Source organism: Marinobacter nauticus ATCC 49840 (genome assembly GCF_000284615.1).
Lineage (GTDB): Bacteria > Pseudomonadota > Gammaproteobacteria > Pseudomonadales > Oleiphilaceae > Marinobacter > Marinobacter nauticus.
On record NC_017067.1, the window covers coordinates 230,686 to 461,371 of the forward strand.

Here is a 230,686-nt window from a genome sequence, read left to right on the forward strand (position 1 = left end):
GTAGTCGCTCTCGTCCTGCTCCATCACAGCCTTGAGGCGTTCTACGTGGTGGCGGACAGCACGTTTGTCGGCATCGCTCACTTGCTTCGCCGCACTGGATGCGCTTTTGACGGTCACCATCATCTGTTCCATCATTTCGCGCATCTGGGCTTTGGCGGCTTCGGGCATGTCGGGATTGTTTTCCATCTCGGCAATGGCGCGCTCCATCTCCGCGATATCCGGTGCCATGTCGGGCTGGGCTTCCATTTCAATGGCAAACCAGGCGCTGACGATGCGGTCGCCTTTGCGGGCCCAGGCTTCCGGGCTGGAGAAGCCGAAGTCATCGACCAGGTCGTCCAGGTCGTCATACATTTCGTGGCCTTTCACTTCGTCCACCATCGAGGACATCATCCGGGCGAAATCCACTTCCCGCTCATCGTCGGCTGTATCTTCGATGGACTCGATGAAGTCCTGATGCTTGTCGATCAGGGGCTGCATGGCTTCCATGCTGGCGATGAAGGAAGTGACATCGTCTTCGGTGAGGTTTTCGCTGTGGGCTAACGGTGCCAGGGCCAGGCTGAGTAGCAGCAGGCCGGCTTGCAGCACGTTGAGGCGCGGTTGGGTGTTACGGTGGTTCATGGTGCACTCCTTGCTGATGATTTCCTGTGGATGTCAGCAAAGAGTAATCCCAGGCTGGCCAGGTTTCCAGCGGTATCAGGAGCTCAGACCTTTCCGCCCAGCAATATGCGCACGGCAGTGCAGGCATCCTCAAGCTCTTCATCGCGGGGTTCGCGGCCGCCAATGATGTCGCTGTACAGGCAGGATTCGGCGATTCGTACCATGAAGTAGGACAAGCTCTGGATGTTCATGGGTGGGCTCAGATGGCCTGCGCGCACTTCGTCTTTGAGCAGGCGGGTGTTCACTTCCACGGTGCGGGCGTGCAGCGTGGAGTGGGAGGAAGTGAGCATTTTCAGGGCGTATTCCGGGTCCTGATGCAGGAACTTTCGCAGCGGCGCGAAGTGCAGGATGGTCATGTTGATGTGGCGGAACACGCCCACCACGTAGTCGACGCCATGGCCGGGGGTAACGGCGCGGGCTTCTTTGTACAGGGGCTCGTACAGGGACCACAGGATTTCACCAATCAGCAGGTCGCGGTTACCAACCCAGCGGAACAGGGTGGCGCGGCCGATGTGGAGGTCGTCGGCGAGGGCGGCCAGGCTGATTTTTTCCCCTTTTAGCCACATTCTTCTGGCGCGGCGGAAGGCGTCCAGGGGGGTGGTTTTGGCGGTTGGTGTGGTCACTTCGGTCCCTTTGGCTGGTTTGGGGACATTCTATCGGTTGCTGGGGCTTGGGGCTATGGCTGGCAGTCCACGAGTCTGGTTTATAGCCCGCATGGTGAGGTGCATGAGCAGCCGGGGTGTCCCCTCCAAAAATTTCGGAGGCCATGGATGGCCGGAGAGAAGCGCACATGGATGTGCTCGTAGCGGTTTTTGGAGGGGACACCCCGGCTGCTCATACCAAACCTGGAGTTGTTATCAGAGCGCTTGTTGAATCACACCCACAGATCGCCAATGGGCGTATCGGGGCTGAAGTGGTGAAGTATCTGGGCCTGCAGTAGCTCTGCAGTGGCAATGGCGTCGATCAGGGCGTTATGGGAGGCATAGTGGGGCAGGCCGTAGCGGAGCCGGCTGTCGGCCAGGCGGATGGAGATCGGCTTTTTGCCCATCAGTTGCTGCCAGCGGCTGGGGTTGCGGTTTGGGTGCAGGTGCGCTTCGATGGCCATGGTGTCGATGACCGGGAAGCGGAGTTGTTCGTTCAGGCGCCATTGCAGGGCGGTGTTCAGGAACGGGCGTTCGATGTTGCGGTAGTGCACCACGGGGATTCGGCCGTTGAGGTGTTCGAACAGCGGGTCGAGTACGTCTTCCAGGTCCGGGGCGTTTTCGATTTCGCTGTGGGTAATGCCGTGGATGGTCACAGAGGTTTTGTGCAGGGGCAGTCTGGGGCGAACCACCTGGTGCCAGCATTGGCCGAGCTGGATGCCTGTCAGGGTAAAGGGCACCAGGCCGATGCTGACGATGGAATGCTGGTCGGCTTCCAGGCCAGTGGTTTCGAAGTCCAGGGCCACTAAGGGGACATCCCGGACAGGCGTGTCCGGACTGGGGCAGCCGGCTTCGTAGAAGGCGCGGATTCTGGCGTCTTTCGCCTGTTCGGCGCCTTTGCGGTAGTTCTCTGGCCAATTCTGCTTGCTGTTGCCGCTTTTGATCACGCTAGACATTCCGGGTGGCTCCCCCGGCGTTGTAGCGGAAGCGCAGGAATTTCTGGGCGTTACTGACGATCTGGAAGGCGTCTTTCAGGTGGCTGCGTTCAAACGGCGACAGGTCCTCCGGGCGCACGTTGTTGTCCGGGTCGCGGCCCTCTTCGATGGCCAGGGCCTGATGGCGGATGCGGACGATGGAGATGAATTCCAGGGCATCCCGCAGGTTGCCGGCGTCGTCGTCCAGCATGAGTTTGGTTTTGGCGATGTCGCGCAGGCGTTCGAAGGAGTTCTGGGAGCGGGAACCGCAGGCCAGGGCGTGCACCCGGATGAGGTCAGAAACCGGTGCGGTGCCGCGGCGTTTGAGGTTGAAGGTTTTCTGGTGCTTGCCGTCTTCTTCCAGGACGAAGGTGCGGAAGAAGCCCAGGGGCGGCGTGCGGTTCAGGGCATTGCGGGCCAGGAAGGTAAGGAAGCGCTGGCTGTTGCTGGCCTTGTTCACGATCAGGGTTTTCAGCTGTTCAGCATAGTCGGTTTCGCCGTAGATGCCGTCCAGGTCGAAGAAGATGTTGCTGTTGAGCAGGGCTTCGGCTTTGGGGTTGTCGATCCAGTCGGTGAAGTAATCCTTCCACACGCTTAGCGGTTGTCGCCATTTCGGATTGGTGGCCATGATGTCACCGGTGCAGTAGGTGTAGCCGCATTCAGCCAGGCCGTCGGAGACAAATTTGGCCAGGGCCAGGAAGTATTCGTCGTGCTCTTCCGGAATGAAGCTGTCGTCCAGCACCATGGCGTTGTCCTGGTCGGTAACCACCAGCTGTTCATCCCGGGCCATGGAGCCGAGAGCCATAAAGCAATACGGGATGGGTGGCGGGCCGAGTTTTTCCTCGCCCAGCTCCAGCAGGCGCTGACTGAAGCTTCGGCCGATGCCAGCCATGGCGCTGCCGATCATGTGGGAATTGGCGTCTTCATTCACCATGCGCACGAAGCTGTCGCGCACTTCGCGGCTGATTTTCTTCAGGCCTTTGACGTCGTTCTGGTGGTAGATGTTGCTCACCAGGTACAAGCTGCTCTGGCTCTCGTATTTGACGATGTCGGACAGCGCGATTACGCCACGCACTTCATGGTCTTCCATCACTGGCAGATGGTGCACGTTATTGTGCAGCATGGTAAGCATGGCTTCGAAGATGTAGCTGCGGGCGCTGATGGTAATCAGCCCTTCGGACATGATCTCGCTGATGGGGGTTTCTGATGGCAGTGCGTTGGTGACCGCCCGGGTGCGCAGATCCCGGTCGGTGATGATGCCCTTGAGCCGGGGCGAATCCCCACTTTCGTCCATCAGCAGCAGTGCCGACACGCCGTTGTCGGTCATGATCCGGGCGGCTTCCTGAAGGCGCACGGTGGTCGGGGCGGAGACTGGCTCGCGGGCAATTAGCCGGGTGACCTTGGCGGACATCAGTTCGTTGGATTTGTGCCGGCGCGAGACCGCCGAACGCAGACGGCTGTGGTCTTCAATCTCGACAAAATCCGCGAAGTTCTCGTCGTTTTCCCACAGATGCTGGAAGGTCTCGTAGGGGATTTTGTAGATCAGGCAGTCTTCGATGGCTTTGGCCGGAAAGCGCACTTTCTGATTGCGCAGCAGGCCAAACTGGCCAAAGATTTCGCCCTCACCGATGCGGTTGTAAAGCTCGCCCGAACGCCGGAAGATTTCCACCGCACCGCTGCGGATGTAGTGCAACCAGTAGTTCTGCTGGCCCAGCTCAAGGATCTGGGTGCCGGCCCGGTAATAGGCCACTTCGATGCCAGTGACGATGCGGTCGAGCAGTTCTTCGGGCATTTCGTCGAAGGGAGCGTGTTGGGCGATGTGGTTGCGGATGTCGAGCAGCTCGGCCTGCATGGGCTCTCCAGGGTTAATCGGTCTTGTTCTGAAGCCGGCGATTGCGGTGCCGCCGTTTCCGGAGTCTGGCCAAACTATAGCAGTTGTCTGTCCGGTTGGTGTACCTTGGCACCGGAATGGGGCGGGCTGGAGAAAGGTTTATGGTCAACAAGTTACTGGTAACCGGCGGGATTCGCTCCGGTAAGACCGGGCTGGCTGAGCAGAGGGCCAAAGCGACCGGTGACGACGTGGTTTATGTGGCGACCGCGACGGCAGGCGATGATGAAATGGCACTGCGTATCCAGCGTCACCAGGAACTGCGGCCGGACCACTGGCAGCTTGCTGAAGAGCCGCTGCGCCTGGGTCAGGTATTATCAGAGTATGCCAGCGGCCCGGGAGAACCGCCGTTGCTGTTGGTGGACTGTATGAGCCTGTGGCTGAGCAATCTGCTGTTTGCCGACGGCGCCTTGTTCCAGCCCGAACGGGCGGCCTTTCTTGAGGCGGTTGAGGTCTATCCTGGCTCCCTGGTCATTGTGACCAACGAAGTGGGGCTCGGGACCATCGGCATGGATCCGCTGACCCGTCGCTTTGCGGATGAGCTGGGCTGGCTCAATCAGGCCCTGGCCCAGCGTTGTGATGAGGTGGTGATGGCCGTGGCGGGTTTGCCACTTACCCTCAAGGCTGGTGGCTGATCAGGCTGCGAAACACACCGAATTCGGAATGGTCCACCTGTATCCGGCTGCGGCAGGCGTAAGGCACGGCAAAGCCGGTGAATGATCTCTCCAGCGGAATGCCCAATACATTGGCCAGCACCATGCGGATCACGCCTCCGTGGCAGACCACCAAGACCCGTTTGCCGGCAAGTGTTTGCTGCCATCGATCAAAACCGTCAATAGTGCGCTGGTAGAAATCCGTCACAGCCTCACCGCCGGGGGGGAGGAAGTTGATGGGGTCCTGCCAGAAGTGGTTAAGATGATCCCCATAGCGCTCCTGGATCTGCTCAGCGGTCAACCCTTCCCACTCACCAAAGCCGATCTCCCGGAGATCTTCTTCGATATGCAGTGGAATTCTGTGTTCATCGGCCAGTTGCTGGGCAAAACGCTGGCATCGTTGCATGGGTGAACTGACGATGGCGTCCCACCGATCACCCTCGGCGATGGCAGCTATCATCTGTTGCCACCCGGTGTCGCTCAAGGGGTCGTCTTTACTGCCCCGGAACATCTGGCCGCCTTCCGGTTCGCCGTGGCGTATCAGGTCGATTACTGTGGTGGTCATAGGGCTATTCTTCCGCTTTGCCACTGACGCCAGCGTCGGTAAAACTGGCCATCCGGTTATGCAGCGCGCAGGCGGCGCGTAACAGGGGAACGGCAACGGCGGCGCCACTGCCTTCGCCCAGGCGCATGCCAAGATCCAGAAGCGGCGAGGCATCAAGTGCCTCCAGCACGGCACTGTGGCCGGGTTCGGCTGACCGATGTGCAAACAGAAGCCACTCGCGCGCAGCCGGTTGTTGATGCACGGCCACCAGTGCAGCGACTGAGACAATAAAACCGTCCACCAGAACCGGGATCCGGCGCGCGGCGCAGCCCAGGATGGCGCCGGTCAGTGCGGCTATTTCGAAGCCTCCCAGAGAGGCCAGTACCATCAGCGGATCACGGTCGGGACCATGCCGTTGCAACGCGTTTTCAACCACCCTCGCCTTGCGGGCAACGCCCTCGGAGTTCAGCCCTGTGCCCGGGCCAACGAGGGTGGTGGGCTGCTGCCCCAGCAGGGCACAGGCCAGTGCTGCAGCACTGGTTGTGTTGCTTATGCCCATGTCGCCACCAATAAACAGGCGGCAGCCAACGTTTGCGGCACGCCTGGCGGCTTCGTCGCCACTGGATAGCGCGGATTCAACCTGGCGCGAGGACATGGCCGGTGATTCTGCCATGTTGGCCGTGGAAGGCGCGATAATCTGATCTATGACGCCGGGTAACTCCGGTACTTCACCAACGGTACCCAGGTTGACCACTTCCAGACTGGCACCGAGTTCCTTGGCCATCACGCTGATGGCGGCGCCGCCGCTTGCAAAATTGGCGATCATCTGGGCGGTGACAGCCTGAGGAAATGCGGAAACGCCTTCAGCGCAAACGCCGTGATCGCCGGCAAACACCACCATTCGCACCGGATCAACGCTGGGTCTGTCGGTGCCGTGCAGGCCCGCCAGACTGATGGCGAGCTGTTCCAGCTGCCCGAGAGAGCCGGGTGGCTTTGTGAGCACCTGCTGACGCTCGGCGGCAAGCGCTGTGTGCTGAACCGAGGGCCGTGGGGGAGACGTGAGCCAGCTGTCGGGCAGTGCCATGGCGATGGGTCCTTGTGGGCGGAAAACCGAGGATGGTCTAACCGGGAGGCAAGGCTGTCAAGTTTCGTGACCGGTCGGTTAGACTTGCCGGCAATTGAATCAGGGAGACCGGCTTTGGATACGTTTGTGGTTGCAGTGCTGGTGTGCGGTGCGGCGGTTTTGTTGGACTGGTTGATGGGTGAGCCCCGTCGGTGGCACCCGCTGGTGGGCTTCGGTCGGTGGGCATCCCTGTTGGAGCAACGCCTGAATGATCAGCAGACTTTCCCGGCGCACAGCCTCTTGCTGGGGGTGCTGGCGACCCTGGTAGCGGTCATGCCAGCCGTCGTACTGGCAATTTTTCTGCAATTCCTGCTGGAGGGCTGGCTGTGGCTGCTCACTCAGGTGGCCGGTGTCTGGCTTGCCATTTCATTAAGGGGGCTGGCGGAACATGGCCGGGCGGTGTCGACTGCGTTGGCGTGCGGGGATGGTGCCAGGGCCCGGCTGGCGGTTGGCCGAATTGTCAGTCGGGATGCTGCAGCGTTGAGTGACGAAGGCGTTGCCGCCGCGGCCTCGGAATCCATGCTGGAAAACGGTGCGGATGCGGTGTTTTCAAGCGTGTTCTGGTATCTGGTCGCTGGCTTGCCCGGACTGGTTTTGCACCGGCTGGTAAACACGCTGGATGCCATGTGGGGCTACCGGACGCCACGATATCTGTATTTCGGACGCTGCGCCGCCAGGCTCGATGATGCTATGAACTGGGTGCCTGCCCGGCTAACTGCCTTGACCTATGCGTTGCTGGGCAATACCCGGCAGGCCGTGAAATGCTGGCGTGAACAGTCCGGGACCTGGGACAGTCCGAACGCCGGCCCGGTGATGGCAGCAGGAGCGGGCGCGCTCGGTGTCACTCTGGGCGGCCCGGCGCCGTATTCCGATGGCGTGAAGCAGCGACCGCTGCTGGGCCGTGGGCAAGGCGCCACGGCGCAAACCGTGGAGGGCGCGATTTCCCTGGTTCAGCGCGGCGTGATGTTGTGGCTGTTGGTGTTGTTGGCTTTGGCCGCAAGTCTGAATGCGTTCTGGCCGGGAGGTATCGGGTGACAGCGTTCGATGGTGCTGATTTGCCGGAGCATGGCGGCCGCCTGAGGGCCGCGGCTCAGCGCTGGGGCATTCCTCCGGAACAATGGCTGGATCTCTCCACCGGTATTAATCCTGTGCCCTGGCCGGTTCCGGCAATTCCGGCGGAGGTATGGCAACGGCTGCCGGAGCCGGAGGATGGGCTGGAAGAGATTATCCGTATCTGGGCCGGGGCACCGGAGTGTGCCTGCTGCCTGCCTGTGGCAGGCTCCCAGGCGGCGATCATGGCCCTGCCAGCGATTCGTGCCCGTAAGCATGGTTTCGGTCGGGTGGCCGTGCCCATGCCCGGTTATCGTGAGCATGGTCATGCCTGGCGGCGAGCGGGTTTCGACGTGGTGGCGATTCCTGAACAGGCGACTATGCAAGCGGAGCTGGCGTGGCTGGATTCTGTGGATGTGGTGGTCTGGATACAGCCGAATAATCCGACCGGGAAGCTGATGGATCCTGTCCGTTTACGGTTTTGGCACGAGCGGCTGCACGAGCGTGATGGCTGGCTGGTGCTGGATCAGGCGTTTATTGAGGGCGAGCCGGGCTTCGGCCTGGACCCGTGGGCGGGCGCTCCGGGGCTGATCGTGTTGCGCTCACTGGGCAAGTTTTTCGGGCTGGCCGGTCTCCGTGCCGGCGCGGTCCTGGCCGACCCTGGTCTGGCGCGCGAGATGTCGAACGAACTTGGTCCCTGGACGGTCAGCGGTCCGGCCCGGTACCTGATGGCCAGGGCGCTGCAGGATAGAGCCTGGCAGGTGGAGGCTCGTGCCAGCCTGCAAACGGCCAGGCTGCGCATGGACGGCCTGCTCAGACAATATGGGTTGTCGTCCCCCACCGGCACTCTGCTCTTCAGAACGGTTCAACATCCCCGCGCAGCGGACATTGCTGATCAGATGGCTTGCCGCGGCATTCTGGTCAGGCGTTTTGACGCACCCGTAGCCCTGCGCTTCGGTTTGCCGCCGGATGAAACCGGTTGGCAACGGCTGGAGGGTGCGTTGTCTGAATTAACATATCTCATTGACCACCCCCACCCTGGTTGATAGTCTTGCCCGCGATTTCAGGTGCTGTATGCATTTTGTCCAGGCTGGCGATAGTCCGGAGGAGTGCCTGCAGTGAAACGGGAAGCCGGTGACATTCCGGCGCTGCCCCCGCAACGGTAATCAGGTGAAAGGCAACCCAGTACGCCACTGTGCCAATGGCATGGGAAGGTGGTTGCCCCGGAGCACAGGCTCCGCCTGTAAGCCCGGAGACCGGCCTGAAAGGCGGAACCTTGGGTTCCGGACACCAGACGTTGCGGAGGGCGACGGCGGTGGGTGAACCTGGCTCGCATTTACTGACATGCCCTCCACCCCCGTCTGAGCAGTCTGTCTTCCTCCGCAGTTAATTGATCGACCGTACGGGTGCGTGCGGTGAAACGTGAGTGAAGCTATGAGTACTGCCAAAGCCCTTCCCGTCCTGATGTTGTTGCCACTGGCGTTGCCTGCTGTTGCCGCCGATGAAGCGTCGGATGAACGCAAGCTGGAACCGATTGTCGTTACCGCCACCCTTGGGCCTCTGACTGCGGGTGAAAGCCTGTCATCGGTCACGGTTATAGACGAAGAAACCATCCGCGAGCAAAGCCCCTCAGAATTCAGCCAGCTGCTGCGAGGACAACCCGGCATCAACGTGACCGGCAACGGTTCCTTCGGAAAAACCACCAGTGTCTACACCCGCGGCACGGCCAACGACTCCACGCTGCTGCTGGTTGATGGTGTGCGCCTGCGTTCGGCCACATCCGGTGGTCCCTCCTGGCAGTACTTTCCCGTTGAACTGATTGAGCGGGTGGAAATTGTCCGTGGCGCCCGGAGCTCACTTTACGGTTCCGATGCTGTCGGTGGCGTTGTGCAGGCTTTTACGCTGGACCCGGAAGACACGCCGGCAGGTTGGGTAGAAGCCGGTGCAGGCAGTTTCAACACTCAGAAAGGCAGTGCCGGTGTTGCTGCCCGCGCTGGAAATACCCGTTTCAGCCTGAGTGGTTTGCATAAAGAAACCGACGGTACAGCAGTGATCACCGATGGTGACGACCGGGGCTTCCGCAACACCGCCGGTATCGGACGTGTCGTCCATGAGCTGGACTCCGGCGGAGAAGCCAGCCTTGTGATGGTGCAAAGCGAGGGCAACACCGAATACGAAGGCGGCGAAATTGATTTCATGATTCGCACCATCGGCTTCGGGCTGGAAACCCCGGTGAGTGACTACTGGCGTCATTCACTTCAGTTCTCTGAATCCCGGGACGAAACCGACAACGTTACGCCCACATTCAATAGCACCTTCAATACCCGCTCACGGGCAGCGCGTTGGGACAATACCTTTACCTGGAATGTCCATGAGCTGGTGGTAGGGGCAGAGTTAATGACTGACGAAGTCAGCGGTACCACCAATTACGCTGAGACCAGCCGCACCAACACCGCCCTGTACAGCCAGTTGCGCCTGAACTTCGGCCCAACCGACCTTCAACTGAGTGTTCGCGGTGACGACAACGAAGCCTACGGCAAAAATGAAACCGGTGGCATTGCCCTTGGCCATGCTCTGGATCGATCCCACCGAGTACGGATCAGTTATGGTACGTCTTTCCGGGCGCCCACCTTCAACGATCTGTATTTTCCCGGAGCTAACCCGAACCTTGAGGCAGAAGAGTCCGGAACGGTGGAGTTGGGTGCCAGTGGCCACTATCAAACCTGGTTCTGGGATGCAGCGCTGTTCCAGCTTGATGTGGACAACCTGATTGCCTGGAGCCCGACCCCCAGTGGCTTGTGGACGCCAATGAACGTCAATGAAGCCCGAATCCGTGGTGCCGAGTTCAGCGCTGGTTTTGAGCGGGATGGTTGGCGCGGTGATGCGGCTCTGACGCTGCTGGACCCGGAAGACCGGGAAACCGGAAACCGACTCCAGCGCCGGAGTGGCAAAACCCTGCGTCTTGACCTGAGTAAGCGCGTTGGTACCTGGGACTTCGGTGGCACAGTGGTGGCCGAAGGTTATCGTTACGATGACCGTGCCAACGACGACAGACTGCCCGGTTTTGCTACTCTGGACTTGCGGGCGGGCTGGCGCTTTGCCCCTGACTGGTCAACCCGGCTGACGCTGGCTAACGTGCTGGACAAGGAATATAGCACCGCTCGTTATGATCGGCAGAATGACCTGGACTATATTGCAGCCGGCCGCACTGCCATGCTGACCGTGCGTTACGATATCCGATAAAAACCGTTAAACCGGGGGAGGCCTCTGTGGCAGATCTGAAGGCAATGGCTGTGATTCTGGGCGGGATGCTGCTGGCATTCCCCGCCCTGGCATCGCCGGTCTGTGCCACGGATGATCTGGGTAAAGAGATTTGCCTTGAGCAACCGGCACAACGGATTGCCGCGCTTTCCCCCGGGGCTACCGAGCTGGCCTGGGCTGCAGGCGCCGGCGATCAGGTGGTTGCGGTGGTCGCCTACAGTGACTACCCCCCGGCCGCCAAAGAAGTCACTTCGGTTGGCAGCCACACCCGCATGGACATGGAGCGCCTGTTGGAACTGCAGCCGGATCTGGTGATTGGCTGGGTAACCGGTAACCCGACCGAGCAGTTGGCGACACTCAGAGAAATGGGTGTGCCTGTGTTCTCCATCGAGCCCCGCAGTTTTGAGGCTGTGTCTCACACCATTGAACGTCTCTCTATCTTGGCCGGTACCGACGCCGCGGGTTTTGCCGAGGCGGACCGATTTCGCAAAGGCATTACAGATCTGCGAGCCAGGTTTACCGATGCCGACCCGGTACCGGTGTTCTATCAGGTGTGGGATGAGCCTTTGATGACGGTTAACGGTGACCATCTGATTGGTGAAATGATTGAGCTGTGTGGGGGTGACAACGTGTTTGGCCACCTGGAACGGTTGGTGCCCAGAATCAGTGCCGAGGCCGTTATTGCGGCCAATCCCGAAGCTATCCTGGCGGGCGGGATGGGGGAGGAAAACCGCCACTGGCTGACTCGATGGCAGTCATTCCCGAGCCTGACCGCCACAGAGCGGGACAACCTGTTTTTTATCCCGCCATCTCTGGTACAGCGACCAACACCGAGAATGCTCGAAGGTACGCGCCTGTTTTGTGAAAAACTGGAGGTGGCCCGTGACCGGCGACCTTAATGGAGCCCTGGCGTGATCCGGCCGATCACTTTGCCACTGTTGGTGCTGGCTCTGGCCGGCGTGCTGGCCATGGTGATCTCGGTCGGTGTTGGAAGCGTGGCGATATCCCCTGCGGATGTGCTGTCGGTGTTTCTGGGTGAAGGCTCGAACCTCCAGCGCACGCTGATCCTTGAACTCCGGCTACCCAGAACCTTGTCGGCCTTTGCCACCGGAGGTTTGCTGGCCGTGGCCGGAGCCCTGATGCAGGTATTGCTTCGTAACCCGCTTGCCGATCCCTATGTTCTGGGCCTGTCCGGCGGCGCCGCTGTTGGTGCGTTGTTGGCGATGCTGGCGGGGCTTGGCGGCGCGGTTATTTCCGGTTCTGCCTTTGCCGGTGCCCTGCTCGCGACCTTGATGGTGTTTGGGCTGGCCCATGGCACTGGCAGCTGGACGCCCTCCCGCCTGTTGCTGACCGGGGTGGTGGTGGCCGCTGGCTGGGGTGCGGTGATTACCCTGATGTTGGCGATCAGCCCGGCCCGGGAGTTGCCGGGCATGCTGTACTGGCTGATGGGCGATGTTTCTTACGCCCGGATACCATGGCCCGGACTGGGATTGTTGACTGTTGTTTGTGTTCTGGTGGTGCCACTGGGTCGGAGCCTGAATGTGTTGGCTCGGGGACCGATGCAGGCGGCGGCATTGGGTATTTCGGTGCGCCCGCTGGAATGGCTGATTTACATTCTCGCCAGCTTGCTCACCGCCACGGCGGTCACCATGGCGGGCAGCATAGGCTTTGTCGGCCTTGTGGTTCCACATATGCTCCGGTTGGTGTTGGGTAATGATCAGCGACTGATTCTGCCAGCCTGTGCCTTGGCCGGCGGTACCCTTCTGGTGCTGGCGGATACCCTGGCGCGGGTGGTGATCGCGCCGGAACAGCTACCGGTGGGTGTGATCACCGCGTTGCTGGGTGTTCCCACCTTCCTGTACCTGTTGTACCGGAGTCGCTGATGAACGCCATGCAGAGCCGCCACATGCAGACCCTGAGTACCCGGAACCTGGTGATTGATATTCCCGGCCGCGTCGATGGCTACCCGCTGGATTTAACGATCGGCTCCGGTCAGATCTGGGGCGTACTCGGCCCCAACGGTGCCGGCAAGACCACTCTGCTGCATACCCTTGCAGGCCTTCGTTCGCCCCGTGCCGGTGAGCTGTATCTCGAGGATGTGCCGGTATCCGGATTAAAGCGCCGTGCGTTCTCACAACAACTGGGCCTGGTGTTCCAGGACCGGCAGGACGGCTTTCCGGCAACGGTAATGGAAACGGCGCTGATCGGTCGCCATCCCTGGCTGTCTCCGTGGCAGATGGAAGGGGCAGACGATCTCGCTATGGCGGAAAGGGCACTTGAAGCACTGGATGTCCTGCATCTGAAAGACCGCCTGGTCAGCACCCTGTCTGGCGGCGAACGCCAGCGTGTGGCGATTGCCATCCTGATGACCCAGTCGCCTCATACCTGGTTGCTGGACGAACCGACGAATCACCTGGATCTGCATCACCAGGTGGCCGTCATGAAACTGCTCACCGACCGGGCGGCAGCAGGGAACGCGATTTTCATGTGCCTGCACGATCTGAATCTGGCTGCCCGCTGGTGTGATCATATTCTGCTGATGTACCCCAATGGCGAAGCTTGCTGGGGCCCGGCAGAAAGGATGCTGGTGCCGAACGCTCTGGAACGTTTGTACAACCAGCAACTGGCAACGGTGGAAGTGGATGGCGCGCCTTTTTTTGTGCCGAGACGAACCTGACCTCGAGCCTTGTGCAGCAACCGGTGGCGGGGTGTGCCTCCCGGGACACGCTGTAAATACGTCCCTGTACGCTCGACAAAAACATCCCTGTTTTTGACGGTCCCGGGAGGCACACCCCGCCACCGGTCGCCAAACTTATGGAGTTGGTTTGAATGATGGAAAATAAGGTCCCAGCGGCCATGATCACCGCCCCCGGCTCCGGCCAGGGCAAGTCCATGGTCACCGCCGCCCTGGCCCGACTGCACCGGAACGCCGGCCGTAACGTCCGGGTGTTCAAACACGGGCCGGACTACCTTGATCCCATGGTGCTGGAGGTAGCCTCCGGTAACCCGGTTTACCAGTTGCACCCCTGGATGACCGGCGAGGACGAGTGTCGGTGGCGGCTGGCCGAGGCCGCCCAGAGCGCGGACCTGATTCTGGTGGAGGGTTCCATGGGCTTGTTTGATGGCAGCCCCAGCAGCGGCGACCTGGCCAAACTGGCGGGTATTCCGGCCCTGCCCGTGATTGATGCCAAAGGTATGGCTCAGACCTTCGGCGCGGTTGCCCTCGGCTTGGCGAGCTTTGATTCCGAACTCCCTGTTCATCAGGTAATTGCCAACAAGATTGGCAGCCCCTACCACGGCGACCTGCTACGGGAGAGCCTGCCGGAAGGCATCAGCCTGCTGGGAGCGATACCCCGAAACGATGCCATGAACATTCCGGACCGGCACCTTGGTCTGGTCCAGGCGGCTGAAATGGACGACCTCAGTGATCGGCTGGATAAGGCTGCCGAAGTCATGATGTCAGCGGGCATGGATGTGCTGCCCAAGCCCGTGTCTTTTCATTTTGAGGCACCTTGCCGGCCAGAACTGCTGCTGGCGGGGCTCAGGATCGCGGTTGCCAGGGATGCGGCCTTCAGTTTTATCTATCGCGCCAACCTGGATCTGCTCACCGCCATGGGCGCTGAGCTGGTGTATTTTTCGCCCCTGACAGATTCGGAAGTACCGATGGCCGATGCACTCTGGCTACCGGGCGGCTACCCGGAACTGCATGCCGGCATCTTGGCGGAGAACCTCGCCATGCTGTCGTCGATTCGCACCTTCCACCAGGCCGGCAAGCCCATTCTGGCAGAGTGCGGTGGTCTGATGGCCTGTGCCGAAGAGCTGGCAGATAAAGACGGCAAAGTACATAGTCTGCTGGGCCTGGTGCCCGGGCGGGCGACCATGGCTAACCGACTGACCGCATTGGGTCTGCAAAGTCTGGAAACCCAGCTCGGCGGGTTGCGGGGCCACACCTATCACCATTCCAGTCTTGAGACCCCATGGCAACCTGCCGCCAGGGCTAAGAAACAGGCTGGCTCTGAAGGTGAGGCCGTGTATCGCGACCAGAAACTGGTGGCCAGCTATTTTCACGGATACTTCCCGTCAGCGCCTGCTTTGATTAGCGCGATCTTTCGCGGTGAGGAAGTCCGGTTTTCCTGAGCAACTCGAACGCCTTAACCCAAGGAGAGTCATCATGCGTGAACGCGCCAAAGACCCCGAACGCCACGCCAGGCGCATGGCAGCAAAACAGAAGATCATGCAGGAACGTATTGCCAGGGCCCAGAAAGAACAGGGCGTGTTGCTGGTGCTCACCGGCCCCGGCAAGGGCAAAAGCAGTTCCGGCTTTGGCATGGTGGCCCGGGCTCTGGGCCACGGTATGAAAGTGGGCATCGTCCAGTTTATCAAAGGCGCATTCAGCACCGGTGAGGAAGCGTTCTTCCGGCAGCTGCCGAACGTCACCTACCACGTCATGGGACAGGGCTACACCTGGGATACCCAGAACCGGGAACAGGATGTGAAGAGCGCAACCGATGCCTGGGAAGTTGCTGCAAGCATGCTGAGCGATGACAGCTATGACCTGGTACTGCTGGATGAACTGAATATCGCCCTGAAGTACGACTACATCGATCTGGATCGGGTGCTGGACGACCTGCAGGCCCGTCCGGAAATGCAGCATGTGGTGGTCACCGGTCGCGGGGCTCCGCAGGAACTGATTGACCTCGCTGATACGGTCACCGAGATGGGTGTGGTCAAACATGCCTTCAAGGATCAGGGCATCAAGGCCCAGAAGGGTGTGGAGCTGTAAATGCCCACCCTGATGGTGCAGGGCACCACCTCGGATGCTGGCAAAACCACGGTGGTGGCGGCGCTGTGTCGCTGGCTGGCCCGGCAGGGGGTCTCAGTCGCGCCATTCAAGCCCCAGAACATGGCCCTGAACAGTGCAGTCACCGTGGATGGCGGCGAGATTGGCCGTTCCACGGCGTTACAGGCGCTGGCCTGTGGCCTGGAACCCCACAGCGACATGAACCCGGTGTTGTTGAAACCCCAGAGCGATTGCGGCGCCCAGGTGATCTTGCGGGGCAAGGTCCATGGCAATATGGATGCCCTGGATTACCACGCCTACAAAGCTGAGGCGATCAACTCGGTGATGGCGAGTTGGCAGGCACTGAGTGCCCGCTACGACGTGATCATCGCTGAGGGCGCCGGCAGCCCGGCGGAAATCAACCTGCGGGCCAACGACATTGCCAACATGGGTTTTGCCGAAGCCGCCGATTGTCCGGTGTTGCTGGTAGGGGATATCGACAAGGGCGGTGTCTTCGCCCAGCTGGTGGGCACACTGGCGTTGCTTTCCGATAGTGAGCGGGACAGGACGGCGGGTTTTGTCATCAACCGGTTCCGGGGTGATATTGCGCTGTTGGAGCCCGGGCTGGACTGGCTGACGGAACACACGGGCAAGCCGGTGTTCGGCGTTTTGCCATACCTGCACGGGTTGGTGATCGACTCCGAAGACAGCGTCAGTGCCGCCGGCACCAGCGAGGCCGGCGCCCTGAAAGTGGTGGTGCCGGTATTGCCCCGGATCAGCAACCACAACGATTTTGATCCGTTGCGACTCCACCCGGGCGTTGACCTGGTGTTCGTGGGGCCGGATGAACCCATTCCGCCAGCCGATCTTGTTATCTTGCCCGGCAGCAAAAGCACTCGTCACGACCTGCAGTGGCTGAAACAGCAGGGCTGGCCGGAGGCCATCCAGAAACACCTGCGGTATGGCGGCAAGCTAATGGGTATCTGTGGGGGCTTCCAGATGCTGGGGCTTAAAGTGGAAGACCCGGAAGGGCTGGAAGGTGAAGTCGGCACTACGAAGGGCCTGGCCCTGTTCGAGATGGTTACCCGTATGGTGCCGGGCAAGCAGCTTCGAATGGTAAATGGCGGGCTGACCTCCCATATTGCCAGCACGGCGGTGACAGGCGCCCTGAAAGGCTATGAAATGCACAACGGTGTCACGGAAGGCGCGGCGCTGGTGCGCCCATTTGCAGAGCTGGAAGGCCGCCCGGATGGCGCCGTCAGTGCGGATGGCCAGGTGGCGGGTACCTATATCCACGGCGTCTTCGACGAGCCAGCCGCCTGCAAGGCCATTCTGGCCTGGGCAGGCCTTAAAACACAGGGCGAGCAGTCGGTGGACTACCAGCGTCACCGTCTGCAGCAGCTTGATCGCCTGGCCGATCAGGTGGATCAATGCCTGGACACAGACCGGTTAAGGAGACTTTTGCAGTTGTGAGTAACCCGAATGATCCCTTCAGCGATGCCCAGCGCGAAGGCTTGTACCGGGCCATCTTCGAGCGCCGGGATGTGCGCTCCCAGTTCCTGCCGGATGCCATTCCGGAGGAGGTTCTGGCGCGCATCCTGAGAGCTGCCCACCACGCCCCGTCGGTCGGCTTCATGCAGCCCTGGGATTTCATCGTGATCGACAGCCTGGCGGTGCGCGAGCAGGTGCTGGACAGTTTTAACGAGGAAAACGCAAAGGCCTCGGAAAACTACACCGGCGAGCGCCAGCAAACCTATCGGAGCCTGAAACTGCAGGGCATTCTGGAAAGCCCCATCAACCTCTGCATCACCTGTGATCGATCCCGCGGCGGCCCCAATGTCCTGGGGCGTAATTCCATTATGGAAATGGATCTGTTCAGCACCTGCCTGGCGGTGCAGAATCTCTGGCTGGCGGCACGGGCCGAGGGCATTGGCGTGGGCTGGGTGAGCATCCTGGATCAGGATGTACTGTCGAATATCCTGCAGTTGCCGGATCATGTATACCCACTGGCCTATCTCTGCCTGGGCTATGTCAGTGAATTCCTGGAGCAACCGGAATTACAGTCCAAAGGCTGGCGTTCCCGGCTGCCGCTGGAAGATCTGGTACATGGTAATACCTGGGGTGGCGCCCTTGATCAGGAGTCCCTGCTGGCCCGGTTAAAGCAGGTCTGACATCGCGGTAGACGTCAGTTTCCTATTGGCGGCAGATCCCTCACCAGTGATTGCAGCTCGCGAGTGATCGCAATCAGCTCCTTCAGCAATTGGGGGTTCACGTCCATGTAACCCTCGTATTCGGCCAGATTGCGGGCCGAATGACACTTGTCCAACACGCGCCATTTGGCATTGGGTAAGCCAATGGTGTGTTGCAGGCACTGGAAGACAATATAACGGCTTTCGGAACGATACCCGTGCCATCTCAGGGCGGCGAGCGATAATGCGTGGGCGGCGCCATAAGCCAGAGAGAACTGGCTGTCCTCAGACAATCCCTCAATGCAGGCGTCCCGGAGCTTGGTGTCGGCAGCCTTGAGCATGCCTTCGAACTCCCGGGCATCAGGTGGTTCTGCCTTGAGTCGTCGGATCCTGACCAGATTATCGAGTGCTTCCATGCAATGTGTCCTGTCTCAGTGGCTGAAGCGGAGGTCGAGGCGGGGTTGGTCCAGCACCCGGGTGACAAAACTCTGATTGTCTTTGATACGCTGCTCGAACTCGGCGGGAGAGTATAACGTGGGATTGATGGTTCGTTGTAATTGTTGTTCGGCGGGGGCCAGCAGTTCCATAACCTCGCTGTAACTGAGATCGTGGCCGATCAGCATGACATCGACATCGCTGCCCGCATGGGCATCCCCTTTTGCCACGGAACCGTAGATAAAGGCTTGTTCGAGAGTATCCGCCAGTGGCGTCAGGGCATTCCGGAGCACATCGGAAATACCAAAGGTTTTCTGGACGATGTGTTTCAGCTCATCGAAGATTGGGTTGTCCGGGTTGGCCTGGTAGTGGTTCTGGTTGCCTTGGCGGGTCATGACGACCAGACCGGAATCGGTCAGTTTGGCCAGCTCCCGGACAACGGTGCCGCGCCCTATATTTGCTAGCCGTACCAGTTCATTCAGGTACAGGCTCTGGTCTGGATGGCCGTAGATAAGCGATAGCAGGCGCTGTTGGGTTTTGGTAAACAGTGCGTCACCGATACTGGTTCCGGGCATGGTCAGGTCGCATCTCATGAGTCTCAATATGGGTACTTTAGTACCTGATTTGGGTATTTTCAATCCCATATTGGGCGCTTTAAGTCCCAATTTGGGGATCTCTGTGGAGGGTCTATGAAGTTTTCTGTGTTTTATCAGCAGGCCTTGGCCCGGAAGGGTGGCGAGCAGGCCCTGAAATCCCTGTTGCCTCCGGTTACCGAAAAACATCGTCTGGCGGAGATCGGCGACGACCGTTACCTGTCCGAGATCACCCGATGCATTTTCAAGGCTGGTTTTGTCTGGCGGGTAATCGAGAACAAGTGGCCGGATTTTGAGGCGGCCTTCGAAGGGTTTGTGCCCGCCTACTGGCAGCAGGTGCCGCCAGAAGTGCTCGAGCAGCTGGCTACAGACGAGCGTATCGTTCGCAACATGCAGAAGATCCGGACCGTGCCGGAAAATGCCCGGATGATCATGGATGTGGCGAAAGACCATGGCAGCTTTGGTCAGTTTCTGGCCCAGTGGCCGTCGACCGATCAGGTGGGGCTGCTGCTCTACCTGAAGCGTAACGGTGAGCGTCTGGGGGGGAACTCAGCCCAGTACTTCCTGCGCCGGGTGGGTTGGGATGGTTTTATCCTGTCCCACGATGTGGTTACCGCCCTGACCCGGGCCGGAATACTGGATGCCTCACCGGCCAGCAAGAAAGGCATGAGCCAGGCCCAGGAGGCGTTCAACCGTTGGCACGAAGAGACGGAAATGCCCATCAGCCACCTGTCCCGGATAGTGTCCTTCACGGTGGATAACTGACGATGCCCCCACGTTAGAGAAACAGCAACAGCGCCAGTTCACTGAACACGACAGCTGCGCCCAGGGTGTCGCCGGTGTAGCCGCCAAGCTGGCTACGAAGATAGCTGCCCCAGAACACAGCAACCAGCAGGACGGCCGTTATGGCTGCGGGAATCAGTAACGGCTGCCAGAGTGATAATCCGGCTGCCAGCAACAACACAAACCCCGCGGCCGCCAGCAAACGGCTGCGGGAGAAACCGTCTGCCACCGGCTTGGATTTACTCTTGTCGGGGTCAGTGACGTACGGCAGGCAGGCCATCAATATCAGTGGTGTCAGCCGGGAAACCGCAGGTGCCACCAGCAACGCAAGCCAGATCAATTCAGCCTCAGCCAGCAGAGCTACTTTCAGCAGCAAGGCCATCACCAGTGCCACCGTGCCATAGGTTCCGATCCGGCTGTCTTTCATGATCTCCAGACGTTTTTCCACGGTATAGCCGCCGCCGAGAGCATCCACACTGTCGGCCAGGCCATCTTCGTGGAAGGCCCCGGTGATAAACAGGTGCAGAATAACCACCAGGATAATGGCCGCCAGCGGGCTGGCCACCAGTGAGAACAGAAAATAGGCGGCGCAATAGCCAAGGCCGAGCAGAAGGCCCACCAGGGGAAAATAGACGCTGCTCTGGTTCATCAGGCGCTGGGAGTAATCAATCCGGACGAGCATGGGGATACGAGTCAGGAATCCCAGTGCCAGCCAGAAAGCCTGCCATTCTTGTGCAATCCGCGAGCGAGGGAGCAAGGGCGCCTCCTTGAGAATTCAAAAGCGCCCATTGTACGTGAGACCAGCAAAGTTTGCGGCGTTCTCAGAGTAGCATCAGTCCAGCCACTCCCCGGGGTTGTCGGTGGTAAAGCGTGTCACCTTGTCCGGGGGTTCACAGCTGTCCGTCATGTCCTGGTCGCTCAGCAGCACGTAGGTATCCCGGTGAGCAGTGCCCAGCGGTCGGGCACCCTGCTTATTGAAACAGCCAAGCTCTCCGTCTTCAGCCACCATTAAATAGCTATCCGGTGTCTCCCGCATCCAGAGCCATGCGTTGCGGCTTTCCTGTTCTGTGTCACTGAAGTAACTGAAATGGGTAAAGTCCCGCTTTGAAAACAGAATGAACTGTTCCCGGAAATTGATCATGCCAATCTGCCCGCCGGCAGGCACGAACTGCTCGGCTGCGGCGAGCACATTTCTGGGTGTGCGCAATGGCTCGAGAATCCGATAACCCCAGGTTGTGAACACCAGCCAACTCACCATCAGGGCAATGAACCAGCGCCCGAGTGCCCGACAGCGCCAGAACGCCATGAGACTTGCGACCCAGATAAACCCAAGGGTGAACAACAGGGTGCCGGCTTCGTGCAGTCGAGCCGGATCCTGGGTGTAGTCAGCGACCTTTTCCACCAGACGAGGGTGGTCATTCCAGGCTAGGACGCCCAGGATGATCAAGGCTGCACCAAGCAGCAGATGCAGAACACTGGTGACCGCCCCGAACCAGCGTGCCGGGTTTTGTCCACTCAATGCCGGGGCCAGGCTCAGGGCCAGTGCCGGCAAAGCCGGGAGCACATACACCCCGCGTTTGCCCGGGCTCAGGCTGAAAAACGCCACCACCAACACGACCCACGCCAGCAGAACCACCACGTCCAGCCTGTGTTTGAGAATCTCACGAATGGGCCGCAGCAGTGCCAGGAATAGCAGCGGCAGCGGAAACCACAGCGAGGGAATCACGCTGGCGAGGTAGTAATACCAGGGCTGAATGTGCCCCCAGGAATCGGCATAGCGCTCGCCGGTCTGTTTGAACAGAATGTTGTCGCGATAGGCCAGGGCCTCGTCGGTGCCCAGGTGACTGACGGCCAGCACCATCGGCACCAGCCAGGCTGCCACAACGGCCAGCATGACCAGGGGGCCGAGGGCGCAGCGCCAGCGGAGTGTGCCCTGAAACCGAGAAGTGTCCTGCAGTTTCAGGGCCAGTATCGGAATGAACAGCAAGGCGGGCAGAAAGCCAACCCCTTTGGTAATAATGCCAAGCCCCATAAAGGCCCAGGCCACGAAATACCAACGCCAGGACGGCTGCACGAAAAAATGCCGGATCAGACCGTAACAGGCCACCATGATCCAGCAGGCCACCATGGCATCAATCTGGGCTCGCTGGGCCTGAATCAGGAACTGGGGTGCCACCATCAGCAGCAGTGCGGCAATGGCGCCGGTGCGTTGGTTCCACAAGCGTGTGCCCAGATCGAACACCAGGCCCAGGGTTAGCAGGCTGCACAGGGCGTTCGGTAGCAGAAACGCGATTTTCAGGTTGCCGGTCAGCCAGTAGAAAAAGGCGATGGCCCACATGAACACCGGTGGTTTGTCCGGGTAGAGTTCGCCGCCCCGCATCGGCAGCAGCCATTGCCCGGAGGTCACCATTTCCCGGGCCACTTCGGCGAATCGCGGTTCGTCGGCGGGCCACGGAGAGCGTAACCCGATGCCGGTCAGAATCATGAGTGCCGCGAGGGCCAGTACCACCAGTAACAATCGGTTGTACGGCAGATTGAATAAGGTGTCGGGTAAACGCCGAAGACGGAAGTCGAGTGTCATAATCGCAACTCAGGAGGGGTCAGATACGGAATCAGCAAGGGTCTGATTGCGCTGGTTGTGATACAGGTAAGCGCCAATGGCACTTGCCAGCACGAACAGAACCGCGCTTACCACAAGCTGATCGAGACGGGCCTGACCAATCCCTGCGCCGGCCATTGCAAAGATCACCATCTGGGGCAGGTAGCCAAGAACGCTGCCCAACAAAAATGGGACGAATCGTATCCCGGAACACCCGGCGAGGAGATTGGTGACAAGATTGCTGCCTACCGGCAACAGCCTGATCATGAGTATTTTGAGCAGAGTGCCTTCCGTGAACAGCAGGTCAAAACGTTGCATGCGATCTGAAAAACGGTTCAGGAGTGATGTTCGCAAAAGCCAGCGTGCGACAAAAAAGCAGCCTGTCGCGCCAATGGCTGTAGCGATAGTCGATAGGATCGCACCCTGAATGCTGCCTGCGGCAAATCCCAGAACGAAAGCGAGGACCTGTCTGGGGGCTCCGAATCCAGTGAAAAGTGCACCGAGCAGCGTAATGGCTGAAAGTCCTGCCAGCCCATTACTGTTCAGGAAATCTGCCACGCGCTCCTGATCGGTCAGAAAACCGAACCAGTCCCCGCTCATGGTCAGATAGCCTGTTAATACCAGGATGGCGAAAGATAGCCAGCGCAGTCCCGAAGCCATATCAAGCCCGTTCCGTTGCCGGTCGACTGTTGTTCGGATCCTCTAGGTTTGCAATTTGAGGAACTCGTGTGCGGTGAAGTAACCACATAACGCCGATCATATCGACGATTCCGGCCCATGCACGGTTCCAGGCATTGTATTTGGAAATCCCGGCCATTCTTGGGCGATGATTGACCTCGACAATGGCGATTTCGCCTCCCGCGCCTTTCACCAGCGCGGGAATGAACCGATGGGCGTGATCGAACCACGGCAGTTTGAGAAAGGTCGATCGGGGAAACAGCTTCAGTCCACAGCCTGTATCGGGAACTCCATCATGTAGAAAGGCGTTGCGAATACGATTAGCCAGGCGTGATTGGAAACGTTTCCATGCTGTATCCTTCCGATTTCTGCGATAGCCGGCAATACAAAAGTCGGGATTGTGGAGTCTGTTCGCTTGTTGCAACAGTGCTGGAATATCGGCGGGGTCGTTTTGACCATCTCCGTCCATTGTCACAATCAGTTGGCCTGTGGCGCGAAGGATACCGGTCGCCAGTGCCCCGCTCTGTCCGATGCTCTGTTCATGTCGAACCGCCAATAGCCTGCCCCCCAAAGCCTCGGCAGTGCGACGAGCTGTTGCCAGTGTCTGGTCGGAACTGCCATCGTCCACGAGCACGACTTCAAAGCCCGGGTAATCCCTCATAACGTTGAAGGCCTCGGTCAGCAGCTTCGCGATGTTTTCCTGCTCGTTTTTTGCAGGAATGACCAGTGACAGAGTGCTGTGCTGAGACATTGAGATATTCTCCAAGATGTTAACCAAACCACGTTGCCGTGCGGTTTATGCCTTGGAGAATTATCAGCCTTGAAGCTTAACCGAATCTTAAGAGCGTTTCGTGAGCGCCGGGCATCGTGCTGGCAGCCATACTTGCACACAAAGCCCGGGTTGACCGTCTGCCCTGTCTGCCAGGATAAGATGGCCGCCATGGAGCTCGGCAATACGCCGAGCAATCGCCAGCCCCAGCCCTGCGCCTCCTCCTTTACGTTGATCCAGTCGCACAAACCGGCTGAGTGCGCGTTCACGCTCCTCCGCGGGAATTCCAGGACCCTGGTCACAAACCGAAATGGCGTAGCCGTCACCTGCGGGAACGAGATTGGTGGTGATTATGGTATGAGGCGGACTGTATTGGATGGCGTTGGCCAGCAAGGAGCGCATGAGGGTGTTAATCAGGGCACTATGGCAGCTAATCAGGGACTGACCTGTTTCGTCCTGGAGCACCGGCTCTATGTTTTTCTTTAGCGCCAGCGGTGCAACATCTGCGATGCTTTGTTCCAGAATGGCGGAAAGATTGTGATGCTCCGGCGGAAACTGAGCGCCGGAGTCCACCCGACTCAGTAACAGCATTTGTTCGACCAGATGAACCATTCGGTCTACGGCCTGGATAAGGTCTCCATATTGTTCGGGGTTGTCACCGTAAACTTTCTCCAGGTTCAGGCGCAGCGCGGCCAATGGGGTTCGCAGCTCATGTGCAGCATCAGCGGAGAAGCGGCGTTCACGTTCCAGAGCCTGATTCAGCCGTCTCAACAGGCCGTTGACTGCGTGCACCAATCCAGCTACTTCTTTCGGAGCCTGACGATCATCGAGGGGATGGATGTTCTCCGGCGCCATGTTCCGAACCGGTTTTTCGAGCTTTCTCAAAGGCTTGAAGCTCACCTGAATTGATGTTAGGACGGCTATGGCCAGTAGAGGCAACGCCAACAGAAAAGGCAGAACGTTGCCCAGCGCAATTTCCTGGCTCAGTTCATCCCGAACGTCCTCTCGCTGGGCGGTACGTATCCAGAACCCGGTCGATGGATCTCGCATGGTAAACGTTCGCCATTGATAGCCGGCGGCCTCCTGCCAGGCAAATCCTGGCTCAAGGCCCTGGGCATCGTTAGCCCGGAGCGTGTCCAGCACAGGTTGTTGATCAGGAGACCAGACTTCGAAAGCGATTTTGCGTTCGTATTTATGCCCGGCACCGTCGGGCAGAATTTCGTCCTCTTCTTCATCGCCCTGAAATAATGCGTCCGGCAATTCGAGAGTTTTCGACAGCGTAAAGGCTAACTGCTCGATAGACTGAGTGCTCGAGAGATGTTCCACCAGCCCCTGCACAATCCGGGTACTTTGTGCCAGCTCCGCATCGAACAGTTCGTCCAACTGGTGATTGCTGACATAGAACCCCCAGCCTGCCGCGATTAGAGTGATCATAAAAACAGTGCTGGTAATTAGCAGAATCAGCTTCCGTGTCAGGCTCATATTTCTTGGCCTTCCGAGGCTGCTTTGCTGTCCAGCATGTAGCCAACGCCGCGCACAGTGCGAATGGCCTGCTTACCCAGCCGCCGGCGCAGATGGTGAACGTGAACTTCCAGGGCGTTGCTCTCGGCACCCTGATCCCAGCCGTAAAGTTGTTCCTCCAAACGTCGTCTGGTTGCCACCTGATCAGGGTGCCGCATCAGATAGTGAAGGATCTGCAGTTCGCTACGGGGTAGCACGAACGTCTCTGTGCCTACCTGCAATTGCGCAGAGTCCGGATCAAGCACGAGTCGCCCCACCTTGAGTCCTGAGACTCGTGTGCCTGAGCGGCGGCGAGTAACAGCCCTTATCCGGGCTTTCAGTTCTGACATGGCAAAGGGCTTGGTCAGGTAATCGTCTGCCCCTGCATCCAGTCCCTGTAGTTTTTCGGTCAGTTCGCTCCGCGCAGTCAGGATGATGATGGGCAACTCTACGCCCTGCTCCCTCACCTGGCGGACAATGTCCAGGCCATCGACACGGGGTAACGTCAAGTCAAGAATGGCCAGGTCAAAGCTCTCGTTCAGTAAGGCGTTCAGAGCCTGTTGGCCATCATCGACCCAATCTACGGTATTCTGGTCGTCCCGGAGCATGCTCAACATGGTGTTGGCCAGGGGGTGGTCATCTTCGGTCAGAAGTATGCGCATTCTGTTACAGCCATCCGTTTGGTGTTCAACTCAAAGGTTGTTTGTGCTCTTCAGTGTAATTGAAAGCTGGCGGAGTGCGGCCGGAATCATTGCTCAACGCTGCACTCTTGGTTACCGGTTCCAGCAGAAACAGAATGTAACGCCGGTTTTGATCGACCGGATCGGCTATCTGCTCCAGTTGGTCGAGCAAGTCCCGCTGATCTTTATCCACCGCTACAGCGATGGGCAACGTTCGATTTCCATCAGCGAGTTCGCGCCTGAGGGCTTCCACCTCGATGCCATCAACTCTACCCGCGCTGTAAAACCGGGCAGAAAACGGAGGTTCGCCGGTATAAACAAGCCTCGCAGAGGGCTTGTCAGACAGATGACTGGCGGTCATCACCAGCTCCCGTTCCGTTCTCAGCAGCTCCGGATGAAGGCTCACCCAGCCGCTGGCAAGTGAGCCAAGCACGGGGATGAAAAGGGTGGCGGCCACTGAGGAACGCTTCAAGCGTCGGCCGATGTCTGGCATCAGTAGCCCGGAGCTGAGCGCGGCAACAAATGGCAGACCAGGCAGCACATAGGTCCAGAGTATGTTACCGGCCAGGGTAAAGAACACGGCCGGTGTCACCGCGGCCAGGACTACCAGCGCGCTGACATGTTGTTCGCCAGTATGCCATTGCTGCAGCTGGAAGGCGCCGCACCAGTGGTTGCGAAGCACGCCAGCCACCGCGACAAGCCCCCAGGGCATGCTGGCAAGCACAAGATAGAGCCAGATCGTGCCCCGGGGGAAATCATGGGCACTGCCGTAAAGGTCACCCTGCCAGCCGCTGACGACAAAGCGCTTGATGTGCTCACCGACAATGAAGTAATCCAGGAAACCCGGTGTCTTCAGCTCTGCCAGGACATACCAGGGCGCTGACATCAACAGGGTCAGGGCCAGCCCGCGCACCCAGGGCAAACTGTGCCAGAGGGTCTGCCAACGGTTGAAGGTGAGCGCCCAGAGGAACACCGGCAGGCCAGCAAGCACCAGAACCAGTGGTCCCTTGGCCAGCAGGCCAGTAGCCAGGCCGATGAAGAACAGCCAGCCCCAGAGCGGCGGCCCCCCCTGCAGGCGAATGATCAGGCTCACCAGTGTCAGGCTGGTGCCAAGGGCCAGGAATGAATCCGTCATTACCGTGCCGGCAGACAGAAAGCCCAATGCCGTAGTGGCGTAGATTAACGCAGCCCAGAGCCCTTGAGTTTTGGCTCCGTGGCCGAGCGGGTCGGGGTGCAGGTAGCGACGCAGGTTGTAGACCAGCCAGACGATGCCGACATTGGCCAGCCAGGAGGGCAGTCGGCCGGCGAATTCGCTGACGCCGAACAGCTTGAACGACAGTGCCTGAGTCCAGAACGACAGGGGCGGCTTGCCCCAGAAAGGCACACCAATATCGAACCAGGGGGTTATCCAGTCGCCGGTTTCCGCCATGATCCGCGCCATCTCCGCGTAGCGGGGCTCGGTGGTGTCCGCGAACGGCAACAAGGCAGACAGGCCGAGCCTGGCAGCAAGCACCGAGACCAGCAGCCACAGCAAGGTGTTACTGATTCTGGTCATGGCCGGCCACTCGCAGCATGGGTTGTATGTAAGTCATGGTCTCCTGACTATCTTCCGCCACGATAAAGACCGGGCGTTGCTTGGTTTCCATATAGATGCGCCCGATGTATTCCCCCAACAAGCCGACACACAGAAGCTGGACGCCGGACAGGAAGGTGATCATGGCAATCAGGGAGGCATAGCCCGGTGTTGAAATGCCGAAGGCCAGCGCCCGGATTACCTCCCAGAGGCCAACGGTGCCGCCTGCCCCCGCGGCCAGTAAGCCCAGCACAAGGGCCAGTCGCAGTGGTCGGGTCGAGAATGAGGTGATGCCCTCCATGGCCAGGTGTACGAGTTTCAGGTAGTTCCACTTGGTGCTGCCTGCGATTCGGGGGTCGCGATCGAATTCCAGGGTTACGGTGGGCATACCGACCCAGGCAAACATGCCCTTGAGGTAACGGTTGCGTTCCGGAAGCCGGTTCAGGGCCTCGACCGTGCGCCGGCTCATCAGCCGGAAGTCGCCGGTATCGACCGGAATCGGAGAATCGCTGATCCGATTGATCAGACGATAGAAAAGGCTGGCCGTGATGCGTTTAAGCCAGCTTTCGCCGGCCCGGGATCGGCGTTTCATCAGCACGACATCGGCCCCTTTGCGCCATTCGGCAAGCATGTCGGGAATCAGTTCGGGGGGATCCTGAAGGTCTGCATCCATAAGCACCACGGCCTCGCCGCGGGCGTGCTCCAGGCCGGCCGAGACTGCCGCCTCCTTGCCGAAGTTTCGGGACAACTGCAAGACACGGATTTCTGGCTGCCGTTGCCTGGCGGCCATCAGAATGGCGACCGAATCATCCCGACTGCCGTCGTCGACAAACAGCAGCTCAAAGCTGCCGTCGAGCTTTTGCCCGGTTGTCCAGAGTCGAGCCAGCAGGGCCGGGAGCACTTCAGCCTCGTTGTGGACCGGAATAACTATGCTCAGCATAGGTTCAGGGGAGCTTGAGCGTTGTTTTTTCATGGAAAACAAACCTCTTGGCAAAGAAGTAATTGGCAACCGTGACGAGTGCCGTGGCCAGGAACTGTGCTGACAGGACTTTGAGGCCAGCCAGGCTGAGAACGGAGAAGCTGAAAAGGTTCAGGGTCCAGCCCAGACTGGCTGCCGCCAGGTATCGCGGCATCGCGACTCGGTGCGGCAGGTTCGAGGCAAACGCGTACTGATGCTGGGCCACGTAGTTGAAAACCAGTCCGGCCGTGGCTCCGGTTGCTGTTGCTAGCCTGGGGTCAAGCCCGGCCTGAACCAGCAGGCCCATCATCAGCCAATGCAACAGCGTGGCCAGTCCGCCGGCTGCAAGAAAACGGGCAAGTCGGCGTTGAAAAAAATGGCGAGCTTTGGGCATAGGTGTTTGCGTCTGTGTCGATTGTTTTCGGGATAGCCCCGAGGTTGGCCGCAATCTACCCCTCCTTTCTTAAGTGAGCCTTAACCGTGCAGGCACAGAAACCTTAAGGCGCTCTTAAGGTTTCTGTGGTGCCGTCTTAAGACTGGTTTAAGCCAGCCTTTCTAATCTGTCAGCCATGACCCTGCGTCCGTCTGGGCCAGGAAAAGCAAGCAGAGAGAAGGCAGCCATGACTGATCCGTTAACAATGTCGACCTGTTGTCCTCCGGATTCCGGGGAGTTGGTTCCGGCCGTCCGTTGTGCTGGCCGGTGGTTTTGCGAAATCCAGTCCAATACGCCATTGGCCCACACGGTGTCGGATTTCATTCGGCGCCGCTTCCTCCACGCGTACGGGGCCGAGCCTTCCCTGCGTATTCCACGGCTTCTGGCCCTGACAACCGCTCAGGGAACGCTGCTGGCCGCCGTTGGCGTGCGCAATGCGGAACAGGAACGGCTTTTTCTGGAGGATTACCTGTCGGTGCCGGTGCAAACACTGATGCCGGAACCGGGAACCAGACGCAGCGGTATTGCCGAAATTGCCCACCTGGCCGGGGTGGAAGCCGGGGTCAGCCGCTATCTGTTCGCCTCGCTCTCAGTGTGGTTGGATGCTGCCGGCTATGACTGGGTGGTGTGTACCGGTACCGACCAGTTGCGCAACAGTTTCCATCGGCTCGGCATCGCCACGCAGGTGCTGGCGGATGCCGACCCTTCAAAATTGCCGGATGGCGGCGCTGGTTGGGGTCGCTATTACGACCATCATCCGGTGGTGATGACCATCAAGGTCGCTGATGGTATGGCGGCCTTGCGCGCCGCCGGCTTGCTGAAGCTGGTGCAGCCGGTTGTTGCGGCCGAGGATAAACTGCAGGCGGACCTGGGAGGTGCCTATGGCCGCCTTGCCTGATCTCCTGTCTCAGCGGGTCCGGCAACATCCGGAGCGCATTGCACTGCAGGGGCCAGACGCCAGTTTCAGTTATCAGCAGCTATGGCGGGCGGCGCAGTTGGTGGCCGAGCAGTTGCGGAGCCTGGGCGTGAAACGCATCGGCCTGTGTGGCGACAACACCCCGGCCTGGGTGGTTGCGGACCTGGCTTGTCTGATGGCGGACGTGGTGTGTGTACCGGTGCCGGTGTTTTTCTCCAAAAGCCAGACCGAGCACCTGATACAGCGGGCCGGGTTGGATGCCCTGTTATTCAGTGCCGAAGCCGAACAGGCGGAGATGATCGGTCATGGTGTCTGGCTGAGACATTTGCCGGTGTCCCCTGCTGCCTGCTGGGTGCCGGAACACACCGCCAAGATTACCTTCACCTCCGGCAGTACTGGTACCCCCAAGGGCGTGTGCCTGTCGGCGCAGCAGCTGGCGGCGACCGCCGGTGCGCTGCAGCAGCGGCTGGAAGGTGTGGAGCTGGAGCAACACCTGTGCATCCTGCCGCTGGCAACCCTCCTGGAGAACATTGCCGGGGTCTATCTACCGCTGCTGATGGGCGCCACGGTGACGGTTGCCCCGCTGCAAACCCTGGGTATGACCGGCAGCAGTGGCCTCGATCTCGGCCAGCTGGTGGCCGGCCTGAACCGGCATCAACCTCATTCCTTGATTCTGGTGCCGGAGCTGGCGATGGCGCTGGTCAATGCTGCCGAGCAGGGATTGCTGACAACGGATTCATTTCGCCTTTTGGCGGTGGGCGGCGGCCGGGTATCGCCGGACCTGTTGGCCAGGGGCCGGTCGATTGGGTTGCCTCTGTACGAGGGCTACGGCTTGTCCGAATGTGGCTCGGTGGTGGCGCTGAATGTCCCCGGAGCGGAACGTGAAGGCTCGGTTGGCCTTCCCCTGGGGCATGTGCAGGTAAAGGTGGATAACGAGCACCGGATTCTGGTTCGGGGCAATACCCATCTGGGGTATCTCGGTGATGAGCCGCAAGCGGATGACTGGCTCGATACCGGCGATCTGGGCGACCAGGACACAGAGGGCTTTCTGGCCGTCAGTGGCCGGGCCAAGAACCTGTTGATCACCAGCTTTGGTCGGAACATCAGCCCAGAATGGCTGGAAAGTGAACTGGTCCAGGCATTGGGGGCCGATCAGGCCGTGGTATTTGGCGATGGTGAGCCGCAACCCGGTGCTTTGGTGGTGATCACCGATAACCGAAGCCCAGACGATGTGCGTGCGGCCCTGACGTTGCTGAATGCCGGTTTGCCTGATTATGCCCGCCTGCAGGCCGTGTACCTGCGCTGGCAACGGCTGACGCAGGCCGAGGGCCACATCACGGCCAACGGTCGCCCGGTGCGGCACCAGATTCAGGCGGACCTGCCCAGGCTCATGGCCGAATCCTTTCCCTTATTCATGAACCTCTCAGTGCCTGCGGGCACTTCTACTCGACAGACAACGCCAGGAGACTCCAACATGGCATTTTTTGACCGACTGCAATCCGAAACTGAACAGGCCCGGGCCCATGTCACCGGCGCCCCGGTGATTCAGGCTATCCGCGAGGGTCGCTTTGATCTTGAGGGTTACACCTGGTTCCTGACCCAGGCCTATCACCACGTGAAGCACACGGTGCCACTGATGATGGCCTGTGGCGGCCGGCTGCCGGAGCGGCTGGAATTCGTGCGCAAGGCACTGGTGGAGTACATCGAGGAAGAATACGGCCACCACGAGTGGATTCTCAACGACCTTGAAGCCTGCGGTGAAGACAAGGCAGCCATTCGTCATGGTCAGCCCGATACCTCCATCGAGTTGATGGTGGCCTACCTGTACGATCGCATCCAGAGGGGTAACCCGGCGGCGTTCTTCGGTATGGTTCAGGTCCTGGAAGGCACCTCCATCGAGCTGGCCACGCCGCTGGGTGAAGCCATCCAGAAACAGCTGGGCCTGCCTGACCAGGCGTTCAGTTATCTGTACTCCCACGGCGCCCTGGACCAGGACCACTTTGAGTTCTTCCGCAAGCTGATGAACGACATCACCGATCCGGAGGACCAGCAGGCCATCATCGAGGCCGCGCGCATGGTGTATCGCCTGTACGGCGATATGCTGCACAGTATTCCGCTGCGGGCCCATGGCAAGGAGCAACGTCATGAGGCTGCATGACCGTACCTTCCTGCTGCTGGGTGGTACCGGTGGCATTGGCCAGGCCCTGATCGGGCCGCTGGTGGAATGCGGTGCCCGGGTGATCGTTGCGACCCGGCATCCGGAGCGGCTGGAAAAGCGCGCCGGCGTTTCTCCGGTGCACCTGGAACTGGCCAGCCCGGAGCTGGATCAACAGCTTCAACAGTTGAGTGAGGTGTATCCCGATATTGATGGCGTGATTCATTGCGCCGGCCAGAACCGGTTTGCGGCGCTGGATACCATGGCGATCAGTGACCTGGATGCCCAGCTTATGGTCAACCTGCGTTCCGCCATGCTGGTGGCCCGGCATTTTGCGCCTCGTTTTCGCAAAGCCGGCGTGGGCGCGCTGGTGTTGGTTGGGTCCACCTTCGGCAGCATCGGGTTTCCCGGCTACACCGCCTATTGCGCCAGCAAGTTCGGCCTGCGCGGCTTCAGCGAAGCCCTGCGCAGGGAGCTGGCGGATACCCCGGTACAGGTGGTGTACGTGGCGCCTCGGGCCACTGCCACAGCCATGAACCCGGCGCCGGTGAACGAGCTGAACCGTGCCCTGGGTAATGCCATGGACGCACCGGAAGCCGTCGCGGCGCAGATCCTTCAGGCCATGGAAAAAGATGAACGCCGGCGTTTTCTGGGTTGGCCGGAAAAACTGTTTGTGGTGATCAACGGCATCCTGCCGAAGCTTGTGGATAAAGCCATGTTAAAACAGCTGCCGGTGATCCGGCGCTTTCTGGATTCAGGAGTGGTGTCATGAAGTGGATGGTAATGGTGTTGGCGGGTGTTATGTCCCTGCCCCTGTGGGCCCAGGACATGCAGGCTGAACTGGCCCAAATCCAGCAACGCTGGGCGCAGATCCAGTATCAGTTGCCCGAAGATGATAAGGAAGAGGCATTTGAGGCACTGGCCAAAGAGGCCGAGACCTTTGTCGCTGATTATCCGGGCCGTGCCGAACCGCTGATCTGGCAGGGTATTGTGCTCAGCACCTACGCCGGTGCCAAAGGCGGCCTGGGTGCGCTGGGACTGGTGAAAGAGGCCCGCGCCTCCCTGGAAGCGGCCCTGAAGATCGCTCCGGAGGCGCTGGATGGCTCAGCCTATACCTCGCTGGGTAGCCTGTATTATCAGGTGCCGGGCTGGCCGCTGGGGTTCGGGGATGATGAGATGGCCCGGAAGTACCTTCAGAAATCGCTGGCAATCAACCCGGACGGTATCGATGCCAATTATTTCTTCGGTGATTTTCTGGCACAACAGAACGAGTCGCAACGGGCCCGGGTCTATCTTGAAAAAGTGTTGGCAGCCCCGTCGAGACCTGGTCGTGAAGTGGCGGATGCCGGCCGTAAGGCAGAAGCAAAGGCCCGCCTGGATAGTCTTTGAAGAGCATTCGCCGCGACTGTCGGGCTGGACTACACTAAAAGAACCTAGTGTAGACAATAGCAGGGAGACCGGCCATTTATGGCGAGCCAGCCCGACGATGAGCAGCCAGAGGGCCTGTCGGCCCGGTTTTTTCAGAAGCTGGCATCCGGCGTGCCGGGCGTGCTGTTTACCTATTGGCTCAGTGCCGATCATCAGTCACACCGCTATCCCTACGTCAGCGACCAGGTAAAAGAACTGTTCGGCGTCGAGCCGCAAAAGCTCCGGGAAAATGCCGATGCGGTTTTCCGGGTCATTCATCCTGACGATGCGGCCGGTGTAGGTGAGAGCATCCTGCACTCGGTGCGAACGCTGCAACCCTGGTGTTACCGCGCCCGGCTGAGGATGAAGAATGGCGAGTACCAATGGTACGAAGCCCATTCCGTGCCGGAGCGGCAATCGGACGGCAGCACCCTCTGGTATGGCCAGTTCCACAACATTCAGCACTACAAGGAGCTGGAGCAGCATCTTCGGGATAGTGAAGCGGAATTCTCGTTCCAGGCGGGTTTCCAGAAGCTGATTGCCCGGCTTTCCAGTGAGTTCATTCATCTCGGATTTGGCTCCATCGATGATTGCATTGATGAGTTGCTCAGATCCATCGGAGACTTCTTCAGCGTTGATCGCGCCTACGTCTATGCCTTTTCGCCGGACCTTGCCACCATGACCAATACCCACGAATGGTGTGCTCCGGGTGTGCCATCGTTGATGGCGGATCAGCAGGCGGTGCCGATTGACGATTTCCGCTGGTGGCAGCAACAGATTCGCCTGATGGAGAGCCAGAGCCAGGTGGTGTTCATTGAGGACACTGCGGATTTGCCGCCTGAGGCCGCAAACGAGCGGGCATTGCTGGAGCAGCAGGGTGTCAGTTCCATGTTCTGCGTCCCTGTCCGGATCCGTGGCCAGGTGATGGGCTTCTTTGGTGTGGATTCGTTATCCCGGCGGAGTTGGCGGCGGGATATGGCGGATCTGTTGATTATTGTCTCTGGCCTGTTGTCCGGTGCGCTGGAACGCAACCGGCTGGAAGAGGACCTGCTTAACCAGTCGATTCGTGATCCGCTGACTGGACTGCATAACCGTCGTTACCTGATGCCCCGGCTGGACGAGATCCTCGCTGGCAGCAATCGCCATGGTGACCGTTTCTGCCTCGCCATGTTCGATATTGATCACTTCAAACGGATAAACGACAACCTGGGCCACCTGGCAGGCGATCAGGTATTGATGCGATTTACCGACCTCCTGCTCGCCCATACCAGAACCACCGATGTGGTGTCCCGCTTCGGGGGTGAGGAATTTCTGGTGGTTTTTACCGGGGTAACCGAGAGGGATGTGCAAACCCTGGTGATGCGAATCATGGAAGCAGTAAGGGAGGAGGAATGGTTGGTCGACGGCAAGGCATTAACCGTTACGGTCAGTGCCGGGGCGGTGTGCGTGTCGGAGCTGACAGACGAGCCGGCCACCCCGGAGGCACTGATTGCCAGGGCAGATGATAGGCTGTACCAGGCCAAGGATGGGGGCCGGGATTGCCTGGTTGATGCATCGGGATTATCGCGCATATAAGAAAACAGCATTTCACCTTATATATCGTTTCAGTATATCCTTAGATCAAATTAAAGAACTGGCGACTTCAGAGGTGAATACCATGACCCAGCCCATCGTTCAGCATTTTTTCGACGAACCCACTAACACCTTCAGTTATGTCGTGCGCGATCCCGACAGCCAGGTCTGTGCGATTCTGGATTCGGTGCTGGATTTCGATTACGCCGCTGGCCGCACCGATGTGCGCTCGGCCGACGAGATCATTCAGTACATTCAGGCGAACGATCTGACCGTGGAATGGATTCTGGAAACCCACGTACATGCGGATCACCTGTCAGCAGCTCCCTACCTGCATGAAAAGCTCGGAGGCAAAACCGGTATCGGGGCAAAAATCATTCAGGTACAGGAAATTTTCGGCAAGGCCTTTAACGCCGGTACCGAGTTTGTCCGCGATGGCAGTCAGTTTGACCGGCTGTTTGAGGAAGGCGACACCTTTGCGATCGGCAACCTCGAAGGCCGTGTGCTGCATACGCCCGGCCATACACCGGCATGCCTCACCTATGTGATTGGCGACGCCGCATTTGTGGGCGATACCCTGTTTATGCCGGATTACGGCACGGCCCGCTGTGATTTCCCGGGCGGTGATGCCCGGGTTCTCTACCAGTCCATCCAGAAAGTTCTGGCGTTGCCGCCGGAGACTCGCATCTTCCTGTGCCATGATTACAAGGCTCCCGACCGTGATGAATACCAGCACATGACCACCGTGGCCGAGCAGCGCCAGGCTAATGTGCACGTGCACGATGGTGTGTCGGAAGAGCAGTTCGTGAAGATGCGCACCGAGCGGGATGCAACGCTGGATATGCCGAGGCTTATCCTGCCGTCGGTGCAGGTGAATATGCGGGCGGGCCATATGCCGTCTGCAGAAGACAACGGCCAGGTGTACCTGAAGGTACCGGTCAACCTGTTCTGAGCCGCGCATGAATCTGAAACGCTATCTGCCCATTCTGCAATGGGCGCCATCCTACGGTCGTGACCAGGCCACCAGTGATCTGGTGGCTGCCGTCATTGTCACCGTTATGCTGATTCCGCAGTCCCTGGCCTACGCTCTGCTGGCAGGCCTCCCGGCGCAGGTCGGGTTGTACGCCAGTATCCTGCCACTGGTGGTCTATGCGGTATTCGGAACCAGTCGCACCCTCTCTGTTGGCCCGGTGGCGGTGGCCTCGCTGATGACGGCGGCTGCTCTGGCGCCACTGGCCGAGGCGGGCACTGCTGAATATCTGGCCGGAGCTATTTTGCTGGCGGTGATGTCTGGCCTGATGCTGACCCTGATGGGGGTGCTGAGGCTGGGATTCCTGGCCAATTTCCTGAGCCATCCGGTGATATCCGGGTTTATTACCGCCTCGGGCATTGTCATTGCCGCTAGCCAGCTCAAGCACCTGTTCGGTATCCAGGCCAATGGCCACAACTTGCTGGATATTGGTCACTCGTTACTGGTTTCCCTGGGCAATACCAACGTGCCCACGCTGTTGATCGGGGTCGGGGCCCTGCTGTTTCTGTTGTGGTCTCGCCGGTACCTTAAACCGGTACTGCATCGATTTGGCCTGGCGCCCCGGGCGGCCGATATCCTGACCAAGACCGCGCCCATTCTGGCGGTGCTGATCACGACTCTGGTTGCCTGGGTATTGCGGCTTGATGAGCAGGGCGTGCGACTGGTCGGTGAGGTACCGTCAGGATTGCCTGCCTTCACCATGCCCAGTCTGGATCTTGGCCTGTGGTCCCAACTGGCGGTCAGCGCCTTGCTGATCAGTGTGGTGGGTTTCGTGGAATCGGTTTCCGTGGGTCAGACCCTGGCGGCCAAACGGCGCCAGCGCATTGACCCGGACCAGGAGCTGATTGGTCTGGGGACCGCCAACCTGGGGTCCGGCCTGTCGGGCGGTATGCCGGTTACCGGTGGCTTTTCCCGTTCGGTGGTGAACTTCGATGCCGGCGCAGAAACACCGGCCGCCGGTGCCTACACGGCGGTGGGCATTGCCCTGGCGACTCTGTTCCTCACGCCGGCGATAGCCTGGCTGCCCCAGGCGACGCTGGCGGCGACCATTATTGTGGCGGTGATCACCCTGATTGATCTGCCTGCCCTGGGCCGCACCTTCCGCTATTCCCGTACCGATTTCGGGGCCATGCTGGCGACCATCCTGCTCACGCTCGCTCACAGTGTCGAGGCCGGTATCATTGCCGGGGTGGCGTTATCGATCGGTCTGTTCCTGTACCGCACCAGTCGCCCCCACAGTGCGGTGGTGGGCCGGGTGCCGGGCACCGAGCATTTCCGCAACGTGTTGCGCCATGAGGTGGAACTTTGCCCCAAGGTTACCTTCCTGCGGGTGGATGAAAGCCTGTATTTCGCCAATGCCCGTTTCCTTGAAGAAACCGTGATGGATCTGGTTACCCGGGAGCCGGAGCTGACCGATCTGGTGCTGGTGTGCCCGGCGGTGAACCTGATTGATGCCTCAGCCCTGGAAAGCCTGGAAGCGATTAACGAACGGCTGCGCGACGCCGGGGTGCGTCTGCATTTCTCGGAAATCAAGGGCCCGGTCATGGACCGGCTCAAAGGCACGGAGTTGCTGGAACACCTGGGCGGACGCATTTTCCTGAGCACTTATGAAGCCTGGCAAGCGCTCACGGACCGGGCGGCGTTGGCGGCTTGACCTGAACGGTGTGATCCCATTGACGGTGTATGGGGTATGTGTAGACACTGCCCCCTATTTCCAATCGCACCCGCACCGGTAAAACGCCATGGGAATGACCGACAACCTGCTCTCCACCAGTCAATGGCTGATCACCGCCGTGTTGTTTGCGGTGATCCTGTTGAAAGCGGTGCGTTCTGTCGACTGGTCCGCCTTGCGCAAGGATAACGCCCTGCAGCATTCGTTTTTTGGTGCTGCGGTGATTCTGGGTTTTGTCTGGCAGTTACGGGCAGGTATTTCACCAGGATTGGCGATTCACATCTTTGGCATCACGGTGATTACCCTGATGCTGGGTTGGGCTCTGGCCGTGCTGGCGGGCCTGCTGGCCCTGGTGATCACCGTCATCACCGGGCGCGAGCCGCTACTGATGTTTGCCGCTAACGGCCTGATTACGGTGATGGTGCCAGCCCTGGTCAGCCATGGCATCATGTTGTGGGAACGGCGGCGCAATTTCCGTAACTTCTTCGCTTACATCTTCTTCTGTGGTTTTTTTGGAGCCGGTCTGTCGGTTGCCGCGGCGGGCATGGTGATGTGCCTGATGCTATGGAGCAGCGGTACCTACAGTTTTGATGAACTGGTGCATGAGTATCTGAGGTATCTGCCGCTGTTCATGATTCCGGAGGGTTTCATCAACGGCACCTTTGTCACTGGCCTGATGGTATTCCATCCGGACCGGCTCAGTACGCTGGATCAGAGCCGCTACCGGTAAGCGTGCTGTTCAGATGCCCTCGCCCTGTTCGGAAGCCGCCTGCAGTTGCTGGATTTCCTTTCTGGATTCGACCTGACGGCGCCAGTTTTGCAGCCACTCCAGTACCTCTCCGGATGGCATCGGGCGGGCGATGCCGTAGCCCTGAACCAGATTGCAGCCCATGTCCCGCAATGCGGCGGCATGATCCATGGTCTCCACGCCTTCCGCCAGCACAGGATGGTCAAAGCGCTGAGCCAGGAAGATCACGCTTTCAACGATAGCGCGGTCATTGGCGTCGGTGAGCATGTTGCGGACAAAGCTCTGATCAATCTTGATGACATCCACCGGCAGGGTGCGCAGGTAGGTTAGCGATGAAAACCCGGTGCCAAAGTCATCCAGTGCCACCTGCAGGCCCAGAGACTGGCAGCGCGCCAGCACATTGCTGGCGCGCTTGGTGTCCTCCAGCGCCGTGGATTCCAGCACTTCCAGAGTGATTTGCCCGGGGCTCACTTCCGGATGGCTTTGCAGATAGCCTTCCAGGTAGTCCGCAAACTTCCGGTCCATCAGGTGGGGCGCGCTGATATTGATGCTGACTCCCAGAGCTTCGCCGGCTTCCCGCCATCGGTTCATCTGGTGAATCGCCTCTTTCAGCACCCATTGGCCCAGGGGGATCTCCAGGTGACTGTTGGCCACCGCCGGCAGAAAGGCATCGGGGGTAATCAGTCCTTTTTCGGGGTGGTTCCAGCGAATCAGGGCCTCAAAGGCAATCACCTGACAGTCGGCCATGCGCAGTTGTGGCTGGAAGTAGAGTTCGAATTCCTCGTTCTCTAGGGCTCGGGAAATCTCCATCAGCAGGTTCCGACGTTCCTTGCGGAAGGCATATTGGCCTGGATCAAAAATATAAAACTGGTTGCGGCCTTTCTCTTTGGCAGCATACATGGCCTGGTCGGCATGGCGGATCAGGCCTTCGGCGTCGGTATCATCCTCCGGGTACAGGGTGACGCCGAGGCTGGCGGTCAGATTTACCGCTTTACCCGCCATGTCGAAAGGCTCACTGACCGAGCTCAGGATACGCTGATACAGCGGCTCGGAATGATCGCTCTGAATCAGCAGAACAAATTCATCGCCGCCGATTCGGGCGACGGTATCTCCGCTGCGGAGACTTCGGGTGAGCCGTTCCGCCACCATGCGGAGGGCCTCGTCGCCGAAATCGTGGCCGAGTTCATCGTTGATACCCTTGAATCCGTCCAGGTCAAGATAGCAGATGGCGAGTGAGCGTTTCTGCCGGTCCGCGTGCGCCCTGGCGGATCGCAACCGCTCTTCCAGAAGCTGGCGGTTGGGCAGGCCGGTGAGGTCGTCGTAATTCGCGGCCCGGTCGAGCTCTTTGGCGTGATTCTTCAGGGCAGTGATATCGGAGAACGCCGCCACATAATAATGTTTGCCGGGTTCTTCCAGGTGCACCCGGCTGATGGATAGCAGTTCCACATATTCCTCACCGTTTTTTCGGCGATTCCACACCTCTCCGCGCCAGTGATCGGTTTTTTCGATGGACTGCCACATGGAACGGTAGTATTCCCGGGAATGGCGGCCAGAGCTCAGAATGGAAGGGTTGAGGCCGAGTACTTCCTGACGGCTGTAGCCGGTAATCCGGGAAAACGCTGGGTTTACATCGATAATGTGGTTGAGGTGATCGGTGATGACAATCGCCTCGTGGCTGCGATCAAAGACGCTGGCAGCGATGCGCAGGCCGCGTTCGCTGTTTTTCCGGTCGGAGATGTTGGTCTGGATTACCACAAAGCCGGGTTCAATGCCGTCCTCTCCATCGACGGGTGTGCAGTAGGTGTGTACCCAGTAAGGTTCGCCGTTGGCGGTGTAGTGCAGGATGTCTTCTTCAAACGCCTCGCCCCGGAACAGGTGGCGGTGTATCCGGCTGACGGTCTCCAGATCCGTATCCGGGCCAGCCAGAACCTGATTCGGCAGTTTCCCGCGCACCGAATTCAGCGAGTAGCCAGTGTGCTTCTCAAACGCCTGATTGACCCACTCGATGCAGCCACCGGCGTCCAGAATCAGTGCCATGTTGCGGGTGGCGGTGGCCACCAGCGCCAGTCGTTTCGGGTCGATATCCGTGGCAGGCTGGGGAGTGTCCGGGGTGTTGGGCATAGATCAGGTGTTCCGGTTAACGGTGGCTTTCGGCTTCCTCCTCTCCATGTGAGAACTGTTCGCGGGTATGGCAATGATGGCGACCCGCAACCTCCGCATTTTTCGTGTACCTGTTATCCGTATATTGCAATGAGAGGTGCGAGGGATGCTACCTCATCCGGGGCTGGAAGGCATTCGACCTTGGTTTCAGAGAATTGATCATCGTCAATTCGTAACAACTTTTTACGGTTCGATGACAATCGAGGCACTATTGCCGCCAGCGGGAATGCTTCTGCAGTTTGCGCTGGAGTGTACGCCGGTGCATGTTCAGGGCCCGGGCGGTTGCTGATATGTTGCCTTCATGCTCATTTAACACCCGCTGGATATGCTCCCACTCCATTTCCTCCACCGACGGCGGTTCCTGGCGCAGTTCAGGGGCGCCTTCAATGGGCTCAAAACCGTGAATCAGCTGGCCTACGGTGACCGGTTTGCACAGGTAGTTCATGGCGCCACGGCGCATAGCCTCAACCGCCGTGGCGATACTGCCGTAACCGGTCAACACCAGGACCTCCAGATTGTCATCAACCTGTAGCAGTTCTGGCAGTAATTGCAGGCCGCTCTCACCCGCCAGATTCAGATCCAGCACGCAGCGTTTAAAACGCTTCTCGCCAAGGGCCTGGAGCGCATCCGCCCGGTTACTGGCCGTCGCGCTTTCCACGCCCTGTCGTGCAAGAGAGCGGCTTAGTACCTGCAGAAAGCTCTCATCGTCATCAATCAGCAACCAGCATTCGCCGTCTGTCATGTTCAGATAACTCCCGTAGAAGGTGCGCCAGACATCGGAAGGTCGATCACCATGGTGGTGCCCTGATCGCTCACCCGGGCACGAAGGTGGCCGCCCAGTCGCTGTATGGTGGCGTTGGACAGAAACAGCCCCACACCCAGGCCGTTGCGGGAATCCACCACGTCTTCGCCCGGCGCACCGGCAAAGGCACTTTCCAGACCATCGCCGTGGTCTTCGACGATGATCTCGACCCGTGCATTGTCGGCCCTCTGGCAACTGACGGCGACCCATTCGGGGCTGGCGGTCAGGGCGTTGGCGAGCAGGTTCAGCACCGCCTGATCGAGGGTGGCATCTACCGCGACCGTTGCCTCAGGACACTCGTCTGCCCAGCGTATCGGCCCGGCGGGCCAGAGCAAGGTTGCAGACTCCCGAAGCCGTTTCAGCCAGGTGGATACCGCCAGGTTTTCCAGTTTTGCGTTGCGGGCTTCGATGGCGGCCTGGGTCAGCTGTTGCAGATGCCCGCTGCACAGTGCCAGCTGTTGCTGCATCATGCCCAGGTCCTCTTCCAGATGTTCGTCGCCCTGCCCCGCGGTGGCAGAACGAATTTCATCCAGCAACAGCGTCATGGTGTTCAGAGGTGTTCCAAGCCGATGGGCGACGGCAGCGGCCGACAGGCCCAGGGAAATTATCTGCTCGTCCCGAAGCCGGTTTTCCCGGAACTGCCCAAGCTGGGACTGCTGTGCTCTCAGCTGGCGGGCCAGGGTGCCCACCACCAGCAGCAGAATGGCGGCGGTCAGGGCAAAGGTTACCCACATGCCCACCAGGTGCAGCTGGGCCAGGTCGCTGCCGTGGTGCTGGTGTTCAATAGCGGGCGTATGCCAGAGCACCAGGGCGGTGTACACCAGAATACCGGATACCGTCAGGACGATACCCTGGCGCCCGGGCACCAGGATGATGGCGACCGCAATCGGCAGCAGCAGGAGTGAGACCAGAGGGTTGGTGTAACCCCCGGTGAGGTAAAGCCAGAACCCGATAAGCACAAGATCGGCCGCGAGCGTAAGGCTGACAAAAAACGCAGAGGCGGGCGGGCGCCGGCTGAACCACAACCACCCGAGCGTGGCCAGAACACCGTACAGCAGGCACAGCAGCAGGGCCTCGGCCCGATGGGCAAGGGTGATGGTGGTTTCGGCAACCGCAACGGCCACCAGCAAGGTGACAATGATGGCCAGCCGCATGCCCAGAAGGTAACGGGCGGCCTGCCGAAAACCGGTCTGTGAGTGTGTCAGCCATTCCATGGGGGCATTCTACCAGCGTGTAGTCGATATCGGCGCGAAAAACCTCTGGCTATTGCTTCGGGTCAACCGGCCGGTAGCACACCAGTTCCTGGCGAACCACATCGCCGGCCAGCTGAATAGGTGACTGATTCATGACATACATCCTGATGGCGCGTTCAATGTCACTGGCGTTATCGGGCTGGGAGATTTCTCCGGGCAGATGGTCAGGCTGGTAATGGCACTGCCCGGATTCCGGAAACAGCGCCACATAGGCAATACCGGTTTCCACCAGATCCTGAAAGAAATGAGAGCCATAGGACAGATCCGGCACCATGTCGCCGGCGTTTTCGGATACCTCCACCAAAGCACTGACCCCGGCGATATCGGCAAACCTGACCGGTACGCCCAGTTCCGGGCTGCTGGTGCCCCAGCGGCCGGGGCCGATCAGCAGGGTGCTTTTGCTGGATTCCCGCACGATCTCGCCGACACGGCGGGCGACTTCGTAACGCTGGTTGGTATTCAGACTGGCGTAAACAGCTGCATCTACACGGATGACCCGCTCGATCGCCAGATTGATGTTGCCGCCCATGAAATGGCCCTGGGTGCGGAAAATCTCCCGCTCTGCTGGCAGGTGTTCCGGCAGTGTGACTGGGCCGGTTTCGCCAATGGTGGCCAGTGGCCGGCACTGCACCAGGTTGAAGGCCGGTTCGCCGTGCTCATCCAGGTGCAGGGTGAACTCGACATCCACGGGATGCTGATAGCCGGCCTCCAGGGTCGATAACAAGGACGACAGCCGCTGAATAAACGAGCTGGCCTGAACCAGCGGCCGGAAGGTGAGCCGCCACACTGGCCCTGGCAGGCCAATCTGTTCCGCCCGAGCACTGGCGGCCCGGTCGATCTCGCCCATGTGCGCCATGGGCAGGTCGCTAACGGTTTCCAGTAACTGGCTCAGGGGCCGGGTTTCCAGATGGCCTTCCTGCAGGTCGAGCAGATCCACCAGATGCTGGGAGAACCGGTAGTGTTCGTCCGGATTGCGGAATGGTTGCCGGCCAGGATGGTCCAGCGCCATCACGCAGGCGTGGTCGCCTTCAATTCGATCCACGGCCCGGGTGCCCAACCCCATAACCAGGCGCACCATGCCCGCTTTCGGGTCCATGTTGCTGTCCCAGGCAAAGGTGTTTCTGGATACCCCAACGCCGGCCGCATCCGGCAGGTAGTAGCGGCCATGGAAACGGCCATTCACCCGCTGGATCAGCAGAGCCATAGGCTCCTCGCGCTGGTCCAGCCCCCGTTGTTTACGGTACACCAGAGCGTCTTCGCTCATGGACGAGGCGTAGACCTGTCGGATGGCATCTTCCAGTTCCGCCAGTCGCTGTTCCGGTGCCCCCTGGTTGATCAGGAAGACGCTGTCGTATTTGCCGGCAAAGGCGTTGCCGAAACCATCCTCCTGCAGGCTGGATGAGCGCACCAGGATGGGGTATTGGCCGTAGTGGTCGAGCAGGCGCTCCAGTTCCGAGCGGACTTCCGCCGGGAACTGCCCGGTCAGAATGGCCTGGCGCAGGGAGGGTGCTTCACTCAGATAACCCTCTGGCGAGCGTTGTCGCATGATGGCCGGCCACAGGCCATTGTGGACCAGAAACGCATAGTAGGCATCGGTGCCCAGGTAGCTGGAATCATGGGGTTCCAGATTCGGCTGCCAGAGTTCCGGGGCGTCTTGCAGCAGGATGTTTCTGGCGATCAGCATGCCCGTGGCCTTGCCGCCAATGTAACCGCTGCCAACCAGACGGCTGCGGATGGTGAGCAGATCTTCCAGGGTCAGGTAGCGGCGGGCCAGTTCCAGAATCTGGGGGTCCCGGCTGATCATAACCTGCAGAACCTGCTCCTGCAGATCGGACATGCAGGCCTGGTCCTGTTCATAGATGGCCCGGCTGACTTCCTGAAACAGTCTGTCCCAGTAATCCAGCAGGGGTTGGCGATGCAGGTGCTCGGATTCCAGCGAGGCCTGTAAGCGGGTGGCATCGCTGCTGTCGGTAATTGGCCGAAACTGGCCAGCCTGTTCCCGATGAGGCAGGAACATGGTCGGCGACTGGCGGCGCCAGGCCTTGATGGGATGAATCTGCACATCCTCGCCGTGGCGGTGCACATCGATCATCACCTGGGTGGTCTGGCGAATCCGGTCCAGGGTCATCCGGGAGTGTCGGTCCGGGTGCAGGGCGAACCAGGCGACAGTATCCAGCTCGAACAGGAAGGGACACACCACCCGGAAAAAATTTCCCACCATGGCATCGGTGGCCCAGGCGTTCAGTAGCTCACTCAGGCTGTCGCACACGTAGAAGGCGCCGCGGCCATGCTGTTCTATCAGGTGCCAGACTCGGCTGGTAAAACTTTCGAAGCCGCCGAGGGCATCAATGGTGATGGTGCGCACCGCTGGGTGCCGGTTAATGATCGGGGGATGCTCGCCGAAGCGGAGGTAGATAATCTGTCGGCCGGCGTCGGCGGCGGCGTCCAGAAAGGGAAGAACGAATCGGCGGTAGTCGTCCAGATCGGAGACCCGCCAGACAACGTTGTCGCCGATTCGCAGGCCATCCAGCACCTCATCCAGACCGGGCAGCCCGGTGGAAACCCGGTCTGCGGTCTGGTGAGGCTGCTGGCTGGTCATGGCGCGATCAGATCACGCCCATGGCGGTCATGGCCTTGGCCACACGGATGAAACCGTTGATGTTGGCACCCAGCACGTAGTTACCCTGTGCGCCGAATTCGGCGGCAGTTTCGTAACAGTTCTTGTGGATATCGATCATGATTTCCTCAAGGCGCTTCTGGGTGTAATCGAAAGTCCAGGAGTCGCGGCTGGCGTTCTGCTGCATTTCCAGGGCGGAAGTGGCAACACCGCCAGCGTTAGCGGCCTTGCCCGGGCCGTACGCAATCTTGGCGTCCTGGAAGATGATGATGCCTTCCGGCGTGGTGGGCATGTTGGCGCCTTCAGCAACCGCGATACAGCCGTTTTCCACCAGCATCTTGGCATCGCTGCCATTGAGCTCGTTCTGGGTGGCGCAAGGCAGGGCCACATCACACGGAATGCTCCAGATGTTGCCGTCTTCCACGTACTTGGCATCCTTGTGGTACTCAGTGTAGGCGCTGATACGGCGGCGCTCCACTTCCTTGATGCGCTTGACGGTCTGCAGGTCAATGCCTTTCTCATGCACGATCATGCCCTGGGAGTCAGAGCAGGCAATCACTTTAGCGCCCAGTTCGTGACACTTTTCGATAGCGTAGATGGCCACGTTGCCAGAGCCCGACACCACTACAGTCTTGCCTTCCAGCGAGTCACCGCGCGCTTTCAGCATTTCGTGGGTGAAGAACACGGTGCCGTAACCGGTGGCTTCGGTACGGGCGCGGCTTCCGCCCCAGTCCAGGCCCTTGCCGGTGAAGACGCCGGACTCGTAACGGTTGGTGATGCGCTTGTACTGGCCGAACAGGTAGCCGATCTCGCGGCCGCCTACGCCGATGTCACCGGCGGGAACGTCGGTGTATTCGCCCAAGTGACGGTACAGTTCGGTCATCAGGCTCTGGCAGAAACGCATGATTTCGTCGTCGGACTTGCCTTTCGGGTCGAAGTCGCTACCGCCTTTACCGCCGCCGATGGGCAGGCCGGTCAGGGCGTTTTTGAAGATCTGTTCGAAGCCCAGGAACTTGATGATGCCCAGGTACACCGATGGGTGGAAACGCATGCCACCTTTATAGGGGCCAAGGGCACTGTTGAACTCGACGCGGAAGGCGCGGTTGATGTGAATTTCACCACTGTCGTCCTGCCAGGGCACACGGAAGATGATCTGGCGCTCGGGTTCGCAGATGCGCTGGATAATCTTCTTGTCCGCGAACTCCGGGTATTTCACCAATACGGGCCCCAGGGTTTCCAGCACTTCGTGAACCGCCTGGTGGAATTCTTTTTCACCCGGGTTGCGATGAAGAACGTCCTGGAAGATCGGTTCGAGCTTTTCGTCGAGTTTTGCAGTCATGGTGTCATGCCCTCGGAATACGCGTATTGAAAGTCGCAGGAAAATGCGACCGCCCAAAAAAAGGGCACTGATTGCACCACAGGGGTGCGGTATTTGGCAAGTAAATCTGCTGCGAAGCCCCGCGCTCTAACCGACGGAGATACCCCCAAGGGGGTGCGGCATTGTGTCTCAAGCCAATGAAAATGAAGCGGCATACAATTCCGGCTAATTAGCAAAATACCTGATCAAAACGCCCCAAGGACCGCCAACCCATGATGAGAAAGACCCACCTGGCTCGCTGTATCAGCCTTGTGATGGCCGGCTATGCTGTCGCACCTCTTGCCAACGCCCAGTCTGAAACCGATGCCCCGATGTTGATCCGGGTGACTGAAGGTCAGTCTGCCGAAGCCGCCCGGCTCTCTGCCGCGGCCATTCAGACCGAACCCGTACAGCGACTGTCCTCGGATGCGGGGGTTTCCCTGTCACGCATGGGCGGCCGTGGTCTTGATCCGGTGATCCGTGGCCAGAACGAAGAGCGGGTTGAGGTGCTGCTCGACGGCATGCGGGTTGAAGGGGCTTGTCCGAGCCGGATGGATCCGCCCACCAGCCGTTTGAGCACAGCGCTGGCGCCGGTGCTGGAAGTGCGCACCAGCAACCGCACCCTGCGCTGGGGCCCGATTGCCGGCGGCCAGGTTGTGGCCACTACCGCCGCCCCGGAATTTGCTGATGATAACCGCACCACTGGCCACCTGACGGTCGGCGGTGCCGACAATGGCGAAGGCAAGCTGGTTAACGGCAGTGTGGCGGCCGGCAGCAAGGATACCTTCATTCGCCTTGCCGGCGGCTACGACGAAGCCGACGACTATGAAGACGGCGACGGTAACGAAGTCCGCAGCGCCTATAAAAACTCTGAAGGCCGGGTGGATGCCGCCTGGACGGCTGATAATGGCTTTTACATCAAGGGCCTGGTCAGCCGCCAGGAAGAGCGGGATGTAAAGTTTCCCGGCCGGGGTATGGATGCACCGACAACGGATACCGACCTGTACCGGCTGGAGCTGGGCGCGCCGGTTGCCAGCGGCGGCTGGAACCTGATGGCATGGCAGGCAGAGGTGGATCACGTGATGGATAACTTCAGCCTGCGTGAGCCGCCGGTAAATATGGGTATGCCCATGAAAATGCAGACCAACTCGGAAACCCGTACCCGGGGCGCCCGACTGGTGCTGGATCAGACCATCAACTACACCAAAGATATTGCCTTTGGTGTCGATGTGGAAAGCAATGAGTGGGACGCCACCATGTACAACGGCATGAATCTCGACCACGAGGCCTCTCTGATGTGGCCGGGCGTTGAGCGAGACCGGGTAGGTGTGTTTGTGGAAGCCTTCCACCAGATCCGCGCCAACGCCCGCCTCGGTGCCGGCATCCGTTATGACCGTGTGGAAATGGATGCCACTCGAGCAGACCAGACGTTTACTCCGATGGCCGGCGGTATGATGACGTTCTCCCCTTCCGGGCTTTACGCCTCGGCCTATGGTGCAAGCGATACCGAAGCCAACGATGACAACGTAAGCGGTTTCCTGACCGGAGAATGGCGTTTTTCTCCGGTCCAGGCCCTTGAGGTTACGGCCAGCCACAGCGTGCGCTCCCCCAGCGTGAATGAGCGCTATGTTGCTCGAAAGACCATGAAAAGCAGTTGGATCGGGAATCCGGATCTGGATACCGAAAAACACCACAAGCTGGAAGTCAGCCTGCCCGGCAACCAGGGAGAGTGGAGCTGGCGCCCGGCTGTCTGGGTGGACCAGGTGGATGACTATGTTTACCGCTTTGACATCCGCAATCCCAACAACACCACGGATACCCGCTACGAAAATATCAGCGCCCGCCTGCTCGGCGTAGAGGGCATGCTGGGATGGAGCAACGGTACCTGGAGCAGCACCAGCAAGCTGGCCTCGGTGCGCGGCGAAAACCGCGATGCCGACAAGGCGCTGCCGCGGATTCCGCCCATCCAGTTTATCCAGACGCTGGGCTGGCACTACCAGGGCCACACCCTGGAAGCCGAATGGCAACTGGCCCGTCGCCAGGATCGGGTAGACCTGGAATCCGGACTGGACCCCAGTACTTCACCGGGATACGGCGTATTCAACCTGTCCGGCACCCATCCGCTCATGGCCAATCTGAGCCTGACTTGGGCAGTGGATAACCTGTTCGACAATACCTGGGCGAACCATGTCAGCAAGGACAACCTGGCCGACAGCGGGGTGTTCCGGGTCAATGAGCCGGGGCGCACCTTGCGCGCAGCGCTTACGGCCCGGTGGTAAAACGATTATGGCGGTTGCCCGCTTCTCATAGCCGGCGGGCGACATTGATGCCCCGGGTGGAGGTCACTCCATCCGGGGTTTTTTTGTTGTTGATCAAGCCCGGTTCGCAAGGACAACAACTAGACTGAAGGGGGCCAGGGGTAATGCTACAATTGGTTATCAGGTAATTCTCTTAAGGAATAACGGCGATGGGCAAGTGCGTTCAGGCAATCCGGGTGCTGGTTCTGATGCTGATCAGTTCGGCTTTAGCGGCTGAGGACTTGGAAACGCAGGCGGTAACGCGGGCGGCTCTGCAGGAAACCGCCCATCTTGATGGTGTTATTGAAGCGGTTCAGCAGAGTACCGTATCCGCCCAGACCAGCGGTACGGTGGTGGAGCTGCCCTTTGATGTGGATGATTCCGTTGCCGCCGGTGATCTGATCGTGCGCCTGGAAGACAGCGAACAGCAGGCCCGGCTCAACCAGGCCGAAGCTGGATTGCAGGAAGCCCGTTCCGGATTGCAGGATGCCCGTCAGCAGTATCAAAGAATCGAAGCCATACATGAACGGGGCCTGGTGTCCCGGCAGGAATTTGACCAGGCCCGCAATAACCTCAACGCCGCCCAGGCTCGGGTAGAAAGGGCGGAAGCGACCGTGGCTGAAGCCCGAAAGCAGCTGGACTACACCCGTATTATCGCCCCCTATGGTGGCATTCTCACCGAACGGCATGTCGAGCTTGGTGAATCTGTGAGCCCCGGCCAGCCTCTGCTCAGTGGTCTGTCCCTCGAACAGCTGCGGGTGGTGGTGGACCTGCCCCAGAAATACGCCGATGTGGCCCGCAGCCAGCGCCAGGCCACCGTGACCCTGCCCGATGGCCGGGTGCTGGAGACCGGCGATATGACGTTCTATCCCTATGCCAACCCGCAAACCCATACCTTCCGGCTGCGCCTTCAGCTCAACGAACCCAATGGTGCCTTGTTCCCGGGCATGCTGGTGAAAGTGAGTGTGCCGGTGGCGAGCCGGGAGGCGTTGTGGATTCCGGCGTCTGCCCTGGTTCAGCGCAGTGAACTGCGGGCCGTGTTCGTGACCAACCCTGAGGGCGAGCCACGGCTGCGCCAGATTCGGCCCGGCGTTCGCGATGGTCAGCGGCTGGAGGTGTTGTCGGGGCTCAGTGCCGGTGAACAGGTAGTGAGCAATCCGGGGGTTCTGGTGGGCAGCGAAACACTGGCCATGCCCGGTTCCTCAGCGGCAAGCGGGGAGTAAGCGGCCATGAGTCAGGAATTGCCCCCGGTTGGCCCGTCCGGTGTCATTGCCCGGGCCTTTCAGAACAATCATCTGACCCCGCTGCTGGCCATTCTGGCGATCATCCTCGGTGTCCTGTCGGTGATCGTCACACCAAAAGAAGAGGAACCCCAGATTGATGTCACCATGGCCGACATCATGGTGGCGCTGCCGGGAGCCAGTGCCCGAGAAGTGGAAAGTGTGATTGCCACGCCGGCCGAACAGGTGATGAGTGAGATCAAGGGCGTAGAGCATGTTTACTCCGTGTCACGACAGGGCCAGGCGGTGGTGACCGTTGAATTCGAGGTCGGTATCACCCGACAGGAAGCACTGGTGCGGCTCTACAACCAGGTGTATTCCAACCAGGACTGGCTGCCGCCGGATCTCGGAGCCTCCCAGCCCCTGATCAAGCCCCGTGGCATCGATGATGTGCCGGTGATGAGCCTGACCCTGTTTGATCCCACCAACACCCATTCCGGGGAGGAACTCACCCGGCTGGCACACATGCTCGAAGTGGCCCTCAAGCGCGTGCCCGGTACCCGGGACATCTATACCCTCGGCAGCGTACCGGACCGGGTGGACATCCTGTTTGATCCGGCGCTGTTGGCGGGCTATGGCCTCACCACCGAGGACATCGCGAGTGCGCTCAATGCCGGCAACGCGGCCAGCCAGGAAGCCCGGGTAACCCGCGACAACGTCTCCATTCCGGTACAGGCCGGAACGCTGCTGGAATCCGTAGACGATGTCCGTTCCCTGGTGGTGGGCATGCACAATGGGGCGGCCGTCTACATGGATGATGTGGCGCAAGTGCGCCGTGGCGGGACGGTGCCGGACCAGAGCGTGATGGTCGGTTTCGGCCCGGCCCACCCGGAGCATAAGGCAGGCGTGGCCGGCCAGGTGTATCCGGCGGTGACGCTGGCGATTGCCAAGAAGCCCGGCGAAAACGCCATTGATATCACCACCGCCATCGAGCGGCGGCTGGATGAACTTCGTAACCGGGCCCTGCCACCGGATATTGAAGTGCTGGTGACCCGAGATTACGGGGTGACCGCCTCCGACAAGGCACAGAAACTGATCTCCGATCTGGTGTCCGCCACCGTGGCGGTGATGCTGCTGGTGCTGGCGGCCATGGGCTGGCGCCAGGCCCTGATTGTCGGTATTTCGGTACTGATTACACTGCTGCTAACGTTGGTGTTTTCCTGGGCCTGGGGCTTTACCCTGAACCGGGTGTCGCTGTTCGCGCTGATCTTTTCCATCGGGATTCTGGTGGATGACGCCATCGTGATCACCGAGAACATCAACCGGCGCATCCAGAACACTCGCCGTTCGATCAGGGACATCATCCCGGTGGCGGTGGATGAGGTGGGTACCCCCACCATTATGGCGAGCCTGACCATCATGGCCGCGCTGCTGCCCATGGCGTTTGTGACTGGCCTGATGGGCCCCTACATGAGCCCGATTCCCATCAATGCCTCGGCCGGCATGGTGGTTTCGCAGATCGTCGCCTTTGTGGTCGCCCCCTGGCTGGCCTTCCGTTTGCTGAAACACAAAAAGGGCCAGGAGCTGGACGACGGCGGTGAGGCCGCCAGTTCCGCCGAGGGTGCCAGCCCGCTGGCGATGAAGATCTTCAACGGTGTGTTGGGACCGTTTCTGGGCGAGCATGCCTGGCGCCGCCGTTTTCTGGGTCTTGGCGTGGTGCTGCTGACGCTGGCGGCAGCGTCCTTGCCGGTCTTTCTGGCGGTCATTCTCAAGATGCTGCCGTTCGACAATAAATCCGAGCTGCAGGTGATTCTGGATATGCCTGAGCGCACGCCGGTGGAACAGACCCAGCGGGTGCTCACTGATATGGGCCATTATCTGGAAACGGTGCCGGAAGTCACCGACTGGCAGACCTATGCCGGTACCGCATCGCCCATCAATTTCAACGGGCTGGTGCGGCAGTATTATCTGCGCAGCGAACCCTATCAGGGCGATATTCAGGTAAACCTGGCCGGCTCCGGGCACAGAGAGCGGCCATCACACCAGATTGCCCAGAGCCTGCGTGGCCCGCTGACAGCCATTGCCGATCGCTACGGTGCCAAGGTGAAAATTGTTGAGGTGCCACCGGGGCCGCCGGTGCTGTCGCCGGTGGTGGCCGAAATCTATGCCGCGGATGCCTTCCGCCGGGCGGAACTGGCAACCCTGATTGCTGACGATATGAACGGTATCGAGGGGCTGGTGGATATTGATACCACCCTGGAGGCCCCTACCCGGCAATGGGAAGTGGTGGTAGATAGGGCTCGGGCAGCCCGGCTCGGGGTCTCCCAGGCGCTGGTGGTCAGTACCTTGCAGACCGCGCTGGGCGGGGCTGGTGTCAGTTATCTGCATGATGACCAGGCCAAATACCCAGTGCCGATTCGGGTGATTCTGGCCGAGGGTGACAAGGCACAGCCCTCGGCCCTGCTTTCGGTACAGGTGCGCAGTCGCAGTGGTGAACTGGTGCCGTTGGCCAGCATCGCAGACGTGCGGGAGGCGGACTGGATGGGGGCCATCTATCATAAGGATCTGCTGCCAGTGACCTACGTCACGGCCGATATGGCCGGAGACATCGACTCGCCCCTCTATGGCATGTTCCGCATGGTGGACTTGCTGGAAAACCAGGCGGAGGCTCCGGAGCAGTTCTTTATCCAGCAACCGCCGTTGCCGGAAAAAGGTACTCTGAAGTGGGACGGTGAGTGGCAGATTACCTATGAAACCTTCCGGGACATGGGCGCCGCGTACAGCGTGGGTGTCTTCATGATCTTTGTGCTGCTGGTGGCCCAGTTCCGCTCCTATTTGCTGCCGCTGATCATCATGGCTCCGATTCCGTTGACCCTGATCGGCATCATGCCGGGCCATGCTCTGCTGGATAAGGAGTTCACCGCCACCAGCATGATTGGCATGATCGCCCTGGCCGGCATCATTGTGCGTAATTCCATCCTGCTGGTCGTATTTATCCAGCAATTAATGGAAGAAGGCATGGCGCTTGATAAGGCGGTGGTCATGGCGGGTGCGGTGCGCATCAAGCCTATCCTGCTGACGGCTATATCGGCCATGGTGGGCGCTTACTTTATCCTGAGCGACCCCATTTTCAACGGGCTGGCAATTTCGCTGGTGTTCGGCCTGGCAATGTCGACCCTGTTCACCGTGATCGTGGTGCCCTTGCTTTATTACACCCTGGCCCGTTGCAAATGGATCTGAGGCGTGGTGGCTATCGGGTTGGCCAGTAGCGCTGCATTTCCAGGAACAGGAACGAGGCACTCCAGGTGATCAACATCAGGCCAGTGAGGGCCTCGATGCCGGTGAGGTGCCGGAGTTGGCCGACGGCCTCGATATCGCCATAGCCCAGCGTGGTGAAGGTGGTGAAGGAAAAGTAGGCACAGTCCAGCATGGTGCCACTGAAGTTACCTGTTAGCTGGCCCCAGCCCTCGGCGTGGTGCATGAAATAAAAGGCCGTGGCGAAGATCCAGACTTGCAGGGCATGGGCGGTCAGGCAGCCGAGCACCGCCACAATCAAACGGAAATGGTGGCTTTGACGCATGCGTGCGAGAAGGCCGCTCAAACGGATCAGGACTTCGTTATGTATCACTACAACGGCACACACCAGAAGGATGTTCAGCAGGGTGACGTTGATCAGAGTATCGTGAGTGGCGTCCAACGGAGTCGGTCCTGAAGCCGGGAAACCTGCCGGAGTAATCCGGAACCTGTTGAAAATTGTATAGTAAATTCGTTGCCTTCGCGCATCTTCATTTAATCAGAGTATTGACTGTCCATGTCCAGAAAACTGCTTCCCCTGTTGATGATCGCCCTGGGTATTGCCGGCTTCCTGCTTTTGAAGGCAACCCGGCCGGAACCGGCGGAAGTATCCGCCACCGAGCGCAGCTGGCTGGTGCAGGTGCAGGAGGTCAATCCCACTCAAGCGACCCCGGTGTTGCCTCTGTATGGTGAGGTGGTGGCGCCGGATCTGCAGACCATCACCGCGACCCTGGCCGGGCGTATCGACCGGTTACCGGTGCGGGAAGGGCAGCAGGTGAGCGAAGGCGACTTGCTGGTCGCGCTGGATGCCGCCGATATCGAGCCGGTACTTGCCCAGGCCCGGGCCCAGGTCGCCGACCTGGAGGCGCAGGTGCGGTCCGAACAGGTGCGATACCGCAACGATCAGCGATCCCTGGAGAGTGAAAAGGCCATTCTGGACAACGCCCGTCGCCAGTTTGAGCGTATTCAGTCGCTGGTTGAGCGCAACCTGGCCTCCCGCGAGAACCTTGAGGCTGCCACCGATGCGCTGGCCAGGGCGGAGTTGACCGTTCGTACCCGGGAGCGGGCCATAGCCGAGCATCCGGCCCGGCTGCAAAGCCTGGAAGCCCGGTTGTCGCAGGCCCGGGCCAGTCTGAGCACGGCAGAACTGGACGGTGAGCGGGCGGTATCAACAGCGCCTTTTGACGGTATGGTCACCAACCTGCAAGTGGCGGCTGGCGATCAGGTATCCCGCAATCAGGCGTTGTTGAGCATCTATCCGATACAGGGGCTGGAAGTCCGGGCGCGGGTGCCGCAGATGTATCTCGGCGAGTTGGTGGATGCCCTGGCCGGGGGGGCAACACTAACGGCTACCGCCGAGGATTCCGGCCTGCGCTTTGAGCTGGTCCGGTTTGCTGGCCTGTCTGATCCGGCCGGCACCGAGGCGGTGCTGGAGCTGAACGGGGAATCGGGAGCCTTGCGGCCCGGGGCTTTGCAGCCACTGCTGCTGCAGCGGCCAGCAAGGGACAACCTGATTGCCATACCCTTCAGCGCACTGTACGGGGCCGACAGTGTTTACATCATGACTGATGATAACCGCATGCAGCGGGTGACGGTGCAACGGGTCGGCGAGGCACTCAGCGAGAACGGTGAGCGCCGGTTGTTGATCGCCAGTGAACACCTGAAACCGGGCATGCACCTGATCACCACCCATCTGCCCAATGCGATCACCGGCCTGAAAGTAAAGCTGGCGGATAGCGAGGGAGCACCGGCCTCATGAGTCGCAAAAAGGGTGTGATCGGCTTTTTTGTCCATCACCGGTTAGCCGGCAATCTGGTGATGCTGGTGATGTTGCTCGGTGGCGTAATGGCCCTGAGCCGCATGAATATCCAGTTCTTCCCTACTTTCGCCCTGGATGTGGTCAGCGTGCGGGTGGTGTGGAGTGGTGCGTCGGCCGAGGATGTGGAGCGCGGTATTACCGACCCGCTGGAGCAGCGTCTGCGCAGCGTCGACGGCCTCAAGAAGATGACCTCCACGTCGGCGCAGGGGGTGTCGTCCATTACCCTGGAATTCCATGAAGGCACCGACCCGATACAGGCAGTGGACGACGTGCGCCAGCAGGTCGACGAATTCAACAACTTGCCGGCGGATGCCGAAGAACCGCAGGTGGCCAGGGTAGAACGGTACGAACCGGTGGCCCGGCTGCTGGTTTACGGTGATGTCGACCGGGCCGAGTTGCGCCAGCTGGTGTACCGGTTTGAGGATGAATTGCTGGACCGGGGCATCGACCGGGTCACGCTCCGGGGCCTGCCGGAGCAGCAGATCAGCATTGATGTGCCGGTGGAGCGGCTGGAATCCCTGGGCCTGTCGCTGGAACAGATTGCCGACCGGGTGGCGTCGCTGTCCCGTGACCTGCCGGCGGGGATGATGGCTCAGCAGGATGCCACCCGAGAGCTGCGGGCGGTGGAACAGCGACGCAGCCCCCAGGCCTTCGAGACCATTCCGGTGCTCAGCGGTGATCGCATCCGCATGCAACTGGGTGACATAGCCATCATCCGCCAGGAAGCCCGGGACAACCAGACGGTCATGGAAAACAACGGCATGCCCGCCGTAGAGCTGCAGCTTCAGCGGGCGGAAAATGGCAACTCCCTGACCGCAGCGCGGGTGTTTGAGTCCTGGCTGACGGATACCCGCCCGACCTTGCCGGCCACCGTAAAAATCAAGGTGTATGACGAAACCTGGCAGCTGATTGAAGACCGGATTTCCTTGCTGGTGAATAACGGCCTGGGTGGTCTGGTGCTGGTGGTGGGGCTGCTCTACCTGTTTCTTCCCGGGCGGGTCGCCGCCTGGGTGGCGGTGGGTATTCCCACCGCCTTTCTCGCCGCCCTGGGGGTGCTATGGCTGATCGGCGGCTCCATCAACATGATTTCCCTGTTTGCCCTGATCATGGCCCTGGGGGTGATCGTTGACGATGCCATCGTGGTGGGGGAGGACGCGGACGCCCATGCCCGTATGGGAGAGCAGTCCATCTATGCCGCCGAAGGCGCTGCCAAGCGTATGGTCTGGCCAGTACTGGCTTCGTCCCTGACCACGGTGGCGGCGTTCATGCCACTGCTGGTGGTGGGAGGTGTAATAGGCAATATCCTGGGCGATATTCCGGTGGTGATGATCTGCGTGTTGATTGCCTCTCTGCTGGAGTGTTTTGTGGTCTTGCCAGCCCATCTTCGCCATGCTTTTGTTCGCAAGGTTTCCGAGAATCAGCCAGAGCGACGCCCTCACGCCGTGGCCCGTTTGCGCCGGGGATTTGAGCAACGGTTCGATACCTTCCGCGACGGCCCTTTCCGCCGGTTCTCCCGCTACAGCCTGAAGCACCGGGGCATGACCGTAGCCTCGGCACTGGCGTTGGCTATTGTCACCGTCGGCCTGCTGGCCGGTGGACGGCTTGGGTTCAATTTCTTCCCGACGCCGGAACCATCGGTGTTCTACGCCAATGCCAGCTTTGTGGCGGGCACGGACAAGGACACGGTGGCGCGCTTCATCCGGGAAATGCAGCGCTCACTCACTGAAACGGAGGGGGCCCTGGGTGGCGATCTCGTACTCCATGCCGTGACCACCTACGGCGCTACTCAAGGAGCTGAGGGCAGTTCCCGGAACGATGATGAGCTCGGCTCCATGCTGGTGGAGCTGGTGCCTTCGGACAGCCGTTCCGTGCGCAATGCCGAGTTCATTCGGGAATGGCGCAGCCGAATGACGCTGCCAGCCGGACTCGATGCCCTGAACATCAACGAGCGCCAGGCCGGCCCGCCCGGGCGAGATGTCAATGTGCGACTGACCGGTGATGACGCAGAGGCCCTGAAGCGGGCAGCGGATGAAGTGGCCCAGGCTCTGGATACCCTGCCGGGCGTGCTGGATGTGGAAGACGATATGCCCTGGGGCCGGGAACAGTTGCTCTATCAGGTCAGCCCTTATGGTGAGGCTCTGGGGCTGACCACTGTGGATCTGGGCCGACAGTTGCGGGCGGCATTTGATGGCCGGATCGCCCAGATCTACCAGGATGGTCGCGATGAGGTGGAAGTCCGGGTGCAGTTGCCGAGGGCGCAACGGGAGCAATATTCCACCCTGGAGCGCATGACCATCCGCATCCCCGATGGCCGTTTTGTACCGCTGACCCAGGTGATGAACCTGGATCACCGTCAGGGATTCCAGGCCCTGCGTCACGCCGATGGCAAACTGGCGGTGGAGGTCACTTCGGCGCTGAATACCCGGGTTGCCACCACCGACCAGATTCTTGAAAGCCTGCAGTCCGGGCCTTTGCCGGAGATCGCCAGTCGTTACGGTGTGCGCTACAGCTTTGAGGGCCGCTCGGCCGATCAACGCGAAACCATGGCGGACATGCAAACGGGGCTGCTTATCGGTCTGGCCCTGATGTATGTGGTGCTGGCCTGGGTGTTTGCATCCTGGAGTCTGCCCCTGATCGTCATGGCGATTATTCCCTTTGCCTTGGTCGGTGCCCTGCTGGGCCACTGGATCATGGGGCTGCAGCTCACCATACTGTCCCTGTTCGGGTTGTTCGGCCTGTCCGGTATCGTGGTGAATAACGCCATTATTCTGGTGGCTTTCTACAACCAGCAACGGCAGAAGGGGCTGGACATCACGGATGCCCTGAATGAGGCCGCCGTGCAGCGGGTTCGCGCGGTTCTGCTGACGTCCCTGACCACTATTGGGGGGCTGACACCGCTGCTGTTCGAAACGTCGTTGCAGGCCCAGTTCCTGATTCCTATGGCAACGTCGATTGCCTTTGGCTTGGGACTGTCCACCTTCCTGGTGCTGCTGGTGATTCCAGCGCTGTTGTCCTGGGTCGAGCAATTCCGGGAATGGCGTGCCCAACGCAGGAACGGTGCGGCAGAACCTCTGGGGGCTGCCGACTGAATACCGGGAGAAAGCATGGCCGATAACCTGATCAGTGCCACCGGCCTGAGCAAACAGTTCGAGAGCGGCGACCAGCATGTGACCGTGTTGCAGGAACTGAGTGTGCATCTGGGGCGAGGCGAGTCGCTGGCGCTGACCGGCCCGTCCGGGTCCGGGAAAAGCACGCTGCTGAATATTCTCTGTGGCCTGGAGTCTCCCGGTTCCGGTCGGCTGGCGATGTTGGGACAGCCTTTTGCCGGGGATGGCGCGCCAATGGGCAAGGCTCTGGAGCGGGCCTGGTGCGAATTGAGGCAGAGCCGACTCGGCGTGGTCTTTCAGGATGCCAACCTGATGCCGACCCTGTCCCTGCTGGATAATATCCGGTTGCGAGCGCGCCTGGCTGGCCAGGACGACACCAGCGCTGGCGACTGGCTCCAGAGGTTGGGCATTGGTGATCTGGGCCAGCGTTATCCGGATCAGGTTTCCGGTGGCCAACGCCAGCGGGCTGCGCTGGCCATGGTATTTGTTACCCGGCCGGCACTGATTCTGGCGGATGAGCCGACCGGTAGCCTGGACCGGAGGGCGGCAGAGACTGTCGCCGATGAGTTGTTCGAACTCCAGGCCCGCCATGGTTGTGGGCTAGTGCTGGCTACCCACGATGCGGACCTAGCAGCCCGTTGCCTTCATCAGTTGGACCTCGGGCACCAGGGCGGGCCCTGAAGACCTATGTCTCCCCGCATCGCATTGTTCAGTCATTATCGTCGTCACCCCCTGCAGCTGGCCGCGCTGGCCGCCATGATCCTGCTTGCCACCGCGCTCTGGACTGGAATACATCACCTCACCAGCCAGGCCAGGGCCAGCCTTGAACAGAGCGAGAGCGCTGTCGCCGAGCGCCAGCAAGTGGTGCGTGAGGACGGCCAGCCGGTCTCGGTGCAGGATTTTGTCACCCTTCGACGCCAGGGCCTGTGCGTGATGCCATGGCAGGAAGTGCTGGTACCGGGGCGCGGCCGGCTGGTGGGCATTGATCCGCTGGCGGCCCATTGCTTTGCCGAGCCGGAACACACGCCAGCACCCTGGCAGGGCGAACTCGATGGCAAGCCCTTCGTCGATATCAGCGAAGCCGCCGCCCAGGCCTCAGCCGAAGCATCGGCCCTGGTTCTGCTGGTGTCGCAAGCCGACGGTCAGACGCCACCACCGGCGGGCTACCGCTATCAGGCATTCGCCGTTGCGCCGGACACGGCAGAGCTGGGTGACAGTTTTCTGCTCAACCTGGATGCGCTCGGAGTGCTGGTCCTGCTGATTACCTCGTTGTTGTTGCGCAGTGTGTTCCTTCTGGGTCTGGCTCAACGCCGGGAAAGCCTGGCTTTGCTGTATCGCTATGGCGTGAACAGGAGCCAGCTCAGCCGACTGTTGCTGGTGGAAAACCTGCTGCTGGCGTTGGTGTGCATACTGCCCGGGGTTTGGTTGGGGCGGGCGCTGTCACTGGTTTTGGCAGATGGCTTTGGGCAGGCCCTGGAAGGCCTGTTCGACCGTCCGCTCTATGCCGGTGGAGGGGAGGACTGGTGGCTGCCAACCCTGACCATGGTGGCGGTGATCGTGGCCGCTTGCCTGGCGGGCGTTCGGGACTCGTCGGGGTCGCTCCTGACTCGGGTGCAACCGGCATTTTTTGCGGTGTTACTGGCCCTGGGGCTGGCAGTATCTCTGTGGGCACCAACTCTGATCTGGCTGTTCCTGGCGGTGGCACTGGTTTTTCTCGCTGCCGGTTGGCTGGCCCCGCTGGCGATTGCCGGGGTTGTCCGCTGGCTGGCCCGTAACACCGGGGATCCGCTGATTCGCTGGCGTCTACAGGAAGTCGCAGTCCTGGTGCGTCGGCTGGCGTTACCGCTGGTGGCCCTGCAGTTTGCCTTGGCACTGGTGCTGGCGGTTCATGCCCTGGTAACCACGTTCGAGGACACCTTTGACCAGTGGCTGGGGCAACGGCTGGAAGCGGATTACTACATTGAAGTACCGCAAGGGGCGGATATCACCGCTGCCGTAAGCTGGCTGGCGGCAAAGCCGGAGCTGGTGAGCCCGGAATTGTGGCATCAGGTGATTCGTGGGCGGGCCAGCGTGCAGGCAGCATCAGGCAGGGAGCCGGTGCCTGTCGATGTGTTTGCGCTCGGGCCGGTCAGTCACCTGGTGCAAAACTGGCGCCTGCTGGCGCAAACAGAAACGCCCTGGCAGACGTTGGCGCGGGGTGAGGGGCTAATGGTCAATGAGCAGTTGGCCAGAAGGCAACAGCTTGCATTAGGCGACCGTCTCATTGTCAGGCTTGGCGCCCGTCGGTTACAGGCTCCGGTGCTGGCCGTTTATCCGGATTACGGGCGGCCCTCCGGTGAGGTGCTGGTGCCGGCGAGTCTCTTGCCCGAGGACTTTGAAGCCCGCTTTCGAAGCCTGTCGATAAGCGCGGGCATCGAAGAGATCAAAGTGGTTGAGGCGCAACTGGCCCGGCTTTGGCATACCCCTCAGCTGACCGTGAGGGATAACCAGGCCATCCGGACCCTGGCCACTGATGTTTTTGATCAGACCTTCTTGCTGACCCGGGCCATGACTACCCTCACGCTGATTCTGGCCGCAGCCGCGTTGTTGCTGATGGTGTGGGTCTTTCTCTCTACTCGCGCCTGGTATTTTCGCCTGCTGATCGTCTGGGGTATGCCCCAATGCCAGGCCGCGACTCAGCTCACCCGGGTCTCCCTGGCTCTGATTTTTGCGGTATTGGTTTGTGCACTGCCACTTGGCGTGTGGCTCACCTGGATTCTGGTCCAGCGCATCAATCCGCTGGCTTTTGGCTGGTCACTGCCGATGGCGGTGTACCCGGGGTTCTGGATCGAGCTGGCCGTGTTGGCTCTGATCATCGGCCTCAGCATTGCCTTGCTGATGCGCCTGCAGCTGCGTCGCCCGGCCTCGGCGCCGGAGTCCGCACACGGGCTGCAGGGAGGGGAACGATGAATCGTTTCGTTATCGTACTTCTGGCGCTGCTACTCACCGCCTGTGATCGAGCAGAACAGCCGAGCGGATTCGCAGGCCTTGCCGGTGTGGCGGAATCTGAGCATGAGATTCAGTTCCTGCAGCCCGGGCCCGGAGACCGGCTGTCCTTCCCCGCCGATTTCGGCCCTCATCCCCAGCACCGCATTGAATGGTGGTATCTCACCGCGAATCTGGAAACCGAAAACGGCGGGCCGCTGGGTCTGCAATGGACGCAGTTCCGGCAGGCCTTGACCCCGAGGTCCGTTGAATCCGAACCGCCGAAGCCGGCACTCTGGCCTCTGGAGGCTGCCTGGATGGCTCACGCAGCGGTGAGCTACAGCGGTCAGCACCGCTTTGCCGAAAAGCTGGCCAGGGGTGACGTCGGGCATGCCGGGGCCACCGCCCAACCATTTTCAGTCTGGCTGGATCACTGGCACCTGAGGCCAGCGAGCGGACACGTTGGCTGGCGGCTGTCGGTCGCTACAGAACACTGGTCCTACGATCTGTTGTTGCAGCCGCAAGGTGATCCTGTGGCTCATGGTGACGACGGTTTCAGCGCCAAATCCGCCAGTGGCGAAGGCTCCATGTACTTCAGCCTGGTAGATCTGAAAATTGAGGGAACGGTTACCCTTGAGGGTGACACGTTGACGGTGGCGGGCACTGGGTGGTTCGACCGGGAGTGGAGCAGCCAGTTTCTCAAAGCCGGACAGCAGGGCTGGGACTGGTTTGCCCTGCATCTGGATTCGGGGGACAAGCTGATGCTGTTCCAGTTGCGGGAAACACAACAGGCGTTCCGCTCGGGTACCTGGATTCCAGCCACGGGCGAGCCGGTGGCGCTGGGGCCGGAACAGATCGGGCTGACCTCTGTGGGCCAGCCAGCCGGTTATCCGCGCCGTTGGCAGATAACCCTTCCGGCTTTCGACGTGAACCTTGAGGTCTCCGCGCCGGCAGGGGATTACCGGAATTCCGGGCTCTATCCGTATTGGGAGAGCCCGGTTTCCGTCACCGGCAGCCATTCCGGCGTGGGTTACATGGAGCTTACCGGTTACCAGGCACAATAAGGCCTGGAAACTCACTCAACGGCATTGGCACCGATACGGTGAATGCTGAGGTCGGCACCGTTGAACTCTTCTTCCTCTGTCAGTCTCAGGCCGCTAATGGTTTTGATGGCACCGTAAACGATGAGCCCGCCGGCAAAGGCCACGATCACACCGGCCACCGAGCCAATAATCTGCGACATCAGGCTGACGCCACCCAGGCCCCCGAGCGCTTCCTGGCCGAAGATACCGCAGGCAATGGCGCCCCAGACACCGCATACGCCATGCAAGGGCCAGACACCCAGAACATCATCCAGCCGCTCGATTTTCGCCTGTGCCCACTCGAACAGGTAGACAAAGATGGCGCCGGCCACGCCCCCGGTAATCAGGGCGCCGACGGGGTGCATCAGGTCTGAGCCGGCGCACACCGCCACCAGTCCGGCCAGCGGACCGTTGTGAATGAAGCCAGGGTCTTTGCGGCCGAGCAGCATGGAAACCAGAATACCCCCCACCATGGCCATCAGGCTGTTGACCGCAACCAGGCCACTGATGCCGTCCAGAGTCTGGGCCGACATGACGTTAAAGCCGAACCAGCCCACGGTCAGAATCCAGGCGCCGAGGGCGAGAAACGGAATGTTGGAAGGGGCAAAGGCCACGACCCGACCGTTGCGATAGCGACCGGTGCGGGCGCCGAGCAGCAGCACCGCAGCGAGAGCAATCCAGCCACCGACAGCATGCACCACAACGGAGCCGGCGAAATCATGGAAGGACGCACCAAACTGGTTCTCCAGCCAGGCCTGGAAACCAAAGTTCCCGTTCCAGATCAGGCCCTCAAAGAAAGGATAGACGAAGGCCACGATCAGGCCCGAGGCAATCAGCATGGGGTAGAAGCGGGCACGCTCTGCGATACCGCCGGAAACGATCGCCGGAATGGCCGCGGCGAAGGTCATCAGGAAGAAAAATTTGACCAGTTCATAGCCGTTGGCGGAGGTGAGTTCGGCGGCGCCATTGAGAAAGTGCCCGCCATAGGCGATGTAGTAGCCGATGAAAAAATAGGCGACTGCGGATATGCCGAAGTCGGTCATGATTTTAACCAGGGCATTGACCTGATTTTTATGGCGAACAGTGCCCACTTCCAGGAACGCAAAGCCGGCGTGCATGGCCAGCACCATAATGGCGCCAATCAGAATGAAGAGCGTGTTGGCGCTCTCGGTCAGGGTGTGTACGGCACTCGTGATATCCACGGGTTTTTCTCCTGAGTGTTTTGATTACGCGGCTTCTGATGAGCCGTTGTGCATTGTTGGGGTGCGACTTAAGCAAGTGCTGTTCCAAAACAATGCATATCAAGTACTGCAGGGGGGTTGGAGAACCTGAGGGCGCCGAGGGAGGTATTTATCTGCGTCAAAGTGCACCAGAGGCGTGCGCATCAAGGGCTTGTGCACCAATCTGGATAGGGCGCGAGGCAAGGTTTTACTACCAGGTAATCTCGCTGGGCGTATCCCGACCGGGCTCAATGCCAATAATGGCTTCCTGCGACTCGCTTTCGGAACGAATCAGCTCGCGAAGGCGCAGTTCCTGCTCTTCCATGGGCTCTGACAGATCGATAACGATTTCAACCCGCCGGTTCTTGGCTCGGTTTTCCGGCGAGGTGTTGGGTACCCGTGGTTCGGTGTCGGCCAGACCGGTCACGCGGATGCGATCCGGGGTCACCTGCTCCCGGGCCAACAGAACATTAGCCACCGCGGCGGCACGGGCTGCGGACAGGTCCCAGTTACTGTAGAAACGTTCGGTGCGGATGGGCACGTTATCGGTATGGCCTTCAATGGCGAGGTCGCCGGGCATGTCGGCCAGAACCTCCGCCATACCCAGAAGCAGGCCTTCGAATTCCCAGGTCAGTTGGGCTGAACCTGAGGCAAACGAGCCCTTCTCCTCAATGCGAATGATGATGCGGCGCTGATCTTCCGAGACGTTGATCCGGCCATCCATAATCGCCGGTTCCAGCACTTCAAGAATCCGGGCCATGTTGGCGTCCATCTGTTCCTGGATGGATTCCTCAATGGCTTTCTCTTCGGGGCTTTTCAGAGTCTGGATTTCGGGCTGTACGTCGGTGGTGGTCTGTTTGACTTCATTGACCACCGTGGGCTCTGGCGGCGCCGGCGAAAACTTGTCGAAGATCGGGCTGGTGCCCTGAGGGATCTCAAGCGCAGGCACTTCCCGCTGCACCCCGAAGGCCTTGGAGAGTTCACCGGCGATCTGTTTGAACTTCTGGGCGTCGATTTCCGAAAACGACAGGAGCAATACGAAAAAGCACATCAGCAGCGACATCAGGTCGGCAAATGTGACAACCCACGCAGGAATCCCGGGCTTTTCCTCTTCTGGCAAATCATCCATGTTTAACCGCCTGCCGTTTCCGCATCGCCGTTTCTGGCCCGCTCTTTGGGCGAAAGATAGCTGGACAGCATCTGCTCGATAATGCGCGGGTTGGTGCCTTCCTGGATGGCGACGAGGGCATCAATATAGAGCGATTGCATGCGGGCCTCCTCCGTCATGCGAAGGGACAGCTTGTCGGCAATGGGGGTAGCGATCATGGTGGCGATCATGGCGCCGTAGAGCGTGGTCAGCAGGGCTACGGCCATGGCCGGCCCGATGGACTTGGGATCTTCCATGTTGGACAGCATCTGCACCAGGCCAATCAGCGTGCCAATCATACCCATGGCCGGAGCCACATCTGCCATGGCGGTGAACACTTTCGCGCCCGACCGGTTGTGTTCCAGTGTCATCAGGCGTTCCTTGTTGAGGAGCTGCTTGATGGTGTTGCCGTCCTGTCCGTCCACCAGCATCTGAATACCCTGGCCCAGGAATGGACTACTGACCTCCCTCCCTTCGATACCAAGAACGCCCTCTTTTCGAGCGATGCTGGCAATCTCCACCAGTTCTTCGATGCTGGCCTGAGTTTCGGGCAGTTTGAATTTGAACGCTCGGGCTGCCACCTTGAAGGCGTCAAAAAACTGGGCAAGACTGAACTTGGCCAGTACTACCAGCAAGGTACCGCCAATCACAATCAGCAGGGATGGCGGATTGATGAACATGCCTGGCGATGCGCCCAGGATAATGGCCGAAGAAATCAGAAGAATGGCGCCGACGAGGCCGATAAGGGTGGCGAAATCCACAGTAACTCCAGAACTGTGCAGGTGACGATTAAGGGGGCGGGAGAATACTCCCTGGTTGATTATTAATCAATGCCCGATTGGTCCCTCATCCTATGATGAGTGAAGATCCTTCCATGCAGCGTAGCGGTGCAGATCGGATTCGACCAGTTTAAGGCACAAGGCAACCACACCGGCATCATCAACCAGGCCGAAGCCGAAGATCAGATCCGGAATCAGGTCCAGCGGATTCAGCACGTACAGCAACGCTCCCGCTACTGCAGCGACGGACTTCCAGGGTATGGCCCGGTAGTGGCCGTACCAGTAATCGCGAATCAGCGAGAACATCAGCTTGATATCGGTAGAGAAACGATTCAGCCTGCCGCTGTTTTTGACTTTCTCTTCAACGGCTTTTTGTCGTTCAAGCAGAGCCTCAAGGTCGCCTCTGTGAACCTTGGCACTTTGCTCTCTCAACTCGTTTGCCGCTGTTTTATCTGAGATCCATGCCATACATTGTCACCACTTTGCTCAGCGATTGCCTCAACATAACGAAATCGTGCAGGTTCGTCACCTTCCCAGGCCATTTCAATAATTCGTGAGACTTCCTGGGAGTTCAGGATCGGGCGCTTCATGGTCTTTGGTTTTGTGGTGGTCCGGAACGAAGGCCAGCCGTTTTCGAATCAGTACGTCCTGAGCTCTGAGTAATGGCTCGGTATCTGTGGCCGGTTCGGTCAATGTAAAAAGGTAGGCGACGGCTTCTGCGGTTGAGAGTTGCCCGGCCTTTGGTGCCTTTCGGATACGGTAACGCGAAGCCGGTGGATCAGCGAAATGAAAGCAGGGCAACTGCCGGAACTGCGGGTTCAGGTGCAGGATTTTAGCGGCTTTACGCCAGGTGCCGTCCAGGACCAGCCACTGGTCGATCTGGGCTGCCGCGTTGCTCTCCACGGGCTGACTGTCAGCACATGGAAACAGCAGTCCGGAACGGGTTTCGGTTAACAGACGCTCCAAGCCTTGACCGGAAAACGACTCAGGGCTCTCGCCGACCAGTACCTCCAGCCGGGTCAGGCACTGCTGAAGTACTCGCACAGTACCCTTGCTGTGACCGACTTCTGACGGGTGCTGCAAAATGATGACGCGATGGCGGTTGTCGACCTGCTCGCAAACCTCGCATACGCAGGTGTTCGGGTGCAGGCCGCAGCGGGTACACAGTGCTCTGGCCACGCTTAACCCACGAAAATGCGCTTGGCCAACCCCGCGCCTTTCAGGCCGCGAACGGCCAGGGTTGTAACCAGCCCGCCGATCATTGCCCCGACCACGCCACAGGTAAGAATATCCTGCCCGGTCAGGTACAGTCCGGGGATGTCGGTTTTCGGCCTCAGCCAGCGTTGCTCGAAACGTTCTGGCGTGTGGTCCAGCCCGTACAGCTCACCCTGCTCATAGCGGCAGAACCAGGCGGTCGACAGTGGTGTGGAGGTTTCCACATAGTCGACTTTACCTCGAAGCTGGGGCAGTTTTTCGTACATGACTTCCAGAAGCTGCTCGGTGATCCGAGCCTTCAGAGCCTCATAATCCTCGCCCCGTTTGCCCCAGGTGGAGCCCTGCCACGGCTCGAACATTTCCCAGGTGGTTGGCGCCACAATCTCGATGGTGGAGGTTCCGGGCCAGCGGTTCTGGTAGTCCGGGTCTTTGGCTGCCGGGAACGAGATGTAGACTACCGGGAAAGAGGTGTTCCGGGGATCTTTCAGGAATTGCTCCACGTTGCCATCGTGGTCGGCGCTCGGATAAATCCAGAAGTTGGTGCGCGGCAAGCCGAGCTGGTCGGGCGTGCCTTTCAGGCCTATATACAGGCCGATATGGGGCATTGAGGGTTTGATGTGTTCCCGGCTGCCAGGATAGCCAATGCTGTCTGCGACAGACTCGGGTAAAAGCCGTTCGAAAGTATTGATCACACCGGCGTTGCTGATCACCAGCGGTGACCGGATATCATGGCCATCGGCCATGCGCACACCCACGGCTTTGCCCTTTTCGACCAGGACCTCTCTCACGTCGGCGTAGGTGAGCACGTCACCACCGCCGGACTGAATCACCGGGATGATGGTTTTGGCAATTTCCGAGGCACCGCCCACCGGGTAGAAACCACCGTACAGGTAATGTTTGGCAATGAGCGCGTGCACCATGAAGCTCGACTGTTTCGGGGTCACCCCGCAATCGCCCCACTGACCGGTAATGGCGCCAATCAGCTCTTCGTTGGCGGTGAGTTCCCGCAATACGTCATAGGTGGTGCGGTTGAAACAGTCCGGCAGTACCGTTTTCAACCCTCTGGAAACCAATGGCGCAGCCAGCGCGGGCGAGAGTTTGGACAGGGTATACCATTGCATGCCATCGGCCACTTTTCCGAGCAGAGCCAGGTAACGGTCGATGGCCTCTTCTTCGTCCGGGAAGGACGCCAGTAGCGAGTGCCTCAGGCCTTCCTTGCCGGCCCTGAGGTTGACCACTTTGTCGCCCAGAAAGAACCGGTCGTAGTTCTCATCCATCGGAGCCCATTCGAGCTTGCCATCGGTGATGTAATCGAACAGCCGGCGGCCGAGGGTGTGGCGCGCGCCCATGTCGCCTATGTAGTGCACGCCCACATCCCACTCGTAGCCATTACGGGCGTAGCTGTGGGTGTAGCCACCGGCGGTGTAATGCTGTTCCAACACCAGTACTTTGTAGCCGGCTTTGGACAGGCAGGCGGCAGTGGTCAGACCGCCGATACCGGAGCCGATCACTACCGCATCATAGGGACCATCGAGCCGGCTCGCGCGGTAACGGGTACCGATTCGGATTGTACTGGGCTTCAAGGATTTCGAATTTGCATCTACCACCACGCTTTTCCCCACATTTCCGGATTGGCCCAGTTATCGGGATTGTTCCAGGCCCGTTTATGATTGTAAGTATCCAGATTGTAGGTATAGAGCGTGAGTGCGCCGTTCTCGCTTTCGATATCGGCATGACGCTGAAAGCCCAGGGCGATGAAGTCGGTAAAGCCCCAGTCTGTGGTTTGGGGCACCAATACCGCAATCTGATGGGTGCCATAGTTGCGTAACTGTCCCAGTAAAAGCGCCCCTTCTTCGTAGGGGAGATGTTCCAGGGTGTCGGTGATAATGGCCAGGTCGGGCACGGAATCCAGTGGCAGCCGGGCGTTCGGGTCCGCGGTGTCCAGCGTCAGCAAGCGAACGGCTTCCCGTTGCCCGTGCCACACCTCGCTGACCCGGCTGGCGGTGTCGCCACAATACAGAAGGATGTCTGGCTGGCTGGTATCCAGAATCCGGGCCAGTACTCTCTCTGGTTGGCTAACAGGTGTTGTCATGATATCGGCCAGTCTGCTGCGTCTACGGTATGCAGGCCCACTGGTTGCTGAGCCTCCCCCTGCCAACGATGCACGAAGGCTCCGTCAGGATCGTACTGTTGCGCCTGCTTGTCCAGATTGAACTGCCGAAGCCCGCGGGGATCGGCGCCGACGCCGGCCAGATACTGCCAGTTTCCGTAGTTACTGGCCACGTCGTAATCCACCAGTTGCTGTTCGAACCAGGCAGCACCGTAACGCCAGTCCAGTTCCAGTTCATTGATCAGGCAGCTGGCCACCAGTTGGCGTGCGCGATTGCTGATGTAGCCGGTTTCCCGTAACTGATTCATGGCCGCGTTGACTATCGGATACTGGGTATTGCCCTCGCACCAGGCCTTGAATCGATGGCCATAGAAGGTCACCGGGCGGCGTTTACGTTGCACGCCATCGCGGCTAAACAACCGCCCCCCGTGTTTAAGGGCATACCAGTAGAAATACTCGCGCCAGAGCAGCTCAAACCAGAGCCAGTAGGTCGAATCGTTACGGGTGTGCTGACGTTCGTATTGTTCGATGGCGGCGACCACCTCCCGCACTGACAGGCAGCCGTTCGCCAGCCAGGGGGAGAACTTGGAGGATGAGTCCCAGTCGTCCAGCGCATTGCGGGTTTCCTTGTAGTCGGCAATGCGATGTTGTCCGAATACGAAGGCTTGCAGCTGTGCCAGGCCGGCTTCCTCACCGCCGGTGAATGGTGACCGATGTATCGGTTCCGGTATCGGCGGGCACTGGCCCCGGTTATCTTCGGGGAATCCCGGGGGTGGTGGCAGGGCGCTGACGGTGCGGATCCTGAGGGTATAGTCCGGTTGCTCAGCTTTCTCCACCTGCTTGCGGAATTGCGAGAAGGTATCGGGCAGCTCTGCCAGTTCCATGGGAAGCTGGCCTTCCGTGAACATGCCCAGGGTTTCGAACTGCTGAAACGTCACCTCCGGCAGGCGGGCTTTGAGGGCCTGCCACTGTGCGGCTTCTTCGGTGCCGGGTAGGCGTGAGCGAATCAAACGCTGCACGCCGTGCTCACGGGCCAGCTCTGGCAGAACGATTTCCGGTTCGCCCCAGGCGATGTGCATTCGTTGCCCCAGAGGCCGCAGGCTACGTTCCAGTGCCATCAAGCTTTGCCACAGGAAGCGCCAACGATGATCACCCAGTGCACGGCACTGAAACCGGTCACCGGTAAACCAGCGCGGGTCTACGACAAAGACACACAACAGCATGTCTGAACGGGCCGCGGCCAGCAAGGCCGGGTTGTCGTGCAAACGAAGGTCGCGGGTAAACCAGTAAAGTGTATGCAACGTAAATGCCCCTCTGAATACGACTGACTGTACGGATTTTTACGTCTGCGTGCGGATTTGGTTTCCCTGAATAATGCACGCATTCATATGCGTGTCGGTGCGAGAACGATTCTCCGGAACGTGCCGCCCAAAACGAGCTTTTAACCCACAGAACAGGATGTCCGTGGCTTTTTGACCTGTGCAAGAGTAAACGACGATGTTCCTGACCCGAAAGAAAAAGCAAGACATGGCCGATTGCCAGGCGCTTGCCAGCCAATGCCAGGCTGTATACAGCGCTATCCGCCACGCGGTGGCGACCATTGAATTTACCACGGACGGGTTGATCGTGGATGTAAATGACCGTTTCCTTGAGGTGGTGGGCTACCGCCGGGATGAGGTGGTGGGAAAACACCACAGCCTGTTCTGTGATCGTGAAGTGGCAAACTCGGCGGAGTACCGGAAGTTCTGGGATTCGCTCCGGGCCGGCCAGGCGCAGACGGATACCTTCCTGCGCCGGCGCAAGGATGGCCGTCAACTCTGGCTGGAGGCAACCTATTTTCCGGTGCACGGGGATGATGGCCGGGTTCAGCGGGTAATGAAAATTGCCTCGGATGTCACTGAGAAACAGGAGCACTTGCGGGACCAGCAGGCGGTCTTTGAGTCCGTCGACCGCTCAATGGCGATCATCGAGTTCGAGCCGGACGGTACCATCATCACCGCCAATGCCAATTTCCTTGCCGCGACCGGTTACCGTCTGAGCCAGGTTGAGGGCAAGCACCACCGGATGTTCTGTGATCCCGGTTTTTACCGGGACAATCCCGATTTCTGGAAGCAGCTAGCGAGTGGCCAGTTCCGCAGTGGTCGTTTTCACCGTCTGCGCTCAGACGACAGTGATCTGTGGCTGGAAGCCAGCTACAACCCGATAATGGACGAGAGTGGTCGTGTCATTAAAGTGATCAAGTTTGCCAGTGACATCACCGAACGGGTGGAAAAGGCACTGCAGACCCAGGATGCGGCAGCGGTGGCGTCATCCACTGCCACCCAGACCGCCAACATCATCGGCAAGGCGGATGAGGCGCTTCGACAGTCGAAAACCACCGCCGAACGCATTGAAGCGGGCGTGGATAAAGCCCGGGCCCTGATTGCCGACCTGAATGAGCGGTCGCAAAGCATCGAGAAAATGGTCGATACCATTGCCGGCGTCGCGGATCAGACCAACCTGTTGGCCTTGAATGCGGCCATTGAGGCCGCCCGGGCCGGAGAGCATGGCCGCGGCTTTGCCGTGGTGGCCGACGAAGTGCGAAAGCTGGCGGCCAGAACAGGCACCGCCACCGATGAAATTGCCGATGTGATTCACACCATTCTGGAGCTGTCTGGTGGCGTGGAAACCCAGATTGCCGAGGTTCTGGATGTGGCGGTGGAAGGTCGCCGGCAATCCGAGGATGCCGAGGCGGTGATCGCCGAAATCCGCGATGGCGCCAGAGCGGTACTGGCCGCTATTGATGACATAGGACGCTAAAGCCCGGACGGCTCTGAGCCGTGCTAGAGTTGTGAACAGTATCAATGTCGGCGCTGGCCGACCGAACCGGACGACAGGAGAGTGAACGTGATCAAGTCCCGCGCAGCTGTGGCGTTTGAGGCCAACAAACCGCTGGAAATTGTGGAAGTGGATGTGGCGCCGCCCAAAGAAGGCGAAGTACTGGTGAAGATCGTGGCCACAGGCGTGTGCCATACCGATGCCTACACTCTGTCCGGCGCCGACCCCGAAGGCCTGTTTCCGACCATTCTCGGCCACGAGGGCGGCGGCATTGTTGAAGCCGTAGGGCCGGGTGTGACCGGCCTGGAAGTGGGTGACCACGTGATCCCGCTGTACACCGCCGAATGCGGTAAATGCAAGTTCTGCACCTCCGGCAAGACCAACCTGTGTGGCGCGGTGCGCGAAACCCAGGGCAAGGGTGTGATGCCAGACGGCACCTCCCGGTTCTCCTACAAGGGCCAGCCGCTGTATCACTACATGGGCTGTTCCACGTTTTCAGAGTACACCGTACTGCCGGAAATCTCCCTGGCCAAAATCCCCAAGGAAGCCCCGCTCGACAAGGTGTGCCTGCTGGGCTGTGGGGTAACCACCGGGATTGGCGCGGTGCTTAACACTGCCAAGGTTGAAGAAGGCGCCACGGTCGCCATCTTTGGCCTGGGCGGCATCGGCCTGGCGGCGATCATCGGCGCGACCATGGCCAAGGCCGGGCGCATCATTGCGATCGATATCAACCCCGGCAAGTTCGACATTGCCAAGCAGTTGGGTGCTACCGATGTGGTTAACCCCAACGACTACGACAAACCGCTCCAGGAAGTCATCATCGAGATGACCGACGGCGGTGCCGACTATACCTTCGAGTGTGTGGGCAACGTGAAGCTGATGCGTGCGGCGCTGGAAGCCTGTCACAAGGGATGGGGTGAAAGCACCATCATCGGAGTGGCCGGTGCCGGTGAAGAAATCAGTACCCGCCCGTTCCAGTTGGTAACCGGCCGGGTCTGGCGCGGTTCCGCCTTTGGTGGCGTGAAAGGCCGTACCGAGCTGCCATCCTATGTGGAAAAAGCCGAGAAAGGTGAGATCCCGCTGGATGTGTTTATCACCCACGAAATGAAACTGGAAGACATCAACAAGGCGTTTGACCTGATGCACGAGGGCAAGAGCATCCGGTCGGTGATTCACTTCTGACCTGGCACGGGACAGAAGTGAACCAGAGTTCCCGGGGAACGGGCGTTCGCCCGCCCCCGGTTAATCCAGGCTTTGCAGGAGTTGCGAGGCGAGAATCAGAGGGCATTCAACGGAAGGCACGTGCCCGATACCGTCCAGAATAACCGGCTCTGGCGCGCCGCTGAACTGTGCCAGTGCTTTCAGGGACTCCGGCGGTGTTGCCAGATCCTCTGAACCACCAATCAGCAGTAACGGCACCTTGTGGCCCCGTAGCCTCTCCCGGAAGTCGGCTTTACCCAGCATCTCGCACAACAGGGCATAGCTGTTGGCGTCACCGCGCCCCATGATCACTTTCCAGCCGTCCAGCAGCGCCGGCTGTTCCTCACAGGCGTTCGGGCCAAACCAGCGCGGTACAATCTCGCCGGCCATCGTCGCCAGCCCTTTCTCCCGCACATTGGCCGCACGCTGTCCCCAGGCTTCCGGTGTGCCAATGATGGCGCCGGTGTTGGTCAGGGTTGCGGTCATCAGATGGTCGCTGTGCCCGGCAATCAGTTGCTGGCCAATAACGCCGCCGATGGAGGTGCCGGCAAAGTGAAAGCTGGAACTACCGGCTTGCTTTGCCAGAAGCAGGGTCTCCTGGGCCAAGTCTTCCGGGGTGATGTCGCCGGCAGATTCCGGCCAGGCGCTGCTGGCACCGTGACCGGGCAGGTCCCAGGTCAAAACGCGAAAACGCTCCAGCAGTGCCGGCAGCATGTCGTCCCACACCCCCTGGGTCATGCCCAGAGGGTGCGCCAGCACCAACAATGGCTTTTCGCAATGACCGAGCAGGCGATAGCAAATGGTGCGGTTGTTGTAATTCAGAAATGCCATGATATCTCCTCAAACCGGGCCCGGTCAGACCCGTCCGATCAGTGTAGCAATACCCTGACCCACACCCACGCACATGGTGCACAGGGCATAGCGACCACCGGTGCGCTGCAGCTGGTGCGCCGCAGTCTGTAGCAGGCGCGCGCCAGACATGCCCAGCGGGTGGCCAAGGGCGATGGCGCCGCCGTTCGGGTTTACCCGGGGGTCGTCATCGGCAATGCCCAGTTCACGCAGCACGGCCAGGCCCTGGGCGGCAAAAGCTTCGTTGAGCTCGATCACGTCGATGTCATTCAGGCTGATGCCCTGCTTCTTCAGCAGCTTCTGAACCGCCGGTACCGGGCCAATGCCCATGATGCGTGGTTCCACACCGGCCGTGGCCATGCCCAGGATTTTGGCCATGGGCTTGAGGCCATGCTGCTTAACCGCGGCTTCGCTGGCGACCAGCATGGCGGCGGCGCCGTCGTTGACGCCAGAAGCGTTGCCGGCGGTCACACTGCCGTTCTCCCGGAACGGCGCGGGCAAGGCGGCGAGTTTTTCAAGGGTGCTGGCGCGGGGGTGCTCGTCGGTGTCAAATACCAGCGGGTCTTGCTTGCGGCGTGGAATAGATACCGGCACGATCTCTTCGGCAAAGACGCCTTCCTGCTGTGCCCGGGCGGTCTTCTGTTGGGAGCGGAACGCGAACAGATCCTGATCTTCGCGGGAGATGTTGTACTGTTCGGCCACGTTCTCCGCCGTCTCGGGCATGGAGTCCACACCGTACTGTTTTTTCATCAGCGGGTTCACGAAGCGCCAGCCGATGGTGGTGTCTTCGATTTTCTGGCCGCGGGAAAAGGCGCTGTCAGCCTTCCCCATCACGTACGGAGCACGGGACATGGACTCCACGCCACCGGCCAATACCAGCTCCATTTCACCGGCGCGGATGGCGCGGAAGGCGGTGCCCACGGCGTCCATGCCGGAACCGCACAGCCGGTTCAGGGTGGTGCCGGGTACGGAGGTGGGCAGGCCTGCGAGCAACGCCGACATGCGGGCGACGTTGCGGTTATCTTCACCGGCCTGGTTGGCACTGCCCATCATCACTTCGTCGATGGCGACGGGGTCCAGTTCCGGAGCCTGCTCAAGCACGGCCTTGAAGATATGCGCCGCCAGGTCGTCCGGGCGCACGCTGGCCAGGGTGCCGCCAAAGCGGCCGATGGCGGAACGGCGGGGGTGGCAAAGAAATACGTCAGTCATGGTGCACCTTACTGTTGGCCAGATTGAGTTGAAGCGTGATGAGCATTGGTGCGAGCTTTCAGGTCTCGCAGTACTTCCAGTTCTTCGGCAGTTGGCGCCGGGGTGGTTTCCAGCTGGTCCGCGAAGCGGATTTCCCAGCCGGTGGCTTCGATCACGTCTTCCCGGGTCACATTCGGGTGCAGGGAGGTGACCACCAGCTCCTTGGTCTCCGGATCCGGCTTGAGGATGCACAAGTCGGTGATCACCACGGTGGGGCCGCGGCCGATGTTCGGGACGTTGTCCCGGGCCTTGCCGTCACGGCCGAAGCCAACGGTGGTCACGAAGTCCACGTCCTTCACGAAGGTGCGCCTGGAGTGCTTTACGGTAATGAACACTTCCTTGGCGTTAGTGGCAATCTCCGGGGCGCCACCGCCACCGGGCAGGCGAATCCTGGGCTCACGGTAATCGCCGATCAGAGTGGTGTTCAGGTTGGCGTAGCGGTCGATCTGCGCGGTGCCCAGGAAGCCGACGCTGATATGACCGCCCTGCAGCCAGTAGCGGAACATTTCAGGTACGGAGACGGTGGTCAGGGCTGATTCGCACAGCTCGCCGTCGCCGATGGATAAAGGCAGCACGTCCGGCTTGGTCTGCAAGGTGCCGGATTCGTAGATCAATGTGACATCCGGGGCGTGGGTCAGGCGCGCCAGGTTGGCGGCCTCGCTGGGCAGGCCGATACCCACAAAGCAGGTCATGTCGTTGGTCAGCGCCCGGGCAGCGGTGACGCTCATCATTTCGGAAGCGGTAAATTCAAGGCTCATCACGCAGCTCCTTTCTCGAAAACGTTCTCTTTCAGCCAGGCCTGGAAGGTCTCGCGGTCGCGGGCGATGCCGTCCCAGTCCTTGTAGAAAGCGTTGTCACGGTCGTAGTAGCCCAGGGCATAGGACGGCTTGGCGCCTTGGGGGGCCTCGGCAATGGCGGTGATCGCCCAGGACGGGAGCACGCAGGCATTTACCGACGCGCCCAGGTCGTCCACGATTTCCTCAACGGTGACGATGCTGCGCCTGGCGGCCAGGACGACCTCTTTCTGAATGCCAACAATGCCTTCAATCAGCACGTTGCCCTTGCGATCAGCCCGCTGGGCGTGGATTACCGCTACATCCGGGCGAATGGAGGGTATCGCTGCCAGGCGCTCTCCGGTGAACGGGCATTCGATGAACTTGATCTGGTCATTCACTTTGGGCAGGTCGCTCCCCACATAGCCGCGCAAGACGGCCAGCGGCAGGCCGGCCGCTCCGGCTTCATAGGCGTTGGCCATGGCGGCGTGGCTGTGCTCCAGGATCTCCAGCTTGTTAGGCCAGCCTTTTTCCACCGCGTCACGCAGTCGATGCAGGGAACCCACGCCGGGGTTGCCGCCCCAGGAAAAAATCAGCTTTTTCGCGCAGCCGGCGCCGATCATCTGGTCGTAAACCAGGTCCGGGGTCATGCGGATCAGAGTCAGATCGCGCTTTTCCTGACGGATGATTTCGTGGCCCGCAGCAAACGGGATCAGGTGAGTGAAGCCTTCCATCGCCACGGTGTCACCGTTGTTGATGTATTTGCTCACCGCTTCCTCGAGGGGAAGAAACTCGGCCATCGCAGTGCCTCCTGTGTCACTTCTGTGATTAGTTCGTAACACGAACATAAGTTTAATATGCGAACATAATGGCGCGATTGGTTTTGGGTCGTCAAGTACAAATTTTCACCAGTTGGCAAAAATGCACGGATGTTCGGAGTGCGAACCAGCTGTTACCATGCTCGGATATCGAGCTTTGCAGGGCGAAGGAGCCGGAATGGACGAATCGATACTGAAACCGGGGGACCGGGATTATGTTGGAGCGCTGGCCTCGGGGTTGGAGGTGCTGCAGGCATTTGACGCCGACCACCCCAGAATGACCCTGAGCGAAGTGGCGGCGCGTACGGATATGGATCGCGCCAAGGCCAGACGGTTTTTGCTGACCCTCCACGCTCTGGGATTTGTGAAGCGTAGCGGCCGGCAGTTCGAGTTGACGCCCCGGGTACTGCAGCTGGGTTATGCCTATCAGGCCTCCAATCAGTACCGGGCGGTGATCCAGCAGTACCTGGAAGACATCACGGCGGAGCTGGGAGAGTCGTCTTCGCTGGCGGTGCTGGATGGCGATGAGGTGGTGTATGTCGTGCGTTCGGCCGCGCGCCACCGGCTGATGGCGATTACACTGTCGGTGGGTACCCGACTGCCAGCGGCTTATACCTCGATGGGGCGGGTATTGCTGGCGCAGTTACCGGAACCGGAGCTTGAAGCCTGTCTTGAACGGATCAGGCTTGAACGCTACACCTCGTCGTCGCTGACGGACAGGAACGCTTTGCGTGAAGAAATCAGCAAGGTGCGCGAGCAGGGCTATGCCATTGTGGATCAGGAACTGGATCTGGGTCTGAGATCGGTGGCGGTGCCTGTGTTTACCGCCAGCGGAGAACTGTTGGGTGCGTTGAATATCAGTACCAATGCGGCCCGTGTCGATATGGATACCCTGCTCAATACCTATTTGCCCAGGCTGCAGTTGGTGGCCGACAAGGTTCGGCAGACGGCTCGCTGATTACGGGTAACGGCCGGTCAGCCGGTTCTCAACCAGTTCTGCCAGTATGGTGTTGGTCAGGCGCATGACCGCATTCGGGTTCTCGCCGCGCCGACGGGAAGCGATCACCGGCGTGGTGATATTGTCGTCTTCCAGCGGCATGTAATCCACACCTTCCCGTTGCAGACGGCGCACCTGCTCTGGCACCAGGGTGAAGCCCATGTCAGAGGCCACCAGCGACAGCGCCGTCTGAACATCATTGACCTGTTGTATCACATTCACCCTGAGGCCGCGGCGGTGAAACAGGCCCTGGGTAATGTCTGAAAAGTTCGGCCCGGCACCCGCTGGAAAGGTGATCATAGGCACCTCTGAGAGCTCTTTCATTGAAGGTGGGTGCCGAGTAAGCGGATGGTTGGCTGGCACCGCTGCAATCATCGGTTCGTCGAAGAGAAGTTCCTGCTCGACGTCCGGGTCCTGAATGTTCAGACGGCCAAAGCCGATATCGATCTTGCCCGTTTTCAAGGCTTCAACCTGTTCCCGGGTTTTCAGCTCGTGCAGCACGATTTCCAGATTCTTGTTCTGCCGCAGCCGTCGCACCATTAGCGGCAGCTGGCCGTAAAAGACTGAGGGCACAAAGCCAATCGAAAACAGAGTTTTCCGGTGCCGCGCAATCCGGCGGGTGTCATCGACGGTGGCGTTAACCTTGTCCAGCACTTGCTTGGCCTGTTCCAGAAAGTATTCACCCCCTGTGGTCAGCTCCAGGCCGCGGGGCTTGCGAATAAATAATTCCACGCCCACTTCTTCTTCCAGCTGCTTGATGGCCCTGGTCAGGGGTGGCTGGGCAATAAACAGTTTTTCGGCAGCGCGGGTCAGGTTGCCGGCTTCGGCCACTGCGACGAAGTAGCGCAAGTGTCTCAGCTCCATCCATACCTCCAGGGTATCGGTTATTACTTAATCAATATTGGTTCACGCTGGTGAAACTTCGTAGTGTTCGAATCACAGGATTTTTACCTAGCGATTCGGAGCAGCCATGTCAGCCACCATTCAGTCCATCGAAGCGATCTTGGTCGATATCCCGACCATCCGCCCGCACAAGCTATCCATGACAACCATGGGGGTTCAGACCATGGTGATTGTGCGGGTGAAGGATTCTGATGGCCTGGAAGGTCTCGGTGAGGCGACCACCATCGGTGGTCTGGCCTACGGCCCGGAAAGCCCCGAAAGCGTAAAGCTTACGATTGAAACCTATTTCAAACCGCAACTGATTAACCAGCCTGCCGGCAACATCAATACTCTGAGGGTAATGTTAGACCGCTCGACCCGCGGTAACAACCTGGCCAAGTCAGCCATCGAGACCGCGCTGCTGGACCTGCAGGGCAAGCGATTGAACCGGCCGGTGTCAGACCTGCTCGGCGGGGCCCTGCATCAGCATGTTCCGGTGCTCTGGACCCTGGCCAGCGGTGATACCCGAAAAGACGTCGAAGAAGCCCTGGGGCTGATCGAAACCCGCCGTCACTGTGACTTCAAGCTCAAGATCGGTGCCCGTCCGGTGATGGACGATGTGCGTCATGTGGCGGCTATTAAAGAAGCCGTGGGTGACAGCGCCAGTGTCCGCGTGGATGTCAACCAGGCCTGGGACGAAGCGACTGCGGCTAAAGGCATGGCCGAATTGCAGTCGGCTGGCATCGACCTGGTAGAGCAGCCAACGCCGATGAAGGATCACGCCGCGCTGGTGCGTCTGTCTGAGAAATTCCATCTGCCCATTCTGGCCGACGAGGCCGTGGCCGATGCCAAAGATCTTTACAACCTGGCTGCTGCCGGTTTCTCCGGTGCCGTGGCCATGAAAATCGCCAAGGCCGGTGGACCGGTACAGGCACTGAAGCAGGCCGCGGTGGCCCAGGCTGCCGGAATTGGTCTGTACGGCGGCACCCTGCTGGAAGGCACCATCGGCACCGCCGCTTCTCTGCATGCCTGGTCGACCCTGGAAACCCTGCACTGGGGCACCGAGATGTTCGGCCCGCTGTTGATGAAAGACGACATCGTGGCCAAGCCGCTGCATTTCCATAACAACGGCGTTGACCTGCCGAAGGGCCCGGGCCTCGGCATCGAAATCGATGAAGACAAGCTGGCCCGGTATCGCCGCAAGGCCTGAGCCGAAAAAATTCAGTAAACGGAGGAATGCACATGCTGTTCAAAGTCGAGATGAAGGTGAATATCCCTCACGACATGCCCGCCGACGTGGCGGCAGACATCAAGGCCCGGGAGAAAGCCTACGCCCAGGACCTGCAGCAGCAGGGCAAGTGGCGTCACCTGTGGCGGGTGGCTGGCAGCTACGCCAACGTCAGCATTTTTGATGTGGCCGACAACGCCGAGCTGCAGGACCTGATCAGCAACCTGCCTTTGTTCCCCTATATGGACATCACCGTCGCGCCCCTGTGCCGGCACCCGTCGTCGATCCACGAGGATGATCGCTGAACGCAAACATATCGTTGCCATCTGATGACCTGATTTGAGCAACAAGAATAATACTGAGGAGAACCACCATGACCGTGAAAACCATGCAAACAGCCGATGTGAAGGACCTGCTGGAGAAAGTCGCCGGCTTCAACCAGGACGGTGGAAACGAGCGGGTGAAAAAGATTGTTCACCGTTTCATGCACGATGTTTTCCAGCTGATTGAAGACTTCGATGTGACTCCGGAAGAGTTCTGGCAGGCCGTGTATTACGTTGGCGACCTGGGTAAGAACGGCGAGGCGGCCCTGCTGGCCCCGGGCCTGGGCATGGACAAATACCTGGACATCCGCATGGACGCCGAAGACGAGCAGGCTGGCCTGGCGGGCGGCACGCCGCGCACCATCGAAGGCCCGCTGTACGTGGCCGGTGCGCCCATGAGCGAAGGTTTTGCCCGCATGGACGACGGCTCGGATGAAAACGCCGAGACCATGATCCTGACCGGCCAGGTGACGGACGAGAATGGTAATCCGCTGGTCAACGCGGTGGTGGATGTCTGGCACGCGAATACCATGGGCAACTACTCCTACTTTGATCAGTCCCAGAGCGAGTACAACCTGCGCCGCCGTATTCGCACCGATGAAAACGGCCGTTACACCGCGCAGTCCATCATCCCGGCTGGCTACGGCTGCCCGCCCGAAGGTTCCACCCAGGCGCTGCTGAACCTGCTTGGTCGCCATGGCAACCGCCCGGCCCATATCCACTTCTTTATCTCCAAGTCCGGCTTCAAGCACCTGACCACCCAGATCAACCTGGCGGGTGACGAGTACACCTACGACGACTTTGCCTTCGCAACCCGCGAAGAGCTGGTAGTCGAAGCCAACCGCATTGACGACCCGGCGCAGGCCGAGGGGTATGGCCTGAACAAACCGTTCACCAAAGTGGAATTCAACATCCAGCTGGTCTCCACCGACAAGCCAGAGCTGCAGAGCCGCCACGAGCGCAAGCGTGCGCTGGAAGGCGAAGCCGCTTAAGCCATCAACCTTTAATTGACACGTTTTGTGATCCGACCGGCCCGTACATGCGGGCCGGCACCGGGGCCCCTCGCGCCCGAAAAAACGGTAGTCACAACAACAAGAGGGAGTGACGAACATGACTCGCCAACTCGACAGACTTGAAAAGCAGATCCGTGGGGCGGTAGAAGCCGACCCGACCACCGGCCACTACCGCTGTGATCGCAGCATCTTCACCGACGAGGAGCTGTTTGAGCTGGAGATGAAACACATCTTCGAAGGCAACTGGATTTTCCTGGCTCATGAAAGCCAGATTGAGAATCCGGGCGACTACTACACCACCACGGTGGGTCGTCAGCCGGTGATCATCACCCGGACCAAGGATGGCGAGCTCAAGGCGATTCTGAACACCTGTACCCACCGCGGTGCCACCCTGTGCCGCAAAAAGCGCGGCAACAAGACCTCCTTCACCTGCCCGTTCCACGGCTGGACCTTCAAGAACGACGGCAAGCTGCTGAAGGCCAAGGATCAGAAGAAAGGTGGTTACCCGGACAGCTTCAACGTGGACGGCTCCCACGACCTGAAACAGCTGCCGAAGTTTGAAAACTATCGCGGCTTCCTGTTTGGCAGCCTGAATGCCGACGTGCTGCCGCTGGAAGAGTATCTGGGCGAAACCACCAAGGTGCTGGATGCCATCGTCGACCAGGCGCCGGAAGGCCTGGAGATTCTGCGCGGCGCGTCTACCTACACCTACGAGGGTAACTGGAAGCTGACTGCCGAAAACGGCGCCGACGGTTACCACGTCAGCACTGTGCACTGGAATTACCTGTCTACCATGGGCCAGCGCAACTATGAGAAGGGTGGCACCGAGGCGGTGGACGCCAAGAGCTGGTCTAACGAAGGCGGCTTCTACTCCTTCGACAACGGCCACATGATGCTGTGGACCCGCCTGACCAATCCGGAAGTGCGCCCGGTCTACAACCAGCTGGAGCGCCTCGAACAGGAAGTGGGTGAGGCGAAGGCTGACTTTATCGTGCGTACCACCAAAAACCTGTGCCTGTACCCGAACGTGTACGTGATGGACCAGTTCTCCACCCAGATCCGGGTACTGCGCCCGATCGACGTCAACAAGACCGAGATCACCATCTACTGCTGGGCGCCCAAGGGTGAATCTGCCGAGAACCGTGCCAAGCGCATTCGCCAGTACGAAGACTTCTTCAACGTCTCCGGCATGGGCACCCCGGACGACCTGGAAGAATTCCGGGGCTGTCAGGAGGGTTACTACGCCAAGGGGGTGAAGTGGAATGACATGAGCCGTGGTGCACAGCACTGGATAGAAGGTGCCGACGACTGGGCCAAGCGCATCGATATGAAGCCGATTCTCAGTGGCGCCAAACCGGAAGACGAAGGTCTTTACGTCACCCATCACCAGCACTGGGTGGAGGAGATGACCAAGGCCATTGAAACCGAGCGCGCACGCTTTATTTCGCTGTCAGAGGAGGCTTCCGCATGAGCATGTCATACGAGCAGATCCAGGCCTTTATCTACCGGGAAGCCCGTTTGCTGGATGACCGCCAGTGGGATGAGTGGCTGAAGTGCTACCACGAAGATGCCACCTACTGGATGCCGGCCTGGGACGACAACGACGAGTTGACCGAGGACCCGCAGGCTGAGATCTCGCTGATCTACTACCCGAACCGTAACGGCCTGGAAGATCGCGTCTACCGACTGAAAACCGAGCGTTCCGGCGCCAGTTCCATTCCGGAACCGCGCACCGTGCACCTGACCAGCAACCTCGAAATCCTGGAGCGGGACGGCGACACCGTGAAAATCCGGTTCAACTGGCAGACCAACAGCCACCGCTACCACAAAACCCAGAGCTTCTTCGGCGTGTCTTTCTACACCCTCGACTGCAGTGGCGAACAGCCGCTGATCATCGGGAAGAAAGTGGTTCTGAAAAACGACTACATCAATCAGGTGATTGATATCTATCACCTGTAATTGATGGGGAGAGCATCATCATGAGTTACAACATCGCGCTTAATTTTGAAGACGGCGTTACCCGTGTGATCACCTGCAACGAAGGTGAAACCGTACTCGACGCCGCCTACCGGGCCCAGATCAACCTGCCCATGGACTGTTCCGACGGTGTCTGCGGAACCTGCAAGGGTTCCTGCCACCAGGGCGAGTTCGATATGGGTGACGAGTACATCGACGAGGCGCTGTCTGACGAGGAAGCCGAGCAGGGCATGGTGCTGACCTGTCAGATGGTGCCCTCCAGCGACTGCGTGGTGGAAATTCCGGCCGCTGCATCGCTGTGCAGCAAGGCCGGTAACGAGTCCGTGACCGGTACTGTGGGCGAGGTCAACCTGATTTCCCCGACCGCCATCGAGCTGAAGATCACCGCAGATGCGGATATCGGCTTCCTGCCGGGCCAGTATGTGAACATTCAGGTGCCGGGTACCGAGGAAACCCGCGCCTACTCGTTCAGCTCCCGCCCCAGCAGCCGCGAACTGAGCTTCCTGATCCGCAACGTGCCTGGGGGCCTGATGAGCTCCTGGCTGGTAGGCAAGGCCAAGACTGGTGACAAGGTCACCCTGACCGGCCCCATGGGCGTGTTTTACCTGCGCCCGGTGCAGCGCCCGGTGCTGATGCTGGCCGGTGGTACCGGCCTGGCGCCGTTCCTGGCCATGCTCGAAAGCCTGAAGGAAAAGGGCTGCGAGCAGCCCACTCACATGATCTACGGCGTCACCAACGACGATGACCTGGTGGGACTGGCAGCTTTGGAAGCATTTGCCGAAGCCATAGACAACTTCACCTTCAAGACCGTGGTGGCCAGCGACGAAAGCATGCACCCACGCAAGGGTTATGTGACCAACCACATGGAAGACGCCCCCATCAACGATGGTGATGTGGACGTTTACCTGTGTGGGCCACCTCCGATGGTCGATGCGGTGCTGGGTTATTTCCGGGAACAGGGAATTGAGCCCAACTCGTTCCACTACGAGAAGTTCACCCCCAGCGTATCGGCCGTTGAGGAGAAAGTGGCATGACCCCGCGCTTCACCGACAAGGTGATGGTAGTGACGGGGGCCGCCCAGGGCATTGGCCGGCGGGTGGCCGAACTGGCCGCCGACGAAGGTGCCCGTCTTGTACTGGTGGACATCGCGGACTACGTGCAGGGCGTTGCTGGCGAGCTGCGCGACCAGGGCGTTGAAGCCCTGGCCGTGCAGGCCAACCTGGAAACCTGGGAAGGCGCAGAAAGGGTGATGGCCCAAGCCCACGAGCAGTATGGCCGCATCGACATCCTGATCAACAACGTCGGTGGCACCATTTGGGCTCAGCCCTTCGAGCATTACCAGCCGGAGCAGATTCAGAAGGAAATCCAGCGTTCGTTGTTCCCGACCCTTTGGTGCTGCCGCGCCGTTCTGCCCTACATGGTGGAGCAGAAAGGGGGTGCCATCGTGAACGTGTCATCGGTGGCCACCCGTGGTCTGATGCGGGTGCCCTACGGCGCCGCCAAGGGTGGGGTGAACGCCATGACCGTGAACCTGGCGTTTGAGTATGCCGAGCACGGCATCCGGGTGAACGCCACCGCGCCGGGTGGCACCGAAGCACCTCCCCGGCTGACGCCACGGAACACCGAGGCGCAGGGCGAACAGGAAAAAGTCTGGTATCAGACCCTGATTGACCAGACCAATGCCAGCAGCTTCATGCACCGCTACGGCACCCTGGATGAGCAGGCGCAGCCGATCCTGTTCCTGGCATCCGATGCTGCCAACTATATCACCGGAACCATCCTGCCCGTGGCCGGGGGCGACTGCGGCTGACGGGCATTCAACCCAACCTCCGACAAAAACAAGATATGGAGTGACAGACCCATGAGAAATATAGACGTCAACGACGTTATCGATAACGCCACCTTTACCAGATTCCACTGGAAGGTGTTGTTCTGGTGCACCCTGATCATCATTTTTGATGGCTATGACCTGGTGATCTACGGCGTGGTACTGCCACTACTGATGGAGCAGTGGAACCTGAACCCCTATGTGGCCGGGCTGCTGGGCAGCAGTGCCCTGTTTGGCATGATGTTCGGAGCCATGGGCTTTGGCATGCTCTCTGATCGGCTCGGGCGCAAGAAAACCATCCTGATGTGTGTGGTGCTGTTCAGTCTCACCACCGTCATTAACGGCTTCGCCACCACGCCCTGGCAGTTCGGTATTCTACGCTTTATCGCCGGTTTGGGTATTGGCGGGGTGATGCCCAATGTGGTCTCGCTGATGAGCGAGTACTCGCCTAAAAAGAGCCGTAGTACCCTGGTGGCACTGATGTTTTCCGGTTATGCCGTCGGTGGCATGATGTCAGCGGGTCTGGGCATCTGGATCGTGCCGAATTTTGGCTGGGAAATCATGTTCTATCTCGCTGCGGTGCCCCTGCTGCTGTTGCCGCTGATGATGAAGTTCCTGCCGGAATCCGTGGCTTTTCTGATGGCACAGAAGCGTGAAGGGGAGGCTCGCAGCATCCTGCAGAAAGTGGCACCGGTACACGACATCAGCGAAATGGATACCCTGACCGTGCCGGCTACGACCGAGAGCAAGGCGCCGGTTCTGGAATTGTTCCGGGGCGGTCGTGCCTTCAGCACCGTAATGTTCTGGATTGCCTTCTTCTGCTGCCTGCTGATGGTCTATGCTCTGGGCTCCTGGTTGCCAAAGCTGATGTCTCTGGCCGGCTATGAGCTGAGCTCCAGCCTGATGTTCCTGATGGTGTTGAACATCGGTGCGATCTTCGGCGCTGTGGGCGGCGGCTGGCTGGCAGATCGATTGTCCCTGCGCACGGTGCTGGTCAGCTTCTTTATTCTGGCCTCGGTGTCGCTGGTCATGCTCGGCTATGAAAGTCCGATGTGGTTTCTGTATACCCTGATGGGCGTGGCCGGTGCCACCACCATTGGCTCGCAGATCCTGCTCTACGCCTATGTGGCCCAGTACTACCCCACCAGTATCCGCTCCACCGGTCTGGGCTGGGCATCGGGCATTGGCCGTAATGGCGCCATTGTCGGGCCCATGATTGGCGGTACGCTGCTGGCTCTGGCCTTGCCGCACCATATGAATTTCCTGGCCCTGGCGATTCCCGGCGCCATTGCCACCGTCGCTATTGCCCTGGTGGGCCGGCAATTTGGCCCGGCGCGGGAGCGTGAGAACGCAGAGGTGAGCCTGGCAACCAGTAACTGATGAATCAGCGTTGAGGTGACCTTGAGGGACAGTCAGTCATTCGGACCCCTCTTTGCCCCGGCACGATCGTGACCGGGGCTTTTTTGCTGTTACACAGCTCAAACAGAACTCAATAACAAGGAGCTGAACATGCCCCAGTTGTTTCGGGACTTGTCTGTGTCTGCGGTTGCCGCAGGATTTCTGGCGGTGCTGGTGTCCTATGCCGGGCCTTTGGCGATTTTCTTCCAGGCCGGAGCGGCAGCGAATGTGTCGCCGGAGATGATGACATCCTGGGTCTGGGCCATCTCCATGGGAGCGGCGGTTTCGGGAATTTTCCTGTCGATATGGCTCAAAGCACCTATAGTCACGGCCTGGTCGGCGCCGGGTACGGCGCTGCTGGTGGTGCTGTTTCCGGAGCTTTCGCTTAACGAAGCCGTGGGGGCGTACATCACCGCCGCGCTGATTATCTTTGTCATTGGTGTTTCCGGCACCTTCGATGCGTTTGTGCGCGTCATTCCCAAAGGGGTGGCGGCGGGTATGATGGCGGGCATCCTGTTTCAGTTTGGTCTGGGCGCCTTTGCTGCCATTGAAACCACGCCGGCCCTGGCCATCGGCATGCTGGTTGCCTATGTGGTGTTTCGTCGCTTTACACCGAAATACACTTTGGTGCTTTTGCTGATGGCCGGGATCATCCTGGCGGTAGTGCTGGAGGATGCCTCCCTGGCCGGTGTACGCCTGAACCTGGCGGTGCCCAGACTCATCACACCGGAATGGAGCTTTGGCGCGACCCTCAGCCTGGCCATTCCCCTGGTGCTGGTGAGCCTGACGGGCCAGTTCCTTCCCGGCATGGCCATTCTCCGGGGCGCCGGCTATCGGGTGAAAGCCAAGCCGGTGATTGCGGTGGCCAGCCTTGTGTCCCTGCCCATGGCGCTGTTCGGCGGCATTACCACGGTGGTGGCGGCCATTACCGCCGCGATCTGCACGGGCGAGGATGCTCATGAAAACCCGGACAAGCGTTATGTGGCCGGGGTATTTAATGGCGTGTTTTATCTGGTGGGAGCACTGTTTGCCGGCACCATTGTCGCCTTGTTTACTTCATTGCCTTCGGCCTTTGTGGCGGTGCTGGCGGGCCTGGCATTGCTGGGGGCTATTGCCAATAACCTGTTTGCCGCACTGGAGGAGGTCAGTCACCGGGAGGCGTCGCTGATCACCTTTCTGGTGACCGCGTCCGGATTATCGCTGTTCGGATTGTCGTCGGCGTTCTGGGGGGTGGTGATCGGGTACGGTTGTTACCGGGTGCTCAACGGCGGGAAATAGAATTGGGCTGGCAGGCGCCAGCCCAATCGGGACGTCAGTCTTGCTGCAGGGCCTGCAGCACAGCCTTGGCAGCGCCTTCGGAAGACGCCGGGTTCTGGCCGGTAATCAGCTTGCCGTCCACCACAATGTGCGGTGCCCAGTCATCGCCCCGGCTGTAACGGGCGTTGTTCTGCTTGAGCATGTCTTCCAGCAGGAAGGGCACAATATTGGTGAGCTGCACAGCGTCTTCTTCGGTGTTGCTGAAGCCGGTGACTTCGCGGCCGCCCACGATGTTCTGGTCCGGTTTTATGAACACATTCTTGAACACGGCTGGGGCGTGGCATACAGCTCCGATGACCTTGTCCTGCTCGTAAGCCGTTTTAATCAAGGCTACCGACTTGTCGTCCTCGGCCAGATCCCACAGCGGGCCATGGCCACCGGGGTAGAAGATGGCGTCGTACTGATTCATGTCCACGTCGGCCAGTTTTCTGGTGCTGGCGAGCATTTCCCGGGCGTGGGTGTCTTCGCTGAACCGCCGGGTGGACTCGGTCAGTGCGTCTTCAGCCTCGCTGTTCGGGTCAACCGGTGGTTGGCCGCCTTTAGGGGATGCCAAGGTGATGTCGGCGCCTGCGTCTTTGAATACGTAGAACGGCGCAGTGAATTCTTCCAGCCAGAAACCGGTTTTATGACCGGTGTCGCCCATCTGGTCGTGGGAGGTTAGTACCATAAGAATCTTCATACCAGTCGACCCTCCTGTCGGGAGTCCGGGTGTATTTCGTTCGTCTCACTACATCAAATTGTGATGATCGCTCGGTTTTCAACCGTCAGTACGTTAGCACTGGCATATTGGATGCTCATTAACGGCTATACTGCGAGGGTAGTTATCGCACATGTAACGTCATGGACCAGGACGGATTTATATGAGGTGGATTGCCTTGAAAGGCGTGCTTGCCGGCATTCTGATGCTGCTTTGGGCGCCTGGTGTTCTTTCACAACAGGGCACTGAAACAGTAGAGCCACTGACGGTGACCGTTGGCGTTGACCACTCGCCGCCCTACCGTATTCTCGAGCCGTCGCAAAAATCCGGTCTTTATCTTGAGCTATTCGAAGAAATTGCCGACCGGCTAGGCTGGCGTGTGCAGTACCGGGAGGCGCCATTCCGGCGCATCCTGCTGCTGATGCGCAGGGGTGAGGTGGATGTCATGCTGGGGCCGCTGCGTACCGAAGAACGGGAAGAATTCATGACCTTCGTGGCTCCGGCTTTTCCGCCGGAGCGGCGTCTGTTTTTCTACGTGAGCGAGAGTAACCGTATTGAGCGATACAGCGATCTGCCGGGAAAAGTCATCGGTATTCTGGAGGGCGCCCGTTACTTTACCCGGTTTGACAATGATCCGGCTCTGAATAAAGAGCCTGCGTCCCACTACGAAAATTTGATGTTGATGCTTCAAAGAGGGCGGGTTGATGTCGTGGTGGCCCCCGAGCTGGTTGGATTGTATACGCTGAGAGCCCAGGGGATAGAAGCGAACATTTCACCGTTCTTTGTACCGGGTGACCGTTCCTGGATTGCGGTTTCGAACCAGTCTCCTGCCCGCCGTTATGTAGAAGATATAAGGGCGGCCCTGAAGTTGATCGAGCGCGAGGGGATTCGGGAAGATCTGGTGCTGAAGTACCAGGAACAAACAGCCTATTGATCGATTTCTGTATTTGATATCGATGCGCCCCTGATTTGAGGAACTTAGGGTGCTTACCTTTGTCTGTGATCGTTTGACAGGTTTTGGCAAAGGAACTGGTATGAAGACGATTCGATTGTGGGATCTCCCCACCCGGCTGTTCCACTGGTTGCTGGTAATTGCTGTGGTTGGGGCAGTGGTGACGGTCAAACTGGGCGCTGGCTGGATGGCCTGGCATGAGCGTTTTGGACTGGCGGTTGTTGGCTTGCTGGCGTTCCGGGTGGTCTGGGGGCTGGTGGGCTCCACTTACGCGCGCTTCAGTCAGTTTATATCGGGGCCAGGGGCGATGATCCGTTATCTTAGGGGCCAGTGGCAGGGCGCAGGCCACAATCCCCTTGGTGCCTGGTCGGTGCTGTTGTTACTGGGACTGTTCGGTTTTCAGGCTGTTACCGGTTTATTTGCCAATGATGAAATTGCCTTTAACGGCCCACTCTACCGGCTGGTGTCGTCGGGCTGGAGCGATACCCTGAGCAGCTGGCACCGTCTCATGGAATGGGGGCTGTACGCCGTGGTTGCCCTTCATGTCCTGGCGGTGCTGTTTTACACCCACGTGCGTAAGGATAATCTGGTAAAGCCGATGGTGACTGGCCGAAAGCAGGTTCAGAGCTCAGAGCTGAAAGACGCCAGCGGCGGTGGCTGGCTGGCAATGATCATTGCACTGGCGGTTGCCGTTGCTGTGGTCTGGGCGGCGAGTGGCGGGCTGGTCCCGCCACCGCCGCCACCGCCCCAGAATCTGGGTTGGTAAGCCCCTTGGCCTACTTGGCGCGGAAGTTGTCGTGGCAAGCCTTGCAGGTTTCACCGACTTTGGCGAACTGGCGTGCAATCGCGGCCTGGTCGCCGGCTGAAGCCAGTTCCTGCAGTGCGTTGGCTTCACGGACGAAGCTGACCGCAATTTCCTGAACCTTCATCGGCTCTTCAAAGAAGCTGGGCTTGAGGCGGGTGTTTTCGGCCCGGTCATTGGCGCTGTCACGGCTGTAAAGCACGCTCATGCCGGAGTTGGCTACGGCTGCAATGGCTTTGGCGGCTGCGGCAACCTGGTTCTGGTCAAACGCTACGGAGCCATCCACGGTCTGGGCCTTGATTTTGCCCATGTTCCAGGACGCAAACTGGTAGGCGGCCTGGCGGGTTTCGATCTGGTCTTCCACGCTCATCTGGGCCACGGTCGGGGTTGAGATCGCGGCCGCAAGCACCGCAACGGAAACAAAACGTTTATTCATTCCAGGTCCCTCTCTTGGTGTGATTGGTGATAATGCAAAAATGCTCTATAAAGGCGTGGTTATAAGCATGCTACCTGTATAGACTCATTCCTGACAGCTATAAGAAACGAAAGTTCAATCTGAGGAGTTGCACGATGTCGATCTGGACGGTTACCCCTAATCTTGAGCAAATGACAGAGGCCAGCAAAAACACCGCGGTCAGTCATATGGGCATTGAATACCTCGAAATCGGTGACGATTATGTGAAAGGCCGGATGCCGGTGGATGAGCGCACCGTCCAGCCATTCGGGATCCTGCATGGTGGTTCCTCCGTCGTGTTGGCGGAAACGCTGGGCAGCATGGCTGCCAACTGTTGCCTGAAAGATAAAAATACGGTCGCTGTGGGGCTGGATATTAATGCCAATCATATTCGGCCTGTTACCGGGGGATGGGTCTATGGCACGGCGAAGGCCATACACATCGGCAGTGCAACGCAAGTATGGGAAATCCGCCTGGAAAACGATCAAGGCAAGGTGACCTGCATTTCCAGGTTGACCATGGCGGTAACCCGCCGCTCGTAAGAAAACAGGGAGCGATGGCTCCCTGATTCCGACCTTGCGCGTCGATTTGCGAAATAAGCTCGCCATCCTTGATTAATATCAAAAGAAAATCGTTTGCCGGGACTGTCGCCCTGCTATACTTAAAATAGTTGAGGATGTTAACTAAATGCCATGAGGTTATTCCTCACGGGAAGGTTTCACTGTGCTGAAAATTCGTTGTAACAGGGTGTCTTCGAAAGCGCACAAGTCGTGGTATGCGTTGCTCTTTTTGCTATGCGCATCCTTTGGTCTGCGAGCTGCCCCTTTGTCTGAGTGTTCAACGCTGAGAGTGAGTGGTAATCCGGAGTATCCGCCTCTCCTATGGCCGAGCGTGGCGTCGCCGGATCTTTTAAATGGCGCGGTTCCTCAGTTCCTGCGGGAGTTGGTGGAGCCCCTGGGTATCAAGGTCAATGTCCGCAACATTGGGTCCTGGGCGCGGGTACAGCGGTTGGCAGAGTTGGGGGAGATCGATCTGGTGGCCGGGGCCTTTATCACGGCAGAAAGATTGGGCTACCTGGATTATATTCTGCCGCCCATGATGCACCTCGATACCAATGTCTGGGTGCCGCGGCGAAGGATGTTTGAGTATCGGCACTGGCCGGACCTGGAGGGGAAACAAGGCAGCACCCTGATCGACAACAGTTTCGGTGAGCGGTTCGACAGCTTTGCCGCCGATCACCTGGATATCCTCGGCGTCCGCTCCATTCACCAGTCCTACCTGATGGCCGATATCGGTCGTATCGATTATGTACTGTACGAGTTGTTGCAGGGGCGGGCGAAGCTGGCCCGGTATGGCATGTCGAATGACTTTGTGGCGCTGGAGCCCCCTGTGAGCAGAGAAGGCCTGTTCTTCGCGTTTCCGAAACTTTCCCGCTGCAATAGCAAAGCCTTGCGAGAGGCTTTTGCAGCCAGGTTGCTGGAGTTGACGGAGCAGGGCAGGCTGGAAGAGTTGATTGAAGAGTATCTCATCCGGTATACCGAGGAGGGCCGTTAGCGAGGCCTTCCTGGGTTCAGGTGGCCAGTGTCACTCTGCTTCTTCCTTTGGCCTTGGACTGGTACATGGCCTCGTCTGCGCGACACATCAGATCTTCCAGTCTGCGGTCGCCGTTTCCCAGGCTACTGATTCCGATACTTGCCGACGGCGAGATTCTGCTTTGCTCGTAAGACACCACCAGATTACAAAGCAAGGCCAGCAAGCGGCTCGCCAACACGTGTGCCATCGTCATGTCGGTGTCCGGTAGCAGAATGGCGAATTCCTCTCCGCCCATTCTGGCCACAATATCGCAATCCCGAACCCGGGCTTTCAGTAGCCCGCTGACCTGCTTCAACACCTCATCGCCCGCCTGGTGACCGTAGGTATCGTTGATGATCTTGAAGTGATCCAGATCCATCATGACCAGAGTCAGTGGTGTCTGATGCCTGGCAGACTGGTTCAGCAGTTGCTCTCCGAACTCGAAGAACGCGCGTCGGTTATGCAGCCCGGTAAGTTCATCCTCCAGCGCTGCTGCCCTGGCTTTTTCGTGGGCTGCCCGCAGCTCCAGCTCCATCTGTTTACGTTCGGTAATATCAGTGGCAATCTCCAACCTCACCAGGCGGCCATCGGTCCAGCGGATCGCCTGGTCACGGCACTGGTACCATCGTTGGTCCAGTTGATTCTGGAACTCCCAGACATGGGGTTTGTTGGGCTCGCCCTGATCATTGACCAGCAGGTGATTGGTGCAGAAGCTGCACGGGCCGTCACCGTCCTGAAGCACTTGCCAGCATTTTCGGTTGCCAATGTCACCCCAGATCTGCCGGCCGTAAGCGTTCATGTACAGCAGATCGTGTGTTGTAAAATCGGAGACGTACACCAGGGCATCCAGATTATCGAGCACGGCCTGAAGACCGTCCGGGGGTGTCTCCTCGGTGGCTGGCGGTGTCTGATCCCGGTAAACGGGCAGATTCAGTGACGGAATGCCGGATTTCATGGGGTGTGCGCTGTCTGCTTTTTATTCAGTTTAATTTCCAGTATGGCTTTTGTCATACGACGCTGTCTGCAAAAGCGTGTAAGGTTTGCGGACATTACCTACGTTGGCCGGACAGCCGGGCCAACGAAATTCTGGCTTCATGAGGGTTTGGAAAGGGATGAAGGTGTCCGGGGAAAACTGCCCCTGCGGTAGCGGGAAAGTCTACCTGCTGTGTTGTCAGCCCTGCCATGCAGGCGCGTCTGCCACCACACCGGAGGCGTTGATGCGTTCCCGGTTCAGTGCCTTTGTGGTGAAGGATGCCGATTATCTGCTCGAGACCTGGCATCCGGAGACCCGGCCTGCGGAACTGGATCTTTCCGGCTCACCGGAATGGGTTTCGCTGCAGATACTCTCCTCCAGTGCCGGTGTCGACACGGGCCGGGTTCACTTCCGGGCGGTCTATCGTGCCGGTGGTGGTTGGGGTTATCTGGAAGAGCGATCAGACTTCAGCAAAGAGAATGGCCGCTGGTTCTACCGTGAGGGCGAAACCCGCGAGGGAGTGCTGAAGCCCGGTCGAAACGACCCCTGCCCCTGTGGCAGTGGCCGCAAGTTCAAGGCCTGTTGCCTCTAAACGTTCTATTCGAACTTCGGCAGATCCGGCTGAGCGACCTCTTTACCCGCTTCCAGCCAGGCGTCAAAGCCGCCTTCAATGGATTGCACGTTCATATAGCCCATCTCTTTCAGCGCTTTGGCGCTGAGTGCTGCACGGCCTGATGTTTTGCAGTAGAGCACAATTTTCATCTGCCGGTTCTCCAGCGCGGGGTCGTTGGTGAACTTGAATTCGAGCATGCCCCGGGAAATATTCACGGCGCCCGGAATATGGCTGGAGCGGTATTCATCGGCGTCCCGCACATCCAGCAGCAAATCGGCATTTTTAATGGCCGCCTCGGCGTTGGCCAGCGGCACCTCCTGAATCTCTTTTTTGGCTTCGGCAACAAGGTCGTGAGCAGTCTTCATGGCAGTTCCCTTTGAGCGTGGGTGTGTCTTTTCAGGTTAAGGCATTTACCACGGGCGAGTCACCTATAGGTTGTCTGTGACTAAGGCATGAGCCTTTGGCTAGCGGGTTTGTGCTAGATTGACGGGCCTGACAATGAGGAAGCTATGAAACCGCTGAATGACACCACCAAAGGCGTGGTCTACGGGTTAGGTGCCTACACCCTGTGGGGAAGCTTTCCCCTGTATTTTGCCCTGTTCAAGGGGATCCCTTCCTGGGAGGTGCTGATTCATCGGGTGATCTGGTCCTGCCTGTTTCTGGCCGTGGTCATCTCGATACTCAAGCGCTGGCCGCCGGTGGTGGCGGCACTGCGACAGCCGCGCCGGCTGGGGTATGTGCTGGGTTGTGCCGTGTTTATTGCCTTGAACTGGGGTATCTATATTTATGCCGTGGAAACCCGCCATGTGTTACAGGCCAGTCTGGGCTATTTCCTGACGCCGTTGGTAAATGTGGCCATGGGGCTGCTGATCCTGGGTGAGCGTATTTCCCGGCTGCAGGCTGCGGCGGTGGGTTTGGCGGCGGTTGCGATTCTGTATCAGCTGTTGCTGCTGGGCGAGCTGCCGTGGATTACTCTGGTGCTGGCGTTCAGCTTCGGCACCTATGGCCTGATGCGCAAGAAAGTGGAACTTGATGGTCTTTCCGGTCTGTTTGTTGAAACGCTGTTATTGCTGCCGTTGGGCCTGCTGACCCTGGCCTGGCTGTCGTCGCAGGGGCTGTCACACTTTTCGGACAGCACCTACAGTGCATTGCTACTGGCCTCCAGTGGCGCCGTGACCGCCATCCCGCTGCTGGCCTTTGCCGGGGCTGCGCGCCGTTTGAAGCTGTCAACCGTGGGCTTTCTTATGTACATCAACCCCACAATCCAGTTCCTGATCGCGCTGTATATCTTCCATGAGCCGCTCAGCACGGCCAAACTGGTGAGCTTTGTGATGATCTGGGTGGCGTTGTCAATATACTCGTGGTCGGCCTGGGTGGGCCGATCGAACAGAGAGGCTTCGGCATGAAACACCCCATCAGCGGCTATCACAAAGACGATGAAAACCACTGGGTAGCGCAGCTGGCGTGCGGTCATAACCAGCACGTGCGCCATGATCCGCCCTGGGTAAACCGGCCCTGGGTTGTCACGGTGGAAGGCCGGCAATCCATGTTGGGAGTTGAGCTGGATTGCCGGAAATGCGATGACCATGCGCCAGCGGATGTCCGTCCGGATAGTCCGGAAGGACCTCAGTCTCCCAATCAGGCCAGGGTTTCCAGATAGGCTTCCAGTTCGTTGGCGAGCCAGCCCACCACGGCGCCCCCTTGCGCCTGCTCCGACTCCAGCGCACTGAACACTTTCCACCAGCGGGCGCTGCGGTGGTGGATGGTTTTCAGCTGTTCCTTGCGCAATGCCTCAGCAATCAGGGGTAAGGGTAAATCCGCCCAGCCGGCGCCATCAATCACCGCATCACGCATCAGTTCGTATTGGGTAAAGGCGAGGTAGTTGGCGGTTTCCGGGGATTCGGCCACCAGTTGGGCATCGAGCATGTAGGCCAGGGTGATTTCCGTGTGGCTGACCAGGTCGTCCTGAGTGACCCGTTTCAGTTGGCTCAGGGGGTGGTCCGGAGCTGCCACGGTGAGCATGCGCACATCAGCCAGTTCCCGAAACCATTGATAACCTTCGTTCAGCAATTCCGGCATCAGGCCATAGGCCACATCCACGGACTGGCTGCGAACCAGCGGCGCCAGTTCCCGAGGCGAGGCAAGGTAAACCGACAGGCTGGTCTGGGGGAAGCGTTGTTTCAGCCGGCGCAGAATGTCGCGCCAGATATCTTCCGGAATGGCATCGTCCCGGGCAATGCGCAGGACCGATTCGGCACCACTCAGGTGGTGCTGGCAGCGAGCCCTGATCTGGCTGGCAACCTGGTCGAATCGCCGGCAGTCGGTCAGGATGGACTGGCCGATGGCCGTCAGGTGCAGTTGATTGCCGCTGCGTTCAAACAGCTCCACCCCCAGTTCATCCTCCAGGGACGCCAGCACGGTACTGACGGTGGTGCGGCTGCGGTTCAGTTCCCGGGCCGCCGCGGCCACGCTGCCGTTGCGCACAACCGAGAGGAAGGTCTTGATCTGTGACGTTTTCATGGTTTGCTCTTTGCGACGGATTTTCCGTCGCTCAGCGACTCACACCTGTTGAATGATGCCGCTAATATGGCAGCAATTCTCAGGAGGTCAAAATGTTTACTTCTCTGGCGCGGGAAAACCTGGCGCTGACATTATCAGCGGTGGGCGCGGGCCTGTTTGCGCTCGCCGGTATTACCTGGGGTCTTTGGGTCGATTCCCTGGTTATTCTCTTCGATGGTGCCTATTCCCTGATCAGCCTCGGGTTGTCGCTCCTGTCACTCTATGCCGCCCGCCTGGTTCGCCGGCCGGCCAATGACGATTACCCATTCGGGATGGGGGCCGTGGAGCCGCTAGTGATCGCTGTGAAAGGTCTGGTGATTGCAGTGGTGTGTATCTTGTCGCTGGTATCGGCGGTGGTGTCGCTGCTTCAGGGCGGCCGTGCCGTGGCGGCGGACATGGCAATGATCTTTGGTGCGGTGAACGTGGTGGGGTGTCTGGCGGTCTGGGCGTATCTACGGTGGTCAAGTCTGCGCAATGGTTCGGGGCTGGTGCAGGCGGAACAGCGCCAGTGGCTGATGGACAGTGCCCTAAGCGCTGCCGTAATGATTGGTTTTGGCGCGGCCTGGCTGCTGGAACGCAGTCATTGGGCGGAGCTGGCCGTGTATGCCGACCCGGTAATGATGCTGGTGATTTCGGTCTACTTTATGACGGTGCCGGTGAAGATGGTTCTGGAGTCAGTTCGGGAGCTGTTGCTGGCGGCACCGAAAGACGATGCGCTGGACGACATCCATGAGACCCTGGAAGACCTGGGCCTGAATCCGGAACAGGTCCGGGTGGCCAAGCTCGGCCCGAACCTTCTTCTTGAGGCCCGCATGATCCGGATCTGACCGGGCCTCAGAGGTTTAGCCCTCCCATAGCCAGTACCTGCCTGCGGGTATCGGCTTTCTCCCGCTCAAGTTTGCCAAGCAGTGACACCCCGTCGCACTCCGGATGGTCGGCGAGGAATCGCCGGGTCAGCTCGATCTGGACATGCAGATCCTGGAAACGGCCGTACAGATCCTGTCGCTGGCGTAGCTCTTTCCGGAATGGCTTGCTGTACCGGGCATCCAGTTCCAGAAGATAGCGGATACGCTTGAGGTTCTTGCGCAGTTGGTGCAGGGCTTCATCCGGAGCGGTGTGCAGCAGTTCTGCGGTTTTTCGGTTGAACTGCTTCAGGCGCCGGTTTGTCGCGGCCTGGATGTCTTTTTTCCGCAGGTTTGCAGCCAGCTTATGAAAAGATTTGGACTCAATGTAGTCTTGCCAGCGCGACAGGCTTTGCTGGTAGCGTTTCTGGCCAAGGCGTTTGGCCAGTTTGCGCTGTGCTTTAGATGCCCTGAGCCGCGCCCAGTCGGTCAGCGTGGTGCAGAGTTGTGGGTTGTCGTGGCACAGCTCGGGGATATCCTGAAGAAATACGTGCAGATCCCGCAGGGCGCTGGTGGCCCGGGCATGTCGCTTCAGTTCTCGGATATGCTCCTGTAGTTGGCGATCGCCGGTAATCTCGGCCAGGGGTTCGGCAATGGCCCGGCTGCGGCGAAGGGCAATGCGGTACTGGTGCAGAAATTCGTCATCCAGCCCCAGAATGACCCCCGGGGTCAGCAGTTCCAACTGATTGGTCAGCTGCTGCAAAACCTCCGGGAGTGTGTTCTGGTCCAGTTCAGTGGCGCCGGGACTGGCTTTTCGGTTCTTGCGCAGGAATTCGTTGTAACTGAAATCACGAGGCGTCAGGAAGGTTTCCAGTGCACCCTTGTTTTTGTCCACTTTCTTCCAGTGCCTTACCGGCAGCCGGATCTCAAGGATACTGGCGGTTGGCAATTCGAACGGAGCCTGAGGCGCCAGAAAGGCGGCCAGTTCGAGTAATGCCGGGTTGTGGCCAATAAGGGTAATGCGGTTCTGGTTGTTATCCAGATTCTGCAGCCAGCGTAATAGACGCCGGAAGTCGAAGGTGTAAAGCTCGTTTTCGGTGACGACTTGGGCCGGCTGGGCGTCGACGCTGAGTGCGCCTGCCAGCGTTTGCTGGGCTCGCACAGCGGGACTTGCATAAATGGCGCCAGACAGCGCGCCCAGGCATCTCAGTGCCCGCGCGAGCGGCGCAAGCTGGCTTTGGCCTCTGTCATTCAGCGGGCGTTCCTGATCGCAGAGGTTGTCGTCGTTCCAGCTCGATTTGGCGTGGCGGATAAGAAAAAGCCGTTTCATGCATGCTTGCTCATGAGCTGAATATTCAGACCTTAGTCTGACACAGCCTCAAGTCGTTTACATGACGGCCGATACGTATTTAGACGTATGACCCTGATATGACGGGCTTGTTTACACAAAAACCTGTTCCGGACCTGCGTTTGGTATACAGCATTTAACAAACTGCAACGGAGTGCGGGCTGCGTTTGTGCATAATCAAAGGATTACAAGAAATGACCCCGGAGCGAAGACCATGACCTTCATGAGCAACCTGACCATCAGAACACGGCTTCTGATTGGAGTGTTGGTGCCTGTACTGATTACGGCTGGAACAATTGCATGGATTACGGCGAACCAGATCCGGGCCAATGGAGAGGCAGAGTTGGAACGCCTCGAGCAGGAACTGTTGGAAGCGCGCAAGGAAGGTTTGAAAAACCTGGTTGAAACCGCGAAATCCGTGGTGCTTGAGGCCAAGTCCACTCCAGGTTTTACGGAGCAGGAGGCGCAGGAAGAGGCGCGAGAGCGGTTGCGGTCAATCAAGTTCGGTCAGAACAACTATGTCTTCGCCTATGATCGCAGCCTGTTCAATCTCGCCTATGCACCGGATCCCTCCAAGGAAGGGCCGACTACCAATCCGAACACCCAAAAGCTGGTTCGCGGGTTGTTCGATGCGACAGGTGATGATGGCTTCATGCCTTATGAGTGGGCGAACCCTGCTACCGGCCAGGTGGAACCGAAAGTCTCCTACTCCACCATCATTCCGGGCTGGGACTGGATGATAGGTTCCGGCGTGTATGTAACCGATGTTCAGAGAGCGGTGGCCGCTGCCCGGCAAGAAATCGATGCAACCATGACGTCTGCTATGGGCTTCATTTTACTGCTGACCATTGTGGTGGTGGTGATTTCGTTGGTAATCGGGTTGGTCATTGGCCGCACCGTGACTGCGCCGCTGAACAAGGTCAGCGACATGATGCGGGAGATTGCCGACGGTGAGGGCGACCTGCGCCAGCGCCTGCCGGAAGATGGTAAAGATGAGCTGGCCGTTCTGGGCCGCCGCTTCAACCATTTTGTCATCAAGATTCAGGACACCATCCGTGAGGTCGGCTCAACCACCGACCAGGTGGCTTCGGCTGCTGAAGAACTCAGCCGGGTGGCGAATGAAACCCGCCAGTCGGTTCAGGAGCAGGGTTCGGAAACCGACCAGATTGCTTCAGCCATCAACGAAATGGCGGCAACGATTCAGCAGATTTCCGGCAATGCTAATGAGGTGGAAGGCGCAGCTTCCGATGCGGACCGCACGGCCAAAGAGGGTGGTGAGACCATCAACAGTGCCCAGGGCGCGGTCAATCAGCTGTCCCAGGAAATGGAAGACACCGCACGCAGCATCAATGCCCTGGCCGATAAGTCGAACGATATCCAGCAGGTGCTGGATGTGATTCACGCGGTTACCGAACAGACCAACCTGCTGGCCCTGAACGCTGCCATTGAGGCAGCCCGGGCCGGCGAGCATGGTCGCGGCTTCTCGGTGGTTGCCGACGAAGTGCGTCAGTTGGCGAAGAGGTCTGCCGAATCGGCTGACCAGATCCGGGAAATGATTGATGGCTTTGTGGCGGAGTCCAAGGCTTCGGTGGAGCGTATGAACAACTCCCGCAAGAGCTCGGAGGCGACGGTTGAACGGATCAATCATGCCACCAGTGCACTGAACACCATCGTGACGTCAGTGACCCAGATTCACGATCAGGTGACTCAGATTGCGACGGCCGCTGAACAGCAGAGCCAGGTGGCAGAAGAGATCAATCAGAACGTGGTGCGGATTGTCGACGCGGCCCAGCGCAGTGACACCGGCGTGACCCAGACTAATGAGGCCAGCCACGAACTGGCCCGGCTGGGGGAGAATCTGCGCGAGCTGGTTGGCCAGTTCAAGGTCTGATTACCCTCATAAGAAAGCCGGCCCGCCACATTGGCGCGGTCGGCTTTCGTCGTTATGATGGTTCATTCCGGCATGTTTGAATCAAAAATCGATAACAATGGAAGCCAACACTATGTCCCTGCGTAAAACCCTGCTGGCGGCGGTCAGCACTCTTGGCCTGCTGGCCAGTCCTTTCGCGGTCTCTGAAGAAACCTATACCCTGCGTCTCGCGGAAACCTGGGGTCCCAATTCTGGCCTGCTGGGGGATGCGCCCCGCAACATGGCGGCCATGGCCGAGGAAATGTCCGGCGGCCGCCTGAAGATCCGGATTGATTCCTCCAACAAGCACAAGGCCCCTTTCGGTATTTTCGATCTGGTCCGTAACGGCCAGTACGACATGGGCCACACCGCCTCTTATTACTACAAGGGCACCATTCCCAACGCCATGTATTTCACCACCATACCCTTCGGCATGATTGCGCCGGAGATGTATGCCTGGTTCTACCACGACGACGGCATGGAGCTGATGCAGAAGGTATATGAACCCTTCGGGCTGCTGTCCTTCCCGGGTGGCAACACGGCCAATCAGATGGGTGGCTGGTTCCGGAAAGAGATCAAGTCTCTGGAGGACCTGAAAGGCCTGAAAATGCGCACCCCCGGCTTTGCCGGCGAGGTTATGTCGGAAGTGGGCGTGGCGGTCACCAACCTGCCGCCGGGCGAGCTGTATACCGCGCTTGAGCGCAACACCATCGATGCCGTTGAATGGGTTGGCCCGGCGCTGGATCTGCAGATGGGCTTTCATCAGATTGCCAAGTATTACTACTCCGGCTGGCAGGAGCCCAATGCCGAAGTGCAGTTCCTGATCAACAAGAAAACCTGGGACAAGCTGCCGGCTGATCTGCAGGCCATCCTGCGGGTCTCCATGCGTACCGCAGCGTATGACATGTATATCCAGAGCACCCACGAAAGCGGTGTGGCCTGGGAGAAGATGAAGCAGGAATACCCGGATGTGACCCACAAGGTGTTTCCACCGGAAGTTATTACTGCCCTGCGAGAAACCACTAATCGCCTGTTGGATGAATTTGCCGAGAAAGACGAACTGGCGAACGAAATCATCACCTCACAGCGTGAATACCTTAAGCAGGTGCGCCCCTGGACCAATATTTCGGACAAGGCGTATCTGAACAGTGTCGCGGAGCAGTAAAGCCGCTGCGTGACAATCGGGCCTGATAAGGCTGGAAAACAGGAGGGGCGTGGTCAGGGAATATCCGCACGCCCCTTTTTGTTTGCGTCTGTTTCTGGAAAAATACGCCGCTCAAACTTTGGGCAGGGCCGATGAAACAGACACTGCTATCTCTGAGCAATCTCACCAAACAGTTCGACGGCAAAAAAGTGCTGGATTCACTGGATCTGGACATTTTTGACGGCGAGTTCATTACCCTCCTGGGCCCCTCCGGTTGCGGCAAGACCACCTTGTTGCGGATGATGGCGGGTTTCGAGCATCCGGATGACGGCACCATCGCGCTGGGCGATCAGGACCTGACTCACACCCCGCCGGAACACCGTCCGCTGAACACGGTATTCCAGAACTACGCCCTGTTTCCTCATATGTCGGTCTTCGACAACGTGGCCTATGGCCTGAAAATGGAGAAGCGGCCGAAGCAGGAAATCCGGGAGCGGGTCGAGGATGCCCTGGCCATGGTCCAGCTTGAGGATTTCGCCCGGCGCAAGCCGCATCAGTTGTCCGGCGGTCAGCAGCAACGGGTGGCCATTGCCCGTGCGGTGGTCAAGCGCCCGAAGGTACTGTTGCTGGATGAGCCGTTGTCGGCGTTGGATTATAAATTGCGCCGCACCATGCAGGTTGAGCTCAAGCGCCTGCAACGGGAGCTGGGCATCACCTTTGTGTTTGTCACTCACGATCAGGAAGAAGCCCTGTCCATGTCTGACCGGGTGGTGGTGCTGAAAGATGGCCTGATCCAGCAACTGGGGACGCCGCGGGAAGTCTACGAGCGACCGGCTAATCTGTTTACTGCCCGCTTTGTCGGTGAAACCAACTTCTTTCCGGGCCGGGTGGACAAAGCCAACGGCGACGACACGATCACCGTGGATGTGTTCGGCCTGAAACGTACCTTCCGCAAGCCGGATTTCCCGGTCTCCGGTGGCCAGTCTCTGCATGTGCTGTTGCGCCCCGAGGATATCCGGGTACTGGCGCCGGACGATGAGGATGGTGTGGCTGGCAAGATTGTAGAGCGTAACTACAAGGGCAGTACCCTGGATTCGGTGATTCATCTTGAGGATGGCACCGAGGTGCTGGCGTCGGAATTCTTCGACGAAGACGACCCTACCTTCGACTATCGCCTTGGCGAGCCGGTCAAAGTGAGCTGGGTTGATGGCTGGGAATGGCTGTTACCCACAGAGCCGGAAGCTCTGCCAGAGGAAGAAGGCACCGATGCGTAGCCTGACACAGCAGCCGTTCCGTACGGCGGTGCTGGTGCTGGTCTGGGGCTGGTTGCTGTTTCTGGTGCTGACCCCCAACCTGCTGGTGGTCGGTGCCAGTGTAATGACCCGGGACCCGGGCTCCTTCATTTCGCTGCCGCTGACCCTGGATGCCTATCGGCAACTGCTCGATCCGCTGTACCTGGAAGTGTTCCTGCACTCCCTGTATATGGCGGCCATGACGACGCTGGTGTGTCTGCTGATCGGCTACCCGTTTGCGTGGGCGTTGTCCAAGGTCGGCAAACGCAATCAGGTGCTGCTGATCTTCCTGCTTATCGTGCCGTTCTGGACCAATTCCCTGGTGCGAACCTACGCCCTGAAGTTGATCCTGGCCACCAATGGCCTGCTCAACAACGCGCTGATGTCGCTCGGGGTGATCGAGGAGCCCATGCAGCTGCTGTATACCGAAGGAGCCGTGATTATCGGGCTGGTGTATCTGTTGTTGCCGTTCATGATCCTGCCGCTCTACTCGGTGTTTGAAGACCTGCGGGAGGACTACCTGAGGGCGTCGCACGATCTGGGCGCGGGGCGCCTGTCCACGTTTATCCATGTGATCGTGCCGCTGACCCTGCCGGGGGTGCTGGCGGGCATCATGCTGGTGCTGTTGCCGGCCATGGGGTTGTTCTTTGTGCCTGATATTCTGGGCGGTTCCCGCAACCTGCTGGTGGGTAACGTCATCAAGAACCAGTTTCTGGATGCCCGCAACTGGCCCTTTGGTGCCGCTGCCAGCATCCTGCTGACCCTGGCCATGGCGTTCCTGATGTTCGCCCACCGCCTGAGTAAACGGCGGATCGGGGAGGACGGTGTATGAATCGCTGGCTGCCCCGCACCTACCTGACGCTGGTGTATCTGCTGCTTTACGTGCCTATCGTGGTACTGGTGGTATTCTCCTTCAACGATTCCCGCACCGGTTACGAATGGGGTGGCCTGAGCCTGCGCTGGTACGAAGCCCTGTTGAACAACCGGGCCATGGTGCAGGCCATGTGGAATTCCCTTTGGCTGGCGCTCTCCGCGGCCACTGTGTCCACGTTGATCGGCGCGCTCACCGCACTGGCACTGCACCGATACCGGTTCCGGGGCAAGAAAGTGCTCAATGGCATGCTGTTTGTGGTGATGATGTCGCCGGAAATTGTCCTGGCGATTTCGCTGCTGGCGCTGTTTCTGCTGGTGGGGCTGCAGCTGGGGTATGTATCCCTGTTGCTGGCTCACGTTACCTTCTGCCTGCCGTTTGTTGTCATCACCGTGATGGCTCGGCTCAGCGGGTTTGACGAACGCCTGCCGGAGGCGGCCCGGGATCTGGGCGCCAACGATTTCACCATGACCCGCACGGTCCTGATTCCGGTGATCATGCCGGCCCTGCTGGCGGGCTGGCTGCTGGGGTTTACACTGTCACTGGACGACGTGGTGGTCAGTACGTTTGTCAGTGGCCCGAGTTATGAAATTCTGCCGTTGCGCATCTATTCCATGGTGCGGGTGGGCCTGAAGCCCGAAGTGAATGCCCTTGGCACCCTGCTACTGGTATTCTCACTGGTCATGTTGATCTTGTCTCAATGGATACTGTTAAGGAGCAAACGATGAAGAAACTGGCACTGGCCGGCCTGCTGGCGGTGGGCCTGACTGGCTGCAGTGGTTCTGAGGAGCCCAAGGTTCTGAACCTGTACAACTGGTCTGAGTACATGCCCCAGGAAGTTCTGGATCGCTTTACTGAGGAAACCGGTATCCAGGTGGTCTACACCACCTACGACAGCAACGAAGCCATGTATGCCCGGCTGAAACTGCTGGATGAGAGCGCCGCCTACGACCTGGCCGTGCCCTCCACCTACTACGTGAGCAAGATGCGGCAGGAAGACCTGCTAATGCCCATCGATCGCAGCAAGATTGAAGGTTTCGACAACCTGGATCCGGAACTGGTGAACCTGGATATCGATCCGGAAAACCAGTACAGCGTGCCCTACCTGTGGGGCACCACCGGCCTGGCCGTGGATACCGCGGATGTGGAAGGCGAGGTTACCGCCTGGGCCGATCTGTGGGATGAGCGTTTCGAAGGCCGGGTCATGCTGACCAACGACATGCGTGAAGTCTTCCATGTGGGCCTGCGGGTACTGGGTTATTCCGGTAACAGTACTGACCCTCAGGAAATCGAGGAAGCCTACGAGAAGCTGACCGAGCTGATGCCGTCGGTGCGTACCTTTAACTCGGATGCCCCTCGCATGCCGTACCTGGAAGGTGAAACCGACGTGGGTATGATCTGGAACGGCGAAGCCGTCATGGGCCGCGATACTCTGGATTCCCTGGAATACGTGTATCCGGAAGAAGGCATCATCGCCTGGCTGGACAGCTTCGTGATTCCCAAGAACGCCAAGAACCCGGAAGCCGCTCACCAGTTCATCAGCTTTGTGCTGCAGCCGGAAATCTCGGCCCTGATCAGCGAAGAGATCGGCTACGCCACGCCCAACCTGGCGGCCCGGGATCTGCTGGATGACGCCGTTGCGAACGACCGGGCCAGCTACCCCAACGCCACCGACATGATCAATGCCGAGTTCCAGACCGACATTGGCGACGAGGCGCTGCAGGTGTATGCCAAATACTGGGAAATGTTGAAGTCCGGTCAGTAACCGGAAGAGCATCATGAACCTGAAAAACGGAGGCTTCGGCCTCCGTTTTTTATTGTCCAGGTTTCACAAAACTGAAATACATGGTCTATAACTTCCTGATAACAAAACCTTAGCGAGTTCGCATAACACCGTTTCAGGGGAATGAACGACCATGGCACTGCGCAAGACACGGATATCAGCACTGGCCACCCTGCTGGCCGCAACCACAGCTTCCGGCAACTTGTTGGCGGAAGAACTTCGCCTGATTACCTGGGGTGGCTACGCCCCGGATGAGGTGGTCGCCCAGTTCGAGGAAGAAACCGGAATTGATGTAAAGATCACCTTGTCCAACAACGAGGACATGATCTCCAAGCTTCGGGCCACCGGTGGCGCCGGTTTTGATCTGGCCCAGCCGAGCCAGGATCGCATCGTGGGTGTACAGCGCCAGTTCAACATCTACAAGCCCATTGATTACAGCCGCATCAATACCGGCCAGTTGCAGGCGTCGATGGTGAAGGCGACTCAGGAGTCGACGGCTCTGGATGGTCAATCTTACGGTGTGCCCTCGGTCTGGGGTACCAGTGGCCTGATTGTGCACAGTTCCGTCGCGGACACCGTTACCGATTACACCGACCTGTGTGACCCGGCAGTGGCTGGCAAAGTGAGTTACCGCCTGAAGCGGCCGACGCTGATCGGCTTTGCCTTCGCCATGGGCATGGATCCATTTGCGGCCTATGAAGACCGGGACGAGTACCAGTCCATCCTGGCGAAAGTGGAAGACAAACTGATCGACTGCAAAGACAACGTGAAAACCTACTGGACCGGTGGCGACCAACTGCTGTCGCTGCTTCGTACCGGAGAAGTGACCGCTGCCATGGCCTGGGATGCCGGCGGCTGGAAGCTGAATGCGGAGAACCCGGACATCCGCTTTGTGGCGCCGGAATCCGGAGCCCTGGGCTGGATTGATACCTTTGCTATCCCGCGCCGCAGCGAAAACGAAGAAGCCGCTTACAAGTGGATCAACTTCGTGATGCAGCCGGAAATTGCGGCCAAAATCACCAATGCCTCCGGCAACTTCACGGCCTCCAAAGGCGCCGATGAGTTTGTGAACGCTGAGCTGCGGGACGCCTATCGCCTGAGCTTCGATGAAGAAGCCATCAACAACATCAAATGGTATCCGCCGGTACCACCGGGGCTGGAAGCCATGGAAGGGCAGGTGCTGGATCGCGTCCAGGCGGCGAACTGATCCTTATGGCAACAGAGTCTGACCTGTCCTGCAGCGGACTGGTCCGCCGCTTTGGAAACAACACGGCGGTGGACCATGTGTCGCTGGATGTTCCTGCGGGTACCTTCTTCTCCATTCTGGGGCCGTCGGGGTGTGGCAAGACCACCCTGCTGCGGCTGCTGGCAGGCTTCGACAAGCCGGATGAAGGGGATATCTTCATTCGCGGCCAGCGCATGAATGAGGTGCCCCCCAACAAGCGCCCGGTGAACATGGTGTTTCAGCACCTGGCGCTGTTCCCCGCCATGTCCGTCGGTGACAACATTGGCTATGGCCTGAAGCGCAAGAAGGTGCCGGCGGCCGAGCGCCGCAAGCGGATTGCACGGGTGCTGGAACAGGTGGGGCTGCCGGAACTGGAAAATCGCAATCCCCAGGAATTGTCGGGTGGCCAGCGCCAGCGCGTGGCCCTGGCCCGCTGCCTGGTGCTCGAACCCACCTTGTTGTTGCTGGATGAGCCTCTCGGGGCCCTGGATCTGAAACTGCGGGAGCAGATGAAGATCGAGCTCAAGCACCTGCAAAAGCAATTTGGCACCACCTTTGTGTACATCACCCATGACCAGTCCGAAGCCATGGTGATGTCAGATCAGGTGGCGGTGATGAAAAATGGCCGCTTCGAGCAGGTGGCGCCGCCGGAGGAGCTTTACCGGCATCCGGCAACCCCGTTTGTCGCGGGGTTTGTCGGCGACAACAATCGCCTGGCGGGGACGGTGGTGTCCGTGGCCGATGATGTGGCGGCTGTTCGTCTGAGCGATGGTGCGGTGGTACGCGGTCGGGTTGCGTCGGCGGGCCTGGCACCCGGTGCCCAGGCAGAACTGTATATTCGGCCGGAATCATTGTCGTTTTCGCAAACGGCTGCGGTCGCGGGTTCCTCCTCACTGCAGACCCGAGTCCGGACCACGCTGTTTGATGGCGCCAACAGCCGGGTTGAAGTCGAAAGCAATGGCCAGGCACTATTTGCACGACTCCCCCAGGACGGCTCGGCGCCGGCGCTGACGCAGGACGGCCACCTTGAGCTGTCGTGGGATCCGGACCTGGCCCGGGTATTTGGAGCTGCGCACCAGTGAATAGCTCGGTTAGCCGTTTCTCGCTGTGGCTGTTACTGGCGCCTTTCCTGCTCTGGATAGTGCTATTGGTGCTGGTGCCCCATCTGCAGATGTTGCGGGTGTCGTTCCAGGTACGGGAAAGCTGGGATACCCTGGCCTGGGGGCTGGAGCAGTACCAGAATTTCTTCAGTGAGTCCTACTACTGGCGTACCTTCGTGCGTACCGGGCTCATGTCCCTGTTCACCACCTTCCTCACCCTGCTGATTGCCTTTCCCATTGCCTGGTACATTGCCCGCCTGGCTCGGGGGAGGAGCAAGGGTATTCTGTTCCTGGCTTGCCTGATCCCGTTCTGGGCCAGCGAGTTGGTGCGTACCTACGGCTGGATGATCCTGTTGCGGGAGAGCGGCCTGTTCAGTTCCTGGCTGCAGGCGCTGGGCTGGGTGGATGGCCCGGTGGAGATGCTCTACAACGATGTCGCGGTGATCATCGGCCTGGTCTACAACGGCCTGCTGTTTATGGTGGTGCCGCTGGTGACCACGCTCGACGGCATGGACGAGAACCTGGTCGAGGCCGGCTACGATCTCGGCGGCGGCCACGGTACCGTGCTGCGGGAGGTGGTGATTCCCTGGGCCATGCCGGGCATTGTCTCCGGCTGTATTGTGGTGTTCATGCTCACCCTGGGCAGTTACCTCACGCCGATTCTGATGGGGGGCAAAGACAGTGCCTGGTTTACCCAGCAGATTTTCACCCAGTTCATCACCCGGTTTAACTGGGAGCAGGGGGCGGCTTTGGGGGTCTTGCTACTGGTATTGTCGTCGCTGCTGGTCTGGCTGGGCCTGAAGCTGACCGGGCAATCCCTGCGCAAGGTTATGGGGTGATGTCATGATCCGTTCTGTACCTCGGTCCCGGTTGTTTGATGCCCTTTACCTGAGCTATCTGTTGGCCTTTTTCCTGTATCTTGCGTTGCCTTTGCTGGTGACGGCCGTGTTCGCATTCAACGACTCTCCGTTCCCGTCATTACCCTGGCAGGGCTTTACCCTGGACTGGTATCTGGCCGACGGCACCGACGGGCGTACCGGGCTTTTTCATGACGACGGCTTGCTCAGTGCGCTCTGGGTCAGTACCAAAATCGCGTTCTGGGTGACGTTGGTCAGTGTGGGGCTTGGCTGCGTGAATGCGGTATTGTTCGAGCGGGTGGAGTTTCGCGGCAAGGAGCTGCTGTATCTGTTGATGCTGCTGCCGCTGGTGATTCCGGGCGTGATTCTCGGGGTGTCCATTCTGGTGTTCTACAGTGGCATGGCCAACGATGTCTCCCGCTTGTGGGGTATCGAGCTGGACTTGTTCCGGCCGGGGCTGACATTGGTGGTGATGGGGCAGGTCACCTTCATTACCACCCTGGCTACTCTGGTGATTGCGGCCAGGCTGCGCAAATTCGACCGACAGCTGGAAGAGGCTGCCCTCAATCTGGGTGCCACGCCGGTTGTGGCGTGGTTCACGGTTACCCTGCCGTGGCTGCTTCCCTCCATCCTCGGGGCCGCGGCAATGGCGTTTTTGATGTCCTTCGAAAACTTCAATACCACGGTCATGCTCACAGGGAGTGATACACCCTTGACGGTCGCGCTGTTCAATCGTCTGCGCGAAGGCTCCACGCCGGTACTTAACGCGGTGGCGTTCTTTCTCATGGCCGTATCGGCGCTCCTCGCTTTGTTCACGCTCAGGCAAAATAGGTGAGAAAGTTCAGCAATTGCCGGTAAGGGTTTATACTTACCCTATCATTTGATGAGGCAGGGTCCGTTTTGCGCGCTTCCCCCTACCAGGCTGTCGTTCTGATCGCGCTCGTCGTTTTTGGGGTGTGGCCGGCATCGTCTGCAAACGCGGCTATGCAGCCGATTAGCGAAGGCTGGGAGTATCGTTGGGGAGACTCTCCTTGGCTAGAGGACGGTCGCCCGCTCTGGATCGTTGAGAGGGCCCCCGATCAATGGCACAGCATCGGCTTTCCTTCCAACCCGCCGAACCGAAATGGGCGTGAACACGCCTGGTTCAGGGTCCAGTTGCCTGAGGGCAACTGGTATCAGCCCGTTCTCTATATTTACAGTGTCGATATTATTGTTCAGGTCTGGTTCCGGGACGAAGTTCTCTACCAATACGGAACCTTCGATCAGGATGGCCGGGGACGATTTGAGGGTTGGCCCTGGCACGAAATTCCGTTGCCGGATGATTATCAGGGAGAGACCATCTATTTTCGGGTGTTCTCGAATTACACGGACATCGGACTGTGGGGCGAAGTGGCGGTTACGGATCACCCTGATCTGACCCTTTACATTCTGAGTGCGTCGGCCGAAGAATTGGTGATTTCGGCGTTGTCGGCGCTTATCGCTTTTCTTGCTTTGGTGTTTGCCCTGATCCAGCGGACGCAGAGAAACCTGGCTGCGGTAGCTCTCTTTTCTCTCCTCGTCTCGCTGATGCTGTTGGCGGAGAGTCAGGCCAGTTTGTTGCTGCTATACCGGCCCTTGTTCTGGGATTATCTCGCAGCAGCATCCTATTACCTGATCCCTGTGGCTTTGACGTTGCTGCTGGCGCTTTGGCTGGGACGTCAGTCCTCGGCACTGATTCGCGGACTCATGTGGTTTCATCTGGTGTTTGCCTTCGGGGCTATCGGGCTTGCCCTTGCCGGCATTGTGGATCTCTCTTCAACCTTCCCGGTGTTCGACTCGGTACTGGTCGTCTCACTGGTTTTACTCGTTGCCGTTGTGTCCCGGCGATTTGCAGGCCTATACCGGGAACAGCAGGTTCTGCTCATCGCCTGTGGTCTGTTTGCCGGGCTCCTGATCGTCGATATGGGGGTGGCTCATGGCTTTATTCCCTGGACCAGGGTGCCGGTGAGTTGGGGGGCCTTGGGTTTCTCGCTTGCCGTGGTCAGCATTTCTGTCTGGCATTTCGGACGAACCCAGAAAGAACTGCAGCAACTGACGGTTCGGTTGGAGCAGAAAGTCCAGGAGCGTACGGCCAGGGCAGAGGCATTGGCTGAGCGGGAAGTAGCCCGGGCAAGGTTACTGGCTCTTGAGAGTAAAAAAAGTCAGAAGCTCGCGGACGTGATTGCAGCCTTGCAGGACTGCGCCGACGTTGAGGAGGCGTTTGAGCCCCTGAAGCGCGCCATGCCGGAACTCTATCTACCCATGGCGGGCTGTTTCTATCGCCGTGACGCCGGCGGTACATTTGAGAAATTGGTTGCCTGGGGACCGGCGCCTGAGGAAAGCTTTGCAACATCACTTGATGCCCGCCTGACCGAACTGACCGAAACTACGCTTCCCGTGCGTAAGAACGCCGTACCGGCTCGTCTGTGTTTTTTCCTGAGGATAGAGTCAGCACGCTCTGATAGCAGTCCAGAGGGAGTGCTATTGCTGGATCGTCCGGAACTGCCTGAGGCCGTCAGGGATTACGGTATTGCACGGCTCATTGCCTGGGTCTTTCAGTCGGTGGAAAAAATCGGCATAACGCTTTCCGGGCTGACCCTGAGAGCCGAACTGCAGCGCTTTTCCTACGAGGACAGCCTGACGGGGCTGAAGAACCGCCGGTATTTTGATGAACTCTACCGTCACGAGGGAGAAGTGTCTGCGCGCTCTGCTCGCCCGCTCTGTCTGTTAATTTTTGATATTGACCACTTCAAGCAGTTCAACGATTGTCATGGTCACGAGGCGGGGGATCAGGCGTTGAGAATGATGGGCGAGGTCCTGGCTCTGTGTTTTCGCGGCAGCGACACTGTCTGTCGTTATGGCGGCGAGGAGTTTGCGGTACTGATGCCCGGCGCCTCGTTGGAGGAAGCCCGGCAGCGGGCCGAACAGCTCAGGACAAGGATTGCAGCAGACCCCGTCATTCACCGGGGGCACAGTCTGGGTCGGCTAACGATTTCCGCAGGCATTGCCTGCTGGCCGGAAAACTGCGCTGAGTATGACGAGCTGTTCCGGGCCGCCGACAAGGCGCTCTATCAGGCCAAGGAAGCGGGCCGCAACCGAGTAGTTGCGGCCACGCTCTGACATCAATGCCAGATATTGCTGTCGATCTTTTCGTGCAGCTCAGGATAGTCCTTGGACTTGAAGTGCGGCACCAGGCCTTCCTTGCGCTGAGCCAGGTAGTCTTTGGTCAGTTTCACAACCGTGCCGGACAACAGAACGATAGCAATCAGGTTGATGGTGGCCATCAGCCCCATGGATGCGTCCGCCGCATTGAATACCGTGACCACCGCTTCGTAGCCACCCCAGATCACCATGCCCAGCGCAGCGAGCCGCAACAGGGTCAAGCCCAGAGTGTTGCCGCCGCGCAGGTAGATCAAAGCGTTCTCGGCGTAGGTGTAGTTGGCGACAATGGATGTGAAGGCGAAGAACAGAATCGCGATGGCGATAAAGTAGCCCCCGAACTCACCCAGGTGTACTTCCATGGCCTGTTGGGTCAACTGGGTGCCGGTCACACCGGAACCCGGCTCCAGAACGCCTGCCAACAGGATCATCACGGCCGTCGCCGTACAGACAATGATGGTATCGATAAAGACACCGAATGCCTGAACCAGACCCTGTGAAGAGGGATGGTGCGGAGCCGGGGTTGCGGTCGCGGCAATGTTGGGTGCCGAGCCCATACCGGCTTCGTTGGAGAACAGGCCGCGTTTGATGCCATTCAGCATGGCAGCGGTAATGGAGCCTGCCGCGCCGCCGGCGGCCTCTTCCAGGCCAAAGGCACTTTTTACGATCAGCGCCAGAATGCCCGGGACTTCGGTAATGTTCATGGCCATCACGCCCAGCGCCAGGAGTACGTAGGCGCCGGCCATGAACGGCACGACAAACTCAGCGAAGCGAACGATCTTGCGCAGACCGCCAAAGATGACAATGCCGGCAAAAGCCGCGATGACCACGCCGACACCCAGCTTGGGCACACCAAAGGCGCCCTGCATGGCATCGGCAATGGAGTTGGCCTGTACGGCGTTGAAAACCAGGCCGAAGGAGATAATCAGGCAGACCGCGAAAATGGCCGCAGCCCAGGGCGCTTTCAGGCCTTTGGCAATGTAAACCGCCGGGCCTCCCCGGTACTGGCCCTTGCCGTCGCGAACCTTGTACAGCTGGGCCAGAGTGCTTTCCGCATAACCGGTGGCCATACCGACGAGGGCTACCATCCACATCCAGAAAATGGCACCGGCACCGCCCAGGTACAGGGCAACCGCAACCCCGGCAAGGTTACCGGTACCCACCCGGGAGGCCAGGCTGGTACACAGGGCCTGGAACGGAGAAATCCCGTGTACATCGCTTTCCCGGGAGCCACGGATGGCGCGGACCATTTCGCCGAAATTGACGAACTGAAGGAAGCCCAGACGGATGGTAAAGAAGACACCTACGGCAAGCAGGCCATAGACGAGGACATAGCCCCAGAGGATCGAGTTGAGAAAATCAACAATTGCAGTCATGGCTAGACGCCTTGTGATTTGTGAATGAGAAGTAATCCGAGGCGAGGCAGTCTAGCACGGTGAAAAATCAAGCAGACTGCGGAAATCCGTGATTGCCGGACAGCAAGGAATATGCTGTCCAGCGGGGAGGGTTTCGCCGGTTCAGACCACCAGCACCGGGCACTTGGCCTGGGAGGCAACCCGGTGCGAGACGCTGCCCAGAAAGGTGCCGTCCTTGTCGCTGTTGGTGCCCTTGGTGCCCACTACAATCAGGTCGGCCTCCTTGTCCTGGGCAAATTTCACAATCACCTTCGAGGGCCGGCCGGCTTTGACGAAACCGCGTACCTTGGTGGCGCCATGCTCCTTGGCCAGCTCCTTGGCGTGGTTCACTACGCCTTTGGCATACTCAGACAGCACCTTGTCCGGGATGTCCATGTCGTCGGGCCTTCCGATAGACAACGACGCCTCAAACAGGCTGTGATGCTTGTACACACAGAGGATGTAGATCTCGGCGTCCGGGATCAGTTTCTGCAGTTCAATGGCTTTATCCAGTGCCTTGAGTGAGGTTTTGGAACCATCCACAGCGGCCAGAATCCGTTTAAACATGTTGTTCTCCTTTGATCAGTGGCTGTGGATCTAGTCCCTGAACGCGATGTCACGCAGGAACAGGGCAATATCCGGGAAGGCGATGATCAGGCCGGCAGCCGCCACCAGCATGAAAATGAACGGAGGCGTACCCCGGATAACTTCCATGTAGGGCCGTTTGAAGATGGCAATGGCGGTGAAAATGTCGCAGCCAAAGGGTGGCGTGGCAGAGCCGATGGCCACCTGCAGGGTAATCAGCACACCGACAAGCACCGGATCCAGCCCGGTGGCCTGAATGGCGGGCGCAAAGATCGGTGTCAGCACCAGGATAACCACGATGGGATCGACGAACATACAGGCGATGAAGAAGGCCACACAGATGGCAATCAGCACGCCCACAGGCCCGGCCTCGTTGACGCCCACCGCTTCCAGGATGGCCTGGGGAATCTGGGCAAAGGAAATGATCCAGGAGAAGCCATTACCCACGGCCACCAGAATGAACACCACAGCCGTGATCAGCCCGGTGGATTTGGCAATCTTGTAAATGTCGTTCAGTTTCAGCGACCGGAAGACCACAAATTCCAGCAGGAAGGCGTAGAGCACGCAGACTGCCGCTGCCTCGGTGGGACTGAAAATACCACCGTAGATACCACCGACAATGATCACCGGGAACATCAGGGGCCAGGAAGCATCCCTGACTGACATCGCCCGTTCTTTCCAGCTGGCCTTGGCTTCAGTCGGAACATCGTTCTTGTAGGCGTAGATCAGGCAGTAGATCGAGAACATGAACAAAATCAGGATGCCCGGGCCGATGCCCGCAATGAACAGTTCGGCAATGGAGGTTTCCGAGATGACCCCGTAGATGATCATGCCGATGCTGGGAGGGATCAGGAAGGCGATATCACTGGCGTTGATAATCAGAGCCAGCGTGAACGGATCGGAGTAGCCAGCCTTGAGCATTTTCGGGCGCAGCGGTGAGCCCACTGCGACCACGGTGGCCTGGGTTGAGCCAGACACCGCCCCGAACAGGGTGCATGAGGTGGCGGTACTGATGGCGAGGCCACCTTTGATGTGGCCGATAAAGGCCATGACCATATTGATCAGGCGGTCCGCAGACTGGCCCCGGGTCATGATATCGGCCGCCAGAATGAACATGGGTACCGCAATCAACGACGCTGGCCGGATGCCTCCCATCATCTGCTGGATGAATGTGCCCATCTGCCCGAAGCCATCGAACATCATAACGAAGCCGATGACGGCAGCAGTGGTTAGCGGAATCATCATCGGGAAGCCCAGAAGCAGCAGCCCGATCATGACGATCATCATAATAGTTGCCATGGTGTGTCTTTCCTTAACCTATGGGTTCACGCTGCTTCAGACTTCGGTTTCGGTATCGGCGTAGCCGTCCACCACACCCGTCGACAGGTACACGTCTTTGGTAGTGAAGTTCTTGATGGCGGTCAGCAGGTACTGGATGCCGGTAATGGCGAAACCGACAGGGGCCCAGATGTAAATCCACCAGATCTCAAAACCAAGCGCTGGCAAAATCCGACCTCGGCTGTACAGGGTCTGGATATACTCGAAGGAGTGATAGCACAGGAAAAACATGACCACGGAGGTAAACAGGGCGATGATGATCATCAGTACCTTGCGGCCCTTGGTCGGGAAGGCATCGTACATGGCGGACATGCGGATATGGCGGCCGTGCCGGGCGGCGTAGCCAATGCCGGCAAAGGTAATCAGAATGATCAGAATCCGGTTGATTTCACCGGAGAAAAACAGGCCCTCGCTGAACACGAAACGGGCAATAACATTGGCGCAGGTGTTTACCGCCATCAGAATCACGCCAGCGGCGAGCATGACGGCTTCGATTTTTGAAATCCAGACGTCAATCGTGCCCAGAAAGCCAGGCAAGCCGGACTCATAGTGACCGGTATCGTCTTCGATCTCCGGGGAATTCTCGGACATGGATTCTGCTCCAGAACATGTCGCTCCCGGCGGGAAGAATCCCCGGCGGGGCGGGGTTAAAGCTGGGTTGCCACCCGCCGGAGCGGGGGCAACCGTTTGGCGAGGTTCAGTCGTTCTGAACTTCTTTCAGATCTTCCTTGAACTGCTCCAGCAGCTCTTTACCACGCTCACCGGTCATTTCGATGAACTTCTCTTCCACCTGTGGCGCGCGGGCCTTGAAGGCTTCAATCTGTTCGTCAGTCAGACGGGTCACGGTAACTTCGTCGCTGTTGGACTGGATCTTTTCCAGGGCCTCGTCCGCCAGACCATCGATGTGTACGATGATTTCCTCGAAGGCGTAATCCGCGGCATCCTGAACCAGCTTCTTGTCTTCATCAGACAGGCCTTCGTAGAAGTTCTGGTTCGCCATCATGGCGGTGGTGAACCAGCCGTGGCCGGTGAATACCAGGTTCGGGGAAACCTCATACAGACCACCTGACTCAATCCAGAAAATCGGGTTCTCCTGACCCTGGATCATGTTGGTCTGCAACGCACCGTATACTTCACCCCATGGCAGCGGGGTTGGGGTAGCACCAAACGCAGAGTAGGTCTCGGACAGAAGCGGGTTGGTCATTACCCGGATCTTCTTGTTGTTGAAGTCTTCAGGAGAGGTCACCGGCTCATCAACGGTCACTACCATTTCCCCTTCCGGGTACATCTTCAGCAGCTCAAGACCTTTTTCAGAATACAGCTCCGGGAAGTCCTCATTGATGGCCTCGCTCTCGCGGAAGAACTCGATCACGGTATCCATGTCGGTGGGCATGAGGTACGGGATAAAGAAGATCTGCGCTTCCGGGATCAGAGAGCCGGTAAAGCCAGGAGACTGGTTTACAAAGTTCAGGATACCGGCCTGGGTTTGTTCCATGATGTCGTCAGACTCACCCAGCTCACCGAAACGGTAAATCTGCAGGGTGTGGTCGGAATTCTCTTCAATGTATTCCTTGAACTTGTACGCGAATACGTCCTGAACGTCGCCTTCGTATTCTTCATGGGCGTAGCGCCAGTTGGCGGCATTCACGGCATTTGCCGCGGTCAGGCCGGCAAATGCCAGCGCTGAAATACCAGCCAGTTTCCTGAATTTACTTGTGCTGCTCATCGGGTTGTCTCCGCTCGTTATTTTACGTTAATCCATTGTTACATTATTAAAGACTGGCAAATCAAAGCGGTTTTCGCAAGGAAACGGGGGAAATAAGCTGCACGCAAATAGCCGATTAAGCCAAATTGCAAGTGCATGAATTCAGGATGGATTCGGGTTTTCAACACACAGGAACAGGAACCTTCTGAACTCCTCTGCCACCCGCTGGACACTGTTTTCCAGCCGATGTCCGTCGGGTAGGACCAGGGCTTCAATCTGCTGCCTCCGGGCCAGCTCCAGAACCGGCATTACCGGTACCACATCGTCGTTCCAGCCGTGGATAATGCGAGCGTGGTGGGCGCCAATCACCGGGTTGGACTCCGGATAATCCGGTAGCGCCAGTGCCGGTGCCAGCATAAAGCAGCCCCTGACCGGAGCCTGTTCGCTGGTCCGGGCGCAGACCCAGCCGCCCATGCTGGAGCCTGCCAGGATGGTCTGTTCGGGCCTTGCACCGACAGATGCCATGGCGTGGCGCATCTGCTCCAGGCGTTCGGCAGGATCTTTGGTGCTGCGATGATCCACCGCCTCGGCATAAACGCCTGAAAACGTTTCAGCCACCGTTTTCAGGGCCTGGATCTTGGTACTGCCGGGGCCACTTTCCAGACCGTGGGAGAGAAAAACATAGAATGCCGGTTGAGCCATGATCAGGTTCTGCCTAGTTGATGGTTGCGTCGGAGTCGGTTCGCGGGGAACGGGTTTCGGCCAGGATATCCAGGGCCTGTCGGCGTTTGTCCGGGTCGTGGATATCAATGGTGAACATCAGTTCGTCCACCTGAATGTCGGTCAGCAGGTCGTCGAGTTGCCGGCGCAGGTCTTCACTGTTGCCCATGATCTGCAGTTTCAGGAAGTCCCGCACACCGGCCTCCTCGGCCGGATTCCAGAGTCCGTCCATGGATTCGACCGGCGGTCGCATCCACAGGGGCTGCCCGCGAAACAGGGCCAGAATGCGCTGGTAGCTGGTGGTGGCCAGATGCCGCGCTTCGTCCTTTGAGGCCGCCGGGATAGCGGGAATGGCCAGCATGGCATAGGGCTGTCGCAGCTGTTCTGAGGGCTCGAAGTTCTCGCGATAGACCTTCAGGGCTTCCCGGTAGAGACGCGGTGCGAAGTGGCCGGCGAAGGCATAAGGAAGGCCCCGCATCGCCGCCAGTTGCGCGCTGTAAAGGCTGGAGCCCAGCAGCCAGATGGGAACATTGGTGCCAGCACCGGGAATGGCTTTCACCGGCTGGCCCGGTTGCAGCGGCCCCAGCAGGTTCTGCAGACGGGCTACGTCTTCCGGGAATTGCTCGGCGCCCAGACCATCCCGTCGCAGGGCCCGGGCGGTGACCGGATCGGTACCCGGTGCGCGGCCAAGGCCGAGATCGATTCGGCCCGGATAGAGACATTCCAGGGTACCGAATTGCTCGGCAATCACCAGCGGTGGATGGTTCGGCAGCATGACACCGCCGGAGCCCACCCGGATACTCCCGGTTTTACCAGCGATGTGCCCCACCAATACCGAGGTGGCGGAACTGGAAATCCCTTCCATATTGTGGTGCTCGGCCAGCCAGAAACGCTTGAAGCCAAGTGCCTCCGCATGCTGGGCATAACGCACGCTGTTGGCCAGTGTCGTCGCCACGGAGTCGCCCTCGCGCACAGAGGCCAGTTCGAGCAGGGAGTAATCGGGTGTTCTGGACATGGGGTTCCGGTACCTGTGAAGAAACAACGGTGTTCAGCGTTTCACAATGACGCCAGCGGACGGTTTCTTCAAGGGTAATGACAGGAGGGGCAGGAGCATCCGTTAGTGCCGGATGCTCCTGCAAGCACTCGTTACGGTGCTGACGTGTACATCTGAGTGGAGTACTCGCCCTGGACGGGCTTGCTGAGGGTTACCTCTTCCTTGACGTAATCGACGAAGGATTGGGCATAGTCCAGAAAGGTATCCGTGGCTCGGCCATCCTCGCTGACGGTTCCGAAGGTCAGGTAGCCGTCACGGCCAGCCGCGGTGAAGCTGTTGGTGACGACGTTCAGGGTTTCAGCGTCGGTCAGAGCGCGCCAGGTGGTTTCACTCCGGGGCCGAACTTCGATGTCGTAAAGGCGTTCGCCAGCAGGCCTGGTCATGTCGACGGTCCAGCGCAGACCGGCGGCATAGGGGTAGGCACCCGTGGAGCCGCCTTCAACGTGGGCGAAATCCACTGCTTCATTCAGCACCTGTCTGATTTCTGCTCCGGTCATGGTCAGATCGGTAAGGGTATTGGCAAACGGCAGCAGGTTGTAGGCATCACCAATGGTGATATCGCCGGCCAGAATGTCGGTGCGAACGCCGCCGGCGTTCTGGATCGAAACATCGGCATTCTTGCTCTGGAACAGGAAGGCCTGAGCCACCAGGTTCGGGATATCCCCCCCCCGGTTCGGGTCTTCGTTGGCGCAGGTGTCATCGCCGTATGGCCGGCCGGGAATTCGGGCCAGGCACAGGTCCTCGGATGCGGTACCGATGACCTGATTGCGGAAGCTGTCCAACTGGTTGGCGTACGTGGCCAGGGTTTGAGCGCCGGTCGGGTCGTCCGTCACAAGGCTGAGTTGCGGGTCCGCCTCGATGGCTGCCCGAATGGCGGCCAGTTCCTCGCCTTGGGGTTGGTAGCCATCGTCGGTGCCGTCATCACGGATGATGGGGTTGCCCAGGAGCAGGTGTGGCGTTCCGGAGCAGGAGGAAACAGTGCCATTGTTCTCCCAGGTCACGCTGAGTTCACCCAGCACACGCGAATACTGCCAGGCCTGGGCCACGCACACTTTGTCGCCGTCGGCATTGGTCACTTCGGTGGGGTAGGGGCCTGAGGCGCTCAGGCCGTAGGCGTCAAAGGTGCCAAGCAGGGTGTGGGAATCTCCGCCGATAATGACATCCACTCCAGACAGGCGCTCGGCCAGCGCCAGATCGTTGGCATACTGGTAGTGGGTCAGCAGGATGATCTTGTCGATGCCCTGGTCGTTCAGCTCATCAATCATGGCCTGGGCGGTTTCGGTTTCGTCCAGAAACTCAGTGCTTGCCATTGGGCTTGAGCTGTTGCGGGTTTTGTTGGCGATGTCGATGCCGATGATGGCCAACTGCTGGCCATCAATGTTCTTGATGGTGTATGGCTGAATGTAATCGTCCTGGGCCACCGGGGCCAATGGGGTGCCGATGGCCGGTTTGACGTTGGCCGCGAGAACCGCCGTGTTACAGCTGCCTGCCGCCAGGTAGTCGAGGAATTTCACCAGCCCTTCGTCACCACGATCAAACTCGTGATTACCCAGTGCAAAGGCATCAAAACACACCTGGTTCATCAGCTCGGCATCGGCCTCACCTTCGAAGGAGGTGAAGTACAGGGTGCCGGTCATGGCATCTCCGGCATGCAGTTTCAGCACGTTGTCCAGTTCGGCGGTTCGTTCGTTGATCTTGGCGATCACCCGGGGGAAGCCGCCGGCGCTGAATTCGGTTTCTTCACCAGCGATATCCAGGGACTGTGAGCCCGCTTCCAGATGGGAGTGGTGGTCGTTGATATGCAAGATGTTAACGGTAAAGCGCTCGGTTTCCGTTGCGGGCGCGTCGTCGTTATCACTGTTACAGCCGGTCAGGGCAATCAGCGGGATTGCCAGCCAGAGTCCTTGTCGAATCATTACTCTATCTCCGTTGTGGGGGTTAGCGGCTGGTCAGCACGCGAATCAGGGCGATCAGGTCGTAATGGTTAATGCGCCCGTCACCGTCAATGTCGTAAGCCGGAGCTGTGGCTTTCCCGAACAGCATCGCCAGCACCAGGCGGGACAGGTCCCGGCCGTTAACGCGGCCATCGCCGTTCAGGTCGGCGCGGTCTGCGGGGGTTCTGGTATCGAGATTCAGGGCAACGATCACAGGGTCATGGTCAGAGGCCCGGTAAGCGTCCGGTGCGTAGAAGCTGGCCTGCTGCTCCGGGGTCTTGAACTCGGTGTTGTAGTCCAGGGCGCGGGGCTCGTCGGCATTGATCGGCCAGACGGTGGTGTCGGCAATTTTGCCGGCCAGGGAGGTATTGGCCAAAGCGTGGTCCAGATAGCCGGCCTGGCCATAGAACACGTAGGAATACGCCTGCTCGCCAACGTAGGTCGCCAGCAGATCGGTATAGCCGGCACTGGCCAGAGCGCGAATGGGGTCTTCTTGCGCGTAGGCGTTGAGGTCGCCGATGATTAACACATCCGGTTCGCCGGTTCCGGTGGCATCGTCTGCCAGCCAGGATGCCAGCGCCTGGGCGGCCTGGGTCCGTACTGGATTCCAGCAGCCCTGACCATCGTTCTGGTCAGCGTTGCTGCCTTCGGCACTGCCGCAGCCTTTGGACTTGAAGTGGTTGACGGCAATGGTGACGCCATCGTCTGAATCCTTCAGCCGGAAGGTCTGTGCCAGGGGCTGGCGGTTCAACTGATCAAAAGGAGCCGCGCTCAGAGTGGCGGCGGTGCCAACGATCTCGACACGGTCGGCGCGGTACAGCAGGCCAACGGCAATGTCATCATTACCCAGTTGTGCCAGGCCGGGGTCGACCCACTGCCATTCGGAACCCAGGGCCCCGGCCAGATCGGCAATGGCACTGGTCTGGCCGTAGCCGTCATTCTCGATTTCCATCAGGCCGATGATGTCGGCATCAAGGGCGACCAGGGCACTGACCAGCTTCTCGGTCTGGCGGGCCAGTTCTTCCGGGTTGTCTGCGCCCCGCGCCGTCGGGAATCCGCCACCCATGCCGTCACCGTTGAAGAAGTTCAGCACGTTGAAAGAAGCCACCACCAGGTTACCGCGATCCTCAAGGCCGGGCTCGGTTACACGTGCATTTGCCTGGCTGAAGGACGGGCTCGCGGTCGGCTGGAGACGCCATTCCGAAAAACGGTAGTCGAGAACGCCGGCAAGATCCTGAACGGTGTCGCCAGCGCGCACGGTCTGGCTGGCGCTCAGTTGCGGTGTCGGGTAGGGCACGATGGCCGGGTTCTGGCGGTTACTGGCGTCGTCCAGGATAATCCGGTCCAGCGCATTCAGATCAGCCACCAGTGCGGCATCCGCTCCGGGCTCAGCGATACTGGTGGGGATAAAGTGGCGACCGCTCCCGAGGGTCAGGCTGCCGTAACGGCCCAGGTCGTAGTTGTCGTTCACCACAAGAGGCGCGCTGAATTGTACCCGCATGGCTTCAAAGGCTTCCGGAGCAGTGGCATCGGCCCAGGGCAGGGAGATCTGCGCCGCCGGTGGAAGCTCCGCTTTACCACAGTTTTCGGTACCGCTCAGGTTGGTCAATTCGGTCAGGCCGTCGTATTCGGTCACTTCACCGGCAAGCCGCAGGCGCTGGCCGGGCTCGGCGTTCAGAGTTGGCGCATAGACAAACAGGCCTTCGGAGGTGGCAGGGTTGTCGTCGCGGTCTGAGTCTTCTTCCTCCACAAAGACGCCGCCAAGGCCATCGTTGGTGTTGAAGGCGGCCGTAACTACGGCTTCGATCACCACGTGCTGGCCGGCAACCGGGCTGATATCGCCTTCGCCCTGAATGTCCGAAATGCGGGTGGCGGGAGCACCACAGGTCAGATCCGGCGCAGTCGGTGGCAGGTCCGGGTTATCGTCATCGTTGCCGGCGACGCCGAGATCGTCGAAGCTGTTCTGGGGAAAGCCGTCAAAGACTGTGGCCGGGTCGTAATCATCGTAGGCATCGGTATCGGCCAGGGTGCCTGCACGGCGGCGCAGAGTGCGATCCTGAGTGCGGGTATCCCCGGAGCCCCAGTAGCTGCCGGGGTCTGTGCCGACCTGGCCGATACTGTCGGCAACCGTGCCGCCGTTCAGGAGCAGGACAGCGTCATCACCGTTGAACAGCCCGGCTCCGGTGGTTTGATCCGCCACAGCGAGAATGGCCGGGTCAGCAGCGCTATGCGCGAAAACGAAGTTGCTGCCCGGAGCAATCGAACCCTTCAGGTTGAAGGTTTGCCCGGGGGTGGCGCTGCCGTTGAAGAAAACCTGCAGCTCCCAGGGGGCAAGATCCACCACCGCGTTGCCGGTGTTGAGCAGTTCAATGGCTTTGTTGTTGCTGGAGCCTTCGACATACTCGCTGATGACCAGCGATGCCTGTGTTGTCGATGCCAGAAGGCCGCCGATGGCGGCTGCCAGCAGCGTTGGTTTCATCGTCATGGTACTGTCCTTGTTTCGGTTATGTTGTGTGTTTTGACACCACAATCTGACCGTGCTGTGTGACGATGACATGAGAGTTTTGTGAAGGATGCTTTGCCGGTTTGTGTCAATGTGGACAACGCGCCTGAGCAGTTTGGTAATCCAGTGCGTATACAGGGGATGTGTCGACAGGAGGGCCGATGATGCGTTGGACAGTCTTGAAGTGTGTGAGTGTGCTTTTACTGTTAGGGTTGACGGTGCCTGCCGTTGCCCGGGATTGCCCGGATTTCCTGGACCACGAGCAGCGCAAGCTGCACTCCCGGGATTCGGTGAATCTGTGCGAAGTGGCTGCTGGCAAGCCGATGCTGGTGGTGAACACAGCCAGCCGTTGTGGTTATACCGGTCAGTTTGAAGGCCTGGAGGCCCTGCACCAGCGGTACAAGGATCGGGGGCTGACGGTCGTGGGATTTGCCAGTGATGACTTCCGGCAAGAGGCGGATTCCGAAGAAGAAGCCGCGAAGGTCTGTTTTGTGAACTTTGGTGTGAGTTTTACCATGATCGCGCCGAGCGCAGTGACCGGCGAGCAGGCCAATCCGGTGTTTCAGGAAATCAATCGCCAGAGCCAGCCGCCAAGCTGGAACTTCACCAAGTATGTGATCGATCGTGAGGGTAAGGTGGCAGCCCGTTTCCCGAGCCAGGTGCGTCCCGAAGATGCCCGGTTGATTCAGGCCCTGGAATCGGTTCTGTAATCCCCGGCCGGTTTGCGGATAGCAGTCTATTCTGAAGGCAAAGGTTGTTCACCGCTCCGGGTGTAGTATGCAGTGTTTGGAAAAGGATGCCCTATGGCAGAAGCCCTGTTTGAATCCGTACGAAGCCAGATAGCACAGAATCTCTCGGCTACCCTGGACGCTCTCGCGGGCGGACAGACCGATTGGGTGGCCCTGGCCGGGCATGTTCTCAGTCAACTGCTGATTTCGGTGATCTACCTCGGCATTCTGTTGCTGGTCTATGCCATTCTGATCAGCCTGATACGCCTTGTCGTCGGCAGCCGACGCAGCTCGAAGCCCTGGTTTGGTCAGTTGCGCACTGGCATCCGTTATCTGTTCGGGCTGGGCGGATTGCTGGTGATTATGGCGCAATTCGAGGCCTCGCCGGAGCTGTTGAAGGGCATGGCCAGGGCGGGCCTGATGGCGTTGGGCTTTTTTGTGGGCTGGCTGGCGATTGGTCGTCTGCTGCGGGAGACGATGAATCGCTACCGTCTGGAACCCTCTATCCGCCAATTGGTCGAGAATCTGTTCTCGGTGCTCACCGTTACCTTCGCGGCCGTTACGGTGCTGTCCCAGTTCGGTTTCGATGTGGTCTCCATCGTCGCGGGTCTGGGGATCGTGGGGATTGCCGTCGGGTTTGCGGCCCAGTCCACGCTGTCGAACTTTATTGCGGGTATTACGTTGCTGATTGAGCGCCCCTTCCGGATTGGCGATTGGGTCACCATCAACGGCCAGGATGGTAAGGTGGTGAAGATCGCCCTGCGGACCACCTGGCTGCGTACCCGGGACAATATCTTTACCATGATCCCGAACGATAACGTGGCGTCCTCGGAGATCATCAATTACAGCGCCGAAGGGGCGACGCGCCTGAACATTCCAGTTGGCATTGCCTACAAGGAGTCTGCCAGGGCAGCGCGGGACGTGATAATGCCGGTTCTGCTGGCGCACTCTGAAGTCTTGCAGGGGCCGGGTATGGAGCCGCGAGTGGTGGTCAAGACCCTGGGCAACTCTTCAGTCGATCTGGAGGTCAAGATCTGGATTACACCGGACAATCTGGAGGTTCAGCCCAGAATTATGGCTGATGTGCTTGAGAAGATTAAAGAGGCCCTGGACGAAGCGGACATTGAAATACCTTTCCCGCACCTGCAACTGTTCATAGATGATGCCAAAGGGCTTGCGCCGTTGGTACAACCGTTTTACCCAAGGTCGACGGAGCAAGGGAAAGGCCTGTCGGCGCCAGGAGACAATCATGAATGAGCCGTCCGGCTACTACGAAAGCAACACCACCCTGGCCCAGTATCTGGAGTTTCACTTCGGTGAAAGCTGGCATGGTGAAGCCAACTTCGCGAAAGAACTGGCCGATGCCGCGCTTGGAGCGCTGGATGGCCGCGCCACCTGCCGGGCGTTGGATATCGGTTGTGCGGTAGGACGTACCTCGCTGGAGCTGGCCCGCCAGTTTGACCATGTCGATGGGGTCGATTATTCCGAAACCTTTATCGGCAAATGCCGTGAGGTGGTGCGGGAGGGGGTTGCGCGGTATGCGCGGCCCGAAGAGGGCGAGCTGGTCAGCTACCAGGAGCGGTCACTGGCAGCCCTGGGTCTGACTGAGGCTGCCCGCCGCGTGGCGTTCCATCAGGGCGATGCCTGCAATCTCGGCGCTGATTACCGGGACTACGATCTGGTGCTGGCCGGCAACCTGATTGACCGTCTCTACAACCCATGCCTGTTTCTGGAACAGATCCATGAGCGTATCAATGCGCTGGGGCTGCTGGTGATTGCTTCACCCTATACCTGGCTGGAGGAGTACACGCCCAGGCAGGACTGGCTCGGTGGTTTCCTGAAAGACGGTGAGCCATTCACCACCCTGGATGGGCTCAAGGCGGCGTTATCCCCCCGTTTCCGCTTGCTGGCAGAGCCCCGGAGCCTGCCCTTCGTGATCCGGGAGACCCGCAACAAGTTCCAGCACAGTTTTTCGGAGCTCACAATCTGGGAGAAGTTGCCGGATTAGCGTGCCCTGTCACACAAGCGTCATCTCTTCCGGTTAGTGTGAAGGCTCATCAGGACGACATGCATTGTGTTGATGCATCGTGTGATTGCTTATGCCGGGGCTTGCCCCGGCTTTTTTATGGAGCCCGGTGTTCGCCGCTCCCTTCCCTTCTCAACGCCCGTTCACGCCGTCGCGCGGTTTCGCTGCGTTCTGATATGGTTTGCTGCACAAACTGTATGTGTTCCCCGGCGATGGCCCTGGCGTCTTCTTCCCGGCCTTCAACGATGGCGTTATACAGCTTCTGGTGCTGGTCCATCAGGCCCTGGCGGGTCTGAACCTCGCGGGAGTACATGCCACCGATGTTGGTGACAATGTTGTTCTTGAGCATGCTGAACAGGTTGCGCATGGTGTGCAGTAGCACCACGTTGTGACTGGCTTCAGCAATAGCCATGTGGAAGCGGGCATCGGCAGCCCCTTCTTCTTCCAGATTGTGGGCAGTGGAATTCTGGTAGCAGGCGTGGAGCTCTTCCCAGGCTTTGCCCAGCCGTGCCAGATCCACTTCCGTGGCGCGCAGGGCCGCGTAGAAGGCACAGTCGCCCTCCAGTGTGCGACGGAACTCGAGCAAATCCCGGTGTGCTTCCGGGTGCTTTTCCAGTAGCGGGATGAGTGGGTCGCTGAAGCTGCTTCCCAGATTCTCCGCCACATAATTGCCCCCGCCCTGGCGGCTTTTCAGCAGGCCTTTGGCCGCCAGGCGTTGCACCGCCTCTCTGAGGGACGGGCGGGATACGCCGAATTGCTCCGCCAGCACCCGTTCCGGCGGCAGGCGCTGCCCCGGTTCCAGGGTTCCTTCCAGAATCATGGTCTCCAGTTGCTCGACAATGGTGTCGGCCAGCCGCCTGGGAGCAATCTGATTGATGGGCATGGTGTCTCGCTTGTATGTCTAAAAATTGGTCTTACCAATAAATCTTACCCCTGTCCATGCTTGTTTTTACAACAAAACTTCAACGCAATACGACCAATGTAGGAGTGGGCGGTTTTGACACCATAAGGCCAGCTCAAATAACGTACTCGGCACAGGTTTGTAAATTGGTAATACCAATTATCCAAGAATAGAATCCAACAACAAGACCCTGGAGAACATGATGTCGTCCGGATTGCTCGCCCTGTTGGCGTTTACGCCCATTCTTCTTGCCGGAGTGCTGCTGATTGGCATGCGTTGGCCCGCCCGCCGTGCCATGCCCGTGGTATTTCTGGTTACCGCGCTGATTGGCTATAGCGCCTGGGATATGACCCTGAACCGTATCCTCGCCTCAACCCTGCAAGGGCTGGTAATCACCATCGGCCTGCTGTGGATTATCTTTGGCGCGATATTGCTGCTGAACACGCTGAAGCACTCCGGAGCCATCACCACGATTCGGGCCGGCTTTACCAACATCACCCCGGATCGCCGCATTCAGGCCATCATCATTGTCTGGCTGTTCGGCAGCTTTATCGAAGGTGCCTCTGGCTTTGGTACACCGGCCGCCATCGCCGCGCCCCTGCTGGTTGCGGTCGGTTTTCCGGCCATGGCTGCCGTCATGCTGGGCATGATGGTACAGAGCACGCCGGTATCCTTTGGTGCTGTAGGTACACCGATTGTGGTGGGAGTGACAACGGGTCTGGATCGGGCCAGCATTACCGAGCGACTGGAAGCCCTGGGCTCCAACTGGGATACCTACCTGCAGCTGATCACCTCGGAAGTGGCCATCACCCACGCCATTGTCGGTGTCGTTATGCCGGTACTGATGGTGACGATGATGACCCGCTTCTTCGGCAAGAACAAAAGCTGGAAAGAGGGGCTGGAGGTCCTGCCATTTGCGTTGTTTGCCGGCATCGCGTTTGTCGTGCCCTACGCCCTGACCGGGGTGATTCTGGGGCCCGAGTTCCCGTCTCTGCTGGGTGGCCTGATTGGTCTGGCGATTGTGACTACTGCCGCCAAAAAAGGCTTCCTGATTCCGAAGCGGACCTGGGATTTTGCCGACAGCAAAGACTGGCCCAGTGAGTGGCTGGGCAGCATTGAGATGAAACTGGAAGACATCGCCGCCAAACCGATGAGCGGTTTCCGGGCGTGGGTACCTTACGTGCTGGTCGGCGTGGTACTGGTGCTCAGCCGCACCGTTGAACCGATCAAGCAAGCTTTCACCAGCGTTGGCGTGTCGTTCTCCAACATCCTGGGAGAAGCAGGTATTAATGCCGGGATCCAGCCACTTTACCTGCCGGGCGGTATTCTGGTGATGGTAGTGCTGGCAACTTTCTTCATCCACCGGATGAACCTGAAAGCGCTGAATTCGGCGGTGAAAGAATCCGGTGGCGTGCTGCTGAGTGCCGGTTTCGTGCTGCTGTTCACCGTGCCTATGGTGCGGATACTGATCAACTCCGGCGTTAACCTGTCGGACCTGCCGAGCATGCCGCTGGCCATGGCCACCTGGGCTGCCGATGCGGTTGGCGGCATTTACCCGTTGCTGGCCCCCACGGTGGGTGCGCTCGGTGCGTTCCTGGCCGGTTCCAACACGGTCTCCAACATGATGTTCAGCCAGTTCCAGTTTGGCGTTGCCGAGAGCCTTGGTTTGTCCACCGCACTGATGGTGGCGGTGCAGGCCGTGGGTGCTGCGGCAGGCAATATGGTGGCCATCCATAACGTGGTGGCAGCATCTGCTACGGTCGGGTTGCTGGGCCGTGAAGGTCAGACACTGCGCAAGACGGTGTGGCCGACCCTATACTACCTGGTGATGACCGGTTCGATTGCGCTGCTGGCCGCCTACGGCCTGGGGCTGACGGACCCGTTACTGAACTGAAAACACTGGGATAACCACAACGGGTGGCCGGCTGCTGGCCGGACCGCCCGGAGGCAATGACTGATGAGTGAGCTGTTTTACGACGCCGCCCCCAATGCTACCCGCGTGGCTCCAGAGCGCCCCCGGCCACGAACGTATCCGGCCAAGCCGGCCGAGGTCACTTTGTTCGGCACCTGCGTGGTGGATTTGTTCTTTCCCGAGGCCGGGCTGGATGCTATCCGCCTGCTGGAACGGGAAGGCATTCGCGTGCATTTTCCACACGAACAATCCTGCTGCGGTCAGCCTGCCTGGACCTCCGGCTACGTGAACGAGGCCCGGGAGGTGGCGCGGGCACAGCTCAATCTACTCGACAACGGCTTGCCGGTGGTGGTGCCGTCCGGATCCTGTGCCGGTATGTTCCGACAGCATTACCGGGAAGTCTTTGCAGAAGAACCAGATACCCTTAAACGTGTGGAAGATCTGGCTGAACGAACGTTCGAGCTGACCGAGTTTCTGCTGCATGTATGCAAGGTGGACTGGCAGGATCTCGGCCAGCCCACACAGATTGCCTTGCACACCTCCTGTTCCGCCCGCAGGGAAATGAACACCCACCTGCATGCGCGGGAGTTGCTGGGCAAGCTGGCGAATGTCGAGCGGCTGGAACACGATCATGAAAGCGAATGCTGCGGCTTTGGTGGCACCTTCTCTGTGCGCATGCCGGAAGTGTCCGGGGCCATGGTGCTCGATAAAACCCGTTCGTTGCGGGAATCCGGTGCAGCGGAAATGGTAACCGCTGATGGCGGCTGCCTGCTCAACATCAACGGCTCCCTGGAAAAACAGAAACAGACGTTCCGGGGCCGGCATCTGGCCAGCTTTCTGTGGGAGCGGGTGAGTGGAGAGGTGAAATCATGAGCCAGCGAATACCGGTTAAAGAACTCACCGACAGCTTCCGTGGCCGAGCGGTGGGCGCCCTGGCCGACGACCAGCTGCGCACCAACTTCCGCGTCGCCATGGACTCGCTGATGAAAAAGCGGGCCGATGCTTTTCCGGACGAGGAAGAGCGTGAAGGACTGCGGGAACTCGGCAACCATATCAAGGCCCGGGCGCTGTCCCGGTTGCCCGATTTGCTTGAGCAGCTGGAATCGAAGCTGACCGATAACGGTGTCAAGGTTCACTGGGCCGAGACTACCGAGGAGGCCAACCGGATTGTCCACTCCATCATTGAGGCGAAGCAGGGCTCTCAGGTGGTGAAGGGTAAATCCATGGTCAGCGAAGAAATGGAAATGAACGACTACCTGGCTGAACGCCACATCGAGTGCCTGGAGTCGGACATGGGTGAGTACATCGTCCAGCTGGATGGCGAAAAGCCCTCCCACATCATCATGCCGGCGATTCACAAGAACCGCTTTCAGGTCTCCAGACTGTTCCACGACAAATTGGGCGTGGATGAGACCGAGGATGTGAACGAACTGATCCAGATTGGTCGCCGCACCCTGCGCCAGAAATTCCTTGAAGCGGATGTTGGGGTCTCCGGCGTAAACTTCGCCATTGCCGAAACCGGCACCTTGCTGCTGGTGGAGAACGAAGGCAATGGCCGCATGAGCACCACGGCGCCGCCAGTGCACATTGCCGTCACCGGCATCGAAAAAGTGGTGGAGAACCTGCGGGACGTGGTGCCCCTGTTGTCGCTGCTGACCCGTTCCGCGTTGGGTCAGCCGATCACTACTTACGTGAACATGATTTCCGGCCCGCGCAAGGCGGATGAACTGGATGGTCCGGAAGAAGTGCATCTGGTGCTGCTGGACAATGGCCGCAGTGGTGCTTTCGCCGATGCCCAGCTGCGCCAGACTTTGAACTGTATCCGCTGCGGTGCGTGCATGAACCACTGCCCGGTCTATACCCGTGTGGGTGGCCACACCTACGGTGAGGTTTATCCGGGGCCGATCGGCAAGATTATTACGCCGCATATGGTTGGCATGCACAAGGTACCGGATCATCCCAGCGCGTCCTCATTGTGTGGCGCCTGTGGCGAAGTGTGTCCGGTGAAGATTCCGATCCCGGAAATGCTGCAGCGCTTGCGTCAGGAAAATGTGAAAAGCCCCGCGGAGCAGCCGAAAGTGAAAGATGGCGGCGCCAAGTATTCCCGCAAGGAGCGAGCAATCTGGCGCTTCTGGGCCAGCCTGAATACGTCGCCGGTGATTTACCGACTGTTCCTTTGGGGCGCGACCCGTTTTGGCAAACTGGCACCGAAAAACGTCGGCCCCTGGACCGAGAACCACTCGGCGCCGGTACCGGCCCGGCGGTCTTTGCATGATCTGGCCAAAGCCCATTTGAATCAGGGAGACCGGTGATGAGTGCCCGCAGCAATATTCTCAACAAGCTCCGTGCCGGTCTGGCCGGCACCACGCCCCGGCCGGACGATTTCGATGAGGCTCTGGTAACCCGCCCCTGGCAGTATGCGCCGGAGGACCGGATTACTCGCCTGCGTTCTCTGATGGAAGCGGTGCACACCGAAATCCACCAGCTGACGGCCGAGGAGTGGCCCTCAAAGGTTCAGGAATTGCTGGAGAGCCGCGGCCTGAAGAATGTGCTTTATGCCCCGGGTACCGGGCACGGCAAGCAGCTGGCGGAGCACTGGCAGCGTGCGGAGCCCAGACCGGAGCTGTTGGTCTATGACCGTCCCATTGAGGAATGGAAGGAGGAGCTGTTCTGGCAGGTGGATGCCAGCGTGACGGGCACGGTGGGCGGGATTGCTGCCACCGGTTCACTGGTACTGTGGCCGGATCGTCACGAGCCTCGGCTGATGAGTCTTCTGCCGCCGTTGCATATCGCGTTGCTCAAGGCCAGTGAGGTGGAAGACAACCTGTATGGGATGATGCAGAAGCACAACTGGTCCGCGGGTCTGCCCACGAACCTGTTGCTGGTCTCTGGTCCGTCCAAGACGGCGGACATCGAGCAGGTGCTTGCCTATGGGGCCCATGGCCCCAAGGAGCTGGTGGTCCTCATCCTTGAGGACGGCTGATCAGAGTTCCTTGATCGCGCTGGTGGTGGCTTGCAGGACTTCCTTGGCGTCGCCCTTCACCATCAGGCTGTTGTCGCGAATGAACAGACCGTTGGGAATGCCGGCGAAGCCAGCGGACAGGCTGCGCTTGACCACCACCACCGTTTTCGCCTTGTGCACGTCCAGTATGGGCATGCCGAAGATGGGCGAGTTCGGGTCTTCGGCGGCGGCCGGGTTCACCACGTCATTGGCGCCGAGCACGATGGCCACATCCGCCTGCGGCAGTTCCGGGTTGATGGCGTCCATGTCTTTCAACTGGTCATAAGGGATTTCAGCTTCGGCCAGCAGCACGTTCATGTGCCCTGGCATCCGGCCTGCCACCGGGTGAATCGCGTAACTGACCTTGGCACCACGGCCCTCAAGCTGGTTGGCGAGTTCTTTCACCGCATGCTGTGCCTGAGCCACCGCCAGGCCGTATCCGGGCACCATGACCACTTTACGGGCACCATCGAGCAGCAGAGCCAGGTCGTCAGGGGTGGCGTATTTCACCTTGCCATCGTAGAACTCCCCTTCATCCTGCTGGCTCGCCGTGCTGTCTGATCCGCCCAGTACACCGCCGAACAGAACGTTGGGCAGGGACCGGTTCATGGCCTTGCACATGATGGCGGTCAGAATCAGGCCGGAGGCACCCACCAGGGAACCGGTAATGATCAACCCCTGGTTGCCCAGCACGAACCCGGTGGCCGCGCCCGCCAGGCCGGAATAGGCGTTAAGCAGGGCGACGACGACCGGCATGTCGGCACCACCGATAGGCTGGACCAGGCAAATGCCAAGTAGCAGGCAGAGCCCTACGAGGGCCGCGAGGGCCAGCGGGCTGGTGCTGCCGCTGGTGGCAAACAGCACCGCTCCGGCCACGGCGGCAATCAGAGTAACCAGCGTGACACTGTGCCACAGGCGATTGTTCCGGCTGTCGCCAATATTCCCCTTGAGTTTCAGAACGGCTACCACCGACCCGGTCAGGGTGACCGAGCCGATGACGATGGAGGCCAGAATAGCGGCGGTCCAGCCACCACTTCCAGCACCGGTGGCGTTAACCGCGTGCATCCAGGTACTGGCGGCCACCGCAACGGAGGCGCCCCCGCCGATACCGTTCAGGCTCGCCACCAGTTCCGGCATTTCCGTGGTTGCGGTCCGTTTTGCGAGCCAGACGCCGATCGCGCCGCCCAGCAGCATGCCGGCGATGATGGCCGCGTAGCTGATGATTTCCTGGTGTAACAGGGCGGCGACGACCGCAATCAGCATCCCGATGGCGGCCAGCTGGTTGCCACGTACCGCTGTTTTTGGGCGGGTCATGCCTTTGATGCCGAGAATGAAGCAGACGGCAGCTGCAAGGTAAGACAGATTGATCAATGCAAACATGGTTATCCCTTCCGCTTGAACATATTCAGCATGCGATCCGTCACCAGAAAACCGGCCACGATATTGATGCTGGCCAGGGTGACAGCGATAAAGCCCAGAACGCCGGCGACATTAGGCGACAGCTCTGTGCTGCCCGCGCTGATGATGGCTCCGACAATCACGATGCCGGAGATGGCATTGGTGCCGCTCATCAATGGGGTATGAAGCGTGGGCGGAACCTTGTTGATCAGTTCTACCCCGACGAACAGCGCCAGAATGAAAATGGTAAAGCTGAGTGCAAACAGTTCCATCAGTCGGTGTCCTTTTGGGTTGAAGTTTGCGGAGTGTCTCGAGTCTCGGCGTTGTGGCGGACGCTGCCGTGCTGGACCACCAGTGTGGCCGCAACAATCTCGTCCTCCAGCTTGGGCACCACACGACCGTCTTCGGTCATGTTGAGCAAAAAGGCGGTAATGTTGCGGGTGAGCAGCTGGGAGGCATGCACCGGTACGCGGGAGGGGTGGTTGGCATGGCCGACCAGGGTAACGCCGTCCACATCCACTTTCTGGTTCAGAACGGTGCCCTCCACGTTACCGCCTTTGTCGGCCGCCAGATCCACGATCACCGAGCCGCTCTTCATTCGGTGAATCATTTCCTGGTCAATCAGTTTGGGAGCCGGTTTTCCGGGCACCGCCGCCGTGGTGATTACCAGGTCGGCGCGGGCGACGCAGTCTGCCAGTTGCTGTCTTTGGGCGGTGTAGAACGCTTCGCTCTGCGCTTTGGCATAACCGCTGTCTCCGGTGGTATCGGATTCAGGCACTTCGATTTCAATGAAATCGGCGCCCAGGCTCTCCACCTGCTCTTTCACCTCAGGGCGAAGGTCGTAGGCCTCGACCACTGCGCCCAGACGGCGGGCGGTGGCAATGGCCATCAGACCTGCAACACCGGCGCCAATAACCAGTACCCGGGCCGGATGAATGGTGCCGGCGGCGGTCATCAGCATGGGGAAGTAACGGGGCAGGGCCATGGCGCCGCTGAGGACGGCGCGGTACCCGCTGATGCCCGCCATGGCACTCAACACGTCCATGGACTGGGCCCGGGTGGTTCTGGGCACCAGGTCCAGGGCAAATGCCTGCACGTTTTGCCCGGCCAGCTGTTCCAGCAGCGGCTGGTTGAACCAGGGATCGAGCAGGCAGATCAGGGTGGCGTCTTGCTGAATCAGTCGCGCTTCCTCTGATGAGGGCGCCCGAACCTTGAGGATGACCGTGGCCTGACGATACAGGGCGTCGGCATCGTCGGCGATGATGGCCCCGGCGTGGCGATAGTCGTCATCGGTGAAATGGGCGGCACTGCCAGCGCCACTCTCGACCACCACCTCGTAGCCGGCCTCCAGCAGGGTGGAAACTCCGGATGGGATAATGGCCACACGGTTTTCACCGTCTTGTCGTTCTCTGGGAATCCCTATCATCATGCGTACAGGCTCCGTTCAGTTTGAGTTTGTTCTGCCCCGGTGTTCAGTCCCAGGGTGTTAAGGGTGTAGCGGCGGACATCGGCCAGCAGTTGGCGGTTGGCCTGAAGCGATTGACCGTAGCTCGGAATCAGCGATTGCAGGGTTTGCAGCGGTTGGCCCTGAATCAGTTCCGGGAAACAACGTTCTATAACCTCCAGCATTGCGGAGACGCAGGTGGAGGCGCCCGGTGAAGCGCCCAGCAGGGCTGCCAGGGATCGGTCCTCAGTGCTCAAAACCTCGGTGCCGAATTCCAGACTGCCCCGGCCCGAGGCCGTTGGCTTGATAACCTGAACACGCTGCCCGGCCCGCACCAATTGCCACTGAGCCGGATCCGGGTCCTCCATAAAGCGCGCCAGTTCGCCGAGGCGGGCCGATTTGGGGCTGAGAGCTTCTTTGATCAGGTATCGGGTCAGCGGCCAGTTGTGCACGCCAACGTCGATCAGCGGCCGCAGGTTGTGGCTGCGAACTGAGCGGATCAGGTCCGATCGATCGCCGCTTTTGAGGAAGCGGGTGGTAAAGCCAGCGAAGGGGCCGAAGAGCAGCGCCGCCTTGCCATTGATAAATCGGGTGTCCAGGTGGGGCACCGACATGGGTGGGGCGCCAACCGGTGCCTGGCTATAGACCTTGGCGTTGTGTGACAGGGCCATGTCTTCGTTATCGCAGGCCAGCCACAGGCCGGATACCGGGAACCCCCCGTAGCCGCGAATTTCCGGAATACCGGTCTTCTGCAGCAATGACAGGGCCGCTCCGCCCGCGCCAATGAACAGAAAACGGCTGGTAATGCTGCGTTTCTCGCCGCTGCCCAGGTGATGCAGGCTCACGCGCCAGCCGCCGGCTTCGCGCTTGATATCGGTTACCTGGCACTGGAGCTGAATATCACAGGCGTTGTGCTGGGCCAGGGAGCGCCCCAGCAGGCGCGTCAGTGCGCCAAAATTGACGTCACTGCCGTGGGCGACGCGGGTAGCTGCGACCGGCTCAAAGGCTTGCCGGGTACCGTGGATAAGCGGGAGCCAGTGAGCGAGGGTGTCTGGCTGATCGCTGAACTCCATCTCCTGAAACAGCGGTTGGCCCTCGAGGGCTCTGTGGCGGGTTTTCAGAAACTCACAGGCCTTGGCGCCCTGAACCCAGCTCAGATGTGGCACCCGGCGAATGAAGTTGGCCGGTGCGGGCAAGAGCCCCTTCTCAACCAGGCTGCTCCAGTACTGAAGTGAGAGCTCGAAGCGCTCGTTGATGGCGAGCGCCCGCTCTACGGAAACGCTGCCATCGGGGTTGGCGGGGGTGTAGTTGAGTTCGCAATAACCGGCGTGACCGGTGCCGGCGTTGTTCCAGGCGTCCGAGCTTTCGCCGGCCAGCTGCTGACCCTGTTCGACCAGGGTGACCGACCGGGAGCTGTCCAGTTGCTGAATCAGAGAGGCCAGCGTGACGCTCATAACGCCGCCGCCAATCAGAAGAATATCGGTATCGAAGCCCGCCATGGGTATGCCCCTTTCAGTAGCAAACGAACAAAGGGGGCATACTTTAGTCTAAGGCGGTTGCCGCAAGAATCGTATTTGCTGAGGCAAATACATCGAAAAAATCGATCTATTTGGTGCCGAAGCCGCGACCGTTGAGGAAAGCTTTTATGTGCGGGCGCAGTTTTGAGGTAAACAGCGGCTTCAGCTGTTCGGACCAGGTGGTGTCCTTGTTGCTGCTGCTTCTGGCCTGGTAATACTGATTCATGGTCTGGTCGAAACGGGTCACCAGTGCGGTGTCATCGACATCGGTGTAGGCGTCTTCTTTCAGAATCGCGGAAAGTGGCAGCCGGGGCTTAACTTCGGGGTTCTGATCGGGGTAGCCGAGACACATGCCAAATACCGGGTAGACATGTTCCGGCAGTTTCAGAATCTCGCTCACGTCCTGCGGGTTGTTACGAATACCTCCGATGTAACACAGTCCCAGCCCCTCGGATTCCGCAGCAATGGCGACATTCTGTGCCATCAGGGCTGTGTCGATGGTGGCAACCAGCAGTTGCTCGGTCATACCTCGTATCACCTCGGCACCGGCCCGCTCTGCGGCTTCGGTCGCGCGTTTCATATCGGCACAGAAGACCAGGAAGTCGGAACTGTCTGCCACGTAGGGTTGGCCGCCGGCCAGTTCGGCGATCTTACGGCGGTTCTCCGGGTTGACCACATGGATGATGGAATAGGCCTGAACGTGATTGGAGGTGGCGGCACTCTGGCCGGCACGAATCAGCTCTTCGAACAACTCCCGTGGGATTTGCTGGTCCTTGAACTTGCGGATAGAGCGGTGGGATTTCAGAAGTTCAATGGTCGGATTCATAGCCTCTAGCCTGTCTTTAAGAAAGAAAACAGACGATAGCTTGCTCATCAGCAACCGCACAAGCGGACAAAGGTGGGTAGTTGTCCTGATGGTATGACTTTCGCCAGACAAAAAAGGCGCGCCGGGGAGGCGCGCCTTGGAGGGTGAATGCAGAGCCCGTGCTTTACGGGATCATGTCCACCGGCTTGGGCGTATTGGCCGTGCTTGGTGGCAGTACCGGATAGGTTACTTCCGGAACATTGCCGGTCAGGGTCTTGAGGAAGGCGACGATGGATTTCACTTCGTCGTCGTTCAACTCGGTGCCCAGCTGGGCCGTACCCATCACCGCAACGGCTTCTTCCAGGCTCCAGACGGCGCCGGAGTGGAAATAGGGCGCGGTCAGCTCGATGTTACGCAGCGGAGAGGCGCGGAACACATACTCGTCAGACGCGGTTTCGGTGACAGAGAAGCGGCCTTTGTCGCCCTCTGGCAGGATCTCGGCACCAGGCTTGGCAACCAGCCCGAACGGATAGTAGTTCTGGCCGCCGAGGTTCACTCCACTGTGGCAGGCGGTACAACCGCGGTCCATGAACAGGGCCAGACCTTCTTTCTCACTCTCGTTCAGCGCGGAGGTGTCGCCGCGCAGGTACTTGTCGAAAGGTGCTTCCGGGGTGATCAGTGTCGCTTCATAGGCTTCAATGGCCACAGCCATGTTGTCGAAGGTAACCGGATTTTCCTGGCCCGGGAAGGCATCCTCAAAGCGCTCGATGTACTCCGGCATACTCTTCAGGGTAGCCACCACACGGTCTGGCGTACTGCTCATCTCGACACCCGCCTGTACCGGTCCTTTGGCCTGCTCGGCCAGGTCGGCGGCACGGCCGTCCCAGAACTGGGCCGCGTTAAACACGGCGTTGAACACCGTCGGCGAGTTCCGGGGGCCTTTCTGCCAGCCATGGCCGATCGAGGTGGGTAGCTCGTCATCGCCACCCAGTCCCACGTTGTGGCAGGTGTTGCAGCTGATCAGGTGGCTGGAGGACAGGCGCGGTTCAAAGAACAACATCTTGCCCAGTTCAACCTTGGCCTGTGTGAGTTCATTACCATCAATCACCGGTGGGTATTTGGGAATGGGCTCGAACATGCTGTTGGCACGTTCCATCAGGTTGTCCGCCATGGCGGAGCCTGCTGCCACGCCCAGGCTCAGGGTGAGTGCTTTTGCCAGTGGATGCTTGATCATGTCGCTTTCTCCTTTGAGAACAACTTGGTATCCATCTGGTTCCAACGTAACAGAGTGGCAGCGTGGTTCATCGCAAAAACGCGAGAGTTGGTTCTGAACTTGACGTTCATCAAGTTTGATTCCGGTCTGCAATTTCTGGATCTTTCTGCGGCATTTCGTCGCGCAGAAAAGCCGTGCTCCCCCGTTTTCATTTAGGTTATAAAGTTATACTCAGAAGAAATTTAAAAGTAGGCAGGAGTACGCGTTATGAAACCGATTGTTGTGTCTGTGCTTTTCTTTTTGACGGTTGCCATGTCAGCCCAAGCGGAAGAGGCACTGTCTGTGACTCCGGAGCAGACCTGGGACGCGGTTCAGGAGCAAGGTGACAATCTGCTGTTCATTGATGTCCGGGATCCGGTGGAAATCATGTTCATCGGCTTTACCGATGCGGTGGACCGAAACATTCCGTTCCAGCTGGTGGATCGTACCCGCTGGAACGATGAGAAAGGTGTCTTCGCCATGGATATCAACGAGGATTTTGTTGCCCAGGTTGATGCCGCGCTGAAGGAAAAGGGACTGACGCGGGATTCCCTGATCATCACCATGTGCCGCTCCGGTTCCGCCCGCGGCAAGCCCAGTGCTGATTACCTTCTGGAACGTGGCTTTACCAACGTGAAGTACATCGACAACGGCTTCCAGGGCAGTACTGTGAAGGACGGCGAAAAGAAAGGATTCCGTGTGCAAAACGGCTGGCAGAATTCCGGCCTGCCCTGGTCGACCAAGGCCAACCCCGAGAAAATCTATCGCCCGTGATGGCAATGACGCCTGCCTTTGTCGGGCGGGCGTCACTGTCCGGTTTCACTCCTCTACACAGATTTCCCACCGTCGCACCGCAACTGCGGTTCTGATCACCAGCCCGGTAATCAGCAGGCAAAGCACGACCAGCAAGATCAGCCCCAACCATTTCAGGAAGACCAGCCCCAGGCTTTGATGCATTAGCAGCGTGGCAATGGTGATTGCCGCCATGGGGAATGAATAGGCCCACCAGGACAGGGCGAACGGTACCTTGATGAAGCGGGACGCCTGGGTAAACAGCATCAGGGTAAGGAACAGTGCGCTGTAGTAGAGAATTCGCGCAAAGGCGTCCACCTCTCCTCCGTTCAGCTGTAACCAGGACACCATTCCGACGCCGGGTGGTGCTATCAGGATAAACAGCGTAGGCAGCAGCTTTCCCGGTAGCGGTTGATGGAAGAACATTCGGTTAAAAATGATGGTCAGCAGCACCAGCCAGAACACCAGCCCGATGCTGAAAAAGAACCAGGAGATTTCCACCGACGCGTGATGCACTCCGGCGATGGGCACCAGGATGTTGCCCACAATCGGGATGAACCAGGCCGGGTTCATATGGTTGATCTCGAAATGGGTGTGATGGATCCAGATCGACAGTACATACAGCGTGAAGCCGAAATGCAGCACAGTGCCGGCGGTCCAGACAATCTGTGACAAGCCCGGATAATGAGGCAGAAGGGCAATGCTGATCAGTATCAGGCCGATCGAAATGGTCGGAAAAAAGTTGAGTTTGACCGGATGGCTCAGTTCAGCTTTGACACTGGCGGGGTGTCTGGCCAGTTTTAACAGGTAGAGGCCCGCGAGCGTGGCGAACACGGCCACGGTCAATGCCAGAAGTGCAGGGCTTGGGTGAATGCTCCACCCGAGTATCGCCTCTGCCCGGTGCAGGGCAATGGTCAAACCGGCAAGCCCCATGACTGTGGCAAACCAGGAAACCGGGAAGTTCTGTAGCCGTGAAACGTCGCTATGCGCCATCGGATACCTCGTTGTTTGCTTGTAACCAAAAGCGCCAGCCCGATAGAGGCTGGCGCATGAAAAACACCGGAACTACGTCAGACCTCAGAAAGTGAAGGTGCGCATCTTGCGATCCAGCATCTGGCCGGCCATGGCCGGCGGGGTTGCAACGCCAACACCTTCAAGCAGATCGTCTTTGCTGTACTCGCTGTTGGGCAGATACAGCGCACAAACATTCACCGCACCACCGGCTTTCATAAGACCACGCAACATCTGCCCCGGAGTGACGTTTTTGGGAGCCAGGGGCTCGGCCTCATAGGCTTTCAGAGCCAGGTCACCGGCTTCGTCGCATAGAAGCACATTCACCTTGGCACCCTTCTGGGCCATGGTGTTGGACAGCACCATCGCCATACCCTGGGTTTGCAGGGAGTCGCTGGAGAGAATCACCAGAACCTCGTCCACGGTGTTTCCTCTATTGCCGTCTTTCGCTTTTTGATTCTCCGCCATTGAGGTCAGTGGGGCCGCGAACAACAGCGCCAGTACAAAGGTCTTGATGGCATTCGTCATGGGGTAACTCCTGAATTTTGATGGTTTACGTGCCAATCGTAGAACCAGGGCTATTGAGGCTTCAGTGACAATGTCACTGTTCTGCACGCCACAGAGCGATAGATTGATTTTGCTCAATGCTTTTACACGTCGCCGGGAAATCCCGCTCTGTGTAACTAGACTCAATTCAGATGCTCATCTGAGTGGATGGTGCCGATATGAACAACAAGAGAGCCCTGCGAATACTCTTTTCGCTCAAATGGTTGGTGCTCGTTGCCAGCCTGGGATTTGCCGCGAATGGGTCCGCCTCGATAGCGCCTGTAAACGGGAAATCGACCACCACGGCAGATCACAGCAAGTTCAAGGCATTGCAGGGCCCCTTTGACCGCGCGGAAGACGTGACTGCGGCCTGCCTGACCTGCCATACCGAGGCCGGTGAACAGATTCGCCAGACCACTCACTGGACCTGGCTCTACGAGCATGACGAAACCGGGCAGACCCTGGGCAAAAGCAAGGTCATCAATAGCTTTTGCGGGATGACCATTACCAACGAGCCCCGGTGTACGTCGTGCCATGTGGGTTATGGCTGGAACGATATGCGTGAGCCACCGCCGCAGGCCGAGAATGCGGTGGATTGCCTGGTGTGCCACGACACCACAGGCGAGTATTGGAAATTCCCGACGCTGGCGGGCCACCCCACCTATATTCCCCGGGAATGGCCCAAGGGCAGCGGCAAAATGGTCCAGCCGCCGGACCTGGAGCGCATTGCCCGGAATGTGGGCGCCAGTGGCCGGGCCAATTGCGGTAGCTGCCACTTCCATGGAGGCGGTGCCGACGGCGTGAAGCACGGTGATCTGGATACGTCTCTGATTAATCCACCAAAATCACTGGATGTGCACATGTCGCCGGAGGGCCTGAATTTCGGCTGTTCTGACTGCCACACCACCATGGGGCATGCGGTATCCGGCAGCCGGTACCAGGCCAATGCCCGGGATACCCTGGGCATTGATGTGCCGGGCCATACGGATTTTTCCCGGGCCAGTTGTGAGTCCTGCCATGGCCTTGCGCCCCACGACAAGCCAAAACTGAACGACCACGTAGACAAACTGGCCTGTCAGACTTGCCACATTCCGGCCTTTGCCCGGGGCGGGGTGCCCACCAAGACCTGGTGGGACTGGTCTACCGCCGGCCGACTGGATGAAAACGGACAGCCAATAAAAGAACTGGACGACCATGGCCACCCGAGCTACCTCAGTGAAAAAGGGGATTTCCGCCATGGTGAGAATGTGGTGCCGGAATACGCCTGGTTTGATGGCACGGTGCAATACACCCTGGCGGGGGATCCGCTGGATATCGAGAATCCGCCGGTGGCCATTAACCGGGTGGAAGGCCGCCCCGATGACGGCGAATCCCGCATCTGGCCGTTCAAGGTGATGCGTGGAAAGCAGCCGTTTGATACCGAGCGACGGACCTTGCTGGCCACCCATGTGTTCGGAGCCGATGACACTTCTCTGTGGAGCAATTTCAGCTGGGAGAAGGCCCTGCAAGCCGCCAGCGATCTGTCTGGCATGCCCTACAGTGGTGAGTTCAGCTTTATCGAAACCACCATGCACTGGCCGATCACCCACATGGTGGCGCCCGCTGACCAGGCGGTGAAGTGCGGTAGTTGCCACAAGGCTGAAAGCAGGCTGGCTGGGCTGGGTGGTATTTATATGCCAGGCCACAACGGTAGTGTCTGGCTGGACCGGATTGGCTGGTTGCTGGTGGCAGCCACCCTGTTTGGTGTTCTAGTGCACGCCATGGCAAGGATCGTGTTCAGAGCGAGGAAAGACCAATGAACCGGGTACTGATGTTCAAACGTTTTGAGCGCTTCTGGCACTGGAGTCAGGCGCTGCTGATTTTTGTCTTGCTGTTCACCGGCTTTGCCATTCATGGCAGCTACGACGTCATGCGCTTCAGTACCGCCGTGCAGGTACACACCATGGCAGCCTGGGCGTTGATTGTGCTGTGGGTATTTGCCATTTTCTGGCATTTCACCACCGGCGAGTGGCGCCAGTATATTCCCACCCGGGATGGCCTGTTTGCGGTTATGCATTATTATCTGGTGGGTACTTTTACCGGCGCCGCCCATCCCTACAAAAAGACCTCAAGGGCCAAGCACAACCCGCTGCAGCGTCTGGCCTACCTGTTCTTCAAACTGATAATTTCACCGATTATCTGGGCTTCTGGTCTGTTGTATCTGTTCTATAATGACTGGCCCGCAACGCTGGCCGGCGCGCTGCAGCTGGAAACGGTCGCGCTGGTTCACACCGGTGCCGCGTTCGCCATGCTGGTGTTTGTGATTGCCCACGTTTATATGGCCACCATGGGTAAAACCCTGACCAGTTATATCAAACCGATGATTACCGGTTATGAGGATCTGGACAGTCACTGAGCCGCAGTCAGGTAAACGCCTCTCGTTTGCCTGACCGCCCCCGGCCCGACAGCCATCCCGGCCGTGTAAAGGCCACTCCCACCGCTCAATATTCTCGCCTTGTGCGCTATGAACCGCGAAGGACCTTGTGCATCGCTATATTCCATATCGATATAACGATATATCTTAAATGGTGTTAGGATTTGACATACATCAAGATGAAATGCCGTGCGAACAAACACAAGAGGGTAGAGGCATGAACAGCAGAACAGAACCGGCGGGGGCAGACCGGCACCACACCATTGTTATCGTTGGTGGCGGCGCTGCCGGTATCTCGGTGGCGTCCAGCCTGCACAAACGGGACCGCCGTCTGGATATCGCCATCGTTGAACCATCTGCGACCCATCACTATCAACCAGGCTGGACCATGGTCGGTGGCGGCGTTTTTCAGCCGGAGGTTACCTCCCGGCCCATGTCACAGGTGATGCCGGGTTTTGTCTCCTGGTATCAGCAAGCGGTTTCGGGCGTAATGCCGGAGCAGAATCAGGTAAGGCTGGCGGACGGTTCGAGCATCTCCTATCAGGCACTGGTGCTGGCGCCGGGGCTGGAGCTGAACTGGTCTGCCATTGATGGCCTGGAATCCGCGCTTGGGGACAATGGTGTGACGTCCAACTACCGTCAAGGTATGGCGCAATACACCTGGCAAACGGTACAGGCCCTGAAAAAGGGAAGGGCCCTGTTCAGCCAGCCACCCATGCCTATCAAATGTGCCGGGGCACCGCAGAAAGCGATGTATCTGTCTTCCGACCATTGGCGCAGAAACGGAGTTCTTGGCCAACTCGATATTCAGTTTCATAATGCCGGAGCGGTTCTGTTCGGTGTGCCGGCTTATGTCCCGGCACTTCAGGAATACATTGATAAATACGGTATTCAGGTCAACTTTCAGAGCAATCTGGTAGCTGTTAACGGCCCCGCCCGGAAAGCCACGTTCAGGCTTACGGACGCTGAAGGTAACAGCCAGGATCGGGAACTGGATTTCGATATGTTGCACGCGGTGCCGCCCCAGCGGGCGCCCGGTTTCATCCGCGAGTCCGTTCTGGCCAATGACGGTGGCTGGTTGAATCTGGCGGACGATACGCTCCAACACAAAACCTTTGCCAATATATTCGGACTTGGCGACGTGAGCGGCACCGGTAATGCCAAAACCGCCGCAGCCGTTCGAAAGCAGGCGCCGGTCGTGGCGGAAAACCTCATTGCAAGTTTACGGAATCAGCCCCTGCCTGCGGCTTACCTCGGGTACGGTTCCTGCCCGTTGACGGTAGAGAACGGCCGCATCGTGCTGGCCGAATTTGGCTATAACGGTGTGCTTCAGCCCAGTTTCCCGCAGTGGGTAAACGATGGCACCAAAGCCACCCGCGCTGCCTGGTGGCTCAAGGCCAAGCAACTGCCCACCTTATACTGGCACGGTATGCTCAAAGGTCGGGAGTGGCTGGCCGGCCCTGCCGTCCGCGAGCATCACTGAAACAACGTTCAGAAAAACGGCGCCCGGACAGGGCGCCCCCTCCTGTGATTTAGTCCTCCGGTCCTTCATCCATAGCGAATTAATTAAAGCTTCTGATATGTGATTTACCGGAGCTATCGCCTATATCAAATTTTATATGCGTTAATGGTATATGGTTATATCTAAAAGTATGGTCTACTGAGGGTGTGAGTTAACGATACCCATGCCCGAGGAGGACACGACGATGCAAACGCCATCAGTCACTCACTTCTTCGACGAAGCGACCAACACCTTCAGCTACGTCGTTCAGGATCCTGACAGCCAGGCCTGTGCCATCATCGACTCGGTACTGGATTTTGATTATGCCGCCGGCAGGATCGACGTGCGTTCCGCCGATCAGATCATCTCGTTTATTCGGGACAACAATCTTCAGGTGGAGTGGATTCTCGAAACCCACGTACATGCCGACCACCTCTCCGCTGCGCCCTACTTGCACGAACACCTGGGTGGCAAGACCGGCATAGGCGCGAAGATTGTGGATGTTCAGGAAATCTTCGGAAAAGCCTTCAACGCCGGCACCGAATTTGCCCGGGACGGTAGCCAGTTTGACCAGTTGTTTGAGGAGGGCGACACCTTCCGGGTTGGCAACCTGGAGGGGCAGGTCCTTCACACGCCTGGTCACACGCCGGCATGCCTGACCTACGTTATCGGTGATGCGGCCTTTGTTGGCGACACCCTGTTCGCGCCGGATTCCGGTACCGCCCGCTGCGATTTCCCCGGCGGTGACGCCCAGACCCTGTACCAGTCTGTGCAGAAGGTACTGGCTCTGCCCGGCGAGACGCGGATCTTCCTGTGCCACGACTACAAGGCGCCGGGGCGGGATGAATACCAGCATGAAACCACGGTAGCCGAACAGCGCGAACGTAACATCCATGTTCGCGAGGGCATGAACGAATCCGAATTTGTGCGGATGCGAACCGAGCGCGATGCCACGCTCGCCATGCCGAGGCTGATCGTACCGTCGGTGCAGGTGAACATGCGTGCCGGGGCCATGCCGCCGGCGGAAGACAACGGACAGGTTTACCTGAAAGTCCCGGTATACGGCTTCTGAGCTGGAGATTAACGATGAAGATTCATTTTCTGGAACCAGGATTCGCCGTGGCAGATGCGGTCGCTCCTGAGGACTTTGAGGACATTCGCCGCCAGGGCTTCCGAACCGTGATCTGTAATCGCCGAGCGGGCGAGGACGGCTACGAGGGTGAAGAAGCTTTCCGGGAAGCAGCCGCCAGCCAGGGCCTGCAGTGGTTCTGCGTGCCGGTCGCCTCCGGTGAATACACCGAACAGGATGTGGATGCCTTTGCACAGGCACTTGATGCGGCCCCTGCGCCCATTCTCGGATTCTGCCGCACAGGCCGTCGGGCGGTGCACATGTGGGCCCAGTCCCGGGCCCGGAACCCGCAATGCAATATCCCGATGTTGCTCAAAGCGGCCCATGACGCAGGCCATGAAACCCAACCGATTGAAGCTTTGTTAACCAATGCCACAAACGTGGAAACCCCGACAGGAGAAATGAAATGACGATTCGTCTTGGACAAATTGCCCCTGATTTCAGCGTAGACACCACCAAAGGCCCCATGAGCTTTCACGAGTGGGCCGGCGATTCCTGGGTGTTTTTCTTCAGCCACCCGGCTGACTTCACCCCGGTATGCACCACAGAAATGGGCCGCACGGCACAGCTGGCGCAGGAGTTTGCTGCCCGCAATGTGAAGCCACTCGGTTTGTCGACTGACTCGGTCGAAGAACATCTGAAGTGGATTGATGATGTAAACGACACTCAGAGTTGTGATCTGCAGTTCCCGATCGTTGCCGATGAGGACCACAAGATCGCTCAGCTGTATGAAATGATCCACCCGGGTGAGAGCGAAACCGCCGCTGTGCGCAGTGTGTTCATTATCGATCCCGACAAGAAAGTACGTCTGACCATGACCTACCCGATGGCGGTGGGCCGTAACTTCGACGAGATCCTGCGTGCCATTGATGCGCTGCAGACGGCCGATGCCAATAGCTGTGCATTGCCGGCGGACTGGAAGAAAGGTGGCGAGGTGATCATTCCGCCGTCCATCTCCAACGAGAAGGCGAAGGAGATGTTCCCGCAGGGCTGGAACGAATTGCGTCCTTACCTGCGCCTGACCAGAATCTGATTTCTGGTACTGACAAAAGCGCCCCGACAGGGGCGCTTCCTCATAACACCCAGCTAAAAGACAGCGTGCCAAAGCTGAAGTTATCCTGGTTACGCTGTTCTTCCCCCGTCGTGGCCCGCAAAATCAGCGCCGCTTGCAGGTTGTCCCACTGCCAGGTGCCGCCCAGGCCTATCTGGCCGAGCAGGGGGCCTTCACTGAACCGGTAGGGCCCGGAATTGTCCTCCAGATAGGAATAGGCAATGTATTCCGCCCCCAGGCCTATGAATACTGACCAGGCGCTTTTCGCGCCACTGAAAGATCCGGGTAGCGCGATGGCCGAGGAGCTGCCGGCGTAATCCGGTATAAAATTGGCCGGAAGGTTTCTGCCCATCCGCCAGATCATGCCAACGGTCGCGGAGGTTCGAAAACTGGACAGCAGGCCGGAGCCTACCGCTGAAAACTGTTGTTCAAGGTCGCCGCGTTGCCCCGCTTGCAACAGTTTGCGCCCGTGGGCCGCCTGAAATCCGCCAACCACGTCGGTCCCTAGCTGGTTGTCCCATCCTTTGGGGCGTTCGCTCCCGGTGATTTTGTGTACCCATTTCTGGCTGGCTTCGGCGCCGCTTTCAGGACCAACCACGCCAATGTGAGCGCCGTACCCCGTAATACTGTCAGCACTCCAGCTCCAGAGGGTGCTGCTCAGGGAGAGATGACCGGCGTAGGGGATATCATTGAATTGAGGCTCTTCCTGGCTAATGTCTGCCGGTGTCACCATGAGTTGACGCAGACTGACAGTCATTGCATGGTTGTTGGCGGCGTCGCCGACGCCGGGCAGAAATGACAGACTATCTCTGCCTGCCCTTGCAAGTCGGGCTGAGCCTCCGCTGGAGTCTTCGGCTGTGTTGGTAAGGTAAGACAGGCGCACGCCATTGGTGTAGCCCCGGTCGCTACCAGTGAATAGATCGTTGTCCCAGGCAAGGTTGAACTGTTCCGCATTGGCGGAAGCGGGGGCTAGCACGAGTAAGAGGCTAACGCGGGCAAAAAGAGCTCGGATGGGCACTGGGAATGGACTCCGTGAGGGTAGGATGCAAAGTATCTTAGCAGAACCCTGCTACGGTTTTATGGCGCAAACAGATCCATACCCGCGCACTGAGGTTTACGCCACCAAGCGAGAAATCTATAACCTGTACCACTACCTCAACCACTACAACCTGTTCGGTGGTGGGTATCTGGGTGGTTGCGAGCGTGGCCTGTCGGCCTTGGCGGCGCTACCAGCCTCGTAAGCAGAAGCTGGTAACGCCGGCATCACACTCAGCTCCTGGCGGGTTTGCGTTCCCACACGGTCACTTCAGACAGCGTGTGCTGGAACTTGTGCTCGGTCTCGCGGATCACGAAGGGCACTTTCCGGGGCTCGCCTACCATCCTGAAGTGCTCTCCCAGGCACTCTCGAATGCCGTCTAGCGTTCGGTGATTTTCGCCATCCTTCTTGAAACCGCCAAGCCATTCCTCTTTCGGGGTGTGTTCTTCAAGCCAGGTATACGGGGAGGCAATAATCAGCAGCCCGCCTTCGTTAATGCGATCGTGGATGCACTCCAGGAAACGACGTGGCCGGTACAGGCGGTCGATCAGATTGGCGGCCAATACCAGGTCATAACCGGAATACTGAGGCTTCAGGTTGCAGGCATCGCCCTGATAGAACGCCACCTTGGCGGCGGTATCTTCGAGATCCAGTTCTTTCAGGGTGCGGGTATGGTAGCTGACCAGTTCGCCTTCTTCGGCCAGTGAATACCGGATAGCGCCCTGCTCGGCCATCTCCACCCCCAGACGTATGAAGTTGGCGGAGAAATCGACACCTTCAACCTCGTCAAACTGGCGCGCCAGCTCAAAACTTGCCCGGCCGCAGGCACAACCCAGATCCAGCGCTTTCCCGGTCTTTTTACCGGCCATAGCCTCCAGGGCCAGTTCGGCCATGGTTTTCGGGAAATTGGCGACACCAAACCAGCTGTCGCCGTAGTGGAACTCGGCGTATTCAGTGAGTAGCCGGTCGCTCTCGTAATAGGCGTTGGGTTGAACCGCCTCGGCCTCGGAGGTGATGTAGCGGAAGCCTGCATGCTGGAAGAAATGCCGACGGAAGGCATAACGGGAGGCCAGCCTTGCTTCGTTGCCGCAGGAAATCCAGGAGCCGCCTTTGATCAGATTGTGCTGGCCGTCGAACGTGGGTGTGGTGAAGTCGTCGTACAGTGGATGCACCTTGAAGTTGTCGAACGGATAGGTGGGGGTTTCGGTCCACTGCCAGACGTTGCCAACCACATCGAACCACTGGCCGTGGCGAAAGCGCGTTACCGGACACGACGAGGCACCATGGTCCAGGTGGAGGTTGGCGTTGGCCGGGGATTCTCCCACTTCCCGGACGCCGGATTCGTCACAGAGGCGATACCACTCGTCTTCCGTGGGCAGGCGGATGGGTTTGCCGGTTTGCTCACGTTTCCACTCACAGAACGCCTTGGCCTCGTGATAGTTGACCTCGACCGGCCAGTCCCAGGGCATCTCGACCTCTTCGGTCATCAGGCGCAGCTGCCAGCCATTTTGCCAGCGCCAGAATGTGGGGTGTTTGGCTTCGGCAAAGGTTCGCCAGGCCAGGCCCTCCTCGCTCCAGTATTCGTCCTGCTGATAGCCGCCGGCCTCGACAAATTCCAGGAACTCCTGATTGCTTACCAGGTACTGGCTGGCCTTGAACTCGGCGACATCGGCCTGGTGCTCCCCGTACTCATTGTCCCAGCCGTAAAAGGCATCGTCGTAGGGCTTGCCAATGTGCACTTTGCCAGCGGGAACGGTGAGCAACTCGTTTTCCGGTGCCTCGCCGGTTTCCCGGATGGGCGCCCATTCCGGTTGCGGTTGAACGCGTTCCAGCGCGTGCTGGCGGATGAGCACTGAAGAAGTCTCAAGGTGAATACGCTCATGTTCGATGCCCATCACGATGGGCCACCAGTTACTGTCCCAGTCAATTGGCAGCGAGAGTGGCATGGTTTCGATCAACTCCAGCACGGTCTGGCGCACCTGTGCCCGGTAGTCCAGCACTTCCTGGACAGCGGGCCAGTCGTAGTGATCGTCGTTCAGGTCGTCCCAGCTCATTTCATCCACACCCACCGCGAAGATGGATTCCATGTTGGGGTTGATGCGTTCTTTCAGGATTTTGGCCAGCACCAGCTTGTTCACAAAGAAGGTGGCGGTATGGCCGAGGTAAAAGATCAGCGGATGCCGGAGCGGGATAGATTTCTGGTAATAGCCGGAGTCATCAGCCAGGCAATCGAACAGGCGCGTGTAGGTGTCGAAGGTGTCTGTGAAATAACGCGCGATTTCCTGGCGTTTGGTGTCAGGGGCTCCCTCGGCCAGATTGGGCGTGCGGGTTAAACCGATGGCATGTTGGCGTTCGAGAGTTGCAGTCGGGTTGGAGAACTCCATGGCTGAACCGATCCTTCCAGTGAATGATGTCCTACAGGATTACGTTCAACCATAGGTAACCGGTTCAGCGACTGGCAAGTAAAGAACGGAAATAATCCGCAGGACTCAGGCGCGGTTCAGCTCGTAAACCGCCATGTTGACAGCGGATGCCAGGTTCAGAGACTCAATAGCGGCCGCGCCGGGGATCGTAAAGGCGCGGGCGCCAAGCTCGGTCAGGGCTTGCTTCGGCACGCCGCGGGCCTCATTGCCAAACAGGTAGCAATCCTGGGCCTGGAACTCGGGCGTGGTAATGGCGTCGCCGCCGATGTCCAGGCAGGCGATGCGGGCGTATCGTTGCCCCAGCGTGTCCAGGGCAACCTCGGTCTCCAGCGGTACATGGAATATGGCGCCCATGCTGGCGCGCACCACTTTCGGATTGAACGGATCCACGCTGCCGGGGCTAAGGAGGCACCGGAAGCCACCGAACCACGCCAGCGTGCGCAGGATGGTGCCCAGATTGCCGGGATCCTGCACCTCGTGAAGGTAAAGCGCTTTCTCTTTAGGGACGGCCTCTTCGCTGGCATTTGGTGGCAGTGGCACCACCGCCAGGATGCCCTGAGGCGTTCTGGTATCGGAAAGCTGGGCCATCTGCCGGTCGCTGATGACGTGCTTGGGCCAGGGGCTGGGCCAGTGCTCGTAGGCGCTGGTTACGTACAGTTGGGCGTTGCGCCAGTGGGGCACCTGCTTCGCCGCTTTTTCCAGCTCCAGTACCAGATGCTCGCCTTCCACTAGAAACTGTCCGAACGACTGGCGGTATTTCTTTTGATGCAGCTTTTTGATGTCGTCCAGTTTCACGATCTGCTTTCCATGGTGCCTGGCACGGCCGAGGCCGGGCGATGATGGTTTGAATGAGGCATGTGATCAGGTGCTATTGTACGGGGGCATGGCTGGCTTGTCAGGAAGTGGCTGGTTTTTGCGGCGCCACTGGCGGCGGCGTACAATGCCGTTTTTCCCGCAGTGAACAGAAGGCAGGCGATGGCACGCTCGAAAAGCAGTAACCGGTGGCTCGAAGAGCACGTAAACGACCCCTTTGTAAAACAGGCGCAACAGGATGGCTATCGTTCCCGTGCCAGTTACAAACTGCTGGAAATCAATAACAAGGATCGGCTGATCAAGCCCACGGACCTGGTCGTCGACCTGGGCTCGGCCCCGGGTGGCTGGTCTCAGGTGGCGGCGAAACTGGTGGGCCACAAGGGCCGTGTGGTGGCGTCTGACATTTTGCCGATGGATCCGATTGCCGGCGTCGAATTCATCCAGGGCGACTTCACCGAACAGGAGGTCTTCGACCAGATCATGGCGATACTGGACGGGGCCCGTGCCGACGCCGTGATCTCGGATATGGCCCCCAACATCAGTGGCGTAAACGCCGCAGACCAGGCAGCCTCCATGTATCTGGTGGAACTGGCCCTGGATATGGCCTGCCAGGTGCTTAAACCCAAAGGCAGTTTTGTTGCCAAGGTGTTCCATGGTGAAGGCTATGATGAGTATGTGAAAACCGTGCGCGAGTCCTTCGATAAGGTGGTGATTCGCAAGCCGGATTCGTCCCGGGCCAGGTCCCGGGAGGTGTATCTGGTGGCCAAGGGTTTCCGCGTAGCCTGATTTTAAGGTCGAACTGCGACGCTCTGCGGCCAAACTGCTTTTTTGGTGCGAGTGGCTACATATTTTTTGCTGCTGTCGCGCAGAAATTCCGAAATCGTCTATTCTTTAACCTGTGAGGAAAGGGACTGTTCTCGCAGGCTGCCTGATATTGCCACCTCCCTGAATATCCTTTTCTTTGAAACCACACCACGATCAAAAGGTATGGAGCGCCTGAGAGAGGCCTCTGGATTTGCTTGTTAGTCTGAATCACAAACAAATTCTTTCTTATTTGTGATTTGGCGTTAACGCTCAACGCCCTCTGGGGCTTGTGGCTGTTCGTTACAAAACAAACTGGTACTGGGCAACGGGACAGCGATAATCGCCGCCCCACCGACAACAACCGTCCAGGCTGAAAAGGACGAACCTCGTGCGAAAGAATCTACCCATAACCGGGAACGAAAGAACGTTTCCGGAATCGCAAAAACTGATTTCCTCAACGGATTTGCGGGGAAAGATCTTGCACTGTAACGACGCTTTCGTGGCGGTCAGCGGTTTTTCCCGGGATGAGTTGATTGGTCAACCGCACAATATCGTTCGTCATCCGGATATGCCTCCGAAAGCCTATGAGAACATGTGGTCTCACCTCAAGGCCGGCCGACCGTGGATGGGCCTGGTGAAAAACCGCTGCAAGAACGGCGACTTCTATTGGGTCAGCGCCTACGTCACACCGGTGACCGCAAATGGCGAGGTTGTCGGTTATGAATCCGTTCGCTCTTGCCCGGGCCGGGAGGATGTGGCCAGGGCCGAGAAACTCTACAAGTCGATTCGGGAAGGGAAAACCGGGATCCCGTTCTGGCAGCGGGTGGCGCCGAGCACCTGGTGCCTTTTTGGATTGTTGATGGCAGCCGGAGGATTATTCCTCTCAGGCCAACAAGTGTTGTCAGAGCTTTTGCTGTCGGTGGGTGTGCTCGCCTATGCGATCTGGATGAATATAGCTAGGCACCGGTTGATTCAGTCGGTTACCGATATGATGGGTAATACCTTTACTGACAACCTGGCAGCGCGAAGCTACACCGATGATGACCTGCAGTTGGGGCGCATCAAAGTGGCGGTCAGAGCGCAACAAGCCCACCTTGACGCCGTGTTGACCCGGATTGAAGATTCTGCCGCCGGCGTAAAGACTGCCGCAGTCAGAGGTCTGGAATACTCCTCTCAGGCCCAGGACACCATGCGGAAACAGCAGGCCGAGACCGAGCAGGTGGCTGCTGCAGTTCATGAAATGTCGCAGACCATCGGCGAAGTCTCCGAAAACGTGCAGCGAACCGCCGACAAAGCCGATGGGGCCAGGGTATTGGCGGAACAGGGCAGCCAGGTTATCGCCTCGACCAGGCAGTCTATTGAAGAACTGAAAACCACCGTTCATGGCATCAGTCGCTCCGTCGGTGAGTTGGCGACGGAGAGTGAAAAGATTGCAGACGTGGCGAAGATCATTGAAGACATCGCCGAGCAGACCAACCTGCTGGCTCTGAACGCCGCGATTGAAGCTGCCAGAGCCGGGGAACACGGGCGTGGCTTCGCGGTGGTGGCAGATGAGGTCCGGAACCTGGCCCAGCGTACCCAGGATTCCACTCGGGAGATTCACGGGATCATCGACAAGCTTCTCTCAAGGTCGTCCGAATCGGTGAGGGTCGCCGAACAGGGTAATCTGGCTTCAGACAGTGGGCTGGACCGTATGCTGGATGCGGAAAAGACCCTGAACCAGATTGCGGACTCAGTGAATACCATTGCAGAAATGGCGATTCAGATGGCCACCGCTGTGGAGGAACAGGCGCAGGTTTCCGATCAGATTAACGAGCAGGTCGAGAGCATTTCCTCGCTCGCATCGGTGAATTTTGAGAAAGGGGCGCAGTCGGCCGCCAGTGTCGAGAAGATGGAGAAAATTGCGGCTCAGTTGCATGAGCTGGTGGTGCGGTTCAAATAAGCTAGATTCGCCGCTTTTGAAAACGCTCGAAACACTTTGGGCAAAGACAAACAAAAAAGGCCTGCGTTCTCACGCAAGCCTTTGGAAATAATGGCGTGCCGATGGGATTTGAATCTGTGGCCCTCTTCCAAAGAGCAATCTTGCCCCCCCCCCCTTTTTTAGTACTGAGTCTTATGCGCGTAACCTAATGCTTGGGCACAGTGATGCCCGGTTTAGCGGGGGCAACTACCGCACCGTAATTCCTTACTTCGTCCAGTGGTTAGACAGGGCTTCCGCCTGCTCCATAATCAACTCAATCGCCGCTGGCGCCTTATCCGGCGGGTACTTGTACCGCTGTAACGTCCGCCGCACCAGAATCCGCAGCTTGGCCCGCACGCTCTCCCGCACCTGCCAGTCCACGGTGGTGGATTTGCGCAGCTTGTCGGTGATCTCCACGGCGATCTTTTTAAGGGTTTCGTCGCCCAGCTCCCGCACGGCGCTTTCGTTGCTGGCCAGGGCATCGTAGAAGGCTACTTCGTCCGGGTTCAGGCCGAGGGCGGCGTCACGCTCCAGTTCGGCCTGGAACTGCTTGGCCATGGCGATCAGCTCTTCGATCACCTGCGCCGTTTCGATGCCCCGATTGTTGTACTTGCTCAGCGTTTCCTGCAGGCGGTCGGCGTATTTCTTCTCCTGCACTACGTTGTTGCGGGTTTTGGCCTTGATGTCGTCTTTGAGCAGCTTTTCCAGCAGCTCCACCGCGAAGTTCTTGTAGGGCATTTGCCGAACGTCTTCCAGGAACTCGTCAGAGAGCAGGCCGATGTTGGGCTTGTCCAGGCCGCACAGGGCGAAGACATCGGTAACCCCTTCGGCGATGAGAGCGTTGTTCAGGATCTGCCGCAGCGCCGTGTTCTTCTCTTCCTCAGTCAGCTTCTTGTCCACGCTGGTGAACTTGGTGATGGCAGTTTTCACCTGAGACAGGAACGCCACTTCTTTCTGCAGCGCCTGGGCCTCGTCCAGGGTGGCACACAGCGAGAACGCCTTGTTCATGGCCAGCACCGTATCCAGGAAGCGCTTCTTGCCGTCTTCCAGGCTGAGCACGTAGTTGGCGGTGGGCACCAGGAACTTGTGGGGCTCGGTTTCAAATCCGCTATAGCTGAAACCCTCGCCTTTGGGCCCGGGCGCAAACATGCCGTGGATAATATCCAGCTTCTCCAGCAGGATGGCGTAGGCTTCTTCGGCGCTGTGGGTGGGAGTGCCCTTGCCCTTGGCATCGGTGTAGGTTTTCAGCGCCTGTTTCAGCTCGTTGGCGATGCCGATGTAATCCACCACCAGCCCGCCGGGCTTGTCCTTGAACACGCGGTTCACCCGGGCAATGGCCTGCATCAGGTTGTGGCCCTTCATGGGCTTATCCACGTACATGGTGTGACAGCAAGGCGCATCGAAACCGGTCAGCCACATATCCCGCACGATCACCAGCTTGAGCGGATCGTTGATATCTTTGAAGCGCTTCTCGAACCGCTTCTTGGTCTGTTTGTTATGGATGTGCGGCTGCAGCAGGGGGCGGTCAGAGGCGGAGCCGGTCATCACAATCTTGATGGCGCCTTTCTCCGGATCGTCGTCGTGCCACTCAGGACGCAGGGCGGCAATCTCGTTATAGAGGTGAACCGCAATCTCCCGGCTCATGGCCACAATCATGGCCTTGCCGTCGATGGTGCTGGAGCGGGTTTCAAAGTGGTTCACCAGGTCTTCCGCCACCTGCTTCAGGCGCGGGCCGGCACCGACCAGCTTTTCCAGCCGGCTCCACTCGCCCTTCGTTTTCTCGCGGCTGCCAACGTCTTCGTCGTCTTCAACCACTTCCTCCACCTGCTCGGACAGCTCTTCGATCTGCTCGCGGTTGATGTCCAGCTTGGCCAGGCGGGATTCGTAGAAGATGGGCACGGTCGCGCCATCGTCCACGGCATCCTGGATGTCGTAGATGGACACGTAATCGCCGAACACGGCCCGGGTGTCTTTGTCTTCGCTCTCGATGGGGGTGCCGGTAAAGCCGATGAACGAGGCATTGGGCAGGGCATCGCGCATGTGGCGGGCGTAGCCAAACTTGTAGGTGCCGTCTTTCTTAAGGGTGGCTTTCAGGCCGTACTGGCTGCGGTGGGCTTCGTCTGAGATCACCACGATGTTGTGGCGGTCGTTCAGAACCGGGTGGCCAGATTCATCGTTCAGCAGGGCGAACTTCTGTACCGTGGTGAAGATGATGCCGCCGGATTCCCGCTCAGACAGCAGGCGCCGTAGCGTATCCCGGTCGTCGGCCTGCACCGGTTCCTGCTTCAACAGTTCCCGGGCGGCGCTGAAGGTGGCGAACAACTGGCCGTCCAGATCGTTGCGGTCGGTGACCACAATCAGCGTGGGGTTGTTCATCTCCGGCTGTTGCAGCAGCTTGCCGGCGTAGCAGCACATGGAAATGCTCTTGCCGGAACCCTGCGTATGCCACACCACCCCGGCTTTCTTGCTGCCGGGTAGAACCTCGTCGCCGTAGGTGGCGCGCTTCTCGCTGATACCGGGGCCGCTTATATCCTGCGCGGCAATCACAGTGGCCTTCACCGCCTCACGCACCGCATGGAACTGGTGATAACCGGCAATCTTCTTGATCAGCTTGTCGGAATCCGTCTCGAAGATCACAAAGTAACGGAGGTAATCTAGAAATAGCTCCCGGTCGAAGAAGCCCCGCACCATAGTTTCCAACTGCCACTCTAACAGCGGCTTGTCGTCCTCATGTTTGAGGGTGCGCCAGGGCATGTAGCGCTCTTGGGTGGCGGTGAGGGAGCCTACCCGAGCCAGATAGCCGTCGCTGATGATGGCCGCTTCGTTGTAGGCGAACAGATCGGAGCATTCGTCTTTGTAGGTTTGGATCTGGTTGTAGGCATTCCAGATGTTCACATTCTCGGCGCCGGGGCTCTTCAGCTCCAGCACCGCCAGCGGTAGCCCGTTGATAAAGCAGATCACGTCCGGCCGGCGCAGCTGCTTGGAACCTTCGATGGTGAACTGGTTGATGGCCCGGAAACGGTTGGCGGCGAGATCACCGAAGTCCACCAGAAAGGCCTGGTCGTGAACCACCTTGTCGTCGCGCTTGTACTCAACCGGCACACCATCCAGCAGCAGGCGGTGAAAGGCCCGGTTGCTGATCACCACATCCAGGCTTTCGGGTTTGCGCACCACAGCTACGGCTTGTTCGACGGCGCTTTGGGGCAGGTGAGGGTTGATGCGCGTTATCGCAGCCTCAAGATCCGCCAGCAACAATACCTGCCGGTAATCGGCCCGTCCCGGGGCTTCACCATCCGGCGCCAGGTCGGGCCCGTGGGCGATCTCCCAGCCACCTTCGGCAAACCATTCCAGGCATTGTTGTTCCAGCTGATCTTCCGTCATACCTCAGTCCTTATTCCCGAGTGGGCTCCTTCAGCAGCAGGAAATGTTCAATCAGCCGGATCATCAGGGTTTTCTGATCCGGCAGGCTTTCCGCCACCAGCAGGGCCAAGGCCACCAGGGTGTTGTCATTAATCAGTTGTTCTACCGGCCGCGCCAGCAAAGCGGCGTTGCGGCGCAGATACCATAAAAACAGAAACGAGCCGCAGCGTTTGTTGCCGTCGGCCAGCGGGTGGTTCTTGATCACGAAGTAGAGCAGGTGAGCGGCACGGGTAGCCACGTTCGGATAAAAGAGCTCATCACCAAATCCCTGCTCGATCGTCGCCAACGCAGACGCCAGGCCGTCACCCCGTAACTGGCCGAACAGCTCGGTAGCCTCGCCCTTGGCCATAAGCGTTTGTTTGAGTTCGCCAATGGCTTTCAGGGCTTCGCCTAACTCCAGCGGCTGCATATCCGGCTGCTTGATGCCCACCTCGGCCAGCTGCTGCTCGTCGTAGCCTTGCAGCAAGCTCCAGGAGCGGGCGTAGTCGCTGATTACCCGGGCGACAGCCTCGCCTTCATTGGATACCAGGCCCTGATTGGTGAGGGTGCGGCTCAGCAGATTAACGGCCTGCTCGAACTCGATGCCGCGTTCTTCCAGGCGGCGTTGGTTGAGGGTGTAGCCCTGTACCAAGAGGTCTTTGAGAACCTGGGTGGCCCATTTACGAAATTGCACGCCACGCTGGGATTTCACCCGGTAGCCGACGGAGATGATCATATCCAGGTTGTAGTGATCAATTTCCCGCTGAACCTGGCGCTTGCCCTCCTGGCGAACTATCCGGAATTTCCGGATAGTTGGTTCTTTCTCCAGTTCTCGCTCCTGGAACACATTGCTCACGTGCTCGTTGACGGTTCGCACGTCTTTGCCAAACAGCTCCGCCATCTGGACTTGGCTGAGCCAGACTGTTTCCTGTTCCAGCGCCACTTCCAGCTGCGCCTGGCCATCGGTTGAGGTGAAGATTCGTACTTGTTGTTCGGTCATGACAGTTCCTTGTCGTTGTCTACAAACCGGGCAGTATAGCCAATGGCTTATGCATCGTGCTCTGTGCCAGGCTCTTTACTGAAATTTGTGGTTTTCAGCTCCTGCCGAACTTTGTCCAGCGGCCCGCTCAGTGCTTTTTCAAGCCGGGTCATGTGCCCCACCAACCACTCGATCATCTCGGGCCAGTTGGCCTTGTTGTAGCCATCTACAGACTTTTCATACTGGATACGGCACGCAATTTTGTCTGGTAGGGGCAGCCAGACCAGTTCGTTACCAAATGCAGTTTCAATCTGTGATTTCATGGTTTGCAGTCGGTCAAATACAAAGCGATTCGCCTCGGCGCGGCTGCTTTGCATACTTAATCCAACACGCACTTCATTTTTGCCAAAGATTAGCTGGTAACCCATGCCGCTGATCCCAGAACCAGCGTTCAACCAGTGATCTTTAGCGGGACTGATGTTGTTGAACAAAGAGCAGTTACTACGGCCAAAGGCCTCCAGGGTTTGCTCCCAGAATGCCAGACGTAGCGTATGCCGGCTCTTCTGCTCATTGCTTGCGCTCTTTTCCTCGGCCTCCTTGGCCATCATGCCAATCATAAAGTCCGAGGCTTCCGGGGTGGGGATGATCTGCTCCACGTTCAGGAACAGTTCGGCACCGGCCTGGTAGGGCGTGACCTTGAAGCACTGGCAGTTGACGCCAAACTGGCTCAGCCAGAGCACGGTGTTGGTGACCTCCTTGCGGTAATGGGCGGCCACCAGAATCAGGCGTTGGCTTTTCAGAGTGTTGAGCTGTACGGATTGCAGGTCGTCTGCCTGCAGGAACTCCAGCAACACGCTCTCCGCATCAGCTGGCGCGATGCCTTCGTTCTGGGCTTTCTGGTTCAGGTAGCGCTGGAAGATCTCCACCACCTGCTGTTTCTTCAGATTGGCACAGTAGCTGGCGTACTTGAGTGCCTGCCACACCACATCCCGGCCGCTGTCATCGAGCTTGTTCTCAATGATGACCAGATTGCCGTCTTTGTCGATGGCCAGCAGGTCCAGCCGCTCGCGGGTGTCGTCGAAGCCGTCGAACTCCTTCTGGATGATCAGTAATTCCTCGCCATCTCCCTGGGTCAGCGCCTGCGGGTAGTTTTCCAGCCATTCCTGCAGGTGCTTGCGCTCGGTGAAGCCCAGATCGCTGAAACGTTTCACTTGCAGTGGGTTGATACGGTTGGCGCTGGGGTCGATTTTAAACATTGGCTGGTTCCGCATCTTCTGCCAGCTGATCCTCTACGTCGGATACGGAGAGTTCGCCGGATAGGAGTTTTGGTAGGACAGCATCGCGGATTGCCGACAATGACTTTGATTCATTGCCGTGGCTCTTTGCCAGCTTTAAATATGGGGTGCTTATACGATCAAAAGCTTCGGCAAGAGCGTGTGGATAGACTATCCAGGGAAGCTCGGCCAAGGCCTTAGCATTGGCACGCTGCCGACCGCTCGTGCCAGTCATTGATTGGATGGCATGTTGACGAAAGCTTTCATCGCGGGCGATGAAGTAGGAAATTGATTCGGGGTACGGCTCTTGAGACCTCATCACGATGTACTCTGTTGAGCCCCAGCCGACTTGGTCGCTATCCAAGAAATCAACGTAGGCTGTTTTTCCGTTTTCAAGGCACGGCGTAATTCTCGCCAGCAGAGTGTCTCCGTTAACGAACTTGGTGCCACTGTTCATTTGCCGCAGAACAACGTCATCAGCTAAATGGCCAGAGGTGGGGACGTTCTTCATGTCGAGGTAAGGCGCGAGGGTGCCTTTTTTGAGCGACCTGCGTGGGTTGAATTGAATTAGCTCAGAAAGGTGATCAACACCCCACCCCTCCGGAATCTCCCCCAACTCACTATCCTGCATAGCCGACGGAAACAGCTCGGCGGTGGCGCGGAGTTCGGCGTATTGCTCGGGCTGTTCGGCCTGGAGGCGGGTTAGCTCGGCTTCGTCTTTGCCGGAAATGGCCTGCATGGCGGCGAGCAGGGCGTATTCCTCGCTGCCGCCGGCTTCCAGTGCGGCGATCTTGGCTTTGACTGGCTCGAAATCGACAAACCAGCTTTTGAAGATGGCCTGGGCCATCTGTTCGAGGGTTTGGTTGATTTGATGGTTGAGCTCGACTTTCCTGTCGAGCCCGTAAACTTTTTCAACAATTGATTTTTGAACCGATAGGGGCGGAACATCAACTTCTATTCCAACCATGTCTGCACGCTTAATGCTTGCTTGAACAGTGGTTATCAGGCGCGACTTAATATCATGCTGAAACTTGCTGCCCCGCATGTAATAAAACATATACCAAGGGTCAAGGATCTCTTTCTTAAAGCGTATTCCGAGAACGTTCTGCGCAATTGCGACTGTTCTATTTTCAGGAGTCATGATTACCCTAGCCGTGGTTCCGACAGTCGAAAATAGAATGTCTTGGGGTTCGAGATACGCTCGAAACCAAGAATCGTAAGTTGCTTGGTCTACATATTTGGTACCCTCAGTTATTGGGTAAATACCATTGGCAGGCAGATGTTTGACCTCTAACAAGGGAATACCGTCACTGGCAATAGGTGGGGTCTTACCACGATTGTCGATCCATTTCTCAATCAGATCGCCTAGGGTATAGGTTTTATATGACATAACCCAATCCCCCAATATTCCGCTTAATCTCACCCTCCAGCCGATCACTCTCCGCAAACTGTTCCCGCAGCTGTCCGGTCAACCGCGCCATCTTCTCGGCAAACGGCTCGCCGTCGTCTTCCTGCTCCTGAGCCCCCACATAACGCCCCGGCGTCAGTACAAAGTCGTGCTTCTTGATTTCATCCAGGCTGGCGGATTTACAGAAACCTGCGATGTCTTCGTAGCCTTTGCCTTTTTGCCAAGCGTGGAAGGTGTCAGTGATTTTGGCGATGTCGTCGTTGGTGAAATCCCGCAGCACCCGGTCGCGCATAAAGCCCAGGTTACGGGCGTCGATAAACAGGAACTCTTCCCGGCGGTCTCGCTTTTTCTCGTTGCGCACCATGCCGTTGGCTTTGTCCCGGGTCAGGAACCAGATACAGGCCGGGATCTGGGTGTTGGTGAACAGCTGGCCGGGCAGGGCAACCATGCATTCCACCAGGTCTTCTTCCACCAGGCGCTTGCGGATTTCGCCTTCGTTGTTGGTGTTGGAGCTCATGGAGCCGTTGGCCAGCAACAGGGCCATGCTGCCAGTGGGCGCCAGGTGGTGGAGCATGTGCTGCATCCAGCCGAAGTTGGCGTTGCCTTTGGGTGGGGTGCCGTACTTCCAGCGCACGTCGTCGGCCAGGGATTCACTCCACCAGTCTTTGATGTTGAACGGCGGGTTGGCCATTACGAAGTCGGCGCGTAAGTCCGGGTGCTGGTCGTCCAGGAAGGTGTCGGCGTTTTTCTTGCCGAAGTTGAAGTCGATGCCCCGGATGGCCATGTTCATGGCGGCCAGCTTCCAGGTGGTGGGGTTGGACTCCTGGCCGTACACGGAGATGTGCTTCTTTTGTTCTGAGGCGTCGTAGTGCTGCTCGCTGGCGTGTTCTTCGATGAACTTGTCGCTGGAGACAAAGAAGCCGCCGGAGCCCATGGCCGGGTCGTATACGCGGCCGGAGTAGGGCTGCAGCATTTCGACAATTAGGGTGACGATGCTCTTGGGGGTGTAATACTGGCCGCCCTGCTTGCCTTCGGCCAGGGCGAACTGGCCTAGGAAGTACTCGTACACATGGCCGAGGATGTCTTTGCTGTGCAGGCTCAGCTTCTCGCCCTCGAACACCGGCTTGGTGAAGGAGGTGTCGGAGAAGGTGTTGATCAGGCCCAGCAGCTTGTCGTTGTCCAGCTGGTACTGGCTGATGCGGTTGAGGATGCCCTTGAGCTTGGCGTTGCTCTTCTCGATCTCTTCCAGGGCGTTGTCGATCAGCCAGGACACGGAGCGCAGCTTAACGTCGTTACCGGCGTCGTCCTGCCAGAGTACGGTGCCCACGGGCAGCACGGCTTTTTCTTTCAGGGTGCTCCAGCGGGCCGGTTTGGGTACCCAGAACACGTTGGCTTCGCGGTAGTAATCCAGTATTTCCAGCTCTTCGAGCAGGGCTTGCTGGTAGTCCTCGTCGCCGTCGTAGTCTTCCGGCGGCAGGTAGTATATGTCGTCGTTCTCATCCTTGAACCGCTCCAGCAATTCTTCCTGGCGCTCCTCGAAGGCATCGGAGACGTATTTCAGGAAGATCAGGCCAAGCACCACGTGCTTGTAGTTGGCGGCATCCAGGTTGGCGCGGAGCTTGTCGGCGGCTTTCCAGAGTTTGTCGTCCAGGGCTTTGAGGAATTGCTGTTCCGTGTTGTTCATTGCTTGGTTGTTCCCTATGAGAAGTTACTGCTATCTCTCTGATAAAGCGTAAAGGCACGGAGCGACAGGCTGTGTCGGTTCGTGCCTTTGATTGTTCCGGGGAGTGACGGGCAATACCGGGGTGTATTGCTTGCTAACCACTCGATATAGGGTTTGTTTTACGTAAGTTGGTGGGGTTAGGCAAGGCTTCGGGAAGCTGTGCCCAAACCCGCTATGTGGGGAAGCAGGGTAAAGGTCGTAATGGTAGGAAGCTATTTTTTTGCCTTGAAATCCAAGGCACACTCAGGGCACCATTTGGGCACAGACCAAAAAAAAGGACCTGCGCTTTCACGCAAGTCCTTGATATTCATGGCGCGCCCGATAGGATTCGAACCTATGACCTTTGCCTCCGGAGGGCAACGCTCTATCCAGCTGAGCTACGGGCGCATTCGAAATAACGAGTGCTCGTCAATTTCGAGTGCGCAATCTTACGTGTGCCGGCGGCTTCTGTCCAGCCCCGGCCATTAACCGTTTCGTTCAGATTCGAGGTAGCCGCTGGTCTGGCGTCAGGTTGACCAGGTTTTGCTCGTTGCTGATGGTCACTTCGCCATCCTGAATGCTTACCTGCAAGTTCATGGACCGTTCCGCCAGGGCCGCCAGCGCGGCAGTTTCCTCTGCCGGAAGGTCGACAATAGTAAGGTTGCTAAATCGTTCCAGCTTGTTATGGTGCTTGTCCCACCACACCGGCACCGCACGCCCGCCGTAGGTATAGAGAATGACCTGGTTGGCCTTGTTGCAGGCTTTGCGCAGGCGGTCTTCCTCGGGCAGGCCCAGTTCCACCCAGAGTTCAATGTCTCCGGTCAGGGATTTTTGCCAGAGTTCCGGCTCGTCGTCTGTGCTCAGGCCTTTGGTAAATTCCAGGTTATCGTCGGCGTTGAGGGCGAAGGCCAGCAGCCGGATCATCATCCGCTCGTCAGTTTCAGAGGGATGGCGGGCAACGGTCAGATGGTGGTCGGCGTAGTAGTGCCGGTCCATATCGGCGATATGGAGGGTGGCTTTGAAGATGGTGGCTTTCAGTGCCATTGAATGAATAGTCCTGTGGTCTTTGGGCGGATCAGGGCGTTAGTGTAGAGCATATTGAGCGTGGCGGGGCATAGCAGCATGGTGTTGTTGCGGGGTTTTCTGGTTCTGGTGGTGTTTTTTCTGCTGGGTGAGGCACTGCGGGTGCTGGTCGGCCTGCCCATCAGCGGTGGCGTGCTGGGGATGGTCATGGTCACGGCCACTCTGATGTTGCGGGGGCGGGTCAGTGATCAGTTGGCTGAAGCCAGTCGCGGGCTGATCTCGGTGCTGGTGCTGCTGATTTCACCGGGTGTTGTCGGGGTGTTCTTTATTGCCGATCGCTTTGCGGGCCACTGGTTTTCCGTTGCAGTGGCTTTGGTTGCGGGTACCTTGCTGAGTTCCGTGACCACGCTGTGGCTGATGAAGAAAACAGCGGGAGATCGCACCCGGGGGCACAGTCATGACTGAGTTCAACGGACGAATGCAGGAATTGCTGTTGGTCTGGACCACAGGCCCGATGCTTTCCATTGCCCTGACGCTGGCGGCGTTTATGGCGGCAAACTGGTTGTTCGCGAAGGTGGGACGCCCCCTGTGGATGCCGCCGGTATTGATGGCGGCGGTGATTCTGGCGGCGGCGGTGGCGGCCAGTGGTATTGGCTATGAAACCTATCAGCAGGGGGCGCGCTGGTTAACGGTATTGTTGGGGCCGGCGACGGTGGCCCTGGGTGTGCCTTTGTATCAGCAGATGCACCATATTCGCGCGCTCTGGCGGCCAATTCTGTGCACCTTGCCACTGGCGGCCAGTCTGGCAGCTGTCTATGCGGTGGGTATTGCCTGGCTGATGGACGCTCCGCTTTCCATACTGGCGTCGCTGGCGCCGAAGTCGGTTACCGCGCCCATTGCCATGGGTATTGCGGAACAGCTGGGTGGCTCGGTTGCACTCACCCTCGGCGGTCTGCTGATTACCGGCGTACTGGCCTCGGTATTTGTGGACTGGGGTGCCAAATGGATGAAGATTTCCGATGACCGGATGGTGGGTTTTGCCCTGGGGCTTAATGGTCATGCCATTGGCACTGCCCGGGCGTTTGAGATCAGCCCCACGGCGGGCGCTTTTGCCTCCCTGGGGATGGGATTGACGGGTGTGTTTACGGCGCTGTTTTTGCCCTTTGTCTTTCCGTTCTGAGGCTGCTGCTTTTTGGGTCATTCACCATACGAATAGGTCCATGTTGCAATTTCGATTGCCGTAAGGGTTTTCCGAGACTAGCTTGTTTGCCAGGCAATCGGTGCCGTCCTGCACCGATGTTCCGTGAAAATTCCTAAAACAGCGACGGAAAACGCGATGAAAAAAATACTGGCAGCTTTTGTTGGCTCCATGGCCCTGGCGTCTGCGCCTCTGGCCCTGGCAGCCGATGCGACCAAAGAACTGAAAATGGCGTACGACGCCGATCCAGTTACCCTCGATATTCATGAGCAGTTGTCTGGCGGCATTCTGCAGTTGTCTCACATGACCTTTGATCCGCTGTTGCGCTGGACCAAAGATCTGGGTTTCGAGCCGCGCCTGGCAGAAAGCTGGGAGCGTGTGGACGACAAAACCATGCGCTTCAAGCTGCGCGAGGGTGTGAAGTTCCATTCCGGTAACGAGCTGACCACGGCCGATGTGAAGTTCACCTTTGAACGACTGAAGGAAAGCCAGGACTTCAAGGCGATTTTCAAACCCTTCAGCGCCATCAATGTGATCGACGATTACACCTTCGAGCTGGTCACCAGCGAGCCTTACCCTCTGCTGCTGAACACCGCCACCTACATTTTCCCGCTGGACAGTGAGTTCTATTCCGGCCAGACCGAAGATGGCAAAGACAAGGACGCCATCCTCAAGCACGGCAACTCCTTTGCTTCCGAGAACCTGTCCGGCACCGGTCCTTACACGGTAACCGAGCGTAAACAGGGCGTGCGTGTCGAGTTCGAGCGTTTCGATGATTACTGGGATACTGAGTCGCCGGGCAACGTGGGCAAGATCGTGCTGACTCCGATCAAGGAAAACGCTACCCGGGTATCCGCTCTGCTCTCCGGTGGTGTCGATTTCATCGCTCCGGTTCCGCCCAATGATCTGGACCGCATCAAGCGCGACCGCAACAGCGAACTGGTGACCATGAGCGGCACCCGTATCATCCTGTTCCATATGAATCAGGAGCGGGTTGAAGCCTTCAAGAATCCGAAAGTTCGCCAGGCGATCGCCTACGCCATCAACCAGGAAGGCATTGCTGCCAAGATCATGAAAGGCTTTGCCACGCCAGCAGCACAGATGTCGCCAGCGGGTTACCAGGGCCATAACGAAAACCTGAAGCCTCGCTTCGATGTTGAGAAAGCCAAGCAGCTGATGAAAGAAGCCGGCTATGAGGACGGCTTTACCATCACCATGATGGCCCCCAACAACCGCTACGTGAACGACGACAAGATCGCACAGGCAGCGGCGGCCATGCTGGCGCGCATCAACATCAAGGTGGATCTGAAAACCCTGCCGAAAGCCCAGTACTGGCCGGAGTATGACAACCGTGCCGCCGATATGATGCTGATTGGCTGGCACGCAGACACCGAGGATTCGGCCAACTTCTACGAATTCCTCACCTTCTGCCCGGATGCTGACAGCGGTGATGGCCAGTACAACGCCGGCAACTACTGCAACCCGGAAATCGATGCCCTGGTGGAAAAAGCCAACGTGGAGACCGACCTGGACAAGCGTGCGGCCATGCTGCAGGAAGTGGAACAGCGTCTGTACGACGACGCAGCCTTCGTACCGCTGCACTGGCAGGACCTGGCCTGGGCCTCTCGCAAGGGCGTGAACATCGAGCCGGTGCTCAATGTCATGAACTTCCCCTACCTGGGCGATCTGGTTATCGAATAAGGGGAGCGTGCTCCCTGAGACCCAACCTCTCTCCCGGTGCGGGAGAGAGGCTTTCACGTATTCATCAACGGTAAATCCTTCATGCTAGCGTTTTTGGTTCAGCGGATATCCCAGGCGCTGCTGGTCATGTTTGTGATCAGCATCATCGCCTTTGCCATTCAGGATGGCCTAGGGGACCCGCTTCAGGAAATGGTGGGCATGTCCGTCTCTGCCGAAGAGCGGGAAGCCATTCGCGAGGAGCTGGGGCTGAACGACCCCTTCCTGGTCCAGTACCTGCGGTTTGCGGGTAATGCCATACAGGGCGACCTGGGCAATTCCTATTTTTACAGCAAGCCGGCGCTGGAAGTGATTGCCGAACATCTGCCAGCGACCCTGGAGCTGGTGATCGGCGCGAGCCTGATCATCATCTTCCTGTCGGTACCCATTGGCGTGTATGCCGCCATCCGACCCCAGGCCTGGCTGTCCAAATTCTTCATGGGCGTGAGTACGGTCGGTATTTCCATACCGGTGTTTCTCACGGCCATTGTACTGATTCAGTTGTTCTCCATTGGTGTGACGGTCAACTGGTTTCCGGCCGATACCGGTTGGGGCCAGTGGCTCAACGATTTCTTTACCACCGAAGGTGGGCTGCCGTCCTATGGCCGTGGTGATGACCTGGTGCACCTGTTCGGCACCTGGGAATCCGGCCTGTTTACCAGCGAAGGCCTGGCCCATCTGGTGCTGCCCTGCGTGTCGCTGGCGTCCATTATGCTGCCTCTGTTTATCCGCCTGATCCGGGCGGAGATGATGGAAGTTCTGCAAAGCGATTACATTCGCTATGCCCGGGCCAAGGGTTTGAGCGCGGGCCGTATCAATTTCCTGCATGCCCTGAAGAACACCATGCTGCCGGTGATTACCGTGGGCGGCGTACAGATCGGCATCATGGTGGCCTACACCATCCTGACCGAGACGGTGTTTCAGTGGCCGGGTCTGGGCCTGATGTTCCTGGAGGCCATCACCCGCAGCGATATTCCCCTGATTGTGGCTTACCTGATGGTAGTGGGCCTGATCTTTGTGGTGACCAACACACTGGTGGACCTGATCTACGGACTGGTCAATCCCACCGTCAAACTGACAGGTAAGAAAGCATGACAACGGCAACGGTTTCCCGCTGGGACCGCTTCCGCGAGTCCTTTTTCTGGTACAGCTTCAAACGCGACAAGGTAGCGATTGCGAGCTTTCTGGTGCTGCTGGCCATGGTGCTGGCGGCGGTGTTTGCGCCTTGGCTGGCGCCCGCCGATCCCTATGATCTGGCGCAGATCAACATCATGAACTCCGAGCTTCCACCGGTGGGCCTGGACGGCGCTGATCCCGCGTTCCCGCTGGGCACGGATGCCCAGGGCCGGGATCTGCTCTCCACCATACTTTACGGCACCCGGGTGTCGCTGATGATTGGCTTTGGTGCCGTGGTGTTGCAGGCGGCGCTGGGTATCCTGTTTGGCCTGCTGGCCGGCTATCTGGGCGGTAAGGTCGATGCCATCCTGATGCGCATTGCCGACGTGCAGCTGTCGTTCTCTACCCTGATGGTGGCGATCATTGTCGGCGCGGTGTTCAAGGCCAGTTTTGGCAACCTGATGTTCGGTGAGATTGCCATCTACATGCTGATCTTCATCATCGGCGTGGCGGAATGGCCGCAGATTGCCCGTACCGTGCGGGCCTCGGTGCTGGCGGAGAAGAAAAAGGAGTATGTGGACGCGGCCAAGGTCATGGGATTTGGTACGCCGCGCATCATGTTCCGGCACATACTGCCCAATACCCTGTCGCCTATTTTTGTGATTGCCACGGTACAGATTGCCAATGCCATTATCTCCGAAGCGGCACTGTCGTTCCTCGGCCTTGGCATGCCGGAAACCCAGCCGTCACTGGGTTCGTTGATCAAATCCGGTTTTGACTACATCCAGAGCGGTTCCTGGTGGATCACCCTGATCCCCGGCCTGGTGCTGGTGGTGCTCGTGCTGGTCATCAATCTGTTGGGTGACTGGTTGCGGGATGTGATGAACCCACGGCTGTACAAGGGGTAACACCATGGCACTGTTGGAAGTGAAAAACCTGGATGTACGTTTCGCGGTGCGCGGTGGCGATCTGACCGCCCTGCGTCGTATCAGTTTCAGCCTGGACAAGGGCGAGCGGCTGGGCCTGGTGGGTGAATCCGGTGCCGGCAAATCAGTGGCGGCCTTCTCTATCCTGAACCTGATTGCCAAGCCCGGTTATATCGCCGGTGGCCAGATTCTGTTTGAAGGCAAAGATCTGGCCGCCATGAGCGAGCGGGAGCTGCGCAAAATCCGTGGCAACCGCATCGCCATGATTTTCCAGGATCCGATGATGACCCTGAACCCGGTGCTCACCATCGGCACCCAGATGGTGGAGGCGATCCTGGCACACCGGAAGATCAGCAAGAAAGAGGCGAGGGCCATTGCCCTCGATCGCCTGCAGAAAGTGCAGATTCCCTCGCCGGAAAAGCGGCTGGACCAGTATCCCCATGAATTGTCAGGGGGCATGCGCCAGCGGGTGATCATTGCCATCGCCCTGCTGTTGGACCCGGAAATCATTATTGCCGATGAACCCACGACCGCCCTGGATGTGACCATCCAGGCCGAGATCATGGACCTGCTGCTGAACCTGTGTGAGCAGGAAAACGTGGCGCTGATGCTGATCACCCACGATCTCGGGGTGGTCTCGCAGGTGACCCAGCGCATGCTGGTCATGTACTCCGGCCGGATCATCGAACAGGGCCCGACCCGGGAAATCATCAATGATGCCCAGCATCCCTACACCCAGGGGCTGATCAACGCGCTGCCCCAGATGGGTGAACCGGGTGCGCGGCTGTTCCAGATACCTGGCTCCATGCCATCCCTGAAGAATGTGCCTTCGGGTTGTCCGTTCCATCCCCGCTGCAACTTCGTCACCGACCAGTGCAAGCGCGCCATGCCGGAATATGTGCGTTCCGGCAACGTTGACGTCGCCTGTTACGAAGTTGCCAACCTGATTGAGCAGGAGAAACGCATGCAGGAGGCCGAATCATGACCTCCCCTCTGGTAAGTATCCGCGGTCTGGAAAAACGTTTTGATCTGTCCGGCAGCTTCCTTGAGCAGCTCCGGTTTGAAGGTGGGCGTTTGCGCCGCAAACAGGAAGCGGTGCACGCCATCAACGGTGTGAACCTGGAGGTGCAGAAGGGCGAGGCCCTGTGTGTGGTCGGTGAGTCCGGTTGTGGCAAATCCACCGTCGCCCGCACCGTGATGGGGTTGCTCTCGCCGAGCGCTGGAGAGATCCACTATGGCGGCCAGCGGATTGATAATCTGGAAGGTAAGGCTGCGCTGCCCTACCGCCGCAAGATGCAGATGATCTTCCAGAATCCCTATGCCTCCCTGAACCCGCGAATGACGATTCAGCAGACCCTGGAAGAGCCGATCCGGTTCCACCATCCGGACTGGTCCCCGGTTCAGGTGCGGGACAAGATTCACGAAGTGATGCATTCGGTGGGTATCGACCCGGACTGGGGCAGTCGCTTTGGCCACGAGTTTTCCGGTGGTCAGCGCCAGCGGATTGCCATTGCCCGCGCCCTGGCGGTGGACCCGGAATTTATCGTTGCCGATGAGCCCATCTCGGCCCTGGATGTGTCTATCCAGGCCCAGGTGCTGAATCTGTTGATGGATGCCCAGGAAAGCCGTGGTCTGACCTACCTGTTCATTACCCACGATCTCGCGGTGGTAGAACACTTCGGTACCCGGGTGGCCGTCATGTACCTGGGCCGGGTGTGTGAGCTGGCAGACACCAAAACCCTGTTCGCCATGCCCCGGCATCCCTATACCCAGGCGTTGCTGTCGGCCATCCCGAAACTCGAGGATGACCGGCCCAATCACATTCGCCTTCAGGGCGAGGTGCCCACGCCGGTGAATCTGCCCTCGGGGTGCGTGTTCCACGGCCGCTGCCCCTATGCCAATGAGCGTTGCCGGCAGGAAGTTCCACAGCTGATCGCCACCGACGGCGGGGCGCAGGTGGCCTGTCACGCCGTTGAGGAAGGGCGTTTGTAACGGCCGGGCGCGCATAGGCTATCATGCCTGCAGCAACGTACCGGTTGTGATCATTGCCAAACCTCAGGGGTTCCCATGGAAATACGCTGGCTGGAAGACTTTCTGGCGCTTGCCCGCACGCGCCACTTCTCACGGGCTGCCGAACAGCAGCACGTGAGCCAGCCTACGTTCAGCCGGCGCATCAAGCTGCTGGAGGAATCCATGGGCACCACCCTGATCAATCGCCAGACTCTGCCATTGTCCCTGACCCCGGCCGGAGAAGTGTTTCAGGAACTGTGTGAACGCATCACCCGGGAGGTCCGGGACACCCGGGACCGGATAGCCGCTCTGGATGCGGAAGCGTCTGCCCGCATCAGCGTTGGTTCTACTCAGGGGCTGTTTTCACATTTCTATCAGGGTTGGGCGACGGAGATGGGCATTGCCGAGCGCCTTCAGCTGAACCTGACCGCCACCAACTGGGTGGGGGAGCAGTTTCTGGATGCCCTGGAAAGCGGCGAATGTGACCTGGTGTTGTGTTACTGGCACCCGGATTTGCCCTGGGGAGATCGCCTGGCCAGTGACAAGTTTCAGTGGCAGACGATTGGCAGGGAAGCACTGGTGCCGGTCAGTATAGCCAATGAGCAGGGCGAGCCCCGTTACCGGTTGCCAGGCACTGATGAACAGCCTGTGCCCCTGATTGCCTACCACAGCCGTGGTTTTTTGCAGTCTGCTATCGACGGGCATCTGCAACGCGGCAAGCTGCCGGCGAATCTTTTGCCACTGAACGAGAATACCCAGTCCGCGAGTATCAAAGCCCTGGTGAAACAGGGCTTCGGCATGGGCTGGCTGCCCAAGCGGATGACGGAAAAAAGCGAACAGTTTGGGCGCCTGGTACGGGCTGGCGATGAGCGCTGGGACGTGCCGCTGGAAATACGTTTGATCCGCCTGAGTGACGCCCGCTCAGACGACATACTGAATCTCTGGAAACAACTGGAAACCTGATATGCCAAATCAAGATATCCTCGACCTGCAGACTGCCCACATCCGTGAGCTGCAGAACCGGTACGAACGGGCCATGGCTGACCACGGTTATGACAGCCTGCTGATTGCCTCGGGCGCGGCGCCCTACCGGTATCGGGATGATCAGGCCTATGTATTCCAGGGCTTCGGCCCGTTTCTGCACTGGACCGGGCTGGCTGGCCAGGAGCACAGCTGGCTGTTGGTTCGGCCCGGCCAGAAACCGGTGCTCTGGCTATACCAGCCGGTGGACTTCTGGCACGCCAACCCGGTGATGGCTGAAGAGCCCTGGCTGGAGGTTGTAGACGTGCGCAGCCGGCAGCAGGCTGGCGCCCCGGAGCTAGATAGCCCGGGGAGGCTGGCGATAATCGGTGATCCGCTGGTGCTGGAAGGCGTGCCGGGAGATCATAACCCGGCGGCACTGGTGGCAGCCGTGGAAGAAACCCGCGTGCACAAAACTCCGTACGAAATTGAATGCCTGGCACACGCTAACCGGATTGCCCTGGCCGGTCACAGGGCGGCCAGAGAGGCGTTTCTGGCCGGCGACAGCGAATTCGGTATCAGTCTCGCCTACCAGCAGGCCACCGGCCAGCGGGAAGTGGAGGCACCCTATCACAGCATCATCGGTTTGAACGAACATGCCGGCACACTGCACTACCAGTACTACGACCTGCAGCCACCCCGCCGGCCCCGCAGTCTGCTGATTGATGCCGGGGTGCGCTACCGTGGCTACTGTTCAGATATAACCCGCACCACCGCCGGGCCGGATGAGCCGAGATTCACCGCGCTGGTTCACGGGCTGGAGAAACTGCAGCTGCGGCTGTGCGAGATGGTGTCGCCCGGCGTGGACTACGTGGACATTCACCGCAAGGCTCACCTGGGCATTGCGGCCCTGCTATCAGCTTCGGGGCTGGTGTCCGGTTTAGCGGATGAAGCCATGGTGGAGCAGGGCATTACCCGGGCGTTCTTTCCCCATGGTATCGGGCATTTTCTGGGCATTCAGGTGCACGATGTCGCCGGCAAACCGACGCCGTCCCCGGAAGATGCGCCGTTCCTGCGCCTGACCCGCACCCTGGAAGCCGGCATGGTGGTCACCATTGAGCCGGGGCTCTATTTTATTCCATCGCTGCTGGAGCCTTTGCTGAACGGGCCTGAAGCCCAGTATCTGAACCGGGCGCTGATTGATGAACTGAAGAGCTGTGGTGGAATCCGGATTGAAGATAATGTGGTGGTCACAGCGGCCGGGGCCCGGAACTTAACGCGAGAATGCGAATAGTCACTTTTTACTACAAAAACTGACTGCAAAAGGGTTGCAATCCTGTTTGTTAATAACAATAATTATCACTAACTTTAGTGCTGTTAGTGAGAGCGCCCTATGTACGTTTGCCTGTGTTACGGGGTAACAGACAGAGAAATCCGCGAAGCCGCTGAAAGCGGTGTCAGTTCCATGCGCCAGCTCGGCAAGGAACTTGGCGTCGGCCGTCAGTGTGGTCGTTGCGCCTGCACTGCCCGGGAAATTCTGAAAGAGTCCCGGTCACCGGATTATATGGCGCTCGCCAACATGCTGGCGCAACCCGCCTGACCAGGCGGGCCTGTCCACATATTGCAATTGCACCTCTTTCACATCCGTGATTTTTTATTGCCGTTAAACCGACTATCCTTGTGAATTAACGCTTTCGCGACACAAGGAATCCGGTTATGAAAGGCGACAAAAAAGTCATCCAGCATCTGAACAAGGTCCTCGCCAACGAGCTGACGGCCATTAACCAGTACTTCCTGCATTCGAGAATGTACAAAGACTGGGGTATCACCAAGCTCGCGGCGAAAGAATACGAAGAATCCATCGATGAAATGAAACACGCCGATCAACTGATCGAGCGGATTCTCTTCCTTGAGGGCCTGCCAAATCTGCAGGATCTGAACAAATTGCTGATTGGCGAGAATGTTCAGGAAATGATCGAGTGCGATCTCAAGCTCGAGCACACCGCGCACACAGACCTGAAAGAAGCCATCATCTACTGCGAGCAGGTTCAGGACTTTACCAGCCGTGAACTGTTCCGGAGCATCCTCGACAGCGAGGAAGAACACATCGACTGGCTCGAAACCCAGCTGGAAATGATTTCCCAGATGGGCATCCAGAACTATATCCAGCTGCAGTCCGCGGCTGCTGAGTAAACTCCCCGGCTTTCCGGCCACCGGCGCACTCTGCGGGCCGGTGGCACGCTCTCTCCACTCTGTTCCCCCTGCCTTTTTCCGGGCGCTTCCCCGATTGCCTGTCGAAACAGGTAGAATAGTCGCCCAGATCGGCCAGATATTCTGGCCCAACGCGGTTAATAAACCACTCCGGAGACTGAAATGGACCTGTCCTGCTTCAAAGCCTACGACCTGCGTGGCCGAGTACCTGACCAGCTAAACCCAATCCTGGCTGAGAAAATCGGCCGCGCCTACGTTGAAATCACCGGCGCCAAAAAAGTCATCGTCGGTTACGACATCCGGCTGTCCAGCCCCGAAATAGCAGAAGCGTTGAGCTCCGGCCTGATGGCGGCCGGCGCCGATGTGTTTGATATTGGCCTGTGCGGCACCGAACAGGTGTACTTTGCCACCAGTCACTACCAGATGGACGGCGGTATCATGGTGACGGCCAGCCACAACCCCAAAGACCACAACGGCATGAAAATGGTGGGCCCGGAATCCCGGCCGATCAGTTCGGACAACGGCCTGAACGACATCCGGGACCGGGTGCTGGAGCCGTTCTCTGACGCCGCAGAGCAGGGCAAATACGAAACCCTGGAAGTAATGAGCGCGTACGTTGACCATCTGCTGGGCTACATTGATGCAGGCTCACTGAAGCCCATGACCATCGTCTGTAATGCCGGCAACGGTGGTGCTGGCCTGGTGATCGACAAACTGGAACAGCATCTGCCGTTCGACTTCATCAAGGTTCATCACGAAGCCGATGGTCACTTCCCGAATGGTGTGCCCAACCCGATCCTGCCGGAAAACCGCTCCGCGACTGCCGATGCCGTACTCCAAAATGGCGCCGCCATGGGCATTGCCTGGGACGGCGACTACGACCGCTGCTTCTTTTTCGACGAAACCGGCCGCTTTATCGAAGGCTACTACATCGTCGGCCTGCTGGCGGACCAGTTCCTGCGCAAGACCGGTGGCGGTAAAGTCATTCACGATCCCCGCCTGACCTGGAACACGCTGGATCTGGTTGAAGCTGCTGGCGGCGAAGCCATCGAAAGCAAAACCGGCCACGCCTTCATCAAACAGAGAATGCGCGACGAAGACGCCGTCTATGGGGGCGAAATGAGTGCCCACCACTACTTCCGCGACTTCGCCTACTGCGACAGCGGCATGATCCCCTGGCTGCTCGTGGCCGAGCGCCTGTGCCAGAGCGGCCAGACCCTGTCATCCCTGATCGACGCCCGCATCGAAGCCTACCCGGCCAGCGGTGAAATCAACCGCACCATCAGCGATCCCCCGAAAGTCATCGCCGCCATCGAAGCCAAGTACGGCGTGGGCGCGAAATCCGTCAGCCATGTCGACGGCCTGAGCGTGGAATTCGACAACTGGCGCTTCAACCTGCGCATGTCCAACACCGAACCGGTGGTTCGCCTGAATGTTGAGGCCCGTGGCGATAAAGCGTTGATGGAAGCGAAAACTGAAGAACTGCTGGCGGAAATGGAGCGTTTGAACGCTTAGTGATGAATCCCCGGACAGAATCTGGGGGCAAGCGGGCCGGAGGGGCTCCGGATACTGTGCGGAGCCAGGGATGGCGGAGCCCAAGCGCCCCAGGGATGGGCCGAAGGAGCGTGTTTACGGAGCCCCTCCGGCCCGCTTGGCCTTGCACGAACCTCTAGAGCCAGTCATTCAGCATAATGCCAAACCCGACCCGCTCAATCCGCTCGTTATAGTCAATCAGGCTCTCCCCATAACCGTTGTAATACTGGAAGAACCCCTTCAGCGTATCCCCCATGGGAAAACTGTACCCGAACTCCACCGACGTCCGGTTATCCGACCTCAGATTATTCAGCAGCTTCAAAGAAAACGTCCGATCTTCCGTCAGCTTGTAAACCGCGTGATAACTGGCGTGGCCCAGATAGCTCTCTATGTCTTCGTTGTCGTCGCTGCTGCTGTTTTCCGGCAAGCGATACCAGGGCTGAACCATAAACAGCCAGCGATCCACGCTATAGGCAACGGAACCCATAATCCGGTTCCAGCTCCGGGACCGTGGGTCAGACTGTCCGTTTGACTGGTGATTAAAGCCCACCGACACCGCACTGAGCGTGCCGGGACCGAGATCCCAGTTCAGGGCGTGCCGGAAAAACAGCTCCGGCTCATAGTTGGTCTCACGGAAAGGCGCCGATTCATCCTGATTGTAGACCTGCCAGAAGGATTTCTGGGTGTAGCCAAACCAGAAGGTTGTGCGGTCGTCGAAAATGCCCGTCAGCAACGGAACCTTGAAGCTGATCTGGTACTTGGCTTCCTCGTTTTCCAGGTTGTAGTCATAATCGATAGCTCCCAGTCGCGGGCTTGAGGGCAAGGCATTGGGGTCGTCCACCCAAGTGATCGGCAGAATGTAATTGGGCTGATGAGTCACGAAGCTGCCGGTAAACGAGAAGATCGCCCGCTCGGCAGAAAGATAGTTGTCCACCAGCGCGGCCATCACCCCGTCATCAGGATCGTCTTCCAGGGCATTACCCACGATCTTCTCCCGGGTTTTCTTGTCGGCCACCAGTTCCTCTGCATCCGCCTCGGCTTCTTCCAGCTGTTCCTCGCTGGCCTGGTCACGCTCGGCCTGAGGGTTGTACTTGGCGTCATAGCAGGCCAGCCGTTGCACACCTTCCTTGATCAGCGCGCAGTTAACATCGGGTTCCTCTGGCCGATCCTGGGCAACAACCAGATTGGCCGTGCCCAACAGAATCAGGGGTAGCAGCTTGAGGCTGGGGGTCATGGGGGCTCCTTATTGGGCGGTACTCAGGCTTATCCAGGTGTTGGCAATGCCGTAAATCCAGACCCCAAGCAGGGTGAGGGTCAGCAGGGCGAAGATCGCGCGATGGCGGGTGCGGCGCTGGTCGTTCGCCGAGGCGACCCAGCGTAGATACATCAATCCGATAAAACTCAGAAAAACGCCCAGGCTGGCAAACGCCGGAATCAGTAGCCAGCCGGCAGAAAGCGGGGTGCCATCGCTTGACTGGTTGCTGAACCAGGCCATCGAGATCAGCAGTACCGCCAGGCTGGAAAACTCCAGGATCAGTAAGGTTTTTCGGCGCTTGTCCGGGGTCGTCTGTTGCTGTTGGTTCATACGGCGACTCTGGGTTTGAGTGAATGAACGCTATGGTAACCGGAATCCATGGCAAAGGAGCTACAATCTACGAAACTGTCATTAAAATGGTTGAAATCAAATTCTGATTTTGCTCTCTGGTTTTTTTGCGGGGGCTCAATCGCTATAATGCGGCGACCGAAAGATTATAACGCTCAAATGCGAGGTGCATTGTGAAGATGAAGAGAGTCCTGGCTGTTGTTCTGCTTGGTTTTGGCCTGGCTGCCGGCGCCGCAGTGGCAAGTGTTGAAGACGAAATCCGCGAGCGCATCAAGCCGGTGGGTGAAGTGTGTCTGCAGGGTGAAGAGTGTGGCGAGGCTGCTGCACCTGCTGAAACAGCCAGCTCCGGCCCGCGTTCTGGCAGCGAAGTCTACGACGCCGTGTGCATGGCGTGTCATACCACCGGCGCAGCCGGCGCTCCGGTCATTGGCGATGCCGCTGCCTGGGCTCCGCGCATTGAGAAGGGTATCGATACCCTGATTGATCACGCCATCAATGGCTTCAACGCCATGCCGGCCAAAGGTGGCTGTGCCAACTGCCCGGATGAGGAAATCACCGCTGCCGTTGAGCATATGGTTGAGCAGAGCAAGTAAGCAATCTGTAACGACCGGACAAACCCCGCCCCGAGCGGGGTTTGTTGTTTCTACAGGCCCAGATCGCCAATCAGGGCGCTGAGAGTCGCCTTGCCCTTTTTCTGGTTCGCTTCTTTGTCCTGGTCGCCCAGTCCCTCCCATTTCACATCCTCTTCCGGCAACTCATCCAGAAAGCGGCTGGGAATGGTCTCCAGTTTTTCCCCGTACTGTTTTCGGGAGGCCGCGTAAGTCAGCGCCAGGGTTTCCCTGGCCCGGGTAATGCCCACGTACATCAGGCGGCGCTCTTCCTCAATGTTGCCTTCCTCGATGCTGCTGCGGTGCGGCAGAATCTCTTCCTCCAGGCCCATAATGAACACATGGGGAAACTCCAGCCCCTTGGAAGCGTGCAGAGTCAGCAACTGAACCTTGTCGCTGTCGTCTTCCTCTTCCCGCTGCTCCATCATGTCCCGCAGTACCAGCTTGGCGATGGCGTCCTCAATGCCGATTTCGTCGGCGGTGCCCTTGCCGTCGTCCAGCATGCGCTGGATCGACTCCACCAGGTACCAGATGTTCTCCATCCGGCGTTCGGCCTGTTTCGGGCTACCGGAATGCTGGTGCAGCCACTCTTCGTACTCGATGTCTGTGAATAACTGTTTGATGACCGGGATCGGGTCTTCCGAGAACAGGCGCTCGCAGGTTTTGTCGACCCAGTGGGCGAACCGTCTCAGTCGGTCCAGGCCTTTCTCGGTGACGTGGGTTTCCGCCCCCATATCCCCCAGGGCCTTGAACAGGCTGACATTGCGCGACCGGGCGTAGTGACTGAGCTGTTCCAGGGTGCGCGGGCCAATCTCCCGGCGCGGCACGTTCACCACCCGCAGGAAGGCCGCATCGTCGTCCGGGTTGATCATCAGCCGCAGGTACGACATCGCATCCTTGATCTCGTTCTTGGAGAAAAACGACTGGCCGCCGGAGATGCGGTAGGGAATCTGGTAGGCCTGCAGTTTCATTTCCAGCAGCCGTGCCTGATGGTTGCCCCGGTAAAGGACTGCGAAATCCCTGAAGTCGAGGCCGTTTTTCAGCTTCTGATCGAGGATCTCGGTGGCCACCCGCTCGGTTTCGGCATCTTCGTTGCGGCAGCGGATGATGCGGATTTCCTCGCCAATGGTGTGGTCACTCCACAGCGCCTTCTCGAACACGTGGGGGTTGTTGGCGATCACCGTGTTGGCGCAGCGCAGGATCCGGCTGGTGGAGCGGTAGTTCTGCTCCAGTTTGACGATCTTCAGGCTCGGGAAATCATCTTTCAACTGGGCCAGGTTCTCCGGCCGGGCGCCGCGCCAGGCGTAGATGGACTGGTCGTCATCGCCCACCACGGTAAACGCCGCCCGCTCGGCCACCAGCTGTTTTACGAGCTCGTACTGGCACACGTTGGTGTCCTGGTACTCATCCACCAGCATGTAGCGGATTTTCCGGCGCCACTTGGCAAGCACTTCCGGGTTGTCCCGGAACAGCTGCACCGGCAGCAGAATCAGGTCGTCGAAATCCACCGCGTTGTAGGCTTTCAGGTATTCGTTGTAGTGCTTGTAAACGATGGCAATGCGCTGCTCACGCTCGTCTGCCGCTTTGCTGTAGGCCTCCGCAGGGCTGCGCATGGCGTTCTTCCAGGACGAGATGGTCATCTGCACATCGTTCAGCTCGTCGCCGGCCTCGGCGCTGGCTTCGCGCATCATCAGATCCTGCAGCAGCGCCTTGGCATCTTCGGCGTCGAAAATGGAGAAGCCTGGGTGGTAGCCCAGGTGGGTGTGCTCCTCCCGGATCATGTTCAGGCCAAGATTGTGAAATGTTGATACGATCAGGCCCCGGGTTTTGCCCCGGTCAACAATGCGGCCCACACGCTCTTTCATCTCCCGGGCGGCTTTGTTGGTAAAGGTGACGGCGGCAATGTGGCGCCCCGGAATGCCCAGTTCCTCAATCAGATAGGCAATCTTGCGGGTAATCACGCTGGTTTTGCCGCTACCGGCACCGGCCAGCACCAGCAGGGGGCCGTCAGCGTAGCGTACCGCTTCATGTTGTCTGGGATTGAGCTTGTTCACAGTGTTGATGCCAAAGGGGAACGGGGCATGGATTTTTAGCGTCTGGCTATTCTACACCAGGCCGGCATGCTGTACCTTGCCGATCTATCAGCTATTCTTTATGTAATGGACTACGCTGTTCTGTACCGACATATGGATCTCGCCAGATGACACTGCCCACCGACACCAGGCCTGATTGTTTGCGCCTTCTGGTGCTGACACCGGAATACGCCGACTATCTCTGGTTCAGCGCCATGCTCGCGGATGATTCCGAAATCTGCAGCGACGCCACCTGGTGTCCGGATCTGGTGGACTGTGATGATCTGATTTCCAACGCCAGCTTTGATGTGATCGTGTGGGACTGCGTGTTCCATGGCGGCTCGGAAGCGTCGTTTCTGCAATACCTGTCGGTATCCAGTGAGGACAAGCCCATTCTGGCCATGAGCGCCGAATCCTGCGGAGAAAAAGCCCGGTACCTGGTTGAAAACGGTGCATCGGACTATCTGAGCCGCCGTGAGTTAGATCCCTGGAATTTCCGACGCTCCATCAAATGCCTGTGGTACCGCTCCCAGCTCACGCAGTCGACAAATGGCCAGCTTGGCCGTGAAGTGGCCACCGGCTTCATCAATCGGGACCTGTTCTTCGATCGGCTACAGCAGGCGGTGCTGAGGGCCGAGCGGGCGAATCATCGCCTGGCTCTGTTGCACCTGAATATCGATGATTTCCGTAACATCAACGAATCCTTTGGTTACCAGAAGAGTGATCAGCTCATGCTTCGGCTGGCGGAGCGGCTCCGGCAAACGTTGCGACGGGTGGACTCGTTGATGCGCATCGGTGGTGACGAACTGGCCATCATTGTCGAGAAGGTGGAAGACTCGCTGGATATCACCCAGATCATTCGCAAGGTGGTTTCGGCGCTGGATGAGCCGGTGATGGTGGATGGCCAGAATGTGGTGGTCAGCGCCAGCCTGGGCGTGGCCACCTATCCGGAGGCCGGTGACAGCCCGGAAGAACTGCTCCGGCGGGCTAACCGTGCGATGTTCGAAGCCAAACGCGATCCGGGTACCAGTTACCGGTTTTACGACCGGCAGCTGCACATTTCCGCAGGCTATCAGCTCCGGCTCGAAGCCGACCTTCGCAATGCCCTGCGGGGCAAGGAACTGGAGCTGTATTATCAGCCACGGATTGACCTCGCGACCGAGGAGGTGCGAGGGGTCGAGTGCCTGTTGCGCTGGAATCACCCGGAGCGCGGCCTGGTGGGTCCCGATGAGTTTATCCCGGTGGCCGAGCGCAGTGGTCTGATTGTGCCCATCGGCTACTGGGTTATCGAGCAGGCCTGCAAGCGCTTGCAGGAATCCACCGAGCTGGGCTTTCCCGGACTGGTGTTTGCGGTCAACCTGTCGTTCCGGCAGTTCCACGATCGCAAGATGACCGAAACCATCTTTCGTATCATCTTCAATGCCAACGTCGATACCAGCCTGCTGGAACTGGAGCTGACCGAAAGCGCCATGATGCACGACCCGGAATACGCCCAGCGCTGCCTGCGGGAGCTCAATCAGTTGGGCATCAGTTTTGCGCTGGACGATTTCGGTACCGGCTTTTCCTCCCTGAGCAATCTGCAGCACCTGCCGATCTCGCTGGTGAAGATCGACAAGTCCTTCGTCCAGGAACTGGGCCAGTCTGCCGATGCCGAGCATATTATCCGTGCCATTATCAGTCTGGCTCACAGCCTGCAGATCAGCGTGGTGGCCGAGGGGGTGGAAACCGAAGGCCAGCTGGAATTCCTGCGCCAGCAACACTGCGACGAAATCCAGGGCTACTATTACGCCCGCCCGATGCCCTGGAACGATCTGGTGCAATTCATGAACCGCCAGAACCAGTCCGCTTGCCTGCAGAAGTAAGCCGCTGTACCTTTGCGCATTAATTCCGAATGCGATACCAGATCGAGGCAGCATGAACAGTATTTCCCGGCGCATTGCCGAAGAGCTCGGCGTACGTGAACAGCAGGTTAATGCCACCGTTACCCTTCTTGATGAAGGCGCTACCGTTCCCTTTATTGCTCGCTACCGAAAAGAAGTAACGGGTTCCCTGGACGACAGCCAACTGCGGACTCTGGAAGAACGGTTGCGCTATCTGCGTGAGCTGGAAGACCGCCGGGGCACCATCCTCAACAGCATTGAGGAACAGGGTAAGCTGACCGACGAGCTGCGGGCCTCCATTGAAGCTGCCGACACCAAGAACCGCCTGGAAGACCTTTACCTGCCCTACAAGCCCAAGCGCCGCACCAAGGCGCAGATTGCCCGGGAAGCAGGCCTGGAGCCGCTGGCCGATACCCTCTACGACGATCCCACCCAGGATCCGGAAACCGTCGCTGCCGGTTACCTCAATCCGGAAGCCGGCGTTGAGGATGTCAAAGCCGCTCTGGACGGTGCCCGCTACATTCTGATGGAGCGTTTTGCCGAAGATGCCGAGCTGCTTGGCGCCCTGCGGGATTTCGTCTGGCAGGAAGGCCAGCTGAAAGTCACTGTGGTGGAAGGCAAGGAAAACGAAGGCGCCAAGTTCCGGGATTACTTCGACCACGTTGAACCGCTGAGAAAGGTGCCGTCGCACCGGGCGCTGGCCATTCTTCGGGGCCGCAACGAGGGCATTCTGGCCTATTCGATTGTTATGGGCGATGCTGAGGAGGATCGCCGTCAACCCCATCCCGCCGAGCAGCGAATCGCAGCGCACTGGCGCATTCGGGATAATGGCCGGGCCGCCGACAAATGGTTGTCGGATGTGGTGCGCTGGACCTGGCGCGTGAAGTTGTCGACACAGATTGAAACCGATCTGATCGCCCAGGTGCGTGAAGCGGCTGAAACCGAAGCCATCAACGTTTTTGCTGCCAACCTGAAAGATCTGCTCCTGCTCGCTCCGGCAGGTCCGCGGCCGACGCTGGGGCTCGATCCCGGTCTGCGTACCGGGGTCAAGGTGGCGGTAATCGACGGTACCGGCCAGGTGGTGGATCACGGCGCCATTTTTCCCCACGCGCCCCAGAACAAATGGGATCAGTCCATTGCCCAGATGGCAGCCTGGTGTCAGAAGTACAAAATTGAACTGGTGGCCATCGGCAACGGCACCGCCTCCCGGGAAACCGAGAAACTGGTGGGCGACCTCTGCAAGCGTTACCCCGAACTGAAGCTGGCCCGCATTGTGGTGAATGAGTCCGGGGCATCAATTTATTCCGCCTCGGAATTTGCCTCCCGGGAACTGCCGGATCTGGATGTCACCATCCGTGGTGCAGTGTCCATTGCCCGCCGTTTGCAGGATCCGCTGGCCGAGCTGGTGAAAATCGAGCCCAAGTCTATCGGCGTGGGGCAGTACCAGCACGATGTGTCCCAGGTACAGCTGTCCCGTAGCCTGGATGCGGTCGTTGAGGACTGTGTAAACGGCGTGGGCGTGGATCTGAATACCGCGTCGGTACCGTTGCTTACCCGGGTGTCTGGCCTGAATCCGAGCATTGCCCAGAACATCGTGGATTTCAGGAACCAGAACGGCAAGTTCAGCAGTCGCAAACAGCTGCTGAAGGTGTCTCGATTGGGTGATCGCACCTTTGAACAGGCTGCGGGCTTCCTGCGTATCGCCGGGGGCGAAAACCCTCTGGACCGGTCATCCGTGCATCCGGAAGCCTACGGTGTGGTTGAGGCAATTGCTGAGCGTAATGGCAAGAAGGTGGAGGATATCCTTGGCGATTCCGCGTTCCTGCGCAGTCTTAACCCACAGGACTACGTAACCGAGCAGTTCGGCCTGCCCACCATCAAGGACATTATCTCCGAGCTGGAAAAACCGGGCCGGGACCCGCGACCGGAATTCCGCTTTGCCCATTTCGAGGAAGGGGTGGAAACTCTCAACGACCTCAAACCCGGTATGGTGCTGGAGGGCTCGGTAACCAACGTCACCAACTTCGGTGCCTTTGTGGATATCGGCGTTCACCAGGATGGCCTGGTGCACATCTCGGCCTTGTCCCATACTTTCGTGAAAGATCCGAGAGAAGTGGTCAAGGCCGGTGACATCGTCAAGGTCAAAGTGATGGAAGTGGACATTCCCCGTAAGCGGATTGGCCTGTCCATGCGTATGGATGACCAGCCGGGGGCGGACAACAAGCCAGTCCGGGGCGCAGACCGGAACTCTGGCCGCAGTGCAGGGCGCAAACCTCAGGCCGGCCAGGGCGCACCTCAAGGTGCCATGGCTGGCGCTCTGGCTCAGGCTATGGCCTCTGCCCGTAAGAACGGCCGTTAACCCCTTCCACTGATTCACAGCCGTTACGTCTCACAAGGGCGTAACGGCTGCAACAGGAGCTCAACATGGCACAATCCCGCCACTCCCTGTTCCAACAGTTTGCCGCCAGTGACTGGGACGGTTTCCTCAAAGGGCTCGAAAAGGAAGGCCTGCGCGTCGATGCCAATGGCTTCATTGCCCAGACACCACATCCGGAAGCCCTGGGCTCCGCACTGACCCACCCCCGTATCACGACCGACTACTCGGAAGCCCTGCTGGAACTGATCACGCCGGTCTTCGACAATACTGAAGCTATGCTGGCCTCGTTGCGGGATATACATCGGTTCGTCCAGCAGAACCTGGATAACGAAGTGTTCTGGGCCGCGAGCATGCCCTGCGAGATTGACGGCGATGCCAGCATTCCCATTGCCGAGTACGGCAGCTCCAACACTGGCCGGCTCAAGCATGTGTATCGTCAGGGTCTGGCGGTGCGTTATGGCCGGATTATGCAGAGTATTGCCGGCGCCCATTACAATCTTTCCCTGCCGGACAGTTTCTGGCGCAAATGGCAGGAACTGGTGGGCAACAAGGATAGCCTCAGGGATTTCAAATCAGACCAGTACTTCTGGCTGATCCGGAATTTCCGCCGCCGCAGCTGGTTGCTGATGCTGCTGTTTGGCGCCTCGCCGGCACTGGATGCCAGTTTTGTGGCCGGCGTCCGGCACGACCTGGCACGGTTCGATGATCGCACCTGGTTTGGCCAGCACGCCACGTCTTTGCGCATGGGGGATCTGGGTTACCACAACAATGCCCAGGCCTCGCTGAATATCTGCTTCAATGAGCTGAGCACTTATACCCGGACACTGGATCGCGCCATCCACACCAACTGGCCAGCGTATGAAGCCATTGGCACCCGGCGCAATGGCGAGTTTGTCCAGATCAATACCAATGTGCTTCAGATTGAGAACGAGTACTACAGCGCGGTACGTCCCAAGCGCACCACCGAGCGGGGTGAAAAGCCGATCCAGGCTCTGGATGCCCGGGGTGTGGAATACATTGAGGTGCGTTGTCTGGACCTGGATCCGTTCTCGCCGGTGGGCGTGAACCGCGAGCAGATCGATTTCCTCGACCTGTTCCTGCTGGATTGCCTGCTCACCGATTCTCCCCGTATTGAAGACGATGAGTGCGAACGGCTTGATGACAATTACAAGGACGTCGTCGCCGGCGGTCGCCTGCATTCACTCAGTCTGTGCCGGGGTGGACAGCGTGTGCCTGTGGGCGAGGCCGCCGTTGAATGGCTGGAGCGCTTGCAGCCCCTGGCAGAGCTGCTGGATGGCTGGAATCATAGCGATACCTACAGGTCGGCGCTGGCGGCTCAACGGTCGAAACTCGAGGGCAATGATTGGGCGGTGCCTTCCGCTCGAGTGCTTGAGGCCATGGGGCAGTCAGGCCTGGGCCATCGCGACTGGGTGCAGGCGATATCCCGTGAACACCAGCAAACCCTGAATTCGGAGCCACTGGCACCGGAGGTGCTGGCGGACTTCCGTGCCATGAGTGCGCAGTCCCTGGTCGAGCAGAAAGAGCAGGAAGCTGCGGACAGTCAGCCATTTCCGGAGTTTCTGGAGGCCTACCTGAAATCCTGACGCCGCTTGCGTCACGTCCGGAAAGGGACGTGACGCACAGAACCGGCTGTCCGGTTTGCTGGATCTGTTACCTGCTGTTACTTTCTATTACATCAGGTAAGGAGGTGGCCCATGGCAACGGATATCAAGCTCGGCTGGGATGTAGAAGCATTGAATAAGGCCTACCGGCAGGGATACATGGCCGGAGAGATGGGCATGGACAAAACCCGCTGTCCATACCGTGGTGAGGTCATTATTGCCGCCTGGGAAGCCGGTTGGGATGATGCCGGTCAGGCCCGGAAACAGCGCCCGCAACAGGATGACGATCTGTTCTCACGCATCGCCTGATCCCGCGCCACCGCCCGGTGGATGCGGCAACTAGCGCTGAACCACAAACTCGGTAAACAGCACTCCGGTAATGGTCTCACCGGTTTGCTGCTCCTCCAGCACTCCGTTTATCCGTTTGGTTGCTTCTTCCCGCAGCGCCTGCTGGCCGTCCATGGAAGACAATTGGTCAAGATCCGTCTGCTCACCAAACAGCATCACCAGTTCGTGCCGTAACCTGGGCATGTGCGCTTCTACCGCCGGCCGGGTGGTTTCGCGGGAGGCCCGGATGGTTACCGAGGCTTTGAGATAGGCCACTTTCGCATCTGGTTTGCCGACATGGGTGACGAACGCCGGTTCCATGGCGATATAGTCGGTAACCCCCTTCACTTCGGTTTCTTCATCAGCTTCCTCGGCCATGGCGGGCAGGGAGGGCATCAGTGCGCACAGGGTCAGTAACAGGGCCGGCATCAGTTTTCTGAGAATGGTCATAGGCTTGGCGTTAGTCATGGGTTAGGATTGGTTCAGTATTTCATGGCACGCTGGTTTCTCTCTGAGAATATCAGGCCATGGAAGCTTGTGCAGTCCACATCATGATTCCGGGGTAGCGTTTTGACAAGCAGATGGATATTCGGGTTGGTATTTCTGGTGTGCGCCGGGTTGCTGGCGGTGGCCTTTTATATGGAGCACGTGATGGGCCTGGAGCCCTGCCCGTTGTGCTGGTTGCAGCGTTTCGGGTTTATGGGTGCGGGGCTGGTGAGTCTGTTGGCGTTTCTGCACGGACCCCGCGGGTTCGGCAACCGGGTCTACGGGCTGTTGCTTGTTGTTGCCGCTGGCGCTGGTCTGGTGGTGGCGGGGCGTCAGCTATGGTTGCAGAGTCTGCCGGCGGACCAGGTGCCTGCCTGTGGTCCTTCGGTTGATTACATGCTCGAGGTACTACCCTGGTTTGAAGTGCTGCAAACCGCATTGAAAGGGACTGGTGATTGCGCCGAAGTGGTCTGGCGTTTTCTCGGTCTGAGTATCCCCGGATGGACCGCGGTCTTTTTCAGCCTGCTGATTGTGCTGGGGCTGTTTGTGATGCTGCGTCGCTATTCACCCCGGGACTGGTTGCAGAGCTGAAACAGTTGCGGCTGACCATGACCATGGGGTAACTTGAATCCAACATAATAATTATCAAGACTAGATCCAGAGAGCTGGCGGATTGACCGAGGGGAGACAGGCGTCATGTTGGAGAATTGCCGGAATGCCAGGGAACGTTGGGGTGGTGTCAGCGAGCTGATTGATCGCTGGCTGAAAGAGCGCCAGGAGCTTCTGGTTCAGTATTGCGAGTTGTCTGGAGAAAGCGATTTTTCCCAGACTGATGCCCTCCGCGAAAAATTTGTCCGCCTGTGCGAAGTGCTGGTGGATTATGTTTCGGCCGGTCACTTTGAAGTCTACGAACAGCTGATTCAGGAGGCCCGTGAGTTCAACGACGGCGGCCTCGAACTGGCAGCAAAGCTCTATCCCCGGATCGAGCAAACCACGGAAGTGGCATTGAACTTTAATGATCGTCTGGATGGCCGGGAGCTGTCCGAGGTCGACGTCAGGGAATTGTTCAACGAGCTGTCACGGCTTGGAGAAGTGCTGGAGTCGCGCTTTGAGATGGAAGATTTCCTGATTGAGAATCTGCATAACGCCCATGCGGGCAAGGTGGCTTCGGCCTGATTGCCTCTACCCGGAACCGCATTACCCGCAATAAAAAACCGGCCCCAGAAATGGCGCCGGTTTTTATTGCCTGCCGGAGTGCTGGCCAGAGCTTATTCGTCTGAACCAGCGTCGTCCTGCCCCGGATTCACGGCGATCAGCTCGACATCAAATACCAGGGTCTCGTTGGGGCCAATAGCCTGGTTGCCGCCCGGGCCGTAGGCCAGGTCAGACGGGATATAAAGCTTGTAACGAGCACCTTCGCTCATCAGCTGCAGGCCTTCTGTCCAGCCAGGAATCACCTGGTTCAGGCCAAAGGTCACGGTTTGCCCGCGCTCACGGGAGCTGTCGAATACCTCACCGTTGATCAGTTCGCCGGTGTAGTGGACTTCCACCTGATCCTCGGCGGTTGGGCGCTCACCGTTACCTTCTTCAATCACTTCGTACTGGAGACCGGATTCTGTGGTCTCAACGCCTTCACGCTCGGCGTTTTCTGCCAGGAAAGCCTCGCCGGCGTCCTTGTTCTTCTGCGCGAGTTCTTCCAGTTGTTGCTCCTGCTTTTGCTGGAGCTCCTGCTGGTAGGCCATCAGCGCTTCCTGGATCTGCTCGCGGGTCAGTCGCTTGCTGTCTTCGTCACCGGCATGGCCATGCTGGATGCCCTGAAGGAACTGGTCCATCTGGAGATCCGGCAAGTCATTGCTCATGCGCTCACCCAGCACCAATCCCATGCCATAGCTGACTTTCTCGGGGGTGGTTTCAAGGGCCGGGTCGTTTGCCGGCTCCTGGGCTGTTGAGCAACCGGCAATCAGGCCGGTAACGGCGATAGCCAAAAGCGTTTTCTTCATCATTTCATCCTTTCCACGTGTTTCTGGGCTCTCTGGCCCTGGATTCTGAAAGTCAACAAGGTAACGGGTTCAGCAGCAGGATGCCACTGAACATGTGTTAATCAGAGACTCATTTCGCGGCAATGACCAACCCGTGTCAGGAGCCGCTGGCGGGTGAGCCATTAAGCGAATAGGGGGCCTGGTAGGGGGACTGCCAGTCATCTTCCGGGCTGATGATCTGCGGCTTCCGGGGCACGGGGTCTGGACGTTCAATGGCCAGGGCATTCCAGGGGCCTTGGGCCGGTGGCTGATCGGCATAGTGCCAGTTGCCATCGGTGTCCTGCCACTTGAAAACGATATCCGGGCCTTCAGTGGGAATCGGCGACGGCAGCAACCCCTCAAAGGAGGGAATCGTCGTCGCCTGCTCGGTTTTCACCGGTTCAGAGACCTGGTCGGGATCGCCGAGGCCGAAGAAAATCAGCAGCAGCAGAAGGCCGAGCGCCGGAAATGAAAGCCGGATCAGCCATTTCATGAACATGATGGGCCGCCTCTGGTGGTCTGGCCAGCAAGCCGGCTGGCCAGAAGTTCAAAATGAGGTTTTATCCCCTCGGGTATGCCGTGGGTTGGCGCGGCAGCGACAAGATTCTGCTCGATGATGGTGCCTGATTTCTGCATGTTTCCGCGCTCCGCTTCGGATTCTTTCAACGTTTGCCAGATCAGAGCCAGCTCCAGCTGTTCGGCCAGCAGCTCTGCCTTGGCCAGAGTGTCCCGCAGCTCCACGCCATGATCATTGGCTCGAGGAACAGACTTGCGGGCGGAGCGAAGGCAACCGGTTACACGGCTTCGCCACTCTGTTACCTTAGCGTCCTCAACGCCAGAGAACGACTGACCCTGCGTGGCGAGCCAGCCGGCACAGAGGATGCGACTTACGCTCCATCCCTCGGATTGCAGCTCAAGACAGGCCTCAGCCACCTGCGGATCCTGCCATTGGGCGAGGGCATAACGCCATAACGGATTGTCTGGCTCCATGTGTTCTGGAAGTTCCAGCGGCTCCGCTTGTTGAACGGTCATGTTGGCGCTTCCCTGGCAGTAATCCATGGATAGATTAAATCTATGTTAACGATAACCGATCTCAGTTTACAACGGGGCGGCGTCTGGTTGCTAGAAAACGTGAACCTGACCGTGCAACCGGGGCAGCGCGTTGCCATTGTTGGTGCCAATGGTGCCGGCAAATCCAGTCTTTTCCAGCTCTTGCTGGGGCAGCTTGCACCCGAGCAAGGTAGCGTGGCGTTGCCCGGTGGCTGCCGGATTGCCCATATGGCTCAGGAAGTAGCGGCTTCGTCCAGATCCGCCCGGGATTTTGTGCTGGATGGCGACACCGAGTTGCGGCGAATGGAGCGGGCGCTGGCCGAGGCGGAAGCGGGTGGTGATGACCATGCCATTGCCCGTCTGCACGGGGAGCTGGATATTCACGAAGCCTGGTCCGCACCGCGCCGGGCAGAGACACTGCTCAGGGGCCTGGGCTTCGCCGACAGCGATGCCGAGCGCCCGGTTTCCGCATTTTCCGGTGGCTGGCGTATTCGACTGAACCTGGCCCAGGCACTGATGCGTCCATCCGATCTCCTGTTGCTGGATGAGCCCACCAACCACCTGGACCTGGATGCTTGTCTGTGGCTGGAGAACTGGCTCAGAAAGTATCCGGGTACCTTGCTGTTTATTTCTCACGACAGGGACTTCATGGACCGGGTGGCTACTCATCTGGTGCATTTCGATCAGAAGCAATTGGTGCTTTATACGGGAAATTACTCAGCCTTCGAGCGTCAGCGCGCCGAGCGACTGGCCCAGCAGCAGGCCAGTTTCGAACGCCAGCAAGCCAGAATTGCCGAAATCCAGCGCTTTATTGATCGCTTCAAGGCCAAAGCCACCAAAGCCCGGCAGGCCCAGAGCCGCGTCAAGGCACTGGAACGGATGGAAAAGATTGCGCCGGCGCACGTGGACTCACCCTTCAGTTTCGAGTTCCCGGTCGCGGACAAGGTCTCCAATCCATTGCTGTCCATTCGCCACGGGGTCGCGGGCCATGGGGATGTGCCCATTCTGAAGAACATCAATGTCACCCTGTTGCCCGGCACCCGGGTTGGTTTGCTGGGGCCGAACGGGGCCGGTAAGTCCACCTTTATGGATGCCCTTCGCGGCACCGGAACCCTGCTCAGTGGTGAGCGCACCTGTGGCGAACATCTGGCCATCGGCTATTTCGCCCAGCATCAGCTGGAGTCCCTGGATCTCGACGCCAGCCCGTTCCTGCATCTGCAGCGTCTGGCGCCAACCGCATCGGAGCAGAAAGTCCGGGACTTCCTGGGCGGCTTCGATTTTCACGGCGACGAAGCACTTGCGCCCATTCGCTCGTTTTCGGGCGGTGAGAAGGCCCGGGTTGCGCTTGCCGTTATCGCCTGGCAGAAACCCAATCTGCTGCTGCTGGATGAGCCCACGAACCATCTGGACCTGGAAATGCGACAGGCCCTGACCATGGCGCTCCAGAACTTCGATGGCGCCATCGTGGTGGTATCCCACGACCGCCACTTGCTGCGCAACACGGTGGATGAATTCTGGTTGGTATGCGACGGCGCTGTTGGCGAGTACGAGGGCGACCTGGAGGATTACGAACGCTGGCTGGCGGAACGTCGGAAAGATGAGGAATCGCCACCCCGGCGTGAAGTGGTCGGGGGGCAGGAAAAGTCGGTTAATACCGCCGGACCCGCGACCCTGACGGCGGACGAACGCAAGGCCCGCAAGCGCCAGGAAGCTGAACTGCGACAGAAACTCAGCCCGTGGCGAAAAAAACAGGGAACGCTTGAGATCCGTATGGAGCAGTTGCAGCAAAAGCTCGCCACGGTGGAGCAAAACCTGGCCGACCCAGGGCTTTACGATGACCAGCAAAAGGTTCGACTCAAGGAACTGCTGGCGGAGCAGACCGAACTGAAGCGAGAGCTGGAAGACGTTGAAGCTGAGTGGCTGGAGGTGAGCGAAACGGTGGAGAGCCTGGAGGCGGAACTGGCTGGCTGAGGCCAGCCAGTGTTACCGGCCCGAGATCTCCAGGGTAAAGTCCTGGCGTGCCAGGTAGTCCCGTTCGTTCTCCAGGTCTGCGAGGGTCAGCGGGCGGTTGTCCAGCCAGCCCTCGGGGAACTCGATTACCAGGCGGTTATCGTGGCCGTGAAGGGTGAAGGCGGGGGGGGCTTCCAGGTTGCGTGGGTGTTGGATCAGCACCGCCAGCCGCACCAGCACGCAAAGGTAGGTCAGGCGGGGTTTGTCCTCGGGCTCGATACCCTCGAAAACTGCCGCCGAGAACTTCCGGCGATGGCCCCGAACCAGAGTGGCCAGATCCTTCTGGAACGGTTGACTGAAGCCGGGTAAATCGGAATAGCGCAACAGGTAGGCGCCGTGCTTGTGGTACTGGCTGTGGGAAATAGTAAGGCCGATCTCGTGCAGCCGGCAGGCCCAGCGCAGCACGTCTTCATCGGCGGCGGTGCGCAGGCCCCATTGCCCTGCCACCTGTTCCCAAGCGGCAATCGCGGTTTTCTCGACCGCTGCGCCGTGAGCCTGGTCTACGTGGTAACGCTCCTGCAGCGCCGCAATCGTACGTTCACGAACGTCCTCGTGCTGGATGCGTCCGACAATGTCGTACAGCAGGCCTTCACGCAGGGCGCCGTCGGCAAAAGTCATGGTCTGGATGTCGAGTGAACGGAACGCCGCCATCAGAATGGCAAAGCCGGCCGGGAAAATGCTCTGGCGATCTTCCCTTACCCCCAGTTCGGCCAGTTTCTCCACCTTGCCCATGCTCACCAGGCGCTTGCGCAGCTCTTCCATGCCGTCGCGGTTAATGGAGCCGTCGGTAATCTTAAGGGTTGCCAGCACGTTGGCAATTGCCTTGATCGAGCCGGAAGAGCCCACCGCGCTCTGCCAGCCCACCGAGCGATAGTGCTGCCGGATATTCAACAGTTCCTGCTCGGCATGGGTAATGGCCTTGTCCATCTGGCGCCGGGTAATCTTGCCATCGGGAAAGTAGCGGTTGCGGAACGACACGCACCCCATGTGCAGGCTTTCCAGCTCCTGGGGTTCGAAACGCTGCCCGATGATGAATTCCGTGCTGCCGCCGCCAATATCAATCACCAGCCGCCGACCGGAATCGTCCGACAGGGTATGGGAGACACCGAGATAGATTAACCGCGCTTCCTCACGCCCGGCGATGATTTCTACCGGATAGCCCAGCACTTCCTCGGCACGGGCAATGAAATCGTGAGCATTGCGGGCGACCCGGAGGGCATTGGTGCCGACGATCTGGACTGCTTCCCGGGGCATGCCCTGAAGGCGCTGGGCAAACCGGCTCAGACATTCGAGGGCCCGCTGCTGGGTTTCTTCGGTCAGCCGATTATACTGATCCAGCCCCGCGCCAAGCTGGACTTTCTCGCCCATCTTCTCAACTGTGCGGATTTCGCCATGCACCAGACGGGCGACGACCATATGAAAACTGTTGGAGCCCATATCGATGGCTGCCAGCATGTCCGGGGAGGTTTCAGGCTTCTCGGCAGGGGATGCGGCCGTCACGTTGATAGGCGTCCTGTGTGATATGAACTTGGCCGTACTATAAGTGAAACTTCCCGGCCGTGTCAGTAATTGGCTGCGGACATTACTGACACGGATCAACCCGGGGGTGGATACAACCGGCTTCACATCAGGGCCGGCAATCGCGTAAAGTAATAGTCTGTCTTAATCCGGGTGGGCGGCCGGTCCGTAAAGAGAACACCGTCCACTACAGTCAACAGCGACTCCCGAAGGGCCGGAATCCAAGCCCCGGAGCGCCTGAATCAGGAAAAGGTAATGAGCGGAAATATCGTTAATGTCACCGACGCTTCCTTCGAGCAGGATGTACTGAAGTCCGACGTTCCGGTACTGGTAGACTACTGGGCCGAGTGGTGTGGCCCGTGCAAAATGATTGCTCCGGTTCTGGAAGAAATCGCTGACGAATACGAAGGCAAGCTTAAGGTCTGCAAACTCAACATCGACGAAAACGAACAGACCCCGCCCAAGTTCAACATCCGTGGTATCCCGACCCTGATGCTGTTCAAGAACGGCAACGTGGATGCCACCAAAGTAGGCGCGCTGTCCAAATCGCAGCTGGCCGCCTTCCTCGACAGCAACCTCTGATCCGCTGTTGAAGGAAACCGCCCCTGAACAACGCTTCACGGGCGGTTTTTTTATGCCATGACCCGACCCGACAGAATCATCGGCCTGCTCCTGGCAGGCGGCAAAGGCACCCGCATGGGCGGCCAGGACAAAGGCCTCGTACCCTGGCAAGGCAGAGCCATGGCCGAATGGGTGCTGAAGGCCCTTAGGACCATCACCCCGGCCGTCTTCGTCAGCGCCAACCGCTCGCTGCCGGACTACGAACGCCTGGCTCCCGGCCGTATCCTTCAGGATCCTCCTGAACTACGCGACCAGGGCCCTCTGGCGGGCCTGCTCACGGGCCTGAAAGCCGCGGAAGCTCAGGGCGCCGAAGCTGTGCTGGTCTGCCCCTGTGATACCCCGGGAATCACCCCGGGAACCCTCAGCGCCCTGGTCACCGCCTGGCAAACCCAACCCGACCGCCCGGCTATTGCCGAACATAACGGCCGCCTGCACCCGTTGCACGGTGTGTATCCGGTAAATGTAATGGTGGAGCTGGACCGCTGGCTGGCGTCGGACAACCGCCGGGTGATGGGATTTGCCGAATCGGTGGGGGCGGTTGCGGTAGATTGTCCTGAAACCGACGAAGTATTCGAAAACCGGAACAGTTTGAAAGATCTGGAGCGTTAACGGATTTGTAGTGCTTGCAGCTGACTGATTACGTAGGGTGCTGGTCTGGTGGGGCCTCCGAAAATGCTCGGAGCCATGGATGGCGGAGAGCAAGCGTACAGGGACGTATTCACAGCGGTTTTCGGAGGTCCCACCAGGCCAGCGGCCGGGCGGCAAACTCCAATAAGCGTCTCACTCCCAGTTCCGACTCCGGGCAACATCAGACTCTTTCTGCTCCACCCAATGCTCACCCTCGCGGGTAATCTCCTTCTTCCAGAACGGCGCCGACGTCTTCAACGCGTCCATAATGAACTCACAGGCCGCAAACGCATCGCCCCGGTGGGCACTGCAAACCCCTACAAACACAATCTGGTCAGCCAGTGCCAAGCGTCCGACCCGGTGAATAACCCGGGCCCGCTGCACATCCCAGCGCCGCCCCGCCTCATCAATCAGCCCCTGAATCACCTGCTCGGTCATCCCCGGATAATGCTCCAGAAACAGCCCCGTCACCCCGGACAGATCCCCGGAATCCCGTACCAGGCCCGAGAAGGTGACAATGGCCCCGGTGCCCGGCCCGGTCAACCGGAGCGCCTCATATTCCGCACCCGCATCGAAATCGTCGGTCTGGATTGAAATCATCTTAACCTCCGGTGACCGGTGGGAAGAAGGCTACCTCGTCCCCTGGCTGTACCGGGCTGGACGGCTTTGCCATGGACTGATTGATGGCCGCCATCACCGGTTGGCCACCGGCCAGCTGGGCCCAGGCACCGCCCCGGCTGGCCAGGTAGGTAAGCAGGTCCGCGACCGTGTGGTGCTCGGAGGCCGGCAGGGTCAGGCTTTCGGTACCCAGCTCTTCTCGCAGTCGCGCGAAAAAACGCACGGTCAGTGTTGGTTCTGTCATCATTAACTCAGTAATTCGGTGAACGGATAGTATGTAATCAAATCGCCGGCGCGGATCGCCGTATGTTCCGGCACTACAGCCAGGCCGTCGCCCCAGCAGGCGGAACTCAGTACGCCGGAGCTCTGGTTGGGATAGGCGACAACCTCCAGACCCGCTGCTGAACCCTGCTTCCGGGCCCGTACAAACTCGCGGCGGACAGATGTGGAGGTTACGTCAAACCCCGCGGGCAGATATTCGCCCACGGGAAGGAGGTCCTGCCGGCCCTGGCGTTTGCGAATGTAAGGCATCGCTACCACCAGAAAAGTGACCAGGACCGCTGCCGGATTGCCCGGCAAACCGAGTACCGGTATGCCTGCCACTTCGCCAAACGCCAGTGGTTTGCCGGGCTTGATTGCCATGCGCCAAAGTGACAGCTTGCCGGATTCCTCCAGTACCGCGCGAACGTGGTCCTCCTCGCCGACCGATACGCCGCCGCTGGTGATGATCAGGTCGGCCTTGGCAGCAGCAGACTCGAGCGTGCTGCGGGTGGCTTCCCGGGTATCTTCAAGGGTTTCGCACAGAACCAGCTCGCAGCCAGCCTCGGCCAACAGGCCCATGAGGGTAAATCGGTTGGTGTTGTATATCTGGCCAGAATCAAGTGGCTGGCCCGGCTCCACCAGTTCATCACCGGTGGTCAATACCGCGACTCTTAGCCGGCCCATGACCGGAACCTGGCTGATTCCCATGGAGGCCAGCAGGCCCATTTCCTGGGGGCGAATGCGCTTGCCCTTCGCCAGCGCCAGATCGCCCCGGGCAAGATCCTGGCCCTGCCTGCGAATGTTCTGGCCCTCTGAAACCTCGGCCTGGATCAGAATCATGTCGTCGGTGCGTTCCACCCGTTCCTGCATCACGACCGCATCGGCCCCTTCGGGAATCTCGGAGCCGGTAAAAATCCGTGCCGCTGTGCCGGGTGCCAGTGTTCCGGGGGCAACGCCGGCCGGGATTCGGGCGGATACGGACATCGGTCTGCCCGCGGCGACATCGGCCAGACATACCGCGTAGCCGTCCACGGCGCTGTTATCTGCCGGCGGTACATCCGCGGGAACATACTGGTTCTCTGCCAGAATCCGGCCGAGGCTGTCCGTCAGAGCAACGGCTTCGGTCCGGGTGATGGCCGGCGCCCGGTCAAGAATATGTTGCAGTGCATCGTCAACCGATGTCAGATTGTTAGCCACCATGTGTCCTCCTGATTACCGCTCGGCACGCTGGCCAATCACTTCCTGAACCCGCTGGTAGGGGCGGTCCGGCTTGCGCAGGGCCAGAGCAGAGAAATTACAGGGGCCATGGCGACTGTCCAGCTGGGTTGCCAGAATGCCGTTCCAGCCGGTTCGGCAAGCCCCGGTTGAGCCGGGCAGGCAGAAAATAACCGTATGGTTGGCCAGGCCGCCAAAGGCCCGGGACTGGATGGTGGAGGTGCCGATTTCAGACGCGGACAGTCGCCGGAACTCCTCACCAAATCCGTCGATGGTTTTATCCAGCAGGGGCGCTACCGCCTCCGGCGTACTGTCACGTTCGTGGAAGCCGGTGCCGCCGGTAATGATGACGGCGTGAATCTCCGGATCGGCAATCCATTGTGACATCAGGGCCCGGACCAGGTAGATGTCATCCGGCAGGATGCGGCGGGCCACAAGCCGGTGACCGGCCTCGACAACGCTGTCCTCGAGAAACTGGCCAGACGTGTCTTCATCCGGGCCTCGGGTGTCCGAGACGGTCAGAAGGGCGATGTTCAGGGGCTTCAGTTCGCTGGTGCGATCACTGCTCATGGGGTAGGCTCCGGAAGTCTGTCATCAATCATAGGCTCAGTATCCTGATCTGCTGCGTGGTTGGGAAGGGAGTAACCCATCAGAGGGAGCTCCAGAACCAGTGAACCCCATGCCAAAAACTGGCTTAATTTTATTCAGGGGCTTGACATTCGCGCTAAAGGTGGCCGATGATGCCGTTGCCCGGCGAACAGTTGTTCCCACTCTCTGGCTTCGGCATTTAATATCCGGCTTCCATCTACACCGGTTGCTCCATCTGCCAGCACCTTTGTTTCATTTTTGATTCGATCAACACGTTCAGGGGCGCCCCTGTCATTCCAACAGTCGTTTACTTCCATTCCTGAAAATCCAACAAACTATGAATCTTACTGAACTCAAGCAGAAATCCGTGCCCGAATTGCTCGATATCGCGCAAGAAATGGGCCTCGACAACCTGGCTCGTTCGCGCAAACAGGATGTGATCTTCACCATCCTGAAAAAACACGCCAAAAGCGGCGAAGACATTTACGGTGACGGTGTACTGGAGATTCTGCAGGATGGTTTCGGCTTCCTCCGCTCCGCCGATGCCTCATACCTGGCCGGGCCGGACGATATTTACGTTTCCCCCAGCCAGATTCGCCGGTTCAACCTGCGTACCGGCGACACCATCGCGGGCAAGATCCGTCCTCCGAAAGACGGCGAACGTTATTTTGCCCTGCTGAAAGTCAACGAGATCAACTTTGACAAGCCGGACAACGCCCGCAACAAGATTCTGTTCGAGAACCTGACACCGCTGTTCCCTCAGGAACGGTTGATGCTGGAAGCCGGTAACGGCAGCACCGAGGATCTCTCATCCCGGGTTCTGGATCTGGTAGCGCCGATAGGTAAAGGCCAGCGGGGGCTGATCGTATCCCCGCCCAAGGCTGGTAAAACGCTGCTGATGCAGGGTATCGCCCAGTCGATTACCCGCAATAACCCGGAATGCCACCTGATGGTGCTGCTGATTGATGAGCGCCCGGAAGAAGTGACTGAAATGCAGCGTACCGTGCGCGGCGAAGTGGTGGCCTCCACCTTTGACGAGCCGCCCGCCCGTCACGTCCAGGTGGCCGAGATGGTGATCGAGAAGGCCAAGCGCCTGGTCGAGCACAAGAAAGATGTGGTCATTCTGTTGGACTCCATCACGCGTCTGGCCCGGGCCTACAACACGGTGATTCCGTCCTCCGGCAAGGTACTGACCGGCGGTGTTGATGCTCACGCGCTGGAAAAGCCCAAGCGTTTCTTTGGTGCTGCCCGTAACGTGGAAGAAGGCGGAAGCCTGACCATTCTCGCCACGGCGCTGGTGAACACCGGTTCCAAAATGGACGAAGTGATCTACGAGGAGTTCAAGGGCACCGGTAACATGGAGGTGCATCTGGACCGACGGATTGCAGAGAAGCGGGTGTACCCGGCCATCAACATTCGTAGCTCCGGCACTCGCCGCGAAGACCTGTTGATGTCCGAAGCCGACATCCAGCGTGTTTGGATTCTGCGCAAATTGCTGCACTCCATGGACGACGATACCGCCGCCATCGAGTTCCTGCTGGACAAGCTCAAGGACACCAAGACCAACGACGAGTTCTTCCAGTCCATGAAGCGTCGGTGATACTGACTCCGGTTCCCGACCGGCGGGCGTTCTTATGGAATGTCCGGCTGGTCGGGGCGGATTCCCTCCCCAGCATTCAAGCTGCTCAGGCCAATACCTGAACTCAGGTCTGAATCCAGACCAGAAAAAACTCCGTAGTACCGTAGACCAGAAACGGAGCACACCATGAAATACAACGACCTTCGGGACTTTGTCAGCCAGCTGGAAAAGCTGGGTGAGCTCAAGCGCATTACCGCCGAAGTTGACCCCCACCTGGAAATGACCGAAATCTGCGACCGCACCCTGCGTGCCGGTGGTCCGGCGTTGTTGTTCGAGAATCCGAAAGGCTACGATATGCCGGTGTTGGCCAACCTGTTCGGAACACCGAAACGGGTGGCACTGGGCATGGGGCAGGACGATGTGGCTGCGTTGCGGGAGATTGGCAAGCTGCTGGCGTTTCTGAAAGAGCCGGACCCCCCCAAGGGCTTCAAGGACGCCATCGAAAAACTGCCATTGTTCCGGCAGGTCATGCGCATGAGCCCCAAGGTGTTGCGCTCGGCACCCTGCCAGGATGTAGTGATTGAAAAAGACAAGGTGGATCTGTACCAGATCCCGGTCCAGCACTGCTGGCCGGGTGACGCCGGTCCTCTGGTGACCTGGCCGCTGGTGATTACCCGTGGCCCCAACAAGGAACGTCAGAACCTGGGTATCTACCGGCAGCAGGTGATTGGTCGTAATCGTCTGATTATGCGCTGGCTCAGCCATCGGGGTGGCGCCCTGGATTACCAGGAGTTCCGTAAGGTCAACCCGGACAAGCCCTATCCGGTTGCGGTCGCACTGGGTGCTGATCCGGCCACCATTCTGGGTGCCGTTACTCCGGTGCCGGATACGCTGTCTGAATATGCTTTTGCAGGATTGCTGCGAGGGAGTCGAACGGAGCTGGTGAATGCGGGCCTGAGCGATCTTCAGGTACCGGCCAGTGCCGAGATTGTACTGGAAGGCTTTATCTACCCGGACGATATGGCGCCGGAAGGGCCGTTTGGTGATCACACCGGGTATTACAACGAAGTGGATCAGTTCCCGGTGTTTACCGTGGAGCGCATTACCCACCGCCGGGATCCAATCTATCACAGCACCTACACTGGCCGTCCACCGGACGAGCCGGCGATTCTCGGAGTGGCGCTGAACGAGGTGTTCATTCCAATCCTGCAGAAGCAGTTCCCGGAAATTGTCGATTTCTATCTGCCTCCGGAAGGCTGTTCCTACCGGCTTGCCGTAGTCACCATGAAGAAGCAGTATCCCGGCCATGCCAAGCGGGTGATGATGGGGGTATGGTCATTCCTGCGGCAATTCATGTACACCAAGTTTGTGATTGTCACCGATGACGACGTCAATGCCCGTAACTGGGAAGACGTGATCTGGGCCATTACTACGCGGATGGATCCGGCCCGGGACACCACCCTGGTGGAAAACACCCCGATTGATTATCTGGACTTTGCCTCGCCGGTGTCTGGGCTCGGCTCAAAGATGGGGATGGACGCCACCAACAAGTGGCCCGGAGAGACCGACCGGGAGTGGGGCACTGCCATCGCCATGACCGACGAGGTTAAACAGCGGGTGGATGACATCTGGGACAGCCTGGGGATTGAAATTCCCGGTGCCCGCCCCGACTGACAGGGGGCAGAGAGTGTTTCGGATACGCCTGCAGCCATCGGGGCTTGGTTACGGTGCGGATCAGGCTGAAGACCTGTTGTCTGCAGCGGCCGCAGCCGGAATACGGGTGCCGGCAGCCTGCCGAAACGGCGTGTGCGAAATCTGTGAGGCCCGGTTGCTGAAAGGTCGGGCGCTGAATACCCGAAATCAACATTCTATCGCGGTTGGCGAGCCACTGATGATGTGTCGGACACGGCCGCTCGCCGACCTTGAACTGGAGATACCCGCCGTTATGGCATCAGGAAATTACCAGCCCCGCCAGTACCAGGCGAAGGTAATCGACGTACGTTCCATCAGTCACGATGTGTACCGGGTGGCCTTGCAGCTACCCCGGCGGAGGGATGTGGCTTTCCATGCCGGGCAGTATCTGTCGGTGATTCTGCCCGGAGCTGACCCCTGCTATTTCTCGATTGCCAGCAGCCCCTCAGCAGAGCAGATCGAACTGCACATCCAGGCTTCGCCCGACTGGGTCTCGGCCCAGAAAGTCATCGATGCGCTGACTTCCGGTCAGGATGTGACGGTGGAACTGCCCCATGGCAAGGCCTGCCTGGCCAGTATGCCGGACAAACCTCTGCTGCTGGTGGCGGCAGGTACCGGTTTTGCCCAGATGAAAAGCCTGGTGGATTACCTGCGGGAAACCCGTTACCAGAAGCCAGTCAAACTGTTCTGGGGCGTGCGCAAGCACGAGGACATGTACCTGCGTTCTCTCGCACAGCAGTGGCAGGAGGAGTGGGCGCCGTTCAGCTTTTTGCCGGTGGTGGGAGACGATGAAGACAATGACTGGGGCGGTCACCACGACCAACTGGTCAGAGCTGTGCTGGCTTCAGGGTTCGATTGGCAGGACGTGGAAGTTCATGCCAGTGGCTCGCCCACCATGGTGTATACCCTGATGGATGCGCTGGTGGAGGCTGGCCTTCCGGAGAGGGCCTTTTTCTCGGATGTTCTGGAGTACGCTCCCCGCAGCTGACAACTTCAGTGGGCGCTATTAAAAAGGGCCGGCAATTTGCCGGCCCTTTTGTTTGTCTGAGCCAAAGGCTGCGAAGTCTCAGGCCCGGGGCATGGGCAGGTCGGGCAGGCCGTGGTCGGTTTCCAGCCCCTGCATCAGCAGCTTGATGCTGGCTTCTTCCTCGCCCATATGGGCATTCAGCCGGCTCAGCTCCGCGAGGGTTTCACGATTACGGCGCAGTTTCAGACTGGTTTCAAAGTACTCCCGTGCTTTTCCCCACAGCTCATTACGCAGGCTGAGCCGGCCCAATGCCAGCAACAGCTCGGGGTTGTTGGTGCGATGTTTCAGCCACTGCTCTGCAATCAATAGCTGTTCCTCCGGATCCTGGCCCTGAATCCGGCCATACAGGTTGATCAGCTCATCGCTCCAGTGGTTACGCAGTACCTTTCTAAGCAGCGTTTCCGCCTGGGCCTCATCACCCAGTCCCGCCAGCAGTCGGGCGTAGTCTCGGATGGTGTACTCATCCCGGCGCACAAAGCCCGGCAGTTCGTCCCACAGGCGAGTCAGCGGTTCCAGGCTGGCTTCGGGGTTTTCCTTGCGGCTGCGTTGGCATTCCTCGGCGGCCTGTTCCAGCAGGTTTTGCCAGACCTGACGTTCCAGCTCGTTAAGTTCGCTCTCTGGCACCACGTTGCGCTTGCGCAGTTCCGGAATAAGACGGGATAGCTCGCGCCAGTCCTCCAGGCGCAGATAGGCGTTCTTCAGCAGCTTGAGGACAAACGGGTGATGTGGGGATTCCTTGCGTAGGCGCAGCAGGGTCGCCAAAGCCTGCTCGGGCCGGTTGCCGGCCAGTTGCAGCTGGGCCTGGGTCAACCCCACTGCCATGCTGGAGCCAGGAGTGCTTTCAAAGGCCTTGCGCAGCAGTTCATCGACCGCTTCATGGTCGCCGGACTCGAACGCGGCCTGGGCCGCCGCGAGATAGTTGATCAGGGGGGTGTCGGCATGGCTTGCAGAGCTGGACAGTAGCTTACGGGCGCGGGGCCAGTTGCCTTCGGCCAGAGCCAGGAGGCCTCGTGTGGTCCGGCGCCGGGCCCGGCGCTCATTACCGCGGGCAATCCAACCAGCCATCACACCGGTGCCGTGGCGGAAGCGGCGCACCGTGTTGATGAGGGTGACGGTCAGCAGGATGATCACCAGAATCAGCCCCAACCCGACCCAGAAATTGGTTTCAATCAGGTAGTTGCCCAGGCTGATGCGGATATAGCCGAGATCGTAGGTCAACCCCAGGGAAAGCCCGGTGCCCACCAGAAGGGCAAGCAGCAGGATCAGCAATACGCGGATCATGACTCATCGCCCCCGTTGGCCGCCTTGCTGTCGGCATCGTTGTCGCCTGTGGCCAGGCGCCCCGCCAACCGCTCCTTCAGCAGGCTCAGGGACTGGCTGATATCCGGCAGTTCGGGGTCTACGTTGCGCTCGGCCAGTTCGTTCAGGGTCTCGTTGAGCCCGCGAATGGCCGGGTTGGTGCCGTCATACCAGTCGTTGATGGTGGTGATGGCCTTGTTCAGAGCGCGTTCATACAGTGGCTGATTGCCCCGCAAGACCGCCATTTCAGCTTCTTCCAGCATCAGTTGCAGGTTGAGACGGGCCCAGGCGCTCTGGTCCGGAGACAACAGGGGTTTTACCGGTTCGTCCATCCGGCGGATCACAACGACTTCCTTGAGGGTGCCCAGGAACCGGTTCCAGCCTCTGGTGAACATGTTGCTGCCGTCAGACGGCGCATTCTGGTCTTCGACCATATCGAATCCCGGCGCCTGATCACTGATCAGGGCCTGGTCGGTGAGATCGTTGACGCTGGCGATGGCCGCCTCCAGTCTCAGGTATAGCCCGGTGCGGTCGACACCCTGAATGCCTCTCAAGGACTGGATTTCCCGTGCCAGTTGCTGGCGCACCGGATAAACCCCGATATCGTCGGATTCCCGCAACACCTCGTCGGCCGATTCCAGGGCGGACAGTGAACCGCGGATGTCTTTTTCAATCAGCAGGCGCTGGTTGGCAATGCGCAGCAGATATTCGGCTTCCGCCAGCAGCCAGTCGGTGCGGGTGCGGTTGCCGGCTTCCAGCAATTCGCGGGCGTTGTGATCGATCTGGCGTTGCTGGGTGGCAATCAGCTCCCGCTGTTCCGCCAGCCTGCTTTCCAGTGCCTGAAGCCGCTCGCTCTGTTCGCTGCCGCGGTTGCCGTAAAGGCTTTCCAACTGGTTGGTATCCTGCCGGAGGTCCTGAACCACCTGCAGGGTGGCCTGGTGCTTCTGCCACTGTTGCCAGTTCCAGAGCCCAAGGGCAACCGCCAGAATCAGCGCCAGAGCCGCCACAATCCACACAGGCCACAAGCGTGGGCGTTCTGGCCTGGCGGGTTGTACGGGAGCGGGGAGTTGTTTTGTTGTTTCAGTCACGGGCATCCTTACTTGGTTATCCGTTGTCACCGGCCTCCTGCGACAGGCAGGAAGCAACACTGATGACCAGGTCGTCATCGTTCAGGCTACCGGGCACCAGTGGCTTGCGGAAGCCCAGCGCGCGCGCCTGTTCCGCCACACGCTCCGCAGGTACTACGATTATGTCGGGCGTCAGAGCCAATTGGTATCTGTGGCCCAGCTCCACCAGATTGTTCAGGGTTTCGCCGGAAAGCGCAATCACCACCTCGGGGTGGAAGTCGGCAACCAGAGCCTTCACCTGTTTTGCAGAATAGTACGGCAGCACGCGCCGGTACAGGGGCAGGGCGGTAATCCGTGCGCCCCGTTGCGCCAGGGTCTCACGAATCAGTTCCCGGCCATGCTCGCCCCGAGCCAGCAGCACTTTCTCTCCGTCAATGCTCTGCAGTGATGGCAGCGCCAGCAACGCCTCGCTGGTCCAGCCTTCGGCAGGCATTCTCGGTTTCAGGCCATGTTCGCGAAAAACCGCGGCGGTGCCGGCTCCCACGCCGTACCATTGCAGGCCGGCGGGAAGTTGAGGCCACCAGTGGTCGATTTCCTCCATCAGCCGGCGGGCGGCATAGGGGCTGACCGCGATGATGTGGGAAAAGTTGTCCAGCTGCTGCAGGATGCCGCGCTGCTCCGGTGTTTCCGGTAAAGGCTCGCGCGCCATCATCGGCATCACCCGGGCATCGGCACCGGCCTTGCGAAAGGCCTCGGCGAGGCGGCTGGCTTCGGGCTCGGGCCGGCAGATCAATACACGCCGGCCCTGGAGTTCAGACGGTTGCTGAAACTCAGCGTGGGGTGTGGCCATAGATTTCAGCCAGCACCTTGTCGGCCCCCATGGACAGCAGCTGTTCTGCCAGTTCACGGCCCAGGCGTTCACCTTCGGCGCGCGGGGCACGGCCTTCCACCCGGAAAATCTGGGTGCCATCGACTGCGCCAACCAGGCCCCGCAGCCACAGGGTGTTATCGTCTTCCAGCAGGGCATAGGCGGCAATGGGTACCTGGCAACCGCCTTCAAGGCGACGGTTCAGCGCCCGCTCAGCGCTGACGCGGTCCCAGGTGTCGGTGTGATTGAGCGGGGCAATCAGCTCCAGAAGTTCCGTGTCACCGACCCGGCATTCGATGCCCAAAGCACCCTGGCCAACGGCTGGCAGGGAAAACGTGTCTGGCAGACAGTAACGGATACGGTCGTGGAAGCCGAGACGCTTCAGGCCGGAGCTGGCCAGCACAATGGCGTCGTATTCACCGGCATCCAGTTTCGCCAACCGGGTATTCACGTTGCCACGCAGTACCTTGATCTGAAGATCCGGGCGGTTGGCCCGCAGCTGGGCTTCCCGACGCAGGCTGGCGGTGCCTACTACCGCGCCCTCAGGCAGCTGGTCGATGTGTTCATACTGGTTGCTGACGAAGGCATCGGTGGGGTCTTCGCGCTCGCAAATGGCGACCAGCCCCAGGCCCTCGGGGAATTCCATGGGCACGTCTTTCATGGAATGCACGGCCAGATCGGCACGGCCGTCCAGCATGGCTTCTTCGAGTTCCTTCACGAACAGGCCCTTGCCGCCGATCTTGGCCAGGGGGACGTCCAGGATCTTGTCGCCCTGGGTCTTTATCTTGATCAGTTCAACGTCAACGTTGTCATGCAGCCTTTCCAGCTCGGCCTTGATGAATTCCGCCTGCCACAGCGCCAGTGCGCTGCTGCGGGTTGCAATGCGAAGGGTACGTTTGGACATGTCACTCACTGTCGTTCGGGAAAATGTGCCCCAAGGTTACCTTGTGGCAGAAAAAAAGTCCCGCGGTGAACCCCCGCCTACCCCCTCAGGGGGAGGGTTGGTGTTCGTGTAACCATTGGCGGACCGTACTGGCATGGCGGCGGCTGACCGGCAGCAGGGTGGCATTGCCTTTCAGTGCCAGCTGATTCTGGCCATCGGACGACCGCCGCAGCCCCTGGATAAAGCGCACGCCAACCAGTGTGTGTCGGTGGATGCGCAGAAGGTGATCCGGGTAAGCCTGCTCCAGTTCTTTCAGGGTGTAGTCGCACACTGTCTCGCCGTGGCTGTGGTGCAGGGTCACGTACTTCTGGTCGGCCTCACAGTAGTACAGATCTGCCAGGTCGATCAGTTCGGTACCTCGGTGCGTGCGCACCGCCAGTTGGTCGTTACCGGCATCGGTACTTTGCGCCAGGGCTTGCCTCTGTACCCGGTTCAGCTTGCCGGCCCGGGCCAGGGCATCGGCCAGCGCCTCACGCCGGACCGGTTTGAGCAGATAGGCGACGGCGCGAACCTCGAACGCCTGGATGGCATAGTGGTCATAGGCGGTGCAAAAAATCACTGCGGGCGGATTCTGGAGCTTGCTGAGCTGGTCGGCTGCCTCCATGCCATCCATGCCGGGCATGCGGATGTCCAGCAGCAGGATGTCCGGTTCCAGTTCGGCCACTTTGCGCAAGGTGTCGTTGCCATCCACCGCTTCGCCACAAACCCGGTAATCCGGCAGGGCTTCCAGCAGGCGCTGAATGCGCTGGCGGGCGAGAGGTTCGTCATCGGCAATCAGTACGCGTTTGCTGTCTTCGATATTCATGGCCTGTTTCGTGACTGACGGTTGCTGGTATTGATGCTGCGCCGGGGCAGGCGAAGAGTGACGGTGTAGGTATTGCCCTGGCGGCTGTGTTTGAGCACGGCCGGTTCGCCAAACAGTGCCTGTAGTCTGGCCTGGGTGTTACTCAGGGCAACGCGGTTGCCCTGGTGCTGGCGTTCCGTAGATTCCGGCGCGGGATTCTGCACCAGAAGGTAGACAAAGTGATCCTTGGCCGATACTTCGACCCGGACGACACCGCCTTTCGGCCGCGGCTGGATGCCGTGATAGATGGCATTTTCCACCAGCGGCTGCAGTGTCAGGGGTGGTATTACCTGTTGCCCAAGCCCGGGTTGAATATCCCACTCCAGCTGCAGGCGTTCCCCCAGTCTCAGAGACTCAATCGCCAGGTAACGCTGGCACAGTTCCAGCTCACGGTTCAGGGGAATGAGCTGGTCGTCGGTGCGCAGGCTGGCCCGGAACAGTTCCGACAGATCCAGCACCGCTTCTTCCGCCTGCTCCGGATTGGAGGCAATCAGGCTGGCAATGGTGTTCATGCTGTTAAACAGAAAGTGTGGCTGGATCCGGGCCTGCAAGGAGGTCAGCCGGGCCTGCATTTCCGCCTCTCGCTGTTGCTGCCACTGGTGCTGAAGGTAAAAATAACGCAGCACCATCAGGACGATCAGCAATGCCAGTAACAGCTTTTTGGCAATGCCGTGCCAGAGTGCCACGCCTGGCTGCGGGTGCAATACGCTTTCGGCAAACAGGCTGAATGCCAGTACGTCCAGCAAGACAATGGTGACGATGGTCAGTGTGGCGCGGCTGTTGCTCAAACGAGCCAGGCGGGGGCGCAACAGACAGATCAGTGCGGCGCTGGTGAGGGTGGTCCATTGCACGAACAGGGACAGCAGACCGAAGTAGTTCCAGTCGATCCAGCTGTTCTGTGCCTGCAGGATGGCCAGCACCAGAACCAGAAGTTCGCTGGTAATCAGTAGCATGAACACAGCCCGCACGCGACACAGATCGGGCACGTAGAAGCTGTCGGTGTCCTTGTGGTTCATGCCTTTGTCGGGTTTCAGGGGAGTCTCCTTAACCGGGGCCGGAATGCTATACTGCCGCAACTTTTAACTTATCCATTGCCGGCATGATGATGCCGGGCTGTCAGCAGGAAAGATAGACCATGACGGATCAGAAAAAGTCTGACCAGACCACATCCTCCGAAAAACCCTGGGGTGGCCGCTTCAGCGAGCCTACCGATGCCTTTGTTGAACGCTTCACCGCCTCGGTGGGCTTCGACCAGCGCCTGTATCATCATGATATTACCGGCTCCATCGCCCATGCCACCATGTTGGCGAAGGTGGGTGTGCTGACGGACGCCGAGCGCGACCAGATCATCGACGGCCTGAAGGGCGTGAAGGAAGACATCGAAGCCGGGCGCTTCGAATGGTCCGTCAGCCTGGAAGATGTGCACATGAACATCGAAGCCCGGCTCACCGATCGCATCGGCATCACTGGCAAGAAACTGCATACCGGCCGCAGCCGGAATGATCAGGTCGCCACCGATATCCGGCTGTACCTGCGCGATGAAATCGACGTGATTGCCGAGGAACTGGCGCGCCTGCAGGCTGGCTTGCTGGACCTGGCCGAGCGCGAGGCAGACACCATTATGCCCGGCTTTACCCACCTGCAGACCGCCCAGCCGGTTACCTTTGGCCACCATTTGCTGGCCTGGTACGAAATGCTGGTGCGCGATGCCGATCGTCTGCAGGATTGCCGCAAGCGGGTGAACGTGATGCCTCTGGGGGCCGCTGCCCTGGCCGGCACCACTTACCCGATTGACCGCAATCTGACCGCCGAACTGCTGGGCTTTGACCGGCCCACTGAAAACAGCCTGGATTCGGTCTCCGACCGGGATTTCGCCATTGAATTCTGCAGTTTCGCCGCGCTGCTGATGACCCACCTGTCCCGGTTCAGTGAAGAGTTGGTGCTCTGGACCTCCGCCCAGTTCGATTTCATCGACCTGCCGGACCGGTTCTGCACCGGTTCCTCGATCATGCCCCAGAAGAAAAACCCGGATGTACCCGAGCTGGTGCGTGGCAAGACCGGCCGGGTAAACGGCCATCTGATCAGCCTGCTGACCCTGATGAAGAGCCAGCCGCTGGCCTACAACAAGGACAATCAGGAAGACAAAGAGCCGCTGTTCGACACGGTCGATACCATCAAGGGCTGCCTGAAGGCCTACGCCGACATGATCCCGGCCATCAGGGCCAAGGCCGACAACATGCGGGTAGCCGCCAAGCGGGGCTTCTCCACCGCCACGGATCTGGCTGATTACCTGGTCAAGAAAGGCGTGCCGTTCCGTGATGCCCATGAGATTGTCGGCAAGTCAGTTGCTTTCGGTGTCGCCGAAGGTCGTGACCTGTCAGACATGACGCTGGAGGAACTTCAACAGTTCTCCGATGTGATCGGCGAAGATGTGTTCGACGTGCTGACCCTGGAAGGTTCCGTGCAGGCCCGTGATCATCTGGGTGGAACTGCGCCAAACCAGGTACGTGCAGCGGTGGCCCGCGCTCGGAAAAATCTGGCATAGTCGATTGGCTGTCATGGGCGTGGCAGTTTAGAAAAAAAGTTTATGACAAAACCGTAAGGTGCGGTTTTGTCATAAATACACAATATCGGCTAGGATTGTCCGGCTAACTTTACCTGCTTGCTACCGTCAACAAGGACGCTGACGATGAGCTTTGTGAAACTGGTCAGGCCTTCAGAATTGAAGGTCCTCGACATTCCCTTTGTTGAAACTCCTTTTTTTGCTGCCGACAGGGCCCGCCTCCTGGTTGAGCAGGACAACCATCTTCGTTCAAGCATGCAATCGCTGTTCAGGTATGGCTCTGGTGACCGACGGAACCTAGCGGAAACTGTCCATCGGGCGGTCAGAGACGGCGAGTTGATGCTGGTCTGTTCGGAGTGGAATAAGCCTTTCTCGCCGATGGTGACCTGGCGGCCAGACAACAGTCTGCCTGCCGGTGGCCAGTGGCGGATAGAGGGCAGTTGGCTGAACGTTCCATCTGAGATTGAGTGTGCAGTAGCAGAGCTGAACAACTGTGGCATCACCTGCGAGCAGTTGCGCCAATCCGAATCGTGGGGTGTCGGGTCGCTGGAAGTGAACATGTTCTCAATGAACTACCGGCAGAGTCAGCGCCGGGAGCGGGCGGCTCAAGGTAGCGTGGATGACCATCGGCTGAGCCTGCCCTTAGGGGCTTCCGCACTGGTGGCTCCCGTGTTGATGTCTGCAGCATCCGCAACCGAAGACGCTAAGGCAGACTCCTCTCAGGCACCCGCCCCAAAGATACACCTGGAAGTGGGCCTGTTTACCGATGGCACCATGAACAACGCCGCCAATACCCGGGCCTTCGTTGAGCAGCTGGAGCAGGAGTGCCTGATTCCCTACGAAAATAACACCATCGGCCGGGAAGAGTGTGAGCGGCGGATGGGCCTGATGTTGGGCGACAGTTACGCCAATGCGGCCAGCAATGTGGCGAAGCTGTGGGATTTGTACGTCGAAGACGAAAAAGAGGAGGAGGGTACCAGCACCTACCGGCGTAAAATTTATGCTCCTGGGGCTGGCACCAAGACTGGCGAGGATGATGTGATGTATAGCGCAGCCACCGGCATGGGGGAGGCCGGCGTTATCGCACAGGTGGACTATGCTTTCTCGCAACTGGCCTTGCGGGTGAAAGAAGTCTTGCAGAACCTGCCCGCCGACCGTCTGGACAAACCCATCGACAAACTTACGTTGGACCTGTTCGGCTTCAGCCGGGGCGCGGCGGCTGGCCGCCATACTGCACACGAGATAAATCAGGGGGAGAATGGTCTGCTGGCCCAGATGCTGGCTGACAGCGGTATCCTCTGGCCGAAGACGGTAGAAGTTCGCTTCGTGGGGCTGTTCGACTCCGTGGCCGCCATCGTTAACCTCGCTGCTGGTGATGCGTTGGCCCATAACAACCGCAACCACCCGGTGGAGTTGTACCTGGATCCAGGCAAGGTGGGCCAGGCGGTGCACCTGACCGCGGCCCATGAGCACCGCAGGAACTTTGCTCTGAACAGTCTGCGAAGCCGCGACGGCAGCTTGCCGGCCAACTTCCGGGAAATTTCCCTGCCGGGTGTTCATTCCGATATTGGCGGTGGCTACGGCGACAGCCAGCGAGAGGACGTGCTGTTAAGCCTCAGGTTACAGGTGCCTCGCGACCGGCTGAGCAGGCCGGACCAAACCCTCCAATGGGATAACCTGGAGGCCAAGCGGCAACAGATAGAGGCGGCAGGCTGGATTGGCCCATATAATCTGCCGGTACGGCAATCCGAGCAATTGCAGGCATGGCCGAAAGACCAGGGCCCGGAAGGGCCAGCCCGGCTGGACATTGTCACCCTGCGCCACGAGCACCCGGCCCAGGATGGCCGGGTAGAACTGGTGTTGCGGATGCTGCGCCAGGTGCGGGGGGAGTATTCACGGGTGCCTCTTCGGTTGATGCACCGATTGGCGGTAGAACAGGAAGTGCCACTGAGAGAAGTTGATCCCACTGATGAGACCGTGTTGATACAGGGTGAACTTGAACCCATCCTTCAACAAATTCTGGAACAGGTTGTACAAGGGAATGACGCCCCCTCACTGACCACGGAACATGAGAACTTGTTGCTCCAGCGCTATATCCATTACTCGGCGCACTACAACGCTATTGAGACCATGGTGGCGGGCTTGCCTGCGAAGTTGCAGGGGTTTCATCCCAATGCACCAGCACCTTCAGGCGAGCGCCTGGTGTATCCACAGACAGAGGGCGACTAATGATTCAGAAAATACTGGCCATGGGAGTCATGGCCATCGCCCTGTTGGGCAGCGGCTGTTCGGCGTGGTCGAAGGCGGACGACACTCTTTGGATGGTCAGGATAGCGGCGCCACAGCACTACGAAGTGTGGGTGACTGATATGTTCCTGGAGAAGTCGGGTGAGCGGAGCTGGCGCCAGCCGATAGGCACGGTGGGGTGCTGCTGGAAGGGGGCCCGTGGCCCAACCGGGCCTGGGGGCAGAGCTGACCCCTTTCCGGAACTGATTCTGGTCAACTGGTTTTCCTACGCGGAGCAGAAATATTACACCAAGATCATTCAGGTGCCGGAAGACCTGCTGGACCGAATGCGGGAGCCGGCAACCTATGTTACGCAGGTTGATGTGCGCTCAGGCCCCCGGAACCTCCTGACCATTGGCCTGGCGCCCGGCGGTACCGTGGTGGTCTGGATTTCGAACCAGATTGGCAACGAGATCGAGGTGATGCGCATGCAGGCCACGGAGTTGCCGGGTGACCCTTCCCGGTTCACGGAACGCACAAAAGGCTATCTCGAAAGGAACGGCGATTACCTCAGGGAACACGGAATCCCGACGGAGGGCTGGTAAGCAGCCGCGGAAGCGGTTCTGAAGTGATCCAGTGTGAGGTCGGGGTAGAATGAAGTCTGCCCTCAACATAACTTAGCCGCCGATCCAGCCCGTACTCAGCTCAACCCCTACCGGCTTCAGCTCCGCCAGCGGTCGGGGCCTTGATAACCGGTAACCCTGGCCAAAATGAATGCCCAGGGTACGGACCTTTCTCAGGGTTTCGTCGCTCTCTATAAAGGTGGCAACGGTCTCCTTGCCTGCGGCTTCTGCAATACGATGCAGGGCATCCACCATCACTTGCTGAACCGGATCGTCCTCCAGATGATCCATCACCCGTCTATCCAGTTTGATGATATCCACCGGCAGGTGGGCGGCCAGGCTGTAGCTTTCCACCGAGGCGCCAGCGCCCTCCAACGCCACTCGGCAACCGATTCGATGCAGGGCATCGCAGAGCACGGCCACTTCGTCCGGATACTGGGTGGCATGGGCTTCCCGGATCTCCAGGCAGAAGCACTCCGCCCGGAACGGTGAGGGTGCCAGTAGCTGTTCCATGAAATCGGAAAAGGTGTCATCCAGTACCGAGGCCAGAGACAGGTTGAAGCCGCAGTATTTCAGCCTTGGTTCCAGGAGTCGGTGCTGCCCCAGCCAGTCCAGAGTCTGACGAATGACCTGACGGTCCAGCCGTTTGGCCAGGTCAAAGCGCTCGGCCAGGGGCAGGAACTGTCCAGGCAGGAGGGTGGTGTCGTCCGGCTCCTGGCCGGGAATGCGGCACAGTATTTCAATATGGTCGCCCCAGGTCACACTCGCCACCGGCTTCAGGGCCTGGAACTCAAGGATCAGTCGATGCTGGTCCAGAGCCTGGCGCAGCTGTTCCATCTGCTTGTCTGTGCCGGTATCGCCGGCGGCATCCGGTAGCGCATGGGCAGTGTGGATCCGGTTCCGGCCTGAGGTCTTGGCGGTATGGCACAGGTCTGCAGCCTGTGTGAGCAGCGTGTCGGCCCGCTCTGGCAACTCACTGTCCAGAATCAGCAGACCACCGCTGGTGCTGGTCTGCAGCGTTTGCCCCTGCCATTCAAACTTGAACTGGGCAATCTGTTCGCGGATTTCCTCGGCGATCTTTCTCGCTCTGGGTTCCGGGCAATTCTCGATGAACAGCGCAAAGGTATCGCCGGCCAGTCGTGCCAGGGCATCACGCTGTCGTACGCGCAGCCCGAGCATGGCGGCCAGTTCCCGCAGGTAGCGGTCGCAGGTGCCGCTGCCAGCGTCCTCGTTGAACTGTTCGAAGTTGTCCAGGTCCAGAAACAGCAGGCCGTCGGTGCTCTGGCGTTTGTGGCGATGGCCCATGGCCCGTTCCAGGTGTTCGATGAAGGAACGGCGATTCATCAGCCCGGTGACCGGATCGTGTCGCATGCGGTAATCGCTGTTGCTGGTGTGCTGGATCCGGTTGCTGATATCCCGTGCAACATGAACGGCCCCGGTGACCTCACCCCGGTCTCCGCGGATGCTCTGGAAGTGAAACTCGTAAATCGGCAGTCCCTCTCCCTGGCGGTTCAGGGGCATTTCTGCCACAAAATGCTCACGGTCGAAGGCCCGTTGCCATAGCCGTTCGATCAGTCTCCGCTCATTGGGGAAGTCCTTCAGAAGGCTGCGCAGGTTGTCTCCGGTCTTTGGCGTCAGGTCAAAGGCGTGTTGAAACTGCTGGCACCAGGGGGTGTTGAAATGCAGCAGCCTGAACTCGGTGTCGATGGCCACCACAAGATCAGAGGATGCGGCGGTCGTGGCTTGAAGAATCTGCTGAGCCTGTTGTTTTTCCAGATCGTGGACCATCGCCTCGCTGTGGTTGACCATCACGCCGCCGAGTTTTTGCACCCGGCCGCCGTTCTTCAGAGCACGGCCCGCCAGAGTAACCCGTTGTGGCCGTTGCCGGCTGGTGAGAATGGTCAGGTCCATGCTGAAGGGCTGGCCGGTGCGGATGCAGCGCCTGAACATCGCTCGTACCCGGTTCTGGCCTGTCTGGCAGTAAAACAGCGCCTGTTCAGGCGTCAGTTCGCTGCCGGGTTTGAGCTCCAACAGGCGATACATGCCCTCGGACCAGCTGATTTCGTTGCTGGGCATGTCCAGTTCCCAGAGACCAAAGCCGGCATTCTGCTCCGCCAGTCGTTGAATCCGGCTATCCATGGCATCGCTGTCCCTGAGGGTAATCGAGGCGGTAGCGGCCTGGTCTGAATCCCGGATCTCCATTCGCAGCCCGAGCAGGGCAGTAAAGAAAAAGCCATCCTTGTGGCGGAACGTCACCAGCACTGTCTGGCCATTGTCTAGCCGGTGTCGGTGGGCGGGGGCGAAGGGATCGTCCTGGCGGGAAGCCAGAATATGCTGGACTTTCTGCCCGGTCAGATCGCTGATGTCGTAGCCAAACATGGTTTCTGCATGGCGATCAGCCTGGATGATCCGGCCGTCGTCATCCACCCGAAGCAGGGTGGGCCGGATAACGGGGCCCGTCGGATCGGGCCGGTAGCGTTGAATCAGAAACTCTTTCACAGCTCGGGTGCCTCGCTCGGGCTGGCAGCGTGTTCACTGCCTGTGCTTTTATTTTTTTACAGGTTTTGCCACGATTCATTCATCATACTGACTATCTTGCCGAAAATAACCTCTTGCCGGAGCTCTCTTGACCGTTCACGCCGCGCCCATAGTTCTCGATTTCGAGGATGGAATCGACCGCAAGACGCTCAGGCGCCTGCGGGACCGGTTTCTGCTGGTTAACGAGCAGCGCTGGCAGCGGGCGTGCTCGGCACTGACCTACCGGCAGCAGATGGTGCTGGAGTTGTTGCCGCTGGTTTTTCACCGCAACCATCCCGCCTTGCCTGGCTATCTGGATGGTAACTGCCCGGACGGCTTCAGTGGTTACACGCCCGGCCCGGAAGTGCTGGATGCGGCCCGCCGTTACGCCCGTAGCTTTCACTATCGTGACAAGGGCACTCGAAAGCCTGATCTGGACAGTCTTTTCCTGATGGGAAGCCCTGGCACCCTCGGGCACTCGGTGGCCAGTGATCTGGATGTCTGGCTCTGCCACCGTCAGGATTTGCCGGCGTCGGGCATTCGGTGCCTGGAGCGCAAAGCTGAAAAACTGTCGGAATGGGCCTGTAGCCTGGGGGTGGAGCTGCACGTGTTTGTGTTCTCTGCCGCCGATTGGCGGGCCGGGCGCCAGCGCGTGGAAGTTACCGGGGAAAACTGCGGCAGCGCCCAGCACTTTCTGTTGCTGGATGAGTTCTACCGCACCAGCATTCACCTGGCCGGTCAATATCCGTTGTGGTGGCTGATTCCGGTAGACCAGGAGGCCGATTACGACCAATGCCGGCGACAGCTGGTGGAGTGCCGGTTTATCAAGGCCAGCGATTACATCGACTTTGGCGCGGTGCCGGACATTCCTCCCGCAGAACTGCCTGGCGCTGGTATCTGGCAGCTCTATAAAGGAATCGATGCGCCCTGGAAAGCCATCCTCAAGCTACTGTTGATTGAATGTTACGCCACCGACCGGGAGCGACCACTGCTCTCGGCCAGCTTCAAGCAGGCGGTTCACAATGGTGTGATCAGCGCCGATGCCCTGGACCCCTACGTGCTTTTGTACCAGAGACTGGAGCAGTGGTTGCTGGCCCGTGACGGCGCAGACCGGCTGGAGCTGGTACGCCGAAGCCTGTACCTGAAATCCGGCTTGCCGCTCAGCCGGGCGGGTATGGTGGGTGATCCCTGGCGGGTCCAGTTGTTGCGCAGTCTGGTTGAAACCTGGGGCTGGTCGTCGGAGGATCTGGGCCGGCTGGATGATCGTCAGCGCTGGTGTGCCGAGGAAGTGATGGGACTACGCCGGCGGGTGGTTGCCGAGCTTACCCACAGTTACCGCTTGCTGGCCAGATTGGCCCGGGAACAGGATGCACAGGCGTCGATCAGCGCCAATGACATCAATCTGCTGGGCCGCAAGCTCTATGCCGCCTTCCAGCGCAAGGCCGGTAAGGTCGAGCTGATCAATCCGGGGCTGGTGCCCTCGCTGGCAGAAGAGAACCTGTCGTTTCACCATCGCAGTGAACAGGGGGCAGCCGGAGACGGCTGGCTGTTGTACCGGGATCTTGAAGATCCGTCCGACGCCTTCTGGCAGCCGGTTATTCGCCGCGCCGGCAACCTGGCTGAGTTGCTTGTCTGGTGTTACTGCAACGGTCTGCTCAGTCGCAGTACACGGTTGAATGTGCGAGCGGGCCAGAGCGTGGCGTCGGTCAGCGAGTTGAAGGAAATACTGGATGTGCTGGCTGGTTTCCTGCCGGTGCCTATGCCCCCGGCGCCCCGCCAGGCCCTGTCCCGTGCAGTACGGCCCTTACGCAACCTGTTGTTGCTGAATGTGGCGGTGGACCCACAGGCTCATCTGACTGAGCGGGGGCTGCATAAACTCAGCGCCCGCAACGACTCGCTCGGGTTCAGTGGGGCCCGGGACAACCTGGTGGTGACCATCGACCAGATTACCCTGAACAGCTGGCACGAAGTCAGTCTGCAGCATTACGCGGCCGGGGACACCCTGATCCAGTGTTTGAAGAATGTGCTCGCTCAGGTGGCGATCAACCCTGCGGAATTGCCGGATATCCGAGTGATGGCGCCCAGCCGGGGGCACGGACAGGCCATTGCCCGGCGTGTGAGTGAGCTGTTTGCCGATGTGCTCCGACAGTTTTTTGCAGGCGGCACCGGCCCTCATCCCTTGCGTTATATCATCGAGATGGATCAGCGTTATTTTCTGCTCCAGTTCAATGGCCAGGAGCCGGGGTTTGTTGCCCTGGATAGCCGCGCGGCATTGATGGATGCCTTGTTCCAGCCCCAGGACAGTTTTCTGCCGGTGGTGCCGGATCGCTATGCTTTGCAGGATGCTCCCCTGTTGAAAGCAGTATGTGAAGCCTCCGAAGCCGGTAACATCCAGGTATTCTGGCAGCTGCAGGGAGACCAGGGCCAGCTCTGGGTGGTGGATGAGTATGGTAGTCTGTGGCATCGCCAGCTGAAGGCCCAGCAACGCCGTCATCTACTGGCACCGTTGTTGCGATTTCTGGACAGTGTTGTTGAGCGCCGGCAGTTGCGCCAGGCAGATAATCTGGAGCCGGTCGCCGGTATCCGGTGTTACGAACTGGTGCGCAGGGATGGCCGATGGCTGGCCGATCCGAGGCCAGAGCTGGTCGCCGGAATGCCCTTGTCCGGCCTCGAAGTGCAGGCGGTGGGCGTGCAACAGGGTGACAGCATTCTGCGCTTTGATCTGTATTGCAATGATCAGGAGTTTACCGTGCAGGAATATGGCGACCGTTTGATTCCGGCGGTGGCCCATTACATCCGCTCCCTGCGGCAGAGCCCGGACCCCTATCCGGTGTATCTGACTGACCTGCATCTGCCCCACGATCTGGACCCACAGCTGTATCAGCGCGATATCCAGACCAGTCAGTACCTGTTCTACCGGGCGCAGTTGGAAGATGCCCTTAACCAGCACCTGTCCTGATCATGTGAATCCTCGCGGTGCGGCCCGGGTGTCGGGTATACTTCGGCCATTATTCACTCAGGGGATTGGGTATGCAGCTTGGGCTTGTGCGCCGCCTGGCCGTCGCGCTCTCGGTGTTTGTGGTTTTGATGGTATCCGGTTGTGGCCAGAAAGGGCCGCTGTACCGGAACGCGCCGGTGCCCGACGCCGCACCATCGCAGACTGGTGACACCGAGGCAGCTGCGGAGGCGGGCGAAAATGCCGATGAGGACAATGAACAGCCCTGAGCCAGACCACCCGACCTTAAGCTTTCAGGAACAGCATGGATCACTTCAATTACCGTAACGGCGAACTCTACGCCGAAGACGTTGCCGTTGCCGATATCGCCGAGCGCTTTGGTACGCCAGCCTACATCTATTCCCGGGCGACGTTGGAGCGCCATTACCGTGCTTACGATGAGGCCCTGAAGAATCGCCCTCATCTGGTGTGTTATGCGGTCAAGGCAAACAGCAATCTGGCCGTGCTCAATGTGCTGGCTCGTCTGGGGGCCGGTTTTGACATAGTCTCGGCCGGAGAGCTTGAACGTGTGCTTCGTGCCGGCGGGGATGCCGGTAAAGTGGTTTTTTCCGGCGTTGGCAAGCAGGAATGGGAAATGAAGCGGGCCCTGGAGGCCGGCGTTCGCTGTTTCAATGTCGAATCCGACACCGAGCTTGATCGCCTGAACAAGGTGGCTGGCGAACTGGGAGTGAAAGCGCCCATTTCCCTGCGAGTGAATCCGGACGTGGATGCGGGCACTCATCCTTATATCTCGACCGGCCTGAAGGAAAACAAGTTCGGCATCGATATCGCCGAGGCGCCGGCAGTCTATGCCCGGGCGGCCAGCCTGCCCAACCTGGATATCCACGGGGTGGACTGCCACATCGGCTCACAGCTGACGTCGGTTTCGCCGTTCCTGGATGCCCTGGGCCGGGTGCTTTCCCTGATCGACACTCTGGCAGAGCAGGGTATCCGTATCCGCCATCTGGATATGGGGGGCGGTCTGGGTGTGACCTACAATCAGGAAACCCCGCCGCAACCGGCAGATTATGTGAAAGCCCTTAATGAACGCCTGGGTGATCGGGAGCTGGAGCTGGTGCTCGAGCCGGGCCGCTCCATTGCCGCGAATGCGGGCATTCTGGTGACCCGGGTGGAATTCCTGAAGTGCACCGAACACCGGAATTTCGCCATCATCGATGCGGCCATGAATGATCTGATCCGGCCGGCACTCTACAGTGCCTGGCAGGCCATTATTCCGGTTCAGCCCCATCAGGACAGTGAGGAAAGGCCCTGGGACCTGGTGGGCCCGGTGTGCGAAACCGGCGATTTTCTCGGCAAGGATCGCGCTCTGCGCCTGAAAGCCGGCGATTTGCTGGCGGTGCGCTCGGCCGGGGCCTACGGATTTGTTATGGCCTCCAACTACAACACCCGCAACCGGCCCCCGGAGTTGATGGTGGACGGAGATCAGGTGCATGTGGTTCGGCGCCGGGAGACTCTGGACGACCAGCTGGCGCCGGAAAGTTGCCTGCCGGAATGAGCGGGGGGAACGAGATGTCTCAGCAACGACGTGGCCAGGGTCCGGTCCTGCGCTTTACCAAGATGCACGGGCTGGGTAACGACTTCATGGTGGTCGACGCCATCAGCCAGCCATTCCGGCTGGCCCCGGACACGATCCGGGAGCTGGCGGATCGCAATTTCGGGATCGGTTTTGATCAGCTGCTGGTGGTGGAGCCGCCGGGGCTGCCGGATGTTGATTTTCGCTACCGTATTTTCAATGCCGATGGCTCGGAGGTGGAACAGTGCGGCAACGGCGCCCGCTGCTTCGCCCGCTTTGTGCGCGATCAGCGCCTGACCAACAAGCGTGTTATCCGGGTCCAGACTGCCAAGGGTGTGATTGAGCTCAAAGTGGGTCGGGATGGCCTGGTAGCGGTCAACATGGGGGTGCCGGAGCTCAACCCCCCCGCGATCCCCTTTGCAGCGGATCAGCGCAAGGATGTGTATACCGTCGACGTGAATGGTCAGACGGTCGAGCTGTCAGCCATCTCCATGGGTAATCCCCACGGAGTGCTGGTGGTGGACAATGTCGATACGGCGCCGGTGGAAAGCCTTGGCCCGCAGTTGGAAAAGCATCCCCGGTTTCCGGCCAGGGCCAACATTGGTTTTCTGCAGGTGATTGATCGCCGCCATGCCCGGTTGCGGGTGTTTGAACGGGGCTCCGGCGAAACACTCGCCTGCGGCAGCGGTGCCTGTGCAGCGGTGGTGGCTGGTTGTCTCCGCGGCTTGCTGGACAGCCGGGTCGAAGTCGAGTTGCGTGGCGGCAGGCTGGTCATTGAATGGCAGGGGGAAGGTACCCCTGTTATGATGGAAGGTCCTGCAACCACGGTATTTGAAGGCCAGTTGCGGCTGCCTGGCGAACCCCAGCCCCGGCGCCGCAGGAGTGCCCGCCCGAACACCCGACCTCATAAAAACGGGGCCTGAACCGATCAGGAGAACACGATGACAGAACAAACGGCCCGCCAGAAGGCCGGCGAACTCACCAGGGAACAGGTCGCAGAATATCTGAGGGCTAATCCGGACTTTTTTATCGGCCAGGACGAGCTGCTGCGTAGTTTGACTCTGCCCCATGACAGCGGCCGGGCGATTTCCCTGGTGGAGCGTCAGGTGCACCTGTTCCGGGAACAGCGGGACACGTTACGCCGGGAGCTGGTGGAACTGGTGTCCATCGCCCGCCACAACGACCGGTTGTTCGAGAAAAGCAAACGCCTGCTGATGCAGGTGATTGAAGCCCGTAACCTGCAGGATATGGCGGCTGCCATTGATGACAGTATCCGGGGTGATTTTGGTCTGGATGCCGCGTCGGTACTTCTGTTCAGTGAAACCGGTCAGCTTCAGTCACAGGGTGCCCTGCATATGGTGGATGCGGCCGCGGCACGCGAACGGTTGGGAAGCTTGCTGGAAGGGGAGCGGGCCGTTTGTGGCCAGTTCCGCGAGAATGAGCGTGAATTCCTGTTCCCGGACCGTGACGAGCCCATCGCCTCCGTTGCCCTTGTGCCCCTGCGCCACGAAGGTCTGGTGGGTGTGTTTGCTGTCGGCAGTTGTGAACCCGGTTACTTTGATCAGAGCATGGGCTCGCTGTTCCTGAGCTACATCAGTGACACCCTGAGCCGGCTTTTGCCGCCCATGCTCAAGCGCCATGGTACCGGCGCTCCGGTGACGGACCTGACCGCGGAGACCGGCCAGGGGTGAGCGTGGCGGCGAGTGACCACAAAGGATCAGCGAGCCAATTGGCGGCGCTGACCGGCTTCATTCGTCATCTGCAATCCGAGAAACGGCATTCACCCCGTACCTGCGAACACTATCAGCGCGACCTTCAGCGGCTGGTCGCCTGGCTTGCAGATAACGGCCTCAACGACTGGTCAGAGCTGTCTGCCCACGATGTTCGGCGCTACGTAGCCCGGCTCAGCCGGGATGGACTGAGCGGACGCAGCATTGCCCGGCACCTGTCGTCGATTCGGCGTTTCTACCAGTACCTGCTTCGCGAAGGGCTTGCCATCGATAATCCGGCTCTGGACATCAGGGCGCCGAAAAGTGGTCGGCGTTTGCCCCGCGTTGCGGATGTTGATCAGATTGGCCAGTTACTGGATGCCACCCCCGAAGACCCCCTCGAAATCCGTGATCTGGCCATGTTCGAACTGATGTATTCCTCCGGCCTTCGGCTGGCGGAGCTGGCCGGGGCCGATCTGTCGGCTCTGGATCTGAAGGGCCCAGAAATCCGCGTTCTCGGTAAAGGTAACAAGGAGCGCGTGCTGCCGGTCGGCCGCAAGGCCGTGGCGGCGTTGCAACAGTGGTTGGCCTGCCGGCGGGCACTGGTCACCGAGGGTGAGAAGGCACTGTTTGTCAGCCAGCGGGGTACCCGCCTGAGCCGGCGCAGTATCCAGAGTCGCCTGTCTCGCTGGGGTATTCTGCACGGCGCGGACCAGCGTTTGCACCCCCACCTGCTCAGGCATTCCTTTGCCAGTCACATGCTGGAATCCAGTGGCGACCTGCGCGCGGTTCAGGAATTGCTGGGTCATGCGGACATTGCCACAACCCAGGTCTATACTCATCTTGACTTTCAACATCTTGCCCGGGTTTATGATCAGAGCCATCCCCGGGCGCGCCGCCGAACGACCGATCGCACAGGGTGTGAAGAGGAAGACCATCGTGCTGGCCAGTAAGGGAGTAGTTCATGGCATCTGAAGATTCCTGGAAAGAGAAATATCTCAGGGAACTGGAAGAGGCAGAGCATCGGGAAAAACAGTGGGAATCCGAACGTAATCTGCTGGAAAGAATGCTGGTACGAACCAGTCTGGCCTCTGAAGGGCAGCGACCGGAGCTGGACGAATTGTTGGGTCGGTTGCGGGAGGATATCCGTAAGAAACAGATCAACCTGCAGCATTGGCGGGAACTGCAGGACCAGATTGACCGGCAGATTACCCTGCTGGACGAGCAGGCCGGGCCTCAGGCTGTGTCGCCCACACCGGAACCGCAAGCCCCGGCAGAAGGTGTGGATCTGGCGGATACAACCCAGCGACTGAGAATTGCACGCCGCATCGGCCAGTTACTGGGGCAACTGTTGCAACAGGCTTCCCTGGAGCCGGCCGCAGAAGCAGAAGCCCGGGAATTACAGCAGACCTTGCTGACCAGCAACGACTGGGAAGTGCTCCGGGAGGGGCTGAACCGGGTCGCCGATCTGGTGATTGCCGCCATTACCCGCAGCCAGCGCGAATTCGAGGCCTTCCTGAAACGTCTGGATGAACGCTTGCAGGCGTTGCGGGAGCATTTTGCCCAGCAGAGTGACGCCCAGACTGGCCGGCAGGACGCCACAGCAACGCTGGACCGGGAAATCCGTGCCGAGCTGGACAAGGTGGGGGATGACATCCGCGCCAGCGAGGATATTCAAGCTTTGAAGCAGTCGGTCAGTCAACGCCTGGAATTTATTGGCAGTGCGCTGGAGCGGTTCCGGACGTCGGAAAGCGAGCGTGAAAAACTGCTGGCGAATCAGTTGGAAGCCATGCAGGAGAAAGTGGCGGCCATGGAGGCCCATTCGGAACAGATGCAGGCCCAGGTACGTGAAGAGCGTCAGCGGGCCCTGACCGATCTGCTCACCCAGCTGCCTAATCGTGAAGCCTGGCAGGAACGGTTGTCGTTTGAATACAATCGCTGGTTGCGCTACCGGCATCCTCTCACGGTGGCTGTGCTGGACGTGGATCTGTTCAAGCGCATCAACGATTCCTATGGCCATAAGGCGGGGGATCGCGTGCTGCAGTTGGTGGCCCGGGAGATGAGCACTCGCCTGCGGTCGACGGATTTTATCGCCCGGTTCGGTGGCGAGGAGTTTGTGGTACTTCTGCCGGAAACGCCCACAGATGAAGCCCGCAAGGTATTGGATTCCCTGCGCGAACATGTATCCGGCCTGCCGTTCCATTTCAGCGGCGAGCCGGTAAGCATTACCTTTTCAGCGGGGCTGACCGGTTTTCAGGACGACGACACCGAAGAGTCGGTGTTTGACCGGGCTGATCGGGCCCTCTATCAGGCCAAGGATGAGGGCCGAAATCGGGTGTCGGTGCTCTGACGCAGCCAATCAGTGCCTTAGCAGGGCATCCAGTTCATCAATCACCTCCGCCCAGTCGCTGTCGTCTTCCAGCCCTTCCTCCAGGAAATGGGACTGGCTCTCTGACCAGAAGGGCGCATCCTGGATAGCGACTTCACTGGGTAATGGTGAATGTCGGGCGATGAAATGCTCGACTTCCGATTGACCGGAGGGCAGACCCAGTTGTTCGAACAGGGTGCTCAGGCTGTGTTTACTGGTGTCCATGGTTACGTACCTCCATCAGCTCATTGGCAAAATGCAATCCTGCCCGTTTGCAGGTATGGTTTTCCTGAAATGTAGTGGACCCGCCGAGGATATCCAGTGAAGTCTCGTTCACAATTCATGTTTTGCCTCCTGTTGCTGCTTTTTCAAGGGGCCGTGTTGGCGGATCCACCCCAGAATTCGCCGGCGCCCGTACTGGGCGTTGAAGATCTGCGTTGGCTGGCAGAACAGGATGGCTTCAATGTGGGGGTCAGGCATACCCAGGTGCCGCTGGTGTTCGATACCGGGGAGGGGCGCATGGCGGGCATCTGGGTGGACTACCTCAACCGCCTGTCCTCCAAGCTGGGATTGCCCATTGAGCCCTTTCTGATGAACCAGATGCTGGGCACTGAGCGGCCAGAGCCGGACCTGATCCTGACCACCCGACTGCCCGGCGCCCCGGTTATTCCCGGCGTGCGACACACAGCGCCCTTGATGTCACTCACCTACGGCGTGTTTGTGAATGCCGGCGACCCGGCAATCCGGACTCTGTCTGATCTGGAGGCAGCGAAGGTTGTCATTGTCGGCGACGACCCCAATCAGTTTCCGCTGCTGGACCCGGTGGAAAGCTTTACGCCGGTACCGGTTTCCAGCCTGGGTGAGGCCGTCAGCCGGGTTATGTCGGGCGAGGCAGATGCTTTTCTCGGGCCGGTTCCGGTGGTGTCTGACTACCTCGAATCGGCGATGATCAACGGTGTCGGGCTGGCGGTGTTGCTGGATCGGCGACCTGTGGATGTGGTGCTGCAGGTTCCCATTGAGCAGGAGCGCATGTTTCGGGTGTTTGATCGCACGGTATCGTCACTGACGCATCAGGAACATCGCAATATTCGCCAGTCCTGGTTGGCGGGGGAGCTGCCCGAAGTCGAGACCCGAAACGTGGCCCTGACTGCCGGTGAACTGGAATGGCTGGCCAGTAACTCGGAGATTACCGTCGGACTGAGGCCGGACTGGCCGCCGTTCGAGTTTGAACAGGATGGCCGGCCCACGGGGCTGGTCGCCGACTTGCTCAGCCGGCTGGAGAAGGATCTGGGGATTCGCTTCCAGCGAGTGACGGTAGACAGTCGGGCCGGTGCCGAGGAAAAACTGAAATCCGGTGAGCTGGACGTGCTTCCCGGCATGTCCCGCACGCCTCGTACCGAGCAGGAATTCCTGTTCACCCGGGCCTATGTCAACGTGCCCATTGCGCTGGCGATCCGCGACACCGGTCGCTTTATCGGAGACCTGCGTGAACTTCGGGATGAACGGGTCGGCGTGGTAAACCGCCAGGCCAGTCATGACTATCTGCTGATCAATCATCCGAATCTCGACCTCTATCCCCAGCAGACCGTGGAAGACGGGCTGCTTGCGCTTTCCAACGGCGATCTGGATGTGATGGTGACGCACATCCCGGCGGTAAGCTACACGGTGGCACGGCTCGGTCTGTCGAACCTGCGGATTACCAGTATTACGCCTTATCAGTACGATCTGAGACTGGCGGTCAGCCCGGCCCAGCCCGAGCTCCACCGCATTCTGAACAAGGCGCTGGGCAGTCTGCCGACGTCCGAAACCGAAGCCATCTATAATCGCTGGATTCACCTGGATATCGAACAGGAAGCCGATTACACCGTGGTTCGGCGGATAATTCTGATAGCCATCGTGGTGGTGCTGATCTTCCTGTACTGGAACCGCAAACTTTCACTGGAAGTGGATGAGCGAATCCGGTCCGAGAACGCGCTGCGCCGGAGTGAGGATGAACTCCGTGCCGCCAAGCTTGAGGCGGAGCGGCTGGCCCGGGAAGCGGAGGCTGCGAGCCGTGCCAAGAGCGAATTCCTGGCCAACATGTCCCACGAAATCCGAACGCCTATGAACGCGGTGATTGGCTACAGCGATCTGCTCTACAATTCGGTCACAGATCCTCAGCAGCGCAATTACCTCAATGCCATCCGGGCGGGCAGTCGAAGCCTCCTGATGCTGATCAATGACATTCTGGACCTGTCGCGGATCGAGGCCGGCAAGATGCGCCTGGATTTCGGCCCTGTGTCCGTGCGCCGGCTGCTCAGTGATGTCCGCCACATCTTTGACCTGCGGGCGACGGAGCAGGGCATTACCCTGGAAGTGAGCGTGGGGTCGGGTATGCCCTCGGCGATGATGCTGGACGAAACCCGCTTGCGACAGGTGCTGTTTAATCTGGTGGGCAATGCCATCAAATTCACCCACGAGGGCGGGGTTACCGTGCGAGCGGTGGCCAAGCCGCTGGGCGAGCCGGCGGATGCCGATTCCGAGGTTTGTTACTACCGGCTGGTGGTGACCGTAGCTGACACCGGTATCGGCATAGCCCCGGACCAGCAGGAGCGCATTTTTGAAGCCTTCGAGCAGCAGGAAGGCCAGAGTTCCCGGCGTTATGGCGGTACCGGGCTGGGGCTTGCGATCAGCCGTAAACTGGTGGAAATGATGGGCGGCAGACTGACCGTGAAAAGTGAGGCCAATGTGGGCTCGACGTTCAAGGTGGTACTGCCCAGGGTAGAAGCGACGGTGGAGCAGGCTGATGACGATGGCGCGCCGGAGGAATCCGAGCGCCTGCTGGCCCAGACCATGAGCATGCATGAGCGGGGCTGGCTGCGGGAAAAACTGGCTGAAGACTTCGGTAATGAATGGCAGGAAGTGCGCGAGAGCGGCGACCCGGAACAGATGAAGGATTTTGCCGTGCGCATTATCGAATGGGGGCAGCGGCACCGCTCATCGTCGGTCACGCGCTACGGTGAGAAGCTGCTGGCGGATGTGGAGGCCTTTAATCTGGACGCGGTGAATACCGCCCTGGATGCATTCCCCCGCCTACTGGGACAGGAATAGCCTGGGCTACAGGCTAGAGGCAGTCAAACTGGGACTGGCGGTCAAAGGCCACGGCCACCATGTCGTAGCCGGAATCCGACAGCGAGCGGATCAGTTCACGATCTTTCAGCAGAGTCATGCACACTTTGTGTACGCTGGCCTGGAGTTGTTCGGCGGCCGGCTGTTGGTTCGGAAAGCGGAAATCCACAATCAGGTATTTCCGGTCTACGCTGGCCCGGGCGGGAATGTCCTCGCGCTCGATGCTTTCATAGCCTATGTAGGTGGCTTCGTTGGCCTGAAAAACCTGGCTCATCAATACATCCAGGTTTTCGGCGGATACCTGCGCCGATGACAAGCCGAGCACCAGACCAGAGAGAAGGGCGGTAATGTTGGTGCGCATGTGAGGCTCCCGGAACGTAATCTGCGATTCTTGTTAGTGTAACCAAGTGTAAAGTTTGGTTACAGTTGATTGTTGCAGAGTGTGGCTTACTTTTCCTCCTGTGGACGCTGGATTTTTCAATTGTTTGCAATGCTGAAATGATTTCCGGATGGTAAGGCCCGGCGTTGGTTAATGCCTGTTGTGGCCTGTGATTTCAGCTATCATTGACCAACAGTTGTTGTAAAAGCAGAGGGATAGCCATGTACCAGCTCGTGTTTAAAGGAGAGTGCACACCAGGCACCGATCTGGAAACCGCTCGCAACAATGCCCGGGCCCTGTTCAAGGCCAGCGTCGAGCAGCTGGACCGCATGTTCAGTGGGCAACCGGTCGTCATTCGTAACAAGCTTGAGCAGGTTCAGGCCGAGAAGTACCTGGCGGTGCTGAAAAAACACGGAATGGTGGCTTATGCACAGCCGATGCCCGGAGCCGAGCCGGCCAGGCAAGCGCCGGCGCCCTCTGCTCAGACTCCGGCGTCACAGCCTGTCCCGCCACAGTCTCCGGCACCAAAGCCGGCGCAACCGGAAGCGAAATCCGGTAACACTCCAGCCGTTGAACCGGGCGATCGCCTGCCGGTGGCCGGCGAAAAGGTGGATGATATTCTGGCCGGTTCCGGCCTGAGCCTGGACCCGGTCGGGGTGACTCTGGTTGAGCATCAGGAAGCTGAGGCACCGATGTTTGAACATCTGGATGACTGGACACTGGCCCCTGCCGGCAGTGATCTGGGTATAAAACGGGATCTCCCCCCACCGGTTGTGCCGGATACCTCCCATCTGTCACTGGCCGACGATGACAAAAAACAGACCTCGTGACGGGATCGTGAGTACTCGCTCGCCGTCCTGGTTGCTGTGCATTCTGCTTGTCCTGCCCGGGTTCCCTCATGCTTTGGCCGATGCTGATGCGAGTAATGCTCGACCAACCATAGGTCTGGTGCTCAGTGGCGGTGGTGCCAAAGGCATGGCCCATGTCGGGGTACTGCGGGTACTGGAAGAAATGCAGGTGCCGGTTGATGTAGTGGTCGGTACCAGTGCCGGATCGGCCGTTGCCGCCCTGTACGCTACCGGGATGCCGGTGGAAGAAATCGAACAGCGATTTATCGGGCTGGACTGGCTGTCCAGTTTTCGCGATGACCCAGGCCGGGCCTACAAGCCGGTGCGCCGAAAGCAGGACGATTGGCGCCTGCCTCTGGTGCCGGGTATTGGCGTCGGTTCCGAGGGCGTTCGGTTTGGTGGCGGACTGGTTACCGGCCAGAATCTCGGCTTTATTCTCAATGAGCTGACCCGTAACGCCGCCCTGGTGGATGACTTTGATCAGCTACCCATCCCGTTTCGGGCTGTGGCGACCGATCTGGAAACCGGCGTTGAAGTGGTGATTGGCGACGGTAACCTGGCTGATGCGATTCGTGCCAGCATGAGCATTCCCGGCGTATACGCGCCGGTGGAAAGGAGCGGGCGATTACTGGTGGACGGTGGTGTGGCCAACAATCTACCGGTCAGCGTGGCCCGGGACATGGGCGCTGATGTGGTCATTGCCGTGGATATCACCGATCCGCTCATGACCACTGAAGACATGCGCGAAGCTTTCTCAGTGGTCGGGCAGCTCACCACGCTGATGACCCGGCGCAACACCGAATTCCAGCTGGGGCTGTTAACCGAACGCGACATCCTGATCCAGCCAGATCTGCAAGGCCACACCTCTGCTGATTTCTACGACGCGCCGGTGCTGTTTGAGCTGGGGGCCAGCGGAGCCCGTGATCATGCTGTGGCCCTGAACCGGCTGGCATTGTCTGACTCGGAGTGGCGGGATTACCGCAACCGGCTTCGAGCCGAGGAACTGGCGCCGGGACCGGTCGCCCGGATCGAATTCCGTAAAGGCGACCGCCTGGCCAGTGATTTTCTGCGCGAGCGCATCCGGCAGAAAGAGGGTGAGCCGCTTGATGTCGAGCAACTGGAAGCCGACCTAAAGCGCATCTATGGCCTGGGCTACTATGAGACGGTGTCCTGGTCCATGCGGCCTTCCGAGGCCGGCCCCGTGCTGATCATTCAAGCCAGGGAGAAGAGCTGGGGGCCCAACTATCTGTCGTTTGGCCTGAATTATGAGGACAACTTCGACGGCGATACCCGCTTCAATCTGGCCACCGGGTTACGGATGACCGAACTCAATCGCCTTGGCGCGGAATGGCAGACCGGGCTCCAATTAGGCACCCAGCCCTGGGTGCGAAGCCAATGGTACCAGCCTCTGGATTACGGTTATGACCGGTTTGCGGTGGTTGGGGTGGAATATCGCCGTGATGATTACAGTGTCTACGACAACGGCGACCGTATTTCCGAGATTGATGTGACCTTTCGGGAAGTGGATCTGGCCCTTGGCATGGAACTGGGTGGCGATGGCGAGATCCGATTGGGTTATGTCCGTGGCTATGCCACCGTGGATGACGAAGTGGGCGTCCCGGTTGCACCTTCCGGTAAGGTGCATCAGGGCTACGGCAGCCTGCAACTGGTGCATGATTCCCTGAGTGATGCCTTCTATCCGAAATCCGGTGCTTTTGCCGGTATCCGGGCCAGAGTAGAGCGGGAAGAGCTCGGCAGTGACCGGGAGTTCGATGCCCTCACCGGCATGTTGCTGGGAACCGGCACCTGGCAACGTTTCAATCTCACCGGCTTGCTGTATACCCGGCAGGTCATCAGCGGTGAACCGGGCGTTGAGAACGCAGCGCGTCTTGGCGGTTTTCGGCAGTTGTCAGCCTACGCCCCGGGCGAGATCACAGGAAACGATGCCGTTTTACTGGCGGCCTGGGCCAGGCGCGAATTCGGCGGGCCGGTGCTGCCCTGGTTCACCGGCCTGGGATTTGAGACCGGCAATGCCTGGGAGCAGATGGATGATGCCACCTGGTCTGGGCTGGTGCGATCCTGGAGTGTTTTCGCCGGTGTGGATACCTTCCTGGGGCCGGTACAGCTCTCGGCCGCCTATAACAACGAAGACGAATGGACCGCATACCTCAATATCGGCTTCTCATTCACCCAGCTGTTCTACTGAGTTTTCGCGGTATCAGTTGTTCAGAGCGGATAGCACCTGCTCACACTGCTGCACGGCATAGCGGTGCAGGATATCGGCCAGGGCCTGTTCGTCCCGTTCCCGTATTATCCGGATGGATTCTTCCATGTGCACCAGGTTGTCTTCCAGAACCTTTTTGCCGCCATGGCGCAGGGCGACAAAGGCGCAACGCTTGGCAGAGGGCCAGAGATCCTCGATGGCCGAGACAATAAAGTAATTGTCGGCGTACACCAGTGAGGCTTTGGTGTATTCAATACCCAGCTCCAGAAACGCCATCAGATCGTTGTTCTGAAAACGGTCACGCATCTGCTCGTACAGGGATTCCAGCCGCTGCATGTCATTCGGTTGCCACTGACGCACCAGCTTCCGTCCGGTGTGAGTCAGGTACAGTTCCAGAGTCTCATAGAGACTGCGGACAAAGTGTTCATCCAGCGGCGTGACGAACGCGCCTTTGCGGGGGACGTTACGCACCAGATGGCGCTTCTCCAGCAGCAGCAGGCCTTCCCGGATGGAGCCGTGGCTGACATCCATCTGCTTGGCCATGGCACTTTCATAGATGCGCTCGCCGGAACGGAGTTGCTCGAAGGCAATCAGATTTTCAATGTGGCGAGCGACCTGTTCGGTCAGGGTTTCTCTGGGTTTGAATGCGTTCATGAAATGTTCGTTTACAGCATCAGTCGAGCGCTCATGTTCGCACAAGCGCCCGCCCGGGGCCAGATCAAAGCAGGGGCGCCAATAGTCGTACCGCCCGGCAGCCCAGCCGGAACAGGATTGAGCGCTGGCGATAGTCGTTTTCGGTCATGGGCCGGCTGGCGCCCAGATCTTCCTCCAGCATGGTTTCCACCTGCTGGATAAACGCCGGGCTGGTGTTGACGGCGGTAATCTCGAAGTTAAGGCGCATGGACCGGTTGTCGAGGTTGGCGGTGCCGATGGCGGCGTAGCGGCTGTCCACCAGAACCACTTTCTGGTGCATGAAGCCGGGCTGGTAACGATAGATGCCGATGCCGGCCTGACTGGCCTGTACCAGATAGGAATAGGCGGCCAGCCGGACCAGTGGGCTGTCGGTTTTCTCCGGTATCAGGATGCGAACATCCACCCCCCTGAGCGCCGCCAACTGCAGGGCATTCATGATCTGGAAATCCGGCACAAAATAGGGCGAGGCAATCCAGATCCTGGTGCGCGCGTTGTTGATGCAGTTCAGGAAGAACAGGGTGCAGGTTTCCCAGGTGTCTGCCGGGCCGGTGGGCAATACCAGTACTTCCTGGTCGCCGGGAGGCTGAGACACGGACGCCCAGTTCAGTTCCGGCCGGGTATTGCTGGCCCAGTTCCAGTCCTCCAGCCAGGCCAGCTGGAGGCCGGTGACAGCGGGCCCTTCAATCCGGCAATGGGTGTCGCGCCAGGGTTCCTGGTCCATGGCGGTGCCCAGGTATTCGTCGCCCAGGTTGATACCACCGACGAATCCCACCTTGCCATCGCAGACCAGGAGCTTGCGATGATTACGGAAGTTGATCTGGAAGCGCCGACGCCGGATGTTGCCGTCACCAAACGAGGCAATGCGGGCGCCGGCAGCAGACAGTTCATTCAGCCATTTGCGGGACAGAAACGCGCTGCCAATGTCGTCATACAGGAACCAGACCTCCACGCCCTGGGCCAGCTTGCGTTCAAGGATGGCCTTGATGCGCTGGCCGACACGGTCTGAGCGGACAATGTAGAACTCCAGCAGCAGATAATGGCGGGCGTCTTCCATGGCATCGAACAGGGCTTCAAAGGTGGCTTCACCGTCTCGCAGCAGCGTGCAGTGGTTGCCAGCGGTGAACGGTTGCCGGCCGAGTTTGCACAACACCTGCAACTCGTCGCTGAAATGCTCCTGGCCCGGATTGGTGATGGAGGTGGTCTGGTTTTCAAAATTATCGAGCAGGCTGGTCAGAGACTTGTTACCCATGCGGCGAGCCTTGACGTAACCACCAAAGCGATAACGACCAAACAGCAGGAACATGGGCACGGCAATGTAGGGCAGGCCCACCAGCGCGAGAATCCAGGCTATGGCTCCCTGGGCCG

205 protein-coding genes, 1 tRNA gene, 2 pseudogenes and 1 riboswitch (2 of these 209 running past the window's edge) are annotated in these 230,686 nt (G+C 59.2%); of the genes and pseudogenes, 115 read left to right on the forward strand and 93 right to left on the reverse strand.

Going from position 1 to position 230,686, the window contains the following annotated elements:
* The 4 genes from MARHY_RS00995 to MARHY_RS01010 all read right to left on the reverse strand — a co-directional run.
* A protein-coding gene (locus tag MARHY_RS00995) for a hypothetical protein (RefSeq protein WP_014420180.1) crosses the window boundary here: on the reverse strand, window positions 1-618 show its 5' portion. Its footprint begins 6 nt before the window's first position; 618 of the gene's 624 nt are visible here — the first part of the coding sequence; it begins with the start codon at window positions 616-618; its stop codon lies off the left edge, out of view.
* 83 nt (window positions 619-701) lie between these two features.
* Window positions 702-1,280, reverse strand: coding sequence for a QsdR family transcriptional regulator (locus MARHY_RS01000; protein WP_011783819.1), 579 nt, complete (start codon window positions 1,278-1,280; stop codon window positions 702-704).
* Between the two features lie 251 nt (window positions 1,281-1,531).
* Complete coding sequence (locus tag MARHY_RS01005; protein ID WP_014420181.1) at window positions 1,532-2,254, reverse strand: 3'-5' exonuclease; 723 nt, start codon at window positions 2,252-2,254, stop codon at window positions 1,532-1,534.
* Window positions 2,247-4,124, reverse strand: coding sequence for a putative nucleotidyltransferase substrate binding domain-containing protein (locus tag MARHY_RS01010; protein ID WP_011783821.1), 1,878 nt, complete (start codon window positions 4,122-4,124; stop codon window positions 2,247-2,249). Before MARHY_RS01010 ends, MARHY_RS01005 begins: the two co-directional genes overlap by 8 nt.
* Window positions 4,125-4,264: 140 nt before the next feature.
* Between MARHY_RS01010 and cobU the strand changes: the two genes are divergently transcribed.
* The gene (gene cobU / locus MARHY_RS01015) at window positions 4,265-4,795 is read left to right on the forward strand and encodes a bifunctional adenosylcobinamide kinase/adenosylcobinamide-phosphate guanylyltransferase (protein ID WP_014420182.1); all 531 of its coding nucleotides are present in this window, start codon (window positions 4,265-4,267) and stop codon (window positions 4,793-4,795) included.
* Here cobU and MARHY_RS01020 read toward each other — a convergent pair.
* On the reverse strand, window positions 4,779-5,378 hold the full coding sequence (locus MARHY_RS01020; protein WP_014420183.1) for a histidine phosphatase family protein: 600 nt from the start codon (window positions 5,376-5,378) through the stop codon (window positions 4,779-4,781). The two genes, cobU and MARHY_RS01020, sit on opposite strands and share 17 nt — an antisense overlap.
* Window positions 5,379-5,382: 4 nt before the next feature.
* Entirely contained in the window at window positions 5,383-6,441 is a 1,059-nt protein-coding gene (cobT, locus tag MARHY_RS01025; RefSeq protein ID WP_014420184.1) for a nicotinate-nucleotide--dimethylbenzimidazole phosphoribosyltransferase, read from the reverse strand.
* 126 nt (window positions 6,442-6,567) lie between these two features.
* Between cobT and cbiB the strand changes: the two genes are divergently transcribed.
* The 10 genes from cbiB (at window position 6,568) to bluB (ending at window position 17,742) form a co-directional block, all read left to right on the forward strand.
* A complete protein-coding gene (cbiB, locus tag MARHY_RS01030) occupies window positions 6,568-7,515 on the forward strand; it encodes an adenosylcobinamide-phosphate synthase CbiB (protein ID WP_228703068.1) in 948 nt (315 codons plus the stop codon).
* Complete coding sequence (cobD, locus tag MARHY_RS01035; protein WP_114434348.1) at window positions 7,512-8,576, forward strand: threonine-phosphate decarboxylase CobD; 1,065 nt, start codon at window positions 7,512-7,514, stop codon at window positions 8,574-8,576. The genes cbiB and cobD overlap by 4 nt, the downstream gene beginning before the upstream one ends.
* A gap of 34 nt (window positions 8,577-8,610) precedes the next feature.
* A riboswitch (cobalamin riboswitch) is annotated at window positions 8,611-8,807 on the forward strand.
* Between the two features lie 157 nt (window positions 8,808-8,964).
* A complete protein-coding gene (locus MARHY_RS01040; RefSeq protein ID WP_041654453.1) occupies window positions 8,965-10,773 on the forward strand; it encodes a TonB-dependent receptor domain-containing protein in 1,809 nt (602 codons plus the stop codon).
* Between the two features lie 26 nt (window positions 10,774-10,799).
* Window positions 10,800-11,690 carry a cobalamin-binding protein gene (locus MARHY_RS01045; protein ID WP_014420189.1) on the forward strand — a complete coding sequence of 297 codons (891 nt, stop codon included), beginning with the start codon at window positions 10,800-10,802 and terminating at the stop codon, window positions 11,688-11,690.
* Window positions 11,691-11,759: 69 nt separating this feature from the next.
* Window positions 11,760-12,674, forward strand: coding sequence for a FecCD family ABC transporter permease (locus tag MARHY_RS01050; RefSeq protein ID WP_050999037.1), 915 nt, complete (start codon window positions 11,760-11,762; stop codon window positions 12,672-12,674).
* Window positions 12,674-13,468, forward strand: a complete 795-nt coding sequence (locus MARHY_RS01055) for an ABC transporter ATP-binding protein (protein WP_014420191.1) — start codon at window positions 12,674-12,676, stop codon at window positions 13,466-13,468. The genes MARHY_RS01050 and MARHY_RS01055 overlap by 1 nt, the downstream gene beginning before the upstream one ends.
* A gap of 152 nt (window positions 13,469-13,620) precedes the next feature.
* A complete protein-coding gene (locus MARHY_RS01060) occupies window positions 13,621-14,928 on the forward strand; it encodes a cobyrinic acid a,c-diamide synthase CobB (protein WP_014420192.1) in 1,308 nt (435 codons plus the stop codon).
* A gap of 34 nt (window positions 14,929-14,962) precedes the next feature.
* On the forward strand, window positions 14,963-15,574 hold the full coding sequence (gene cobO / locus MARHY_RS01065) for a cob(I)yrinic acid a,c-diamide adenosyltransferase (protein ID WP_041654454.1): 612 nt from the start codon (window positions 14,963-14,965) through the stop codon (window positions 15,572-15,574).
* A complete protein-coding gene (locus MARHY_RS01070; RefSeq protein WP_014420194.1) occupies window positions 15,575-17,044 on the forward strand; it encodes a cobyric acid synthase in 1,470 nt (489 codons plus the stop codon).
* Window positions 17,041-17,742, forward strand: a complete 702-nt coding sequence (gene bluB / locus MARHY_RS01075; protein WP_014420195.1) for a 5,6-dimethylbenzimidazole synthase — start codon at window positions 17,041-17,043, stop codon at window positions 17,740-17,742. The genes MARHY_RS01070 and bluB overlap by 4 nt, the downstream gene beginning before the upstream one ends.
* Before the next feature lie 14 nt (window positions 17,743-17,756).
* On the opposite strand, the gene MARHY_RS01080 is transcribed toward bluB, so the two are convergent.
* Window positions 17,757-18,176 (reverse strand): hypothetical protein, encoded by a 420-nt coding sequence (locus MARHY_RS01080; protein WP_014420196.1) that lies wholly within the window; start codon window positions 18,174-18,176, stop codon window positions 17,757-17,759.
* Between the two features lie 15 nt (window positions 18,177-18,191).
* Window positions 18,192-18,770 (reverse strand): nucleotidyltransferase domain-containing protein, encoded by a 579-nt coding sequence (locus tag MARHY_RS01085; RefSeq protein WP_014420197.1) that lies wholly within the window; start codon window positions 18,768-18,770, stop codon window positions 18,192-18,194.
* A gap of 114 nt (window positions 18,771-18,884) precedes the next feature.
* On the opposite strand from MARHY_RS01085, the gene MARHY_RS01090 reads away from it, so the two are divergent.
* Window positions 18,885-19,553, forward strand: a complete 669-nt coding sequence (locus tag MARHY_RS01090) for a DNA-3-methyladenine glycosylase I (RefSeq protein ID WP_041654455.1) — start codon at window positions 18,885-18,887, stop codon at window positions 19,551-19,553.
* Between the two features lie 13 nt (window positions 19,554-19,566).
* On the opposite strand, the gene cobS is transcribed toward MARHY_RS01090, so the two are convergent.
* From cobS to MARHY_RS01135, 9 genes are all read right to left on the reverse strand, one after another.
* Complete coding sequence (gene cobS, locus MARHY_RS01095; protein ID WP_014420199.1) at window positions 19,567-20,328, reverse strand: adenosylcobinamide-GDP ribazoletransferase; 762 nt, start codon at window positions 20,326-20,328, stop codon at window positions 19,567-19,569.
* Between the two features lie 75 nt (window positions 20,329-20,403).
* Complete coding sequence (locus MARHY_RS01100; RefSeq protein ID WP_014420200.1) at window positions 20,404-22,152, reverse strand: ArnT family glycosyltransferase; 1,749 nt, start codon at window positions 22,150-22,152, stop codon at window positions 20,404-20,406.
* A gap of 9 nt (window positions 22,153-22,161) precedes the next feature.
* Window positions 22,162-22,830, reverse strand: coding sequence for a TVP38/TMEM64 family protein (locus MARHY_RS01105; protein ID WP_014420201.1), 669 nt, complete (start codon window positions 22,828-22,830; stop codon window positions 22,162-22,164).
* A 1-nt stretch (window position 22,831) separates the two neighbouring features.
* Window positions 22,832-23,599: a glycosyltransferase family 2 protein gene (locus tag MARHY_RS01110; protein ID WP_031211751.1), complete on the reverse strand. Its 768-nt coding sequence runs from the start codon at window positions 23,597-23,599 to the stop codon at window positions 22,832-22,834.
* Between the two features lie 87 nt (window positions 23,600-23,686).
* On the reverse strand, window positions 23,687-25,099 hold the full coding sequence (locus MARHY_RS01115; RefSeq protein ID WP_014420203.1) for an ATP-binding protein: 1,413 nt from the start codon (window positions 25,097-25,099) through the stop codon (window positions 23,687-23,689).
* Window positions 25,096-25,779 (reverse strand): response regulator transcription factor, encoded by a 684-nt coding sequence (locus tag MARHY_RS01120; protein ID WP_011783840.1) that lies wholly within the window; start codon window positions 25,777-25,779, stop codon window positions 25,096-25,098. Before MARHY_RS01120 ends, MARHY_RS01115 begins: the two co-directional genes overlap by 4 nt.
* A gap of 25 nt (window positions 25,780-25,804) precedes the next feature.
* On the reverse strand, window positions 25,805-27,352 hold the full coding sequence (locus tag MARHY_RS01125) for an ArnT family glycosyltransferase (RefSeq protein WP_014420204.1): 1,548 nt from the start codon (window positions 27,350-27,352) through the stop codon (window positions 25,805-25,807).
* Complete coding sequence (locus MARHY_RS01130; RefSeq protein WP_036149969.1) at window positions 27,336-28,343, reverse strand: glycosyltransferase family 2 protein; 1,008 nt, start codon at window positions 28,341-28,343, stop codon at window positions 27,336-27,338. Before MARHY_RS01130 ends, MARHY_RS01125 begins: the two co-directional genes overlap by 17 nt.
* A complete protein-coding gene (locus tag MARHY_RS01135) occupies window positions 28,315-28,722 on the reverse strand; it encodes a GtrA family protein (RefSeq protein ID WP_011783843.1) in 408 nt (135 codons plus the stop codon). The genes MARHY_RS01130 and MARHY_RS01135 overlap by 29 nt, the downstream gene beginning before the upstream one ends.
* Before the next feature lie 226 nt (window positions 28,723-28,948).
* On the opposite strand from MARHY_RS01135, the gene MARHY_RS01140 reads away from it, so the two are divergent.
* From MARHY_RS01140 to MARHY_RS01175, 8 genes are all read left to right on the forward strand, one after another.
* The gene (locus MARHY_RS01140; RefSeq protein WP_167539878.1) at window positions 28,949-29,659 is read left to right on the forward strand and encodes a thermostable hemolysin; all 711 of its coding nucleotides are present in this window, start codon (window positions 28,949-28,951) and stop codon (window positions 29,657-29,659) included.
* Complete coding sequence (locus MARHY_RS01145) at window positions 29,643-31,835, forward strand: AMP-binding protein (protein WP_041654456.1); 2,193 nt, start codon at window positions 29,643-29,645, stop codon at window positions 31,833-31,835. Before MARHY_RS01140 ends, MARHY_RS01145 begins: the two co-directional genes overlap by 17 nt.
* Entirely contained in the window at window positions 31,822-32,604 is a 783-nt protein-coding gene (locus tag MARHY_RS01150) for an SDR family oxidoreductase (protein ID WP_041654457.1), read from the forward strand. The genes MARHY_RS01145 and MARHY_RS01150 overlap by 14 nt, the downstream gene beginning before the upstream one ends.
* Window positions 32,601-33,221, forward strand: a complete 621-nt coding sequence (locus tag MARHY_RS01155) for a tetratricopeptide repeat protein (protein WP_014420209.1) — start codon at window positions 32,601-32,603, stop codon at window positions 33,219-33,221. Before MARHY_RS01150 ends, MARHY_RS01155 begins: the two co-directional genes overlap by 4 nt.
* A 78-nt stretch (window positions 33,222-33,299) precedes the next feature.
* On the forward strand, window positions 33,300-34,814 hold the full coding sequence (locus tag MARHY_RS01160) for a sensor domain-containing diguanylate cyclase (protein WP_014420210.1): 1,515 nt from the start codon (window positions 33,300-33,302) through the stop codon (window positions 34,812-34,814).
* 82 nt (window positions 34,815-34,896) lie between these two features.
* Complete coding sequence (locus MARHY_RS01165) at window positions 34,897-35,763, forward strand: MBL fold metallo-hydrolase (protein ID WP_041654458.1); 867 nt, start codon at window positions 34,897-34,899, stop codon at window positions 35,761-35,763.
* Window positions 35,764-35,770: 7 nt separating this feature from the next.
* A complete protein-coding gene (locus tag MARHY_RS01170) occupies window positions 35,771-37,495 on the forward strand; it encodes a SulP family inorganic anion transporter (protein ID WP_014420212.1) in 1,725 nt (574 codons plus the stop codon).
* A gap of 88 nt (window positions 37,496-37,583) precedes the next feature.
* Window positions 37,584-38,243 carry an energy-coupling factor ABC transporter permease gene (locus MARHY_RS01175; RefSeq protein WP_014420213.1) on the forward strand — a complete coding sequence of 220 codons (660 nt, stop codon included), beginning with the start codon at window positions 37,584-37,586 and terminating at the stop codon, window positions 38,241-38,243.
* Window positions 38,244-38,252: 9 nt separating this feature from the next.
* Here the strand turns inward: MARHY_RS01175 and MARHY_RS01180 are convergent, their stop codons facing one another.
* The 5 genes from MARHY_RS01180 to gdhA all read right to left on the reverse strand — a co-directional run bounded on the left by MARHY_RS01180 (window position 38,253) and on the right by gdhA (window position 46,432).
* The gene (locus MARHY_RS01180) at window positions 38,253-40,382 is read right to left on the reverse strand and encodes a putative bifunctional diguanylate cyclase/phosphodiesterase (RefSeq protein ID WP_014420214.1); all 2,130 of its coding nucleotides are present in this window, start codon (window positions 40,380-40,382) and stop codon (window positions 38,253-38,255) included.
* A 247-nt stretch (window positions 40,383-40,629) separates the two neighbouring features.
* On the reverse strand, window positions 40,630-41,163 hold the full coding sequence (locus tag MARHY_RS01185; RefSeq protein ID WP_014420216.1) for a response regulator transcription factor: 534 nt from the start codon (window positions 41,161-41,163) through the stop codon (window positions 40,630-40,632).
* A 2-nt stretch (window positions 41,164-41,165) separates the two neighbouring features.
* On the reverse strand, window positions 41,166-42,437 hold the full coding sequence (locus tag MARHY_RS01190; RefSeq protein WP_014420217.1) for a sensor histidine kinase: 1,272 nt from the start codon (window positions 42,435-42,437) through the stop codon (window positions 41,166-41,168).
* Between the two features lie 49 nt (window positions 42,438-42,486).
* A complete protein-coding gene (locus MARHY_RS01195; RefSeq protein WP_014420218.1) occupies window positions 42,487-45,075 on the reverse strand; it encodes a PEP/pyruvate-binding domain-containing protein in 2,589 nt (862 codons plus the stop codon).
* A gap of 7 nt (window positions 45,076-45,082) precedes the next feature.
* The gene (gdhA, locus tag MARHY_RS01200; RefSeq protein WP_041654459.1) at window positions 45,083-46,432 is read right to left on the reverse strand and encodes an NADP-specific glutamate dehydrogenase; all 1,350 of its coding nucleotides are present in this window, start codon (window positions 46,430-46,432) and stop codon (window positions 45,083-45,085) included.
* Window positions 46,433-46,683: 251 nt separating this feature from the next.
* Between gdhA and MARHY_RS01205 the strand changes: the two genes are divergently transcribed.
* From MARHY_RS01205 to MARHY_RS01215, 3 genes are all read left to right on the forward strand, one after another.
* Window positions 46,684-48,729, forward strand: coding sequence for a TonB-dependent receptor domain-containing protein (locus MARHY_RS01205; protein WP_014420220.1), 2,046 nt, complete (start codon window positions 46,684-46,686; stop codon window positions 48,727-48,729).
* Window positions 48,730-48,917: 188 nt separating this feature from the next.
* Entirely contained in the window at window positions 48,918-49,970 is a 1,053-nt protein-coding gene (locus tag MARHY_RS01210; protein WP_014420221.1) for an efflux RND transporter periplasmic adaptor subunit, read from the forward strand.
* Between the two features lie 6 nt (window positions 49,971-49,976).
* Entirely contained in the window at window positions 49,977-53,207 is a 3,231-nt protein-coding gene (locus MARHY_RS01215) for an efflux RND transporter permease subunit (RefSeq protein WP_014420222.1), read from the forward strand.
* Between the two features lie 10 nt (window positions 53,208-53,217).
* Here MARHY_RS01215 and MARHY_RS01220 read toward each other — a convergent pair whose 3' ends face one another.
* Entirely contained in the window at window positions 53,218-53,664 is a 447-nt protein-coding gene (locus tag MARHY_RS01220) for a potassium channel family protein (protein WP_014420223.1), read from the reverse strand.
* A gap of 114 nt (window positions 53,665-53,778) precedes the next feature.
* Between MARHY_RS01220 and MARHY_RS01225 the strand changes: the two genes are divergently transcribed.
* The 5 genes from MARHY_RS01225 to MARHY_RS01245 are packed head-to-tail and all read left to right on the forward strand — an operon-like array spanning window position 53,779 to window position 62,215.
* Window positions 53,779-55,020: an efflux RND transporter periplasmic adaptor subunit gene (locus MARHY_RS01225; protein ID WP_014420224.1), complete on the forward strand. Its 1,242-nt coding sequence runs from the start codon at window positions 53,779-53,781 to the stop codon at window positions 55,018-55,020.
* Window positions 55,017-58,169 carry an efflux RND transporter permease subunit gene (locus MARHY_RS01230; RefSeq protein WP_014420225.1) on the forward strand — a complete coding sequence of 1,051 codons (3,153 nt, stop codon included), beginning with the start codon at window positions 55,017-55,019 and terminating at the stop codon, window positions 58,167-58,169. Before MARHY_RS01225 ends, MARHY_RS01230 begins: the two co-directional genes overlap by 4 nt.
* Window positions 58,170-58,184: 15 nt before the next feature.
* The gene (locus MARHY_RS01235) at window positions 58,185-58,868 is read left to right on the forward strand and encodes an ABC transporter ATP-binding protein (RefSeq protein WP_014420226.1); all 684 of its coding nucleotides are present in this window, start codon (window positions 58,185-58,187) and stop codon (window positions 58,866-58,868) included.
* A gap of 6 nt (window positions 58,869-58,874) precedes the next feature.
* Window positions 58,875-61,136 carry an ABC transporter permease gene (locus MARHY_RS01240; RefSeq protein ID WP_014420227.1) on the forward strand — a complete coding sequence of 754 codons (2,262 nt, stop codon included), beginning with the start codon at window positions 58,875-58,877 and terminating at the stop codon, window positions 61,134-61,136.
* Window positions 61,133-62,215, forward strand: a complete 1,083-nt coding sequence (locus MARHY_RS01245) for a lipocalin-like domain-containing protein (RefSeq protein ID WP_023007772.1) — start codon at window positions 61,133-61,135, stop codon at window positions 62,213-62,215. Before MARHY_RS01240 ends, MARHY_RS01245 begins: the two co-directional genes overlap by 4 nt.
* Before the next feature lie 11 nt (window positions 62,216-62,226).
* On the opposite strand, the gene MARHY_RS01250 is transcribed toward MARHY_RS01245, so the two are convergent.
* The 8 genes from MARHY_RS01250 to MARHY_RS01285 all read right to left on the reverse strand — a co-directional run bounded on the left by MARHY_RS01250 (window position 62,227) and on the right by MARHY_RS01285 (window position 70,005).
* Entirely contained in the window at window positions 62,227-63,435 is a 1,209-nt protein-coding gene (locus tag MARHY_RS01250) for an ammonium transporter (RefSeq protein WP_011783865.1), read from the reverse strand.
* A 229-nt stretch (window positions 63,436-63,664) separates the two neighbouring features.
* Window positions 63,665-64,582 carry a flagellar motor protein MotB gene (locus tag MARHY_RS01255; protein WP_014420229.1) on the reverse strand — a complete coding sequence of 306 codons (918 nt, stop codon included), beginning with the start codon at window positions 64,580-64,582 and terminating at the stop codon, window positions 63,665-63,667.
* 2 nt (window positions 64,583-64,584) lie between these two features.
* Window positions 64,585-65,361 (reverse strand): flagellar motor protein PomA, encoded by a 777-nt coding sequence (pomA, locus tag MARHY_RS01260; protein ID WP_014420230.1) that lies wholly within the window; start codon window positions 65,359-65,361, stop codon window positions 64,585-64,587.
* A 90-nt stretch (window positions 65,362-65,451) separates the two neighbouring features.
* Window positions 65,452-65,847: a YkvA family protein gene (locus MARHY_RS01265; RefSeq protein ID WP_041654460.1), complete on the reverse strand. Its 396-nt coding sequence runs from the start codon at window positions 65,845-65,847 to the stop codon at window positions 65,452-65,454.
* Window positions 65,848-65,922: 75 nt separating this feature from the next.
* Entirely contained in the window at window positions 65,923-66,558 is a 636-nt protein-coding gene (locus MARHY_RS01270) for a tRNA-uridine aminocarboxypropyltransferase (protein ID WP_014420232.1), read from the reverse strand.
* 2 nt (window positions 66,559-66,560) lie between these two features.
* Complete coding sequence (locus MARHY_RS01275) at window positions 66,561-68,204, reverse strand: phytoene desaturase family protein (protein WP_041654461.1); 1,644 nt, start codon at window positions 68,202-68,204, stop codon at window positions 66,561-66,563.
* Window positions 68,195-68,686, reverse strand: a complete 492-nt coding sequence (locus tag MARHY_RS01280) for a DUF6231 family protein (RefSeq protein ID WP_014420234.1) — start codon at window positions 68,684-68,686, stop codon at window positions 68,195-68,197. The genes MARHY_RS01275 and MARHY_RS01280 overlap by 10 nt, the downstream gene beginning before the upstream one ends.
* Window positions 68,683-70,005 (reverse strand): DASH family cryptochrome, encoded by a 1,323-nt coding sequence (locus MARHY_RS01285; protein WP_014420235.1) that lies wholly within the window; start codon window positions 70,003-70,005, stop codon window positions 68,683-68,685. Before MARHY_RS01285 ends, MARHY_RS01280 begins: the two co-directional genes overlap by 4 nt.
* Before the next feature lie 226 nt (window positions 70,006-70,231).
* Between MARHY_RS01285 and MARHY_RS19060 the strand changes: the two are divergent.
* The 3 genes and pseudogenes from MARHY_RS19060 to MARHY_RS01295 form a co-directional block, all read left to right on the forward strand.
* Window positions 70,232-70,963, forward strand: a pseudogene (locus tag MARHY_RS19060) (PAS domain-containing protein); the annotation flags it as partial.
* Window positions 70,964-71,122: 159 nt separating this feature from the next.
* Window positions 71,123-71,503: pseudogene (locus MARHY_RS19065) on the forward strand (methyl-accepting chemotaxis protein); the annotation flags it as partial.
* A gap of 87 nt (window positions 71,504-71,590) precedes the next feature.
* A complete protein-coding gene (locus MARHY_RS01295) occupies window positions 71,591-72,703 on the forward strand; it encodes an S-(hydroxymethyl)glutathione dehydrogenase/class III alcohol dehydrogenase (RefSeq protein ID WP_041654464.1) in 1,113 nt (370 codons plus the stop codon).
* Window positions 72,704-72,763: 60 nt separating this feature from the next.
* Here the strand turns inward: MARHY_RS01295 and MARHY_RS01300 are convergent, their stop codons facing one another.
* The 4 genes from MARHY_RS01300 to MARHY_RS01315 are packed head-to-tail and all read right to left on the reverse strand — an operon-like array spanning window position 72,764 to window position 76,391.
* Window positions 72,764-73,552 (reverse strand): alpha/beta fold hydrolase, encoded by a 789-nt coding sequence (locus MARHY_RS01300; protein ID WP_014420238.1) that lies wholly within the window; start codon window positions 73,550-73,552, stop codon window positions 72,764-72,766.
* 24 nt (window positions 73,553-73,576) lie between these two features.
* Window positions 73,577-74,779 carry a 3-oxoadipyl-CoA thiolase gene (pcaF, locus tag MARHY_RS01305; protein ID WP_014420239.1) on the reverse strand — a complete coding sequence of 401 codons (1,203 nt, stop codon included), beginning with the start codon at window positions 74,777-74,779 and terminating at the stop codon, window positions 73,577-73,579.
* Between the two features lie 8 nt (window positions 74,780-74,787).
* Entirely contained in the window at window positions 74,788-75,576 is a 789-nt protein-coding gene (locus MARHY_RS01310) for a CoA-transferase subunit beta (RefSeq protein WP_014420240.1), read from the reverse strand.
* Window positions 75,576-76,391: a CoA transferase subunit A gene (locus tag MARHY_RS01315; RefSeq protein WP_014420241.1), complete on the reverse strand. Its 816-nt coding sequence runs from the start codon at window positions 76,389-76,391 to the stop codon at window positions 75,576-75,578. The genes MARHY_RS01310 and MARHY_RS01315 overlap by 1 nt, the downstream gene beginning before the upstream one ends.
* Before the next feature lie 196 nt (window positions 76,392-76,587).
* Between MARHY_RS01315 and MARHY_RS01320 the strand changes: the two genes are divergently transcribed.
* Window positions 76,588-77,367 (forward strand): IclR family transcriptional regulator domain-containing protein, encoded by a 780-nt coding sequence (locus tag MARHY_RS01320; protein ID WP_023007760.1) that lies wholly within the window; start codon window positions 76,588-76,590, stop codon window positions 77,365-77,367.
* On the opposite strand, the gene MARHY_RS01325 is transcribed toward MARHY_RS01320, so the two are convergent.
* Window positions 77,368-78,270: a LysR family transcriptional regulator gene (locus MARHY_RS01325; protein WP_014420243.1), complete on the reverse strand. Its 903-nt coding sequence runs from the start codon at window positions 78,268-78,270 to the stop codon at window positions 77,368-77,370.
* A gap of 106 nt (window positions 78,271-78,376) precedes the next feature.
* Here MARHY_RS01325 and MARHY_RS01330 point away from each other — a divergent pair, with 106 nt between their 5' ends.
* The 9 genes from MARHY_RS01330 to MARHY_RS01370 all read left to right on the forward strand — a co-directional run bounded on the left by MARHY_RS01330 (window position 78,377) and on the right by MARHY_RS01370 (window position 87,333).
* The gene (locus MARHY_RS01330; RefSeq protein ID WP_014420244.1) at window positions 78,377-79,498 is read left to right on the forward strand and encodes a muconate/chloromuconate family cycloisomerase; all 1,122 of its coding nucleotides are present in this window, start codon (window positions 78,377-78,379) and stop codon (window positions 79,496-79,498) included.
* A gap of 32 nt (window positions 79,499-79,530) precedes the next feature.
* On the forward strand, window positions 79,531-79,821 hold the full coding sequence (gene catC, locus MARHY_RS01335; RefSeq protein WP_041654465.1) for a muconolactone Delta-isomerase: 291 nt from the start codon (window positions 79,531-79,533) through the stop codon (window positions 79,819-79,821).
* Between the two features lie 68 nt (window positions 79,822-79,889).
* Window positions 79,890-80,831, forward strand: a complete 942-nt coding sequence (gene catA, locus MARHY_RS01340; protein WP_014420246.1) for a catechol 1,2-dioxygenase — start codon at window positions 79,890-79,892, stop codon at window positions 80,829-80,831.
* A 118-nt stretch (window positions 80,832-80,949) separates the two neighbouring features.
* Window positions 80,950-82,323 (forward strand): Rieske 2Fe-2S domain-containing protein, encoded by a 1,374-nt coding sequence (locus MARHY_RS01345; RefSeq protein WP_014420247.1) that lies wholly within the window; start codon window positions 80,950-80,952, stop codon window positions 82,321-82,323.
* Window positions 82,320-82,811 carry a benzoate 1,2-dioxygenase small subunit gene (gene benB / locus MARHY_RS01350; RefSeq protein WP_014420248.1) on the forward strand — a complete coding sequence of 164 codons (492 nt, stop codon included), beginning with the start codon at window positions 82,320-82,322 and terminating at the stop codon, window positions 82,809-82,811. Before MARHY_RS01345 ends, benB begins: the two co-directional genes overlap by 4 nt.
* Before the next feature lie 20 nt (window positions 82,812-82,831).
* Window positions 82,832-83,863 (forward strand): benzoate 1,2-dioxygenase electron transfer component BenC, encoded by a 1,032-nt coding sequence (gene benC / locus MARHY_RS01355; protein WP_014420249.1) that lies wholly within the window; start codon window positions 82,832-82,834, stop codon window positions 83,861-83,863.
* Window positions 83,860-84,639: a benzoate diol dehydrogenase BenD gene (gene benD / locus MARHY_RS01360; protein ID WP_014420250.1), complete on the forward strand. Its 780-nt coding sequence runs from the start codon at window positions 83,860-83,862 to the stop codon at window positions 84,637-84,639. The genes benC and benD overlap by 4 nt, the downstream gene beginning before the upstream one ends.
* 51 nt (window positions 84,640-84,690) lie before the next feature.
* Window positions 84,691-86,037: an MFS transporter gene (locus MARHY_RS01365; protein ID WP_014420251.1), complete on the forward strand. Its 1,347-nt coding sequence runs from the start codon at window positions 84,691-84,693 to the stop codon at window positions 86,035-86,037.
* 129 nt (window positions 86,038-86,166) lie between these two features.
* Window positions 86,167-87,333 (forward strand): benzoate/H(+) symporter BenE family transporter, encoded by a 1,167-nt coding sequence (locus tag MARHY_RS01370; protein ID WP_014420252.1) that lies wholly within the window; start codon window positions 86,167-86,169, stop codon window positions 87,331-87,333.
* 34 nt (window positions 87,334-87,367) lie between these two features.
* On the opposite strand, the gene MARHY_RS01375 is transcribed toward MARHY_RS01370, so the two are convergent.
* Window positions 87,368-88,051, reverse strand: coding sequence for a type 1 glutamine amidotransferase domain-containing protein (locus MARHY_RS01375; protein WP_014420253.1), 684 nt, complete (start codon window positions 88,049-88,051; stop codon window positions 87,368-87,370).
* A 181-nt stretch (window positions 88,052-88,232) separates the two neighbouring features.
* On the opposite strand from MARHY_RS01375, the gene MARHY_RS01380 reads away from it, so the two are divergent.
* Window positions 88,233-89,003: a substrate-binding periplasmic protein gene (locus MARHY_RS01380; RefSeq protein WP_041654466.1), complete on the forward strand. Its 771-nt coding sequence runs from the start codon at window positions 88,233-88,235 to the stop codon at window positions 89,001-89,003.
* Between the two features lie 100 nt (window positions 89,004-89,103).
* Window positions 89,104-89,787, forward strand: coding sequence for a cytochrome b/b6 domain-containing protein (locus MARHY_RS01385; RefSeq protein WP_041654467.1), 684 nt, complete (start codon window positions 89,104-89,106; stop codon window positions 89,785-89,787).
* Window positions 89,788-89,797: 10 nt separating this feature from the next.
* On the opposite strand, the gene MARHY_RS01390 is transcribed toward MARHY_RS01385, so the two are convergent.
* Window positions 89,798-90,259 (reverse strand): c-type cytochrome, encoded by a 462-nt coding sequence (locus MARHY_RS01390; RefSeq protein ID WP_014420256.1) that lies wholly within the window; start codon window positions 90,257-90,259, stop codon window positions 89,798-89,800.
* A 134-nt stretch (window positions 90,260-90,393) separates the two neighbouring features.
* Here MARHY_RS01390 and MARHY_RS01395 point away from each other — a divergent pair, with 134 nt between their 5' ends.
* Both MARHY_RS01395 and MARHY_RS01400 read left to right on the forward strand, forming a co-directional pair.
* On the forward strand, window positions 90,394-90,819 hold the full coding sequence (locus tag MARHY_RS01395) for a hotdog fold thioesterase (RefSeq protein WP_014420257.1): 426 nt from the start codon (window positions 90,394-90,396) through the stop codon (window positions 90,817-90,819).
* A 283-nt stretch (window positions 90,820-91,102) separates the two neighbouring features.
* The gene (locus MARHY_RS01400) at window positions 91,103-91,831 is read left to right on the forward strand and encodes a substrate-binding periplasmic protein (RefSeq protein ID WP_226374374.1); all 729 of its coding nucleotides are present in this window, start codon (window positions 91,103-91,105) and stop codon (window positions 91,829-91,831) included.
* A 16-nt stretch (window positions 91,832-91,847) separates the two neighbouring features.
* Here MARHY_RS01400 and MARHY_RS01405 read toward each other — a convergent pair whose 3' ends face one another.
* Complete coding sequence (locus tag MARHY_RS01405; RefSeq protein WP_014420259.1) at window positions 91,848-92,804, reverse strand: GGDEF domain-containing protein; 957 nt, start codon at window positions 92,802-92,804, stop codon at window positions 91,848-91,850.
* 139 nt (window positions 92,805-92,943) lie between these two features.
* Between MARHY_RS01405 and MARHY_RS01410 the strand changes: the two genes are divergently transcribed.
* Window positions 92,944-93,414: a YchJ family protein gene (locus MARHY_RS01410; RefSeq protein WP_226374376.1), complete on the forward strand. Its 471-nt coding sequence runs from the start codon at window positions 92,944-92,946 to the stop codon at window positions 93,412-93,414.
* 5 nt (window positions 93,415-93,419) lie between these two features.
* On the opposite strand, the gene MARHY_RS01415 is transcribed toward MARHY_RS01410, so the two are convergent.
* Window positions 93,420-93,800 (reverse strand): rhodanese-like domain-containing protein, encoded by a 381-nt coding sequence (locus MARHY_RS01415; RefSeq protein WP_014420261.1) that lies wholly within the window; start codon window positions 93,798-93,800, stop codon window positions 93,420-93,422.
* Between the two features lie 144 nt (window positions 93,801-93,944).
* Between MARHY_RS01415 and rarD the strand changes: the two genes are divergently transcribed.
* Together rarD and MARHY_RS01425 are read left to right on the forward strand one after the other, a co-directional pair.
* Window positions 93,945-94,841: an EamA family transporter RarD gene (gene rarD, locus MARHY_RS01420; protein WP_014420262.1), complete on the forward strand. Its 897-nt coding sequence runs from the start codon at window positions 93,945-93,947 to the stop codon at window positions 94,839-94,841.
* Window positions 94,838-95,095: a DUF3565 domain-containing protein gene (locus MARHY_RS01425; protein WP_041654470.1), complete on the forward strand. Its 258-nt coding sequence runs from the start codon at window positions 94,838-94,840 to the stop codon at window positions 95,093-95,095. The genes rarD and MARHY_RS01425 overlap by 4 nt, the downstream gene beginning before the upstream one ends.
* Here the strand turns inward: MARHY_RS01425 and MARHY_RS01430 are convergent.
* Window positions 95,074-95,955, reverse strand: a complete 882-nt coding sequence (locus MARHY_RS01430) for a LysR family transcriptional regulator (protein WP_014420264.1) — start codon at window positions 95,953-95,955, stop codon at window positions 95,074-95,076. The two genes, MARHY_RS01425 and MARHY_RS01430, sit on opposite strands and share 22 nt — an antisense overlap.
* Window positions 95,956-96,047: 92 nt before the next feature.
* Between MARHY_RS01430 and MARHY_RS01435 the strand changes: the two genes are divergently transcribed.
* Window positions 96,048-96,821 (forward strand): cation diffusion facilitator family transporter, encoded by a 774-nt coding sequence (locus MARHY_RS01435; protein WP_014420265.1) that lies wholly within the window; start codon window positions 96,048-96,050, stop codon window positions 96,819-96,821.
* 7 nt (window positions 96,822-96,828) lie between these two features.
* On the opposite strand, the gene MARHY_RS01440 is transcribed toward MARHY_RS01435, so the two are convergent.
* Window positions 96,829-98,166, reverse strand: a complete 1,338-nt coding sequence (locus MARHY_RS01440; RefSeq protein ID WP_014420266.1) for a CHAD domain-containing protein — start codon at window positions 98,164-98,166, stop codon at window positions 96,829-96,831.
* Window positions 98,167-98,398: 232 nt separating this feature from the next.
* Here MARHY_RS01440 and MARHY_RS01445 point away from each other — a divergent pair, with 232 nt between their 5' ends.
* The 11 genes from MARHY_RS01445 (at window position 98,399) to MARHY_RS01495 (ending at window position 111,503) form a co-directional block, all read left to right on the forward strand.
* Window positions 98,399-100,075, forward strand: a complete 1,677-nt coding sequence (locus MARHY_RS01445) for a methyl-accepting chemotaxis protein (protein ID WP_041654471.1) — start codon at window positions 98,399-98,401, stop codon at window positions 100,073-100,075.
* A 112-nt stretch (window positions 100,076-100,187) separates the two neighbouring features.
* Window positions 100,188-101,258, forward strand: a complete 1,071-nt coding sequence (locus MARHY_RS01450; protein WP_197535988.1) for a TRAP transporter substrate-binding protein — start codon at window positions 100,188-100,190, stop codon at window positions 101,256-101,258.
* Window positions 101,259-101,389: 131 nt separating this feature from the next.
* Window positions 101,390-102,511 carry a spermidine/putrescine ABC transporter ATP-binding protein PotA gene (potA, locus tag MARHY_RS01455; RefSeq protein ID WP_011783894.1) on the forward strand — a complete coding sequence of 374 codons (1,122 nt, stop codon included), beginning with the start codon at window positions 101,390-101,392 and terminating at the stop codon, window positions 102,509-102,511.
* Window positions 102,504-103,361 carry a spermidine/putrescine ABC transporter permease PotB gene (gene potB, locus MARHY_RS01460; RefSeq protein WP_041654472.1) on the forward strand — a complete coding sequence of 286 codons (858 nt, stop codon included), beginning with the start codon at window positions 102,504-102,506 and terminating at the stop codon, window positions 103,359-103,361. The genes potA and potB overlap by 8 nt, the downstream gene beginning before the upstream one ends.
* Window positions 103,358-104,128: a spermidine/putrescine ABC transporter permease PotC gene (gene potC / locus MARHY_RS01465; RefSeq protein ID WP_011783896.1), complete on the forward strand. Its 771-nt coding sequence runs from the start codon at window positions 103,358-103,360 to the stop codon at window positions 104,126-104,128. Before potB ends, potC begins: the two co-directional genes overlap by 4 nt.
* Entirely contained in the window at window positions 104,125-105,165 is a 1,041-nt protein-coding gene (locus MARHY_RS01470) for an extracellular solute-binding protein (RefSeq protein ID WP_011783897.1), read from the forward strand. The genes potC and MARHY_RS01470 overlap by 4 nt, the downstream gene beginning before the upstream one ends.
* A 151-nt stretch (window positions 105,166-105,316) precedes the next feature.
* Window positions 105,317-106,390 (forward strand): extracellular solute-binding protein, encoded by a 1,074-nt coding sequence (locus MARHY_RS01475; protein WP_023010712.1) that lies wholly within the window; start codon window positions 105,317-105,319, stop codon window positions 106,388-106,390.
* 5 nt (window positions 106,391-106,395) lie between these two features.
* Entirely contained in the window at window positions 106,396-107,490 is a 1,095-nt protein-coding gene (locus tag MARHY_RS01480) for an ABC transporter ATP-binding protein (protein WP_014420272.1), read from the forward strand.
* A complete protein-coding gene (locus tag MARHY_RS01485) occupies window positions 107,487-108,347 on the forward strand; it encodes an ABC transporter permease (protein WP_011783900.1) in 861 nt (286 codons plus the stop codon). The genes MARHY_RS01480 and MARHY_RS01485 overlap by 4 nt, the downstream gene beginning before the upstream one ends.
* Before the next feature lie 4 nt (window positions 108,348-108,351).
* Window positions 108,352-109,200, forward strand: a complete 849-nt coding sequence (locus MARHY_RS01490) for an ABC transporter permease (RefSeq protein WP_014420274.1) — start codon at window positions 108,352-108,354, stop codon at window positions 109,198-109,200.
* Between the two features lie 149 nt (window positions 109,201-109,349).
* Entirely contained in the window at window positions 109,350-111,503 is a 2,154-nt protein-coding gene (locus tag MARHY_RS01495; protein ID WP_081496546.1) for a GGDEF domain-containing protein, read from the forward strand.
* A gap of 2 nt (window positions 111,504-111,505) precedes the next feature.
* Here the strand turns inward: MARHY_RS01495 and MARHY_RS01500 are convergent, their stop codons facing one another.
* The 9 genes from MARHY_RS01500 to MARHY_RS01540 form a co-directional block, all read right to left on the reverse strand.
* Entirely contained in the window at window positions 111,506-112,918 is a 1,413-nt protein-coding gene (locus MARHY_RS01500; protein WP_011783903.1) for an alanine/glycine:cation symporter family protein, read from the reverse strand.
* Window positions 112,919-113,059: 141 nt separating this feature from the next.
* Entirely contained in the window at window positions 113,060-113,503 is a 444-nt protein-coding gene (locus MARHY_RS01505) for a universal stress protein (protein ID WP_011783904.1), read from the reverse strand.
* A 30-nt stretch (window positions 113,504-113,533) separates the two neighbouring features.
* Window positions 113,534-114,820, reverse strand: coding sequence for a TRAP transporter large permease (locus tag MARHY_RS01510; RefSeq protein WP_011783905.1), 1,287 nt, complete (start codon window positions 114,818-114,820; stop codon window positions 113,534-113,536).
* Between the two features lie 36 nt (window positions 114,821-114,856).
* Window positions 114,857-115,450 carry a TRAP transporter small permease gene (locus tag MARHY_RS01515; protein WP_011783906.1) on the reverse strand — a complete coding sequence of 198 codons (594 nt, stop codon included), beginning with the start codon at window positions 115,448-115,450 and terminating at the stop codon, window positions 114,857-114,859.
* 106 nt (window positions 115,451-115,556) lie between these two features.
* Complete coding sequence (locus MARHY_RS01520) at window positions 115,557-116,585, reverse strand: TRAP transporter substrate-binding protein (protein ID WP_014420276.1); 1,029 nt, start codon at window positions 116,583-116,585, stop codon at window positions 115,557-115,559.
* A gap of 141 nt (window positions 116,586-116,726) precedes the next feature.
* On the reverse strand, window positions 116,727-117,266 hold the full coding sequence (locus MARHY_RS01525) for a YqiA/YcfP family alpha/beta fold hydrolase (RefSeq protein ID WP_014420277.1): 540 nt from the start codon (window positions 117,264-117,266) through the stop codon (window positions 116,727-116,729).
* 13 nt (window positions 117,267-117,279) lie between these two features.
* The gene (locus MARHY_RS01530) at window positions 117,280-118,299 is read right to left on the reverse strand and encodes an LLM class flavin-dependent oxidoreductase (RefSeq protein ID WP_041654474.1); all 1,020 of its coding nucleotides are present in this window, start codon (window positions 118,297-118,299) and stop codon (window positions 117,280-117,282) included.
* A 131-nt stretch (window positions 118,300-118,430) separates the two neighbouring features.
* A complete protein-coding gene (gene nadN, locus MARHY_RS01535) occupies window positions 118,431-120,254 on the reverse strand; it encodes an NAD nucleotidase (RefSeq protein WP_014420279.1) in 1,824 nt (607 codons plus the stop codon).
* Window positions 120,255-120,276: 22 nt separating this feature from the next.
* Window positions 120,277-122,751, reverse strand: a complete 2,475-nt coding sequence (locus MARHY_RS01540) for an ExeM/NucH family extracellular endonuclease (RefSeq protein ID WP_228703061.1) — start codon at window positions 122,749-122,751, stop codon at window positions 120,277-120,279.
* Window positions 122,752-122,936: 185 nt separating this feature from the next.
* On the opposite strand from MARHY_RS01540, the gene MARHY_RS01545 reads away from it, so the two are divergent.
* The 3 genes from MARHY_RS01545 (at window position 122,937) to MARHY_RS01555 (ending at window position 125,511) form a co-directional block, all read left to right on the forward strand.
* Window positions 122,937-123,485 (forward strand): glutathione peroxidase, encoded by a 549-nt coding sequence (locus MARHY_RS01545; RefSeq protein WP_041654477.1) that lies wholly within the window; start codon window positions 122,937-122,939, stop codon window positions 123,483-123,485.
* Window positions 123,486-123,578: 93 nt separating this feature from the next.
* On the forward strand, window positions 123,579-124,760 hold the full coding sequence (locus MARHY_RS01550) for a mechanosensitive ion channel family protein (protein ID WP_041654478.1): 1,182 nt from the start codon (window positions 123,579-123,581) through the stop codon (window positions 124,758-124,760).
* A complete protein-coding gene (locus MARHY_RS01555; RefSeq protein WP_014420283.1) occupies window positions 124,753-125,511 on the forward strand; it encodes a putative 4-mercaptohistidine N1-methyltransferase in 759 nt (252 codons plus the stop codon). Before MARHY_RS01550 ends, MARHY_RS01555 begins: the two co-directional genes overlap by 8 nt.
* Window positions 125,512-125,626: 115 nt before the next feature.
* Here MARHY_RS01555 and MARHY_RS01560 read toward each other — a convergent pair whose 3' ends face one another.
* The gene (locus MARHY_RS01560; protein WP_014420284.1) at window positions 125,627-126,412 is read right to left on the reverse strand and encodes an FCD domain-containing protein; all 786 of its coding nucleotides are present in this window, start codon (window positions 126,410-126,412) and stop codon (window positions 125,627-125,629) included.
* A gap of 220 nt (window positions 126,413-126,632) precedes the next feature.
* Between MARHY_RS01560 and MARHY_RS01565 the strand changes: the two genes are divergently transcribed.
* The 4 genes from MARHY_RS01565 to MARHY_RS01580 all read left to right on the forward strand — a co-directional run bounded on the left by MARHY_RS01565 (window position 126,633) and on the right by MARHY_RS01580 (window position 131,325).
* Window positions 126,633-128,324 carry an L-lactate permease gene (locus MARHY_RS01565; protein WP_041654479.1) on the forward strand — a complete coding sequence of 564 codons (1,692 nt, stop codon included), beginning with the start codon at window positions 126,633-126,635 and terminating at the stop codon, window positions 128,322-128,324.
* A 63-nt stretch (window positions 128,325-128,387) separates the two neighbouring features.
* Entirely contained in the window at window positions 128,388-129,215 is an 828-nt protein-coding gene (locus MARHY_RS01570) for a (Fe-S)-binding protein (protein ID WP_041654480.1), read from the forward strand.
* A complete protein-coding gene (locus MARHY_RS01575) occupies window positions 129,212-130,654 on the forward strand; it encodes a LutB/LldF family L-lactate oxidation iron-sulfur protein (protein ID WP_041654481.1) in 1,443 nt (480 codons plus the stop codon). Before MARHY_RS01570 ends, MARHY_RS01575 begins: the two co-directional genes overlap by 4 nt.
* Window positions 130,654-131,325 carry a LutC/YkgG family protein gene (locus tag MARHY_RS01580; protein WP_041654482.1) on the forward strand — a complete coding sequence of 224 codons (672 nt, stop codon included), beginning with the start codon at window positions 130,654-130,656 and terminating at the stop codon, window positions 131,323-131,325. Before MARHY_RS01575 ends, MARHY_RS01580 begins: the two co-directional genes overlap by 1 nt.
* Here the strand turns inward: MARHY_RS01580 and MARHY_RS01585 are convergent, their stop codons facing one another.
* From MARHY_RS01585 to MARHY_RS01610, 6 genes are all read right to left on the reverse strand, one after another.
* Complete coding sequence (locus MARHY_RS01585; RefSeq protein ID WP_014420289.1) at window positions 131,326-132,723, reverse strand: NAD(P)(+) transhydrogenase (Re/Si-specific) subunit beta; 1,398 nt, start codon at window positions 132,721-132,723, stop codon at window positions 131,326-131,328.
* Between the two features lie 2 nt (window positions 132,724-132,725).
* Window positions 132,726-133,013 (reverse strand): NAD(P) transhydrogenase subunit alpha part 2, encoded by a 288-nt coding sequence (locus MARHY_RS01590; RefSeq protein WP_011783921.1) that lies wholly within the window; start codon window positions 133,011-133,013, stop codon window positions 132,726-132,728.
* Window positions 133,013-134,170 carry a Re/Si-specific NAD(P)(+) transhydrogenase subunit alpha gene (locus MARHY_RS01595; RefSeq protein ID WP_014420290.1) on the reverse strand — a complete coding sequence of 386 codons (1,158 nt, stop codon included), beginning with the start codon at window positions 134,168-134,170 and terminating at the stop codon, window positions 133,013-133,015. The genes MARHY_RS01590 and MARHY_RS01595 overlap by 1 nt, the downstream gene beginning before the upstream one ends.
* Entirely contained in the window at window positions 134,167-135,684 is a 1,518-nt protein-coding gene (gene mqo, locus MARHY_RS01600) for a malate dehydrogenase (quinone) (RefSeq protein WP_014420291.1), read from the reverse strand. Before mqo ends, MARHY_RS01595 begins: the two co-directional genes overlap by 4 nt.
* A gap of 106 nt (window positions 135,685-135,790) precedes the next feature.
* Window positions 135,791-136,528, reverse strand: a complete 738-nt coding sequence (nfsA, locus tag MARHY_RS01605) for an oxygen-insensitive NADPH nitroreductase (protein WP_041654483.1) — start codon at window positions 136,526-136,528, stop codon at window positions 135,791-135,793.
* Window positions 136,529-136,691: 163 nt separating this feature from the next.
* Complete coding sequence (locus tag MARHY_RS01610; protein WP_014420293.1) at window positions 136,692-137,741, reverse strand: cytochrome-c peroxidase; 1,050 nt, start codon at window positions 137,739-137,741, stop codon at window positions 136,692-136,694.
* 246 nt (window positions 137,742-137,987) lie between these two features.
* Between MARHY_RS01610 and MARHY_RS01620 the strand changes: the two genes are divergently transcribed.
* On the forward strand, window positions 137,988-138,533 hold the full coding sequence (locus MARHY_RS01620; RefSeq protein WP_041654485.1) for a rhodanese-like domain-containing protein: 546 nt from the start codon (window positions 137,988-137,990) through the stop codon (window positions 138,531-138,533).
* Between the two features lie 45 nt (window positions 138,534-138,578).
* Here MARHY_RS01620 and MARHY_RS01625 read toward each other — a convergent pair whose 3' ends face one another.
* Both MARHY_RS01625 and MARHY_RS01630 read right to left on the reverse strand, forming a co-directional pair.
* Window positions 138,579-139,544 carry an SLAC1 anion channel family protein gene (locus tag MARHY_RS01625; RefSeq protein WP_014420295.1) on the reverse strand — a complete coding sequence of 322 codons (966 nt, stop codon included), beginning with the start codon at window positions 139,542-139,544 and terminating at the stop codon, window positions 138,579-138,581.
* A gap of 84 nt (window positions 139,545-139,628) precedes the next feature.
* On the reverse strand, window positions 139,629-140,090 hold the full coding sequence (locus MARHY_RS01630; protein WP_014420296.1) for a DsrE family protein: 462 nt from the start codon (window positions 140,088-140,090) through the stop codon (window positions 139,629-139,631).
* Between the two features lie 197 nt (window positions 140,091-140,287).
* Between MARHY_RS01630 and MARHY_RS01635 the strand changes: the two genes are divergently transcribed.
* The 6 genes from MARHY_RS01635 to MARHY_RS01660 all read left to right on the forward strand — a co-directional run bounded on the left by MARHY_RS01635 (window position 140,288) and on the right by MARHY_RS01660 (window position 146,184).
* Window positions 140,288-141,907, forward strand: coding sequence for a tetrathionate reductase family octaheme c-type cytochrome (locus tag MARHY_RS01635; protein WP_041654486.1), 1,620 nt, complete (start codon window positions 140,288-140,290; stop codon window positions 141,905-141,907).
* A complete protein-coding gene (locus MARHY_RS01640) occupies window positions 141,904-142,503 on the forward strand; it encodes a cytochrome b/b6 domain-containing protein (RefSeq protein ID WP_014420298.1) in 600 nt (199 codons plus the stop codon). Before MARHY_RS01635 ends, MARHY_RS01640 begins: the two co-directional genes overlap by 4 nt.
* 235 nt (window positions 142,504-142,738) lie before the next feature.
* Entirely contained in the window at window positions 142,739-144,004 is a 1,266-nt protein-coding gene (locus MARHY_RS01645; RefSeq protein ID WP_041654487.1) for an NAD(P)/FAD-dependent oxidoreductase, read from the forward strand.
* 223 nt (window positions 144,005-144,227) lie between these two features.
* On the forward strand, window positions 144,228-145,094 hold the full coding sequence (locus MARHY_RS01650) for an MBL fold metallo-hydrolase (protein WP_041654488.1): 867 nt from the start codon (window positions 144,228-144,230) through the stop codon (window positions 145,092-145,094).
* 14 nt (window positions 145,095-145,108) lie between these two features.
* A complete protein-coding gene (locus tag MARHY_RS01655; protein ID WP_022993326.1) occupies window positions 145,109-145,561 on the forward strand; it encodes a protein tyrosine phosphatase family protein in 453 nt (150 codons plus the stop codon).
* Window positions 145,558-146,184 carry a peroxiredoxin gene (locus tag MARHY_RS01660; RefSeq protein WP_041654489.1) on the forward strand — a complete coding sequence of 209 codons (627 nt, stop codon included), beginning with the start codon at window positions 145,558-145,560 and terminating at the stop codon, window positions 146,182-146,184. Before MARHY_RS01655 ends, MARHY_RS01660 begins: the two co-directional genes overlap by 4 nt.
* Window positions 146,185-146,224: 40 nt before the next feature.
* Here MARHY_RS01660 and MARHY_RS01665 read toward each other — a convergent pair whose 3' ends face one another.
* On the reverse strand, window positions 146,225-147,220 hold the full coding sequence (locus tag MARHY_RS01665; RefSeq protein ID WP_014420303.1) for a lipid A deacylase LpxR family protein: 996 nt from the start codon (window positions 147,218-147,220) through the stop codon (window positions 146,225-146,227).
* Between the two features lie 25 nt (window positions 147,221-147,245).
* On the opposite strand from MARHY_RS01665, the gene MARHY_RS18435 reads away from it, so the two are divergent.
* Window positions 147,246-147,443, forward strand: a complete 198-nt coding sequence (locus MARHY_RS18435; protein WP_226374377.1) for a fructosamine kinase family protein — start codon at window positions 147,246-147,248, stop codon at window positions 147,441-147,443.
* A gap of 28 nt (window positions 147,444-147,471) precedes the next feature.
* Here MARHY_RS18435 and ovoA read toward each other — a convergent pair whose 3' ends face one another.
* Together ovoA and MARHY_RS01680 are read right to left on the reverse strand one after the other, a co-directional pair.
* Window positions 147,472-149,622 (reverse strand): 5-histidylcysteine sulfoxide synthase, encoded by a 2,151-nt coding sequence (gene ovoA / locus MARHY_RS01675; RefSeq protein ID WP_014420305.1) that lies wholly within the window; start codon window positions 149,620-149,622, stop codon window positions 147,472-147,474.
* Window positions 149,623-149,727: 105 nt separating this feature from the next.
* Complete coding sequence (locus MARHY_RS01680; RefSeq protein ID WP_014420306.1) at window positions 149,728-150,456, reverse strand: TrmH family RNA methyltransferase; 729 nt, start codon at window positions 150,454-150,456, stop codon at window positions 149,728-149,730.
* Window positions 150,457-150,636: 180 nt separating this feature from the next.
* Here MARHY_RS01680 and rlmE point away from each other — a divergent pair, with 180 nt between their 5' ends.
* Both rlmE and MARHY_RS01690 read left to right on the forward strand, forming a co-directional pair.
* Entirely contained in the window at window positions 150,637-151,260 is a 624-nt protein-coding gene (gene rlmE, locus MARHY_RS01685) for a 23S rRNA (uridine(2552)-2'-O)-methyltransferase RlmE (RefSeq protein WP_041654491.1), read from the forward strand.
* A 406-nt stretch (window positions 151,261-151,666) separates the two neighbouring features.
* Window positions 151,667-153,220 carry a methyl-accepting chemotaxis protein gene (locus MARHY_RS01690; RefSeq protein WP_041654492.1) on the forward strand — a complete coding sequence of 518 codons (1,554 nt, stop codon included), beginning with the start codon at window positions 151,667-151,669 and terminating at the stop codon, window positions 153,218-153,220.
* 243 nt (window positions 153,221-153,463) lie between these two features.
* Here the strand turns inward: MARHY_RS01690 and MARHY_RS01695 are convergent, their stop codons facing one another.
* From MARHY_RS01695 to MARHY_RS01725, 7 genes are all read right to left on the reverse strand, one after another.
* The gene (locus MARHY_RS01695) at window positions 153,464-156,619 is read right to left on the reverse strand and encodes a type I restriction endonuclease subunit R (RefSeq protein ID WP_014420310.1); all 3,156 of its coding nucleotides are present in this window, start codon (window positions 156,617-156,619) and stop codon (window positions 153,464-153,466) included.
* A gap of 10 nt (window positions 156,620-156,629) precedes the next feature.
* Window positions 156,630-157,637 (reverse strand): virulence RhuM family protein/type II toxin-antitoxin system death-on-curing family toxin, encoded by a 1,008-nt coding sequence (locus MARHY_RS01700; protein WP_014420311.1) that lies wholly within the window; start codon window positions 157,635-157,637, stop codon window positions 156,630-156,632.
* Window positions 157,638-157,684: 47 nt separating this feature from the next.
* Window positions 157,685-158,872: a DUF4268 domain-containing protein gene (locus tag MARHY_RS01705; protein WP_041654493.1), complete on the reverse strand. Its 1,188-nt coding sequence runs from the start codon at window positions 158,870-158,872 to the stop codon at window positions 157,685-157,687.
* Window positions 158,865-160,280: a restriction endonuclease subunit S gene (locus MARHY_RS01710; RefSeq protein ID WP_041654494.1), complete on the reverse strand. Its 1,416-nt coding sequence runs from the start codon at window positions 160,278-160,280 to the stop codon at window positions 158,865-158,867. Before MARHY_RS01710 ends, MARHY_RS01705 begins: the two co-directional genes overlap by 8 nt.
* On the reverse strand, window positions 160,270-161,982 hold the full coding sequence (locus tag MARHY_RS01715; protein ID WP_014420314.1) for a class I SAM-dependent DNA methyltransferase: 1,713 nt from the start codon (window positions 161,980-161,982) through the stop codon (window positions 160,270-160,272). The genes MARHY_RS01710 and MARHY_RS01715 overlap by 11 nt, the downstream gene beginning before the upstream one ends.
* A gap of 349 nt (window positions 161,983-162,331) precedes the next feature.
* Window positions 162,332-162,408, reverse strand: a tRNA-Arg gene (locus tag MARHY_RS01720).
* A gap of 90 nt (window positions 162,409-162,498) precedes the next feature.
* Window positions 162,499-163,044 carry a YaeQ family protein gene (locus MARHY_RS01725; RefSeq protein WP_014420315.1) on the reverse strand — a complete coding sequence of 182 codons (546 nt, stop codon included), beginning with the start codon at window positions 163,042-163,044 and terminating at the stop codon, window positions 162,499-162,501.
* Between the two features lie 78 nt (window positions 163,045-163,122).
* Between MARHY_RS01725 and MARHY_RS01730 the strand changes: the two genes are divergently transcribed.
* The 12 genes from MARHY_RS01730 (at window position 163,123) to MARHY_RS01785 (ending at window position 174,696) form a co-directional block, all read left to right on the forward strand.
* Complete coding sequence (locus MARHY_RS01730; RefSeq protein WP_011783992.1) at window positions 163,123-163,488, forward strand: CidA/LrgA family protein; 366 nt, start codon at window positions 163,123-163,125, stop codon at window positions 163,486-163,488.
* Complete coding sequence (locus MARHY_RS01735; RefSeq protein WP_014420317.1) at window positions 163,481-164,203, forward strand: LrgB family protein; 723 nt, start codon at window positions 163,481-163,483, stop codon at window positions 164,201-164,203. The genes MARHY_RS01730 and MARHY_RS01735 overlap by 8 nt, the downstream gene beginning before the upstream one ends.
* A 156-nt stretch (window positions 164,204-164,359) precedes the next feature.
* The gene (locus MARHY_RS01740) at window positions 164,360-165,922 is read left to right on the forward strand and encodes an ABC transporter substrate-binding protein (protein ID WP_011783994.1); all 1,563 of its coding nucleotides are present in this window, start codon (window positions 164,360-164,362) and stop codon (window positions 165,920-165,922) included.
* Window positions 165,923-166,003: 81 nt separating this feature from the next.
* A complete protein-coding gene (locus MARHY_RS01745) occupies window positions 166,004-167,053 on the forward strand; it encodes an ABC transporter permease (protein WP_011783995.1) in 1,050 nt (349 codons plus the stop codon).
* The gene (locus tag MARHY_RS01750; protein WP_011783996.1) at window positions 167,050-167,982 is read left to right on the forward strand and encodes an ABC transporter permease; all 933 of its coding nucleotides are present in this window, start codon (window positions 167,050-167,052) and stop codon (window positions 167,980-167,982) included. Before MARHY_RS01745 ends, MARHY_RS01750 begins: the two co-directional genes overlap by 4 nt.
* 4 nt (window positions 167,983-167,986) lie before the next feature.
* The gene (locus MARHY_RS01755; protein WP_014420320.1) at window positions 167,987-168,985 is read left to right on the forward strand and encodes an ABC transporter ATP-binding protein; all 999 of its coding nucleotides are present in this window, start codon (window positions 167,987-167,989) and stop codon (window positions 168,983-168,985) included.
* Complete coding sequence (locus tag MARHY_RS01760; protein WP_014420321.1) at window positions 168,982-169,992, forward strand: ABC transporter ATP-binding protein; 1,011 nt, start codon at window positions 168,982-168,984, stop codon at window positions 169,990-169,992. The genes MARHY_RS01755 and MARHY_RS01760 overlap by 4 nt, the downstream gene beginning before the upstream one ends.
* A gap of 75 nt (window positions 169,993-170,067) precedes the next feature.
* Window positions 170,068-170,973 carry a LysR family transcriptional regulator gene (locus tag MARHY_RS01765; RefSeq protein WP_014420322.1) on the forward strand — a complete coding sequence of 302 codons (906 nt, stop codon included), beginning with the start codon at window positions 170,068-170,070 and terminating at the stop codon, window positions 170,971-170,973.
* A gap of 1 nt (window position 170,974) precedes the next feature.
* A complete protein-coding gene (gene pepQ, locus MARHY_RS01770) occupies window positions 170,975-172,264 on the forward strand; it encodes a Xaa-Pro dipeptidase (RefSeq protein ID WP_014420323.1) in 1,290 nt (429 codons plus the stop codon).
* 99 nt (window positions 172,265-172,363) lie between these two features.
* Complete coding sequence (locus tag MARHY_RS01775) at window positions 172,364-172,570, forward strand: bacterioferritin-associated ferredoxin (protein WP_011784001.1); 207 nt, start codon at window positions 172,364-172,366, stop codon at window positions 172,568-172,570.
* 116 nt (window positions 172,571-172,686) lie between these two features.
* On the forward strand, window positions 172,687-173,163 hold the full coding sequence (gene bfr, locus MARHY_RS01780; protein ID WP_014420324.1) for a bacterioferritin: 477 nt from the start codon (window positions 172,687-172,689) through the stop codon (window positions 173,161-173,163).
* Window positions 173,164-173,343: 180 nt separating this feature from the next.
* The gene (locus tag MARHY_RS01785) at window positions 173,344-174,696 is read left to right on the forward strand and encodes a phosphohexomutase domain-containing protein (RefSeq protein ID WP_014420325.1); all 1,353 of its coding nucleotides are present in this window, start codon (window positions 173,344-173,346) and stop codon (window positions 174,694-174,696) included.
* A 154-nt stretch (window positions 174,697-174,850) separates the two neighbouring features.
* Here MARHY_RS01785 and MARHY_RS01790 read toward each other — a convergent pair whose 3' ends face one another.
* Together MARHY_RS01790 and MARHY_RS01795 are read right to left on the reverse strand one after the other, a co-directional pair.
* The gene (locus MARHY_RS01790) at window positions 174,851-175,948 is read right to left on the reverse strand and encodes a phospholipase A (protein ID WP_014420326.1); all 1,098 of its coding nucleotides are present in this window, start codon (window positions 175,946-175,948) and stop codon (window positions 174,851-174,853) included.
* 9 nt (window positions 175,949-175,957) lie between these two features.
* Window positions 175,958-176,299, reverse strand: coding sequence for a hypothetical protein (locus MARHY_RS01795; RefSeq protein WP_014420327.1), 342 nt, complete (start codon window positions 176,297-176,299; stop codon window positions 175,958-175,960).
* Window positions 176,300-176,496: 197 nt separating this feature from the next.
* Here MARHY_RS01795 and MARHY_RS01800 point away from each other — a divergent pair, with 197 nt between their 5' ends.
* Window positions 176,497-176,910, forward strand: a complete 414-nt coding sequence (locus tag MARHY_RS01800; RefSeq protein ID WP_041654495.1) for a c-type cytochrome — start codon at window positions 176,497-176,499, stop codon at window positions 176,908-176,910.
* 50 nt (window positions 176,911-176,960) lie between these two features.
* Here MARHY_RS01800 and rep read toward each other — a convergent pair whose 3' ends face one another.
* Window positions 176,961-178,979, reverse strand: coding sequence for a DNA helicase Rep (rep, locus tag MARHY_RS01805; RefSeq protein WP_011784007.1), 2,019 nt, complete (start codon window positions 178,977-178,979; stop codon window positions 176,961-176,963).
* A 146-nt stretch (window positions 178,980-179,125) separates the two neighbouring features.
* Between rep and MARHY_RS01810 the strand changes: the two genes are divergently transcribed.
* The 4 genes from MARHY_RS01810 to rmf all read left to right on the forward strand — a co-directional run bounded on the left by MARHY_RS01810 (window position 179,126) and on the right by rmf (window position 185,185).
* The gene (locus MARHY_RS01810; RefSeq protein ID WP_014420329.1) at window positions 179,126-180,859 is read left to right on the forward strand and encodes a GGDEF/EAL domain-containing response regulator; all 1,734 of its coding nucleotides are present in this window, start codon (window positions 179,126-179,128) and stop codon (window positions 180,857-180,859) included.
* Window positions 180,860-180,911: 52 nt separating this feature from the next.
* The gene (locus tag MARHY_RS01815) at window positions 180,912-183,236 is read left to right on the forward strand and encodes a Tex family protein (RefSeq protein WP_014420330.1); all 2,325 of its coding nucleotides are present in this window, start codon (window positions 180,912-180,914) and stop codon (window positions 183,234-183,236) included.
* 65 nt (window positions 183,237-183,301) lie between these two features.
* Complete coding sequence (gene gshA, locus MARHY_RS01820; RefSeq protein WP_014420331.1) at window positions 183,302-184,858, forward strand: glutamate--cysteine ligase; 1,557 nt, start codon at window positions 183,302-183,304, stop codon at window positions 184,856-184,858.
* A 111-nt stretch (window positions 184,859-184,969) separates the two neighbouring features.
* Window positions 184,970-185,185 (forward strand): ribosome modulation factor, encoded by a 216-nt coding sequence (gene rmf / locus MARHY_RS01825; protein WP_011784011.1) that lies wholly within the window; start codon window positions 184,970-184,972, stop codon window positions 185,183-185,185.
* 30 nt (window positions 185,186-185,215) lie between these two features.
* Here rmf and MARHY_RS01830 read toward each other — a convergent pair whose 3' ends face one another.
* The gene (locus MARHY_RS01830; RefSeq protein ID WP_014420332.1) at window positions 185,216-185,671 is read right to left on the reverse strand and encodes a flagellar basal body-associated FliL family protein; all 456 of its coding nucleotides are present in this window, start codon (window positions 185,669-185,671) and stop codon (window positions 185,216-185,218) included.
* 102 nt (window positions 185,672-185,773) lie between these two features.
* On the opposite strand from MARHY_RS01830, the gene MARHY_RS01835 reads away from it, so the two are divergent.
* Together MARHY_RS01835 and MARHY_RS01840 are read left to right on the forward strand one after the other, a co-directional pair.
* Window positions 185,774-186,280, forward strand: coding sequence for a disulfide bond formation protein B (locus MARHY_RS01835; RefSeq protein WP_041654498.1), 507 nt, complete (start codon window positions 185,774-185,776; stop codon window positions 186,278-186,280).
* Window positions 186,281-186,385: 105 nt separating this feature from the next.
* Complete coding sequence (locus MARHY_RS01840; protein ID WP_014420335.1) at window positions 186,386-186,865, forward strand: Rsd/AlgQ family anti-sigma factor; 480 nt, start codon at window positions 186,386-186,388, stop codon at window positions 186,863-186,865.
* 92 nt (window positions 186,866-186,957) lie between these two features.
* Here MARHY_RS01840 and bamJ read toward each other — a convergent pair whose 3' ends face one another.
* The 3 genes from bamJ to MARHY_RS01855 all read right to left on the reverse strand — a co-directional run bounded on the left by bamJ (window position 186,958) and on the right by MARHY_RS01855 (window position 188,739).
* Complete coding sequence (gene bamJ, locus MARHY_RS01845; RefSeq protein ID WP_022992112.1) at window positions 186,958-187,689, reverse strand: BamJ family beta-barrel-assembly machinery protein; 732 nt, start codon at window positions 187,687-187,689, stop codon at window positions 186,958-186,960.
* A 136-nt stretch (window positions 187,690-187,825) separates the two neighbouring features.
* On the reverse strand, window positions 187,826-188,206 hold the full coding sequence (locus MARHY_RS01850) for a DUF4124 domain-containing protein (RefSeq protein ID WP_014420336.1): 381 nt from the start codon (window positions 188,204-188,206) through the stop codon (window positions 187,826-187,828).
* The gene (locus MARHY_RS01855) at window positions 188,197-188,739 is read right to left on the reverse strand and encodes a DUF2390 domain-containing protein (protein ID WP_041654499.1); all 543 of its coding nucleotides are present in this window, start codon (window positions 188,737-188,739) and stop codon (window positions 188,197-188,199) included. The genes MARHY_RS01850 and MARHY_RS01855 overlap by 10 nt, the downstream gene beginning before the upstream one ends.
* 42 nt (window positions 188,740-188,781) lie before the next feature.
* On the opposite strand from MARHY_RS01855, the gene MARHY_RS01860 reads away from it, so the two are divergent.
* Window positions 188,782-190,728: an ATP-binding cassette domain-containing protein gene (locus MARHY_RS01860; RefSeq protein ID WP_014420338.1), complete on the forward strand. Its 1,947-nt coding sequence runs from the start codon at window positions 188,782-188,784 to the stop codon at window positions 190,726-190,728.
* Between the two features lie 12 nt (window positions 190,729-190,740).
* Here MARHY_RS01860 and ppx read toward each other — a convergent pair whose 3' ends face one another.
* Entirely contained in the window at window positions 190,741-192,222 is a 1,482-nt protein-coding gene (gene ppx, locus MARHY_RS01865) for an exopolyphosphatase (RefSeq protein WP_050999038.1), read from the reverse strand.
* 318 nt (window positions 192,223-192,540) lie between these two features.
* Between ppx and trxA the strand changes: the two genes are divergently transcribed.
* Both trxA and mobA read left to right on the forward strand, forming a co-directional pair.
* Window positions 192,541-192,867 carry a thioredoxin TrxA gene (gene trxA, locus MARHY_RS01870; RefSeq protein ID WP_014420340.1) on the forward strand — a complete coding sequence of 109 codons (327 nt, stop codon included), beginning with the start codon at window positions 192,541-192,543 and terminating at the stop codon, window positions 192,865-192,867.
* Window positions 192,868-192,924: 57 nt separating this feature from the next.
* A complete protein-coding gene (gene mobA, locus MARHY_RS01875; protein WP_014420341.1) occupies window positions 192,925-193,515 on the forward strand; it encodes a molybdenum cofactor guanylyltransferase MobA in 591 nt (196 codons plus the stop codon).
* Window positions 193,516-193,686: 171 nt separating this feature from the next.
* Here the strand turns inward: mobA and MARHY_RS01880 are convergent, their stop codons facing one another.
* Genes MARHY_RS01880 through moaB form a run of 4 tightly spaced genes read right to left on the reverse strand, consistent with a single transcriptional unit; the run spans window position 193,687 to window position 196,197 of the window.
* Window positions 193,687-194,133, reverse strand: a complete 447-nt coding sequence (locus MARHY_RS01880; RefSeq protein ID WP_014420342.1) for a molybdenum cofactor biosynthesis protein MoaE — start codon at window positions 194,131-194,133, stop codon at window positions 193,687-193,689.
* A gap of 1 nt (window position 194,134) precedes the next feature.
* Complete coding sequence (gene moaD, locus MARHY_RS01885; RefSeq protein ID WP_041654501.1) at window positions 194,135-194,395, reverse strand: molybdopterin converting factor subunit 1; 261 nt, start codon at window positions 194,393-194,395, stop codon at window positions 194,135-194,137.
* Window positions 194,396-194,397: 2 nt separating this feature from the next.
* Window positions 194,398-195,612, reverse strand: coding sequence for a molybdopterin molybdotransferase MoeA (locus MARHY_RS01890; protein ID WP_014420344.1), 1,215 nt, complete (start codon window positions 195,610-195,612; stop codon window positions 194,398-194,400).
* A gap of 12 nt (window positions 195,613-195,624) precedes the next feature.
* Window positions 195,625-196,197 (reverse strand): molybdenum cofactor biosynthesis protein B, encoded by a 573-nt coding sequence (gene moaB, locus MARHY_RS01895; protein ID WP_014420345.1) that lies wholly within the window; start codon window positions 196,195-196,197, stop codon window positions 195,625-195,627.
* Window positions 196,198-196,552: 355 nt separating this feature from the next.
* Here moaB and rho point away from each other — a divergent pair, with 355 nt between their 5' ends.
* The 3 genes from rho to MARHY_RS01910 all read left to right on the forward strand — a co-directional run bounded on the left by rho (window position 196,553) and on the right by MARHY_RS01910 (window position 200,474).
* Window positions 196,553-197,815, forward strand: coding sequence for a transcription termination factor Rho (gene rho, locus MARHY_RS01900; protein ID WP_014420346.1), 1,263 nt, complete (start codon window positions 196,553-196,555; stop codon window positions 197,813-197,815).
* Between the two features lie 165 nt (window positions 197,816-197,980).
* Complete coding sequence (gene ubiD, locus MARHY_RS01905) at window positions 197,981-199,468, forward strand: 4-hydroxy-3-polyprenylbenzoate decarboxylase (protein ID WP_014420347.1); 1,488 nt, start codon at window positions 197,981-197,983, stop codon at window positions 199,466-199,468.
* A gap of 13 nt (window positions 199,469-199,481) precedes the next feature.
* Window positions 199,482-200,474, forward strand: coding sequence for a CDP-6-deoxy-delta-3,4-glucoseen reductase (locus tag MARHY_RS01910; RefSeq protein ID WP_014420348.1), 993 nt, complete (start codon window positions 199,482-199,484; stop codon window positions 200,472-200,474).
* Between the two features lie 78 nt (window positions 200,475-200,552).
* Here the strand turns inward: MARHY_RS01910 and MARHY_RS01915 are convergent, their stop codons facing one another.
* The 6 genes from MARHY_RS01915 to MARHY_RS01940 all read right to left on the reverse strand — a co-directional run bounded on the left by MARHY_RS01915 (window position 200,553) and on the right by MARHY_RS01940 (window position 206,550).
* Window positions 200,553-201,794: a heme biosynthesis HemY N-terminal domain-containing protein gene (locus MARHY_RS01915; protein ID WP_014420349.1), complete on the reverse strand. Its 1,242-nt coding sequence runs from the start codon at window positions 201,792-201,794 to the stop codon at window positions 200,553-200,555.
* Window positions 201,791-202,906 (reverse strand): uroporphyrinogen-III C-methyltransferase, encoded by a 1,116-nt coding sequence (locus MARHY_RS01920; protein ID WP_226374381.1) that lies wholly within the window; start codon window positions 202,904-202,906, stop codon window positions 201,791-201,793. The genes MARHY_RS01915 and MARHY_RS01920 overlap by 4 nt, the downstream gene beginning before the upstream one ends.
* A gap of 10 nt (window positions 202,907-202,916) precedes the next feature.
* A complete protein-coding gene (locus tag MARHY_RS01925; RefSeq protein WP_041654503.1) occupies window positions 202,917-203,729 on the reverse strand; it encodes a uroporphyrinogen-III synthase in 813 nt (270 codons plus the stop codon).
* Complete coding sequence (gene hemC / locus MARHY_RS01930) at window positions 203,710-204,651, reverse strand: hydroxymethylbilane synthase (protein WP_022992125.1); 942 nt, start codon at window positions 204,649-204,651, stop codon at window positions 203,710-203,712. Before hemC ends, MARHY_RS01925 begins: the two co-directional genes overlap by 20 nt.
* 85 nt (window positions 204,652-204,736) lie before the next feature.
* Entirely contained in the window at window positions 204,737-205,495 is a 759-nt protein-coding gene (locus MARHY_RS01935) for a LytR/AlgR family response regulator transcription factor (RefSeq protein WP_014420353.1), read from the reverse strand.
* Entirely contained in the window at window positions 205,492-206,550 is a 1,059-nt protein-coding gene (locus MARHY_RS01940) for a sensor histidine kinase (protein WP_041654504.1), read from the reverse strand. Before MARHY_RS01940 ends, MARHY_RS01935 begins: the two co-directional genes overlap by 4 nt.
* Window positions 206,551-206,669: 119 nt before the next feature.
* On the opposite strand from MARHY_RS01940, the gene argH reads away from it, so the two are divergent.
* The 3 genes from argH (at window position 206,670) to MARHY_RS01955 (ending at window position 210,928) form a co-directional block, all read left to right on the forward strand.
* Window positions 206,670-208,079, forward strand: a complete 1,410-nt coding sequence (gene argH / locus MARHY_RS01945) for an argininosuccinate lyase (protein ID WP_014420355.1) — start codon at window positions 206,670-206,672, stop codon at window positions 208,077-208,079.
* 144 nt (window positions 208,080-208,223) lie between these two features.
* Window positions 208,224-210,326 (forward strand): T6SS phospholipase effector Tle1-like catalytic domain-containing protein, encoded by a 2,103-nt coding sequence (locus tag MARHY_RS01950; RefSeq protein ID WP_041654505.1) that lies wholly within the window; start codon window positions 208,224-208,226, stop codon window positions 210,324-210,326.
* Window positions 210,326-210,928: a DUF2931 family protein gene (locus tag MARHY_RS01955; protein WP_014420357.1), complete on the forward strand. Its 603-nt coding sequence runs from the start codon at window positions 210,326-210,328 to the stop codon at window positions 210,926-210,928. The genes MARHY_RS01950 and MARHY_RS01955 overlap by 1 nt, the downstream gene beginning before the upstream one ends.
* 72 nt (window positions 210,929-211,000) lie before the next feature.
* Here the strand turns inward: MARHY_RS01955 and MARHY_RS01960 are convergent, their stop codons facing one another.
* On the reverse strand, window positions 211,001-213,445 hold the full coding sequence (locus MARHY_RS01960) for an EAL domain-containing protein (protein ID WP_014420358.1): 2,445 nt from the start codon (window positions 213,443-213,445) through the stop codon (window positions 211,001-211,003).
* A gap of 127 nt (window positions 213,446-213,572) precedes the next feature.
* Here MARHY_RS01960 and MARHY_RS01965 point away from each other — a divergent pair, with 127 nt between their 5' ends.
* The 7 genes from MARHY_RS01965 (at window position 213,573) to MARHY_RS01995 (ending at window position 222,051) form a co-directional block, all read left to right on the forward strand.
* On the forward strand, window positions 213,573-216,422 hold the full coding sequence (locus tag MARHY_RS01965; protein WP_014420359.1) for a class I adenylate cyclase: 2,850 nt from the start codon (window positions 213,573-213,575) through the stop codon (window positions 216,420-216,422).
* 71 nt (window positions 216,423-216,493) lie between these two features.
* The gene (lptM, locus tag MARHY_RS01970) at window positions 216,494-216,688 is read left to right on the forward strand and encodes an LPS translocon maturation chaperone LptM (protein ID WP_014420360.1); all 195 of its coding nucleotides are present in this window, start codon (window positions 216,494-216,496) and stop codon (window positions 216,686-216,688) included.
* 35 nt (window positions 216,689-216,723) lie between these two features.
* Window positions 216,724-217,974 carry a diaminopimelate decarboxylase gene (gene lysA / locus MARHY_RS01975; RefSeq protein ID WP_014420361.1) on the forward strand — a complete coding sequence of 417 codons (1,251 nt, stop codon included), beginning with the start codon at window positions 216,724-216,726 and terminating at the stop codon, window positions 217,972-217,974.
* Between the two features lie 14 nt (window positions 217,975-217,988).
* Window positions 217,989-218,915: a diaminopimelate epimerase gene (gene dapF, locus MARHY_RS01980; RefSeq protein ID WP_031211627.1), complete on the forward strand. Its 927-nt coding sequence runs from the start codon at window positions 217,989-217,991 to the stop codon at window positions 218,913-218,915.
* 18 nt (window positions 218,916-218,933) lie between these two features.
* Entirely contained in the window at window positions 218,934-219,683 is a 750-nt protein-coding gene (locus MARHY_RS01985) for a DUF484 family protein (RefSeq protein WP_011784041.1), read from the forward strand.
* Window positions 219,680-220,654 (forward strand): tyrosine recombinase XerC, encoded by a 975-nt coding sequence (gene xerC / locus MARHY_RS01990; protein WP_014420364.1) that lies wholly within the window; start codon window positions 219,680-219,682, stop codon window positions 220,652-220,654. The genes MARHY_RS01985 and xerC overlap by 4 nt, the downstream gene beginning before the upstream one ends.
* A gap of 11 nt (window positions 220,655-220,665) precedes the next feature.
* Window positions 220,666-222,051 carry a GGDEF domain-containing protein gene (locus MARHY_RS01995; protein ID WP_014420365.1) on the forward strand — a complete coding sequence of 462 codons (1,386 nt, stop codon included), beginning with the start codon at window positions 220,666-220,668 and terminating at the stop codon, window positions 222,049-222,051.
* A gap of 9 nt (window positions 222,052-222,060) precedes the next feature.
* Here MARHY_RS01995 and MARHY_RS02000 read toward each other — a convergent pair whose 3' ends face one another.
* Window positions 222,061-222,294 (reverse strand): DUF2789 domain-containing protein, encoded by a 234-nt coding sequence (locus MARHY_RS02000; RefSeq protein WP_011784044.1) that lies wholly within the window; start codon window positions 222,292-222,294, stop codon window positions 222,061-222,063.
* A 117-nt stretch (window positions 222,295-222,411) separates the two neighbouring features.
* Between MARHY_RS02000 and MARHY_RS02005 the strand changes: the two genes are divergently transcribed.
* Window positions 222,412-225,159 (forward strand): ATP-binding protein, encoded by a 2,748-nt coding sequence (locus MARHY_RS02005; RefSeq protein ID WP_221277673.1) that lies wholly within the window; start codon window positions 222,412-222,414, stop codon window positions 225,157-225,159.
* A 13-nt stretch (window positions 225,160-225,172) separates the two neighbouring features.
* On the opposite strand, the gene MARHY_RS02010 is transcribed toward MARHY_RS02005, so the two are convergent.
* Window positions 225,173-225,538: a hypothetical protein gene (locus MARHY_RS02010; protein WP_011784046.1), complete on the reverse strand. Its 366-nt coding sequence runs from the start codon at window positions 225,536-225,538 to the stop codon at window positions 225,173-225,175.
* A 239-nt stretch (window positions 225,539-225,777) separates the two neighbouring features.
* Between MARHY_RS02010 and MARHY_RS02015 the strand changes: the two genes are divergently transcribed.
* A complete protein-coding gene (locus MARHY_RS02015) occupies window positions 225,778-226,386 on the forward strand; it encodes a hypothetical protein (protein ID WP_011784047.1) in 609 nt (202 codons plus the stop codon).
* On the forward strand, window positions 226,364-228,610 hold the full coding sequence (locus tag MARHY_RS02020) for a patatin-like phospholipase family protein (protein ID WP_041654508.1): 2,247 nt from the start codon (window positions 226,364-226,366) through the stop codon (window positions 228,608-228,610). Before MARHY_RS02015 ends, MARHY_RS02020 begins: the two co-directional genes overlap by 23 nt.
* Window positions 228,611-228,622: 12 nt before the next feature.
* On the opposite strand, the gene MARHY_RS02025 is transcribed toward MARHY_RS02020, so the two are convergent.
* Window positions 228,623-229,282: a GntR family transcriptional regulator gene (locus tag MARHY_RS02025; RefSeq protein WP_041654509.1), complete on the reverse strand. Its 660-nt coding sequence runs from the start codon at window positions 229,280-229,282 to the stop codon at window positions 228,623-228,625.
* A 64-nt stretch (window positions 229,283-229,346) separates the two neighbouring features.
* On the reverse strand, window positions 229,347-230,686 hold the 3' portion of the coding sequence (gene cls / locus MARHY_RS02030; RefSeq protein WP_014420370.1) for a cardiolipin synthase. Its footprint extends 97 nt past the window's final position; 1,340 of the gene's 1,437 nt are visible here — the last part of the coding sequence; its start codon lies beyond the right edge, outside the window; its stop codon occupies window positions 229,347-229,349.

Coding starts and splice junctions, on each gene's coding strand:
- MARHY_RS01005 (WP_014420181.1), bottom strand. CDS start 2,254: ATGTCTAGCGTGATCAAAAGCGGCAACAGCAAGCAGAATTGGCCAGAG.
- MARHY_RS01010 (WP_011783821.1), bottom strand. CDS start 4,124: ATGCAGGCCGAGCTGCTCGACATCCGCAACCACATCGCCCAACACGCT.
- cobU (WP_014420182.1), top strand. CDS start 4,265: ATGGTCAACAAGTTACTGGTAACCGGCGGGATTCGCTCCGGTAAGACC.
- MARHY_RS01020 (WP_014420183.1), bottom strand. CDS start 5,378: ATGACCACCACAGTAATCGACCTGATACGCCACGGCGAACCGGAAGGC.
- cobT (WP_014420184.1), bottom strand. CDS start 6,441: ATGGCACTGCCCGACAGCTGGCTCACGTCTCCCCCACGGCCCTCGGTT.
- MARHY_RS01040 (WP_041654453.1), top strand. CDS start 8,965: ATGAGTACTGCCAAAGCCCTTCCCGTCCTGATGTTGTTGCCACTGGCG.
- MARHY_RS01050 (WP_050999037.1), top strand. CDS start 11,760: ATGGTGATCTCGGTCGGTGTTGGAAGCGTGGCGATATCCCCTGCGGAT.
- MARHY_RS01055 (WP_014420191.1), top strand. CDS start 12,674: ATGAACGCCATGCAGAGCCGCCACATGCAGACCCTGAGTACCCGGAAC.
- MARHY_RS01060 (WP_014420192.1), top strand. CDS start 13,621: ATGATGGAAAATAAGGTCCCAGCGGCCATGATCACCGCCCCCGGCTCC.
- cobO (WP_041654454.1), top strand. CDS start 14,963: ATGCGTGAACGCGCCAAAGACCCCGAACGCCACGCCAGGCGCATGGCA.
- MARHY_RS01070 (WP_014420194.1), top strand. CDS start 15,575: ATGCCCACCCTGATGGTGCAGGGCACCACCTCGGATGCTGGCAAAACC.
- MARHY_RS01080 (WP_014420196.1), bottom strand. CDS start 18,176: ATGGAAGCACTCGATAATCTGGTCAGGATCCGACGACTCAAGGCAGAA.
- MARHY_RS01085 (WP_014420197.1), bottom strand. CDS start 18,770: ATGCCCGGAACCAGTATCGGTGACGCACTGTTTACCAAAACCCAACAG.
- MARHY_RS01090 (WP_041654455.1), top strand. CDS start 18,885: ATGAAGTTTTCTGTGTTTTATCAGCAGGCCTTGGCCCGGAAGGGTGGC.
- MARHY_RS01100 (WP_014420200.1), bottom strand. CDS start 22,152: ATGACACTCGACTTCCGTCTTCGGCGTTTACCCGACACCTTATTCAAT.
- MARHY_RS01105 (WP_014420201.1), bottom strand. CDS start 22,830: ATGGCTTCGGGACTGCGCTGGCTATCTTTCGCCATCCTGGTATTAACA.
- MARHY_RS01110 (WP_031211751.1), bottom strand. CDS start 23,599: ATGTCTCAGCACAGCACTCTGTCACTGGTCATTCCTGCAAAAAACGAG.
- MARHY_RS01115 (WP_014420203.1), bottom strand. CDS start 25,099: ATGAGCCTGACACGGAAGCTGATTCTGCTAATTACCAGCACTGTTTTT.
- MARHY_RS01120 (WP_011783840.1), bottom strand. CDS start 25,779: ATGCGCATACTTCTGACCGAAGATGACCACCCCCTGGCCAACACCATG.
- MARHY_RS01125 (WP_014420204.1), bottom strand. CDS start 27,352: ATGACCAGAATCAGTAACACCTTGCTGTGGCTGCTGGTCTCGGTGCTT.
- MARHY_RS01130 (WP_036149969.1), bottom strand. CDS start 28,343: ATGAAAAAACAACGCTCAAGCTCCCCTGAACCTATGCTGAGCATAGTT.
- MARHY_RS01135 (WP_011783843.1), bottom strand. CDS start 28,722: ATGCCCAAAGCTCGCCATTTTTTTCAACGCCGACTTGCCCGTTTTCTT.
- MARHY_RS01140 (WP_167539878.1), top strand. CDS start 28,949: ATGACTGATCCGTTAACAATGTCGACCTGTTGTCCTCCGGATTCCGGG.
- MARHY_RS01145 (WP_041654456.1), top strand. CDS start 29,643: ATGGCCGCCTTGCCTGATCTCCTGTCTCAGCGGGTCCGGCAACATCCG.
- MARHY_RS01150 (WP_041654457.1), top strand. CDS start 31,822: ATGAGGCTGCATGACCGTACCTTCCTGCTGCTGGGTGGTACCGGTGGC.
- MARHY_RS01155 (WP_014420209.1), top strand. CDS start 32,601: ATGAAGTGGATGGTAATGGTGTTGGCGGGTGTTATGTCCCTGCCCCTG.
- MARHY_RS01160 (WP_014420210.1), top strand. CDS start 33,300: ATGGCGAGCCAGCCCGACGATGAGCAGCCAGAGGGCCTGTCGGCCCGG.
- MARHY_RS01165 (WP_041654458.1), top strand. CDS start 34,897: ATGACCCAGCCCATCGTTCAGCATTTTTTCGACGAACCCACTAACACC.
- MARHY_RS01170 (WP_014420212.1), top strand. CDS start 35,771: ATGAATCTGAAACGCTATCTGCCCATTCTGCAATGGGCGCCATCCTAC.
- MARHY_RS01175 (WP_014420213.1), top strand. CDS start 37,584: ATGGGAATGACCGACAACCTGCTCTCCACCAGTCAATGGCTGATCACC.
- MARHY_RS01180 (WP_014420214.1), bottom strand. CDS start 40,382: ATGCCCAACACCCCGGACACTCCCCAGCCTGCCACGGATATCGACCCG.
- MARHY_RS01185 (WP_014420216.1), bottom strand. CDS start 41,163: ATGACAGACGGCGAATGCTGGTTGCTGATTGATGACGATGAGAGCTTT.
- MARHY_RS01190 (WP_014420217.1), bottom strand. CDS start 42,437: ATGGAATGGCTGACACACTCACAGACCGGTTTTCGGCAGGCCGCCCGT.
- MARHY_RS01195 (WP_014420218.1), bottom strand. CDS start 45,075: ATGACCAGCCAGCAGCCTCACCAGACCGCAGACCGGGTTTCCACCGGG.
- gdhA (WP_041654459.1), bottom strand. CDS start 46,432: ATGACTGCAAAACTCGACGAAAAGCTCGAACCGATCTTCCAGGACGTT.
- MARHY_RS01205 (WP_014420220.1), top strand. CDS start 46,684: ATGATGAGAAAGACCCACCTGGCTCGCTGTATCAGCCTTGTGATGGCC.
- MARHY_RS01210 (WP_014420221.1), top strand. CDS start 48,918: ATGGGCAAGTGCGTTCAGGCAATCCGGGTGCTGGTTCTGATGCTGATC.
- MARHY_RS01215 (WP_014420222.1), top strand. CDS start 49,977: ATGAGTCAGGAATTGCCCCCGGTTGGCCCGTCCGGTGTCATTGCCCGG.
- MARHY_RS01225 (WP_014420224.1), top strand. CDS start 53,779: ATGTCCAGAAAACTGCTTCCCCTGTTGATGATCGCCCTGGGTATTGCC.
- MARHY_RS01230 (WP_014420225.1), top strand. CDS start 55,017: ATGAGTCGCAAAAAGGGTGTGATCGGCTTTTTTGTCCATCACCGGTTA.
- MARHY_RS01235 (WP_014420226.1), top strand. CDS start 58,185: ATGGCCGATAACCTGATCAGTGCCACCGGCCTGAGCAAACAGTTCGAG.
- MARHY_RS01240 (WP_014420227.1), top strand. CDS start 58,875: ATGTCTCCCCGCATCGCATTGTTCAGTCATTATCGTCGTCACCCCCTG.
- MARHY_RS01245 (WP_023007772.1), top strand. CDS start 61,133: ATGAATCGTTTCGTTATCGTACTTCTGGCGCTGCTACTCACCGCCTGT.
- MARHY_RS01255 (WP_014420229.1), bottom strand. CDS start 64,582: ATGGATGATTTGCCAGAAGAGGAAAAGCCCGGGATTCCTGCGTGGGTT.
- MARHY_RS01265 (WP_041654460.1), bottom strand. CDS start 65,847: ATGGCATGGATCTCAGATAAAACAGCGGCAAACGAGTTGAGAGAGCAA.
- MARHY_RS01280 (WP_014420234.1), bottom strand. CDS start 68,686: ATGACAACACCTGTTAGCCAACCAGAGAGAGTACTGGCCCGGATTCTG.
- MARHY_RS01300 (WP_014420238.1), bottom strand. CDS start 73,552: ATGGCATTTCTGAATTACAACAACCGCACCATTTGCTATCGCCTGCTC.
- pcaF (WP_014420239.1), bottom strand. CDS start 74,779: ATGACTGACGTATTTCTTTGCCACCCCCGCCGTTCCGCCATCGGCCGC.
- MARHY_RS01310 (WP_014420240.1), bottom strand. CDS start 75,576: ATGAGCCTTGAATTTACCGCTTCCGAAATGATGAGCGTCACCGCTGCC.
- MARHY_RS01315 (WP_014420241.1), bottom strand. CDS start 76,391: ATGGCCGAGTTTCTTCCCCTCGAGGAAGCGGTGAGCAAATACATCAAC.
- MARHY_RS01320 (WP_023007760.1), top strand. CDS start 76,588: ATGGACGAATCGATACTGAAACCGGGGGACCGGGATTATGTTGGAGCG.
- MARHY_RS01325 (WP_014420243.1), bottom strand. CDS start 78,270: ATGGAGCTGAGACACTTGCGCTACTTCGTCGCAGTGGCCGAAGCCGGC.
- MARHY_RS01330 (WP_014420244.1), top strand. CDS start 78,377: ATGTCAGCCACCATTCAGTCCATCGAAGCGATCTTGGTCGATATCCCG.
- catC (WP_041654465.1), top strand. CDS start 79,531: ATGCTGTTCAAAGTCGAGATGAAGGTGAATATCCCTCACGACATGCCC.
- catA (WP_014420246.1), top strand. CDS start 79,890: ATGACCGTGAAAACCATGCAAACAGCCGATGTGAAGGACCTGCTGGAG.
- MARHY_RS01345 (WP_014420247.1), top strand. CDS start 80,950: ATGACTCGCCAACTCGACAGACTTGAAAAGCAGATCCGTGGGGCGGTA.
- benB (WP_014420248.1), top strand. CDS start 82,320: ATGAGCATGTCATACGAGCAGATCCAGGCCTTTATCTACCGGGAAGCC.
- benC (WP_014420249.1), top strand. CDS start 82,832: ATGAGTTACAACATCGCGCTTAATTTTGAAGACGGCGTTACCCGTGTG.
- benD (WP_014420250.1), top strand. CDS start 83,860: ATGACCCCGCGCTTCACCGACAAGGTGATGGTAGTGACGGGGGCCGCC.
- MARHY_RS01365 (WP_014420251.1), top strand. CDS start 84,691: ATGAGAAATATAGACGTCAACGACGTTATCGATAACGCCACCTTTACC.
- MARHY_RS01370 (WP_014420252.1), top strand. CDS start 86,167: ATGCCCCAGTTGTTTCGGGACTTGTCTGTGTCTGCGGTTGCCGCAGGA.
- MARHY_RS01375 (WP_014420253.1), bottom strand. CDS start 88,051: ATGAAGATTCTTATGGTACTAACCTCCCACGACCAGATGGGCGACACC.
- MARHY_RS01380 (WP_041654466.1), top strand. CDS start 88,233: ATGAGGTGGATTGCCTTGAAAGGCGTGCTTGCCGGCATTCTGATGCTG.
- MARHY_RS01385 (WP_041654467.1), top strand. CDS start 89,104: ATGAAGACGATTCGATTGTGGGATCTCCCCACCCGGCTGTTCCACTGG.
- MARHY_RS01390 (WP_014420256.1), bottom strand. CDS start 90,259: ATGAATAAACGTTTTGTTTCCGTTGCGGTGCTTGCGGCCGCGATCTCA.
- MARHY_RS01395 (WP_014420257.1), top strand. CDS start 90,394: ATGTCGATCTGGACGGTTACCCCTAATCTTGAGCAAATGACAGAGGCC.
- MARHY_RS01405 (WP_014420259.1), bottom strand. CDS start 92,804: ATGAAATCCGGCATTCCGTCACTGAATCTGCCCGTTTACCGGGATCAG.
- MARHY_RS01410 (WP_226374376.1), top strand. CDS start 92,944: ATGAGGGTTTGGAAAGGGATGAAGGTGTCCGGGGAAAACTGCCCCTGC.
- MARHY_RS01415 (WP_014420261.1), bottom strand. CDS start 93,800: ATGAAGACTGCTCACGACCTTGTTGCCGAAGCCAAAAAAGAGATTCAG.
- rarD (WP_014420262.1), top strand. CDS start 93,945: ATGAAACCGCTGAATGACACCACCAAAGGCGTGGTCTACGGGTTAGGT.
- MARHY_RS01425 (WP_041654470.1), top strand. CDS start 94,838: ATGAAACACCCCATCAGCGGCTATCACAAAGACGATGAAAACCACTGG.
- MARHY_RS01430 (WP_014420264.1), bottom strand. CDS start 95,955: ATGAAAACGTCACAGATCAAGACCTTCCTCTCGGTTGTGCGCAACGGC.
- MARHY_RS01435 (WP_014420265.1), top strand. CDS start 96,048: ATGTTTACTTCTCTGGCGCGGGAAAACCTGGCGCTGACATTATCAGCG.
- MARHY_RS01440 (WP_014420266.1), bottom strand. CDS start 98,166: ATGAAACGGCTTTTTCTTATCCGCCACGCCAAATCGAGCTGGAACGAC.
- MARHY_RS01445 (WP_041654471.1), top strand. CDS start 98,399: ATGACCTTCATGAGCAACCTGACCATCAGAACACGGCTTCTGATTGGA.
- MARHY_RS01450 (WP_197535988.1), top strand. CDS start 100,188: ATGTCCCTGCGTAAAACCCTGCTGGCGGCGGTCAGCACTCTTGGCCTG.
- potA (WP_011783894.1), top strand. CDS start 101,390: ATGAAACAGACACTGCTATCTCTGAGCAATCTCACCAAACAGTTCGAC.
- potB (WP_041654472.1), top strand. CDS start 102,504: ATGCGTAGCCTGACACAGCAGCCGTTCCGTACGGCGGTGCTGGTGCTG.
- potC (WP_011783896.1), top strand. CDS start 103,358: ATGAATCGCTGGCTGCCCCGCACCTACCTGACGCTGGTGTATCTGCTG.
- MARHY_RS01470 (WP_011783897.1), top strand. CDS start 104,125: ATGAAGAAACTGGCACTGGCCGGCCTGCTGGCGGTGGGCCTGACTGGC.
- MARHY_RS01475 (WP_023010712.1), top strand. CDS start 105,317: ATGGCACTGCGCAAGACACGGATATCAGCACTGGCCACCCTGCTGGCC.
- MARHY_RS01480 (WP_014420272.1), top strand. CDS start 106,396: ATGGCAACAGAGTCTGACCTGTCCTGCAGCGGACTGGTCCGCCGCTTT.
- MARHY_RS01490 (WP_014420274.1), top strand. CDS start 108,352: ATGATCCGTTCTGTACCTCGGTCCCGGTTGTTTGATGCCCTTTACCTG.
- MARHY_RS01495 (WP_081496546.1), top strand. CDS start 109,350: ATGCAGCCGATTAGCGAAGGCTGGGAGTATCGTTGGGGAGACTCTCCT.
- MARHY_RS01500 (WP_011783903.1), bottom strand. CDS start 112,918: ATGACTGCAATTGTTGATTTTCTCAACTCGATCCTCTGGGGCTATGTC.
- MARHY_RS01505 (WP_011783904.1), bottom strand. CDS start 113,503: ATGTTTAAACGGATTCTGGCCGCTGTGGATGGTTCCAAAACCTCACTC.
- MARHY_RS01510 (WP_011783905.1), bottom strand. CDS start 114,820: ATGGCAACTATTATGATGATCGTCATGATCGGGCTGCTGCTTCTGGGC.
- MARHY_RS01515 (WP_011783906.1), bottom strand. CDS start 115,450: ATGTCCGAGAATTCCCCGGAGATCGAAGACGATACCGGTCACTATGAG.
- MARHY_RS01520 (WP_014420276.1), bottom strand. CDS start 116,585: ATGAGCAGCACAAGTAAATTCAGGAAACTGGCTGGTATTTCAGCGCTG.
- MARHY_RS01525 (WP_014420277.1), bottom strand. CDS start 117,266: ATGGCTCAACCGGCATTCTATGTTTTTCTCTCCCACGGTCTGGAAAGT.
- MARHY_RS01530 (WP_041654474.1), bottom strand. CDS start 118,299: ATGTCCAGAACACCCGATTACTCCCTGCTCGAACTGGCCTCTGTGCGC.
- nadN (WP_014420279.1), bottom strand. CDS start 120,254: ATGATTCGACAAGGACTCTGGCTGGCAATCCCGCTGATTGCCCTGACC.
- MARHY_RS01540 (WP_228703061.1), bottom strand. CDS start 122,751: ATGAAACCAACGCTGCTGGCAGCCGCCATCGGCGGCCTTCTGGCATCG.
- MARHY_RS01545 (WP_041654477.1), top strand. CDS start 122,937: ATGATGCGTTGGACAGTCTTGAAGTGTGTGAGTGTGCTTTTACTGTTA.
- MARHY_RS01550 (WP_041654478.1), top strand. CDS start 123,579: ATGGCAGAAGCCCTGTTTGAATCCGTACGAAGCCAGATAGCACAGAAT.
- MARHY_RS01555 (WP_014420283.1), top strand. CDS start 124,753: ATGAATGAGCCGTCCGGCTACTACGAAAGCAACACCACCCTGGCCCAG.
- MARHY_RS01560 (WP_014420284.1), bottom strand. CDS start 126,412: ATGCCCATCAATCAGATTGCTCCCAGGCGGCTGGCCGACACCATTGTC.
- MARHY_RS01565 (WP_041654479.1), top strand. CDS start 126,633: ATGTCGTCCGGATTGCTCGCCCTGTTGGCGTTTACGCCCATTCTTCTT.
- MARHY_RS01570 (WP_041654480.1), top strand. CDS start 128,388: ATGAGTGAGCTGTTTTACGACGCCGCCCCCAATGCTACCCGCGTGGCT.
- MARHY_RS01575 (WP_041654481.1), top strand. CDS start 129,212: ATGAGCCAGCGAATACCGGTTAAAGAACTCACCGACAGCTTCCGTGGC.
- MARHY_RS01580 (WP_041654482.1), top strand. CDS start 130,654: ATGAGTGCCCGCAGCAATATTCTCAACAAGCTCCGTGCCGGTCTGGCC.
- MARHY_RS01585 (WP_014420289.1), bottom strand. CDS start 132,723: ATGTTTGCATTGATCAATCTGTCTTACCTTGCAGCTGCCGTCTGCTTC.
- MARHY_RS01590 (WP_011783921.1), bottom strand. CDS start 133,013: ATGGAACTGTTTGCACTCAGCTTTACCATTTTCATTCTGGCGCTGTTC.
- MARHY_RS01595 (WP_014420290.1), bottom strand. CDS start 134,170: ATGATGATAGGGATTCCCAGAGAACGACAAGACGGTGAAAACCGTGTG.
- mqo (WP_014420291.1), bottom strand. CDS start 135,684: ATGGCGGGCTTCGATACCGATATTCTTCTGATTGGCGGCGGCGTTATG.
- nfsA (WP_041654483.1), bottom strand. CDS start 136,528: ATGAATCCGACCATTGAACTTCTGAAATCCCACCGCTCTATCCGCAAG.
- MARHY_RS01610 (WP_014420293.1), bottom strand. CDS start 137,741: ATGATCAAGCATCCACTGGCAAAAGCACTCACCCTGAGCCTGGGCGTG.
- MARHY_RS01620 (WP_041654485.1), top strand. CDS start 137,988: ATGAAACCGATTGTTGTGTCTGTGCTTTTCTTTTTGACGGTTGCCATG.
- MARHY_RS01625 (WP_014420295.1), bottom strand. CDS start 139,544: ATGGCGCATAGCGACGTTTCACGGCTACAGAACTTCCCGGTTTCCTGG.
- MARHY_RS01630 (WP_014420296.1), bottom strand. CDS start 140,090: ATGACGAATGCCATCAAGACCTTTGTACTGGCGCTGTTGTTCGCGGCC.
- MARHY_RS01635 (WP_041654486.1), top strand. CDS start 140,288: ATGAACAACAAGAGAGCCCTGCGAATACTCTTTTCGCTCAAATGGTTG.
- MARHY_RS01640 (WP_014420298.1), top strand. CDS start 141,904: ATGAACCGGGTACTGATGTTCAAACGTTTTGAGCGCTTCTGGCACTGG.
- MARHY_RS01645 (WP_041654487.1), top strand. CDS start 142,739: ATGAACAGCAGAACAGAACCGGCGGGGGCAGACCGGCACCACACCATT.
- MARHY_RS01650 (WP_041654488.1), top strand. CDS start 144,228: ATGCAAACGCCATCAGTCACTCACTTCTTCGACGAAGCGACCAACACC.
- MARHY_RS01655 (WP_022993326.1), top strand. CDS start 145,109: ATGAAGATTCATTTTCTGGAACCAGGATTCGCCGTGGCAGATGCGGTC.
- MARHY_RS01660 (WP_041654489.1), top strand. CDS start 145,558: ATGACGATTCGTCTTGGACAAATTGCCCCTGATTTCAGCGTAGACACC.
- MARHY_RS18435 (WP_226374377.1), top strand. CDS start 147,246: ATGCAAAGTATCTTAGCAGAACCCTGCTACGGTTTTATGGCGCAAACA.
- ovoA (WP_014420305.1), bottom strand. CDS start 149,622: ATGGAGTTCTCCAACCCGACTGCAACTCTCGAACGCCAACATGCCATC.
- rlmE (WP_041654491.1), top strand. CDS start 150,637: ATGGCACGCTCGAAAAGCAGTAACCGGTGGCTCGAAGAGCACGTAAAC.
- MARHY_RS01695 (WP_014420310.1), bottom strand. CDS start 156,619: ATGACGGAAGATCAGCTGGAACAACAATGCCTGGAATGGTTTGCCGAA.
- MARHY_RS01700 (WP_014420311.1), bottom strand. CDS start 157,637: ATGACCGAACAACAAGTACGAATCTTCACCTCAACCGATGGCCAGGCG.
- MARHY_RS01705 (WP_041654493.1), bottom strand. CDS start 158,872: ATGTTTAAAATCGACCCCAGCGCCAACCGTATCAACCCACTGCAAGTG.
- MARHY_RS01710 (WP_041654494.1), bottom strand. CDS start 160,280: ATGTCATATAAAACCTATACCCTAGGCGATCTGATTGAGAAATGGATC.
- MARHY_RS01715 (WP_014420314.1), bottom strand. CDS start 161,982: ATGAACAACACGGAACAGCAATTCCTCAAAGCCCTGGACGACAAACTC.
- MARHY_RS01725 (WP_014420315.1), bottom strand. CDS start 163,044: ATGGCACTGAAAGCCACCATCTTCAAAGCCACCCTCCATATCGCCGAT.
- MARHY_RS01730 (WP_011783992.1), top strand. CDS start 163,123: ATGGTGTTGTTGCGGGGTTTTCTGGTTCTGGTGGTGTTTTTTCTGCTG.
- MARHY_RS01735 (WP_014420317.1), top strand. CDS start 163,481: ATGACTGAGTTCAACGGACGAATGCAGGAATTGCTGTTGGTCTGGACC.
- MARHY_RS01740 (WP_011783994.1), top strand. CDS start 164,360: ATGAAAAAAATACTGGCAGCTTTTGTTGGCTCCATGGCCCTGGCGTCT.
- MARHY_RS01745 (WP_011783995.1), top strand. CDS start 166,004: ATGCTAGCGTTTTTGGTTCAGCGGATATCCCAGGCGCTGCTGGTCATG.
- MARHY_RS01750 (WP_011783996.1), top strand. CDS start 167,050: ATGACAACGGCAACGGTTTCCCGCTGGGACCGCTTCCGCGAGTCCTTT.
- MARHY_RS01755 (WP_014420320.1), top strand. CDS start 167,987: ATGGCACTGTTGGAAGTGAAAAACCTGGATGTACGTTTCGCGGTGCGC.
- MARHY_RS01760 (WP_014420321.1), top strand. CDS start 168,982: ATGACCTCCCCTCTGGTAAGTATCCGCGGTCTGGAAAAACGTTTTGAT.
- MARHY_RS01765 (WP_014420322.1), top strand. CDS start 170,068: ATGGAAATACGCTGGCTGGAAGACTTTCTGGCGCTTGCCCGCACGCGC.
- pepQ (WP_014420323.1), top strand. CDS start 170,975: ATGCCAAATCAAGATATCCTCGACCTGCAGACTGCCCACATCCGTGAG.
- MARHY_RS01775 (WP_011784001.1), top strand. CDS start 172,364: ATGTACGTTTGCCTGTGTTACGGGGTAACAGACAGAGAAATCCGCGAA.
- bfr (WP_014420324.1), top strand. CDS start 172,687: ATGAAAGGCGACAAAAAAGTCATCCAGCATCTGAACAAGGTCCTCGCC.
- MARHY_RS01785 (WP_014420325.1), top strand. CDS start 173,344: ATGGACCTGTCCTGCTTCAAAGCCTACGACCTGCGTGGCCGAGTACCT.
- MARHY_RS01790 (WP_014420326.1), bottom strand. CDS start 175,948: ATGACCCCCAGCCTCAAGCTGCTACCCCTGATTCTGTTGGGCACGGCC.
- MARHY_RS01795 (WP_014420327.1), bottom strand. CDS start 176,299: ATGAACCAACAGCAACAGACGACCCCGGACAAGCGCCGAAAAACCTTA.
- MARHY_RS01800 (WP_041654495.1), top strand. CDS start 176,497: ATGAAGAGAGTCCTGGCTGTTGTTCTGCTTGGTTTTGGCCTGGCTGCC.
- MARHY_RS01810 (WP_014420329.1), top strand. CDS start 179,126: ATGACACTGCCCACCGACACCAGGCCTGATTGTTTGCGCCTTCTGGTG.
- MARHY_RS01815 (WP_014420330.1), top strand. CDS start 180,912: ATGAACAGTATTTCCCGGCGCATTGCCGAAGAGCTCGGCGTACGTGAA.
- gshA (WP_014420331.1), top strand. CDS start 183,302: ATGGCACAATCCCGCCACTCCCTGTTCCAACAGTTTGCCGCCAGTGAC.
- rmf (WP_011784011.1), top strand. CDS start 184,970: ATGGCAACGGATATCAAGCTCGGCTGGGATGTAGAAGCATTGAATAAG.
- MARHY_RS01830 (WP_014420332.1), bottom strand. CDS start 185,671: ATGACTAACGCCAAGCCTATGACCATTCTCAGAAAACTGATGCCGGCC.
- MARHY_RS01840 (WP_014420335.1), top strand. CDS start 186,386: ATGTTGGAGAATTGCCGGAATGCCAGGGAACGTTGGGGTGGTGTCAGC.
- bamJ (WP_022992112.1), bottom strand. CDS start 187,689: ATGAAGAAAACGCTTTTGGCTATCGCCGTTACCGGCCTGATTGCCGGT.
- MARHY_RS01850 (WP_014420336.1), bottom strand. CDS start 188,206: ATGTTCATGAAATGGCTGATCCGGCTTTCATTTCCGGCGCTCGGCCTT.
- MARHY_RS01855 (WP_041654499.1), bottom strand. CDS start 188,739: ATGACCGTTCAACAAGCGGAGCCGCTGGAACTTCCAGAACACATGGAG.
- MARHY_RS01860 (WP_014420338.1), top strand. CDS start 188,782: ATGTTAACGATAACCGATCTCAGTTTACAACGGGGCGGCGTCTGGTTG.
- ppx (WP_050999038.1), bottom strand. CDS start 192,222: ATGCTGGCAGCCATCGATATGGGCTCCAACAGTTTTCATATGGTCGTC.
- trxA (WP_014420340.1), top strand. CDS start 192,541: ATGAGCGGAAATATCGTTAATGTCACCGACGCTTCCTTCGAGCAGGAT.
- mobA (WP_014420341.1), top strand. CDS start 192,925: ATGACCCGACCCGACAGAATCATCGGCCTGCTCCTGGCAGGCGGCAAA.
- MARHY_RS01880 (WP_014420342.1), bottom strand. CDS start 194,133: ATGATTTCAATCCAGACCGACGATTTCGATGCGGGTGCGGAATATGAG.
- moaD (WP_041654501.1), bottom strand. CDS start 194,395: ATGACAGAACCAACACTGACCGTGCGTTTTTTCGCGCGACTGCGAGAA.
- MARHY_RS01890 (WP_014420344.1), bottom strand. CDS start 195,612: ATGGTGGCTAACAATCTGACATCGGTTGACGATGCACTGCAACATATT.
- moaB (WP_014420345.1), bottom strand. CDS start 196,197: ATGAGCAGTGATCGCACCAGCGAACTGAAGCCCCTGAACATCGCCCTT.
- rho (WP_014420346.1), top strand. CDS start 196,553: ATGAATCTTACTGAACTCAAGCAGAAATCCGTGCCCGAATTGCTCGAT.
- ubiD (WP_014420347.1), top strand. CDS start 197,981: ATGAAATACAACGACCTTCGGGACTTTGTCAGCCAGCTGGAAAAGCTG.
- MARHY_RS01915 (WP_014420349.1), bottom strand. CDS start 201,794: ATGATCCGCGTATTGCTGATCCTGCTGCTTGCCCTTCTGGTGGGCACC.
- MARHY_RS01920 (WP_226374381.1), bottom strand. CDS start 202,906: ATGCCCGTGACTGAAACAACAAAACAACTCCCCGCTCCCGTACAACCC.
- MARHY_RS01925 (WP_041654503.1), bottom strand. CDS start 203,729: ATGGCCACACCCCACGCTGAGTTTCAGCAACCGTCTGAACTCCAGGGC.
- hemC (WP_022992125.1), bottom strand. CDS start 204,651: ATGTCCAAACGTACCCTTCGCATTGCAACCCGCAGCAGCGCACTGGCG.
- MARHY_RS01935 (WP_014420353.1), bottom strand. CDS start 205,495: ATGAATATCGAAGACAGCAAACGCGTACTGATTGCCGATGACGAACCT.
- MARHY_RS01940 (WP_041654504.1), bottom strand. CDS start 206,550: ATGAACCACAAGGACACCGACAGCTTCTACGTGCCCGATCTGTGTCGC.
- argH (WP_014420355.1), top strand. CDS start 206,670: ATGACGGATCAGAAAAAGTCTGACCAGACCACATCCTCCGAAAAACCC.
- MARHY_RS01950 (WP_041654505.1), top strand. CDS start 208,224: ATGAGCTTTGTGAAACTGGTCAGGCCTTCAGAATTGAAGGTCCTCGAC.
- MARHY_RS01955 (WP_014420357.1), top strand. CDS start 210,326: ATGATTCAGAAAATACTGGCCATGGGAGTCATGGCCATCGCCCTGTTG.
- lptM (WP_014420360.1), top strand. CDS start 216,494: ATGCAGCTTGGGCTTGTGCGCCGCCTGGCCGTCGCGCTCTCGGTGTTT.
- lysA (WP_014420361.1), top strand. CDS start 216,724: ATGGATCACTTCAATTACCGTAACGGCGAACTCTACGCCGAAGACGTT.
- dapF (WP_031211627.1), top strand. CDS start 217,989: ATGTCTCAGCAACGACGTGGCCAGGGTCCGGTCCTGCGCTTTACCAAG.
- MARHY_RS01985 (WP_011784041.1), top strand. CDS start 218,934: ATGACAGAACAAACGGCCCGCCAGAAGGCCGGCGAACTCACCAGGGAA.
- MARHY_RS01995 (WP_014420365.1), top strand. CDS start 220,666: ATGGCATCTGAAGATTCCTGGAAAGAGAAATATCTCAGGGAACTGGAA.
- MARHY_RS02000 (WP_011784044.1), bottom strand. CDS start 222,294: ATGGACACCAGTAAACACAGCCTGAGCACCCTGTTCGAACAACTGGGT.
- MARHY_RS02005 (WP_221277673.1), top strand. CDS start 222,412: ATGTTTTGCCTCCTGTTGCTGCTTTTTCAAGGGGCCGTGTTGGCGGAT.
- MARHY_RS02010 (WP_011784046.1), bottom strand. CDS start 225,538: ATGCGCACCAACATTACCGCCCTTCTCTCTGGTCTGGTGCTCGGCTTG.
- MARHY_RS02015 (WP_011784047.1), top strand. CDS start 225,778: ATGTACCAGCTCGTGTTTAAAGGAGAGTGCACACCAGGCACCGATCTG.
- MARHY_RS02020 (WP_041654508.1), top strand. CDS start 226,364: ATGACAAAAAACAGACCTCGTGACGGGATCGTGAGTACTCGCTCGCCG.
- MARHY_RS02025 (WP_041654509.1), bottom strand. CDS start 229,282: ATGAACGCATTCAAACCCAGAGAAACCCTGACCGAACAGGTCGCTCGC.